The organism is Streptomyces sp. NPDC001890, assembly GCF_042891445.1.
In the GTDB taxonomy this organism is placed as follows: Bacteria; Actinomycetota; Actinomycetes; order Streptomycetales; family Streptomycetaceae; genus Streptomyces.
In genome coordinates this window covers 1-186,671 of the sequence record NZ_JBIATE010000017.1, presented here as the reverse complement: position 1 = coordinate 186,671, position 186,671 = coordinate 1, and the positions used below count along the sequence as shown (strand labels likewise).

Genomic DNA, 186,671 nt, shown 5'->3' with positions numbered 1-186,671 from the left:
GCCGACAGCGACCACCTCCTGGAGACCACCGGCCGCGAGCTGCGCAAGCTCATGAGCTGGGTCAACGACGAGGACGCGTAACACCGACGCCCCGGGGGGCGGGTCCGCGGACCCGCCCCCCGGGGCGTTTCCTTCTTCACCGCTGGAAGAAGCGGCGTCGTACGTGTGTACAAGTCGTCCACCCCCGTGTGGGTGATCCTTCCAACGGGGCGCAGTATGCGTCCTGGCGCATGACTACACTTCTCCACACATACACGCGTCAGGCCCACAGTGTCGTGCGTCTTCCACGCGGCAAGCCCCTCCACCGCCTGCGGCCGTCGGGACGGCCGTCCGCACTGGACCTGTGAGGACCCACGTGAGCTCGAAACCTGTCGTACTCATCGCCGAAGAGCTGTCGCCCGCCACGGTGGACGCGCTGGGACCGGACTTCGACATCCGGCACTGCAACGGCGCGGACCGCGCCGAGCTCCTCCCCGCGATCGCCGATGTCGACGCCATCCTGGTGCGCTCCGCCACCAAGGTCGACGCCGAGGCCATCGCCGCCGCGAAGAAGCTGAAGGTCGTCGCCCGGGCCGGCGTCGGTCTGGACAACGTCGATGTCTCCGCCGCCACCAAGGCCGGCGTGATGGTCGTCAACGCGCCGACCTCCAACATCGTCACCGCCGCCGAGCTCGCCTGCGGTCTGCTGGTCGCCACCGCGCGCAACATCCCGCAGGCCAACACCGCGCTCAAGAACGGCGAGTGGAAGCGCTCCAAGTACACCGGCGTCGAGCTCAGCGAGAAGACCCTCGGCGTCGTCGGCCTCGGCCGCATCGGCGTCCTGGTCGCGCAGCGCATGTCGGCCTTCGGCATGAAGATCGTCGCGTACGACCCCTATGTGCAGCCGGCGCGCGCCGCGCAGATGGGCGTCAAGCTCCTCACGCTCGACGAGCTGCTGGAGGTCGCCGACTTCATCACGGTGCACCTGCCCAAGACCCCCGAGACGCTCGGGCTGATCGGCGACGAGGCGCTGCACAAGGTGAAGCCCTCGGTCCGCATCGTCAACGCCGCCCGCGGTGGCATCGTCGACGAGGTGGCGCTCGCCTCCGCCCTCAAGGAGGGCCGGGTCGCCGGTGCCGGGCTCGACGTGTACGCGAAGGAGCCCTGCACGGACTCCCCGCTGTTCGAGTTCGACCAGGTCGTCTGCACCCCGCACCTCGGCGCCTCCACCGATGAGGCCCAGGAGAAGGCGGGCATCGCGGTCGCCAAGTCCGTGCGCCTGGCCCTCGCCGGTGAGCTCGTGCCGGACGCGGTCAACGTCCAGGGCGGCGTGATCGCCGAGGACGTGCGCCCGGGTCTGCCGCTCGCCGAGAAGCTCGGCCGGATCTTCACCGCGCTCGCGGGCGAGGTCGCGGTCCGCCTCGATGTCGAGGTGTACGGCGAGATCACCCAGCACGACGTCAAGGTGCTCGAACTCTCCGCGCTCAAGGGCGTGTTCGAGGACGTCGTCGACGAGACCGTGTCGTATGTGAACGCCCCGCTCTTCGCGCAGGAGCGCGGTGTCGAGGTCCGCCTCACCACCAGTTCCGAGTCGCCCGACCACCGCAACGTGGTCACCGTCCGCGGCACGCTCTCGGGCGGCGAGGAGGTCTCGGTCTCCGGCACGCTGGCCGGACCCAAGCACCTCCAGAAGATCGTCGCCGTCGGCGAGTACGACGTGGACCTGGCGCTGGCCGACCACATGGTGGTGCTGCGTTACGAGGACCGTCCCGGTGTCGTCGGCACGGTCGGCCGGATCCTCGGCGAGGCCGGTCTGAACATCGCGGGCATGCAGGTCTCGCGGACGGGCGCGGGCGGCGAGGCGCTGGTCGTGCTCACCGTCGACGACGACGTCCCGGCGTCGGTGCTCGCCGAGATCTCCACCGAGATCGGTGCCAACTCGGCCCGTACGGTGAACCTGACCGACTGACGGTCGCGGAGCCTCTCCGCGCAGCCCTCCGCGTACCCGGCATCTAGACGTGCGTCTTACACGAACGTCTGCATGCCGGGTACGCTGCTTTCATGGGACATCGTGAGGATCTGCTCGAAGGCGCCAAGCGCTGCCTGCTGGAGAAGGGGTACGCCCGGACGACGGCGCGCGACATCGTGGCCGCCTCCGGTACGAACCTCGCCTCCATCGGCTACCACTACGGCTCCAAGGAGGCCCTGCTCAACCTCGCCTTCGTCAAGGTGACGGAGGAGTGGGGGGATCTGCTCACCGAGGACGGGCAGGAGCGCGCGGAGGGCGGCGAAGCGTCCGGGTCTCCGTTCGATCAGTTCCGCGACACCTGGGAGCGGGTGATCGACAGCTTCGAGGAGACCCGGTCCGTCTGGCAGCTCCAGATGGAGGTCGTCTCCCGGATCGACCAGGACCCGGAGCTGCGGAAGGCCCTGCAGGACCCGCAGCGCGAGGGGCGCGACGGGCTCGCCGAGGGCATGCTCGGCATCGACCCGGAGAAGGACCCGGAGAAGGCGCGGGTGGCCGGGCTCTTCTGCCAGGCCCTGCTCGCGGGCGTGATGGTGCAGTGGCTGATGGACAGCGAATCCGCCCCGTCCGCACAGGACCTGACGGACGGTCTGAAGGCCGTGCTGGAGGGCCGGGGAGGCTCTGACTCCTGAGCCGCGCTGAAATTCCTGAGCCGCGCTGAAACCCCTGAGCCGGCCCCGGCTCCTGAGCCGCGCTAACTCCTGAGCCGTGCGCTCTTGAGCGCCATGTGCAGCAGCAGCCGGTCCTCGCCGTCGTTGAGATCGAGGCCGGTGAGCTGCTGGATCCGGGAGAGGCGGTAGTAGAGCGTCTGGCGGTGGACGCCGAGTGCGGAGGCCGTCCTGGACGCCTGGCCCGCGCAGTCGAGGAACACCTCGGCGGTGCGGGCCAGATCCTTGTGCGGCGGGGTGAGCAGGATGCGGACCGCCGGGTCCGCGACGGCTTCCGGGGGGAGTGCGGTCAGCAGCCGGTACGGCCCGATCTCCGACCACCGCGCGACCGGGCCGAACCGGGACTCCGCCGTCGCCGCGCGGGCGGCGGCCACCGCCTCGTACCAGGCCGCGGCCAGTTCCGTAAGACCCCGGCGGGGCACCGCGACCCCGGCGGTGGCGTCCCGGCCCGCGGCGGAACGCAGCCGGTCGGCGGCGGTGAGCGCCGGGTCGAGGACATCGGTGGAGCGCAGCCGGACCAGCGCGGCCAGCGAGGGGAGCCCCCCGGTCCCGGGGATCGCGGACAGCGCCGCAGCCGAGGGGACCGTACGGACCGACGGCGGATCGTCCGGCCACGGGGTCACGCACACCACCGTGTGCAGCCCCAGCGCGTCCGGCCCCAGCGCCTCGTGCAGCGCGGCCACCGCCATGTCGCGCTGCCAGCCCCGCCCGGCGGTCAGGACCGCGCCGAACTCGCGGGACGGATCGGTGCCCGCCCGCTCCTCCTCGGCGAGCAGCGCCCCGATCCGGGCCGCCACCTCCATCGCGGCCTTCAGCTGTTCGTCGGTCGGCCCGGGGTCCGCGTCGAGCAGCCATACGTAACCGAGCACGGCCCCCCGATGGCGTACCGGCAGGCAGATCCGGTCCCGGAAGACCCCGGCCTCCGGGGCCGCCGGGATGCGGACCGGGCCGGTGGCGCGGGTGATGCCGAAGCCCTCGAACCAGGCGCGGACGGCGGGCGTGGAGCGGCGCGTCAGGATCGAGCGGGTGCGGACCGGGTCCATCGCGGTGTCGTCGTCGCTGTCGTGGGCGCCGAAGGCGACCAGGCCGAAGTCCCGGTTCTCCAGCGTCGCGGGGGCGCCGAGCAGCCCGGAGATCTCGTCGACCAGCTCCTGGTAATCGCCCTTCACCCGGCCATTCTCGCACCCCTTCAGACATATGTCTGAGAACCGGGGAACGGATGCGTGACAGCTGTCGATGGCACAGGATCGGAGAGATCCTTAGATTTCACGGTGGTTCTCCGTGCTGTACCGGTCTGTTCCCGAACTTCCGGTATGGCCATCGTTCGTACTTTCCGTGGAGGTGCCCCGTGCTGGGTCCCGTGATTCTCGCCGCGTCCCGCAGCGACAAGATGCGCCGTTTCGTCTCGGCCGCACCTGGCACCAAGCAGGTCGTCGACCGGTTCATCGCCGGTGAGACCGTCGACCAGGTCGTCCCGATCATCGAGGACGCCGCCGGCAAGGGCCTCGAAGTCACCCTCGACGTGGTGGGCGAGGACATCACCACCCCCGAGCAGGCCGCCGCCGCCCGCGACGCCTACCTCGAACTGATCGAGCGCCTCAAGGACCTCGGCCTGGGCACCAAGGCCGAGATGTCCGTCAAGCTCTCCATGTTCGGCCAGTCCCTGGACGGCGGGCACGAGCTGGCGCTCGCCAACGTCCGCCCGGTCGTCGAGGCCGCCGCCGCGATCGGCACCACGGTCACGCTGGACGCCGAGGACCACACCACCCTCGACTCGATGTTCGCCATCCACGAGGAGCTGCGGAAGGACTTCCCGCAGACCGGCTGCGTGATCCAGGCCTACCTGTTCCGCACAGAGGACGACGCCCGCCGCCTGGCCGCCGCCGGCAGCCGCGTCCGCATCGTGAAGGGCGCCTACAAGGAGCCCGCCTCCGTCGCGTACCAGGACAAGGCCGAGATCGACAAGGCGTACGTCCGCATCCTGCGGATCCTCATGGAGGGCGACGGCTACCCGATGATCGGGTCCCACGACCCGCGTCTGATCGCCATCGCCCAGGAGCTGGGCCGCAAGGCCGGGCGCAAGCTGGACGAGTACGAATTCCAGATGCTGTACGGCATCCGCAGCGAGGAGCACCTCCGGCTCGCCGCCGAGGGCCACCGGATGCGCGTCTACACGGCGTACGGCACCGACTGGTACGGCTACTTCATGCGCCGCCTCGCCGAGAAGCCGGCGAACCTGCTGTTCTTCGGCCGCTCGATCCTCACCAAGGGCTGAGCCCTCCTCCACCTCTCTACCCAAGGAGCAACGGAACTCATGGACGCTGTGACCCAGGTCCCCGCGCCGGTCAACGAGCCGGTCCACTCCTACGCCCCGGGCTCCCCGGAGCGTGCCCGCCTGGAGGTGAAGCTCAAGGAGCTCGCCGAGAACCCGATCGACCTTCCGATGACCATCGGCGGCGAGAAGCGGATGGGCGGCGGCGAACGTTTCGACGTCGTACAGCCGCACAACCACAAGGCCGTCATCGGTACGTTCGCCCATGCCACGCAGAAGGACGCGCAGGACGCGATCGACGCCGCGCTCGCCGCCGCCCCGGCCTGGCGCGCGATGTCCTTCGACGACCGCGCCGCGATCATCCTGCGCGCCGCCGAGCTGCTGTCCGGCCCGTGGCGCGAGACGATGGCCGCCTCCACGATGCTCGGTCAGTCGAAGACCGCGCAGCAGGCCGAGATCGACACTCCCTGTGAGCTCGTCGACTTCTGGCGCTTCAACGTGCACTACGCGCGCCAGATCCTCGCCGAGCAGCCCCCGGCCAACTCGCCGGGTGTGTGGAACCGCATGGACCACCGCCCGCTGGAGGGCTTCGTCTACGCGATCACGCCGTTCAACTTCACGGCCATCGCGGGCAACCTGCCCACCGCCCCCGCCCTCATGGGCAACGTCGTGGTGTGGAAGCCGTCCCCGACGCAGACCCACGCCGCCGTGCTGCTGATGCAGCTGCTGGAGGAGGCCGGCCTGCCCAAGGGCGTCATCAACCTGGTGACCGGTGACGGCATCGCCGTCTCCGAGGTGGCCCTGAACCACCGCGACCTGGCCGGTATCCACTTCACCGGCTCGACCCCCACCTTCCAGCACCTGTGGAAGACGGTCGGCAACAACATCGCCAACTACCGCACCTACCCGCGGCTCGTCGGCGAGACCGGTGGCAAGGACTTCGTGGTCGCCCACCCGTCGGCCGACCACGCCGTCCTGAAGACCGCGCTGACCCGCGGTTCCTTCGAGTTCCAGGGCCAGAAGTGCTCGGCCTCCTCCCGGGCGTACGTCCCGGCCTCCATCTGGAACTCCGGTTTCAAGGAGAAGTTCGCCGCCGAGGTCGACTCCATCACCATGGGTGACGTCACCGACCTGTCGAACTTCATCGGCGCCGTCATCGACGAGCGTTCGTTCGCCAAGAACAAGGCCGCGATCGACCGCGCGAAGGCCGACCCGTCCTGCACGATCATCGCGGGCGGCACGTACGACGACTCGGTGGGCTACTTCGTCCGCCCGACCGTCATCGAGTGCACCGACCCGGAGAACGAGGTCTTCACGACCGAGTACTTCGGCCCGATCCTCGCCGTGCACGTCTACGAGGACGACGCGTACGACGCGATGCTGGAGCAGATGGAGTCGGTCTCCGACTACGCGCTGACCGGCTCGGTCATCGCGAACGACCGCGCCGCGGCCGCCCACACGATGGAGAAGCTGCGGTACGCCGCGGGCAACTTCTACATCAACGACAAGTCGACCGGCGCCGTCGTCGGCCAGCAGCCCTTCGGCGGCGGCCGTGCCTCGGGCACCAACGACAAGGCGGGCGCCCCGCAGAACCTCCAGCGCTGGACCCTGACCCGGGCCATCAAGGAGACGCTGGTCCCGCCGACCGACTACACCTACCCGCACCAGGGCTGATCCCCTCGGGGCGCCCCACCCCCGGCGCCCCGCCATGAATTCCGCCTCCCGCCCGGTTCCCCTGCCGGCCGGGAGGCGGTTTCCATTCCCGGGCCGCTCCTCAGTACAGGCCGCTCCTCAGTACAGGAACCGCTTCACCACCGCGTCGCCCGCGCCCGCCGCGCGCTCGTAGAAGTCCACCAACCGCCGGAAGTAGGAGGCGAACACGGCGTGGACCTCGGGCTCCGGCCACCCCCAGTGCGCGGCGACGCCACCGGAGGCCGCGTCCCACAGCCCGTCGAACGGATGGGTGCGGAGGAACTCCACCGTCTCCCGCACCTGCGCCGCGGTCAGCGTGAGCGACGGCGCCTCGATCCCGGCCGGGTCCTCGTGGATCTCCCCGCCGAACACGGGGAGCTCACCGCTGCCGTGGCCGGGCGGTGCGGTGAGACACAGCTCGTGCACGTCGGAGAAGTCCTTGGAGATGTGCAGATCCGTCTCCAGGCGGTCGAGCTCGTCGTCCGTGTCGGCGAAGACCGCCCACACCCCTGCGAAATCCTGCGGCAGCCCGGCGGCCGGAACGGCCCGTGCCTGCATGCTGAAGCTCATCGCTGTCCCCTCCTGCCGGGCCGCCGTCCGGCGGGCCCCTGCTTCCGAACAGTACGGTCACCCACTGACAGTCCCCGTCGCACGGTGGACGGCGGCGCGGTCAGCCCCAGCCGTTCACGATCAGTGCCAGCCCCGCCGCGAACCCGCCGCCCAGCAGGACCAGATAACGGCCGTACTGGCGGCGGTGGCGGCGCATCAGCAACCCGAAGGCGGCGAAGCCGAGCCCCACGGTGAGCGTCCGGGAACCCCGGGCCGTCGCCGAAGCGCCGAGCCAGTCGAGCGCGGGCACACCGGCGCGGCCCGCCTCGGCCCCGTACACCTTGAACGGAATGCCGTTCCACGGCTGGTGCCGCACCGCCGACGCCCCCTCCAGCGCGAGTTCGGCCCGGACCTGCGCCCGCATCCGGTCCGTGGTCAGCGGGGCCGGCAGGTGCACACCGGCCGAGGCCAGCTGAAGGGCGAGCAGGCCCCCGGCCAGGCTGCCGGCGAGCGCGCCCAGCGACATCCTCAGCGCCGCCCGGGGCACCGCCACGCAGACCGCGCCCAGCAGCAGTTCCGGCATCAGCGGCCAGCTCAGCGCCTCCGCCAGTGCCCACCCGAACGCCAGCGGGACGCCCCGGCGCGAGGTCACGACCGACGCCACCCGGCGCCGCGTCGCGGAGTCCCGCAGCGGCTCGGCGACCGTACGCGCGTGCAGCGCCACCACCGCGTCCCGGGCCTCCTGCGGACCGGTCGTCGACGGCAGCGGGTCACCGATCGACACCCGCACCAGCGCCGAGCGCAGCCGGCCGTGCTTGGGCAGCAGCCGGTCCGTGCCCGCGATCCCCACCGGCACCACGGGCACCCCGGCCCGCTCGGCCAGCACGAGTGCGCCGCGATGGAAGGAACCCAGCTCACCGTCCCTGCCCCGGGTTCCCTCCGGGAACAGGACGACCGCCCGGCCGGAGCGCAGCTCGTCCGCCATGGACAGCAGGTCGTCCATGCCGCCGCCGCTGCGCCGCACCGGGAATCCGGCGGCGAGCCGGCGGCAGATCCGGCGCCGCCACGGCGAGGCGAACCAGTAGTCGGCCGCCGCGCCGATCGCCGGGGTGTGCCGGGCGTCGAGCGCGGCGAGGAGCGCCGCGGTGTCCGCGTGCGAGGAGTGGTTGGCGACGACGACGCAGCCGCCGCGCGGCAGCCGGCCCCGCCGCTCCACCCCGCCGGTGAGGCTGAGGACGCCCCACCACAGACCGCGCCGGAGCGCGGCGGCGAACCGGGAGCGGGCGGGCAGCGCGACCCGGCCGGGTACGTGCGCAAGGGTGCGGGTCATGTCATCACCATCGTCAGGAGAAGGGCCACCAACAGGGAGTCGATCCGGTCGAGGAGGCCGCCGAAGCCGGGCAGCCAGCTGCCTGCGTCCTTCACCCCCGACTCGCGCTTGACCATCGATTCGAGCAGGTCACCGAGGACACAGCCGCCGATCACCGCGCACCACAGCGGGAAGGCGAACTCGCCGAGCACGAGCAGCAGTAGAGCCGTCGCCACCGCCGCGCCGAGCACCCCCGCCCAGGTCTTGTTGGGGGAGAGCGGCGACAGCGGCCGGGCCAGCGGGCCCCGGCGGCCCAGGCCCGTACCGCCGCACCAGGCGCCCACATCGCCGAGCGCCACCGCGAGCCCCACCGCGACCGCCGTGTCCCCGAGCGTCACCAGACCGGTCAGCGCGACCGGGATCCACAGCAGCCCGAAGGCGGTGCGCGCGGTGCGGGTGAAGCCGGCCCGGTCGTCCCCGCCGAGCACCGCCGGAAGCGCCGCCGCGACCAGCAGCAGCGCCGCCGCCCGGACGTCGAGGAGCCGCGGCGCCAGCCAGGCCAGCGCGGGGAGCGCCACCGAGGCCGCCACGAGCACCGCGAGATCGCCCCGGCGCAGCCCCGCCATCCGCGCGAACTCGCCCGCCGCGACCACCCCGAGCCCGGCGGCCAGCGCGAACGTCCCGCCGCCGCCCAGGAAGTACGCCCCCAGGAAGACCGGCGCCACCAGCGCCCAGGTACGCCACCGCCTGCGCAGCTCGGCCCGCATCCGGACCTTCGACGGCAGCACGGCGACGGCCACACCGCCCGCCCCCAGCACCCCCGCGACCAGCGGCACGGCCCGCGCCGCGGCCTCCTCGGCGATCAGTACGGCGCTCATGCCAGCTCCCGCCACAGGCCCGCCAGCCGGAGCGCCGCGGTGAGCAGCGAACCGGCGGCGATCACGGTCAGGACGGGTACGGCCCAGCCGCTCGCCGCCGCGACCACGACCAGCAGGCAGCGCTCGGTCTTGCCGACCGGGCCGCCGTTGCGCCGGGGCGCGCCCGCCGCCGCCCCGGCCAGCGACACCCAGGACGGCAGGGTCGCCGCGAGCCCGGCCACCGCCACCAGCCACAGCGGGGCGAGCGTCAGGAAGCCGGCCAGCACCACCAGATCGGCCACCCGGTCACCGAGCTCGTTGAGCACCGAGCCGCGCCGGGTCGTCCGGCCCGTGTCGCGGGCCAGCGCGCCGTCCAGGTTGGCGAAGGCGAGCCGGGCCGCGAGCAGCAGGGCGACCGGCAGGGCGGCGAGCGGAGCGGGCAGCCAGGCCAGAGCGGCGGCGGCACCGGCCGCCGAGACCGCACCGGCCGCGGTGAGGGTGTCGGGCGACACCTCACGGCGGACCAGTGAGGCACGGACGCCGGAGAGGCGGTCCGCGTACCAGGGCTTGAGAGCGTAGAGGCCGTTCATGTGCCCAACTGTCGTGCGACGCACAGTTCTTCGACACGTGGCAGGTACTCAGATGGAGCTGAGTACCTGGTGGACCGGCCGCGCGCGGCTACTCCCTACAGTGCGCCCGCGTCCCGTGCCGTCCACACCGACGGGTACAGCGGCCGGTGGCCCAACTCGTCGCGGGCCCGCAGGTTCGACGTCAGTCCGTACCAGGGGTCGGGGTCGACCCGGTCCGCCATCCCGGCCGGCACCGGCACCCCGTTGAGCCGGTGCAGGTCCACCGCCGTGACGGGGGTGTCGTCCGAGAAGTTGTAGCGGCGGCCCGCCGGGCCGGGAGTGAACAGCAGCCGCAACAGGCCCTGGGAGACATCCGCGTGGTGCACCATCGCCAGACGCTGCGTCGCCGCCCATTCCCCCACCCACCGCATCACCTGCGTGAGGTGCGGGTCGCCCTCCCCGTACACGAAGGCCAGGGTGGCGATCCGGACGTCGAGCCCGTGCGTGCGGTGCAGGGCGAGGAGCCCCTCGTCGGCCGCCGCCTTGGACTGCGCGTACGCGCCCCACATGGGCCCGCCGGGCACCGTGCCGTCGTCCTCCGTCAGTGGCCTGCCGCGCCCCGCGCCGTAGGCGAGGTTGGTGCCGACCTGGACGAACCTGCCGGTCCCCGCGTCCACCGCCGTCCGGCCGAGCAGCAGGGCGGCATCGCGGTTGACCGCCCACATCTCGTCGTCGGGCACGTCGCGGAACGCCGCCGCGATGTTCACCACCGCGTCCGTCCCGGCCACCGCCTTCGTCACGTCGTCCGGCTCCCGCAGATCACCCACGACGACCTCCGCCCCCAGCGCGGCGAACCGCTCACCGCGCTCCGCGTCGCGCACGATCACCCGGACCGTGTCACCGGGAGCGGTCCGTTGCAGCAACCGGGGGACGAAGCGCCGTCCGACCTCGCCCGTCGCACCCGTCACCAGAGTCAGCATCATCGGTTCCTTCCGTCCGTTCCGCCGTGCGCCGGCGGCTTTCCGGCCCCACTCTGCGGCGGGGCGGCGGGCGGCGGGAGAGACGTGGTCGTCCAGGGACCGGCGCTCCCTGGATAGCCGGTCCGGGGCGGGACGATGATGAACGCGTGGACCTCGACAGGGCCGAACTGGCCGACTTCCTGCGCCGCTGCCGCGCCCGCCTCGAACCGGCCGATGTCGGTCTGACCGGCGGCTCCCGCAGACGTACCCCCGGACTGCGGCGGGAGGAGGTCGCCCAGCTCGCCGGCGCGTCCGTGGACCACTACACGCGCCTGGAGCAGAGCCGGGGCTCGCGGCCCTCGCGCCAGATGCTGTCCGCGCTGGCCAGGGCGTTGCGGCTGAGCGGGGACGAGCGCGACCACCTGTTCCATCTGGCGGGGGAGGAACCGCCGCGCGACCGGCACGGCCCCACCCAGCATGTGCGCCCCGGGCTGCTGATGGTCCTCGACCGGCTGCACGACGCGCCCGCCCAGGTCTTCAGCGACCGGGGCGAAGTGCTGGCGCAGAACGCCATGGCCGTCGCGCTGACCGGAGAGGCGCGGCCGGGCCGGAACATCATCCGGGACTGGTTCACCGACCCGGCCGGGCGCGTGCGCTTCCCGCCCGAGGACCACGAGGCGCACTCCCGCACGCATGTGGCCCAGCTCCGGGCGGTGTTCGCGGCGCGTCCCGGGGACGCGCCGCTGGGTGCCCTGGTACGGGAGCTGCGCGAGCGGAGCGAGGAGTTCGAGACCCTGTGGACCGAGCACCGGGTGGCCCTGCGCCGCGCGGAGCGCAAGCGGTTCCTGCACCCGGTCGTCGGACTGCTGGACCTGGAGTGCGAGGTGCTGCTCAGCGCGGCCTGCGGGCAGAGTCTGGTCATCCATACGGCCCGGCCGGGCAGCGAGGCGTACGAACGGCTGCAACTGCTGCGGGTGGTGGGGGTGCAGGAGTTCGGGCAGCGCGTCCGACCGTTTGCCGAGGTCGGAGCAGTCTGCCGAGGGGGCGGTCGTAAACCTCCGTCTCAGATAGTAGGAAGTCCGAGTAATTGTGGAGACAGACCGGCCGAGCTGCCCTAGCTTTGTAGGAGCCGAACGTCTCGCTAGATCCAGCGACTGGCGGTCGTGAGTGCGCGCCCTTGTGCAGGCAACCCCTGCGGCGCCCGCTCCCCGCCCCTTCCGGCGCCTCGAAATCCCGATCTCGAAATCAGCTTCACGATTTTTCGATCTCGAAATCCTCGCGATCTCAAGGAGTCGATCCATCATGGTCCAGACGACTGCCCGCCGTGTCCGTCACACCCCCCGCCCGACCGAGTCGGAGCGCCGCAATGCCGCCGCCGCCCTCCAGCGCGCCCTCGACCGCAGGGACAACGGCGGCTCCACGGGCCACTGAGACCGGCTGAACGGGCCGGTCACCGGACCGGCCCGACGGGCCGGCCCCGGCCGATCCCGAAGTGGTCGATGCGCTCGCCCGACTCGGCGAGCGCGGCGACCTTCATCCGGGCGTGCGGTCCGGGCTCCACCTCCACCGCCAGGAACGAGAAGCCGGTGTGCCGCACCGGCACCCTGCGCCGGGCGGTGTACAGCACCCCATGCGTCCGTATGGTGGACATGACGTGTCATGGGGTGGGACGAGCAGTAGGGTGCGGACATGTCTCGCAGCATCAATCTCGCAGTGATCCCCGGTGACGGTATCGGCCAGGAGGTCGTGGCCCAGGGCCTCAAGGTCCTCAACGCTGTTCTCCCGCAGGATGTGAAGCTGGAGACCAAGGAGTACGACCTTGGCGCCCAGCGGTGGCACCGCACCGGTGAAACCCTCCCGGACGCGGAGCTCGAAGCCCTCAAGGGCCACGACGCCATCCTGCTCGGCGCGATCGGTGACCCCTCCGTGCCGTCGGGCGTCCTGGAGCGCGGGCTCCTGCTGAAGCTGCGGTTCGCCTTCGACCACTTCATCAACCTGCGGCCGTCGAAGCTGTTCCCGAACACCGCGACCCCGCTGGCCGGCCGCCCCGACATCGACTTCGTCGTCGTGCGCGAGGGCACCGAGGGCCCGTACACCGGCAACGGCGGCTCGCTGCGCACCGGCACACCGGCCGAGGTCGCCACCGAGGTCAGCGTCAACACCGCGTACGGCGTCGAGCGCGTCGTCCGGGACGCGTTCGAGCGGGCGAACGCCCGCCCGCGCAAGAAGCTGACGCTGGTGCACAAGAACAACGTCCTCGTGTACGCCGGCCACATGTGGAAGAACATCTTCGACAAGGTCGCGACCGAGTATCCCGAGGTCACCACCGACTACCTGCACGTCGACGCCGCGACGATCTTCTTCGTCACCCAGCCGGAGCGCTTCGACGTCATCGTCACCGACAACCTCTTCGGCGACATCCTCACCGACCTCGCCGCTGCCGTGACCGGCGGCATCGGCCTGGCCGCGTCCGGCAACATCAACCCGACGGGCACCTTCCCGTCGATGTTCGAGCCGGTCCACGGCTCCGCCCCCGACATCGCGGGCCAGGGCAAGGCCGACCCGACGGCCACGGTCCTCTCCGTCGCCCTCCTGCTGCGCCACCTCGGCTACGAGGCCGAGGCCGTGCGCATCGAGGACGCCGTCTCCGCCGACCTCGCGGAGCGCGACGGGGCGACGCGCCGCACGACCGACCAGATCGGCGACGCGCTCGCGGTACGCGTAGCGAGCTGACCCGACGACTCCGTTTCGAAGCCGCCGGGCAACCACCGCACCCGGCGGCTTCACCTTGCGCGGCCCCGGGTGCCACCATCGACCACTGGACCGCGATCGCGTCGTTTCGTGCACGGCCACCCGGGAGCGATAATCGAACGGGGCCGTGGCTCGCAGCGAAACTCGGACGTCCTAGCACCTGCCTGGCAGGAGCGGCGTGAGCGCGGTCCCACACACACAACGGTGAAGGACACGCACTCATGACGACGCCCACGATCGAGCTCAAGCCCTCCTCGAACCCCCTGTCCGACGCGGAGCGCGAGGCGAGCATGGTCAATCCCGGATTCGGCCGCCGCTTCACCGATCACATGGTGACGATCAAGTGGACCGAGGGCCGTGGCTGGCACGACGCCCAGCTCGTGCCGTACGCGCCGCTGTCGATCGACCCCGCCAACATGACCCTGCACTACGGGCAGGAGATCTTCGAGGGCCTCAAGGCCTACCGCCAGCCCGACGGCTCGGTCGCCACCTTCCGCCCCGAGGCCAACGCCAGGCGCTTCCAGGCATCCGCCCGCCGGCTGGCCATGCCCGAGCTGCCCGTCGAGACGTTCATCGCGGCCTGCGACGCGCTGGTCAAGCAGGACCAGGCCTGGGTTCCGGCGCACGGCGGCGAGGAGTCCCTCTACCTGCGCCCGTTCATGATCGCGACCGAGATCGGCCTCGGTGTGCGGCCCGCCAACGAGTACCTGTTCCTGGTGATCGCCTCGCCGGCCGGCGCGTACTTCCCCGGCGGTGTGAAGCCGGTCTCGATCTGGCTCTCCGAGAACCGGGTCCGCGCCGTCCCCGGCGGCATGGGCGACGCCAAGACCGGCGGCAACTACGCCGCGTCCCTCCTAGCCCAGGCCGAGGCCGCCGAGAAGGGCTGCGACCAGGTCGCCTACCTCGACGCGGTCGAGCACAAGTGGGTCGAGGAGCTCGGCGGCATGAACCTGTACTTCGTGTACGGGAACAAGATCGTCACCCCGGCCCTGACCGGCTCGCTGCTCGCCGGTGTCACCCGTGACTCGCTGCTCAAGGTCGCCCGCGACCTCGGCTACGAGTCGGAAGAGGGCCGCGTCTCCATCGACCAGTGGCGCGACGACACCGCCGACGGCACCCTCACCGAGGTCTTCGCCTGCGGCACCGCCGCCGTCATCACCCCCGTCGGCACCGTCAAGTCCGAGGGCGGCGAGTGGATCCAGAGCAACGGCACGCCCGGCGAGGTCACGATGAAGCTGCGCGAGCGCCTGCTCGACATCCAGCGCGGCGTCGCCGAGGATACCCACGGCTGGATGCACCCCCTCGGCTGAGCCCCCCGGGCCCCCGGGCCCCCAGGCCCCTCCGGCTCAGGCCACGCAGTCCCGTAGTCACGCAGCCGCGTAGTCACGCAGTCACGAAAAGCCGCGCCCCGCTCCACGCCGGGCGCGGCTTTCGTCTGCCCGGACGCGCCCTCCCGCTCCCCGGAGTGTGCCCTCTCACATGATTAGAGCAGTACTCTAACCATGAGTTAGAGTACTGCTCTAAATCGAACTGCGCTCCGAGCCCGCCGACTCCGTCTCCCTCAACCGCCTCTACTTCCTCCAAGGACATCGCAGTGACCTTCCGCATGCCGCCCGAGTGGGCCCCGCACGAACGCACCTGGATGGCCTGGCCGGGCCCCAACCCGACCTTCGACACCGACGCCGAACTGGACGAGGCCCGCGCCGCCTGGGCCACCGTCGCCCGCGCCGTGCGCCGCTTCGAACCCGTCACGATGGTGGTGGGCCCCGGCCAGGAGGACAGCGCCCGCGCACTCCTCGGCCCGGACGTCGAGCTGGCCGTCCGCCCCCTCGACGACGCCTGGATGCGGGACATCGGCCCCACCTTCGTCACCGACGGGAACCGACTGGCCGCCGTCGACTGGACGTTCAACGGCTGGGGCGCCCAGGACTGGGCCCGCTGGGAGCACGACCAGCACATCGCCCGCTCCGTCGCCGAGCTCGCCGACGTACCCGTGCAGAGCTCCCGGCTGGTCAACGAGGGCGGCGCCATCCACGTGGACGGCGAGGGCACCGTACTGCTCACCGAGACCGTCCAGCTCGGCAAGGAGCGCAACCCCGACTGGACCCGCGAGCAGGTCGAGTCCGAGATCCACGCCCGGCTCGGCACCGAGAAGGCCATCTGGCTGCCGCGCGGACTCTCCGGTGACTACGGCATGTACGGCACCCTCGGCCATGTCGACATCGTCGCCGCCTTCGTCCGCCCCGGTACCGTCGTCGCCCACGTCCAGCCGGACCCGGCCCACCCCGACCACGAGGTCACCCGCGAGACGGTGCGCATCCTGCGCGAGGCCACCGACGCCCGGGGCCGCTCGCTGAACGTCGTCGAGGTCCCGGCGCCCACCGTGCTGCAGGCGGACGGGGAGTGGGTCGACTACTCCTACATCAACCACTACCTCTGCAACGATGGTGTGGTCCTCTGCGCCTTCGACGACCCGCGCGACAAGGAGGCGGCGGCCATCTTCGGCGAGCTGTTCCCCGACCGTACGGTGACCCTCGTCGACGCCCGTACGATCTTTGCCGGCGGTGGAGGCATCCACTGCATCACGCAGCAACAGCCGAAGGTCTGAACCGTGCCCCCCGCGCCACGCCGTCGCAACACCGCCCCGCCCCGTGAGGAACTGTTGGCCGCCGCCATGGCCACCATCGCCGAACGGGGGCTCGACGGCCTCACCATGGCCGGACTCGGCCGCGAGGTCCGGATGAGCAGCGGGCACCTCCTCTACTACTTCCGCACCAAGGACGAGCTGCTGCTCCAGACCCTGGAGTGGAGCGAGGGACGGCTCGGCGTGGCGCGGGACGCCCTGATGTCCGGGCCGGCGACGGCCCGCGAACGGCTCGACGGGTACATCGACCTGTACCTGCCCGACGGCCCCCGCGATCCGCACTGGACGCTCTGGCTGGAGGTGTGGAACCGCTCGCAGAACGCGGACGACGACGCGCGCGCCCGCCAGGCCGCCATCGAGGCGGCCTGGCACCGCGACCTGGTGGACCTGCTGGAGCGGGGCGCGTCGGCCGGGGAGTTCCGCCCGGTCGACGCCGGGCGGTACGCCACCCGGCTGCGCGCCCTGCTCGACGGCTTCAGCGTCCATGTCGCGGTCGGCCTCCCCGGCACCGGCCGCCCCCAAGTCCTCGCCCAGGTGAGGGAGTTCATCGAGGAGTCGCTCACCGTCCGCTAGCGGACGGTGCGCCGTGAACGAAACGCACGTAAGTACGCGCGATCGTTGCGCATTGCGCCCTTGTTCCGGTCCCCGCTGTTCGGGCACGGTGACGGACCATGGGACGAGAGCAGTGGAAGAAAATCTGGGTCGGTTCGGCCGGCAACATGGTCGAGTGGTTCGACTGGTTCGTGTACGCGACCTTCGCGGTCTACTTCGCGGATTCGTTCTTCCCCGAAGGCAATGAGACCGCCAATCTCATGAACACCATGGGCATCTTCGCCGTCGGTTTCTTCATGCGGCCGGTCGGCGGCTGGCTGCTCGGCCGGATCGGCGACCGCAGGGGCCGCAAGGCGGCGCTCACCCTCACCGTCACGCTCATGTCGGCCTCCGCGATCCTCATCGCCGCCGCACCGACGTACGACGTCGCCGGGTACGGCGGGGTCGCCGTCCTGCTGGTGGCCCGGCTGCTCCAGGGCCTGTCCGTCGGCGGCGAGTACGCCGCCAGCGCCACGTACCTCACCGAGGCGTCCGCCCCCCACCGGCGCGGCTTCGCCTCCAGCTTCCAGTACGTGTCCATGACCGCGGGACAGCTCGTCGGCCTCGGCCTGCAGATCGTCCTGCAGCGCAACATGTCCGAGGCGGCCCTGCACAGCTGGGGCTGGCGCATCCCGTTCATCGTCGGTGCGCTCGGCGCCGCGATCGTCTTCTATCTGCGCCGCTCGATGCTGGAGACCGAGGTGTACGCGGAGTCCGGTGCCGCCGAGGATGCCGACCGCGGCACGCTGAAGGCGCTGTGGCGGCACAAGCGCGAGGCGTTCCTGGTGATGGCGCTGACCATGGGCGGGACCGTCGCGTACTACACGTACACGACCTACCTCTCCAAGTTCCTCTCCAAGAGCGCGGGCATGGACAAGCCCACCGCCTCGCTCGTCAGCTTCTGCGCCCTGTTCGTCTTCATGTGCATCCAGCCGCTGGCCGGCATGCTCTCCGACCGGATCGGCCGCCGCCCGCTGCTGATCACCTTCGCCGTCGGCTCCACCTTCCTGACCGTGCCGATCATGACGATGCTCAAGCACGCGGGCACGTTCTGGCCCGCGTTCGGCCTGGCGCTGCTCGCCCTGGTCGTCGTCACCGGGTACACCTCGATCAACGCCTGTGTGAAGGCGGAGCTCTTCCCGACCGGCATCCGCGCCCTGGGCGTCGCCCTCCCGTACGCCATCGCCAACGCGCTCTTCGGCGGCACCGCCGAATACGTGGCGCTCTGGTTCAAGAAGGCGGGCATCGAGTCCGGCTTCTACTGGTACGTGGCCGGCTGCGCGGCGGTCTCCCTGGTCGTCTACCTGACGATGCGTGAGACCCGCGACATCGACCTGGGCCGGGTCGGCGCCAAGGACGTGGACCGGGCGGGCGCTCAGCCGTCCGGCGCGACGAGCGTCACGCCCGCATCCTGAGACGGGTCGGGGCACGGAGGCGGCCCTGTGCAAGACTGCTTCCGTGCCCTCGACCGCCATCATTATCGGCAGCAGGCGCGCCGGTCCGCAGTGACCGTCCCGTACCACCTCGTGCGGCACGGCCACCGTGCCCCAGACCCGCGCGCAGACCTCTCGCACCCGCGAGGGGTTTTTTCGTTTTCCGGCCCTCACCTCGGTCGGCGCGAGACGCACGCGGGATGATGGGGGCAAGTGGAGCCAGATCGTCCGGATCCGCTCATCCGACAGGAGTCAGACCAGCATGACCACCAAGGCCAAGCCCACCGACGACAGTTTCCATGTCTTCGACACCACACTGCGCGACGGGGCCCAGCGTGAAGGCATCAACCTGACGGTCGCGGACAAGCTGACCATCGCCCGGCACCTGGACAACTTCGGCGTGGGCTTCATCGAGGGCGGCTGGCCCGGCGCCAACCCCCGCGACACCGAGTTCTTCGCCCGCGCGCAGCAGGAGATCGAATTCAAGAACGCCGAGCTGGTCGCCTTCGGCGCGACCCGCCGGGCCGGCGGGTCGGCCGCCGAGGACCCCCAGGTCAAGGCGTTGCTGGAGTCCGGTGCCCCGGTCATCACGCTGGTCGCCAAGTCCCACGACCGCCATGTCGAACTCGCCCTGCGCACCACCCTCGAAGAGAACCTGGAGATGGTCGTCGACACCGTCTCCTACCTCCGCGAGCAGGGCCGCCGGGTCTTCGTGGACTGCGAGCACTTCTTCGACGGCTACCGTGCCAACCCCGAGTACGCCAAGGCCGTCGTGCGTGCCGCCTCCGAGGCCGGCGCCGATGTCGTCATCCTCTGCGACACCAACGGCGGCATGCTCCCCGCCCAGGTCCAGGCCGTCGTCGCCACCGTGCTCGCCGACACCGGCGCCCGGCTCGGCATCCACGCCCAGGACGACACCGGCTGCGCCGTCGCCAACACCCTCGCCGCCGTCGACGCGGGCGCCACCCACGTCCAGTGCACCGCCAACGGCTACGGCGAGCGGGTCGGCAACGCCAACCTCTTCCCCGTCGTCGCGGCCCTGGAACTCAAGTACGGCAAGGCGGTCCTGCCCGAGGGCGCGCTCGCCGACATGACCCGCGTCTCGCACGCCATCGCCGAGGTCGTCAACCTCACCCCCTCCACCCACCAGCCCTATGTGGGTGTTTCCGCCTTCGCCCACAAGGCCGGACTGCATGCCTCCGCGATCAAGGTCGACCCCGACCTCTACCAGCACATCGACCCCGCCCTGGTCGGCAACACCATGCGGATGCTGGTCTCCGACATGGCGGGCCGCGCCTCCATCGAGCTCAAGGGCAAGGAACTCGGCATCGAGCTCGGCGACGACCGGGCACTCGTGGGCCGGGTCGTCGAGCGGGTCAAGGAGCGCGAGCTCAAGGGCTACACGTACGAGGCCGCCGACGCCTCCTTCGAACTGCTGCTGCGCGCCGAGGCCGAGGGCCGGGTACGCCGCTACTTCCGCACCGAGTCCTGGCGCGCCATCGTCGAGGACCGCCCCGACGGCACCCACGCCAACGAGGCCACCGTGAAGCTCTGGGCCAAGGGCGAACGCATCGTCGCCACCGCCGAGGGCAACGGCCCCGTCAACGCCCTGGACCGGGCGCTCCGCGTCGCCCTGGAACGCATCTACCCCCAGCTCGCCAAGCTGGAGCTGATCGACTACAAGGTCCGCATCCTCGAAGGCCGCACCGGCACCGAGTCCACCACCCGAGTCCTCATCACCACCGGCGACGGCGCCGGCGACTGGGCGACGGTCGGCGTCGCCGAGAACGTCATCGCCGCGTCCTGGCAGGCCCTGGAGGACGCGTACACCTACGGGCTGCTGCGCGCGGGCGTCGAGCCGACGGAGTAGTCCTCGCGGGCACGGGCCACGGCACGTCGCCGTGGGCCCGGAATTCCTTCGTCCGGGAATCCGGTTGTCCTCGTCACGGCGCCAGGTCGTCGTCCTCCGGCGGCGTGAAGGGATCGGCCCCGGTGTTCCCTCCGTAGCCGGGATCCTCCGTCCCCGGCATGTACGGCCACGTGTCGTCGGTCTCCGTGCTCACCGGCGCGGGGGCCGACGGGTAGGCGAACGGGCCCGCGCGAAAGTGCATGAGCAGGAGCATCCCGCCGACGAGCAGGACGCTGATGACGATCAGGGCGAGGCCGACCGGGTTGTTGGGGTTGTACTCGTAGCGGTTCGTCCCCAAGCGGCTTTTCCTGAACACCGGTTCGTCGTCTTCGAAGCGCATGACGCGACCGTACGCGGGCGCAACACCACCTGGTATGCCGCACATCGGCAGTTGCGGAGCGGGCTTCATTGCCTGCTCCGCCTTTCCCTCTCACACCGCTGTCGCGTTCGCCGCGGCGCGCGCCGGGCTGTCGCACCCATCACCCATCCGGGTTAACTTCGAAATATGCGGAACAGGCTGTTCCCGGCGATGCTGGCCGGCCTGCTGCTGATCCTGGCGGCGGCCGTCCTCGGCATGGCGCCCGGTGCGCCGTCGTCGACCGGGGCGGCCACCGTCGACGACGTCGCGCAGGCGCTGCGCAAGAGCCCGGTGTACGTCGACCCGGCGGCGTCCGGCCAGCTCCCACCGGGGCAGGCCGCCGCCCTGACGAAGAAGATCAAGGACGCCGACAAGCCGGTGTTCGTGGCGGTACTGCCGCGGACCTCCGCGTTTCCCGCGAAGACCCTGCTGGCCACCCTGCGCACCGACACCGGAATCACCGGCGTCTACGCGGTCCGCCTCGGCAACGGATTCGACGCGGGCGCCGACCCCCAGGTCATGTCCACCCGGGCGGTCCACAACCTCACCGCCGCGGTGAAGGCGCCCGGCACGGACACCGACGCCGCGACCCAGCTGAACGCCTTCGTCGACCGGGCCGTGGAACAGGCCCGGGGCAGCGCCCCCGCCTCCTGGGGCGGCGCGTCCGGCGGCGGATCGACGTCCGCCGTCGGGCTGATCACGGTCGGCGCGGTCCTGGTGCTGGGCGGCGGCACGGCCTATGCGCTCGTCCGCCGCAACCGCAGGCGCAAGGAGGCCGAGGAGCGGGCCGCACTCGACAAGCTCCGGGTCGTCGTGGACGAGGACATCACCGCGTACGGCGAGACCCTGGACCGGCTGGACTTCCACCCCGCCGAGGCGGGCGCCGACGACGTCATGCGGGCGGACTACGAGCGGGCGCTCGACTCGTACGAGACCGCGAAGTCCCGCATGTCCGCCGCCCGCCACCCGTCCGACGTGCGCGGGGTCACCCGGGCGCTGGAGGACGGCCGCTTCTCCCTCGCCGTCCTGGAGGCCCGCCGGACCGGCGGCGAGCTGCCGGTCCGGCGCCCGCCGTGCTTCTTCGACCCGCGCCACGGCCCCTCGGTCACCGACGTCCGGTGGTCCCCGTCCGGCGGAACGGCACGCGAGGTCCCGGTCTGCGCGGCGGACGAGGCCCGGCTGCGCGCGGGCGAGGAGCCGCTGAGCCGCACCGTCGAGACCGGCGAGGGCCGCCGCCCGTACTGGGAGGCGGGCCCGGCATACGGTCCGTGGGCGGGTGGCTACTTCGGCGGCGGCCTGCTCCCCGGCCTGCTCGTCGGCACCGTGCTCGGCTCCATGCTGTCGAGCCCCGCGTACGCGGCGGAATACGGCGGCGGGGACTTCGGCTCCGGCGGGGACTGGAGCGGCGGAGACTTCTCCGGGGCCGACTTCGACCCCTCGGGCTTCGATTCGGGCTTCGATGGCGGAGGCTTCGGAGGAGGGGGCGACTTCGGGGGCGGCGGAGGGTTCGACGGGGGCGGGTTCTGAGCCGCTGACCGGCGACCGGCGACCGCTCGGGCAGGTGCGATTCATGCTAGACCTGAAGTTATGTCTGGTATCGGCCGATTCCGGGCGCGGCTGCGACGCGCCGCCCGGCGATCACATCGGCACGATGGCGGAGGCCCGGGCCGGCAGGGGCCCGCGCCGTCCGGCGGCCGGGGCCATACCCGCTGGTCCCCGGGGCGCGAGCTGCGCTCCCTGTTCAGCCTGCACACCGTGGCCGGCCAGGTCTTCGTCTTCGTCCTCGGCCTCGTGCTGCTGCTCGTCGCGGCGGGGGCCGTCGCGCTGGTGGTGCAGGGCCGCCGCGACACCATGGACGACGCCCGCGCCCGCACCCTGAGCGTCGCCGAGACCTTCGCCCACGCGCCCGGGACCGCCGCCGCGCTGGACAGCAGAGACCCCACCGCGATCCTGCAACCGCGCGCCGAGGAGGTCCGCAAGCTGACCCATGTCGACTACGTGGTCCTGGCGAGCCCCCAGGGCATCCGCTACACCCACCCCGACCCCGCGTTGATCGGTAAGCGCCTCGTGGGCTCGTACTTCAAGGAGGCGGTGGCCGGCCAGGCGTTCACCCGGACCTTCTCCGCGAGCAGAGGACCCGCGGTCAACTCGGTCGTGCCCGTGCCCCGGCCCGACGGCTCGGTCGCCGGAGTGGTGTCGGTGGGGATCACCGTCGCGTCCGTGAACAGCATGGCGGACCAGTCCATCCCGCTCGCCGCGCTCGCCGCGGCGGTCGCCCTCGCGCTCACCGCGGGCGGCGCGGCGCTCCTGAGCAGACGGCTGCACCGCCAGACCCATGGTCTCGGGGCCGCCGAGATGACCCGGATGTACGAGCACCACGACGCGGTGCTGCACGCGGTCCGCGAGGGCGTCCTGATCATCGGGGCCGACCAGCGGCTGACCCTCGCCAACGACGAGGCCCGCAGACTCCTCGACCTGCCGCGGGACGCCGAGGGCCGGGCCGTGGCGGAGCTCGGGCTGGCCGCGGACACGGCGGGCCTGCTGGTCTCCGGCCGGACCGTCACGGACGAGGTGCTGCGGGCCGGCAACCGGATGCTGGCCGTCAACCTCCGCCCGACCGACACGCACGGCGGTCCGCCCGGCACCGTGGTGACCCTGCGGGACACCACCGAACTCCGCGCGGTCACGGGACAGGCGGAATTCGCGACCGAACGACTGCTGCTCCTGTACGAGGCCGGTGCCCGGATCGGCACCACCCTCGATGTGACCCGGACGGCCCAGGAGCTGACGGAGGTGGCGACCCCCGGCTTCGCCGACGCCGCGACGGTCGACCTCGCCGATCCCGTACTGAGCGGCGACGAACCGGTCACCCCGGACGGCGCCACGCTGGCGATGCGCCGCACCGCCGTCGCGGCGGTCCGCGCGGACCATCCGCTGTACCCGCTCGGCCATGTGGTGGCCTTCGTCCCCAACCGGACCCGGGCCATGCGGGTGCACAGCGACGATGCCGACCTGAAGCACGACTTCACGACGCTGGGCTGGCGGAACTGGGACCCCGCCGTGGCCGAGCAGCTCAGGGAGCAGGGATTCCACTCGCTCATCTCGGTGCCGCTGCACGCGCGCGGCATGGTCATGGGCATGGCCAACTTCTGGCGCTCGGGCGATTCGGAGCCGTTCGACGACGACGACATGTCCTTCGCGGAGGAACTGGTGGCGCGGGCCGCGGTCGGCGTGGACAACGCCCGCCGCTACACGCGGGAGCACGCACTGGCCGTGACGTTGCAGCGCAGCCTGCTGCCACGCGGCCTGCCCGAGCAGAACGCCCTCGATGTCGCCTACCGCTATCTGCCCGCGTACGAGGGGGTGGGCGGCGACTGGTTCGACGTGATCCCGCTGTCCGGCGCCCGGGTGGCGCTGGTCGTCGGCGACGTGGTCGGGCACGGGCTGCACGCCGCGGCCACCATGGGGCGGCTGCGCACCGGCGTCCACAACTTCTCCTCGCTGGATCCCACCCCCGACGAACTCCTCGGGCATCTCGACGAAATGGTCATGCGGATCGACCGGGACGAGGCCGCCGACGGCGGCGCCGAGATCGCCGGGGCCACCTGCCTGTATGCGATCTACGACGCGGTCTCCGGGAACTGCACGGTGGCCCGCGCCGGCCACCCCGGGCCCGTGCTGGTCCTCCCCGACGGCACGGTCGACTTCCCCGAGGTCCCGACCGGGCTTCCGCTCGGCATCGGCGGCATGCCCTTCGAGGCGGCCGAGTTCCACGTCCCCGAGGGGAGCCGTCTCGTCCTGTACACGGACGGCCTCGTCGAGCGACGCGGCCGGGACCTCGACACCGGTCTCGCCCAGCTGCGCGACAGCCTCGCCGGCCGCGACCGGACGCCTGAGGAGACCTGCGACGACGTGCTCGGCGCGCTGCTGAACGCCCGGCCCGACGACGACATCGCGCTGCTGGTGGCCCGCACCCACAGGCTCGATCCGGACCAGGTCGCGCAGTGGGCCGTGGCCACCGACCCGGCGGCCGTCGCCGGGGTCCGCAAGAACGTCTCGCAGTGGCTCGCGGACCGGGGCCTGGAGGAGGAGGCGTTCGCCACCGAACTGATCCTGAGCGAACTGGTCACCAACGCGGTGCGCTACGGCACCGCGCCCATCGAGGTCCGCCTGCTGTACGACCGCAACCTCATCTGCGAGGTCTCCGACAGCAGCAGCACCTCCCCGCACCTGCGCTACGCGGCGACGACGGACGAGGGCGGCCGGGGCCTGTTCCTCGTCGCCCAGTTCGCCGAACGCTGGGGGACCCGCTACACCGAGACGGGCAAGGTCATCTGGTCCGAGCAGGCGGTCGGCGAACCGGAGGAGAGCGACCTCTAGGGCCCGGGTGGCCCACGCAGTGATTTGCTGCTACGGCAATGAAATTTGCCGATACGGTGCCAGGTCACGCACTCTCCCGGTGAAAGGTCGAAGACGAAAGGGAGGTGCTCCTCATGAACGACATGACCAGCAGCAGCGCGACCAGCGGCCGGGACACGGACGTCGACCCGGACCGCCCCTACGACGTGGTGGTGATCGGCGGTGGCGCCGCCGGACTGAGCGGGGCCGTGACCCTGGCCAGGGCGCGCCGGTCGGTGCTGGTGATCGATGCCGGGCAGCCGCGCAACGCCCCCGCCGGGCACATGCACGGGTACCTGGGACACGACGGCATCCCGCCCTCGGAGCTGCTGGCCATCGGCCGGGACGAGGTGACCCGTTACGGGGGAGAGCTCGTCCAGGACGCCGTGGTGGCCGCCGAGCGGCTGCCCGACGGCGCGGGATTCCGCGTCGTACGCAAGGACGGGCCCCCGGTGGTGGCGCGCCGGCTCCTGGTGACCACCGGCCTGGTCGACGAGCTGCCCCCGGTGCCCGGCGTGGCCGAGCGGTGGGGGCGCGACGTCCTGCACTGCCCGTACTGCCACGGTCGGGAGGTGGCCTCCCGACCGATCGGCATCCTGTCCACCGGCCCGCTGGCCGTGCACCAGGCGCTGATGTGGCGCCAGTGGAGCGAGGACATCACCCTCTTCCGCCACACCGGGCCCGAGCCCACGGACGAGGAGTACGAGCAGCTGGCCGCCCGCTCCATCGCCGTGGTCGACGGCGAGGTGGCCGGCCTGGAAGTGACGGACGACCGGCTCACCGGGGTGCGGCTGGCAGGCGGCCGGGTGATCCCGCGCGAGGCCGTCGTGGTGCACCCCGGCTTCACCGCCCGCGCGGACTTCCTGGCGGGTCTGGGGCTGGAGGCGGCCGGGATGGAGGCGGAGGGCCAGGTGATCGGGACGTACGTCGCCGCCGACCCGGCCGGGGCGACGGAGGTGCCCGGCATCTGGGTGGCCGGCAATGTCGCCGACCCGAGGGGGAAGGTCGTCGCCGCCGCGGCAGCCGGGGTGCAGGCCGCCGCCGCGATCAACGCGGACCTGATCACCGACGACGTGAACCGCGCGGTCGCCGCCCGCCGGGGCTGACCGGGCCGCCCCGCGCCGCCGGGGCAACGCCGAGCGCCCGCCTCCCTCCCCGGGCGGGGGAGGAGAGGGCGGGCGCGCTCGGTTTCAGGCGTGGGACGGGGACCAAAGGCCCCAGCCGGCGGTACGCGCCAAGCGGCGGTACGCGTCGGCGACGGTACCCGTCAGACGGCGGTACCCGTCAGGCCTGGGTCGCGGCGGACTTGATCGCGGAGATGTCGAAGTTGAGCTTGACCTTGTCGCTGACCATCACACCGCCGGTCTCCAGCGCCGCGTTCCAGGTCAGGCCCCAGTCGGAGCGCAGGATGTTCGTGCTGCCCTCGAAGCCGACCCGCTCGTTGCCGTAGACGTCGGTGGCGGAGCCGTTGAACTCCAGGTCGATGGAGAGCGGACGCGTGACGTCCTTGATGGTGAGGTCACCGGTGACGCGGTACGTGTCGCCGCCGAGCTGCTCGGCACGCGTGGAGCGGAAGGTCATGAGCGGGAACTTCTCGGCGTCGAAGAAGTCGCCGCTGACCAGGTGGCCGTCGCGGTCGGCGATGCCGGTGTCGACGCTGGCGATCTTGACGTCGATGGACGCGGTGGAGTTCGCCGGGTCGGATCCGTCCAGCTTCAGCGTGCCCTCGTGCTCACCGAAGGAGCCGCGCACATTGGTGACCATCGCGTGGCGCACGGTGAAACCGATGCTGCTGTGGGCCGGGTCGATCGTGTACTCGCCGGTGAGGGCGGCCAGGGCCGGGTCGACGGCGGGGGCGACAGTGGTGGTGGCGGGGGCGTTGTTGTTCTTGCGGCCGAACAGAGCCATGGCTCCTCCTTGGGGGACGTGATCGAGCGGGGCCGAAGGAGTTGTTTAACCTTCAACGAGATTGACTGTAGCGCGATCTAGTTCAACATTCAACATCGAAGTCGGAAGTGTGCCGGATCGTGTCGTGAACGCCGGTCGAACGCCCGCGCAATTGCTGCCCGTAGATGCCGCCCGCCTCTGGCGGACGCGCGTAGAACTCGGGCAGTATCTCCCTGCATGTAATTGTCATGAGCAGGAGGAGTCCCCCCATGGTGTCCCGTATGAGACTGCGCCCCGTCCTGACCGCACTCGCCCTCGTCCTCGGCGTCCTCTTCGCCCCGGGCGTCGGTGTCCTCGGCAGTGGCGCCCCCCAGGCCCACGCCGTCACCAAGCTCACGCACGCCCAGGCCACCGCCCGGTTCAGCTCCTCCGGGATCACCTGGTCGTCCTCCGGTGGCTGCTCCAACCGCAACGTCGCCACCTGCACCTCGTTCGACCAGCTCAACCTGGCCACCGCCCAGGGCGCCCAGACCCTCAAGAGCGCCACCGGCTGCGCGCTGAACATCACCGGCGGCACCGAGACCGGGCACGCCAGCGGCACGTACTCGCACTGGAACGGCTACAAGCTCGACTTCGCCAAGTCGACCTGCCTCACCAACTACGTCCACAACGTCTTCACCTACATCGGTGTGCGCGGCGACGGTGCCCCCCAGTACCAGGCGGGCTCCGGCAACGTCTACGCCGACGAGGGCAACCACTGGGATGTGACGTACTACAACTGCGGCGGCTGCTGACCTCCGCGCGCATCGACTCGACCCACCCGTACGGGGTGCCCCGGTCCACCGGACAGGGGCACCCCGTACTGCTCTCCGTGACCGGATGAGCATGGTCGAGTGCCCCGGCCCCGGCCCGAGCCGGCCAGCCATCACGATCACCGGAACCCGGACCGGAAGGGCGAGACACCGGTGACACGCTCCGCAGGCCCGCCGCCGCCCGGTCGCAGTCGCCCGAATCCGTGGCACCGGCTGAGCCCCCGGAGTTCACGGACATTCGTCCTCGGCCTCTGCACGGCCATCGGCGGGCTCGCCGGCGGGGTGCGCTCCGCAGCGGACGGAAAGGGGACCTGGACGTCCGTCGGCATCCTCGGCGCGGGGGGTTGCCGGTGTCGTGCTCGCCGTCGCGTGGATCGCGACGTACGCTCGGGAGGGCCGAGCTACACGCGGACGGTCACCGTCACGGTCACCTCGTCACCGGCCGAGAGTCCCTGCGGCTTACGGACCGCGTTCTTGAGCGGCAACAGGTAACTGCCGTCCTTGGGGAAGAGCGACGTGGTGAACGCGGTCTCGCCGATGCGCGCGTCCACGGGGACCGCGCCCCAGCCGTACGTGGCCAGCGCGGCCACCTCGCGGATGTCGGCGGCCTGTTCGGCCGGCACGGCGGCGAAGTAGAACGGTGAAGGCCCTCGCCACTCGATGACGCGGCCGGTGAATTCAACGTGCACGAGGTCGATCCGTTCATCGAGGGACCCGAATGCGGGGCAGCGTACACGCGGGCCCACCCGGCAAAGGAGGTGGCGGTCGCTCACCTGCGGGAGGCGACCGCCGTGAAGGACCGGGCGGAGTGACCCGAACGGCCTTGCTCATCAACTCGGCAGCATTCAATACTTCGCTGGGTGCTCACATGCGTCACGAGTCGCAAGTCACGAGCGCACGGTTCGCTCCGGCCGGCCGGCCTCCCGACCGGCGAGGTCCGACGGGGGACTTGATACGGCGTGAGCCATCGCGGATGTGCTGGAAAGAGGGGACTCCTGATGTCGCGCGTCATGTGCGGTCTGCCCGTGCTGGTGGCCGAGAAGGGGAAGCTCGCCGGTGCGGGCAACGGTTCCCGGATGGCCGGCCCAGCATCCTGCGCGAAGTACGGACCGGAGGTTCCGGTCGGCGGTGGAGGCCCAGCACTCATGATCACCGGAGTCACCAGGGAGCCCGCAGCATGACCGGCACCACGGAGGCCCTTGGCGGGTCGGCCGCGGTCGGCAACGCAGCACGAGGTGTCACGCGGCCCTTCTACGTATACGCCGTGCTCGCCAACACGCTGTTCCAGCGCGGCGTATTCGTTCTCTTCCTTCAGCAGCGAGGCTTCTCCGCCGGGCAAGTGGCTCTCCTGCAGACACTGCTCTACCTGGTCAGCGGACTCGCGGAGCTGCCGACGGGAGTCATCGCCGACCGAATCGGCAGGCGTGCCGGCATCGTGATCGGCCAGCTGCTGATAGCTGGATGCCTGCTCGGTCAGATGGCGTTCTCCGACTACTGGGTGTTCCTGGCGCTGTTCATCGGGCAGGGCGTGGGCATGGCATGTGTGTCCGGTTCGGACACCGCCCTGCTGTACGACCTGCTCGTGCGTCGTGGCGCAACGGCCGGCTACGTCAAGATCAAGTCCCGGTTCACCATGCTCGGGACGGTCACTTCGGGAGCCGCCATCGTCCTCGGTGGCCAACTGCAGCAGATTTCCTGGGGAGTCGTCTACGCCGGTTCGGCGGCGTGCCTCGCCCTGGCCGTGGTGGTGCTGATGTCACGGGTGCCCGAGATCCGCGGCGCGGACGCGGTGGACGAGCAGGACGGAGCCGAGCAGTCGCACCGCGACGCCACAGCATGGCGGGCGATGCTTCGGGTCGCCACGCCGGCGCTCGTGACGCTTGTCGTGGTCTCCGGACTGATGCATGCGACTTTGACGCCGTACATCATCTTTACGCAGAAGACCCTCTCCGATCAGGGGGCGGGCACCGCAGTGGTCAGCGTGGTCATAGCGGCGGGATTCTTCGCCGGCGGGCTCATTCCGCTGCTGTCGGACCGCGCGGACCGGCGCATCGGGTATCGGGTCATGGTCCCGGTGTCTCTCCTGACGCTCGCCGCGGCACTCGGACTGAGCGGCCTCGGCCTCGTCTGGGTCACCATCGCGGCGTTCCTGGTTCTGGTCGGGATTCCCGAGATCACCGCCGTGATCGTGGACAACGTGTTCAACGAGGCCGTGCCGTCGCGCCACCGGGCGAGCCTGCTGTCGATGATCGCATGCGTGGAGTCGGCGCTCATCGGCATCGGCTATCTCGTCCTCGGCGCGCTCATGGACGGGCTGGGCTCCGGCGTGGGCATGGCCACCTACGCCGCGGTCCCCCTGCTGGCATGCCTCCTGTGGCTCCCGGTGCTCTTCCGAGGAGCACGGGTGACCACCGGGACCGAGAAGCCCACCGACCAGAAGGCATCCTGAAACAGACCGTCTTGAGCAACGCCCTGCCCGATGACAGGGGCGGGAAGAATCGCGCCACTGCGGCAGCTGTGCAGCCTGGAGCCACCGCGCAACGGTCGGCCGGTGGACGGCGAAATGAGAAGAGCCGCCCGCTGACCTGCGAGAGATCTCGGATCCCCCGAACCGGACGGCCACCCGGCGATCACCGCTGCCCGCATCCCGAAGAAGCACCCAGAACCCCGCCCGTGGACGATCAACGTCTGACGGGGCCTTGGCACCGGGGATCCAGCAGAGCTCTGCCTGCGTAAGAAAAGCTGCGCATTCCATCCGGGGAGAATTCAGGGGTCCCTCTGATTCACTGAGGCGCATGGGAACCGGGGCACTCATCACACGGACGCGGCGGCTGGCGGCACACGAGGGGCGGGAGCCATTGTCAAAAGTTGTGGGTGGAGTGAAGCGTGATCAGGCCTCTGGTTGCACGGATCTCGGCGTGCGCAGGGGCTGCGGTCGACTGATCGAGAGACGTGCGCCCTCGGCGGCTACCCAATCCAGAAACACATCTGCCAGTTCAGAAAGGGATCTTCCTTCACCGAGAAGGACGAAGCGGCAGTCAAGGTGGTCTCCCGGATTGTGGGGGTTCAGGATGCCGCAGCGAAGACCCGTGCGGTCGATCTGGCCGCCCAAGCAGGTGCTGATCACGTCGCGCACGGGGTCCACCAGGCTCGTCCACACCAGCAGGCCGTCTGTCCATAGGACGTCGACGGGGAAGTCCACGCAAAAGTCTTCAGGTGCCGGCGCCCCACTGGGCCAGCTCGTGACGCGGGCCGCCAGGTGCTCGACCACTGGCCGCCAGTCCTCGCCGAACTCCCAGTCCGTGAGGTACTCGTCGAACGTGCTCATCGGGCCAGTGAATCACCGTTGGGCGCGTATCGCCTCCACGTCCCGCCCACCTCGTTGAGGAGACCATTCTGCCGGGGTGGCGAGAGCATCTGCGACGACGGGGGCGAGCATCTCCAGAAGCTGTCGTTGGAGTGACGTGCGATCAGGCTGCGGTGGCCTCCTCGCGCTCGACCAGGACGCCGTTCTCGAACCTGGCGCCGGAGCGGACCAGGGCGACGAGGGAGGCGCCGGTGATCGCGCGCCAGCGGTTCTGGGCGGACTCGACCAGCTTGAACACCATCGCCAGGGCCGCGGCCGGGCTGCCGGCCCCGCGGGTGACCTTGGTCCGCAGTTTGACCGTGGAGAACGTCGACTCGATGGGATTCGTGGTCCGCAGGTGGATCCAGTGCTCGGCCGGGAAGTCGTAGAACGCCAGCAGTTCCTCCGCATCGTCGGTGATCTTGGCGACGGCTTTGGGCCACTTGGCCCCGTAGGTCTTCGCGAAGGCCTCGATCGCCTTCCCGGCGTGCGAGCGGCCCTCGGCGTTGTAGATCTCCTGCATCGCCTTCGTCGCGCCCGGCTGCGCGGGCTTCGGCAGTGCGTTCGTTACATTTCTGGCTCTATGAACCCAGCACCTCTGATGACGGGCGGCGGGAAAGACCTCGGCTAGGGCCTTCCACAACCCCATCGCGCCGTCGCCGACCACCAGTTCCGGGTCGCGCATGCCGCGTCGGCGGCAGTCGCGCAGCAAGTCGGCCCACGACTCGGTGGATTCGTGCAGCCCCTCGGCCAGCGCGATCAGCTCCTTCGTGCCGTCCAGCCGCACCCCGAGCAGCACCAGCACGCACGAGTGCGCCTGCCCGAGCCGCACCTTGGGGTGCACCCCGTCGGCCCACGCGTAGACGAAGTCGCGATCCGACAGGTCACGCTCCTGGAAGACGGCGTGGTCCTCGCTCCACTGCTTCGTCAGTCGGGTCACGGTCGCCGGCGAGAGGCCGGCCGCCGAGCCGAGGAACTGCTCCAGCGCGGGCACGAAGTCCCCCGAGGACAGTCCGTGCAGGTAGAGCAGCGGCAGCACCTCGCTGACCTTGGGCGACTTGCGGCACCACGGCGCAAGGATCTTGGAGGAGAACCGCTGGCGCTCGCCGGTCTCCTCATCGACGCGCCGGTCGTTGACCCGCGGCGCGGTGACCTCGACCGGACCGGCGGCGGTCACGACGGTGCGGGGCCGGTGGTGGCCGTTACGGACCACCAGGCGGTGCCCGCGCTCATCGCGCTCGGCGGCCAGCTCGGCTATGTACTGGTTGACTTCGGCCTCCAGCGCGGCGGCGGGCGCCCTCGCGGACGATCTAGTCGATCAGGGAGCCAGTCCCTGTGTCCGCGCCAATCACAATCCAGGCATGGCAGCCGACGCCGCAGAAGCAAAGGGATATTGCCTGGGGTGTAATAGGGGCAGGAGTGCTTTACGTAGTTGGGGAGATGGTGACCGACCCCTTTGGCGTAGGGTAGCTTGCGCCACCTCGGAGGTCGGCCGAGGTGACGGCAGCATTGAAGGCGGGGCGCCGAGGTTGAGATACCCTGGCTTCCCGCCTAAAACTCAGAAATCTTTGAGGTGTCAAATGGATGCCTTCATCTCGGTAAACTCCGGTCTCAGTCATGATCTCGTGATGGAGCTTACTGTCTATGGCGAGAATCTCGATGACTTGTCTGCCGGAGCATTTGGCTGGCTTACCGAGGGGGTTGCCAAGTCTGCCATCGGTGGCGAATTGGGTAGGATTCAGCAGGGGCTTCGAGTCTCGGCGAATGGATTCTCGCGAGCGCGTGACAGTATGCCGACGCAAGGGAATTCCGGACTGTGGGGCTCTGTATCAGTTGCTCCCCAGGGTGTGTTCGATGTTCTGTACAACCCCTATGTGAAGGATGCCCTGCCGTGGTTGATGAATCGCCTGATCGAGAAACCGGAATCGGCTGATGTCGAGATCGGCGAGTTTTCCGCAGGCGGCGAGATCTCTAATTCCGTAATTCGACTTTCGGTTTCCTTTGATGATGAATTGTCGAATTATGTGAAACTCTCATGCCGTATCGATGAGGCCGTGTTGGTTAATCCCGATACCGCGCAAACCGGGCATTCGCGCCTGTTGGCTGCGGTTGAGTGGGCATGCAGTCGCTACAACGTGGTGTTCGGTCACTTCTCGTACGCTCATTCTGGCGGGCGTACTGAAGTGGAGAGATATCTTCGTGGCCCGGCGCGTGTTCCATCGCACAACACGCCAAATTGGCGTGAGCAACTCAGAGGGTGTTCGTGGCTCACGGTGGTCTCCGGTGATATCGTGCGCAGCCTCGGAGGTATCGATGCCCTGCGCAACTCCGGCGCCTTCTCCTCGATCTCGGTGCTACCGAACGACTCTTTGTTGCTTCAGGCCACTCCTTGGTTCCATGAGTACCGGGGCGAGCGAGTGGAGGCCGTGTACCGCGCCCTGCGCACGACGCTCATCGAGGGAGAATTCCGGCGGCCGGCTCCTGCACCGGGCCAGCCCTCTACGCACATGGTTCTCTTCGACGTTTGACCTCGGGAGTTCAGGCCCCCACGGTCACCGTGAAGCGGCGCGGGTTGCCGTCGTTGGCGGCGCCCGAGACGTCGGGTTCGCCGTCGGGGCGGACGTCGTCGTAGGGGAAGGCGTAGCCGATCGGGGTGTTGGCGTGGACGACGCGGGACCAGTGGTTGGTGGCCGGGTCCCGGTAGTAGTCGGCGGCCGAGGTGCCGTTCGGCTGGTCGGGGTGGGTGAGCATCAGGGAGCGGTTGAAGCCGGAGGCCAGGCGGGCCAGGAGGGCCTTCTTGTCGTCCGGGTCGCCCGGGTTGTTCGCGAACGGGCCGTGGTTGCAGGTGAAGACGTCCTTGGAGACGGGCTTGGTGAAGGTGTGGCCGCCCTCGAAGGTCAGGAGGTCGCCGTTCACCCGGCCGGTGCGTACTCCCCGGCCGCCCTGGAGGTCGATCCGCAGGTCGGTGGAGCGGTACTTCTCCCAGACCCGGTCGATGTAGGAAGTGAACACGTCCCGGAACGGCATCTCGTCCGGGCGGTCGAAGAACGGTGCCATCAGGTTCTGCGGCGAGATCACCCGCAGTACGTTGCCGTCCGCCCCGCGGATCACCAGCTTGTCCCACGGCTGGCCGTCGGCGGCGGCCTGGGCGGTGAGGCCGTCCGCGATCCGCTGCACCGCGCCGTCCGGGAGCGGAGCCACGGTGTGCGTCGCGTCGCCGGTCAGGGTCAGGCCGATCGGCAGCGCGGTGACCAGGTCGACGTAGCTGATGTTCGCGTACAGCTGCTGAGGGTTGAAGGTGAACTCGCAGAACGACCAGGTGCGGCCGTAGTTGGCGTCGGTGGACGTCGCGAACGCCGGCTCGACCAGGGCGGGGCCGGGGTTCAGATAGAACGTGAGCGTGTCGTCGCGTACGAAGTAGACGCGGGCGCCGTACATCTGGGGGAGGGTGAGCACCACCGGTCCGCCGCCCGCCGCGTTCAGGGGGATGGCGCAGTCGACCGGCAGGGGGGTCTGCGGTGCGGCGGGGGAGTCGGGGCGGTAGACGCTGCCGTCGGCCCGCAGCAGCACCCAGCGGTCGGTGCCCTGCTCGTGGCCGGTGACGTAGGCGTTGATCCTGCCGGGCAACGAGCGGTTCTCCAGGGCCAGTTCGCAGGTCGCGGGGGCGGCGGATGCGCTCGGGCTGAGGGCGCTGCCCCAGAGGGGGTAGGTGAGGGTGGTCGCGGTGGCGGCGGCGCCGCCCGTCAGGAACATTCTGCGTGAGATCACGAGAGACTCCCGAGGTTTGTGGGGGGTCAACCACTCTCGTGAGGGCCGCATCGGGCGTCAAGACTTATGACTGAGAGCGCTCTCAGAAGCGGGAAGTCTTCACAACTCGGCGGAGTGTGGGGGAGGTTGCGGCCCGGTGTCCCGGGCCGTAACGCGGTCAGACCGTGGCGTTCAGGAACGCGGTCCAGGCGGTGGGGGGAACGGTGAGGACGGGGCCGTCGGCCACCTTGGAGTCGCGGATGTGCACGGCGGCGGGGTGGGCGGCCACCTCTACGCAGTCGCCGCCCTGGGGGCCGCTGTAGCTCGACTTGTGCCAGTCGTAGGCGACTTCGAGACAGTCGCCGCCCTGGCCGGTGCTGTAGCTGGACTTGAACCAGGCGAGGGCGGTGCGTGCGTGGGTCATTTCTCTCCAAGCATTTCGTCCAGTAGGCGCGCGCTCTCCTCGACGGAATGCGCCTGCGAACGCAGCATCCCATACTTGTGCTGGAGCGGGCTGACATCATCTGGATCCTCGTGAAGGTAGCTGGTCAGCTGGCCTTCCACGTAGACGAGGTGGTCGTGGTCGGGAGTTTCCAGCAGCACCATCGGCCCCGCCAGCCCGGCGTGTTTTGGCAGCTTCATCGGCATGATCTGGAGCCCCAGGAACGGGAGTTCCATGCATTGGCGCAGATGTCGGATCTGGTTCCGCATCATGGCGGGGTCGCCGATCTGACTGCGCAGAATGCTCTCCTCCAGGATGAAGTGCAGCATGGGGCGGGGTTTGCGGTTGAGCAGCTTCTGTCGATCGAGTCGGTCTGCGACCCACTGCTCCTGTTGCTCGTCCTCCAGGGGCGGGTATTCGCAAGCGAAGACGAACCGGGCGTACTCCTCTGTTTGGAGCAGTCCCGGAACCGCCCGGTCCTGGTACGAGAGCAGGGTCAGTGCCTCCTGCTCGTAGTCCACGAAGTTCTGTACGAACGCCGTGAACCGCTCCTTCTGCGGCACCTTCGATACCGCGACCTGCAACGCCCCCTTCGTGTCCAGCAGTTCGTCCAGTTGGACCGCGAAGTCCCACTGGAGCGCTCTGCGTCCCTGCTCGATCGACGCGATCGTGTCGTCGCCCACGGAGCAGCGCTCGGCCAGGGCTGCCTGTGTCATACGGGCCGCCTTGCGGAACATCGCCAACTGGGCGCCGATCAGATGCCAGGACGTGACCCGCTTGCTCTTCTGCTTTGCCGGTTGCATGAACTGCCTCTCCCCGTCACGAACCCCGGATGACCCGTCAGAGCTCGTACAAATCCGTTGTACGACCCCACGCGCTGCTCAACCGTAGTGACTATGTGTGACGTTGGCTGCGTGAACGAGACAACCCAACTCCCCCACATCCGCGAGGTGTTCCACCGCAGGGAACGCCGATCCGTCCCGCTCGTACGACAGTTCGTGCGCGAGGCTCTCGTCGACTGGGCGTGCGACGGCCGGGTCGACGACGTGTTGCTCTGTGTGAGCGAGCTCGTCACCAATGCCCTGCTGCACGGCGTCCCGCCCGGTCGCGGGTTTCGCCTCCGGCTCCAGTTGGAACCGGACGGCGGGACCCTGCGCGTCGAGGTCCACGACAGTGGTGACGGGGAGGTCCGGATCGCGGATTCCTGGGCGGATTCCGAGGAGGAAGGGGGTCGTGGGCTGCGGCTGGTGGCGGCGGTCGCGGACAAGTGGGGGGTGGGGGAGCGGGACCCCGGCAAGGTGGTGTGGTGCGAGTTCGAGGTGTCGGTGCGGTCTACCGATTCCGGCGGTGCGTGGGCTATTCCTGGAGCGGCGGCCCTCGACGGGGTCGCTTCCCGTGGAAGTGAAGGAGCCCTGCCGTGGATGGCTGGTACGTGGACGACCGCTGCACCAACTGCGACGTCGCCCGACAGTTCGCGCCCGAGCTGATCATCGAGGAGGAGGGGGCGTCGCGGATTCTGCGGCAGCCGGTCGACGACGCGGAGAACCGGCGCTTACACGCTGCCGTCTTCGCCTGCCACACCCGGTCGATCCGGCCCGCGTCCGGGCAGCCGGACCCCGCGCTCGACCCGTTCCCGATGGCGCTGGACGACGGCGTACTGATCTGCGGGCACAACTCCACGCACACCGCCGGTGCCAACTCCTATCTGCTGCGGCGCCCGTCCGGCACGGTCATGATGATCGACACCCCGCGCTGGAGCCCGGGTCTCGCCGAGCGGTACGTGGCGGCCACCGGGCCCGTCACCGACGTACTGCTCACCCACCGCGACCACGTCGCGCACGGGCGCCGCTACGCCGACCACTTCGGGGCCAGGCTGTGGATCCACGAGGGCGACCTCGACGCGGTGCCGGACGCGGACCAGGTGATCCGGGGGCTCGACCCGGTGGAGATCGGCGAGGGTGTCACCGCGCACCCGCTGCCCGGCCACACCCGGGGCAGCGTGCTCTACCTCGCGGACGACCGGTACTGCTTCAGCGGCGACAGCTTCTACTGGTCGCGCACGACCGAGGACCTCGAAGTCGTGGAGAGCGTGACCTGGTACTCGATCGAGGAGCTGGCCGCCTCCCTGGCGCGGACGGCGGGGAAGTTGCGGTTCGAGTGGGTGCTGCCGGGGCACGGCGACCGGCGTCGGCTGGACGCAGACGAGATGTCCCGGCGGCTGGTCGCGCTCGCGGAACGCGCGGCGTTGCTGCGACCCCAGCCGATCGACTTCACGGCCCTGCGCTGGTGAGGGCGTTCACGCACCCGGCGTCCACAGGCGCAGCTTCTCCGGGTTGCGGACCACCCAGATCCGGGTGGCGCGGCCACCGGAGGCGTCGAACGCCGCCACGGTCGCGGTGACGCCCGCGTGCTGGGCGATCAGGCCCGGCGCGCCGGCCACCGAGCGCTCCAGGAGCCGCAGGCCGGGAGCCTTGTCGGCGATCGCGATCATGTACTGGGCGATGCGCGCGCCGCCCTCGACCGGGCGCAGCACGGTGCCGACCAGGCCGCCGCCGTCGGCGGTCATCACGGCGCCGGGGTCCAGGAGGCCGACGAGCGCCGTGATGTCCTTGGCCTCCCACGCCTCCTTCACCCGCCGCACCACCTCGGCCTGCGCTGCGGCCGTGGTCACCGGGGCGCGCTCTCCACGCACCCGCCGCCGGGCCGAGCTCGCCAGCTCCCGGCAGGCACCCGGGGTGCGGCCGACGATCCGGGCGATCTCGGGAAAGGAGTAGCGGAACACGTCGTGCAGTACGAAGGAGACCCGCTCGGCGGGCGTCATCGACTCCAGGACGACGAGGAAGGCCATGGTCACCGACTCGTCCAGGGTGATCTGGTCGGCGGGATCGACAACGCCGGTGTCGCGCCCGTCGGCCCACTCCCGGCGGTCGGGCAGCGGCTCGGGCAGCCATGCGCCGACGTAGCGCTCGCGCCGGGCCCGCGCCGAGCCGAGCACGTCCAGGCAGATGCGCCCGGTCACCGTCGTCAGCCAGGCGCCGGGCGACACGACGGCCGCCCGTTCGCTGCGTGAACGTGCGTACCAGCGGGCGTACGCCTCCTGCACGGCGTCCTCGGCCTCGGCCAGCGAACCGAGCAACCGGTAGGCGATGTTGATGAGTTGGCGCCGCTCGCCGTCGATGTCCGCCGCGCTCCACGTGGGTGCACCCCTGGCCATCACCACTTCCCCCCAAGCCCGCCGTTCTCGTTCCCGCCTTGCATTTCGCGGAGCTGTGTCGTCGGGCTGGTGAGACCTTATCGATCCACTGCTTCCGGGCGGACAAGGGGACGACGTCATGACCACGCAGACGACATCGGCAACGACATCGGCATCGGCAACGGCAATGGCGAGAACGACGAAGACTGCCGCGTTCCTGCGGATATCGGTCGGCCTGCAGACCCTGACCATCTTCCTCCAGGCGGTCAGCGCCGGTGTGCTGCTGTCCTCGTCGCACGGTGAGCTGCTGCACGGCATCGGGGCGCGCGTGATGTACGGGGCGTCGATGCTGTACGTGCTCGCCGCGGTGCTGGCGTGGCGGCCGGGCGGCGGTCCGGCCCGGCCCATCGGGTACGCGTCCGGCTTCCTCGTCCTCGCCTCGGCGCAGGTCGTGCTGGGTATCGCGCGAGTCCCGTCGGTCCATGTCCCGCTGGGCGTCCTGATGTTCGGCCTGAGCGTGCTGGCGCTGGCCCACCACACCATGGGAGCGCCGCGCGAGGGGCGCCGCGGCTGAAATCGCGGACCGGACCGGACACTTGCCGTCCACTTGGACTTACGCAACGCGGTTGTTGGACTGGAGGGCTCCGAGTCGCCGCAGGTCGTTGACGGTGTCCGGTCACGGCGACTACTCAGGGCACATGTCGCGAAGATTCACTTCGGCGGGCGCTGTCGCCGCCGCCTCAGCCGCCGTCCTGGCGCTGGTGGGGACCGCGCTCCCCGCCACCGCCGCCTCCGCCCCCGCGCCCGCCGCAGTCGGGCCGGCCGTCCCCGCGGGCGCCACCGTCATCGGGTCCGGGCAGCTCTCGGTCGCCGTCGCCGACGACTTCCCGCGCGTCCTTGCGTACACCGACAAGGCCACCGGCAGTCAGCTGTTCGGCAGCACCCAGCCGGTCGCCGCCGTGACCCTGAACGGCACCGCGCATCCGGTGAAGCTCAAGGGCGCCCCCGTGGTCACCGCCTCGGCCGCCCGCTACACGCTGCTCTTCACCGACCTGCCCGGCATCGAGATCGACGCCTCGCTCTCCGTCTCCGGACGCGCCACCACCTTCAAGGTGACGGCCGTCCGCGACACCGAGGCGTTCCGCGTCGGCACCATCGACATCCCCGGCCACGACCTGGTCTCCGTCGGCTCCACGGACACCGGCGGGGCCACCGCCTTCACCCGGCTGGACAACGACTCGACGAAGACCGCCGACGTCTTCTCCAAGGTCACCGCGGACACCGCCGCCGACAAGGCGCCGGTCGGTGCCTCCTACGCCATCGTCAACACCGGTTCGCTCGCCGCGGCCGTGGAGTCCAACTCCTCGTACGACAAGCCGTCCGGCGCCACCGGCGGCGACGACGCCCGGTTCTGGCACCAGGCCCGCAAGGCCGACGACGGCGGCGTCCGGGTCGGCGTCTGGTCCGGGCAGTGGACCTACCGCGGGGACGGGGCGCCGAAGCCGGAGAGCGGGGACGACCTGCCCTGGGCGAAGGTCGTCGTCACCCCCGACGCCAACGGCGACAAGGCGGTCGACTGGCAGGACGGCGCCGTCGCGTTCCGCTCCATCGGCGTCGTGGCGCCCGGCAGCAAGGACACCCCGGACCGGGTCGTCACCCACATCCCGTTCAACTTCGCCAGCCAGGCCACCCACCCCTTCCTGCGCACCCTCGACGACGTCAAGCGGGTCTCGCTCGCCACCGACGGCCTCGGGCAGCTCGCGCTCCTCAAGGGCTACGCCTCCGAGGGCCACGACTCCGCCCACCCCGACTACGGCGGCGACTACAACAAGCGCGCCGGCGGGCTGAAGGACCTCAACGCGCTCCTGAAGGACGGCAAGAAGTGGGGTGCCACCTTCGGCGTCCACGTCAACGCCACCGAGGCGTACCCGGAGGCCAGGGCCTTCGACGAGAAGCTCGTCGACAAGACCAAGCCGGGCTGGAACTGGCTGGGCCAGAGCTACTACATCGACCAGCGCCGCGACATCAACAGCGGTGATCTGGCCAAGCGCTTCCAGCAGCTGCGCGACGAGACGGACCCCAATCTCAGCCTGCTCTACATCGACGTCTACTACTCGCACGGCTGGATCGCGGACAAGACCCTGCAGTCCGTGCAGAAGCAGGGCTGGAACGTCGCCACCGAGTGGGCCGACAAGTTCGAGCGCGGCTCGCTCTGGTCGCACTGGGCCAATGACCTCGACTACGGCGGCGCCACCAACAAGGGCCTCAACTCGAAGATCATCCGGTTCATCCGCAACGGCGAGAAGGACGTCTGGAACAACGACCCGGTCCTCGGCCAGACGGCCATCGAGGAGTTCGAGGGCTGGACCAACGAGACCGACTGGAACGCCTTCTCCAGCAACATCTGGCAGCGCAACCTGCCCGCCAAGTACCTCCAGCACCAGAAGATCACCCGCTGGGACGGCAACGACATCACCTTCACCGGCGGTGTCCGGGGCACGGTCGAGGACGGCAGGCGGACGTTCTACGACCACGGCCGCAAGGTCCTCAGCGGCACCGACTACCTGCTGCCCTGGGACGGCGGGAAGAAGCTGTACCACTACAGCAAGTCCGGCGGTACGAGCAGCTGGGCGGTGCCGTCGAACGGCACGTACACCGTCTACGAGCTCACCGACAACGGCCGGGTCGAGGCGGGCACGGTCAAGCCCGTCGACGGGAGGATCACGCTGACCGCCGAGGCGGGGCAGCCGTACGTCCTCTACCCGCAGGAGGCCCCGAAGGCCGCCGACCCCCGGTGGGGCGAGGGCACCCCGGTCGACGACCCGGGCTTCAACGACAAGGGGCTGAGCGCCTGGTCGAAGACCGGCACCGTCGCCCGTGAGACCGACGCCAACGGCCTCACCGGCGCCCAGCTCTCCGGCAGCGCCACCGCCGCGCTCTCGCAGCGCATCGACGGCCTCACCCCCGGCAAGCGCTACACCGCGTCCGCGCTCATCGAGGTCCAGCCCGGAAAGAGCCGGCACACCACGCTCTCGATCGGCGGGAAGTCCGTCTCGGTGGACCGCTCCACCGCCAAGGACTACGTCGCCGCGTCCGAGCAGCACGGCACGTACTTCCAGCGGGCCAAGGTGAACTTCACCGCCCCCGCGAACGGCAGCACCACCCTGCGCATCGAGGCGGCCGAGGGCAGCGCCGCGAGTGTCCGGGCCGATGACGTACGCATCGTCGCCAACGCCCCGCAGACGAAGGCGAACACCCTGTCCTACGAGGACTTCGAGGCCGTCGACCAGGGCTGGGGCCCCTTCCTCAAGGGCGACGCGGGCGGCTCCACCGACCCCCGCACCGTCATCTCCCAGCTGCACGCCCCGTACACCCAGGCCGGCTGGAACGGAAAGCTGATCGACGACGTGATCGGCGGCAAGGAGTCCCTCAAGTCCCACGAGGAGAACTCCGGACTCGTCTACCGCACCGCCCCGTGGACCGTGCCGATGACCGACGGGCACCGCTACAAGGTCGAGTACGACTACCAGTCCAGCCACGCGGGCGCCTACGAGTGGGTCGACGGCTACGACCGGATCACCGCCGACGGCAAGCCCGACTCGGTCGAGACCCGGACCACCGCCATCGGACAGCAGCGCACCACCGGCCACTTCGCCGAGACCGTCGTCGCGGGCTGCGGCGACACCTGGACCGGGCTGCGCAAGCGCGACGACGCCCCCGACGGCGCCGACTTCGTCCTCGACTCCTTCACCGTGACCGACCTCGGCCCGGCCCCCGACTCCGAGCAGGCCGCCTGCGGCACCCTCGCCGTCGCACCGGCCGCGGAGACCCTGGAGCCGGGCACCGCCAACACCGTCAAGGTCTCGTTCACCAACTACGAGGCGACTGCGGCGACCGGCGTCGCGCTGAGCCTGACCGTGCCCGAGGGCTGGCAGGCGGAGCCCACCGGCGCCGTCACCTTCGAATCCGTCGCGGCGGGCGCCCAGGCCACCGGCAGCTGGCAGGTCACCCCGCCGGTGGATGCCGAGTACCGGACGTACGGCCTGAGCTCCGAGGCGGGTTACACCGTCGGCGGTGCGCGGCGCACGCTCGGCGCGCAGACCTCCGTACGGACCCTGCCGCCGCCGCCCACCACCGACAGCTGGGCCAGCGACCTGGACTGGACGGCCGCCCAGAACGGTTGGGGCCCAGTGGAGAAGGACCTCTCCAACGGTGAGACCGGCACCGGCGACGGCTCCCCGCTGACCGTCGGCGGCACCGTCTACACCAAGGGGCTCGGCAGCCATGCACCGGCGAGGATCCGCTACTACCTGGGCGGGAAGTGCACCTCGTTCACTGCCCAGGTCGGGGTGGACGACGTGCAGAAGAGCGCCGGCAGCGTGCAGTTCTCCGTCACGGCCGACGGCACCGAGAAGGTGAAGTCGCCCGTGCTGAAGGCGGCCGACAGCGCCTGGTCGCTGACGGCGGACGTCACCGGGGCCAAGTACGTCGAACTGGTCGTCGGCGACGGCGGCGACGGCAACGGCAACGACCACGCGGACTGGGGCGACGCCCGCTTCCACTGCGGCGGCTGACGCGATCCGGCGCGGGGCGGGGCGGTCCCTGGCGGGCCGCCCCGCCCCGCTTCACGTGTGCCCCGGCGGCTCCCGCTCCGTGACACCGGGTGGACATGGAGTGACCGCAGTGTGTCCGAGGTCTGGGAGCGGCCCCCGCTACGCGCGTATTCTCGTGCGGCATGGGGGAGCTGAGGGCGGACTGGCGGATCCGATTACGGCGGGGCGACGCGAACGGGCCGGTCTGCGGCGCCGGTGTGCTGCTCACCCAGGACCGGGCACTCACCTGCGCGCACGTCGTGGGGGAGCCGGACGCCCGGATCTGGGTGGAATTCGCCGAGAACCCCGCCATCGCCCCGGTCGGGGCCCGCGTTGCCGAGGGCGGCTGGCTGCCCGGTCTCGGCGCGACCCGCGAGGACATCGCCGTACTCGCCCTGGACAGCCCGCGCCCGCACGCCACCCCCGCGACGCTGGAGCGGCGCCTGGAGCGCGGCGGCGAGGTGTGGATCGGCGGCTACGCGCGCTCCTTCGCCGACGGGATGTGGCTGACCGGGCGGATCAGCGGAGTGCACGGCGCCTGGATCCAGCTCGACGCGACCCGCAACGAACAAGTGGTGAAACCCGGGTTCAGCGGCGCCGCCGTACAGGTGCGCGGCGGACCGTCCGGAACGCCCGAGCGGGTCGTCGGGATGGTCGTCAGCTGGCGTGGCGACCTCGATCTGGCGCTGCCCGCCGACAACGACCTGGCGTTCTCGTACATGATCCCGATCGACAAGATCGCCGAACTCGTCCCCCTGGTCGCCGAGTTGAGCGGGCCCGACGGCTGGGACCACGGCCTGGACCGGCGGCTGCGCAGATGGTTCGCCGGGAGCGAGGAACCCGCGGTGCGCTTCAGTGTCGTACCGCACGGCGGCGGCCGCGACCGCACGCTCAGGCACCATCTGCACCGCGCCCATCTCGTCTACCGGGGTGGCCGCACCGTCCCCGAGGACTTCGTCGACGAACTGGTGACCAGGCTGCGGCCGCCCCGCCACCAGGCCCTGGCGTACCGCGACTGGCTGCTCGCGGGCGGCAGCCCGCCCGAGCGGGCGGCGGACCGGGACCCGGGGGGCTCCGGGCCCACCCTCGCCGTGGTCGGGCTCGACGAGGACCGGCGGCCGCACCGGCTGGTGCCCCTGCTCGCCCGGGTGCGGACCCTCGGCTTCCGGCTGCTCGTCATCGTGCGGGACAGCGGTGGCGACGAAGTGGACGAGGTGGTACGGCAGTTGCTGGTGCCGGCCCTCGACGAACGGGCCGTCGAACTGGTCCGCCGCGTCGAGGAGATCGAGAAACAATGGGCCGGGCTGAACGGCCTGGTGGAATCGGCCTCCCTGGGTCCCCGGCCGCGCACCGAGGCGGCCCGCTTCCGGCAGCAGCTGGCCCGGTCACGCACCGTCGGCGACCCGCGCGAACGGCTCTCCGCCCTGCGCGCCCTGCTGCGTGAACTCCGGGCGGAGCTGGAGCGGCACGGCCGGGCGGACGTACCCGGGCCGCGCGGCGAGCACGGCCGGGCCGGCCGCCGATGAGGATCCCCTGCCCGCACCGCCGGTTCACCGGAGCCCCCTGCGACGGCACCGTGCGGTCCACCGGCTACTGCGACACCTGCGGCCGCTCCGAGGACGGCCCGGGACTCCCGCCGCTGCCCACCGCCCCCGACCGGTGCGGCCCCCGGCAGCTGCTGGAGCTGCCGCTGCTCGACCCGAGCACCCCCGACCAACGGCTGAGCGCCGCCGTGACCCGGGCCCACGTCCGGATGAGCTGCTCGTCCAAGTCCTGCGCCACCTACTTCGTCGCCCCGTACACCGCCGCCCCGCCGCCCGACGAGGGCTACTGCCCCCGGTGCGGCGCCCCCTACTCCTACCGCCCCGAACTCGACCGGGACGGGCCGCTGCTCCAGGGCCAGTACCGCATCCTCGGACCCATCGCCCACGGCGGCCAGGGCTGGGTCCACCTCGCCCGCGACACCCACCTCGAAGACCTCGTCGCCGTGAAGGGGATGCTCAACCGGTACGCGGAACGCGGCGCCGCCCAGGCCGCCGAGGAGCGCCGCAGCCTCGTCGCCATCCGGCACGAACGCATCGTCCAGATCCGGGACTTCGTCAGCACCGTCAGCGCGGACGGCACGGTCTCCGGCGGCTACATCGTGATGCAGGACGTCGGCGACCGCACCCTGTCCGCCGTCGTCGAGGCGACCCGGCAGGGCAACTTCGTCCTCGACATCGAACACGTCATCACCTACGGCTGCCAGATCCTCGAAGCCCTCGCCCATCTGCACGGCATGGGATTCCTGTACGGGGACATGAAGCCGTCCAACGTCGTCCACCAGCACGACGGCGTGAAGGTCATCGACCTCGGCGGGGTCCGCAAGCAGGGGTCCACCGAACCGCCGCCCGTCATCACCCCCAGGTACGCCGCACCCGAGATGGTCAGCGGGAGCCCGCTGACCGTCGCCCACGACATCCACACCGTCGGCGCGACCCTGGCCGAACTGGCGGGCTGGGCGGTCGGTGACGACGTGCCCGGCCTCGGCACCAGCTCCTTCCACCTGGTGGTGGAGCGGGCGATGGACCGGGACCCGGAACGCCGGTTCGCCGACGCGGAGGAGATGGCGGGCCAGCTGCGCGGGGTGCTGCGCGAGATCCGGGCGCTGCGCGGCAAGCAGGACCGGACCGAACCCTCCGCCTGCTTCACCCCGTCCACCCGGCTGCTCGGCGGGCGGCTGGGCTCCGTGCCCGACTACGCGCACTGGCTGGGCCGCACCCCGCACCGGCGCGACCTGACGCCCCGGGCGCCCGCGCTGGACACCGGGCTCCCCACCCCCACCGAGATCGCCCGGCGGCTGCCGGTGCCCAGGCCCTACCCGGGGGACCCGGAGGCCGCCCGGTTCCTGGTGAGCAGCTACGACCCCGGCCGGCTGCTGGCCCAGCCCGCCGAGGGCGAACGGTCGGTGGAGATCTGTCTGCACAACGCCCGGCTGCTGCTCGGCCGGGAGGGCGCCGAAGCGCTGAGCCTGGCACGCGAACAGGTGGCGGCGGCGGACGCCATACCCGGACCGGGGCCGGTGCGGCAGTGGCGGCTCAGCTGGCACTGGGGGCTCGTCGCGCTGCGCAGCGCGGAGGTCCTGGACGACCGGCGGCAGCTGCTGGAGGCCGCCCTGGAGCACTTCGCCGCCGTCCACCGCGCGCTGCCCGGCGAGTACGCCGCGAAGCTGGCCCTGGCCTACGCCGCGGAACAGCTCGGCCCGGACCGCCCGGCCGGTCCGATCCCGTCGGCGTACGAACTCTTCCGGGCCGTGCACGCCCGCAACCCCTCCCACGTCGGCGCCGCGCTCGGCCTGGCCAGGCTGGCGCTGGAGCGCGGCGACCGGGACGCCGCGGCCGAGGTCCTGGACCTGGTGCCGGACGAGTCGCGGGACCACGCCGTCGCCCGGATCGCCGCGCTGCGTATCCGGGCGGCCCGGCTCGGGGCGGGCGCGCGGCCGCTGCCCGGGACACGGCGGATCGACGCCGTGCTCGCCGCGGTCCCGCTGCGCGAGGGCGGCCACGGACCGCATCCGGCGTCCGTGGTGACAAGCGACGAGTCGGCCCGGCTGCTGCGCACCGAACTGTACGAGTGGAAGCTCGACGCGGTCCGGGCCGAGGCCGGCGACCCGCACCACGACGGCCGCTGGTGGCAACGGGGACTGCCCCCGCCACCGGTGCCCGGGGAGCGGGCCGTACGGGAGGACCTGGCGCGGTGCTACCGCTGGATGGCCCGGCAGTGCCGGGACACCGCCGACCACGAGAAGCTCATCGACCTCTCGCACGCCGTCCGCCCGCAGACCCGCTACTGGTTCCCGCCCCGGCGCCGTACCCCTGGAGGCAGTTGAATGGGCCGCACCGCCGCGTCGCCCGGACTCGGAATCGGTCTCACCGTCCAGGTCGAGAAGAAGCAGCGACCGGACCGGGACGCCCGGATCGACGCCCATGTGCGGGTCCGGGCGGCCGCCACCGGGCCGCGCGACCGGGTGCCCGCCGTCGACATCGCGCTGGTCGTCGCGGTGGACGTGGCCGCCGGGCGGCGTGACGCGGCCGTCGCCGCGCTGGCGGAGGCGGTGGGCGCCCTGCCCGACGGAATCTCGTACACCGTGCTGGGCGGCGGCGGTGAGCAGTGCTACCCGCTGCGCGGCAGGTGGGCGCTGGCCGGGCCCGGCGACCGGCACCGGGCCACGTTCAGCGTCGGACGGATCTCCGCGTCCGCCGAGGGGCAGGAGCCCGGCTACACCACCTGGCTGGCCAGGGCGCGCGAACTCTTCGCCGAACGCCCGCTCCCCGTACGGCACCTGGTGCTCGTCACCGACGGCGGCAGCCGGGGCGACGGGGATGACGCCGGCCGCCCGGACAGTGCGCTGAGCATCGAACTGGCCGCCTGTGAGGGCGAGTTCACCGCCGATGTCATCGCGCCGGGAGCGGGCTGGGACCCGGCCCCGCTGCTCGCCGTCGCGGAACGGCTGCACGGCACCGCCGCGTCCTCGCCCGACGCCTTCGCCCCCGCCGTCGCCACCGCCCTGGGCAGGCTGCGCCGGGTCCGCAGCCCCGAACTCCCCATCGAGGTGACCGTCCGTCCGGCGGTGCGGGAAGTGACCCTGACCGAGACGGCGCCGCACCAGCAGCAGCTGGAGCCGGACCGGGTCCGGGCCGATCCGCACCGGCTGGAGTTCCGCACCCACCAGTGGCAGCCGGAGTCCCGCGACTACCTCCTCACCCTCCGCGCCGACGCGAGCGGCGACCCGCTGGGCGTACCCCTCCAGCTCGCCGAGGTCTCCGTCGGCGGCGCCACCGAGCCGGTCGTGGTCCGCTGGCTGCCCTCGGGCACCGCCGCGGCCACCGCCCGCATCTCCGGCGCCGTGGGCCGGAACATCCACACCATGAACGTCTCCACACAGATGCGGACCGCCCTCAACCACGGGTACGCCGCCCTCGACCTGGAGAGCCGCGAGCGGGCCGAGGCGCAGCTCGGGCTCGCCGTCCGCCTCGCCACCGAGATCGCCGCCGACTGGGTCCTGGACGAGGTCCGCAAGGTCGCCCGCATCGTGGACGGCCCGCAGGGCCGGGTCCGGATCGGGTCCGCCGTCGACCCGGGCGCCGTCCGCCAGGGGATGCTGAGCATCACCTCCGGACACCCCGTGGAACTGCCCGCCCTCCCGGCACCCGGCCCGGGGACCCGCTGCCCGTACTGCGACCACCCGGCCGGACCCGTGGCCGTGTTCTGCATCGACTGCGGGAGGCAGCTGTGAGCCCCGGAACGGTCCGCCCGCGCCGCAACGCCTACCGCTCCCGGACCCGGCGGCTGCTGGAATGGCACCTGGCCGCGCTGCTGGTGGCCGCCCTGGTGTCGATGACCGCCCTGCTCGTCTCGTACCGCGAGGTCCAGATCTCGGCCGGCGAGATGCGTACCCGCGGCGCCCCGGCCGTGCAGGGCGTGGCCGCCACCCAGCTCGCCCTGCTGCGCGCCCACGAGGAGGCCCGGACATCCGTGCGCGAGGGCATCGCCGATGTGGTCGGCGCCGGTGCGCGGTACGAGAACCAGCTCGCCGCCGCCGACCAGGGCCTGTCCCGGCTCTCCGACGTACAGATCGACGGGGACCGCGGCCGCGGGGTGCTCGAAACCGTGAACGGGCTGCTCACCTCGTACAGCAGCTCCATCACCCCCGGCGCGGTGAAGTACGTGCGGGACGAGCCGATGCAGCAGGAGAAGTTCGAGGAGGCCGAGACCCTGCTCACCCGCGAGGACACCGGTGTGGTGCCGCGCCTGGACGTCCTCCAGGGACACCAGATGGCCAGGGTCGACGCGCTCACCTCGATGAGCCCCCTGCGGTGGACCGGCTGGGCGGTCGCCGAACTCGGGCTGCTGGCCGTGGCGCTGATCACCCTCTCCGCGCTGTGGACGCTGCGCACCCGCTGCGGGCACAGCCGCGATCTCTGTCTGCTGGTCTCGCTGCTGGCCGTCGTCTTCCTGGCGACGGCCCCGCTGATCGCGACGAGCACCACCCAGGACCGGCTGGGGGCGGCCCGCGACGGACTGGTCCTGATCGAACAACAGGCCCGCGACCAGTCCGACCTGGCCGCATCCCAGCAGGACGTCACCGACACGGCGACCGCGGTGCGCGCCGGGCTGGCCGCCCAGGGCTGGCAGAGCGGCATCTACTACGGGGCGCTCGCGGCCGGCGCCCTGGTGGTGCTGCTGCCCGCCGTCGGCATCGGCCGGCACCTGAACGCCGACTACTGGAGGGCCGGATGACGGCGCGTGCCCGAGCACTCCTGCTCCTGCTGTGCCTGGCGCTGACCGCGGCGGGCTGCGGGCTCGCCGCGCCCGGCGGCGGCGACGAACAGCCGAGAGTGACGATCCTCGGGCCGTGGACCGGCATACAGGAGAGGCAGTTCAAGGCGGTCCTGGACACCCTGGGCACCCCGTACACCTACCAGGGCACCGCCGCCACCCGGGAGGTCCTGCTCGCCGCCGTGCAGGCCGGCAACCCGCCCGACATCGCGATCCTGCCCGGCGTCGGGGACCTCGTCGAGTACGCCGCGGAGGGGCGGCTGCGCCCGCTGGGCGGCAAGGGCGCGGCCGCGAAGCACGGCGGGCCCTGGCAGCCGGAGGCGAAGGGCATAGAGGCCAATCTCTGGGTGCCGCTCAAGGCCGACCTCAAGTCCATCGTCTGGTATCGCAAGGACAGCCCGCCGCCCGCCCGCCCCGCGCCGCTCGCCTCCTGGTGCATCGGCATGGGCGACGACGGCGCGTCCGGCTGGCCGGGCAGCGACTGGATCGAGGACCTGATCCTCCAGACGATGGGCCCGGTGCTGTACGAGCAATGGGCGACCGGGGACCTGGAGTGGACGGACGACCGCCTGGTCGACGCCTGGAGCCTGTGGGCCGGACTGCTGGCCCAGGACGAGGAAGCCGCCGGCCGGGCCATGCGCGACGACCACCGGGGAAAGCCCGGCGGGCGCGGACTGCTCTTCGACGCCACCAAGCAATGCGACCTGGAGCACCAGGGCTCCTTCGCCCGGTTCTTCTACCGGGACCGCATCGGGCAGGCCGCCGTCACGGACTCCGCGCCGCTGCTGCCCTCGGGCCCGAGGCTCAAGGGCCGCGAGGTGTCCGCCGACTTCGCCGTGCTCTTCGGCGACTTTGCACAGGCCCGCGATCTGCTCACCCTGCTCACCTCGCGCGGGGCCCAGCAGGAGTGGGGCCGCCGGGCCGGGGTATTCTCGCCGAACTCCGACGTGCCCGCCCCGAAGGGGACGGTCGAGAAGCAGATCAGCGACCGCCTCACCGACCAGCGGGTGCCGCTCTGCCTGGACGCCTCCGACGTGATGCCCGCCGCCGTGCGGGACGCCTTCTACGAGGCGGTGCTGCTGACCATGGCCCACCCCGAGGCCCCGGTAGAACCCCGGCTCGTCGACGTCCAACGGGTCCAGGAGGCCCAACCGGACGACCCCCGGAGGCTGACAGGGGTGTGCAGCAGACCACAGTGAGTCTTTGTCGGACTCGCACAAAGACTGACCCGTACTGGCTGGTACTTCGCCTGCACGCCGTCCGGGTTCTGTTGGGCTCCACCAGGAAACGGGTCAGGAGACTGTACGGAGTCGACGGCAGGATTTGCTTGCCCGGCTTCGTAGGGTCGGTACATGACCGTTGTGGACGAAACCCCGGGCGAGCCGACGAGCGACACCCGTGGCCGGGTGGCCGAACTGCTGGCGCTGCGTGAGCAGGCCCGTCGCGGACCGAGTGACCGGGCGACCGAGGCGCAGCACGCCAAGGGCAAGCTGACGGCGCGTGAGCGTATCGCGCTGCTCCTGGACGAGGGTTCGTTCAAGGAGGTCGAGCAGCTGCGCCGGCACCGGGCGACGGGGTTCGGCCTGGAGGAGAAGAAGCCGTACACCGACGGTGTCGTCACCGGCTGGGGCACGGTCGAGGGCCGCACGGTCTTCGTGTACGCGCACGACTTCCGGATCTTCGGCGGTGCGCTGGGCGAGGCCCACGCCACGAAGATCCACAAGATCATGGACATGGCCATCTCGGCCGGTGCCCCGCTGGTCTCGCTGAACGACGGCGCCGGCGCCCGTATCCAGGAGGGCGTCTCCGCGCTCGCCGGGTACGGCGGCATCTTCCAGCGCAACACCCGGGCCTCGGGCGTGATCCCGCAGATCAGTGTGATGCTCGGCCCGTGCGCGGGCGGCGCGGCCTACAGCCCGGCGCTGACCGACTTCGTCTTCATGGTCCGCGAGACCTCCCAGATGTTCATCACCGGACCGGACGTCGTGAAGGCGGTCACCGGTGAGGAGATCACCCAGAACGGGCTCGGCGGCGCGGACGTGCACGCCGAGACCTCGGGCGTCGCGCACTTCGCGTACGACGACGAGGAGACCTGCATCGCCGAGGTCCGCTACCTCATCGGGATGCTGCCCTCCAACAACCGCGAGAACCCGCCCACCGCCGAGAGCGACGACCCCGCCGACCGGCGCGGCGACGTCCTGCTCGACCTGGTCCCGGCCGACGGCAACCGCCCGTACGACATGCACAAGGTCATCGAGGAGCTCGTCGACGACGGCGACTACCTGGAGATCCACGAGCGCTGGGCCCGCAACATCGTCTGCGCCCTGGCCCGGATGGACGGCCAGGTCGTCGGCATCGTCGCCAACCAGCCGCAGACCCTGGCCGGCGTCCTGGACATCGAGGCCTCCGAGAAGGCGGCCCGCTTCGTCCAGATGTGTGATGCATTCAACATCCCCATCATCACTCTTTTGGACGTACCCGGCTTTCTGCCCGGGGTCGATCAGGAGCACGGTGGAATCATTCGGCACGGTGCGAAGCTGCTCTACGCGTACTGCAACGCCACGGTGCCGAGGATCTCGCTGATCCTGCGCAAGGCCTACGGCGGTGCGTACATCGTGATGGACAGCCAGTCCATCGGTGCGGATCTGACGTACGCCTGGCCGACCAACGAGATCGCGGTGATGGGCGCCGAGGGCGCCGCCAACGTCATCTTCCGTCGGCAGATCGCCGACGCCGAGGACCCGGAAGCCATGCGCAAGCGCATGGTCAAGGAGTACAAGGCGGAACTGATGCATCCGTACTACGCAGCCGAGCGAGGCCTGGTCGACGACGTCATCGACCCCGCCGAGACCCGCGAGGTGCTGATCGCCTCGCTCGCCATGCTCCGTTCCAAGCACGCAGACCTGCCGTCCCGCAAGCACGGCAACCCCCCGCAGTAGTCCGCACACCGCGCAGCACCCCTGCCGAGCCCGCGAAGACCTGCCGAGAAGACGGAGAAACAACCCATGAGCACTGCCGCCGAGTCCGTGCTGCGCGTCGAGAAGGGCCTCGCCGACCCCGAGGAACTGGCCGCGATAACCGCGGTCCTGCTCGCCCGCGCCGCGGCCCAGCCCGCCACGCCCCCCGCCCACCGGGGCCGCAACACCGCCGGGTGGCGCCGCCTGGAGCGCACGCCGGGCTTCCGCGCCCCGCACTCCTGGCAGGGCTGACACACCACGCGCGAAAGGGCCCCGCACTCCTTCCGGAGTGCGGGGCCCTTCCGTGTGTCCAAAACCGCGGGGCCCGACCGCAGGCGCGGTGTGCCGGGCCGTGCGGCCCTACCGCAGACGCGCCATGAGGGCGTGCTCCACGAGCGTGATCAGCGCGCTCTTGGCGTCCGCACGGTGCCGCGCGTCCGTCGTCAGGATCGGGGTGTCCGGGCCGATCTGAAGGGCCTCGCGGACCTCGTCGGGGGTGTAGGGCTGGTGTCCGTCGAAGCCGTTGAGGGCGATGACGAAGGGGAGGCCGCTGTTCTCGAAGTAGTCGACGGCGGGGAAGCAGTCGGCGAGGCGGCGGGTGTCGACGAGGACGACGGCGCCGATGGCGCCGCGGACCAGGTCGTCCCACATGAACCAGAAGCGGTCCTGACCGGGCGTACCGAAGAGGTACAGGATCAGGTCCTGGTCCAGGGTGATACGACCGAAGTCCATCGCCACCGTCGTGGTGGTCTTGTCCCCGGTGTGCGTCAGGTCGTCGATGCCCGCGGACGCGGACGTCATCACGGCTTCGGTGCGCAGCGGATTGATCTCCGAGACGGCACCGACGAACGTGGTCTTACCCACGCCGAAGCCCCCTGCCACCACGATCTTCGCCGAGGTAGTGGAGCGGGCTGCTCCGCCGCTAGAGCTTGCGAAGTCCACTGAGCACCCTTTCGAGCAGTGTCACATCTGGCTGGCCGCCGGCGGACTCGTCGCCGCCGGGCTGATGGATAGCGACGAGTCCGGCCTCTGCCAGGTCGGCTACGAGGATCCGGGCAACGCCGAGCGGGATCGAGAGCAGTGCCGAAATCTCGGCGACCGACTTGATCTCGAAGCACAGCCGGCAGATCCGCTGGTGCTCGGGCAACTGCCCTTGCAGCCGGGACGGATCAGCCGTGGTACTGACCAACGCCTCAATGGCGAGTTGGTAGCGCGGTCGGGTCCGGCCGCCGGTCATGGCGTACGGACGAACCAGCGGATTGTGCGCGGAGGGCGCGGCAGGCTCGGGGGTCTGCCGCGGCTGGACCGGCTGGATACGGGGCGACTGGGGCGAGTCGTAGCGGTACGGGCGCTGTGTGGGCCACCCGGAACCCTGCGGGGCGTCGTGCGGCGGCCGCGGGGGTTGCTGCGGCTGCTGCTGATAGGGCCGGTAAGGCTGCTGGGCGCCCTGTCCGCTGGGTGCGGAGGGGAAGTTGAACCGGTTGTCCCCGTGCTCACCCGGTACCTGTTGGCCACCGTTGTACGGGTGTCCGCCCTGGGGTGTGTCCACGATTCCTCCTCCGACTACCGGTCCCGATCCCAGTGGGTCCGCGCCAACGCACCTTATGGCCCGGTGGCGCGAAACGCACTGTCTGTCTATTAGTTAAGAAGACTTCCCTGCAGTTCAGCACGGAGGTCCGGGGTGAGGACACTGCCCGCACGGTCGACGAGAAGTGCCATTTCGTACCCAACCAGACCGATATCGGCGTCCGGATGTGCGAGTACGGCAAGTGAGGATCCGTCGGAAATGGACATGATGAAGAGGAATCCGCGCTCCATCTCCACAACTGTCTGATTCACCGCGCCGCCCTCGAAGATCCGCGAAGCACCCGCGGTCAGCGAGGTCAGCCCGGAGGCGACGGCCGCCAGCTGGTCGGCGCGGTCACGGGGGAATCCCTCGGACATGGCCAGCAGGAGTCCGTCGGCGGAGACCACCACCGTGTGCGACACCCCGGGGGTGTTGTCCACGAAGTTGGTGATCAACCAGTTCAGATTCTGCGCCGCCTGGCTCATCGGGCTCACACTAACGCTCCTGGTTGTAGGTATTACTGTCGTCCGAACCCGCGCTGCGTCCCCGCAGCACGCCCCGCCGCAGGTTGCTCAACCTGCCGCGGACGTCCTCGGGGGCACGGGAAACCTGAGGGCCGCCCTGCAAGGTCTGCTCGGCCGTGCCCTCGACCAGATTGGCCTTGGGCACCCGCCGGGGGAGTCCGGACGGAGTGATCCCGCCCGCCTTCGGCTCCCGGAGCTTCTCGGCCCGCTCCCAGCGCTCGTCGTTGGCCGAGCGCCAGTCGTCGGAGCCGTCCTCGCCCGCCTGCGCGGGCTGCTGCGGCGGTTCCTCCCGCTGCCGCTGTTGCTGCGCGGCGACGGGCCGGCTGTTCCCGCGGCCGGTGGGCTGCCAGTGCTGCTGACCGCCCCGGCGCGGCAGACCGGCTTCGGTCAGCTCGGGACCGGAGTCGGGCGTGGGCGCCGGACGGTCGAAGCCTACGCGCTCCTGCGGCTCCGCGGGAGCGCTCGGGGCAGATTCCGCTTCCACCGGCGCCGAAGGCTCGTACGCGCCCTGATAGGCATCCTGATCCGGCCAGTCGTCCTGGTGGGGCTGGGAAGCGAACTGCTCCTCGTAGGACGGCTGCGGGGCCTCAGCGGCCGCGTACGCACCTTCCGCATAGCCACCGGGCAGACCCTGGCCGGGCTGCTGGGCGAGGCCCGCGTCGGCGCGGTAGGGCTCGTAGCCGCCCTGGTACGGAGCCTGCTCGTACTGCTCCTGCTGCGGGACCTGCTGGGGAGCCTGCTCGTACTGCTCCTGCTGCGGCTCCTGGGCGTAGCCGTTCCCGGCGTACCCGCCGTCCGCGTACTGGTTGTCGGCGTACTGCTCCTGCGGGAACTGCTGGTGCTCGCCCGCCGTCTGGGCCTCCAGCGCAGCCCGGCGCTCCTCACGCATCAGCGAACGGCCCACCGGGTCCAGCTGTCCCGATTCCGCCGAGGGCTGCTCGTAGCGCGAGTCGTCGAAGCCGAGCTCCGCCGCCGTGCGCATGTGCGGCTGGGACGGCTGCTGTTCGAAGCTCTGCTGCTCCGGAATGATCGAGGAGACGGTGAAGTCGTCCGTCGCGGCGGACGGTTCGCCACCGCCGCCGTGGGTGATCGCGTCCGGCAGCATGACCAGCGAGGTGGTTCCGGCCTGCTCGCCCGAGGGACGCAGCTGGACCCGGATGCCGTGCCGGTCGGCGAGCCGGCCGACCACGAACAGACCCATCCGCTGCGACACCGCGGCGTCCACGGTCGGCGGGTTGGCCAGCTTGTGGTTGATGTCGGCGAAGTCCTCGGCGGTGAGCCCGATGCCCTTGTCGTGGATCTCGATCATCACGCGGCTGTCGGGCAGCCGGGTCGCGGTGACCCGCACCTTGGTCTGCGGCGAGGAGAAGGTGGTGGCGTTCTCCAGCAGCTCGGCCAGCAGGTGCACGAGGTCGGTGACCGACTGGCCGTGGATCTCGGTCTCGGGCACCCCGGCGAGCTCGATGCGCTCGTACGACTCCACCTCGGAGGCGGCGGCCCGGAGCACGTCGACCAGCGGGACCGGCTGGTTCCAGCGGCGGCCGGGCTCCTCGCCGGCGAGGACCAGGAGGTTCTCGCCGTTGCGGCGCATACGGGTGGCCAGGTGGTCCAGCCGGAAGAGGTTCTCCAGCTGGTCCGGGTCGGCCTCGTTGTTCTCCAGGTCGGTGATGAGGGTCAGCTGGCCCTCGATCAGCGACTGGTTGCGGCGCGAGAGATTGGTGAAGATCGCGTTGACGTTGCCCCGGAGCATGGCCTGCTCGGCCGCCAGCCGGACCGCCTCGCGGTGCACCTGGTCGAAGGCGCGGGCGACCTCGCCGATCTCGTCGTGGCTGTGGATCGGGATCGGCTGGACGCGGGTGTCGACCCGGCCCGGTTCGGCCCGGGAGAGCTGGTCGACCAGCATCGGCAGCCGCTGCTCGGCGATCCCGAACGCGGCGGTACGCAGCTGGCGCATCGAACGGCTCATCTGCCGGGCCATCAGTCCGGCCAGGATGAAGGCGGCCAGCAGGGCGACGATCACGACGGCGGCGTTGATGATCGCGTCGTTCTTGGCGCTGGACGAGATGTCCGCGGCCTCGGTCACCGCCTTGTCGACGAGCTCGTCCTCGACCGTGGTGTAGCCGTCGAACTTGGCGGTGGCGGCCGCCATCCAGGTCTCCGGAGTGATGCCCTTCTCGGCCAGCTTCTCGGGCGACTTGCCCTGGCCGATCTGCTGGGCCATGCCGTCGAAGACCGAGCCGTCGATGCTGGGCGGGGCGACGAACGGGGTCCCCGCGGCGTCGGCCTCCTCCTTGGCCTGCTTCAGGTCCCTCGCGCCTTCTTCGGCCTTGGCGACCATGACTTGCTTCAGCCGGGCCGCGTCGGCCTCGGTGCCGCCGGAGTTGAACTCGCCGAGCGCGATCTGCTCCAGGTAGTTGTACGAGCCGAAGGCCTTGACCTGGGCGTCGAACTTGGCGCTCTCCTGGCTCGGACGCACCAGCAGGTGCATGCCGATGGAGCGCTGAAGCGATTCTGCAGCCTTGGCGAGCTCGATCGCGTAGACCGTACGGCCGTAGGCGGTGATGTTGCCGGTGCCCAGACCCAGCTCGTTGCTGAACTCCATCAGCGAGTGCTGGACCTGGACGTAGCCCTCCTCCGTCTTCACCGGGTCCATGCCCTCGGCGAAGGCGGCCTTGCGCAGCTCGGGGAGGGTGGGCTCCTCCAGCTGGAACAGCTGGAGTCGCCGCTCCAGGCCCTGCTTCTTCGGCATGTCCTCCACGGCCGCGTCGAACTTGTCCGCGGCGGCGTCGGTGGTCGCCCGGACCTCCGCGATGATGTCGGCGTTCCGCTTGTTGGACAGCAGGGGCTGGGCGGAGAGGTCGCGCTCATTGAGCAGCGCCTGGCCGTACTCGGCGGCCGCGCGCACGATCAGCGCGGTCTTCTCGGCGTCCTGCGCCTCGCGCCAGGTGTCGATCGACCCCTTCACCTGGAATCCGCCCATGACCAGGCCGACCAGGACGGGGATCAGGAGAATCGCGTTCAGCCGGGTGGGCACCCGCCAGTTGCGCGGCGACAGCCGATTCGTGCTGCCACCGGGCACCGTCGCGCCGGACGCCTCCGCGGAGGACGCCGCAGCGCGCGGTGGCGGGGTGAAGTTGCCCCGCTCCTGCTGCGCCGTGGAGTCCGCGTTGCTTCGCCTCACTCGACCAACAACCTCTCGGCGTCGGCACCTACGTTGTGCCGTATTTCGTTCAGGGCCGTACTACTCGGGAGTTCGACGAATTCCAGCACGGCGACCGGTCGCGTTCCAAACAGTCGGAATCTGCCATTCCGAGTGGCGCAGACCTCAGATAAAACGGGCATAAAGAACGAGCCCCGCCAAAAGGCGGGGCTCATGTGAGCGCAGTGGCACCGTTCGGATGCGTCGGGTGTCGAACGCGGGGCAATTCTCTTTCGAAACGTTATGAATACGGGGGCGGAGCGTGTCAAAGGACACAGTCCGCCCCCGTCCGACTACGGTAACTACCGTATGGCAATACCGACTTGTGACTACTTGAGCCGGGCCATGAGGGCGTGCTCCACGAGCGTGATCAGACCGCTCTTGGCGTCCGCGCGGTGCCGCGCGTCCGTCGTGATGATCGGGGTGTCCGGGCCGATCTGAAGGGCCTCGCGGACCTCGTCGGGGGTGTAGGGCTGGTGTCCGTCGAAGCCGTTGAGGGCGATGACGAAGGGGAGGCCGCTGTTCTCGAAGTAGTCGACGGCGGGGAAGCAGTCGGCGAGGCGGCGGGTGTCGACGAGGACGACGGCGCCGATGGCGCCGCGGACCAGGTCGTCCCACATGAACCAGAAGCGGTCCTGACCGGGCGTACCGAAGAGGTACAGGATCAGGTCCTGGTCCAGGGTGATACGACCGAAGTCCATGGCGACGGTCGTCGTCGTCTTGCCCCCGGTGTGCGTCAGGTCGTCGATGCCCGCGGACGCGGACGTCATCACGGCCTCCGTACGCAACGGGTTGATCTCCGAGACGGCACCGACGAACGTGGTCTTACCCACGCCGAAGCCCCCTGCCACCACGATCTTCGCCGAGGTGGTGGCACGGGCCGCACCGCCGCTAGAGCTTGCGAAGTCCACTGAGCACCCTTTCGAGCAGTGTCACATCCGGCGCGCCGCCGGCCTCTCCATTGCCCGGCTGGTGGATGGCCACCATGCCGGCTTCCGCCAGGTCCGCGACGAGAATCCGGGCCACACCGAGCGGCATCGACAGCAGCGCCGACACCTCGGCCACCGACTTCACCTCACGGCAGAGGTGGCAGATCCGCTGGTGCTCGGGGAGCAGGGTTCCCAGATGCGCGGGGTCGGCCGTGGTGGAGACCAGTGCCTCTATGGCGAGCTGATAGCGGGGCCGGGTCCGGCCACCGGTCATGGCGTACGGGCGGACCAGTGGCTGGTCGCCTTCACCTTCGTACGACGCGTGGTGCAGTGCGCCGTACGGATCGGGTGAGGCGGGTGGCGGGGTCATGAATCCTCCGGGCGTGACAGCAGTACGTCGGCTTGCCGTCTGAAGGGGCCGGTGGGGGGCTCTAAGCGGCCTGACGGGTGAGGGATATGGGCATTACCTGGGGCAATCGAGTCTGTCATCGATCCGTGGCCGCCTAGTGGAGCAGGCTGCCCTGGAGTTCGGCACGGAGGTCGGGGGTGAGGACGGTGCCCGCACGGTCGACCAGCAGAGCCATCTCGTACCCGACCAGACCGATGTCGGCGTCCGGGTGGGCGAGAACGGCCAGTGAGGAACCGTCCGAGATGGACATCAGGAAGAGGAACCCGCGTTCCATCTCCACCACGGTCTGGCTGACGGCGCCGCCTTCGAAGATCCGGGAGGCACCCGCGGTCAGCGAGGTCAGCCCGGAGGCGACGGCCGCCAGCTGGTCGGCGCGGTCACGGGGAAATCCTTCGGACATGGCCAGCAGGAGTCCGTCGGCGGAGACCACCACCGTGTGCGACACCCCGGGGGTGTTGTCCACGAAGTTGGTGATCAACCAGTTCAGATTCTGCGCGGCCTGACTCATCGGGCTCAACTAACGCTCCTGCTGGTGAGTGGGGCCGAGTGGGAAACTGCCGGTCGACTGGCTGTTGTTGGCCTGCCGCCCTTGCTGGATGCCCCGGCGGAGATTGGTCAACCGCCCGCGTACATCGTCGGGGGCGCGTGACACCTGAGGACCGGACTGATGGTTCTGCTGCTGTGCGGTACCCGGCACCAGGTTGGCGCGAGGCACACGGCGCGGCAGTCCGGAGGTGGTGACTCCGCCTGCCGCGGGCTTCTTGACCCGCTCCGCCTGCCGTACGAGTTCGTCGTTCGGCGAGGGGCGCCAGGAACTTGTGGTGCCGCCCGGGTCGCTTCCCTCGCGGCGCGGTGCCGCGGGAGCCTCCGGGCCGGTCGGCCGCTGGGGGAGGGACGAGGGCGCCTGCGGCTCGGCGGGCGGCTGCTGGCCGCCCTGCTGCGGGCCGTGGAACCAGTTCGTCTCCAGGGTGTCGTACAGCGGGGTACGACCGTCCCCGGGACCGGCCGCCGGAGGCAGCGCCTCGGGCTGCGGCTGCGCCGGCAGGACCGGACGGTACTGCGCGTCACCGGTGGGCGCCGTGGGCGTCCGCGGGGCGCCGAAGTCCTCGTCGTCCCGGCGAGGGGCCGGCAGACCCTGGTCCTGCGCCCGTGCGGGCTGCGGCTGGCCGAAGTCGGGACGGGCGAACTGCGCGGTGCTCGCCGGGTCCTGCGCGGACGGGTCCTGCGAGCCGTAGGACTGCGGGGCCGGGGCCGAGAAGTCCGGGCGGGCGAACTCGGCGGTGGAGCCGGGGCCCTGCCGGTCGTCCATGGGCGCCCGCGGCGCGAGTGGAGGGTTCATCGGCCGCTGGAACTGGCCGGTGGACTCGGGGTCCTCGTGACCGCGCGGGGCGTCCAGCGGAGTGTGCCGCGGCGCGGACGGCTCCTCGGTGCCCCAGCTGGTGGTCTGCGGACGCTGCGGCTGCGGGTTGCCGCCGGGCAGCTCGGCACGGGGGCCGCCGACCGGGGGCAGCTGACGGCCGGGGCCGTCCTGGCCGGCCGGGTTCTGCCGGGCCTGCTGCGGCTGGGACGGCTGCCACGGGGTGGGCCCGTTCGGGCGGCCCTGCGGGCCGTTCTGGTCCTGGCCCTGACGGTTCTGGTCCTGGCGGTCCGAACCCTGGCGGTTCTGGCCGAACAGGTCGGGACCGCCCGAATCCGTGCGGCCCGGTCCGTCGCCCTGGCCGCGGGCGCCGAGGCGGGCACCGTTGCCGAAGGCGCCGGCGAGGCCGCCGCCCTGACGCTGCGGCTCCGGGCGGGAGGCGCCCTGCGGCCCGGTGCCGGACAGCCCGGCGGACTGGAACCCGGCGTTCTGCTGGCCCTGCTGGTTCGACTGGTTCTGCTGGCCCGCCTGGTGGCGGGGGCCGCCGTCGCGCGAGGGCAGCGCGGCACGCGGCGTGGAGCCCGCACCGACCTGACCGCGCGAGGCACCGGGACCCGAGGCGAGACGGCCCGCCGGGCCCGACGCGGGGCCGCCGAGGCCGGGACGGGAGCTGTTGCCCGCACCGGCCGGACCGCCGCCGAGGAGACCGCCCGGGGCACCGGACTGCTGCCCGGGAACCTGCTTGGGAGCCGGCTGCTTGCCGCCGTGCGCGACATCGACGGGCAGCATGACCAGCGCGGTCGTGCCGCCGGAGTCGGAGGGCCGCAGCTGGATCCGGATGCCGTGACGCAGGGACAGCCGGCCGACCACGAACAGACCCATGCGGCGGGAGACCGAGACGTCCACGGTGGGCGGCGAGGCGAGCCGCTCGTTGATCGCGGCGAGGTCCTCGGGGGAGAGGCCGATGCCGGTGTCGTGGATCTCGACCAGCACCCGCCCGTCGGGCAGCGCGTGACCGGTGACCCGGACCTTGGTCTGCGGCGAGGAGAACGACGTGGCGTTCTCCAGCAGCTCGGCGAGCAGGTGCACGAGGTCGTTGACCACGCGGCCGGCCACCTCGGTGGCGGGCACCGCGGCCAGTTCGATGCGCTCGTACTGCTCCACCTCGGAGGCGGCGGCACGGAGCACGTCGACCAGCGGGACGGGGCGGGTCCACCGGCGGCCCGGTTCCTCGCCCGCGAGGACGAGGAGGTTCTCGCCGTTACGGCGCATACGGGTCGCGAGGTGGTCGAGCTTGAAGAGCGAGGAGAGCTGGTCCGGGTCGGCCTCGCGCGACTCCAGTTCGGAGATGAGCGAGAGCTGACGCTGGATGAGGCCCTGGCTGCGGCGCGAGAGGTTGGTGAACATCGCGTTGACGTTGCCCCGGAGCAGGGCCTGCTCGGCGGCGAGACGGACGGCCTCGCGGTGCACGTCGTCGAAGGCCGCGGCCACCTGGCCGATCTCGTCCCGGGAGTGCACACCGACGGACTCGACCGAGGTGTCCACGTCCTGCGGGTCGGCCTCGGAGAGCTGCTTGACGAGCTCGGGCAGCCGGTCCTGGGCGACCCGGGTGGCCGTGTCCTGCAGCCGTCGCAGCGAACGGATCATCGACCGGGCGACGACGAAGGCACCGACCAGCGAGACGCCGAGCACCAGCAGGATGAGCGCACCGCTGATGATCGCTTCGCGCTTCGACTCGTCGCGGAGCTCGCGGGCCTTGCCCTCCATGTCGCTGAGGAGGGTCTCCTCGATGGTCTTCATCGCCTGGATCTTGGTCGAGCTCTGGTCGTACCAGTCCAGGTAGGAACGCCGCGCGGTGCCGGTCATGCCCGCGGGGCCCTCCAGCACCTTCCTGGCGTAGGCGTCGGCGGCCTTGATCTCGGGGTTGCCCTCGTCCAGCGTGGCGGTCAGCTCATCGGCGTTGTTGCCGGTCGCCTTGTACACGGCCTTGAAGGAGTTGAGCGCCGACCGCTCCTTGCGCAGCGCGGCGCGGCCGAACTGCTTGTCGTTCTCGTCGAGGTGCGGCTGCTTGTCGTTCCCGCCGGGCAGGGCCGCGGCGATGATCGCGCGCTGGACCGAGGCGTACTCCTTGGCGGAGGAGAAGGCCGCCAGCGCCCGGGTCCGCTTGATCATCTCCGAGTTGCTGGTCGCCTGCGCCATGTCCTGCGAGAGGCTCAGCAGCGAGGTGATCAGCTGGCTGTACTGGTCGACGGTCTGAAGGCTCGGGCTGCCCTTGGCGTACGCCGCCTTGCGGATGTCGCGGATCTCGGCGAGCTGGCTCGCGATCTGGTTGACGCTGGCGAAGATGCCTTCGAGGGCCTCGTCGCCGGAGGGATCGCCGATCGAGGTCGTCGCGTCGAGGAAGGCGGTCTTCGCCCGGTCGGTCTTCTTGCGGGGCTCGGTGACCTTGAAGTCGTCGGCCTTCACCCCGTTGGCCAGCGGACCGGCCGACTGGTCGCGCTCCTGCTGGAGCGCCTGGGCGAGCGACGTCGCCTGCTTCGTCATGTTCGTCAGCAGCTGCATGTGATCCAGCTGCTGGATGTCGTTCATGGACTCGTTGATCCGCAGACCACCCAGCGTGGTCGCCGCGACCACGGGAAGGGCGAGCAGGGAGACCAGACGGGTGCTGATGCGCCAGTTGCGAAGGGCGACTCGCGAGCCGGTGCTGACGGGGCCCCGGGACTTGGGCGACGCGATCGGATCGACGTCGCCGTTCGCCGCGGCATCGGGTCGCTGAGCACGGTCGCCGCTGTCGCCGGCCGCGGCAGGCCCGGGGTTCTGGGCGTGCTGGGCCGAGGAGCCGCGGTCGGTCCCGCCGTGCGGCTCCTGCTCCGCCGCAGCGCTGCCATCCCTCTTGAAACGTCCCTGCACTAGCGTCGCAACCTCTGGACCAGGCGTCCCCCCGCGCTGGGCGGTCGGACGGTGTCGGCGTCGTGGGGCGTTGTACCCGCCCCATGGTGGTCGTGAGTGACCGGCGTCCTTCCCCTTTCCGCCGCCACTCGGCGCTCCGTTGCGCCCCCTGCGCGCCGGCTTGAAACCCGCGGCGGTGCGTGGAATTCCAGCACAGTGCCGGATCTCCAACAAGGGCCCCGTGCCGGGCCGTGACCCGGGTGACGCGTTGTGATGACTGAGTAACAAGCCGTGGACCGTGATCATGGATAAAAAGGATGATTACCGGCGAATCGATGAAGCACAAGAGGTGTCCCAGTCGACATGATCAGGAGCGGAATAGCTGATTCAGTTACGGAATGTCCGTTTCTGTCGACCCGATCGACTGCCTGGAATGGGGGAATTGTCTGTCGGTTCGTGAGCAAACTCACATGATGATCGTCGTCTCTTCCGGGCTTCCGGAGGGAATCGGATGTTTAGCCTGACGCTTTACAGGGATGGCAAATCCGACAACCGGCGCCCCTCCGGGCGGCGCCCGTACCGACAGGGTCCGAACGGCAGATGAAGACGACGATGATGTTCCGCAACATTGCCAACCCCCGGCGCACCACGCTGGCGCACCTCGACGGCGCCGACGGTCCGCGGACGCCGGAGCAGCCGGAGCACGCCGTGGAACTGCCCACCCAGACGGCCAACCCCCGGCGCACCGTCCTCATGGTCGCCCCGGTCACCGCCGCCGCGGAGTAGCACGGACGCCGTCCCCCTCGGAGCCTGTCGGGTGACCCGCGCCGCCCGGTGGACGGAGCGGTTCCCGACGGGCGACGCGTTAGCCTGGAGCGTCAGTCTTCAGCCAGCAAGTGAGGGGCGACAGCATCCCGTGCGCATCGCCAGGTTCTCCATCGACGGCAATGTCGCCTTCGGCGCCGTCGAGGGCGAGGGGCCCGATGGTCTCGTCCTCGACATCATCAAGGGCATCCCGTACGCCGAGTTCGAGCTCTCCGGCACCAAGGTCCCGCTGAGCAAGGTCCGCCTCCTGCCGCCCGTGCTCCCCAACAAGGTCGTGGCCATCGGCCGCAACTACGCGGAGCACGCCAAGGAGCTGGGCAACGAGGTACCGGACGTACCCGTCGCCTTCTTCAAGCCCACCACCTCGGTGATCGGCTCCGGCGACGCCATCGAGTACCCCTCCTTCTCCAACGAACTCCACCACGAGGCCGAACTGGCCGTGGTCATCGGCCGCATGTGCCGGGAAGTTCCGCGCGAGCGCGTGAAGGACGTCATCTTCGGCTACACCTGCGCCAATGACGTCACCGCCCGCGATGCCCAGAAGCGCGAGAAGCAGTGGGCCCGGGCCAAGGGCTTCGACACCTCCTGCCCGCTCGGCCCCTGGGTGGAGACCGACCTCGACCCCCACGACCTCACCATTCAGGCGACGGTCAACGGAGAGCAACGGCAACTCGGCCGTACGAGCGACATGATCCGCTCGATCGAGGATCTGGTCGTCCACATCACGGAAGCCATGACGCTGCTCCCGGGCGATGTGATCCTCACCGGCACTCCCGCAGGGGTCGGACCCCTCCATGTCGGCGACGAGGTCGCCGTCACCATCGAAGGCATCGGCACTCTCACCAACAAGGTGATCAAGCGTGGTTAACGCACCCGTCCGTGTACGTTTCTGTCCCTCCCCGACCGGCAACCCCCACGTGGGCCTGGTCCGCACCGCCCTGTTCAACTGGGCCTTCGCCCGGCACCACGGCGGCACCCTGGTCTTCCGTATCGAGGACACCGACGCGGCCCGCGACTCCGAGGACTCCTACAACCAGCTCCTGGAGTCCATGCGCTGGCTCGGCTTCGACTGGGACGAGGGCCCCGAGGTCGGCGGCCCGCACGCTCCGTACCGCCAGTCGCAGCGGATGGACATCTACAAGGACGTCGCCGACCGGCTTCTCGCGGGCGGTTACGCGTACCACTGCTACTGCACCACCGAGGAGCTCGACGCCCGCCGCGACGCCGCCCGCGCCGCCGGCAAGCCGTCCGGCTACGACGGCCACTGCCGCGAGCTGAGCGCCGAGCAGATCGCCGCCTACGAGGCCGAGGGCCGCACCTCCATCGTCCGCTTCCGGATGCCCGACGAGGCGCTCACCTTCAACGACCTGGTCCGCGGCGAGCTGACCTTCCAGCCGGAGAACGTGCCGGACTACGGCATCGTCCGCGCCAACGGCGCCCCGCTCTACACGCTGGTCAACCCGGTCGACGACGCGCTGATGGAGATCACCCACGTCCTGCGCGGCGAGGACCTGCTCTCCTCCACCCCGCGTCAGCTCGCCCTGTACAAGGCGCTCATCGAGCTGGGCATCGCCAAGGACACCCCGGCCTTCGGCCACCTGCCGTACGTCATGGGCGAGGGCAACAAGAAGCTCTCCAAGCGCGACCCGCAGGCCTCGCTCAACCTCTACCGCGAGCGTGGCTTCCTGCCCGAGGGGCTGCTCAACTACCTCTCCCTGCTGGGCTGGTCCATCGCCGAGGACCGCGACATCTTCTCCATCGACGAGATGGTGGCCGCGTTCGACATCGGGGACGTCAACGCCAACCCGGCGCGCTTCGACCTGAAGAAGTGCGAGCACATCAACGCCGAGCACATCCGCAAGATGGACGTGAAGGCGTTCACCGAGGCCTGCGGCCCCTGGCTGAAGGCCCCGTTCGCCCCGTGGGCCGAGGAGTCCTTCGACGCGGAGCAGTTCGCCGAGATCGCCCCGCACGCCCAGACCCGCGTCACGGTCCTCTCGGACATCACGGCCAACGTCGACTTCCTCTTCCTCGACGAGCCGGCGACGGACGAGGCGTCCTGGAACAAGGCGATGAAGGAGGGCTCCGACGCCCTCCTGGCCACGGCCCGCGCCAAGCTGGCCGACGCCGAGTGGAACGCCGACGCGCTGAAGAACGCCATCCTCACCGCGGGCGAGGAGCACGGCCTGAAGCTCGGCAAGGCCCAGGCCCCGGTCCGCGTGGCGGTCACCGGCCGCACCATCGGCCTGCCGCTCTTCGAGTCCCTGGAGATCCTGGGCCGCGAGAAGACGATCGCCCGCATCGACGCGGCCCTGGCCAAGCTGGCCGCGTAACGCCCGTACGACGCCCGAGGGGGCGGCCACCGGTTCGTCCGGCGGCCGCCCCCTCGGGCGTCGTACGGGCGAGGTGCGCGATTGGCCCCTCCCGTGCCCGGCACGCGACCGCTAGCCTGGCCGCATGGTCATCCGCGCGGTGCTCTGGGACATCGACGACACGATCTTCGACTACAGCGGCGCCGACCGCGTCGGCATGCGCAAGCACCTCGAACAGGAGGGCCTGCCCGACGGATACGAGAACGTCGAGCAGGCCCTCGTCGTGTGGCGGGACCTCACCGACGTGCACTGGGCCCGGTTCGCCGCCGGGGAGACGGACTTCCGGGGGCAGCGCCGGGACCGGGTCCGGGAGTTCCTCGCGCGGACGCTGGACGATGCCGAGGCCGACGACTGGTTCGCCCGCCACGCAGCTCACTACGAGGCCGCCTGGTCGCTCTTCCCGGACGTGCTGCCGGCCCTGGATCTGCTCGCGGAGGGATTCCGGCACGCGGTGCTGTCGAACTCCAGCATCCACAACCAGGACCGCAAGCTGCGCGTGCTCGGCGTGCGGGACCGGTTCGAGGCCGTGGTGTGCGCGGTGGAGCTCGGCGTCTCCAAGCCCGAGGCCGGCGCCTTCCACGCCGCCTGCGAGGCGCTGGCGCTTGAGCCGGAGGAGGTCGCGTACGTGGGGGACGAGCCCGACATCGACGCCCGTGGAGCGGTCGCCGCCGGGCTGATGGGGATCTGGCTGGACCGGCGCGGACGCGGCGGACGGCCCGAGCTGGTGCGCATCAGCGGGCTCGATCAGCTGCCCGATCTGCTGACGGGCAATACCCGTTTTGGAGCGTCGGACACCTTCGGGTAATGTTCTTCCTGCGCCGCCCGAGAGGAACGGAAGATCCGAACGGGAAGCGCAGGCCGAACAAAACCCCTCCAGGGGGTTGAGTTTTGGTGGGCTATGGTGTAATTGGCAACACTACGGTTTCTGGTACCGTCATTCTAGGTTCGAGTCCTGGTAGCCCAGCGCAGAAATGCAGAAGTAGTAACAAGCCCCCGTTGTGTAGCGGCCTAGCACGCTGCCCTCTCACGGCAGTAGCGCCGGTTCGAATCCGGTCGGGGGTACAGATCCTTCCCGCGAGATCATCTGGGTCGCACCCACGCTCTCGATGCAGGATCGCTAGGGCCCCCGTTGTGTAGCGGCCTAGCACGCTGCCCTCTCACGGCAGTAGCGCCGGTTCGAATCCGGTCGGGGGTACTTGTAACACCATGGGCTATGGTGTAATTGGCAACACTACGGTTTCTGGTACCGTCATTCTAGGTTCGAGTCCTGGTAGCCCAGCGCAGAAATGCAACTAGCAGTATCAAGCCCCCGTTGTGTAGCGGCCTAGCACGCTGCCCTCTCACGGCAGTAGCGCCGGTTCGAATCCGGTCGGGGGTACAACAGCAGGACGGACAAAGGCCCTTCACCTCGGTGGAGGGCCTTTGCCGTTGTCTGCGAGGCCCGTTGGGGCCGAGCGGGCCCGTTCGGGGTCCGTCAGAGACCGTAGCGCCGGGCCGACTCCTCCTCCTGGGCCATCCGCCGCAGGGACATCAGCAGCGGCTCGTAGAGCACGGCCGAGGCGACTGCCATCTCCACCTGCTCCGACTCCGTGGGATACGTCTCCATCATGTCCAGGTCCTGGACGGCGACTTGGTGCATCAGGTGGGCCTGCTCGGCGAGGTAATCGACGTCACAGGGGTAGCCGAGGCGGATCAGCGTCGCCACCGACGACACCAGCGAGCGGTGCGCGGGGGAGAGGGAGCCGATCTCCTGCGACGTCGCCCAGCCGAGCCGGTCCAGCAGCCGCTCGACGGCCTCACGGGCGGCCGCCGTCTCCGGCGCCTCCTCGTCCGGGTCCGGGCCGTGCGGGAGCGACCACAGCGCGGCGCCCAGCCGGATCGTCCGGCCCAGCGACTCGTCGTCGATGTGGGAGAGGACCTCGCGCGCCGTGGCCACGGGAAGGCGGCCCACCTGGATCAGGGCCCGGACCAGGCGCAGCCGGCGCAGATGGCTCGCGTCGTACTCGGCCTGTGTCGCGGTGACCCGGTGGCCGGGGTGCAGCAGTCCCTCGCGCAGGTAGTACTTGATCGTCGCGGTCTTCACACCGCTCTGCTCGCTCAGTTCCGAGAGTCGCATGTTCCGTGCCTTCCCTTGCGCCACCTCTTGGGCAGTGTCACTATCCAACCATTGGATAGTGTCGCTCTCCAATTGAGGAAGGGGCTGTCGTGTTCGCGAAGCCGATACCGGGACGGACCACCGCCGCGGCCGAGGGGGAGGTGGTCGTCCTGCTCATCGGGATGCGTATCAACCACTTTTGGGGCGTGCACCATTGGCTGCCCGTGCTGCTGGCGATGCCGCGCATGCTGCGGGAGTTGGGCAAGGACAAGGGGCGTGGCCTGCTGGGGTACACGCTGTTGAGCGGCTCGCCGCGGACGTACTACGTCGTCCAGTACTGGGAGTCGAAGGAGAAGCTCTACGCGTACGCGAGCGCTCCCGACATGTTCCACCGCAAGGCCTGGGCGATCATGAACCGCAAGGAGAAGAAGTCCCGGCAGCATGTGGGGCTGTGGCACGAGGCCTACGTGGTGCCCGAGGGCGGCTACGAATCGATCTACGCCGATATGCCGGCCTACGGACTGGCCCGGGCGACCGGGGTGCTGCCGCTGGAGGCGCGCGGTCGTCGGGGGGCGGACCGGCTCGCACACCGTTCGTCCGCGAAGTGAGGTGCTGGAAGGGGGCCGCCACGACGCTGGGGCGGCCGGGGGAACGCGCCGGGTGCGTCAGCCGGTGCGGCGCAGGGCCTCGCTGAGCCGTGCCGCCGAGTCGATGACCGCCTGGGCGTGCATCCGGCCGGGGTGCCTGGTCAGCCGCTCGATCGGTCCGGAGACCGAGACGGCGGCGACCACCCGGTTCGACGGGCCGCGCACCGGCGCCGAGACCGAGGCCACCCCCGGCTCCCGCTCGCCGATCGACTGGGCCCAGCCCCTGCGTCGTACGCCGGAGAGTGCCGTCGCCGTGAAACGGGCGCCCTGGAGGCCGCGGTGCAGGCGCTCCGGCTCCTCCCAGGCCATCAGGATCTGGGCCGACGAGCCGGCCTTCATGGTGAGCGTGGAGCCGACCGGCACGGTGTCCCGCAGACCGGACAGCCGCTCCGCCGCCGCCACGCAGATCCGCATGTCGCCCTGCCTGCGGTAGAGCTGCGCGCTCTCACCGGTGATGTCCCTCAGATGCGTGAGCACCGGTCCCGCCGTGGCCAGCAGGCGGTCCTCGCCCGCCGCCGCGGCGAGCTCCGCCAGCCGGGGGCCGAGAATGAAACGGCCCTGCATGTCCCTCGCCACCAGACGGTGGTGTTCCAGTGCCACGGCCAGCCGATGGGCCGTGGGTCGTGCGAGCCCGGTCGCCGCGACCAGCCCGGCGAGGGTGGCCGGACCGGACTCCAGGGCGCTCAATACCAGAGCTGCCTTGTCGAGAACGCCGACGCCGCTAGAGTTGTCCATACGACGATACTCCCGTCTCACTCTGTGAAACGCAAGTTCAATATTCGGCGGAAGTTGCGAACCTGTACTGGCGGCCACACAACGGCCCGTAGCCACCGCCCCGCACGGGGGTCCGGACGGCGGCGCACCAAATCTCTAGTTGGGCCGGCGAAGACGCCGGCCGGAGGGAAAGCGATGGGTAGGACACTCGCGGAGAAGGTCTGGGACGACCACGTCGTCCGGCGCGCCGAAGGTGAGCCCGACCTCCTCTTCATCGATCTGCACCTGCTGCACGAGGTGACCAGCCCCCAGGCCTTCGACGGCCTCCGGCAGGCCGGACGCCGGGTGCGGCGCCTCGATCTCACCATCGCCACCGAGGATCACAACACCCCGACCCTCGACATCGACAAGCCGATCGCCGACCCGGTCTCCCGTGCCCAGTTGGAGACCCTGCGCAAGAACTGCGCGGAGTTCGGCGTACGGCTGCACCCCCTGGGCGACGTCGAGCAGGGCGTCGTGCACGTGGTCGGCCCGCAGCTGGGCCTGACCCAGCCCGGCACCACGGTCGTCTGCGGCGACTCCCACACCTCCACGCACGGCGCCTTCGGCGCGCTGGCGTTCGGCATCGGCACCAGCCAGGTCGAGCACGTCCTGGCCACCCAGACGCTGCCGCTGGCCCGCCCGAAGACCATGGCCATCACCATCGACGGCGAACTGCCCGACGGTGTCACGGCCAAGGATCTGATCCTCGCGATCATCGCCCGGATCGGTACCGGCGGCGGCCAGGGCTACATCCTGGAGTACCGCGGCTCCGCCATCGAGAAGCTCTCGATGGAAGCCCGGATGACCATCTGCAACATGTCGATCGAGGCCGGCGCCCGGGCAGGCATGATCGCCCCGGACGAGACCACCTTCGACTACCTGAAGGGCCGCGACCACGCCCCGCAGGGCGAGGACTGGGACGCCGCCGTCGCGTACTGGAAGACGCTGCGCACCGACGACGACGCGGTCTTCGATGCCGAGGTCGTCATCGACGCGGCCGAACTGGCCCCGTTCGTGACCTGGGGCACCAACCCCGGCCAGGGCGCGCCCCTGTCGGCCAACGTCCCCGACCCTGCTTCGTACGAGGACGCCTCGGAGCGCAACGCCGCCGAAAAGGCCCTGGAGTACATGGGGTTGACCGCCGGACAGCCGCTGCGCGAGATCAACGTGGACACCGTCTTCGTAGGCTCCTGCACCAACGGCCGGATCGAGGACCTGCGCAACGCGGCCGCGATCCTGGACGGCCGCAAAGTCGCCGACGGGGTACGGATGCTGGTCGTCCCGGGCTCCGTCCGGGTCGCCCTGCAGGCCGTCGAGGAGGGCCTGGACAAGGTCTTCACCGCCGCGGGCGCCGAATGGCGGCACGCCGGCTGCTCGATGTGCCTCGGCATGAACCCCGACCAGCTGGCCCCCGGCGAGCGCTCCGCCTCCACCTCGAACCGCAACTTCGAGGGCCGGCAGGGCAAGGGCGGCCGTACGCACCTGGTCTCCCCGCAGGTCGCCGCCGCCACCGCCGTGCTGGGCCACCTGGCCTCGCCCGCCGACCTGTCCGACGCCCGTACGCCCGCCGGAGTCTGAGAATCATGGAAGCTTTCACCACACACACCGGCCGGGCCGTCCCGCTGCGCCGCAGCAACGTCGACACCGACCAGATCATCCCCGCCCACTGGCTGAAGAAGGTCACCCGGGACGGCTTCGAGGACGGGCTCTTCGAGGCATGGCGCAAGGACGAGAACTTCGTCCTCAACCGTCCGGAGCGCAAGGGTGCCACGGTCCTGGTGGCCGGCCCCGACTTCGGCACCGGATCGTCCCGCGAGCACGCCGTGTGGGCGCTGCAGAACTACGGCTTCAAGGCCGTCGTCTCCTCCCGGTTCGCCGACATCTTCCGCGGCAACTCGCTGAAGAACGGGCTGTTGACCGTCGTGCTCGACCAGAAGGTGGTCGACGCGCTCTGGGAGCTGACCGAGGCCGACCCCACGGCCGAGATCACCGTCGACCTGGAGGCCCGCCAGGTCCGCGCCGAAGGCATCACCGCCGACTTCGAGCTCGACGAGAACTCCCGTTGGCGACTGCTCAACGGGCTGGACGACATCAGCCTCACCCTTCAGAACGAAGCGGACATCGCGACTTATGAGGCGGCAAGGCCGACCTTCAAGCCGCGTACAATTAACGCCTGAGCAGCGCGTTTACAGGACTGCGCCCCCCACCATCTGGTAGGGGGCGCAGTCGCTTGTTGAGACCCCGTCGGGCGACAACTCGCCCCAGATGGCACAATCGGTGCATGGAACGCGACAGCCAACTCAAGCTTTACGGCCAAGTCGCCGACCGATTGAAGGAAGCGCACACAAGAGTGCGCGCACTGCAAGTCCCGGAGGGCGTAAGGATGGCGCTGTCCCGGAAGCTGTTGGTCATCACGGCCGCGGCTAAGCACGATCTCCCGGATGCGGCAAGGCGTCTGGACCGGTTGATGAAGGACCTCGATGAGGGCCGATTCCCCGAAGGTGACTGACTCTGCGGAACTGTGCAGCGGTCGACTTCGTTGCGGCACTAGGGTGATTAGCCCGTTTCGTGTTTGATTTGCGGTATATATCTGCCTAACGTGCGAAAACGCTTGAACACTTTCGTTCTGGCAATGTCTCCGAAGGGGAAGACGTGAACAAGGCGCAGCTCGTAGAAGCGATTGCCGACAAGGTCGGAGGCCGCCAGCAGGCCGCCGACGCCGTCGACGCGGTACTCGACGCGATCGTCCGTGCGGTTGTCGCGGGGGACCGGGTCTCGGTCACCGGCTTCGGCTCGTTCGAGAAGGTCGACCGCCCGGCCCGCTACGCCCGCAACCCGCAGACGGGTGAGCGCGTGCGGGTCAAGAAGACCTCGGTTCCCCGTTTCCGTGCGGGACAGGGCTTCAAGGACCTGGTGAGCGGCTCGAAGAAGCTCCCCAAGGGCGGCGAGGTGTCCGTGAAGAAGGCGCCCAAGGGCAGCCTCTCGGGCGGTCCTTCCACCCGTACGACGACCAAGGCCGCCGCCAAGAAGGCCGCCGCCAAGAAGGCCACGGCGAAGAAGACCACCGCCAGGAAGACCACGGCGGCGAAGACCACCGCGGCCAAGAAGACCACGGCGAAGAAGACCACCGCGGCGGCGAAGAAGACCACGGCGGCCGCGAAGAAGACCACCGCCGCGGCGGCGAAGAAGACGACGGCGGCCAAGAAGGCCACCGCCAGCAAGACCGCGCCCGCGAAGAAGGCCACGGCGAAGAAGGCGCCCGCGAAGAAGACCACGGCGCGCAAGACCACGGCGAAGAAGGCCACTGCACGGAAGAAGTGAGACCGAGCAGCGCAGGCTACTCACACGCGCCGGGCCGGGCTCCCCTCGGGGAGCCCGGCCCGCGGGCTGTCATGGGTGCGGTCCCGCCCGGCGGGTCAGAAGGTCTGGAGGGTCACCAGGGTGATCCGCAGCTGTGCGCCCTCGCCGCTGCCCTCGATCCGCACCCGCTGGCCCGGGCGCAGCAGCCGCAGACCGCCCGCGTCGAAGGCCCGGGCGTCGAATTCCACCGGGGTGCCGTCGTCGAGCAGCACACTGCCGGTGCGGGTCTCGGGGTCGTAGGTGTACGAGGTCGCCTGCATGGACGGCAGCCTATCGGTCCGGCGAGGAGGTCGTCGCGGGCTCGGCGCGGGGGGCTCCGGGGCCCCGGTGCCGCGCCGTGTGCGCGCCGACGCCCAGGGTGAGCGCCGCCCGCAGATCGTCGCCGGTGTCCACGTCCTGGCGCACCGAATCGATGCCGGCCAGATCGATTTCCACCGCACCTGACTCCAGGTGCCGGGCCCGGGAAGGGCCGCCGAACGCCGGGCGCAATTCCACCCCGGGCGAAGCCGACAGAAATGTCGTCCCGATTCCTGCCGCATCGGTCACAAATGCCCGAGGGAATTCGGCGGAATAATCGAGCACCCGGGCCAATTCTTCCGGGCGCAGCGCGGGCAGATCCGCGTTGAGCGCGGCGACCGCGGCCCGGGGCCGCCCGGCCCGTACCGCCCGCTCTCCGTGTGCCAGCGCGGCGTTGAGCCCGCGGTCGGGCTCGTCGGGGACGATCCGCGCCCCGATCGCCGTGAGGGCCGCCGAGGCCTCCGGGTCGTCCGTGACGACCACCACATCCAGTACCGCCGGGCAGGAAAGGGCGGCGGCCACCGTGTCCCGGGCGAATGCCAGGGCGAGCAGGGGGCGCAGCTCGGCCCCCGTCGCGGGCGTCAGCCTGCTCTTGGCCCGCGCCAGGGGCTTCAACGGGACGACCAGGGACCAAGGACCGGCCGGGTCGGTGTTCGTGGCGATCTCCCCCTCGGTGCGCATCGCCGCCTATTCTCGCCTGCCGGTGCGAGAACCTGGAGGGTCGGTCCCGAAAGCGGGGCGTACGGTGTTCTCGACAGAGCAGGGGCCTGGGGCGAGACTTGACCGTCGGTGACCAGGCAGAGTTCAGGTCCTTAGAGGAAGGTGTCCGAGTGTCCCGCCGCAGAATCGGCTTCTGGTACCGCCTGGCGGCGGTGATCGCAAAACCGCCGCTGGTGGTTCTGTTCAAGCGTGACTGGCGGGGGATGGAACACATTCCGGCCGAGGGTGGATTCATCACCGCGGTCAATCACAATTCCTATCTGGACCCGCTTTCCTACGGTCACTTCCAGTACAACACCGGACGCGTGCCGCGGCTTCTCGCCAAGGCGGGCCTGTTCAAGACCCCCTTTGTCGGAATGATGCTGCGCGGCACCGGACAGATCCCGGTCTACCGCGAGACGACCAATGCGCTGGACGCCTTCCGGGCAGCCGTGGACGCCATCGAGCGCGGCGAATGCGTCGCCTTCTACCCCGAGGGCACCCTCACCCGCGACCCCGACATGTGGCCGATGGCCGGCAAGACCGGCGCCGCCCGGGTCGCGTTGATGACCAAGGCCCCGGTCATCCCCGTCGCCCAGTGGGGCGCCAACTTCGCGATGCCGCCGTACGCCAAGGAGAACAAGCTCCGGCTGTTCCCCCGCAAGACCCTTCAGGTGCAGGCCGGACCGCCCGTGGACCTCTCCAGGTTCTACGGCCTGGAGCCGACGCCCGACGTCCTGCGCGAGGCGACCGAGGTCATCATGGCCGCGGTGACCGCGCAGCTGGAGATCGTGCGGGGCGAGCAGGCCCCCGCACAGCCCTACGACCACCGCAAGGCCCGTGCGGAGCAGCGGCGCAAGGCAGAAGGAAAGGGACCCAAGTGACGCACCCCGCAAAGGCGGCCGTCTTCGGAACCGGCTCATGGGGTACGGCCTTCGGCATCGTCCTCGCGGACGCCGGCTGCGAGGTCACCCTCTGGGGCCGTCGCGCCGAGGTCGCCGAGGCCGTCAACACGACCCGTACCAACCCGGAGTACCTGCCGGGAATTGAGCTGCCCGCATCGGTCCGGGCCACCACCGACGCCGTCGAGGCGCTGGACGGCGCCGACTTCGCCGTGCTCGTGGTGCCTTCGCAGACGCTCCGCGCCAACCTCGCCGAATGGACCCCGCACCTCGGTTCCGACACCGTCCTCGTCTCGATGATGAAGGGCGTCGAACTCGGCACCGCGAAGCGGATGAGCGAGGTCATCGAGGACGTCACCAAGGTCTCCGCGGACCGGGTCGCCGTCATCACCGGCCCCAACCTGGCCAAGGAGATCGCCGAACGCCGCCCCGCGGCGGCTGTCGTCGCCTGCCAGGACGAGTCCGTGGCCCAGCGCCTCCAGGCCGCCTGCCACACCTCGTACTTCCGCCCGTACACCAACACCGACGTGGTCGGCTGCGAGCTCGGCGGCGCGGTGAAGAACGTCATCGGCCTGGCCGTCGGCATCGCCGACGGCATGGGCCTCGGCGACAACGCCAAGGGTTCGCTGATCACCCGGGGCCTCGCCGAGACGACCCGCCTCGGTCTGGCCATGGGCGCCGACCCGCTGACCTTCTCCGGACTCGCGGGCCTGGGCGACCTGGTGGCGACCTGCTCCTCACCGCTCTCGCGCAACCACACCTTCGGCACCAACCTCGGCCGCGGCATGACGCTCCAGGAGACCATCGCCGTCACCAAACAGACCGCCGAGGGCGTCAAGTCCTGTGAATCGGTGCTCGATCTGGCCCGCCGGCACGGCGTCGACATGCCCATCACCGAGACGGTCGTCGGCATCGTCCACGAGGGCAAGCCGCCGATGGTCGCGCTGGGCGAGCTGATGTCGCGCAGCGCGAAGCCCGAGCGGCGCTGAGACCGGGCGGGGCGGGCGGACAGGTGAACCTCCCGGTCACCGCTCCGGTGGCCCCGGCCGCGCTGACGACAGTGGTACCAGCAGGTACGCTCAACGCGATATGAGCAGCGAGAACCTCCCCCAGAGCCCGGAGCAGCAGCTCCGCAAGCCGCGTGTGGCCGTCGTGTTCGGCGGCCGCAGCTCCGAACACGGCATCTCGGTCGTCACGGCCGGCGCCGTCCTGAACGCCATCGACCGGACCAAGTACGACGTCCTGCCGATCGGCATCACGACGGACGGCCGCTGGGCGCTCACCGCCGACGAACCCGAACGCATGGCCATCACGGACCGGAAGATGCCGGAAGTGGCCCAGCTGGCCGAGTCCACCGAGGGCGCCGTGGTGCTCTCCGTCGACCCCGGCAGCCGCGAAGTGGTGTACAGCGAGCCCGGCTCGGTGCCCAAGGCGCTCGGCGAGGTCGACGTCGTCTTCCCGGTGCTGCACGGCCCGTACGGCGAGGACGGCACCCTCCAGGGGCTCCTGGAGCTCTCCGGTGTGCCCTATGTCGGCGCCGGTGTGCTCGCCTCGGCGGTCGGCCAGGACAAGGAGTACATGAAGCGGGTCTTCATCTCCTTCGGGCTGCCGGTCGGCCCGTACCTCGTGGTCCGGCCCCGCGAGTGGGACAACGACCCCTCCAGTGCCCGCAAGCGCATCGTGGAATTCGCCGGCGACCACGGCTGGCCGCTCTTCATCAAGCCCGCGAGGGCCGGCTCGTCCATCGGCATCACCAAGGTCGACGACCTCTCCGGACTCGACGAGGCGATCGAGGAGGCCCGCCGCCACGACCCCAAGTTCCTGGTCGAGTCACTGCTGCGGGGCCGCGAGATCGAGTGCGGGGTGCTGGAGTTCGAGGACGGTCCGCGCGCCAGCGTGCCCGCCGAGATCCCGCCGGTGACCTCGCACGACTTCTACGACTTCGAGGCCAAGTACATCGACTCGGCCTCCGGGATCGTGCCCGCCCCGCTCACCGAGGAGCAGACGGCCGAGGTGCAGCGGCTCGCGGTCGAGGCCTTCGAGGCCACGTCCTGCGAGGGGCTGGTCCGTGCCGACTTCTTCCTCACCGAGGACGGCACCTTCGTGATCAACGAGATCAACACCCTGCCGGGCTTCACCCCGATCTCCATGTACCCGCGGATGTGGCAGGAGAGCGGCGTCAGCTACCAGGAGCTGGTGGACCGGCTGATCCAGGCCGCGTTGAGGCGCCCGACCGGCCTGCGCTGAGTCCGTTCCGGGCGCCGCACGGCGTGCGCTCGCGCGCGCCGTGCGCACGCCCTACAGCCCGGGAACCGTCTTGCGGACGGCCGGGGCGAACGCGGCCAGCGGGCTCGCGTCATGGGCGTACGCCGCCGACAGGGTCACCTCGACGTACGCCTTGCGGTAGGTCGTCGTGAAACGCGGACCGGCGTCCTCGGACTGCTCCAGCAGCCAGTTGACACCGTCCGCCTCGGTCCCCTTCGCCATCGGGTCGTCCATCTTCGCGGGCCGGGGGACACCGCAGCGCAGTACGATCTCCCCGTCCCCCCACTCGGCGGTCAGTTCGGACTTCGGCCCGGCGTCCCCGCGGTCGAGTCCGGCAACGGTCTTCGGCAGCTCCTCGTGCAGCGCACGGCAGTAGGCCGCGGCTTGCGGGGACGGGCTGGGAACCGTGATCGACACCGCGGTGTCCGTCGTGGAACAGCCCGCCGCGGCCAGCAGCAGCGCGGCGACGGACGGGCCGAGGAACATGGGGTGGCAAAGCCGGCGCGAAGAGGTCACCGGCTCAGCGTAGACGGGGGCTACAGATGGACGACCGGGCAGGTCAGGGTTCGGGTGATGCCTTCCACTTGCTGGACCTTGGCGACCACCATGCGGCCGAGTTCATCGACCGTGTCGGCCTGGGCGCGCACGATCACGTCGTAGGGGCCGGTGACGTCCTCTGCCTGGATCACTCCCGGAACTCTGGCGATGGTCTCGGCGACGGTCGACGCCTTGCCCACCTCGGTCTGAATAAGGATGTACGCCTGTACCACGGAACCTCCAGGGCGGCCACGAGGATCATGTGGGGGAGAAAGGGACGCCACGGTATCGCGTTGCCGCGTGCCGCGGGGAGACCTGCGGGCCGTTGACGCCCACAGCGTGGCGTACACAAGACACAAGTTGACGTATCTCTTGACAGTACCGACAGCAGTGACGGCCCGCGACCGCAAGCGCAGCGGTCCGGAAGGGGGACGGGCATGGCGTTGACCAGCGGTGCGGACCGCTCCCCGGGGCGGCGGCCGGTCCACGGCGCGGACCCCCGGCCGCCGAAGCAGCCCGGACGACCGTCCGGCGCGATAGATGAGAGGTGAGACTCGGTGAAGGGAACCGTGGGCGAGTTGGGGGAGTTCGGGCTCATCAGGGAGCTCACTTCCCGGCTCACCACCACTCCGGCGGTACGGCTCGGCCCCGGCGACGACGCCGCGGTCGTGACCGCTCCCGACCGCAGGGTCGTGGCCAGTACGGACATCCTGTTGGAAGGACGGCACTTCCGCCGTGACTGGTCGACGGCGTACGACGTCGGCCGCAAGGCCGCCGCCCAGAACCTCGCCGACATCGCCGCCATGGGCGCGGTGCCCACCGCGTTGCTGCTCGGCCTGGTCGTCCCCGCCGAACTCCCGGTCACCTGGGCCGGTGAACTGATGGACGGCATCCGTGACGAGTGCCAGGTCGCGGGCGCGGCCGTGGTCGGCGGAGACGTGGTGCGCGGCGAGACGATCACCGTGTCGATCACCGCGCTGGGCGATCTGCGCAACCACGAGCCGGTCACCCGCTCCGGCGCCCAGCCCGGCGACGTCGTCGCCGTCACCGGCTGGCTCGGCTGGTCCGCCGCCGGGTACGCGGTGCTCTCCCGCGGCTTCCGTTCGCCGCGCGCCTTCGTGGAGGCCCACCGGCGCCCCGAACCGCCGTACCACGCGGGCCCCGCGGCCGCCGGGCTCGGCGCCACCGCGATGACGGACGTGAGTGACGGCCTCGTCGCCGACCTCGGGCACATCGCCGAGGCCAGCAAGGTCCGCATCGATCTGCGTTCCGGGCTCATCGACATCCCCTCGCAGATGTCCGACATCGGGCAGGCCGTCGGCGTCGACCCGCTCCAGTGGGTGCTGACCGGCGGCGAGGACCACGCGATCGTCGCCACCTTCCCGCCGGACGTGAAGCTGCCCGCCCGCTGGAAGGTGATCGGCGAGGTCCTCAACCCCTCCGCGCTGCCGCAGGTGACGGTCGACGGGGCGCCGTGGACCAGCAAGAGCGGCTGGGACCACTTCGGGGACATCGAGGACGCCTGAGGGCTGTCCGGCGGATCGGGGCCGAACAGGCCCCAGTAGATTTCGGCGTATGCCCATATCTGCTGCGGTACCCGCCCGTGTCCTCACCGTCGCCGGATCCGACTCCGGCGGCGGTGCGGGCATCCAGGCCGACCTGAAGACGATGCTGGCGCACGGTGTGCACGGGATGAGCGTGCTGACCGCCGTCACCGCCCAGAACTCGCTGGGGGTGCAGGGCGCCTGGGAACTGCCCGCCGAGGCGGTGCGCGCCCAGTACCGCAGCGTCGTCGACGACATCGGGGTGCAGGCGGTCAAGACCGGAATGCTGTCGTCGGCCGTCCTCGTGGAGACCGTGGCCGGACTTCTTGCCGACACCGACGCCCCGGCCGTCGTCGACCCGGTAGGTGTCTCCAAGCACGGCGATCCGCTGCTGGCCGCCGAGGCGCTCGATTCCGTACGGACTAAACTGCTGCCGGTCGCCGCGGTCGCCACCCCGAACCTGGACGAGGTGGCACAGCTCACCGGCATCCACGTCGAGGACGAGGCCGGGATGCGGCGGGCCGCCGCCGCGCTGCTGGAGTTCGGACCGCGCTGGGTCGTCGTCAAGGGCGGTCATCTGCCGGGGGAGCCCGTCGACCTGCTGACGGACGGCGCCGAGGAGCACTGGCTGCGCGCCCCCCGGCACGACAACCGTCACACCCACGGCACCGGTTGCACCCTCGCCTCGGCCGTCGCCTGCGGACTGGCCCTGGGGCAGGACGTGCCCGCGGCGGTACGGCACGCGAAGGCGTACGTCACCGGGGCGATCATGGCGGGCTTCCCGCTGGGCTCCGGGATCGGCCCGGTGGACCACGGCTGGCGGACGCGCACCGGCTGACGGCTCCCCGGCGCACGGCGCGAAAGGCCGGGAGCACAGCAAAAAGCCGGTCCACCGAGGTGGACCGGCTTTTCGGGCAACCGGAAGGCTGCGCTACGACGGGAACGTCAGCGCGCGACCTTGCCGGCCTTGATGCACGAGGTGCAGACGTTGAGCCGCTTCGGCGTCCGACCGACCACGGCACGCACGCGCTGGATGTTGGGATTCCAGCGACGGGACGTACGGCGGTGCGAGTGCGAAATGTTGTTGCCGAAGCCCGGCCCCTTGCCGCAGACGTCGCAGTTGGCAGCCACGGGTCACTCCAAAGACTTCAGATGCACTTACAGTGAAATCCGGCGCGCCGGAATCATTTGACTGAAGTGGCGGTACCGGAGGGATGGCCCGACTCTCGTCGGGCAACCGAAGCAGCATACAACGGCTGCGTCGGTAGAACGAAACTACCATGGGTTTCACCGACCCCCTCCCGCCCCTGTCCCCGCCGGACCCGGTGCACGGGGTACTACCCTGCGATGCAGCCGGCCGCCCACGGCCGAATCCGAGGAGGACCGACAGGTGCCGCAGACCGCCGACGACATGGACGCCGTCGCGGTGCGCACCTGGTGCTCACTGGCGCTGGAGGCGCTGGGCCGGGAGCGCGAGGCGATCGACGCGATCAACGTGTACCCCGTCGCCGACGGGGACACCGGGACGAACCTCTACCTCACCGTGGAATCCGCGACCCAGGCCGTCGAGGCGGTCTTCGCCGCCCACGAGACCGGTGGGACCGTGCCCGCCACGGCCGACGCGGTACGGGCCATGGCGCACGGCGCCCTGATCGGCGCCCGGGGGAACTCCGGCACGATCCTGGCCCAGTTGCTGCGCGGGATGGCCGGGGTACTGGCCGACGGCCATGACGCGGACCGGCTGCGCCGGGCGCTCGCCGTCGCCGCCGCGGCGGCCCGGCAGGCCGTCGCCCACCCCGTCGAGGGCACCGTGCTCACCGTGGCCACCGCGGCCGCCGAGGCCGCCGCCCGCACCGAGGACGGCGCCGGGACCACACAGGTCGCACGGGCGGCGTACGAAGGGGCGCGCACGGCCCTGGAGGCGACCCCCGGACAGCTCGCCGTCCTCGGCCGGGCGGGCGTCGTGGACGCCGGCGGACGGGGCCTGGTGACCGTGCTCGGGGCGCTCGTCGAAGCGGTCTGCGGCCGGGCGCCCGAGCACCGGCGGACGGCGATGCCCATCGTTCCCGTGCCGGACGACTGCGCGGAGGCCGACGCGGAGGGCGGACCGGCCTTCGAGGTCATCTACCTGCTGGAGGCCACGGACGACGCGGTGGACCGGCTGCGGACCCGGCTCGACCGGCTCGGCGACTCGCTGGTGGTGGTGGGCGGCGACGGGCTGTGGAACGTCCATGTGCACGTGGACGACGCGGGCGCGGCCGTGGAGGCCGGGGTCGAGGCCGGGCGGCCGTACCGGATCCGGATCACTCACTTCGGCGCGGACCGGGTGCACCCCCACGCCGAGCCCGTGCAGCGCGCGGTCGTCGTCCTGGTCCCCGGCGACGGGCTCCGCGACCTGTGCAAGGAGGCCGGGGCCACCACGGTGCTGGCCCGCCCCGGCGAACCGCCTGCCAGCGGCGAACTGGTCGACGCGATCCGCCGGGCGAACGCCCGCGAGGTGGTCCTGCTGCCCAACGACGCGGAGCTGCGCCACACCGCCGCGGCCGCCGCCGAACAGGCCCGCGCCCAGGGCGTCCGGGTCGCCCTGATCCCGACCAGGGCCGCCGTCCAGGGCATCGCGGCCCTCGCCGTCCACGAACCCGACCGCAGCTTCGACGAGGACGTGGTGGCGATGACCGCCGCCGCCGGCGCCACCCGCTACGCCGAACTCGCCGTCGCCGAACGGCAGTCCTGGACCATGGCGGGCATCTGCCAGGCGGGCGACGTGCTGGGTCTGATCGACGGCGACGTCGCGGTCATCGGCGAGGACGTGCCGCGGACCGCCCGCGACGTGCTGGACCGGATGCTGGCGGCGGGCGGCGAACTGGTCACCCTGGTCCTCGGCGAGGACGTCCCCGAAAGCCTCGCGGACGCGCTGGAGGAGCACGTGCGCGAGGGCTATCTGGCGGTGGACACGGTGGTGTACCGGGGCGGCCACCAGAGTGCCCCGCTGCTCATCGGGGTGGAGTAGCGGAGCCGGCCCGAAGGCCGTCGGGGGCCGCCCGGCCGCCGCTCAGGCGCCGGTCCGCCGGCCCACGTACTCCAGCAGCGCCTCGGCCTCCGCGCGGTGCTCCTCGCCCGTCCCGTCCGGCTCCCCGGCCCCGTGCATCTCCAGGACCCTCCGGGCCCGCTCCCGGGCCGCGTCCGGACGGCCCAGGTCGGCCTCCAGCCAGGCGGCCATCAGCTCGGCGGCCGAGCGCAGACCCGCGTAACCGGTCCCGGCCCGCGTGAAGCCCGCGACCGCCCGGTCCAGGTACCCGAGGGCCTCCTCGTACTCCGGCGCCTCGCCCGGCTCGCCCTGGCAGACATGGGCGATCAGTTCGCCGGTCTGGCGGTGGGTGTCCGCGAGCTCCGCGAGCAGCCGGGGCGCCCCGTCCGCCGGGCCCGATGCCAGCGCGTCCTCGCACTCGCGCGCGGCCTCCGCCATGAACGTCCGCGCCGCCGCCGGGCCCGGCTGCCCCGGGCGGATCGCGATCCAGGCCCGCACCCGCAGCGTCCGCACCAGCGCCGGGACATCGCCCAGCTCGCGCCACAGCTCCCCGGCCCGTGCGTACGCCAGCTCCGCCTGCGGGTCGAGATCGGCCCGGTAGAGCGCCTGCGCGGCCAGATTCGCGAGCATCGCGTGGTCGTGCTGCTCGGGCCAGCCGCGTGCGATGTCCGCCGCCCTCAGCCAGTGCCCGGCCGCCTCCCTCGGCTCGTGCAGCGCCGTGAGCGCGTCGCCGAGCCACCACAGCGTCTGCACGACCGTGCCGTCACCGTGCTCCTGCGCCGTGATGTCGGGCAGTACGGCCTCCAGCACCGCGGCGGCCTCCGCCGCCCGGTCCAGCCGGAGCAGCCAGCCGCCGAGCTGATGGCGGGCATGGGCCCCGAGCGTCCCGCCCTCGCCCGACTCGTCCGCCCAGTGCGCGGCGTCCAGCGCCTGCTCGACCGCCTCGGCGAACTGCCCGGTACCGGCCAGGATTTCGGCGAGCCGCAGATGCAGCCGGGCCCGTCCGCGCGCCGGGACGAACTCCGCCCCGTGCTCCAGCGCGGCCCGTGCCGCCCCCTCCGCCCGCTCGTACTCCTCCAGTTGGGCGGCGAGCGCGGACGCCTTGGCCAAGTACTCGACCGCGTACCAGGGCAGCCCGGCTCCACCGGTCTCGGCGGCGGCCCGCTCGTACCGCTCCAGCGCGCCGTGCGGGTCGTCACGGAACGCCGCGACGTCGCCGAGCAGATCCAGCGCCTCCGCGGTCCGGGTGGCCACCCCCGGCTCCCCGCGCAGCGGTTCGGTGAACGCGAGCAGCTCCCGGGCCCCCTGTTCGAGACCGGCGACGGCCGATTCGGCGGCCGGCTCGTCCGGGGCGTCCTGCACCAGCCGGGCGAGCACGCGGGCCCGGCACACCAGCACGGCGCCCGCCTGGCGGGCGGTGGCCGCGCCGTCGGCGTGCAGGGCCAGGACCCGGTCCACCACCGGCGCGATCGCGGCCAGCGCCCCGTCCGCTCCGCCGGGCTCCAGCGCGCGGGCGTACGCCGCCCGGCCCGTCGCGGCGGCGGCCTCGCCCGGGTCACCCGCGGCCCCGTAGAGCGCGGCGGCCCGCTCGAAGGCGGCCGTCGCCTCGACGGGCGGCAGCGAGCCGTACATCGCCCGGTGGTCCTCGACGCACGCGCGGTCGTGGTCCGACAGACCGGCCGCGGCCCCGTCCGGACCGGCGGCCCGGTGGGCGACGGCTTCCCAGGCGGCCCCGGCGTCCGGGCGCTGGGCGTCGGAGAGACGGTGCGCCTCGGCCAGCAGGGCGGTCAGGTCCAGCGGCGTCCTCGCAGGTGTCCCCGGGGACGGCACCGGGGCGGCCTCCGGCTTCCCGGGCGGTGCGGCCGGCCGCCCCGCCCGTACACCGAGCGGCAGCCGGTCCACCAGCGGCCGGCGGTCCAGCCGCTCCCGCACCAGCGTGCCCACCTGCGCGGTGCCGTTGCGGGCGTCGAACCGGGCGGCCAGCTCCAGCGCCCGCGCGCGGGCGTGCGCGGCCAGCGAGGAGGCGGTCCAGTCGGTCCCGGCGGGCCCCGGCACCGACTGCCCGCCGTGGCCGAGCGCGGTCAGCCGGTCCATCAGCAGCGCCGTGACGGCCAGGTAGTCCATCAGGCTGCCGGGGTTCCCGCTGTCGGTGAAGTACGCGGGCCGCTCGGCGAGGATTTCGAGGCCGCGGGCCTCGTTGCCGGTCAGGGCGCAGAACTCGATGTGCTGCGCGGCCGCGTTGCGCATGCTCTCCATCGGCCGGACCATCCGGTACCCGCGCAGATGATGGGCACGGGCCTGTTCCGGGCGGCCGGTCCGCAGCAGCGGCAGCAGCGAGGCCGCCAGCACGGCGTGCGGCTCATGGGCGCAGGTGTGTTCACCGGCCAGCACCGGCGCCCAGCTCTCCAGCGCCTCGTCGTCCAGGCCGAGCTGCGCCAGCCAGCCGCCCTGTTCATGCAGCTCACAGGCGTGGCAGTTGGCCATCCGGTCGCGGTCGGCCGCCTGCCAGGCGGCGTACGCCCGCTCGGCACGCGGCAGATCGCCCAGGTGGCGGGCGATCTCCAGCTCGCCCTGGCACACGGCACGCTCGGAGTGACCGGCCAGCTTGTAGCGGTGCTCCATCTCGCTCTGCCACTTCTCGATCGCGGCGAGCGGGATGTGCGGCTGGTCGACCATGGAGCTGGAGACCCACTTGAACATCCAGAACAGATGGTGGGTCATGAAGTCGCTGAAATCGCCGGGCCGTTCGTCCCACATGCGCAGCAGCCGCGCGAAGGGCACGAACATCTTGTCCTTCTCGGAGCTGTAGTTGTAGACCTGCATCTGGTGCGTGAGCGCCTCCACGACCAGGGCGGCGTCCCCGGTCTGTTCGGCCTCCGCCAGCAGCTGCTCCGCGCGGGCGTTGCGCGCGGGGCCCTCCGGCTCCCCGTCGTTCTCCCGCAGGGCCTGGCGGATCGTGGTGACATCGGGGCTCATCGGCCGTCCTCCTGGGGGTTCGCGGGGGAGTGTCCTGGGGCTGCGGGATGCGTGGCCCACTCCAGCAGGCCCATGAACGCCCGGTTCAGCAGCGCCGAGTCGGCCGGCCGCAACGGGCGCCGCGCCATCAGCAGGGCCTGCCCGTACAGCGCCTCGACGGCACTGCCCACCAGCTCCGGGTCGCGCAGCGAACCGATCCGGCGGATCAGCGGGTTGAGATGGTTCAGTACGAGCCGGGCGCGCGGCGCGCTGCCGCGCAGCGAGCCGAGGATGCCCGCCCACAACTCGTCGGCCTGCTCCTCCGCATCGGCGCGGGCCTGCTCGTGGCGGGCCGCCCGGTCGTCGAGATGCAGCGCGGGCACGGTCAGCGGATGGAAGGCGCGCAGCGCCACGTCGCAGCCCAGCGGGTCCAGCCTGGCGCGGGCCGTGGCCAGGAAGGCCCCGAGCGCCAGTTCCTGCGCCGGATCCACCGAGTCCAGATGCGCGGTGACGGTGTCCGCGTCCAGCTCCGCGACCACCGTCCCGGGCCGGACCGAGGGCAGCCGCTCGACCAGCTCGGTGTCGTACGTGTAGCCGCCGTTGACCACCCCGATGCCCTGCGCGGAGGCGATCGCCGCGACCTGCCGGTACTCCTCCACGGTCCGGGTGAAGTGCACCACCGGATGGCGCCGGGCGAACTCCTCCAGCGACAGCTGCCCGTCCGTCGTCTCGAACGGCAGCCACGGCAGCATCGTGCGCAGCATGGCGCCGTCGTGCCGGGCGAGCGACTTCACTCCCAGGTGGTGCACGGAGAGGAACTCCGCGAGCCGCTCCGGATCACCCGCGGCGAGATCGGTGAGCCACTGCCTGATCCGGTCGCCGAGCGCCTCCCGCACGGCGGCCAGGGTCTCGTCCGCGTACAGGGCCTCCCGCGAGGCGGTGGGCCGCAGCGTGTCCGTGTCGATGACGCAGCGTACGAAGAACGCCCAGTCGGGCAGCAGTTCGTCGGCCCGGTCGGTCAGCAGCATCCCCTTCAGATGCACCCGGTGACCGGCCCGCTGCGCCGGACTCACGGCCGACGGCAGCACGTAGGCGACGCCGCGGATCCCGGCGAGCGGCAGATCCAGAGCGATCGCGTCGAGCGGCGCGAAGCCGAACTGCTCGTGGCAGTGCCGGGCGAGCGCCACCCGCCGGGCCGCCGGGCTCGGGTACTGCCGGTCCCACGGCGCCGGCAGTGCGGTGACCGCGGCCTCGCCCACCCGTACGTCGTAGGGCAGCAGCGAGCCGAAGTCGCGGGCCAGGGCGAGCACCCGCTCCTCGGTGAGCCAGTCCCCGCTGCCGGGCCGTGCGGTCAGGTGCACGGTGGTGCCCGGCTCGGTCCGCGCGTCGTCGGGCAGCGTACGGACGGTGTACGAACCGTCGTCGCGGGCGCACCACTCCACGGGCGGCGCTCCGGGCGTACGCGCCGAACGGCTCACCACCCGGATCTCGGCCGCGACGACGAAGCAGGCCAGCAGCCCGATGCCGAACCGGCCGAGGAAGCCGGCGCGCGCCGGGGCGAGGGCATCCGGCCCGTCGCGCTTGGAGCTGCGGCCGATCGTCGCGAGCAGGCTGTGCACATCGGTCTCGGTCAGACCGATCCCGCTGTCCTCGATCCGGAGCCGCCCGCCGTCCGTGTGCAGCCGTACCCGGGCGGGCGCGTCCGGCTGCTCGGCGCGGCGGGCCGTGATGGCGTCCACGGCGTTCTGCAGCAGCTCGCGGAGGTAGACCCGCGGGGAGGAGTAGAGGTGGTGGGAGAGAAGGTCGACCAGTCCGCGCAGATCCACCTGGAAGGTGTGCGGGGACCGGCCGGAGGAATCGGTGTGTTCGGGGGACGCGGAATTCGCTGAGGTCTCAGATGTCATCGTCGCAGCGCCGGTGGGGGGCCTGTGCCTCGGCCGGCGAGGCACTCGCGACAGCGCGGGTCGGGCGATCCCTGGTGAGGTGATCGCGAGCCGGAAGCGTGGGAACCGACCCTAGCGGCGCGGCGACCATTCCGACCAGGGGATTCCCGGGTTCCGGGTGGTGCCCGCCGGACATCTGTCAGTGATGTGGTGTGCAATGGATCGCGTGTCTGCGTTCGATGAACCCCTCAAGAAGCTGCTCGGCGGAGCCACCGCGAAGGTGATGGCCGAACACCTCGACCTGCACACGGTCGGTGATCTGCTCCACCACTACCCGCGGCGGTACGAGGAGCGCGGCCGGCTCACGGCGCTGGCCGACCTTCCGCTGGACGAGCACGTGACGGTGGTCGCCCAGGTCGCCGACGCCCGCGTCCTGATGTTCAACAACGGCCGCGGCAAGCGCCTGGAAGTGACCCTCACCGACGGCCACGGCCGCCTCCAGCTGGTCTTCTTCGGCCACGGCGTCCACAAGCCGCACAAGGAGCTGCTGCCCGGCCGCCGGGCGATGTTCGCGGGCAAGGTCTCCGTCTTCAACCGCAAGATGCAGCTGGCCCACCCCACGTACCAGCTGCTGGACGCCGAGTCCATCGATGGGGCCGAGGCCACCGAGGCGGTGGACGCCTTCGCCGGGCGGCTGCTGCCGATCTACCCGGCCTGCAAGCAGCTGGACTCGTGGCGGATCGCCAAGGCCGTCGACACGGTGCTGCCCAGCGCGCGGGAGGCCGTGGACCCGCTGCCGCCGGGCCTGCGCGAGGGCCGCGGCCTCACCGCGCTCCCCGAGGCGCTGCTCAAGGTCCACCGCCCGCAGACCAAGGCGGACATCGCCGAGGCCAGGGACCGGCTGAAGTGGGACGAGGCCTTCGTCCTCCAGGTCGCGCTGGCCCGCCGCAGGTATGCCGACACCCAGCTCCCGGCCGTGGCCCGCAGATCCGTGCCCGGCGCTCTGCTCGACGCCTTCGACGCCAAGCTGCCCTTCACCCTCACCGACGGGCAGCAGAAGGTCTCCAAGGAGATCTTCGACGACCTCGCGACCGAGCACCCGATGCACCGGCTCCTCCAGGGCGAGGTCGGATCGGGCAAGACCATGGTCGCGCTGCGGGCCATGCTCGGGGTCGTCGACGCGGGCGGGCAGGCCGCCCTGCTCGCGCCCACCGAGGTGCTCGCCCAGCAGCACCACCGCTCGATCACGGAAATGATGGGGGAGCTGGCCGAGGGCGGAATGTTGGGCGGCTTTGAACAGGGGACGAAGGTGGTGCTGCTCACCGGTTCGATGGGCGTCGCCGCCCGCCGGCAGGCGCTCCTGGACCTCGTCACCGGCGAGGCCGGGATCGTGATCGGCACCCATGCCCTGATCGAGGACAAGGTCCAGTTCCACGACTTGGGCCTGGTCGTCGTCGACGAACAGCACCGCTTCGGGGTGGAGCAGCGCGACGCCCTGCGCTCCAAGGGCAAGCAACCGCCGCACCTGCTGGTCATGACGGCCACCCCCATTCCCCGTACGGTCGCCATGACCGTCTTCGGCGACCTGGAGACCTCCGTACTGGACCAGCTCCCGGCCGGCCGCTCGCCCATCGCCAGCCATGTGGTGCCCGCCAAGGACAAGCCGCACTTCCTCAGCCGCGCCTGGGAGAGGGTGCGGGAAGAAGTGGAGAACGGACACCAGGCGTACGTGGTCTGCCCCCGCATCGGCGACGACGCCGACGACGAGGCGGCGGGGAAGAAGCCGAAGAAGAAGGCCCCCGAGGACGAGGGCGACAAGCGCCCGCCGCTCGCCGTGCTGGAGATCGCCGAGCAGCTCACCAAGGGCCCCCTGGCCGGCCTGCGCATCGAGGTGCTGCACGGCAGGATGAACCCCGACGACAAGGACGACGTGATGCGCCGCTTCGCCGCGGGCGAGGTCGACGTCCTGGTCGCCACCACCGTCATCGAGGTCGGCGTCAACGTCCCCAACGCCACCGCCATGGTGATCATGGACGCCGACCGCTTCGGTGTCTCCCAGCTGCACCAGCTGCGCGGCCGGGTCGGCCGGGGCTCCGCCCCCGGGCTCTGCCTGCTGGTCAGCGAGGCCCACGAGGCCAGTCCCGCCCGCGCCCGCCTCTCCGCCGTCGCCGCCACCCTGGACGGCTTCGAGCTCTCCCGGATCGACCTGGAACAGCGCCGCGAGGGCGATGTCCTCGGCCAGGCCCAGTCCGGGGTCCGCTCCTCGCTGCGGATGCTCACCGTCATCGACGACGAGGAGGTCATCGCCGCCGCGCGCGAGGAGGCCGTCGCGATCGTCGCCGCCGACCCGGAGCTCGCGCACCTGCCGGAGCTGCGGACCGCGCTGGACGCGCTGCTCGACAAGGAGCGCGAGCAGTACCTCGACAAGGGCTGACCAAGGCCGGCGGGGGACGAAGGGTGCGCGGGCCCGATCGGCGACGACGCCATATCGTGGGTGGCACGTCGCCGCGGCACCCCGCGGGCCGCCCACGAACCGAGGACCAGACACCCATGACCCGCGTGATCGCCGGCTCGGCCGGCGGACGCCGCCTGGCCGTTCCGCCCGGCACCGGCACCCGCCCCACCTCCGACCGGGCGCGCGAGGGCCTCTTCTCCACCTGGGAGGCGCTCCTCGGCAGCCTGGAGGGCATCCGCATCGCCGATCTGTACGCGGGGTCCGGGGCCGTCGGCCTGGAGGCGCTCTCCCGGGGCGCGGTGCACGCCCTGCTCGTCGAGGCCGACCCCAAGGCCGTCCGCACCGTCCGGGACAACGTCCGCACCCTCGGCCTGCCCGGCGCCGAGGTCCGCACCGGCAGAGCCGAACAGATCGTGACGGGACCGGCCCCGGGCGACCCCTACGACGTGGTGTTCCTGGACCCGCCGTACGCCGTCACCGACGACGATCTTGGCGAGATACTGCTCACACTCCGTGCTCAGGGCTGGCTCACGGCCGATGCCCTCGTCACCGTGGAACGCAGCACCAGAGGCGGAGAATTCGGCTGGCCGGAGGGATTCGAACCGTTGCGGGCCCGTCGCTACGGCGAAGGAACGCTTTGGTACGGTCGCGCCGCCTCTACGTGCGAAGACGCACGATGACCGGGCCGGAGAGGGAGGGAACCAAGTTGCGCCGCGCCGTCTGTCCGGGGTCGTTCGACCCCATCACCAATGGACACCTCGACATCATTGGCCGCGCCTCGAAGCTGTACGACGTCGTACACGTCGCGGTGATGATCAACCAGTCCAAGAAGGGCCTCTTCACGGTCGACGAGCGGATCGACCTGATCCGCCAGGTCACCGCGGAATTCGGCAACGTCCAGGTCGAGTCCTTCCACGGCCTCCTGGTCGACTTCTGCAAGCAGCGCGACATCCCGGCGATCGTGAAGGGCCTGCGGGCCGTCAGCGACTTCGACTACGAGCTCCAGATGGCCCAGATGAACAACGGCCTCTCCGGTGTCGAGACGCTCTTCGTGCCGACCAATCCCACCTACAGCTTCCTGTCGTCCTCCCTGGTCAAGGAGGTCGCGACCTGGGGTGGGGACGTCTCCCACCTGCTTCCCCCGGTGGTCCACGAGGCCCTCACCGAGCGTCTCGCTCAGCAGTGAACCGCTGACGGTCCGTCACCAGGTGTCGGACGGGCGCCGACTGGCCTTACAGTCGTCCCGTCCGTCTCCAATCGGCTGTAGAGAGTGGCGAGCACACGGTGGACGTGCAGAAGAAGCTCGACGAGATCGTCGAAGCGGTCGGGAACGCCCGGTCGATGCCCATGTCGGCTTCGTGCGTGGTCAACCGCGCCGAACTGCTCGCGATGCTCGAAGAGGTGCGCGAGGCCCTGCCCGGTTCGCTCGCCCACGCCCAGGAGCTCATCGGCGGCCAGGAGCAGCTGGCCGAGCAGGCCCGCCAGGAGGCCGAGCGGATCATCGGCGCCGCCCGCGCCGAACGCACCTCGCTGATCGCCGACACCGAGATCGCCAGGCAGTCCCGCAGCGAGGCCGACCGCATCCTCGACGAGGCCCGGCGGGAGGCCACCGAGGTCCGCGCCGAGGCCGACGAGTACGTCGACAGCAAGCTCGCCAACTTCGAGGTCGTCCTCACCAAGACCATCGGCTCCGTCGACCGCGGCCGCGAGAAGCTCCTCGGCCGAGGCCAGCCCTTCGACGAGCAGGGCTACGAGGACCCGGACTTCGCCGAGGCCCCCGAGCGCAGCTCCGACCCGGCCACGCTCCAGCGCCGGGCGGACGAGTACGTGGACACCAAGCTGGGCGCCTTCGAGGCCGTGCTCGCCAAGACCCTGGACGCGGTCGGCCGCGGTCGGCAGAAGCTGCACGGCCGGGTCGCCACCGACGAGCTCGGCGCGCACGTGGCCGCCCAGGACGCGGCGGGCAACCAGACGCACATGAGCGACGAGGACCACTGGGCCGGCCTCGCCGAGCTCGTCACCCCGGAGCCGCAGCCGGTGCACCAGCCGGACCAGCCGCACTTCCCCGCCCAGGCCCAGCCGGGCTCCGGCTACGCGGAGACCTACGCGTACCAGGGGCAGCCGCAGCAGGACGTCTACGGGTACCAGCAGCAGCCGGATCCGTACGCCGCGGCCTATCAGCAGCAGGGCTACGACCAGACCCAGCAGCAGCCCCCGGCCCAGGTCCCCGTCCAGGGGTACGACGGCTGGCAGCAGCAGCCCGCGCAGGCCGGGCAGATCCAGCAGCAGGGCGAGAGCGCCCTCGACGAGACCAGCCTCTTCGACACCAGCATGATCGACCTGGACCAGCTCCGCCGGTACGAACAGGAGCGCTGACCGGACGGGACCGCCCGGCCCGGGAGCCCGTGGCCCGGGCGGTCCCGACGGCCCGGATTGGGAGCTGGGCGGCGCGTCCAGTATCCTGGCTGTTCGGTCGCGCGTATGTCCGCGATCCCGGCTGCCCGTTTCGACTCCGAATCCGGTCGGCCCTCCCCACGATGTGCGTTGCACATGATTTCGAAAGCAGGAAAAGCCCTGAACGGCCACCTCGACCACCGAAACCCCCTCGTGTTCGATACGCACGAGCTGGGTCGGCGTCCCGGTGCCCTGCAGCGGCTCTCCCGCACCGTGGACGCACCCGGTCCGCCGGCCGTCCTCGGCATCGAAGGGGTCATCGGTGTGCCGGAAGGCGCACCCGTGGAGCTGGACCTCCGTCTTGAGTCGGTCATGGAAGGGGTGCTTGTCACAGGCACCGCCCGTGCGTCGGCCGAGGGGGAGTGCGTAAGGTGTCTGGAGCCGCTGCGCCTTGAGGTCGCGGCGGACTTCCAGGAGATGTTCTCGTACCCTGACGCCGATGACCGGGGCCGCAGCAGCAAGGCGGAGCCGGCCGACGACGCCGAGGACGACGAGGACAGGCTCTTCATCGAGGACGGCCTGTTCGACCTCGAACCAGTGCTGCGCGATGCGGTGGTGCTCGCACTGCCGATGCAGCCGGTGTGCCGGGAGTCCTGTGCCGGTCTGTGTTCCGAATGCGGAATCAGGCTGGACGAGAACCCCGGCCACCACCATGATGCCGTCGACATCCGTTGGGCGGCATTGCAGGGACTCGCCGACACCGTTCAGGACGGCGAGAAGGACAACATGGGCGGCGCCGAAGCGGGCGTCGACGAGAAGCAGGAGAAGTAGCCGTGGCTGTTCCGAAGCGGAAGATGTCGCGCAGCAACACGCGCCACCGCCGGTCGCAGTGGAAGGCTGCGGTCCCCACCCTGGTTTCGTGTGAGCGTTGCCAGGAGCCGAAGCTGCAGCACATCGCGTGCCCCAGCTGCGGCACGTACAACAAGCGCCAGGTCCTCGAGGTCTGAGCGGCTGGTGAGAGGCCCGATGTCTGAGTTGTCCAACGCCAAGAAGAAGGCAGACAACGTCAACACAGCCTCGTCCCACACGCTTCTGGAAGGGCGGCTCGGGTATCAACTCGAGACCGCCCTTCTGGTGCGTGCGCTGACCCACCGTTCGTACGCGTACGAGAACGGCGGTCTGCCCACCAACGAGCGGCTCGAATTCCTCGGGGACTCGGTGCTCGGCCTGGTGGTCACGGACACGCTGTACCGAACCCACCCCGACCTGCCCGAAGGCCAGCTGGCCAAGTTGCGGGCCGCGGTGGTCAACTCGCGTGCGCTTGCGGAAGTGGGCCGCGGCCTCGAACTCGGCTCCTTCATCCGGCTCGGCCGCGGTGAAGAGGGCACGGGTGGCCGGGACAAGGCGTCCATCCTCGCCGACACCCTCGAAGCGGTGATCGGTGCGGTCTATCTCGACCAGGGCCTCGGCGCGGCCTCGGAGCTGGTCCACCGGCTCTTCGACCCGCTGATCGACAGGTCCTCGAACCTCGGTGCCGGCCTGGACTGGAAGACCAGCCTCCAGGAGCTCACCGCCGGCGAGAGCCTCGGAGTCCCCGAGTACATCGTCACGGAGACCGGCCCGGACCACGAGAAGACCTTTACTGCTGCTGCTCGCGTCGGTGGTGTCTCGTACGGCACCGGCACCGGCCGTAGCAAGAAGGAAGCGGAGCAGCAGGCGGCGGAGTCCGCCTGGCGCGAGATCAGCGCCGCCGCGGAGGAACGGGCGGCTGCGGCGAAGGCCGCTGCCGAGGGAGGGGCCACCGACGCCCCGTCCGGCCCGTCGCCGTCCACGGACGCCGCTCCGGCCTGACCCCAAGAACCCCTCGGCGCCCTGGGCACCGGGGGGTTCTTCCTGCCCGGAACCGTATTGTTCAACCAGAGCACCCTTTCAGGAGCGACACCGTGCCCGAGCTGCCCGAGGTCGAAGTCGTACGACGTGGTCTCGAACGCTGGGTCGCCGGCCGCACCGTCGGTGACGTCGAGGTGCTGCACCCGCGTGCGGTCCGCCGTCATCTCGCCGGTGGCGTGGACTTCGCGGCCCGGCTCGGCGGCGCCCGCTTCGGAACGGCGATGCGCCGCGGCAAGTACCTCTGGGTGCCGCTGGACGACGCGTCCAGCTCGCTCCTCGGCCACCTCGGGATGAGCGGCCAGCTGCTGGTGCAGCCGCAGGACGCCCCGGACGAGAAGCATCTGCGCGTCCGGATCCGCTTCGACGACTCCCTCGGCACCGAGCTCCGCTTCGTCGACCAGCGGACCTTCGGCGGGCTCTCGCTCCACGAGAACACACCCGACGGGCTGCCCGACACCATCGCGCACATCGCCCGCGACCCGCTGGACCCGGCGTTCGACGACGCCGCGTTCCACGCGGCCCTGCGCCTGCGGCGTACGACCGTCAAGCGGGCCCTGCTCGACCAGTCGCTGATCAGCGGTGTCGGCAACATCTACGCGGACGAGGCGCTCTGGCGCAGCAGACTGCACTACGACCGGCCGACCGCGAGCCTCACCCGCCCCAAGGCCGCTGAACTGCTCGGCCATGCCCGCGACGTGATGAACGCGGCGCTCGACCAGGGCGGCACCAGCTTCGACAGCCTCTACGTCAACGTGAACGGCGAGTCCGGCTACTTCGACCGTTCGCTCGACGCCTACGGACGTGAGGACGAGCCCTGCCACCGCTGCGGCACGCCGATGCGCCGCCGACCCTGGATGAACCGCTCCAGCTACTTCTGCCCGCGCTGTCAGCGGCCGCCGCGCGCCTCGTCGTAGTCGTCACGGGCCCGGAGCACCTCGGGCATCCGGCCCTCGACGAGCTCGATCAGCGCGAGCAGCCGCCCGGCGACCTGCCGGCCCAGGGGCGTCAGCTCGTAGTCGACGCGCGGGGGATTGGTCGGCTGGGCCTCGCGGTGGACCAGGCCGTCCCGCTCCAGGGCGTGGAGGGTCTGGGAGAGCATCTTCTCGCTGACCCCGTCGACCCGGCGGCGGAGTTCGTTGAAGCGGAAGCCGCCGTCGTACAGCGCTCCCAGCGTCAGACTGCCCCAGCGCCCGGTGACATGCTCCAGCGTGGAGCGTGAGGGGCACTGCCGGGAGAACACGTCGAAGGCGAGCGTGTCCAGCCGGGCTTTCTCATCCGTGCTCTCGTCCATGCCGAGCAGCGTACGCCCGCACAGCGCTGACCACCGGAGTGCGCTTTCCGCGAGTGAGTGGCCGGTGGGCCGCCGGTCAGAAGCCGAAGTCCTGCGTCCACCAGGGGCCACCGGAGCCGTAGTGCACACCGACGCCGAGCGTCCTGCAGTCGCAGTTGAGAATGTTCGCCCGGTGGCCGGGGCTGTCCATCCAGGAGTCCATCACGGCCTGCGCGGTCGCCTGGCCGCGGGCTATGTTCTCGGCCGCGAGACCCTGCACTCCGGCCTTCGAGGCGCGGTCCCACGGGGTCCGGCCGTCCGGGTCGGTGTGGTCGAAGAAGCCGCGGGCGGCCATGTCCTCGCTGAAGTCCTGGGCGAGCGAGGCGAGCGAGGAGCTGGCGGTCAGCGGGCTGCAGCCGACCTTCGCGCGCTCCTGGTTGACCAGGGCGAGCACCGCGGACCGGACCGGGGAGTCGGCCGGGGCCGGGGCCGAGGCGCTGCGGGTCGCCGGGGCGGAGGTCTTCGGCGCGGCCGACGACTTCTCGGCGGCGGGAGCGGTGCTTCTCCCGGTCCCGGCCGAAGAGGGCTTCGACGAGGCGGACCGGGAGGGCTTCGCCCGCTCGGCCGACCCGGAGGTCTTCGGGGCGGACGAGGGGGTTCCGGTGGGGGACTGGGCCTTGGTCGGGCCGTCGGCCCGACCGGTGCCGCGGCTGGCCGACTCGGACGCGCCGACCCGGTCGGCCGGTGCGGTGGAGGAGCCGCCCTGGGTCAGCAGGTCCGGGGAGCCCTCGGTGCGCACCCGGTCGGAGCCGCCGCCCAGCGAGTAGGTGTCGCCGCCGGGCACCAGGCCGGAGGCCACCGCCACGGCTCCCACGGCGAGGGCCGCGGAGACGCCGACCAGTCCGGTCCGGACCGGAGCCGCGGACCGCTTCCTGCGATGCCCGCCCCGGCTTCGTCCCGCGCCCTGCGCCGCGTGGTCCTCGGCGGTGGCGGCTGTCGCGGAGCGTCGGTGGCGTCCCATCTGCTGAGCCCTTCGTCCATACGACTCACCCGTTCGAGTGAGGTCATTGCGTCGGGACTGTACGCCATGGCCCAAAGGCAGGAAGTGCTCCGCGAGCAATCGGCCGGTTAGCGTTCGGGCATGAACGAAGACGTACGACTCACCGCATGGGTACGCGGCCGGGTGCAGCAGGTCGGATTCCGCTGGTTCACCAGGGCGAACGCCCTTGAGATCGGTGGTCTCACCGGCTTCGCCCTCAATCTCGACGACGGCAGGGTGCAGGTCGTCGCCGAGGGGCGACGTGAGAATTGCCACCGTCTGCTGGAGTGGCTGCGCTCGGACGACACACCCGGACGCGTGGACGGAGTCACTGAGATATGGGACACCCCGCGCGGCGGTTACGAGGGCTTCGCGATCCGCTGAACCGGGTCCGTTCCGGGGGTGCGGAACAGGCCATGTTCGGACCGTGTTCGAAACGCGGCGAGGGGTTACCGGGCGGGGCGCTCATCTGCGTACACATGAAATGACCTGCGGAATGTCCGGGTGGTTGCCAAGATTCGGTTGGCGTGCCAGGCTGCGGCAGTAAGGATGATCTCCACGCCCCGCAGGGCCCCGCAGGAGAGTCGCGCCGCATGATCGCCCAGCCGCGCGCCCCCGGGCCGCCCGCCTCTACAGGGTGTGATCGTGTTGACCGTCAAACTTTTTGGTGAGACGCTGAAATCCCCGCGCACCTTAGCTGTTTGGCAGAGCTGTTTGGCAGCAGAACAGCAGTGAATACAGAGCACTGCCGAGCACCGCGGGTGCGATTCCCTCACGACCCACACCGCATCGGTCGGTCACTCAGTGTGGAGGACCATCCATCATGGCAAAGGCGCTTCTCGGTTACGTCGGCGGTTCCGACCCGCGACTCCTCGCCGAGATGCGACGGCTCCAGCAGCGCGTCCAGGACCTCGAATCCGAGCTCGTACGGATTCAGGACGAGAACGACGCGCTGAACGCCGCCGCCCAGCACCAAGAGTCGCTGCTCGACAGCATCGACATCGACGTACCTCAGGCGGAGCCGGCGCTGACCTGACCGATGGCCCCCAGGGGCCGGTCGGGCCGCGCACGCGTCAGCCGTCCGAGATCATCGCCCGGATCGCCGCCGGATCATTGAAGATCACTGCTCTTGATCTGTCACCGCCGTGACATGTCCTTGATCCGTCATGCGCAGCTGTACCAGCAACACCGCACGTAACAACGCACACGCTTTACAAGGGACGCTCAGGCGTCCCTTCTTTCTTTTTCCGTCCGGATCCCTTTCCGCTCGGAAACTGCGCGGGACCCGCCCCCGGCGTACACCCCTTCCCTTACCGTCTGATGTGCCCTGCACCTTCATCAGCGAAACCGAGAGCGAAAGGTAGAGTCCGGCGGCGTGCACCTCAAGGCCCTGACCCTGCGTGGTTTCAAATCGTTCGCCTCCGCCACGACGCTGCGGTTCGAACCCGGCATCACCTGCGTCGTCGGCCCCAATGGGTCCGGCAAGTCCAATGTGGTGGACGCGCTCTCCTGGGTCATGGGTGAGCAGGGTGCCAAATCCCTGCGCGGCGGCAAGATGGAAGACGTGATCTTCGCCGGTACCACCGGGCGGCCGCCGCTCGGCAGGGCCGAAGTATCGCTGACGATCGACAATTCCGACGGCGCTCTGCCCATCGAGTACGCCGAAGTGACGATCACTCGGATCATGTTCCGCAATGGCGGCAGCGAGTACCAGATCAATGGCGACACCTGCCGGCTGCTGGACATCCAGGAACTCCTCTCGGACTCCGGCATCGGCCGCGAGATGCATGTCATCGTCGGTCAGGGCCAGCTGGACTCCGTGCTCCACGCCGATCCGATGGGCCGTCGCGCGTTCATCGAGGAAGCCGCCGGCGTGCTCAAGCACCGCAAGCGGAAAGAGAAGGCGCTGCGGAAACTGGACGCGATGGGGGCCAATCTCGCCCGCGTCCAGGACCTCACCGACGAACTGCGGCGGCAGCTGAAACCGCTCGGCCGGCAGGCCGCCGTGGCGCGCCGGGCCGCCGTCATCCAGGCCGACCTGCGCGACGCCAGGCTGCGGCTGCTCGCCGACGACCTGGTGCGGCTGCGCACGGCGCTGAGCAGCGAGATCGCCGACGAGGCGGCTCTCAAGCAGCGCCGGGAGGCCGCGGAGACGGAACTCAAGGCGGCCCTGGCCCGCGAGGCGGAGCTGGAGGACGAGGTGCGGCGGCTGGCGCCGCGGCTCCAGCGCGCCCAGCAGACCTGGTACGAGCTGTCCCAGCTGGCCGAGCGGGTGCGCGGGACGATCTCGCTGGCCGATGCCCGGGTGAAGAGCGCCTCGGCCGCTCCGGAGGAGGAGCGGCGTGGTCGCGACCCCGAGGAGATGGAGCGGGAGGCGGCCCGGATCCGTGAGCAGGAGGCGGAGCTGACGGCCGCGCTGGAGGCCGCAGAACACGCGCTGGAGGACACCTCGGCCCACCGCGCCGAGCTGGAACGGGAGTTGGCGGCCGAGGAGCGCAGGCTCAAGGACGCCGCCCGCGCCATCGCGGACCGCCGCGAGGGACTCGCCCGGCTGAACGGGCAGGTCAACGCCGCCCGCAGCCGTGCCGGTTCGGCCCAGGCCGAGATCGACCGGCTGGCCGCCTCCCGGGACGAGGCGCAGGAGCGCGCGGTCGCCGCCCAGGAGGAGTACGAACAGCTCAAGGCCGAGGTCGAGGGTCTGGACGCCGGTGATCAGGAGCTCGGTGAGCGGCACGAGGCCGCCAAGCGGGAGCTCGCCGGGGCGCAGGCGGCGCACTCCGCGGCCCGGGAGGCGGCCACCGCCGCGGAACGGAAGCGGGCGGCGGTCGCGGCCCGCCACGAGGCGCTGGCCCTCGGTCTGCGCCGCAAGGACGGCACGGGCGCGCTGCTGGGCGCCCGGGACCGGCTGTCGGGTCTGGTCGGTCCGGCCGCGGAACTGCTGACGGTGGCGCCGGGACACGAGGTGGCGGTGGCGGCGGCACTGGGCGCGGCGGCGGACGCGGTCGCGGTGACGGACCCGGCCACGGCGGCGGAGGCGATCCGGCTGCTGCGCAAGCAGGACGCGGGGCGGGCCGCGCTGCTGCTGGGCGCGGTGCGGCGCGCCGAGGCCCCTGGTCAGGCGGGTGCCGATGAGGCCGGTGGTGGCGATGCCGACGGCGCAGGGCCGCGTGCCGTGGCCGATCTCGTCCGCGGGCCCGTCGAACTGATGGACGCCGTACGCAGGCTGGTGCGGGACATGGTGGTGGTCGGCACCCTGGAGGACGCCGAGGACCTCGTCGCCGTACATCCGGAGCTCATGGCCGTGACGGCCGAGGGGGACATCCTCTCGGCGCATTTCGCGCACGGCGGTTCCGCCGGGGCGCCGAGCCTCCTCGAAGTGCAGGCCTCGGTCGACGAGGCCGCGGCCCAGCTGGAGGAACTGGCCGTGGAGTGCGCCCGGTTGACCGAGGAGCAGCGGGGCGCGGGGGAGCGCCGCCGGGCCGGTGCCGCGCTGGTCGAAGAGCTCGGGGAGCGGCGCCGGGCCGCCGAGCGGGAGAAGTCCGGGGTGTCCCAGCAGCTGGGGCGGCTGGCCGGGCAGGCCCGTGGCGCGGCGGGCGAGGCCGAGCGGATGACCGCGGCGGCGGCCCGTGCCCAGGAGGCCCTGGAGCGAGCGACCGAGGAGGCCGAGGAGCTGGCCGAGCGGCTGCTCGTCGCCGAGGAGACGCCGGTCGAGGACGAGCCGGACACCTCCGTACGGGACCGGCTCGCCGCCGACGGTGCCAACGCCCGCCAGACCGAGATGGAGGCCCGGCTCCAGGCGCGTACCCATGAGGAGCGGGTCAAGGCGCTGGCGGGCCGGGCCGACTCCCTCGACCGGGGCGCCCGCGCCGAACGGGAGGCCCGCGCCCGCGCCGAGCGGCGCCGGGCGCGGATGCGGCACGAGGCGGCGGTGGCCTCAGCCGTCGCGTCCGGTGCCCGTCAGCTCCTCGCGCACGTCGAGGTGTCCGTCGTACGGGCCGAGCGGGAGCGGGCGGTGGCCGAGGCCGCCAAGGCGGAGCGGGAGCGGGAGCTGGCGGCCGAGCGCGGCCGGGGCCGCGAGCTCAAGGGCGAGCTGGACAAGCTCACCGACTCCGTCCACCGCGGCGAGGTGATCGGCGCCGAGAAGCGGCTGCGGATCGAGCAGCTGGAGGCGAAGGCGCTGGAGGAGCTGGGCGTGGAGCCCGCCGGGCTGGCCGCGGAGTACGGCCCCGACCAGCTCGTACCGCCGTCACCGGCCGCGGAGGGCGAGGAGCTGCCGCAGGACCCGGACCATCCGCGCAACCGGCCGAAGCCGTTCGTCAGGGCCGAGCAGGAGAAGCGGCTGAAGTCGGCCGAACGGGCGTACCAGCAACTCGGGAAGGTGAATCCGCTCGCCCTGGAGGAGTTCTCGGCGCTGGAGGACCGGCACAAGTTCCTCTCCGAGCAGCTGGAGGACCTGAAGAAGACCCGGGCCGATCTGATACAGGTCATCAAGGAGGTCGACGAGCGGGTCGAGCAGGTGTTCACGGAGGCGTACCGGGACACGGCCCGCCAGTTCGAGGGCGTCTTCTCGCGGCTCTTCCCGGGCGGCGAGGGCCGGCTGATCCTGACCGACCCGGACAACATGCTCGCGACCGGTGTGGACGTCGAGGCGCGGCCGCCCGGCAAGAAGGTCAAGCGGCTCTCGCTGCTGTCCGGCGGCGAACGCTCGCTCACGGCGGTGGCGTTGCTGGTCTCCATCTTCAAGGCACGGCCGAGCCCGTTCTATGTGATGGACGAGGTGGAGGCGGCGCTCGACGACACCAATCTCCAGCGGCTGATCCGGATCATGGAGGAGCTCCAGGAGAGCTCGCAGCTCATCGTGATCACGCACCAGAAGCGGACGATGGAGGTCGCCGACGCGCTGTACGGCGTCTCGATGCAGGGCGACGGGGTCTCGAAGGTCATCAGCCAGCGGCTGCGCTGATCCCTGCTCGCGGGGCGCTCCCGGGGCCGGATCCACTCAAGTGGTGGCGGCCGGGAAGTTGTGTGCCACTTGGAAGGGCTCACCCCCCTACCTGACGGCGCGGCCAGGCATCAGGAGCTCATGTGACCAGTACTTCGCAGGGACCGGCGTCCGGCGCCCGAGCGGCCCACCCGGACCACCTCGGCCATGTCGTCTTCATCACCGCGGCCGCCGCGATGGGCGGATTCCTGTTCGGTTACGACAGCTCCGTCATCAACGGCGCCGTCGAGGCGATCCGCAGCCGCTACGACATCGGCTCGGGAACCCTCGCCCAGGTCATCGCCATCGCCCTGATCGGCTGCGCGATCGGCGCGGCCACCGCGGGGCGCATCGCCGACCGCATCGGCCGCATCCGCTGCATGCAGATCGCCTCCGTGCTCTTCACCATCAGCGCCGTCGGCTCCGCACTCCCGTTCGCCCTCTGGGACCTGGCGATGTGGCGCATCATCGGCGGCTTCGCCATCGGTATGGCCTCGGTGATCGGCCCGGCGTACATCGCGGAGGTCTCGCCGCCCGCCTACCGGGGCCGGCTCGGCTCCTTCCAGCAGGCGGCGATCGTCGTCGGCATCGCCATCTCCCAGCTGGTCAACTACGGCATCCTGCAGGTGGCCGACGGTGACCAGCGCGGAAAGATCGGCGGCCTCGAAGCCTGGCAGTGGATGCTCGGCGTGATGGTCGTCCCGGCGCTCCTGTACGGGCTGCTGTCCTTCGCGATCCCCGAGTCGCCGCGGTTCCTGATCTCGGTCGGCAAGAAGGACCGGGCCCGGAAGATCCTGGAGGAGGTCGAGGGGAAGAACGTCGACCTGGACGCCCGGGTCATCGAGATCGAGACCGCGATGCACCGCGAGCACAAGTCCAGGTTCACGGACCTGCTCGGCGGCCGCTTCGGCTTCCTGCCGATCGTCTGGGTCGGCATCGGACTGTCGGTCTTCCAGCAACTCGTCGGCATCAACGTGGCGTTCTACTACTCGGCGACGCTCTGGCAGTCCGTCGGCATCGACCCGACCGCCTCGTTCTTCTGGTCGTTCACCACCTCCATCATCAACATCATCGGTACCGTCATCGCGATGGTCCTGGTGGACCGGGTGGGCCGCAAACCGCTCGCGCTGGCGGGCTCCACCGGCATGGCCATTGCGCTCGCCTTCGAGGCCTGGGCCTTCTCCGCCGACCTGGTCGACGGCAAACTGCCCACCACCCAGGGCGTCGTGGCGCTCGTCGCGGCCCATGTGTTCGTGCTCTTCTTCGCCCTGTCGTGGGGTGTCGTCGTCTGGGTCTTCCTCGGCGAGATGTTCCCCAACAGGATCCGCGCCGCCGCGCTCGGCGTCGCGGCGTCCGCGCAGTGGATCGCCAACTGGGCGATCACCGCGAGCTTCCCGAGCCTGTCCGACTGGAACCTGTCGGGCACGTACATCATCTACGCCTGCTTCGCCACGCTCTCGATCCCCTTCGTGCTCAAGTTCGTGAAGGAGACCAAGGGCAAGGCGCTGGAGGAGATGGGCTGATCCCCGCCGCCCGCAGGCGGGGGGCCGGTCAGGAGTTCTGCGGCGCGATCGCCGCGCAGAACAGCCGCAGACTGCGCCACCCCTCCTCGACCGGCATCCCGCCGCACAGCGGATGCAGCACCAGACTGTCCAGCTCCGCGGCCGCCGCGGTGCACTCGTCGGGCGTGAGGACCCGGTAGACCCCCTCGGCCCGCAGCTCCGGCACCGTCGTCGCCGCCGAACGCACGGCGGAGCGGATGTCCTTGGACTGCCAGGAGGCGTACGTGCGCGCCTCGTGCAGGAAGTACTCGCCGTACTCGGCCCAGGTCCGGTCCGGGTCCTCGGACACGTGCAGCAGCGGTGTCTCGGCGGCGGGCATCATGCAGAAGCCGTCCGTCCCGGCCTCGGCCCGCCGCTCCTGGTAGTACGCCTCCAGCTCCGGCAGGTGCGCGCTCGGGAAGAACGGCAGCCCGAGCCGGGCCGCCCGCCGCGCCGCCGCCCGCGAACTGCCGCCCACCAGCAGCAGCGGATGCGGCCGGGTGTACGGGCGCGGCGTGACCCTGACCGTCCGGCCCCGGTACGGGAACGGCTCACCGGTCCACGCCTGGAGCAGCGTCTCCAGCAGCTCGTCCTGGAGCCTGCCGCGTCGGCCCCATTCGACCCCGGCCTGTTCGTACTCCTCGGGCCGGTAGCCGATCCCCGCCACGGTGACCAGCCGGCCGGCGCTCAGCAGGTCCAGGACCGCGATGTCCTCGGCCAGCCGCAGCGGGTCGTGCAGTGGGCCGATGATCGCCGAGACGGTGACCGCGATCCGGCGGGTGGCGCCGAAGACCGAGCCCGCGAAGACGAAGGGGGAGGGCAGCCAGGAATTGGCGACGCCGTGGTGCTCCTCGGTCTGCACGGTGTCGACGGCGTGCTCGTCGGCGTACGCGGCCATCTCCAGTGCGGCGCGGTAGCGGGACGAGAGCGACCCGGGGGTGGCATCGGGATCGACGAGATTGAACCGGACCACTGTGAAGGCCATGAGACTTGTCCCCATCGTCGGGCGGGCGCGGCGAGGCGGGACAGTAGCTGACGTAGCGTCAGAAGTGTAGGGGTGTGCTGTCGCCGGGCCCGTCGCCGTCGCCCCGGGCCCGTCCGGCGGAACGCGGCAGGAGTGCGTACAGGCCGGCCGAGACGGTGATCGTGGCCGCCCAGCCCAGCCCCTGACGCCCGATCCAGGTGGTGGCGAGCGGCCCGGTGAACCACTGCACGCCGGTGAAGAGCAGTCCCGTCGCCAGCCCCGCGGCCCACGCGGCCACGGCCGGTACGGCGAAACCTCCGGTGTACCAGTAGGCGCCGGCCGGCGTGGTGTCCAGGAGGGCCGCCGGATCGTACGTACGGCCCCGCAGCAGATCCACGGCGAAGACCCCGATCCACGCGGAGAACGTCACGGCGAGCAGCGTCAGGAAGGAGATGAAGGAATCCAGGAATCCGGCGGCCGTGACCATCAGGGTTGCGCCCAGGAGCAGACTGATGGCCGCGTTCAGGCCGACCGCCCAGGTGCGGGGGATCGCGAATCCCAGGGTCTGCGCGGTGAATCCGGCCGAGTACAGCGACATCGCGTTGATCAGCACCATGCCGACCACGGCCAACAGCAGAAACGGCACCGCGAGCCAGTCCGGCAGCAGCGGGCCGATGAACGCGACCGGGTCGCGGGTGACGGCCAGCCCCGGTTCGGCGACCGCCATCACGGCCCCCATCAGCACCATCGGTACGTACACGATCCCGGCGCCGCCCACGGTCGCCCCGATCATCGCCCGGCCGGACGCCGAGTGCGGCAGATAGCGGGCGAAGTCGGGGCCCGACGGGGCCCAGCTGAGACCGCCGGCCGCCAGGGTGCCGACCCCGGCGACCATCATCGCCACCGGCCCGGCGGGCCTGCCCAGCGCGTCCCGCCAGTCGGTCGAGCCGATCAGGTGGACCAGTACGAGCACGCTGACACCGCCGAAGAGGTACGTCGACCAGGTGCAGCACACCCGCAGCGCCCCCAGGCCCAGCCCCGACACCAGGCAGCTGCAGCCCACGAAGGCGAGCAGGGTCACCAGGGTCAGCCGGTGGCTGCTCGTGACGCCGAAGAGCAGTTCCAGCACGGCGAGCACCGCGTAGGTGCCGGTGACCGCGTTGACCGCCTCCCAGCCCCAGCGGGCGACCCAGGTCAGCGCCCCGGGCAGCAGATTGCCGCGCCGGCCGAAGACGGCCCGGGAGAGCGCCATGCCGGGGGCGCCGCCCCGTCTGCCCGCGATCGAGACCAGACCGACCAGCCCGAAGCCGATGGCCGAGGCCGTGAGGGCGACCACGAGCACCTGCCAGAGATTCAGCCCGTTGAAGACGACGAGCCCGGCGCCGACGGTGAGCAGCAGTACGGTCAGGTTCGCGCCGACCCAGGTGGGGAAGAGGGTCCGGACCCGGCCGGTGCGTTCGTTGTCGGGGACGGGCTCCAGGCCACGGGTCTCCACGGGCAAGATCGTACCTTTACCGCCAAAAGGTGCATAACGACCTGGGGGATGCTCGGGCGATCCTTCGGGGCGGCCCCCGCGGGCGGACGTGACTGATACTGGGTGGGTTATGGAATTCGTCATCCTTGCTGTAGTCATCGCCCTGGTCGCGGTCGGCGTGATCAGCGGGCTCGTGGTCAGCAGCCGCAAGAAGAAGCAGCTGCCCCCGGCACCGTCGAGCACGCCGACCATCACTCCTCCCGCCGAGCCCCATGTCGGCGAGGAAGCCGAGGAACCGCGCGAGGAACCGCGCCGCACCGTCGAGGAGGTCGGCCCGCCCGAGGCCGGGGCTCCCGCCGAGGAGGCCCCCGAGGCCGTCGTGCCGGAGGCGCCCGCCGCCCCGGCCATCGAGGTGCCCGAGCCCACCGCCGGCCGTCTGGTGCGGCTGCGTGCCCGGCTCGCCCGCTCGCAGAACTCGCTCGGCAAGGGGCTGCTCACGCTCCTGTCCCGCGACAACCTCGACGAGGACACCTGGGAGGAGATCGAGGACACCCTCCTCACCGCCGACGTCGGTGTCGCACCCACCCAGGAACTGGTGGAGCGGCTCCGCGAGCGCGTCCGCGTGCTCGGCACCCGTACCCCCGAGGGGCTGCGCGCGCTGCTGCGCGAGGAGCTCCTCAACCTGCTCGGCACCGACTTCGACCGCGCGGTCAAGACGGAGAGCGGTCTCGACACCCCCGGCGTCGTGATGGTCGTCGGCGTCAACGGCACCGGCAAGACCACCACCACCGGCAAGCTGGCCCGGGTGCTCGTCGCCGACGGCCGCAGCGTCGTCCTCGGCGCGGCCGACACCTTCCGGGCGGCCGCCGCCGACCAGCTCCAGACCTGGGGCGAGCGCGTCGGCGCCCGCACCGTGCGCGGCCCCGAGGGCGGCGACCCCGCGTCGATCGCCTTCGACGCGGTGAAGGAAGGTATCGCCGAGGGTGCCGACGTGGTCCTCATCGACACCGCCGGACGGCTGCACACGAAGACCGGGCTGATGGACGAGCTCGGCAAGGTCAAGCGGGTCGTCGAGAAGCACGGACCGCTCGACGAGGTCCTGCTCGTCCTCGATGCCACGACCGGGCAGAACGGCCTGGTGCAGGCCCGGGTGTTCGCCGAGGTCGTGGACATCACCGGCATCGTGCTCACCAAGCTGGACGGCACCGCCAAGGGCGGCATCGTCATCGCCGTCCAGCGCGAGCTGGGCGTACCGGTGAAGCTCGTCGGTCTCGGCGAGGGGCCGGACGACCTGGCCCCGTTCGAACCGGAGGCGTTCGTGGACGCCCTGATCGGCGACTGAGACCCCGCACCGCACCCGAAGAGCCCGACCGCATGGCGCAAGCAGCGGCCGGGCTCTTCGGCGTCACGGGGACGGCTGGGGGAGGCGCTACGGCTCCGGTGTCGCTACGCGGCCGGCACCGGCTTCGGCTCGCGGGGACGGCTGCGGCGGTGCCACGGCTCCGGTGTCGCTGCGGGGCCGGCACCGGCTTCGGCTCACGCGGAGGGCTGCGGCGGTGCTACGGCTCCGGTGTCGCTGCGGGGCCGGCACCGGCTTCGGCTCACGGGGACGGCTGCGGCGGTGCCACGGCTCCGGTGTCGCTGCGGGAGGGCTCGGGCTCCGTTGCGGGACCGGGTGCCGCGCGTTCAGCCGCGGAGCGGCGCGCGATGGCAGCTGTACGCCAGCGTGCCCAGCAGCAGCCGGGCCTGCGGTGGCGCGGCCGCCGTGTCCAGCTCCGGCGGGCGCAGCCAGCGGACCGGGCCCAGGCCGCCCTCGTCGGACGGCGGGGCGGTGATGTGGCAGCCGGGCCCCAGCGCCCGCAGGTCCAGCCCCGCGTCGTCCCAGCCCATCCGGTACAGCAGCTGCGGGAGCTCGGCGGCGGCGCCCGGGGCCACGAAGAACTGCGCCCGCCCGGCCGGGGTCACCGCGACCGGGCCGAGCGGCAGCCCCATCCGCTCCATCCGCACCAGGGCCCGGCGCCCCGCCGCCTCGGCGACATCCAGCACGTCGAAGGAGCGGCCCACCGGCAGCAGCATCGAGGCGCCCGGCGTCCGGGCCCAGGCGTCGGCCGCCGCGTCGAGCGTGGCGCCCGCGGGGACCTCGGCGGCGAAGTCCAGCGGATGGGCGCCGGGGGAGGAGCAGCCCGCCTGCCCGCAGGAGCAGCGGCCGGCCGCGGCCCGTGCACCCGGCACGACGGCCCAGCCCCACAGCCCCGTGCACTCGGCCACCGCGGTGTACTCGGCCGCACGGCCGCGGCGCCGTGAGCCGGTGCGCATCTCGCGGATGCCGCCGATCGTGAAGCCCATGCCCCCTCCAACGGGTCCGGCTCGCCGGTGGTTACGACGAGGACCGGAGTCGTGACGCTCCGTCGTCGCCGACGATTCGGAGTGCGCCGGTGATATTCGGGGTCGCGCGAGAATCGCCGCGCGCCCTGTCGCGCATCACTGCGACCCCTGCTGATCGTCGTGTGTCAAGTGAATCGCGCCCGACGGGGGTGGCGTTCATTCGAAGGGGTGGCGAATGGTGGCGTTTCTGCAAGGGCCCTCGCCCGGGGGGTGATCGTAGGATTACCGTCGGTACACGAACCATGGAAGTATGTGCGCCCGTGGGTATGCCGGAGGCAACCCGATTTCATGTTCGACAGTGCGCGACCTCCGCATGGGCGGCATCGGCTCAGGGCATTCTGGTAATGGTTCGCGCGACAGGTATTCGGCGGATGGGGGCGTTCCAGTTGAGTGGCAGCGGCGCAGGCGATTCGAATGCCGGCAAGCGCCCCAATGGGCAATTGAGCTCATGGTTCGTGCGAAGCGGCTGGTCGAAGGGTGAACTCGCGCGCCAGGTCAACCGCCGGGCGCGCCAGATGGGTGCCCACCACATCAGCACCGACACGTCCCGGGTGCGCCGCTGGCTCGACGGCGAGCAGCCGCGCGAGCCGATCCCGCGCATCCTCTCGGAGCTCTTCTCGGAGCGCTTCGGCGCCGTCGTCGCCATCGAGGACCTCGGCCTGCGCTCCGCGCACCAGTCGCCGTCCGTGTCCGGCGTCGACCTGCCCTGGGCGGGCCCGCAGACCGTCGCCCTGCTCAGCGAGTTCTCCCGCAGCGACCTGATGCTCGCCCGCCGGGGATTCCTCGGCTCCTCGCTCGCCCTGGCCGCCGGACCCGCGCTCATCGAGCCGATGCAGCGCTGGCTGGTCCCCGTCTCCGCCGGCGTCCCCGCCGAACCCGACCCGGCGGCGGCCCGCCGCCCCTCCAGGCTCTCCGGCCCCGAGCTCGATCTGCTGGAGTCCACCACCGCGATGTTCCGCCAGTGGGACGCGCAGTGCGGCGGCGGACTGCGCCGCAAGGCCGTCGTCGGACAGCTCCACGAGGTCACCGACCTGCTCCAGGAGCCACAGCCCGAGGCCACCGCCAAACGGCTCTTCCGGTGCGCCGCCGAGCTGGCCGAGCTGGCGGGCTGGATGAGCTACGACGTCGGCCTCCAGCCCACCGCCCAGAAGTACTTCGTCCTTGCGCTGCACGCCTCCAAGGAGGCCGGTGACAAACCCCTGGGCTCGTACATCCTGTCCAGCATGAGCCGCCAGATGATCCATCTCGGACGGCCCGACGACGCCCTCGAACTGATCCACCTCGCGCAGTACGGCAGCCGGGACTGCGCCACCCCGCGCACCCAGGCCATGCTGTACGCGATGGAGGCCCGCGCGTACGCCAACATGGGCCAGCCCAGCAAGTGCAAGCGAGCCGTCCGGATGGCCGAGGACACCTTCCTCGACGTGGGCCTCGACGGCGAGCCCGAGCCCGACTGGATCCGCTTCTTCTCGGAGGCCGAGCTCAACGGCGAGAACTCCCACTCCTACCGCGACCTCGCCTATGTGGCGGGCCGCAGCCCCACGTACGCCTCGCTCGCCGAGCCCCTGATGGAGAAGGCCGTCCAGCTCTTCGGCGACGACGACGAGCACCAGCGGTCCTACGCCCTCAACCTGATCGGTCTCGCCACCGTCCACCTCCTCAAGCGCGAGCCCGAACAGTCGACGGTGCTGGCCGAGAAGGCCCTGCGCGTCGCCAGGAAGATCCGCTCCGAGCGGGTCAACACCCGGCTCCGCAAGACCGTCGACACAGCTGCCAGGGACTTCGGGGACATCCCCGATGTCGCCAGGCTCACCGACCTCCTCACCGAGCAACTGCCGGAGGCCGCCGAAGCGGTCTGAGCAGCACCCCGGGCCCCGGCCACGGCGACCACCCCGCACAGACCGACTTCGGCTCCCCCGATTGCCAGGTCAGCGGGTGGTCGGCGTGGCCGGTTCGCGTTGTCGTGCCCGTACGCCAGAGTCGTAACCGCACCGTATGCGGCCCCGGCCGCGGGACAGGCCCGGCGCCGGTCGCGCCACCGCCGGTTCATGGCGACGTAACACACCGGACCTCTTCGTCACCACGGTGAAACACCGTGCGGCATCGGCGGAAACCGCACTGGGTGAATCTCTGGTCCATAACCGGCCCGCACCCCTTCCCAGTGGTCCCGCACGTGGTGCCCCTCCCATCGCCCGCACGCGGCCGCACCGACGACGAGGAGACGCCGATGCCCCCAGGCATCACGACGCTTGCCGCAGACACCCCGACCCTGTCTGCCGCCAACACCGGGTTCATGCTCATCTGCTCCGCCCTGGTGATGCTGATGACCCCGGCCCTGGCCTTCTTCTACGGAGGCATGGTCCGCGTCAAGAGCACCCTCAACATGCTGATGATGAGCTTCATCAGCCTCGGGATCGTCACGATCCTGTGGGTGCTCTTCGGGTTCAGCCTCGCCTTCGGCACCGACATCGGCTCCGTCGTCGGCTGGAGCTCGGACTACCTCGGACTCAGCGGGGTCGGCGTCACCCAGCTCTGGGACGGCTACACGATCCCGGTCTACGTCTTCGCCGTCTTCCAGCTGATGTTCGCCGTGCTCACCCCGGCCCTGATCAGCGGCGCCCTCGCCGACCGGGTCAAGTTCACCTCGTGGGCCCTGTTCATCACGCTCTGGGTCACCGTCGTCTACTTCCCCGTCGCCCACTGGGTCTGGGGCGCGGGCGGCTGGCTGTACGAGATGGGCGTCATCGACTTCGCGGGCGGTACGGCCGTCCACATCAACGCCGGTGCGGCGGCGCTCGGCGTGATCCTCGTCATCGGCAGGCGCGTCGGCTTCAAGAAGGACCCGATGCGGCCGCACAGCCTGCCGCTCGTCATGCTCGGCGCCGGTCTGCTCTGGTTCGGCTGGTTCGGCTTCAACGCCGGCTCGTGGCTCGGCAACGACGACGGCGTCGGCGCGGTGATGTTCGTCAACACCCAGGTCGCCACCGCCGCCGCGATGCTCGCCTGGCTCGGCTACGAGAAGCTCCGCCACGGCTCCTTCACCACCCTCGGCGCCGCCTCCGGCGCGGTCGCCGGACTCGTCGCCATCACCCCGTCCGGCGGTGCGGTCAGCCCGCTCGGCGCCATCGCGGTCGGCGCGATCGCCGGGGTGCTCTGCGCCATGGCCGTCGGCCTGAAGTACCGGTTCGGCTACGACGACTCCCTGGACGTGGTCGGCGTCCACCTCGTCGGCGGCATCGCCGGATCCCTCCTCGTCGGCCTCTTCGCGACCGGCGGCGTCCAGTCCGAGGCCAAGGGCCTCTTCTACGGCGGCGGCCTCGAACAGCTCGGCAAGCAGGCCGTCGGTGTCTTCGCCGTCCTCGCGTACTCTCTCGTCGTCTCCGCGATCCTGGCCTTCCTGCTGGACCGGACGATCGGTATGCGGGTCCCCGAGGACGATGAGATCTCCGGCATCGACCAGGTCGAACACGCCGAGACCGCGTACGACTTCAGCGGGGCGGGCGGCGGCGCGGCCCCGCGCACCACGAGCCCCGCCCCGGGCAGCACGGCAGCAGCGAAGACGAAGAAGGTGGACGTATGAAGCTCATCACCGCGGTCGTGAAGCCACACCGGCTGGACGAGATCAAGGAGGCCCTCCAGGCCTTCGGCGTCCAGGGCCTCACGGTCACCGAGGCCAGCGGGTACGGACGCCAGCGCGGCCACACCGAGGTCTACCGGGGCGCCGAGTACACCGTCGACCTCGTACCCAAGATCCGCATCGAGGTCCTGGTCGAGGACGAGGACTCCGAACAGCTCATCGACATCGTGGTGAAGGCCGCCCGCACCGGCAAGATCGGTGACGGCAAGGTCTGGAGCGTGCCGGTCGAGACCGCGGTCCGGGTACGGACGGGCGAACGCGGCCCGGACGCACTCTGACGGATGGTCCCGAAGGCCGACGGCCGCGAGAGCGCCGACGGTCCCGAACGAGAGGCAGCCGGGTGACAAGCACCGAGACCACCACCGAATCCGCAGACTCGGAACCCGGCGGCTACGCGGCGGCCCGGCTGCGCCTTCTCCAGCAGGAGGCGCGGTCCGGGCCGCCGCGCCGTGCGGCCCTCGCCTCGCTCACCGACGACTGGCTCACCGGGCTGTTCACCGCCGCGGCCCGGCAGACCGGCGTCCAGGGCGCCGCCCTCGTCGCCGTCGGCGGCTACGGACGCGGTGAACTCTCCCCGCGCAGCGACCTCGACCTGCTGCTCCTGCACGACGGGAAAGCCGGCCCCGCGGCCGTCGCCGCCCTCGCCGACCGCGTCTGGTACCCCGTCTGGGACCTCGGCCTCGCCCTCGACCACTCCGTACGCACCCCCGCCGAGGCACGCGGGACCGCGGCCGACGACCTCAAGGTCCAGCTCGGACTGCTCGACGCCCGGCCCGTCGCCGGAGACCTCGGGCTCGTCGCCACGATGCGCACCGCGGTCCTCGCCGACTGGCGCAACCAGGCCCCCAAGCGCCTGCCCGCACTCCACGAACTCTGCCGCGAACGCGCCGAACGCCAAGGCGAGCTGCAATTCCTCCTCGAACCCGACCTCAAGGAGGCCCGCGGCGGACTGCGGGACGCCACCGCGCTGCGCGCCGTCGCCGCGTCCTGGGTCGCCGACGCCCCCCGCGAAGGGCTCGCCGAAGCCCGCCGCGTCCTGCTCGACGCCCGTGACGCCCTCCACCTCACCACCGGCCGAGCCACCGACCGCCTCGCCCTCCAGGAACAGGACCAGGTCGCGGACGCCCTCGGACTCCTCGACGCGGACACCCTGCTCCGCCAGGTCTACGAGGCCGCCCGCACCATCACGTACGCCACCGACGTCACCTGGCGCGAGGTCGACCGGGTCCTGCGCGCCCGGTCCGTGCGCCCCCGGCTGCGCGCGATCCTCGGCGGCAACAGGGCGGCCGCCCCGGAACGCACCCCGCTCGCCGAGGGCGTCGTCGAGGCCGACGGCGAAGTGGTCCTCGCCCGCGCCGCCCGCCCCGAACGCGACCCCGTCCTCGTGCTGCGCGCCGCCGCCGCGGCCGCCCAGTCCGAGCTCCCGCTCTCCCGCCACGTCGTACGCCGGCTCGCCACCGCCGCCCCCCCGCTGCCGGTGCCCTGGCCCGCCGAGGCCCGCGAGGAACTCGTCACCCTCCTCGGCGCCGGCGAGGCCACCGTCCCCGTCTGGGAGGCGCTCGAAGCCGAAGGGCTCGTCACCCGGCTGCTCCCGGACTGGGAACGCGTCCACTGCCGCCCCCAGCGCAACCCCGTCCACACCTGGACCGTCGACCGCCACCTCGTCGAAACCGCCGTACGCGCCGCGGCCCTCACCCGCCGCGTCCACCGCCCCGACCTGCTCCTGGTCGCCGCGCTGCTGCACGACATCGGCAAGGGCTGGCCCGGCGACCACTCCGTCGCCGGTGAGGTGATCGCCCGGGACACGGCCGCCCGGATCGGCTTCGCCCAGCACGACGTGGGCGTCATCGCCACCCTCGTACGCCATCACCTGCTGCTCGTCGAGACCGCCACCCGGCGTGACCTCGACGACCCGGCGACCGTTCGCTCCGTCGCCACCGCCGTCTCCACCGCCACCACCCTGGAGCTCCTGCACGCGCTCACCGAGGCCGACGCGCTCGCCACCGGGCCCGCGGCCTGGTCCTCCTGGCGGGCCTCCCTCGTCGCCGACCTGGTGGGACGCGTCGCCGCCGTGCTCGCCGGCCGGGCCCCGCAGGAACCGGAACCCGCCGCACCCGGAGCCGAACAGGAGCGCCTCGCCGTCGAGGCCCTGCGCACCGGCGGACCCGTCCTCGCGCTGCACGCCCAGGCCGGGCCCCCGGACGCGGACGGCGAACCGGAACCCGTCGGGGTGGAGCTCCACATCGCCCTGCCCGACCGGCCCGGCGTGCTGCCCGCGGCGGCGGGCGTCCTCGCCCTGCACCGTCTCACCGTGCGCGCCGCCGACCTGCGCGCCGTGGAACTCCCCACCGAGCTGGGCGGCTCCGCGGACGTGCTGCTGCTCAGCTGGCGGGTGGCGGCCGAGTACGGTGCGTTGCCGCAGGCCGTCCGGCTCCGCGCCGACCTCGTACGCGCCCTGGACGGTTCCCTGGACATCCGGGCCCGGCTCGCCGAACGCGAGGCCGCCTATCCGCGCCGCCGCGGGGTGAAGGCCCCGCCGCCGAGGGTGACCGTCGCGGCGGCCGCCTCCCGGCTGGCGACGGTGATCGAGGTGCGGGCCCAGGACGCCCCGGGGCTGCTGCACCGGATCGGCCGGGCGCTGGAGCAGAGCGGGGTACGGGTGCGCAGCGCCCATGTGTCGACCCTGGGGGCGAACGCGGTGGACGCGTTCTACGTCACGGACACCGACGGGAAGCCGCTGCCGGGGGAGCGGGCGCTCGCGGTGGCGGACGCGGTGGAGGCGGCGCTCCGGGCGTGACGCGGTCACCTCGCGGCGCGGCCCGCCCCCGCCCGGGATTTCCCGGGCAGGGGGTCATCGTTTCTTCCGGGCCGGATACCCTGGGGTACCGAATCCACTTTGCCCCCGACCCTGAGGACCGACGAGCGCCGTGTTCGATACTCTCTCCGACCGCCTTGCCGCGACTTTCAAGAACCTCAGGGGCAAGGGCCGCTTGTCCGAGGCGGACATCGACGCCACGGCTCGCGAGATCCGTATCGCCCTGCTCGAAGCGGACGTCGCGCTGCCGGTCGTCCGCGCCTTCATCGCCAACGTCAAGGAGCGGGCGCGCGGCGCCGAGGTCTCCCAGGCGCTGAACCCGGCCCAGCAGGTCGTCAAGATCGTCAACGAGGAGCTCGTCTCCATCCTCGGTGGCGAGACGCGTCGGCTCCGGTTCGCCAAGACCGCGCCCACCGTGATCATGCTCGCCGGTCTCCAGGGTGCCGGTAAGACCACCCTCGCCGGAAAGCTCGGCCTCTGGCTCAAGGGCCAGGGCCACTCCCCGCTGCTCGTCGCCTGCGACCTCCAGCGCCCCAACGCCGTCAACCAGCTCAGCGTCGTCGCCGACCGCGCCGGTGTTGCGGTGTACGCGCCCGAGCCGGGCAACGGCGTCGGTGACCCGGTCCAGGTCGCCAAGGACTCGATCGAGTACGCGCGGTCCAAGCAGTACGACGTCGTCGTCGTCGACACCGCGGGCCGCCTCGGTATCGACCAGGAGCTGATGCAGCAGGCCGCGGACATCCGCGACGCCGTCAGCCCCGACGAGATCCTCTTCGTCGTCGACGCGATGATCGGCCAGGACGCGGTCAACACCGCCGAGGCCTTCCGTGACGGCGTCGGCTTCGACGGCGTGGTGCTCTCCAAGCTCGACGGTGACGCCCGCGGTGGTGCGGCCCTGTCGATCGCCCATGTCACGGGCAAGCAGATCATGTTCGCGTCGAACGGTGAGAAGCTCGACGACTTCGACGCCTTCCACCCCGACCGCATGGCGTCCCGCATCCTCGACATGGGTGACCTGCTCACCCTGATCGAGCAGGCGGAGAAGACCTTCAGCCAGGAAGAGGCCGCCAAAATGGCCTCCAAGCTGGCGTCCAGCAAGGGCAAGGACTTCACGCTCGACGACTTCCTGTCCCAGATGGAGCAGGTCCGGAAGATGGGCTCCATCTCCAAGCTGCTCGGCATGCTGCCCGGCATGGGGCAGATCAAGGACCAGATCAACAACATCGACGAGCGGGACGTGGACCGCGCCGCCGCGATCATCAAGTCGATGACCCCGAAGGAGCGCGCCGAACCGACGATCATCAACGGCTCGCGCCGGGCCCGTATCGCCAAGGGTTCCGGTGTCGAGGTCAGCGCGGTGAAGAACCTGGTGGAGCGGTTCTTCGACGCCCGCAAGATGATGTCGAAGATGGCCCAGGGCGGCGGCATGCCCGGGATGCCCGGGATGCCGGGCATGGGTGGTGGCCCCGGCCGGCAGAAGAAGCAGGTCAAGCAGGCCAAGGGGAAGCGCAAGAGCGGCAACCCGATGAAGCGCAAGGCCGAGGAGCAGGCCGCGGCGGCCCGTCGCGAGCAGGCGGCGCAGGGCGGCGCGTTCGGCCTGCCGGCGCAGGAGGACAAGAACTTCGAGCTGCCGGACGAGTTCAAGAAGTTCATGGGCTGACCCCGGACGGGCTGACCCCGGACGGGCTGACCCCGGACGGGCTGACCCCGGACGGGCCGACCCCGGACGGGCCGACCCCGGACGGGGCCGGCCTCCGGTCGGCCGGCCCCGTCCGCCACGGCTGTCGTACGCCGTCCCTCCAAGGGCCCATCGGACAGGCCCTGGGAGGGCTTTGTCCGCATTCCTCCCTTACTGTCGCCTCAACGGCAGTCGGCAGAGGAGCACGCGTGACCAACCCCGTACCTCCCCGTGACCGGACCGATCAACCGTGGCGCTCCGAGGGCGCCCCACCGCCCCCGCCGCCCGGCCGGAAGATGCCGGGAGGCTGGGGCGGACTGCTGCTGACCGCGCTCGCCGTCTATCTGATCGCCAATCTGGTGCTGTCCTTCTTCAACGGGGAGGAGCAGCGGACGATCGCGTACACGGAGTTCAGCAAGCAGGTCACCTCGGGCAATGTCTCCAAGATCTACTCCAAGGGCGACTCCATCCAGGGGCAGCTCAAGAAGGAGGCGAAGGTCCCGGGGAGCGACAAGAAGTACACGAAGTTCGAAACCCAGCGGCCGGCCTTCGCGGACGACAACCTCTGGGCCGAACTGGTCAAGGACGACGTCACGGTCACCGCCGAGCCGGTCGTCCAGCAGCGCAGCTTCCTCGCCAACCTGCTGATCTCGCTCGCACCGATGCTGCTGCTCGTCCTGCTCTGGGTGTTCATCGCGCGGCGGATGTCCAGGGGCATGGGTGGCGGGATGGGCGGCTTCGGGCGCAAGGCCCCGCCCAAACCCGTCGAGCTGGAGGAGAGCAAGCGCACCACCTTCAAGGACGTGGCCGGGATCGACGAGGTCGAGGGCGAACTCAACGATGTCGTCGACTTCCTGAAGAATCCGCAGGCGTACCGGAAGATGGGCGCCCGGATGCCCGGCGGGGTGCTCCTCGCGGGACCGCCCGGCACCGGCAAGACCCTGCTGGCCCGTGCCGTCGCCGGTGAGGCCGGGGTGCCGTTCTTCTCGGCGTCGGCCTCCGAGTTCATCGAGATGATCGTCGGCGTCGGCGCGAGCCGGGTGCGGGAACTCTTCGCGGAGGCCCGCAAGGTCGCCCCCGCCATCGTCTTCATCGACGAGATCGACACCATCGGCCGGGCCCGCGGCGGCGGCTCCGGCATGGGCGGGCACGACGAGCGCGAGCAGACGCTCAACCAGATCCTCACCGAGATGGACGGCTTCTCCGGCTCGGAGGGCGTCGTCGTGCTCGCCGCCACCAACCGCGCCGACGTGCTCGACCCCGCGCTCACCCGGCCCGGCCGCTTCGACCGGATCGTCCAGGTCAGCCCGCCGGACCGGAGCGGCCGGGAGGCGATCCTGGAGATCCACACCCGGCAGATCCCGCTCGCCGACGATGTGAACCTGGCCCAGGTGGCCGGCACGACCCCCGGCATGACCGGAGCGGATCTGGCCAACCTGGCCAACGAGGCCGCGCTCCTGGCGGTCAAGCGCCGGCAGTCAGAGGTCACCCAGCCCGACTTCTCGGACGCCCTGGAAAAGGTCCAGCTCGGCGCGGAACGCTCCCTGGTCATGTCCGACGAGGAACGCCGCAGGACCGCGTACCACGAGAGCGGCCACGCCCTGCTCGGCATGGTCCAGCCGGGCGCCGACCCGGTCCGCAAGGTCACCATCGTGCCGCGCGGCAGGGCGCTGGGCGTCACGCTCTCGACGCCGGACGCCGACAAGTACGCGTACACCGAGGAGTACCTGCGCGGCCGCATCGTCGGGGCGCTCGGCGGCATGGCGGCCGAACAGGTGGTCTTCGGAATGATCACCACCGGCGCGGAGAGCGACCTGGAACAGGTCACCAACCTGGCCCGAGGCATGGTCGGCCGCTGGGGCATGAGCCACAAGGTGGGCAGGCTGACGGCGATCCCGAGCGACGCCCAGCAGGCGTACGGACTGTCGGCGGCCCCCGCCACGCTCGACGCGGTGGACGACGAGATGCGGCGGATCGTGGACGAGTGCTACGAGGTGGCCTGCCGGCTGCTGCGCGAGAACCGGGACCGGCTGGACTCGCTGTCCGCCGCGCTTCTGGCGAACGAGACGCTGGACGAGGACGAGGCGTACCGGGCGGCCGGCATCACCCGACTGGCGAAGTGACGGCCGCCGCGGCCGATCGGGTGGTCCGCGGTGGACGGCCCGTTCAGCTCGTGCACACGGGACGGCCGCTCAGGTGGTGCACACGAGATAGCGGAAGACGTTCGGCATCCAGACCGTGCCGTCCCGGCGCCGGTGCGGGTGGAGGGCCTGCGCGACCTCCTTCTCCACCTGGGCGCGGTCCGTCGCCCGTACCGCCGCGTCGAAGAGCCGGGTGGAGAGCAGCCCCCGCACCGCGCTGTCCAGGTCCGCGTACCCGAACGGGCACGCCACCCGGCCCGAGCCGTCGGGATTCAGACCCGCCCGGAACGCCAGTTCCTCCAGGTCGTCCCGGCCCGACGGCCGCCAGCCGCCCTCGTGGGAGGCCCGGTCCCGGTCGGACAGCCGCCCGGCCACCCGCAGCACGGGCGCCGTCGCACAGCGCTCCGGCGGACCCCAGCCGGTGAGCACCACGGTGCTGCCCCGCGCGGCCAGCGGCACCGCGGACCGCAGCGCGGCCACCAGCCCCTCGCCGTCGTCGGACGAGCAGCCGATCGGCGTGAACGCGGTGATCAGGTCGTACGGCACCCCGTCGTGGGGCCGGGCCCCGGACGGATCGCCCTCCAGGAGCCGGGGCCGGCCGGCCCCGGGACCGGCTTCGCTCCCCGGATCGGGCAGCAGCCGGGTCCGGGCGAGCGCCAGACGTTCGAGGTCGGTGTCCACGCCGGTGACGCGCGCGCCCCGGGCGGCCGCGATCAGCAGCGCGAGACCGGAGCCGCAGCCCAGGGAGAGCAGCCGGGTACCGGATCCCACTTCGAGCCGCTCGTACACCGCCTCGTACAGCGGTGCCAGCATCCGCTCCTGGATCTCGGCCCAGTCCCGGGCACGGTTGCCGGGGTCCACCGGGGTGGACGTTTCCGCGTGGCTGTGGTGCCGGACGAGCGTGCGTGTCATGAAGCGCCCCAATCCGCCGAGAGGTCGGCCGTGTCCGATCGGTAGTGCCCGAGTGGATGCCCCCCCGTATGTACGCCCCCGCTTCCGTACGCCCCCCGCTTCCGTACGCCCCTTGCTTCCCCCGTATGTCAGAGAACTGCGCATCCGTGTCCGCGTCCAGGGGGCCGAGGGAAATGGCCGCGTGGAGCGGTGCTGCGTTGGTGGGGAAGGCCCGTGGCGCCGGGGCCCGTCGCCCCGTGCGGTGGGCCGTGTCGCCGTACGATGCGCGCCATGGCAAAGGCACCCGTTCTCACGCCCCAGGCCGAGGACTTTCCCCGCTGGTACCAGGATCTGATCAACAAGGCCGAACTCGCGGACAACGGCCCGGTGCGCGGCACCATGGTCATCCGGCCGTACGGATACAGCCTGTGGGAGCGGATGCAGCAGGAGATGGATGCCCGCATCAAACAGGCGGGCGCCCGCAACGCCTACTTCCCGCTCCTCATCCCCCAGTCTTACCTGACACGCGAGGCCGAGCATGTCGAGGGCTTCGCGCCGGAGCTCGCGGTGGTCACCCGGGGCGGCGGGAAAGAGCTCGAAGAGCCCGTGGTGGTGCGGCCGACCTCCGAGACGATCATCAACGAGTACTTCTCGAAGTGGGTGCAGAGCTACCGCGATCTGCCGCTGCTGATCAACCAGTGGGCGAACGTGGTGCGCTGGGAGATGCGCCCGCGGGTCTTCCTCCGTACGACGGAATTCCTCTGGCAGGAGGGCCACACCGCCCATGCCACCGACGAGGAGGCCCGGGACTTCGCCGCGTACATCCACCGCGAGGTGTACGCGGACTTCATGGTCGACGTGCTGGCCATCGATGTGGTCCTCGGCCGCAAGACCCCGGCCGAGCGGTTCGCCGGCGCCGTCAACACGCTCACCCTCGAAGCGATGATGCGGGACGGCAAGGCGCTTCAGATGGGTACGAGCCATGAGCTCGGCACCAATTTCGCCAAGGCCTTCCGCACCGGCTACCTGTCGAAGGAGGGCCGGCAGGAGCTCGTCCGGCAGACCTCGTGGGGTTCCTCGACCCGGATGGTCGGCGGCCTGATCATGGCGCACGGCGACGACCACGGGCTCCGGGTGCCGCCGCGGCTCGCGCCCGTCCAGGCAGTCGTGCTCGCGGTCAAGGAGGACGAGGCCGTGTCGGCCGCGGTCCGCTCCGTCGCGCAGCGGCTGCGCGCGGCGGGGATCAGGACCGAGACCGACGACCGCACCGGCACCCCGTTCGGCCGCCGCGCGGTCGACTGGGAGCTGAAGGGCGTGCCGGTGCGGATCGAGATCGGGCCGCGTGATCTGGCGGACGGTACCGCGATGCTGGTCCGTCGCATCCCCGGCGGGAAGGAGCCGGTCGCCCTCGACGCCCTGCCCGCACTGCTCCCGGCGGTCCTGGAGGAGGACCAGGCGGCGCTGCTGCGGGAGTCCCGGAGCCGGCGCGAGGCGGCCACCAGCGACGTCACGACCCCGGCGGAGGCCGTGGAGGTGGCGGCCGCGGGCGGCTGGGCGCGCATCGCCTGGGCGGCGCTCGGCCCGGCGGGGGAGGCCCGGCTCGCGGAGCACGGGGTGTCCGTACGGTGCCTGGTGGCCGGAAACGGGTCGGTGCCCGAGGCGGACGACGAGCCCGGTACTGTCGCCCTGGTGGCACGCGCCTACTGACGCCCCGTCCGACGCCCCGGCCGCCCGGGGCCCCGGCGTACGGTGCTTGCCTACGCGTTGAGGCGTACCCGCCGCTACGTACCACCTTGGTGCGAGCTGTGAGGCTTCTCCGCAGATCTGCGCACCCGCCCTCGTCGGGACGCATGCAAGGGCAACTGACTGGTACGTGCAAATTATTTGGGATGGCCCGGAATCGGAACACCGGGGCACTCGCGCTCGTTGTCACGACGTGAGCACGACACCACCTGTACTTGCCGCAGAGCTGGCACAGGCGTGGGCCGACATTCAGCGGTACCACCCCGAGCTGCCGGATCTAGCCGCGCCCGAGTCCCTGATCGGAGAGTCCTCGTCCGCCTGTGGCGCCGAACTCTCCTTCGAGCGACTGCTCCACGAGGCAGTCCACGGCATCGCCGCCGCGCGAGGCGTCCGCGACACCTCGCGCGCCGGCCGCTACCACAACCGCAGATTCCTCGCGATCGCCGAGGAGCTGGGCCTCGACCACGCCGAGGAGCCCCACCCCAGCAGCGGCTTCTCGCTGGTCGCCCTCAACCCCGAGGCCAAGCGCCGCTACCGCCCGACGATCGAGCGGCTGCAGCGCGCCCTCAAGGCACACACGGTCGCCACCGCCGCCGACACCAAGCGCTCCTTCCGCGGGCCGGCCGCCCGGCACGGCTCCTCCGGCGGAGGCGTCCGCGTCAAGGCCGTCTGCGACTGCGGCCGCAATGTGCGGGTCGTCCCGTCGGTCCTGGCACAGGCGCCGATCGTCTGCGGCGGATGCGGGAAGCCCTTCCGCATCCCGGAAGCCGCAGTCGCGGTGGGGTGACCCGGCGCGGTGTGGCACAATGGCTAGCTGTACTCGACAGTCGCACAGGACCCCTCTCTCCTCCGGCTGACGCGTCCATCGGGCACCCGAGTACCGCAACCCCACGTGGCATCTTCGTTGTGCCCACCCACGTCATAGACCAGGAGACACCACTTCCGTGGCAGTCAAGATCAAGCTGAAGCGTCTGGGCAAGATCCGTTCGCCTCACTACCGCATCGTCGTCGCCGACTCCCGTACCCGCCGTGACGGCCGGGCCATCGAGGAGATCGGTCTGTACCACCCGGTGCAGAACCCCTCGCGCATCGAGGTCAACTCGGAGCGTGCGCAGTACTGGCTGTCCGTCGGCGCCCAGCCGACCGAGCCGGTTCTCGCGATCCTGAAGCTCACCGGTGACTGGCAGGCCCACAAGGGTCTCCCGGCCCCCGCGCCGCTGCTGCAGCCGGAGCCCAAGGCTGACAAGCGCGCCCTGTTCGAGGCTCTGACCAAGGACGGCGGCGACGAGTCCAAGGGCGAGGCCATCACGCAGAAGGCGAAGAAGTCCGACAAGAAGGCGGACGAGGCTGCTGACGCGGCTGCGCCCGCCGAGTCGACCGAGGCCTGAGCATGCTCGAGGAGGCTCTCGAGCACCTCGTGAAGGGCATCGTCGACAACCCTGACGATGTGCAGGTCGCCTCGCGCAACCTGCGCCGTGGTCGCGTGCTGGAGGTCCGGGTCCACCCCGACGACCTCGGCAAGGTGATCGGCCGCAATGGCCGCACCGCCCGCGCGCTGCGTACCGTCGTGGGCGCCATCGGCGGCCGTGGCATCCGCGTCGACCTCGTCGATGTGGATCAGGTTCGCTGACAGAGTTGAACACCGGCACGGGCCGGGGAGGGCCATGCGCCCGCCCCGGCCCGTCGTCGTATGACAGGAGAGACACAAGGTGCAGTTGGTAGTCGCGCGGATCGGCCGGGCCCATGGCATCAAGGGCGAGGTCACCGTCGAGGTCCGTACGGACGAGCCGGAGCTGCGGCTCGGGCCCGGGGCCGTGCTCGCCACCGAACCGGCCGGTGCCGGACCGCTGACGATCGAGACCGGCCGGGTGCACAGCGGACGGCTGCTGCTGCGCTTCGAGGGCGTGCGCGACCGTACGGCTGCCGAGGCGCTGCGCAACACGCTCCTGATCGCCGACGTCGACCCGGCGGAACTCCCCGAGGACCCCGAGGAGTTCTACGACCACCAGCTGATGGACCTCGACGTGGTCCTCGCCGACGGCACCGAGATCGGCCGGATCACCGAGATCACACACCTGCCGTCCCAGGACCTCTTCATCGTCGAGCGGCCGGACGGCAGCGAGGTGATGATCCCGTTCGTCGAGGAGATCGTCACCGAGATCGACCTGGCGGAGCAGCGCGCGGTGATCACCCCGCCGCCCGGCCTGATCGACGCCGACCAGGCCGTGATCGCCTCCGCCCGGGACGAGGAAGGCGACGGAGCGAGCGGTGACGAGGCTTCCGGTGACGAGACTTCCGCCGACGGGAAGGACGCCTGATGCGCCTCGATGTCGTCACGATCTTCCCGGAATACCTGGAACCGCTGAACGTCTCCCTCGTCGGCAAGGCCCGAGCCCGGGGCCGCCTCGACGTCCATGTGCACGACCTGCGCGACTGGACGTACGACCGGCACAACACGGTCGACGACACCCCGTACGGCGGCGGCCCCGGCATGGTCATGAAGACCGAGCCGTGGGGCGAGGCGCTGGACGACGCCCTGGCGGGCGGGTACGAGGCCGGGGCGCACTCCCCGGTGCTCGTGGTACCCACGCCCAGCGGGCGCCCGTTCACCCAGGAACTCGCCGTCGAGCTCTCCGAGCGGCCCTGGCTGATCTTCACGCCGGCCCGCTACGAGGGCATCGACCGGCGGGTGATGGACGAGTACGCGACCCGGATGCCGGTCGTCGAGGTGTCCATCGGGGACTACGTGCTGGCCGGCGGGGAGGCCGCGGTACTGGTGATCACCGAGGCGGTCGCCCGGCTGCTGCCCGGGGTGCTGGGCAACGCCGAATCGCACCGGGACGACTCCTTCGCCCCCGGCGCGATGGCCAATCTGCTGGAGGGGCCCGTCTACACCAAGCCGCCCGAGTGGCGCGGCCGGGGCATCCCGGAAGTGCTGCTCAGCGGTCACCACGGACGGATCGCCCGCTGGCGCCGGGACGAGGCGTTCCGTCGCACCGCACTCAACCGGCCCGATCTGATCGAGCGCTGCGAAGCCGCGGGGTTCGACAAGAAGGACCGCGAGATGCTCTCCATCCTCGGCTGGGCACCCGAGCCCGGCGGCCGATTTTGGCGCAGGCCCGAGGCCGTGGAAGAATAGGCCGCTGCTGTACGTCCGGCGTACGCCCCTGCCACAGGGGGAACGACGTCCGCCCGACGCGATCAGCACCCCATTTCTCCCTCTCTCCCGTCGATGACCTGTGGCATCGGCGAAGAAAGCAGACAACATGGCTTCCCTGCTCGATGGCGTCAACGCCGCATCGCTGCGTACCGACATCCCGTCGTTCCGCCCCGGTGACACCGTCAACGTCCACGTCCGAGTGATCGAGGGCAACCGCTCCCGTATCCAGCAGTTCAAGGGCGTAGTCATCCGTCGCCAGGGCGCGGGCGTCAGCGAGACCTTCACGGTCCGCAAGGTCTCCTTCAGCGTCGGCGTCGAGCGCACCTTCCCGGTGCACAGCCCGATCTTCGAGAAGATCGAGCTCGTCACCCGTGGTGACGTCCGTCGCGCCAAGCTGTACTACCTCCGTGAGCTCCGCGGCAAGGCCGCCAAGATCAAGGAGAAGCGCGACAACTGAGCTGACTCCCAGGTCCACAGGTCGGCCGGATAGGCTCTGGCCCCGATGGACACGGAAGCAAAGCCCTCGGAGCGCGACCGCTCCTCCACACCCGCAGAGGTGCCGGAGGAGGGGTCGCGCTCTTCGCGTATCCCGGATCCGGCCGCCGCGATCTCCTGGCGGCGGACCGCCGCGCTCGGAGCCGTCTGCGCGGTCTTCGTACTGCTCCTGAGCAACTACGTGGTCCAGCCCTTCCTGATCCCCAGTGGCTCGATGGAGCCCACGCTGCGGGTGGGGGACCGGGTGGTGGTGAACAAGCTGGCCTACAGCTCCGGCTCCGCGCCGCAGCGGGGCGACGTGGTGGTCTTCGACGGCACCGGATCCTTCGTCCAGGAGCCACCGGAAGAGAACCCCGTCACCGGTCTGATGCGCTCGGTGGCCGCGTCCCTGGGCCTGGCCGAGCCGGCCGCGACCGACTACGTGAAGCGGGTGGTGGGCGTGGGCGGCGACCGGGTGGTCTGCTGCGACAAGCAGGGGCGGATCGAGGTGAACGGCCGGCCGGTCGTCGAGGGCTATCTGTATCCCGGGGACGCGCCCTCCCAGGTCCGCTTCGACATCGTCGTGCCCGACGGCACGCTGTGGATGATGGGCGACCACCGCAGCAACTCCCGCGACTCGCGTGACCACCTGGGAGAGCCGGGCGGTGGCATGGTCCCGGTCGACATGGTGATCGGCAGGGTGGACTGGATCGGCTGGCCGCCGAGCCGGCTGGGCTCGCTGCCGGACAGCGCCGCCTTCGCCACCGTACGGTCGCAGGGCGGGGGCCATGGGTAACCGCGGCCGCGGGCGGCGCCGGGCCGAACCCGGGACGGCACCGACGGCCGGGAGCCCGCCGCCCACCAGGGTGGAGCGGCGGAAACTGGCCCGCAGGGTCAAGCGGCGGCGCCGCGGCGCCGCGGTGGGCGAGATCCCGCTGCTCATCGTGGTGGCGCTGGTGATCGCGCTCGTGCTCAAGACGTTCCTGGTGCAGGCCTTCGTGATCCCTTCGGGGTCGATGGAGCAGACCATCCGGATCGGTGACCGGGTGCTCGTGGACAAGCTGACGCCCTGGTTCGGATCCCGGCCGCAGCGCGGCGACGTCGTCGTCTTCAAGGATCCGGGGGGCTGGCTCCAGAAGGAGAACGTCGGCAAGAAGGAATCTCCCGTCGTCATCAAGCAGGTGAAGGAGGTGCTGACCTTCATCGGACTGCTGCCGTCCGACGACGAGCAGGACCTGATCAAACGGGTGATCGCGGTCGGCGGGGACACGGTGAAGTGCTGCGGCAAGGACGGCCGGGTCACCGTCAACGGCGTACCGCTCGACGAGCCGTACCTCTATCCCGGGAACCCCCCCTCCCTCATCAAATTCGAGGTAAAGGTTCCGCAGGGCCGGATCTTCGTCATGGGTGACCACCGGTCGGATTCGGCCGACTCGCGCTACCACCTGGACGATCCGGGACACGGCACGGTGTCCGAGGACGAGGTCGTGGGCCGGGCCGTGGTGATCGCCTGGCCCGTCGGCCACTGGCGACGACTGGAGAAGCCGGAGACTTTCGGCTCGGTCCCTGACGCGCGCGCCGGGGCGGCCGGTGCGTCGGGTCCGTCGAATAGTGTGGCGTCCGAGGATCTCAACGGAATGATCCCTCTCCCGACCCCTGCAGAACTCCCGCTCGTTATGGGAGTGGTGGGCCTGCACCGGCTGGGGCGCAGGCGTGGCACGGAATAAGGAGTGGATGTGGGGGATTTGGCCGTCGGCGCACGATCCGGACACGAGGAACCCGAGGACCGGCCGGACCGTTCGGGCCATGCCGAGTCCGCCGAGTCCGCCGGGAACGCGGGCCACGCCGGGAGTGACGGCGACACTCCGGACGGCGGCGGCAAGGCCATGAAGAAGCCGCGCTCCTTCTGGAAGGAGCTGCCCCTGCTGATCGTCATCGCCCTGGTTCTCGCGCTGCTGATCAAGACGTTCCTGGTGCAGGCGTTCTCGATCCCGTCGGACTCGATGCAGAACACGCTCCAGCGGGGCGACCGGGTGCTGGTGGACAAGCTGACGCCCTGGTTCGGCTCGGAGCCCGAGCGCGGCGAGGTCGTGGTCTTCCACGATCCGGGCGGCTGGCTGGACGACACCGAGGAAGTCCATCCCAATGTGGTCCAGAAGTTCCTCAGTTTCATCGGACTGATGCCGTCCGCCGAGGAGAAGGACCTGATCAAGCGTGTCATCGCCATCGGCGGCGACACGGTGGAGTGCCGGGAGAACGGCCCAGTCGTGGTCAACGGCAAGGCCCTGGACGAGCAGTCGTTCATCTTCCCGGGCAACACCGCCTGCAACGACGAGCCGTTCGGCCCGATCAAGGTGCCCGAGGGCCGGATCTGGGTGATGGGCGACCACCGCCAGGACTCCCGCGACTCCCGCTACCACCAGGAACTGCCGGGCAACGGCACGGTCTCCAACGACGAGGTCGTCGGCCGGGCCTTCGTCGTGGCGTGGCCGATCAGCCGCTGGGCGACGCTGCCGATCCCGAAGACCTTCGACCAGCCGGGCCTGAACGCTGCGATGGCCGTCGCGCCCGGTGCGATCGGTATCGCCGGGGCCGTGCCGATCGTGCTCTGGCGCAGGCGGGTCCGCCGGTCCTGACCAAGGGAACGGCAAGATCGAGTAAACACGGGACGCTCGCCAGGTCTTCTTCGTAGGATCCTGGCGGCCGATCGGTGCATCCGCACGGGGCGGCCCGGGGGCGGCAGGACGGTGCCCGGCGGCCCGCGGGCGGCAAGGCGGTCGGCGAAGCGGTGGTCCTCAGGAACTCCCGCTCGTTGTTCAAGGGCAGAGGGCCCTTGAACAGGCAGTGGGCCTTTGAACGGACAGGGTCCTGGAGCAGGCGGGGCGCATAGTGAGGACTGGATGTGAGTGACGTGGCTGCCGGTGCACGATCTGGACACGGGGACCCCGCGAAGGGGCCCGACCGGTCCGCTGATCCCGCCGTCGATCCGGTGGCCGGTCCGGTGGCCGGTCCGGAAGGGGCACCGGATCCGGACGCGCCCGCGGACGAGGAGGCTCCGGACGGGGGCGGCGGGAAGGCGGAGAGGAAGCAGCGTCCTTTCTGGAAGGAGCTTCCCCTGCTGATCGTCGTCGCCCTGGTTCTCGCGCTGCTGATCAAGACGTTCCTGGTGCAGGCGTTCTCGATCCCGTCGGACTCGATGCAGAACACGCTCCAGCGGGGCGACCGGGTGCTGGTGGACAAGCTGACGCCCTGGTTCGGCTCGGAGCCCGAGCGCGGCGAGGTGGTCGTCTTCCACGACCCGGACAACTGGCTCGCCGGGGAGCCGACCCCCGAGTCGAACGCGGTGCAGGACTTCCTGAGTTTCATTGGTCTGATGCCGTCGTCCAAGGAGAAGGACCTGATCAAGCGGACGATCGCGGTCGGTGGTGACACCGTGGAGTGCGCGAAGGGCGGCCCGGTCAAGGTCAACGGGAAGGCGCTCGACGAGCCGTACATCTTCCCCGGCAACACGGCGTGCGACGACAAGCCGTTCGGCCCGGTCGAGGTGCCCGAGGGCAAGATCTGGGTGATGGGCGACCACCGGCAGAACTCCCTGGATTCGCGCTATCACATGGACGAGGCGACCAAGGGCTTCGTGCCCGTCGAGGACGTCGTGGGGCGGGCCGTGGTGGTGGCGTGGCCGATCAACCGCTGGGCGACGCTGCCGGTCCCGGACACCTTCGACCAGCCGGGGATCAACGCGGCGGCCGGCCTGGCCCCGGGAGCACTCGGCGTCGCGGGCGCGCTGCCTCTCGTGCTCTGGCGCCGCAGGAGGCTGACCAGCGGGCGTACCGCCGGGTAGGGTGCCGACTCGGATCAGCGATTGTCGATCTCCGGAGTGGGGGACGCTGGGATGAGTGGACAAGGACGTACGGGTGACGGCCACGGCCGGCTCGGCAGCATGCTGTCGGGGCTGGCCGTGGCCGTCGGCTGTGTGCTCTTCCTCGGCGGGTTCGCCTGGGGGGCGGTGGTGTACAAGCCGTACACGGTGCCGACCCAGTCGATGACTCCGACGGTGAACTCCGGCGACCGGGTGCTCGCGCAGCGGATCGACGGCAGCGAGGTGCGCCGCGGCGACGTGGTGGTCTTCACCGATCCCGTGTGGGGCGACATGCCGATGGTGAAGCGGGTCGTCGGGATCGGCGGCGACGAGATCGCCTGCTGTGACAAGGGCGGCCGGCTCACGGTCAACGGCAAGCCCATTGACGAACCGTATCTGCGCACCAAGGGCCTCGCCTCCGCCAAGAACTTCACGGCGGAGGTGCCCAAGGGGAAGCTCTTCCTGCTGGGCGACGAGCGCAGCGCGTCCCTGGACTCCCGGGTCCACCTGGACGACGCGGGGCAGGGTTCCGTCCCGCGCGACGCGGTACAGGCCCGGGTGGACGCCATCGCCTGGCCGATGAACGGCATGGTCGAGCGTCCGGAGGCCTTCTCCTCGCTCCCCGGCGGGGTGTCGTCGCCCGGACCGCTGCGGCTGCAGCTCGCGGCCGTGCTCGTGGGCGTGGTGCTCATCCTGGGCGGTGCGGCATACGGGCCGATCGCGGCACGGTCCGCGCGTTCGCGACGCGACAAGGGCGAGAAGGTGCCCGCCGGTGCGCACTGAGAAGCGGAAGGTCGCCCGCGTGGTGCTCCTGGACCCCGACGACCGGATCCTGCTGATGCATGGCTTCGAACCGGAGGACCCGGCGAGCACCTGGTGGTTCACCCCCGGTGGCGGCGTGGAGGGCGACGAGACCCGGGAGGAGGCCGCGCTGCGCGAGCTGACCGAGGAGACCGGGATCACCGAGGTCGAACTGGGCCCGCTGCTCTGGCAGCGGATGTGCTCGTTCCCGTTCGACGGACGCCGCTGGGACCAGGACGAGTGGTATTTCCTGGCACGTACGAGGCAGACCGCCACCGACACCAGGGGGCAGACCGGGCTGGAGCGGCGCAGCGTCGCGGGGCTGAGGTGGTGGACCTCCGCCGAACTGTCGGCGGCGCGTGAGACGGTGTACCCGACCAGGCTCGCCGAGTTGCTGCGCACGCTGCTCGACGAGGGTCCTCCGCGTACGCCACTGGTTCTCGACCCCGAAATCGCCTAAGCGCCCAGGGGGGCCGGGGCCTGGCGCACAATGGGGGGACGCACGGCTGAAGGGGAACATGCCAATGAGCGCCGAGGACCTCGAAAAGTACGAGACCGAGATGGAGCTGAAGCTCTACCGGGAGTACCGAGATGTCGTCGGTCTGTTCAAATATGTGATCGAGACCGAACGGCGCTTCTACCTCACCAACGACTACGAGATGCAGGTGCACTCGGTCCAGGGCGAGGTGTTTTTCGAAGTATCGATGGCGGATGCCTGGGTCTGGGACATGTACCGGCCCGCGCGGTTCGTCAAGCAGGTACGGGTGCTGACGTTCAAGGACGTCAACATCGAGGAGCTCAACAAGAGCGATCTCGAACTTCCGGGCGGCTGAGCCCGACCCCGGGGGCGTTTCCCCGGGGCGTCGATTCCCCGGGGATTCCCGGTGATCTCCGGCGGCTCCCGGCGGATTCGCCGGCGAATCCCTGGTGAAGCCCCTCGCGAATCCGTGGTGATTCCCACTTCCGGGTGGCCGGGTTATCCACAATCCCGGGGTTGTCCACCAAGATCCACGCATCGGGACCGGACGCGTCAGAGTCGGTCCCGGAGGTGGTGCCGAAATGAACGCACGGGGGGCACTCGGGCGGTACGGCGAGGATCTGGCGGCGCGGCTGCTGGCCGAGGCCGGCATGTCCGTACTGGAACGGAACTGGCGCTGTCGCGCCGGTGAGATCGACATCGTCGCGATGGACGGCGACGCACTCGTGGTCTGCGAGGTGAAGACCCGCAGGGCAGGCGCGTTCGAGCATCCGATGGCGGCCGTCACACCGGTCAAGGCGGAGCGGCTGCGGCGGCTGGCCGGTATCTGGACCCACCGGCACGGCGGCCCGCCGCCCGGCGGAGTCCGGATCGACCTGGTCGGTGTGGTGCTGCCCAGGCGTGGGGCGCCCGTCGCCGAGCATGCGCGGGGGGTGGCCTGATGGGGTTCGCCCGGGCGTGCTCCGTGGCGCTCGTCGGCGTCGAGGGTGTGGTCGTGGAGGTCCAGGCGGACCTGGAGGCGGGGGTGGCCGCGTTCACCCTGGTGGGGCTGCCGGACAAGAGCCTGGTGGAGAGCCGGGACCGGGTCAGGGCCGCGGTGGTGAACTCGGGGGCCGAGTGGCCGCAGAAGAAGCTCACGGTGGGTCTGTCACCGGCCTCGGTGCCGAAGAGCGGATCCGGGTTCGATCTCGCCGTCGCCTGTGCGGTGCTGGGTGCGGCGGAGCGGATCGATCCCGCGTCCATCGCCGATGTGGTGATGATCGGCGAGCTGGGGCTCGACGGCCGGGTGCGGCCGGTGCGCGGTGTGCTGCCGGCCGTGCTCGCCGCGGCGGAGGCGGGGTATCGGCAGGTCGTCGTGCCCGAACAGACCGCGGGGGAGGCGGCGTTGGTCCCCGGAGTCTCCGTGCTCGGGGTACGGAGCCTGCGGCAGCTGGTCGCCGTGCTCTGCGACGAACCGGTGCCCGACGAACGGCAGGCGCACGACGAGGGGCGCCCCGACACCATGCTGGCCGGGCTGATGGTGCCCGGTGCGGGCATCGGCACCGGGCTCGCCCGCGGGGCCGGGCAGGGCGACGGGAACCCACCGGATCTCGCGGACGTGGCCGGGCAGGAGCTGCCCCGCAAGGCCCTGGAGGTCGCCGCCGCGGGCGGTCACCACCTCCTGCTCTCGGGGCCGCCGGGCGCCGGCAAGACCATGCTGGCCGAGCGGCTGCCGGCCCTCCTGCCGGAGCTGACCCGGAAGGAATCCCTGGAGGTGACCGCGGTGCACTCGGTGGCGGGCATCCTGCCGCCGGGAGAACCACTGGTGAGCCGGCCGCCCTACTGCGCACCCCACCACTCGGCGACGATGCAGTCGCTGGTCGGCGGGGGCAACGGACTGCCGAGGCCCGGTGCGGTCTCGTTGGCCCACCGGGGAATTCTCTTTCTGGACGAGGCGCCCGAGTTCTCCGTACGGGCACTGGACGCGTTGCGACAGCCGCTGGAATCAGGACACGTGGTGGTGGCGCGCAGCGCCGGGGTGATCCGGCTGCCCGCCAGATTCCTGATGATGCTGGCCGCCAACCCCTGCCCGTGCGGCCGGCACGGCCTCAGCGGCGCCGGCTGCGAATGCCCGCCCTCCACGGTGCGGCGCTATCAGGCGAGGCTCTCCGGACCGCTGCTCGACCGGGTGGACCTGCGGGTGTTCGTCGACCCGGTCCGGCGCGAGGACCTGATGGGGCAGGGCGGCAGGGGCGAGCCGACGGCCTCCGTGGCGGCCCGGGTCCGGCGGGCCAGGGCGAGGGCCGCGGAGCGGCTGGCGGGCACCGGGTGGTCGACCAACAGCGAGGTGCCCGGCCATGAGCTGCGGACCAGGTTGATCGCGGCACCGGGCGCGCTCCTCGCGGCCGAGCAGGACATGGACCGGGGCATGCTCACCGCACGGGGCCTGGACCGGGTGCTCCGAGTGGCGTGGACGGTCGCCGATCTGCGCGGCGCCGACCGCCCGGACGCCTCCGACATCGCGGTGGCGCTGGAACTGCGGACCGGGATTTCACGGGGCGCCCTGACGAACGCCGGGGCGCCGTCATGAAGCGGCGGACGGAGGACGCGCCGGGGAACGGGCAGGACCTGTCGGGGGAGGTACGGGGACCGGGCGCGGCACACGGCACGGAGGAGGAGCCCGGGGCCGGGCCGGGGCTGACGGTGAGCGGCCAGGAGCGGCTGGCGCGGGCTGCCCTGACCCGCATCGTCGAGCCGGGGGACGAGCACGGTGGCCGCTGGCTGCGCGAGTGCGGTGCCGTCGAACTGATACGGCGGATCACCAGCGGGGACGGCACCGCGGAGCAGCTGAGCGGAATGACTCCGAAACGGCTTGCCGGATACCGGTTGAGGGCCGGGAGCGCCGACCCCGGGCGGGACCTTTCGGCGATCGCCGCGCTGGGCGGGCGGTTCATCTGCCCCGGCGACCGGGAATGGCCCAGCCAGCTCGACGACCTCGCGGACGCCAGGCCGACCGGCCTGTGGGTGCGGGGGCCGCGCGATCTGCGGCTCTGGGCGCTGCGCTCGGTCGCCGTGGTCGGCGCCCGGGCCTGCACCCCCTACGGATCGCACATGGCGGCCGGACTCGGTGCGGGACTCGCGGAGCTGGGGTGGGTGGTCGTGTCGGGGGCCGCGTTCGGGGTCGACGGGGCGGCGCACCGCGGCGCGCTCGCCGTCGGCGGGGCGACGGCGGCGGTCCTGGCCTGCGGGGTGGACGTCCCCTACCCCCGGGGACACGCCGAGCTGATCGGAAGGATCGCGCAACAGGGGCTCGTCATCGGCGAATTACCACCGTCCGATCATCCCACCCGCAGCAGATTCGTTCTCCGGAACCGGGTCATCGCCGCGTTGACGCGGGGAACGGTGGTCGTCGAGGCCGAATACCGCAGTGGTTCGCTCGTCACCGCGCGCTGCGCACAGCGGCTCGGCCGCTTCACGATGGGCGTGCCGGGACCCGCCACCAGCGGGCTGTCGGCAGGGGTCCATGAACTCCTGCGCGGCGAGGCCGTCCTGGTCACCGATGCCGCCGAAGTTGCCGAACTGGTGGGGGACATCGGCGAACTCGCCCCGGCCAGACGCGGCCCCGTGCACCCCCGGGACCTGCTGGACGCGACCTCCGCCGCGGTCCTCGACGCCCTGCCCCGCCGGGGTGCCGTCAGCGGGCGCGACGTGGCCCGCACCGCCGGAACCGGCATCGACGAAGCGCTCGGCAGGCTGTACGAACTGCACTCACTGGGGTTCGTCGAACGGGAGGGCGATGGATGGCGGTTGACGCCGCGACCGACTTGCAATGGCGGCGCGCGGCGAGGCGGTACTTGACCTGGAGCATTCGGGTGAAAAGGTGATGCCGATGACCTCGGCGGATCCTTCAGTGGCGCCTCCGGGGCCGACGCGCACGGCGACGGTCCCGGGACTCGGCCGTGTCGGATCGGCCGGATTCGCACGGCGCCGATCCTCTATCCTGCGCGGATATCCTGCGCGGACCGCGACACCGTCGTCACGCTACGCTCACAAGGGTTCCGGCTCAGACATACGTCCAAGCACTTCACAGCAGAACGGCTCAAGGCACCACATGCCCCAGCACACCTCCGGGTCTGACCGCGCGGCAGCGCCACCGGCTGCGCGTGGCACTGTGCGTCCCCCCGCTCCCTCCTCGCTCGACGAGTTGTGGCGTTCGTACAAGTCCACCGGCGACGAGCGGCTGCGGGAGCAGCTGATCCTCCACTACTCGCCGCTGGTGAAGTACGTCGCGGGCCGAGTGAGCGTGGGCCTGCCTTCCAACGTCGAGCAGGCGGACTTCGTCTCCTCGGGGGTCTTCGGACTGATCGACGCGATCGAGAAGTTCGACATCGAGCGCGCGATCAAGTTCGAGACCTACGCGATCACCCGGATCCGGGGCGCGATGATCGACGAACTCCGGGCGCTGGACTGGATCCCGCGCTCGGTGCGCCAGAAGGCGCGGGCGGTCGAACGCGCCTACGCCACGCTGGAGGCGCAGCTGCGGCGCACCCCGTCCGAGGCGGAGGTCGCCGCGGAGATGGGCATCGCACTGGAGGAACTCCACGCGGTTTTCAGCCAGTTGTCACTGGCGAACGTGGTCGCGCTGGAGGAACTGCTGCACGTCGGCGGTGAGGGCGGCGACCGGCTCAGCCTGATGGACACGCTTGAGGACACCGCCGCCGACGATCCGGTGGAAGTCGCCGAGGACCGCGAGCTCAGACGGTTGCTCGCCCGGGCGATCAACACGCTTCCGGAGCGCGAGAAGACGGTCGTCACGCTCTACTACTACGAGGGCCTCACCCTCGCCGAGATCGGCAATGTCCTCGGGGTCACCGAGAGCCGGGTCAGCCAGATCCACACCAAATCGGTGCTGCAACTGCGCGCGAAGCTGGCCGACGCCGGACGCTGAGCCCTGCTCGCGACCGGTGTCGGCCATGTTTGCTTCGGCCATCGAGCAGGGCCGCACTCGCCCTCCCGGGCACCGGTCGCCGTAGAGTGGACACGTGCCCAGGATTCGAGCGGCCTCGGTGGCCGAGCACCGGACCATGCAGCGCGGCGCCCTCCTGGACGCCGCACGCTCCCTGCTGTCCGAGGGCGGCACGGAAGCGCTGACCTTCCCCGCCCTCGCCGAACGGACGGGCCTCGCCCGGTCCTCCGTGTACGAGTACTTCCGTTCCCGCGCCGCCGTCGTGGAGGAGCTCTGTGCCGTCGACTTCCCCGTCTGGGCGGCCGAGGTCGAGAACGCGATGGAGCAGGCCACGACGCCCGAGGGCAAGATCGAGGCCTATGTGCGCCGACAGCTCGACCTCGTCGGGGACCGCCGCCACCGGGCGGTCGTCGCCATCTCGGCCAGCGAGCTGGACGCCGGGGCGCGCGAGAAGATCAGGGCAGCGCACGGCGGGCTGATCGCCATGATCGTCGAGGCGCTCGGCGACCTCGGCCACGCGCAGCCGAGGCTGGCGGCGATGCTGCTCCAAGGCTCGGTGGACGCCGCCGTGCGGCGTATCGAACTGGCTGTCGCCGAGGAGCCGGCCGTGATCGCGGACACCGCCGTCGCCATGATCCTCCGAGGCGTGCAGGGCGCACGGAGCTGACGCGGCCGCCGCGTCACGGCGGCCGCGAGCAGAACGCCGGGGGCGGCGAGCCCGTCCCCGGTCCCCCCGACGGCGCGCGCGGTCCTCAACCGCTTCAGGCGCGAATACTTCCAACCAGCCGGTCCCCCGTCGGCGCGCGCGGTCCCGGGTACGCCGAACACCGGAAGCAGCCGGGACGGGCCCCGCCGCAGCAGCGACGGCGGCAGCAGCGACAGCGGGTCCAGGTACGTGTCACCGCGCCGCAGGCCCCAGTGCAGACAGCCCGCCGCGCAGTGGAAGGGCCCCGCCTCCACGATCGCCACCATCTGCCCCGCCACCACCTTCTCGCCCTTCGCGACGAGCGCCCGCACCGGTTCGTACGTGGTCCGCAGTGGCGGATCACCACTGCCGGCCACCTCGATCGCCAGCACCCCGCGCCCCGCCACCCGCCCCGCGAACGAGACCTGTCCCGAGGCCGCGGCGAGCACCGCCGCACCCGGCTCCGCGGCGAGGTCGACGCCCCGGTGGCCCCGCCCGTAGGCGTCGGCCGGGGGCTCCCAGCCCCGTACGACCGCGGGCCGCCCGGCCATCGGCCAACTCCGGCCGCCGTCCGGCACCGGCCCGGATTCGGATTCGGGCGTGGATGTGGACGGCGGCCCGTCGGCTGTGGGCGCGGTCGCGGTCGCGGGCGTGGACGTCGGTCTGCCGGCTGCGGGAACGGGCGTGGGCCCCGGCCCGCCGGCCGCGGCGACCGGTGGGCCGCACACCACCGCCAGCAGGACCGCCACCACCGCCACGAGCGCCTCCCGCAGGCGCGCGGGAGCGGGCTTCGCAGGAGCGGCCGGACCGGTCGGATCAGTTGGGGATCGCATGGCAGAACCGTCCCGCGGCCCCGCGATCCGCGGGGATCATGAACCGGATCTGTGGACAACCTGCCGGTTGTGGACAGCGCCGTCACCCGGCACTCGGGCCGTCCCGTACACTTCCTATGGCGATCCGGGTCACCGGGTCGACTTCGCACGCCCCGCCACCTCCCTCTCTGCGGACGGTGGCCGCGCTCCTCGGTCCCTTGTGGCACGGCGCGTCGGGGCGTCAGGCGCGACAGCAATCCTGCGGTCGCGACAACCGAGCACCTCAAGGAGTACGGCCATGGCCGTCGTCACGATGCGGGAGCTGCTGGAAAGCGGCGTCCACTTCGGTCACCAGACCCGTCGCTGGAACCCGAAGATGAAGCGCTTCATCTTCACCGAGCGCAACGGCATCTACATCATCGACCTGCTCCAGTCGCTGTCGTACATCGACCGCGCCTACGAGTTCGTCAAGGAGACCGTCGCCCACGGCGGTTCCATCATGTTCGTGGGTACGAAGAAGCAGGCCCAGGAGGCCATCGCCGAGCAGGCGACGCGCGTCGGCATGCCGTACGTCAACCAGCGTTGGCTCGGTGGCATGCTCACCAACTTCTCCACCGTCTACAAGCGCCTCCAGCGTCTGAAGGAGCTTGAGCTCATCGACTTCGAGGACGTGGCCGCCTCCGGCCTCACCAAGAAGGAGCTCCTGGTTCTCTCCCGCGAGAAGGCCAAGCTGGAGAAGACCCTCGGTGGTATCCGCGAGATGCAGAAGGTGCCGAGCGCCGTCTGGATCGTCGACACCAAGAAGGAGCACATCGCCGTCGGTGAGGCGCGCAAGCTCCACATCCCGGTCGTCGCGATCCTCGACACCAACTGCGACCCCGACGAGGTCGACTACAAGATTCCGGGCAACGACGACGCGATCCGCTCCGTCACCCTGCTCACCCGCGTGATCGCCGACGCCGTCGCCGAGGGCCTCATCGCCCGTTCCGGTGCCGCCACCGGTGACTCGAAGCCGGGCGAGAAGGCCGCCGGCGAGCCGCTCGCCGAGTGGGAGCGCGACCTGCTCGAGGGCGACAAGAAGGCCGACGCCGAGGTCCAGACCTCCGCCGAGACCGAGAAGGTCGCGGACGCCGAGGCCGCTGCCGAGGCCCCCGCTGCCGAGGCTCCGGCCGCGGACGCCGAGCAGGCCTGACACCCGTCACGGCTGATGACGGCGGGGGCGGGTGCCACAAGCACCGCCCCCGCCGTTCACCCGTAGATCTTTCAGACTTCGAGAGAGAAACCCAGACTCATGGCGAACTACACCGCCGCTGACGTCAAGAAGCTCCGCGAGCTCACCGGCGCCGGCATGATGGACTGCAAGAAGGCGCTCGACGAGGCCGACGGCAACGTCGACAAGGCCGTCGAGGCGCTCCGTATCAAGGGCCAGAAGGGCGTCGCCAAGCGCGAGGGCCGCTCTGCCGAGAACGGTGCCGTCGTCTCCGTCATCTCCGATGACCAGACGACCGGTGTTCTGCTGGAGCTGAAGTGCGAGACGGACTTCGTCGCCAAGGGCGAGAAGTTCCAGAACGTCGCGAACACCCTCGCCGCGCACGTCGCCGCCACCTCCCCGGCCGACATCCAGGCGCTGCTCGCCTCCGAGATCGAGGCCGGCAAGACCGTCCAGGCGTACGTCGACGAGGCCAACGCCAACCTCGGCGAGAAGATCGTCCTGGACCGCTTCGCGCAGTTCTCCGGCGCGTTCGTCTCCGCGTACATGCACCGCACCATGCCCGACCTGCCGCCGCAGATCGGTGTTCTGGTCGAGCTGGACAAGGCCGACGCCGAGCTGGCCAAGGGCATCGCGCAGCACATCGCCGCGTTCGCCCCGAAGTACCTGTCCCGCGAGGACGTCCCGGCCGAGGTCGTCGAGGCCGAGCGCCGCGTCGCCGAGGAGACCACGCGCGCCGAGGGCAAGCCCGAGGCCGCGCTCCCGAAGATCGTCGAGGGTCGCGTCAACGGCTTCTTCAAGGAGGCCACCCTCCTCGGCCAGCCGTACGCGCTGGACAACAAGAAGTCCGTCCAGAAGGTCCTGGACGAGGCCGGTGTCACCCTGAAGCGCTTCTCGCGCATCAAGGTCGGCATCTGAGTCCGTCCGCGAAACACGGTGGACCCCGATAGGGTCTAGTGCAGTCGTCGGCCGCACTCACGCCGTACGACCGCAGATCTGACGAGGAGGCCATTGCCGCTGAGGGACACCAGACCCACCGGCAATGGCCTTCTTCGTATGTGCACGAGGAGAATCTCCATGAACAAGGGCGCGGACGCCGTAAAAGGTGACCACAAGCGCGACGACGGCAAGGTGGCCGGACGCTTCATGCTGAAGCTGTCCGGAGAGGCGTTCGCCGGCGGCGGGGGTCTCGGTGTCGACCCCGACGTCGTACACGCCATCGCCCGGGAAATCGCGGCGGTCGTCCGCGACGGCGCGGAAATCGCCGTCGTCATCGGCGGCGGCAACTTCTTCCGTGGCGCCGAGCTCCAGCAGCGCGGCATGGACCGGGCCCGGTCCGACTACATGGGCATGCTCGGCACGGTCATGAACTGCCTGGCACTCCAGGACTTCCTGGAGAAGGAAGGCATCGACTCCCGCGTCCAGACCGCCATCACCATGGGGCAGGTCGCGGAGCCGTACATTCCGCTGCGCGCCGTGCGCCACCTGGAGAAGGGCCGCGTCGTCATCTTCGGCGCCGGCATGGGGATGCCGTACTTCTCCACCGACACCACTGCCGCCCAGCGCGCCCTGGAGATCGACGCGGAGGGTCTCCTGATGGGCAAGAACGGGGTGGACGGGGTCTACGACTCCGACCCGAAGAGCAACCCCGACGCGGTGAAGTTCGACGCGCTCGAGTACAGCGAGGTTCTCGCCCGCGATCTCAAGGTCGCCGACGCCACCGCCATCACGCTCTGCCGTGACAACGACCTGCCGATCCTCGTCTTCGAGCTGACCGCCACCGGCAATATCGCCCGCGCGGTCAAGGGTGAGAAGATCGGCACGCTCGTGAGTGACCGGAGCACCCGGGTCTGAGGACCGGGGGACCTCTCCGGAGTACGACGGGGAGGTCCGGGCCCCCGGGGCACCCCCCGGGACCGGCCCCGAAGGATGGACAACGGCCTGCCGGTCGGACACCGTGCAGGTGAGGACGCGACGCAGGACCCGCCGGGCCCGGGCACGACGGGCCCACTCAAGACACGCAGGAGCACGTGGTGATCGAAGAAACCCTCCTCGAGGCCGAGGAGAAGATGGAGAAGGCCGTCGTCGTCGCGAAAGAGGACTTCGCCGCGATCCGTACCGGCCGTGCGCACCCGGCGATGTTCAACAAGATCGTCGCCGACTACTACGGCGCGCTGACCCCGATCAACCAGCTCGCCTCGTTCTCGGTGCCCGAGCCGCGCATGGCCGTCGTGACGCCGTTCGACAAGACCGCGCTGCGCAACATCGAGCAGGCCATCCGCGACTCGGACCTCGGCGTCAACCCGAGCAACGACGGCAATATCATCCGGGTGACCTTCCCGGAGCTCACCGAGGAGCGCCGCCGCGACTACATCAAGGTCGCCAAGGGCAAGGCCGAGGACTCCAAGATCTCCATCCGCGCGGTGCGCCGCAAGGCCAAGGAGACCCTGGACAAGCTGGTCAAGGACAAGGAGTCGGGCGAGGACGAGGTGCGTCGCGCCGAGAAGGAGCTCGACGACACCACCGCGAAGTACGTCGCGCAGGTCGACGAGCTGCTCAAGCACAAGGAAGCCGAGCTGCTCGAAGTCTGATGAACGACTCTTCCTGGGGCGCCCCGCAGGGAGCCGGCCACTGGGGTGCGCCCGAGATGCAGGCCGCTCCGGCGGGTCCTGCATACGATGTGCATGGCGCCCAGCAGACTCGGCCCATGCCCATCGTGCCGGACGTTCCCGACGCAGGTAGAGACGCTGACGACCGTGATGACCGGGACCAGGGGGCCGGACGCCTGAGCGGCGGCCCCCTGTTCCGTGACGAGAAGCCGCAGGAGCCCATGTCCACCGCGCCGCCGCCCCCGCAGAAGAAACGTGCGGGCCGTGATCTGCGAGCCGCCATAGGGGTCGGTGTGGGGCTCGGCGCCGTCATCGTCGCCTCGCTGTTCATCGTCAAGGCCGTCTTCGTCGGTGTGATCGTGGTCGCCGTCGTCGTGGGCCTCTGGGAGCTCACCTCACGGCTCCAGGAGCGCAAGGGCATCAAGGCGCCGCTCGTCCCGCTCGCGGTGGGCGGCGCGGCGATGGTGGTGGCCGGTTACGCGCTGGGCGCCGAAGGCGCCTGGGTGGCGATGGCGCTGACCGCGCTGGCGGTGCTCGTCTGGCGGATGACCGCACCGCCCGAGGGCTACCTCAGGGACGTCACGGCCGGTGTGTTCGCGGTGTTCTACGTACCGTTCCTCGCCACGTTCGTCGCCATGCTCCTGACAGCCGACGACGGGGCGCAGCGGGTGCTCACCTTCCTGCTGCTGACCGTGGTCAGCGACACGGGTGCGTACGCCGTCGGCTGGCGCTTCGGGAAGCACAAGCTGGCGCCGCGCATCAGCCCCGGAAAGACCCGGGAGGGTCTGTTCGGAGCCGTCGCCTTCGCGATGGTCGCCGGCGCGCTGTGCATGCAGTTCCTGATCGACGGCGGTTCCTGGTGGCAGGGGCTGCTGCTCGGGCTCGCGGTCGCGGTCAGCGCCACCCTCGGCGACCTGGGCGAGTCGATGATCAAGCGGGATCTCGGGATCAAGGACATGGGCACACTGCTCCCGGGGCACGGCGGCATCATGGACCGGCTGGACTCGCTGCTGCCGACCGCCCCGGTGGTCTGGCTGCTGCTGGTGCTGTTCGTCGGATCCAGCTGAGAGCAGGCTTCTGACCTGCGATTTTACGAGTGAGGGTCCGTTGTCCACAGGACGGCGGGCCCTCACTGTTCTGTCTGCGACACTGGATGGACCATGCCTAAGCCCGGAGAACTCACTTTCGTCGCGCCCCGCGGAGCCAAGAAGCCGCCGCGGCATCTCGCCGACCTCACGCCCGCCGAGCGCAAGGAAGCGGTCGCCGCGATCGGCGAGAAGCCGTTCCGCGCCCAGCAGCTCTCGCAGCACTACTTCGCGCGGTACGCGCACGACCCGGCGGAGTGGACCAACATCCCGGCCGCGTCGCGGGACAAGCTCGCCGAGGCGATGTTCCCCGACCTGATGTCGGTGGTCCGCCACATCAGCTGCGACGACGACACCACCCGCAAGACGCTGTGGAAACTGCACGACGGGACGCTCGTCGAGTCCGTCCTGATGCGCTACCCGGAGCGCGTCACGATGTGCATCTCCTCGCAGGCCGGATGCGGGATGAACTGTCCGTTCTGCGCCACCGGACAGGCCGGCCTCGACCGCAATCTGTCGACCGCCGAGATCGTCCACCAGATCGTGGACGGGATGCGGGCGCTGCGCGACGGCGAGGTCCCCGGCGGCCCGGCGCGGCTCTCCAACATCGTCTTCATGGGCATGGGCGAGCCGCTCGCCAACTACAACCGGGTGGTCGGCGCGATCCGTCGGCTCACCGACCCGGAGCCGGACGGGCTGGGGCTCTCGCAGCGCGGGATCACCGTCTCCACCGTGGGCCTGGTGCCCGCGATGCTCCGCTTCGCCGACGAGGGCTTCAAGTGCCGTCTCGCCGTCTCGCTGCACGCGCCGGACGACGAGCTGCGCGACACCCTCGTGCCCGTGAACACGCGCTGGAAGGTCGCCGAGGTGCTGGACGCCGCGTGGGAGTACGCGGAGAAGTCCGGCCGCCGCATCTCGATCGAGTACGCGCTGATCCGTGACATCAACGACCAGGCATGGCGCGGCGACCGGCTCGGCCGGCTCCTCAAGGGCAAGCGGGTCCACGTCAATCTGATCCCGCTGAACCCCACGCCCGGTTCCAAGTGGACCGCCTCGCGGCCCGAGGACGAGAAGGCGTTCGTCGAGGCGATCGCCGCCCATGGCGTGCCGGTCACCGTGCGGGACACCCGCGGCCAGGAGATCGACGGGGCCTGCGGTCAGCTGGCGGCGGCCGAGCGCTGAGGCCGATAAGGCCCGTGTAATCTGGGCCCGAAATCAACTTCATATTCCGACAGGGGAGCGCCACAGCGCTGAGAGTGCGGCACCGAGGACAGGTCGGCCGCAGACCCTCTGAACCTCGCCCGGGTCATTCCGGGTAGGAAGTTCGGTCATCAACTCATGCTGTTGCGCCCTGCCCGCTTTCCCGCGGGCAGGGCCGCGTCTCTTCCTGGCCAAAACCCAGGAGGAATACACCAATGACCACCACGCGCAGGACCAGGCAGCTCGCGGCTTCGGCCGTCGCCGCCGCGCTCGGCGTCACCGCACTCGCCGGGTGCGGGAGTTCCGACGACGCGTCCTCGGGTTCCAGCGGCACGAAGGGCTCGGGCTCCAAGACCGTGACCCTCGTCAGCCACGACTCCTTCAACGCCTCCGAGGAAGTGCTGAAGCAGTTCACCGAGGAGACCGGATACACCGTCAAGGTGCTGAAGAGCGGCGACGCGGGTGTCGCGCTCAACCAGGAGATCCTGACCAAGGGCTCCCCGCGCGGCGACGTGTTCTTCGGCGTCGACAACACGCTGCTCTCCCGCGCCCTCGACAGCGGGCTCTTCACGCCGTACGAGGCGAAGGGCATCGACCGGGTCGCGGCGGACACCCGGCTCGACGCCGACCGGCACCGGGTCACCCCGGTCGACACCGGCGACATCTGCGTCAACTACGACAAGAAGTACTTCGCCGACAAGAAGCTCGCGCCGCCGCGGTCCTTCGACGACCTGGCGAAGCCCGCGTACAAGGACCTGCTCGTCACCGAGAACGCCGGGACCTCCTCGCCCGGCCTCGGCTTCCTCCTCGGCACCGTCGCCACCTACGGCGAGAAGGGCTACCAGGACTACTGGAAGAAGCTGGAGCGCAACGGCGTCAAGGTCGTCGACGGCTGGGAGCAGGCGTACAACGAGGAGTTCTCCGGCTCCGCGGGCGGAAAGAAGGCCAAGGCGGACCGGCCGCTCGTCGTCTCGTACGCCTCCAGCCCGCCCGTCGAGGTGCTGTACGCGAAGCCGCAGCCGGCCGAGGCCCCGACCGGTGTCGCCACCGGGACCTGCTTCCGCCAGACCGAGTTCGCCGGCCTGCTGAAGGGGGCGAAGAACGAGGCGGGTGGCAAGGCCCTGCTGGACTTCCTGATCAGCAAGACGTTCCAGGAGGACATGCCGCTCAACATGTTCGTCAACCCGGTCGTCAAGGACGCGGCGCTGCCGGAGCTCTTCACGAAGTTCGGCGCGACGGTGGACAGCCCGACGACCGTGGCCCCGGACCAGATCGCCAAGAACCGTGAGCAGTGGGTCCAGTCGTGGTCCTCGCTCGTAGTGAAGTAGCGAAGAGTCCCGTACGCGGAACGGACGCGGGCGGGAGGACTTCCCGCCCGCGGTCCGCGCACGCGGATGCCGCTCGTGCGAAGGCCAGGCGCCAGAACGCGGTGCGGCTCGGCCTGATGGCCGTGCCCGTCGGGTTCTTCGCGCTGTTCTTCGCCTACCCGGTCGCGGCGATCGTCGGCCGGGGCCTGAAGGTGGACGGCGTCTGGCAGTTCGGCCGGATCGGCGAGGTGCTGACCCGGCCGGAGATCCGCGACGTCCTCTGGTTCACCACCTGGCAGGCGCTCGCTTCGACGGCGCTGACCCTGCTGATCGCGCTGCCCGGCGCCTATGTCTTCGCCCGCTTCGACTTCCCCGGCAAACAACTGCTGCGGGCGGTCGTCACGGTGCCGTTCGTCCTGCCGACCGTGGTCGTCGGGACGGCCTTCCTGGCGCTGCTGGGACGCGGCGGATTCCTCGACGAACTCTGGGGCGTACGGCTCGACACCACCGTCTGGGCGATTCTGCTCGCCCATGTCTTCTTCAACTACGCGGTGGTCGTGCGGACGGTGGGCGGGCTGTGGTCCCAGCTCGACCCCCGGCAGGAGGAGGCAGCCAGGGTGCTCGGCGCGGGACGGTTCGCCGCCTGGCGACGGGTCACCCTGCCGGCCCTGGCACCCGCCGTGGCCGCCGCCGCGCTGATGGTCTTCCTCTTCACCTTCACCTCCTTCGGGGTCGTGCAGATCCTCGGCGGCCCCGGTTACGCCACCCTCGAAGTGGAGATCTACCGGCAGACCGCGCAACTGCTCGCCCTGCCGACGGCCGCCGTGCTGACACTGGTGCAGTTCGCCGCGGTCGGTGCGATCCTCGCCGTGCACGCCTGGACCGTACGGCGCCGGGAGACCGCGCTGAAGCTGGTCGACCCCGAGCGGACCGCCCGTCGGCCGCGCGGCGCCGGGCAGTGGGCGCTGCTCGGCGGGGTGCTGCTGACCGTGCTGCTGTTGATCCTGCTGCCGCTCGGGGTGCTGGTCGAGCGCTCCGTGGACACCGCCGACGGGCATGGCTTCGACTTCTACCGTGCCCTGTCGTCCGTGGACGCGGGCGGCGGTACGTTCCTGGTCGCGCCGCTCGAAGCGATCTGGAACTCCTTGCAGTACGCGCTGGTCGCGACGGTCATCGCGCTGGTCATCGGCGGGCTGGCCGCCGCGGCGCTGACCCGGCGGGCCGGCCGGCTGGTGCGCGGTTTCGACGCGCTGCTGATGCTGCCGCTCGGGGTGTCCGCGGTCACCGTCGGCTTCGGCTTCCTGATCACCCTGGACGAGCCGCCGCTGGATCTGCGGACCTCCTGGATCCTGGTGCCGCTCGCCCAGGCGCTGGTCGGTGTGCCCTTCGTCGTACGGACCATGCTGCCCGTGCTGCGCGCGGTGGACGGGAGGCTCAGGGAGGCGGCCGCGGTGCTCGGGGCGTCGCCGCTGCGGGCCTGGCGGGAGGTCGATCTGCCGCTGGTGCGGCGGGCGTTGCTCGTCGCGGCCGGTTTCGCGTTCGCCGTCTCGCTCGGTGAGTTCGGCGCGACGGTGTTCATCGCCCGGCCCGACCGCCCGACGCTGCCGGTCGCCGTGGCCCGGCTGCTGGGGCGGGCCGGAGAGCTCAACTACGGCCAGGCGATGGCGCTGAGCACCATCCTGATGGTGGTCTGCGCCGTCTCGCTGCTGCTGCTCGAACGTATCCGCACGGACCGGTCCGGGGAGTTCTAGAAATGCTGACACTGGAATCGGCCACGGTTCGCTTCGGCGAGCGGGCGGCGCTCGACGCGGTGGACCTGGAGGTCGCCGAGCACGAGATCGTCTGTGTGCTCGGGCCGAGCGGAAGCGGCAAGTCCACTCTGCTGAGGGTGGTCGCCGGACTGCACCCGCCGGACGGCGGCCGGGTGCTGCTGGACGGCGCGGACCAGGCCGGGGTGCCGGTGCACCGGCGCGGGCTCGGCCTGATGTTCCAGGACCACCAGCTCTTCCCGCACCGGGACGTCGGCGCCAATGTCGCGTTCGGGCTGCGGATGCGCGGGGTGTCGCGCCGCGACCAGGAGCGCAGGGTCGGCGAACTCCTCGACCTGGTGGGCCTGCCCGGTGCCCAGCGGCGTGCCGTCGCCGCCCTGTCCGGTGGTGAGCAGCAGCGCGTGGCCCTGGCCCGGGCCCTCGCCCCGAGCCCCAAGCTGCTGATGCTGGACGAGCCGCTGGGCCAGCTCGACCGCGGTCTGCGGGAACGGCTCGTCGTCGAACTGCGCACGCTCTTCGGCCGCCTGGGCACCACGGTGCTCGCCGTCACCCACGACCAGGGCGAGGCGTTCGCCCTGGCCGACCGGGTGGTGGTGATGCGCGACGGGCGGATCGCCCAGGTGGGCACCCCGCTGGAGGTCTGGCAGCGTCCGGCGTCCGCCTTCGTCGCCCGGTTCCTCGGCTTCGACAACGTGGTCGGGGCGACGGTGACCGGTACCGTCGCCGACACGGTGTGGGGCAGGGTGCCGGTGCCGAAGGGCTCGCCGCAGGGGGCGTGCGATCTGCTGGTGCGTCCGGCCGGGGTCCGGATCGGCGCCCCGGACGAGGGGCTGCGCTGTGTGGTCGGGACGCGTACGTTCCGGGGCAATCACGTCGCGGTGCGGCTGATGCCGGGGAGCGGTCCGGAGCTGGAGGCGGAGTGCGCGCTGCGGGACGCCCCCGAGGAGGGCGCGACGGTCGGGGCGGCCTTCGACGCGGCGGAGACCGTGGTCCTGCCGGCCCGGCTCTGACCGTTCGCCCAAGGGCCGCCCGGGGACGGCGCGCACCGGTCGCGGGAGCCGCCCATCGGCCGGAGGATGGCCGGATGCGCCGGAGTGCGGCGCTGGCCGTCCCGGGGACCCGGTGGAACGTCTTCGCGGACGCCCCCGGGACCGTGCGGCAGATCCGGAAGAACTCCGGGAAGGACAGGGACATGACCGAGTCAGCACGCGAGGGCATCGACATCACCCGCATCCTCGACGCCCCGCCGGAGAAGGTCTTCGCGGCCTGGACGACACCGGAGCACTTCGCGGCCTGGTACGGCGGTGACGCCGAGGTGCCGCTCGACCGGGTGTCGATGGACGTCAGGCCGGGCGGCGCCTGGAGCCTGGTCATGGTGGTGCCGGGCACCGAGATGCCGTTCCACGGCGTCTACCGGGAGGTGGTGGCGCCGGAACGGCTGGTGTTCACCCTGAAGGACGCCTCCGCGCCCGCAGACGTCGAGGGCGAGACCGTCACCGCCACCTTCACCGATCGCGGCCACGGGAGCACCGAGATGGTCTTCCGGCAGCGCGGCGGCAACCTCACGGCCGAGCAGTACGCGGCGGCCGAGGACGGCTGGGAGGCCTTCTTCGACGCGCTCGTGGCCCGGCTCGCGTCCTTCTGAGCCCGGACAGGCCCTACATGCACAGCCGGGCGAGTGCCTCGGGGGCCTCGTCCACCGTGTCCACCAGCGCGATCCGGGCCTCCATCGCCCGGCGGGCGGCCAGCGCGCGCAGCAGCGGCCACGCGGGCAGGGCGCGCGTCCAGTGGGCGCGGCCGACCAGCACCATCGGGGTCGGCCCGCCGAGCGAGCCGTAGTAGTTCGGCGTCGCGTTGTCGAAGATCTCCTGTACGGTGCCGGCGGCGCCGGGCAGGAAGATCACGCCCGCCGTGGAGCGGGTGAGCAGTCCGTCCTCGCGCAGCGCGTTGGCGAAGTACTTGGCGATGCGGTCCGCGAACGGGTTTGGTGGCTCGTGCCCGTAGAACCAGGTCGGGATCGAGACGGAACCGCCGCCGCCCGGCCAGCGCCGTCGTACGTCGAAGGCGGCCAGCGCCCAGTCGGTGACCGACGGGGTGAACGAGGGGGCCGCGGCCAGCAGTGCGCAGGCCTCGTCCAGCACGGGATCGGGGTGCGGCGCCGTGTACGCCCCGAGGTTCGCGGCCTCCATCGCGCCGGGCCCGCCGCCGGTGGCCACCGTCAGACCGCCGCGGGCCAGGGTCCGGCCCAGCCGGGCCGCGGCCGCGTACGGGGAGCTGCCGCGGGCCGTCGCGTGGCCGCCCATCACCCCGACCACGCGGGCGCCGGCGAGGAACTCGTCCAGCGCGTCGGAGACCGCGTCGTCGTGCAGTGCCCGCAGCATCGACGCGAGGGTGTCGCCGTTCGCCCGGGTCTGCTGGAACCAGCGGTACGCGCGGGCGTCGGGCGTGGCCGCGTAACCGCCGTCGGAAAGCCCCTCGTAGAGCGCGTCGGGGGTGTAGAGCAGGCCGCGGTACGGATCGAAGGGGAGTCCGGGTACCGGTGGGAAGACGAACGCGCCGTCGGCCCGTACCTTCGCCGTCGCCCCGGGTTCCATCCGGCAGCCGAGGAAGACGGCGCCCGCCGTGTCGGCGGCCAGCAGGGCGGCGCCGCGGTCCGTCAGGTCGACGGACTGCACCCGGTGCCCGGCCAGCGACCCCGAGGCGACCGCCTCGTCGAATTCGGCGAGCGACTCGATCTCGGGGCCGGGCGGGGGAGTGACATCGTCCGGATTGTCCACGTTGTCATGCTACGTAGCGGCCGGGTGCGGGGCGTGGTCCGCGGCGCGCGTGCTCAGGCCGTCAGCGGCAGTGCGGCCAGCTCGGCGATCAGCCAGGTCAGCGGGGCGAAGACGATCAGCAGGGCGGCGGCGCGCAGGGCCGTCGCGGCCCGCAGCGCCGACACCGGGGCGCCGAGCCGCAGCAGCGCCCGCGCCGTCTGTGCGCGCTCCTGCCTCACCTCCAGTGCCGAGGTCAGCAGCGTCGCCGTCGTGCAGCCGAGCACGAGCACCGCGCCCAGGACCGTCAGCGGGCCGAGGGGGTGGGTCTTCGTCCCGTAGAGCGCGTAGGCGGCGACCGCCGCGGCGAGCACCGCGCAGACCACACCGAGCGGCCGGCCGATCCGGCGCGATTCGTCCATCAGCACCCGGCCGGCCAGCAGCCGGACGGCGCCGGGGCGCGCCGCCTGCAGCAGCCGCCCGCACAGATACGCCAGCCCCGGGCCCGCCATGGCCAGACCGGCCGCCGTCAGCGTCCACCCCACCAGCACCCCGGTCGGGGTGGCGTCGAGCCTGCCGGGCAGCGGGAGCAGGCTGCGGACGTCGCCCCGGCTCATGTACGCCTCGACGGCGAGGCCCGCCGCGGTCAGCGCCACGCCCCACGGCAGACCCGTGGGAGGCGCCGACGGACCGGGGGCCTCCGGCTCCGTCAGGACCTCCGAGTCGTCCGGGGCCGCCGCGGTCAATGGCTCGGCGCGCAGCGCGAGCGCGCTCGCCGTCGCCGCGGCCACCGGGACCAGGGCCAGCAGCACCAGCGCGGCGGCGAGCGGCAGCGGGGCCTCGGCGTCGAGCCGTCCGGCCGCGGCGCCGTCGAACGGCAGCCCGGACAGATCACCGCGCAGATGCAGGTAGAACAGCAGCGCCACCATCGACCCGAGGGTGCAGGAGACGGCGGTGGAGACCGCGGCGAGCACCGCGAGCCGGACCGGCCCGAGGCCCACGGCGGACAGCCCGGAGCGCGGCCGGGTGCTGGGGTCGGTACGTGCCACCGCGACCGCGAACTGCACGGTGGCGGCGAGCGGCACGAAGCACCACAGCAGGCGCAGCACGGCGCCGGTGGAGTGCGCCGGGTGCGCCGAGGCGTAGCCCAGGGCGCACAGCAGCAGGAAGCCGGCACCGGCCGAGGCGGCGGCGACCAGCAGTCGCCTCAGCAGGACCAGCGGATGGGAACCCCGGGCTAGACGGAGAGCGAGCACGCCGCGCGGCCCTCCGTGTCGGACCCGGCGGGCAGGGCGACGGTGGCGACGCGACGGCCGTCCAGCAGCGGGACCGTGCGGTCGGCGAGGGCGGCGATCTCCGCGTCGTGGGTGGCGATCACGATCGTGATGCCGTGCGAACGGGCCGCGCTGGTGAGGGTGCGCAGCACATGCGTCCGGTCGCTGCGGTGCAGGGTCGCGGTCGGTTCGTCGGCGAAGATCACCGTGGGAGCGGCCGCCAGGGCGCGGGCCACGGCGATCCGCTGGCGCTGTCCCTGGAGCAGGGTGTGCGGCCGCTGCCTGGCGCAGGCGCCGATGTCGAGCCGCTCCAGCCACTCCAGGGCGGCCTTCTTCGCCTCCCGGTGCGAGGAGCCGCGCAGCAGCAGCGGGAGGGCGGTGTTCTCCCAGGTGTTCAGCTCGGGCACCAGTTGGGGCTCGGGGGCGATCCAGCCGAACCGGTCGCGGCGCAGCCGCTCGCGCAGCCGGGGGCCCATGGTGTGGACGGGGACGCTGTTGAACCACACCTCGCCCTGCTCGGGCACCAGCTGACCGGACAGGCAGTGCAGCAGCGTCGTCTTGCCGCAGCCCCGGGGGCCGGTCACGGCGAGGATCTCGCCGTCACGGACGCCCAGGGATACGCCGCCGAGCGCGGGGGAGCCGTTGTGGGAATGTTGCAGGGAGCGCGCCCAGATCACGTCGTTGTCCGGCGGGGCCACCATGGCGTACACCTCGGTTCAGATCGTAATTCCCGTTCCCCCGTACGGGGGAACGAAGACGGGGCCGATCGGTCACTCGGCACCGTAAGGATTCGAACCGCGGTGAGCGCACAGCACACGGCCCGGGTGCGCCCCTTCCCACTCGAATGGGCGCATCCGGGCCGTGTGGACCGTATGAGGATGACGGCTGGAAGCCGGTCGAACAGTGGTCAAGCGATGGTCAAGCGACGGGGCGGTCCGGCCGGCGGCCGATCCGTGGTCGGGCCGCCGGCCGTCGTGCCGGTCAGAGCTTGGTCCATGCCTCCGTGAGGACGTTGCGCAGGATGCCCTCGATCTCGTCGAACGTCGACTGGTCGGAGACCAGCGGCGGCGCGAGCTGGACGACCGGGTCGCCGCGGTCGTCGGCCCGGCAGTACAGGCCGTTGTCGTACAGCGCCTTGGAGAGGAAGCCGTACAGGACGCGCTCGGTCTCCTCGTCGGTGAAGGTCTCCTTGGTGGCCTTGTCCTTCACCAGCTCGATGCCGTAGAAGAAGCCGTTGCCGCGGACGTCGCCGACGATCGGCAGGTCGAGCAGCTTCTGCAGCGTCGTGAAGAAGGCGTTCTCGTTGTCCAGCACGTGCTGGTTGAGGCCCTCGCGCTCGAAGATGTCGAGGTTGGCGAGGCCGACCGCCGCGGAGACCGGGTGGCCACCGAAGGTGTAGCCGTGCAGGAAGGTGTTGTCACCCTCGTAGAACGGCGCGGCGACGCGGTCCGAGACGATGCAGGCACCGATCGGGGAGTAGCCCGAGGTCATGCCCTTGGCGCAGGTGATCATGTCCGGCACGTAGCCGAACTTGTCGCAGGCGAACATCGTGCCGAGACGGCCGAAGGCGCAGATGACCTCGTCGGAGACGAGCAGCACGTCGTACTTGTCGCAGATCTCGCGGACGCGCTGGAAGTATCCGGGCGGCGGCGGGAAGCAGCCACCGGCGTTCTGCACCGGCTCCAGGAAGACCGCGGCGACGGTGTCCGGGCCCTCGAAGAGGATCTCCTGCTCGATCTGGTCGGCGGCCCAGCGGCCGAAGGCCTCGGGGTCGTCGCCGTGGATCGGGGCGCGGTAGATGTTGGTGTTCGGCACCTTGTGCGCGCCGGGGACCAGCGGCTCGAAGGGGGCCTTCAGGCCCGGCAGGCCGGTGATGGACAGGGCGCCCTGCGGGGTGCCGTGGTAGGCGACCGCACGCGAGATGACCTTGTACTTGGTCGGCTTGCCCTGGAGCTTGAAGTACTGCTTGGCCAGCTTCCAGGCGGTCTCGACGGCCTCGCCGCCACCGGTGGTGAAGAAGACCTTGTTGAGGTCGCCCGGGGCGTAGTCGGCGAGGCGCTCGGCCAGCTCGACGGCCTTCGGGTGGGCGTAGGACCACACCGGGAAGAAGGCCAGCTCCTGGGCCTGCTTGTACGCGGCCTCGGCGAGCTCGTGACGGCCGTGACCGGCGTTGACCACGAACAGGCCGGACAGGCCGTCCAGGTAACGCTTGCCCTGGTCGTCGAAGATGTAGGTGCCCTCGCCACGCACGATGGTGGGAACGGGCGCGTTCTCGTAGTCCGACATGCGGGTGAAGTGCATCCACAGGTGGTCGTACGCGGTTTGGCTGAGGTCCTTGCTCACGGCTATCGGGTTCCCCACATATAGGTCTGCTTCTTGAGCTTCAGGTACACGAAGCTCTCGGTGGAGCGCACACCGGGGAGGGCCCGGATGCGTTTGTTGATCGTTTCCAGCAGGTGGTCGTCGTCCTCGCAGACGATCTCCACCATCAGGTCGAAGGAGCCCGCGGTCATCACCACGTACTCGCACTCGGCCATGGCCGACAGCGCTTCGGCGACGGGATCGAGGTCTCCCTCGACATTGATGCCGACCATCGCCTGCCGCCGGAACCCCACGGTGAGGGGGTCGGTGACGGCGACGATCTGCATCACGCCCTGATCGAGCAGCTTCTGGACGCGCTGTCGCACGGCCGCCTCGGAGAGGCCGACGGCCTTGCCGATCGCGGCGTACGGACGGCGTCCGTCCTCCTGGAGCTGCTCGATGATTGCGAGGGAGACGGCATCGACCGCTGGTGACGATCCGTTCCCGGTCCTGGAGTCTGCGCTGCGACTGGCCACGCATCCACTGTGCACCGGGACTCGTCGGTCTGGCAAGCCCAGATCGATGAAATTCGTTGTTTGAGGGTCCAGATCTAACTGAATCCGAAGTTCACGGCGGTTGGGCATGTCGAAAGCGACACCCGAGCGACTACCCTGGGCATCTCACCCATTGGACGTGTCGACAGGAGGGGTGGTTGTGACCACCGAGGTGCGCCGTCTGCGCAACTACATCAACGGAGAATTCCGGGACGCCGCTGACGGGCGGACCATCGATGTGATCAACCCGGTGACGGAAGAGGTCTACGCGACCTCGCCGCTCTCCGGGCAGGCCGATGTCGATGCCGCGATGGACGCCGCCGCGGCCGCTTTCCCCGCCTGGCGCGACGCCACGCCCGCCGAGCGCCAGAAGGCCCTGCTGAAGATCGCGGACGCGTTCGAGGAGCGCGCCGAGGACCTCATCGCCGCCGAGTCGGAGAACACGGGCAAGCCGCTCGAACTGACCCGTACCGAAGAGGTCCCGCCGATGGTGGACCAGATCCGCTTCTTCGCGGGTGCGGCGCGGCTGCTCGAAGGCCGCTCGGCCGGCGAGTACATGGAGGGTCTGACCTCCATCGTCCGGCGCGAGCCGGTCGGCGTCTGCGCGCAGGTCGCGCCGTGGAACTACCCGATGATGATGGCCGTCTGGAAGTTCGCCCCGGCGCTCGCCGCGGGCAACACCGTCGTCATCAAGCCGTCCGACACCACCCCGGCGTCGACCGTGCTGATCGCCGAGATCATCGGCCAGATCCTGCCCAAGGGTGTCTTCAACGTCATCTGCGGCGACCGGGACACCGGCCGCGCGATGGTCGAGCACCGGACCCCGGCGATGGCCTCCATCACCGGCTCGGTACGGGCCGGCATGCAGGTCGCCGAGTCCGCCTCCAAGGACGTCAAGCGGGTCCACCTGGAGCTCGGCGGCAAGGCCCCGGTCGTCGTGTTCGAGGACACCGACATCGCCAAGGCCGTCGAGGGCATCTCCGTCGCGGGTTACTTCAACGCCGGTCAGGACTGCACGGCCGCGACCCGCGTCCTGGTCCACGAGTCCATCCACGACGAGTTCGTCACCGCGCTCGCCAAGGCCGCCGCCGACACCAAGACGGGGCAGCCGGACGACGAGGACGTGCTCTACGGCCCGCTCAACAACGCCAACCAGCTGAAGCAGGTCAGCGGCTTCATCGAGCGGCTCCCCGCCCACGCCAAGGTCGAGGCGGGCGGCCACCGGGTCGGCGACAAGGGCTACTTCTACGCCCCGACCGTCGTCTCCGGCCTCAAGCAGGACGACGAGATCATCCAGAACGAGGTCTTCGGCCCGGTCATCACCGTCCAGAAGTTCACCGACGAGGCCCAGGCCGTGGAGTACGCCAACGGCGTCGAGTACGCCCTGGCCTCCTCGGTGTGGACCAAGGACCACGCCCGCGCCATGCGGATGTCCAAGAACCTCGACTTCGGCTGCGTGTGGATCAACACCCACATCCCGCTCGTCGCCGAGATGCCGCACGGTGGCTTCAAGAAGTCCGGCTACGGCAAGGACCTCTCCGCGTACGGCTTCGAGGACTACACCCGCATCAAGCACGTCATGACCTCGCTCGACGGCTGACATCCCGTCAGCAGGCAGGTCACGGCCCCGGGCATCCGCCCGGGGCCGGCCCCGTTCCCCGGGGCCGGCCCGCATCGACAGGATGTGCGGACGGAGCGGGTGGCGCTGGACGGTTGGTCCATTGCCCGCACCGCCGGCCGCCCGGCATCCTGCGCAGGTGCGAGCAACCCCGAAGAACCCCATGTCCCGCCGGTCCGTGCTGCGCGCCTTCGGGGCCACGGCCGCCGGTGTCACGCTGGCCGGCTGCGGAGTGCCCGCCGCCTATGTGGAACCCGGCGACCGCGCCGGACGCGACACCTCGGCGAGCGACCACACCCTGCAGTTCGCGAACTGGCCGCTCTACATCGACACCGACGACGAGGACCAGTCGAAGCGCCCCACCCTCGACGCATTCGGCAGACGGACCGGGATCTCCGTCACGTACACCGAGGAGATCAACGACAACGACGAGTTCTTCGGGAAGATCAGCCCGGCGCTGATGAACCACCAGGAGACCGGCCGGGACCTGATCGTCGTCAGCGACTGGATGTCCGCCCGGTTCGTGCGGCTGGGCTGGGTGCAGGAGATGGACCGGGCGAAGCAGCCGAACGTCGCCAAGTACCTGGACCCGCAACTGCGTTCGCCCGCCTTCGACAAGGGCCGGATGCACAGCGTCCCCTGGCAGTCCGGGATCACCGGCATCGCGTACAACCGCAAGAAGCTCGGCCGGGAGATCAAGCACCTGAGCGATCTGTGGGCGGACGACCTGCGCGGCAAGGTGACGCTGTTGTCCGGGTTCGACGAGGCCTTCGGCCTGCTGATGCTGGGCAACGGAGTCGACGTCACCCGCTGGCAGCGGGACGACTTCTACCAGGTGTGCGACCAGGTCGAGAAGCTGGTGAGGAAGCGGCACATCCGCCGCTTCACCGGCAACGACTACATCAAGGACCTGTCGACCGGCGATGTGCTCGCCTGCCAGGCCTACTCCGGCGACGTCATCCAGCTCCAGGCCGACAACCCGGAGATCGAGTTCGTGGTCCCCGAGGAGGGGGGCGAGCTCTGGTCGGAATCGCTCATGATCCCCAATCTCGCGCGCCACAAGCGCAATGCGGAACGGCTCGTCGACTACTACTACGAGCCCGAGGTCGCCGCCGAACTCGCGGCCTGGGTCAACTACGTCTGCCCCGTCCCGGCCGCCCGCGAGGTGCTGGCCGCCGCGAAGGACAAGGAGACCGCCGAGCTCGCCGAGGACCCGCTGATCTTCCCCGACGACGAGATGCGCAAGCGACTCGCGACCGCCCGCGACGTCACGTCCGAGGAACGCTCCGAATTCGCCAAGAAGTGGAACGCCATAGTGGGGCTGTGAGCCGTACCAGGGGTGGCGTAGGAGGCCGGTAAACGCGGGCGTACGCTGCGGACATGAGCGAGCGAAGAGCCCTGCTGAGGCGCATACGCGTGTGGTTGGCCGTCTTTATCGTCTGTCTGGTACTGAGCGGGCTGACCGCCTTTCCGCTCGTCCATGAACTCCACTGGGCCGAGGACCTGCTGAGGTCCTCGGCCTCTCCCGTTCCGGAGCACTTCCCGGCACTGATGGAGTGGATCACCAAGGTCCGCACCGGCCTCGACGAGGCCGACGCGAAGTACCCCTTCGTGCTGTACGGCACCGACTGGCTGGCCTTCGCGCACCTGGTCATCGCCGTCGCCTTCTACGGCCCCTACCGCGATCCGGTCCGCAACATCTGGGTTGTCGAGTTCGGCATGATCGCCTGCGCCGGGATCATCCCGCTCGCGCTGATCTGCGGGCCCGTCCGAGGCATCCCCTTCTGGTGGTCCGTCATCGACATGTCGTTCGGCGTCTTCGGGGTGATCCCGCTGCTCGTGGTGCGCCGCATGATCAAGCGGCTGGAGGTCCTGGAGCGGACACCGCGGCCGGAGCCCGCCGCGACGACCGCTCAGGCTCTCTGAGTCACCCGGCCGACGGGGCGCCGAAGGCGGCCACCACTATGTTCATCGCCGTGGGGTTCATGCCGTCCCCCTTCGCGTCCGTCGAGTTGACGCTGTAGACGAGGGTCCGGGAAAGATCACGGGTGGCCGCGACGACGGTGTTGTAGCCCCAGCGGCCACCCGTCTTGCCCCAGACCGCGCGTCCGCCCAGCCGCATCACCGAGAGTCCCGCGCTGTACGCGGCGGGTTTGCCCGTGCCGTACTCACGCACCGAGGCGTCGGGCAGCGTGAACATCTCCTGGAGCAGCGGACCGCGCACCACCCGCCCGCCGAACAACTCCCGGGTGAAACGCTCCAGATCGGCGGTGGTCGAGATCAGGTCGCCCGCCGCCCAGGCGTCCGTCGCCCCCCACACCGTCACATCGCGCAGCTCGCCCGTGCCGAAGAGCTGGTAACCGCGGTTGTGGGGTCCGCGGATCGCCGGGTCGGCGCCGGGGAAGTACGTGTCCTTCAGGTGCAGGGGCTCCAGGACGCGGCGGGACACCTGCGAGGCGTACGAGTCACCCGTGACCCGCTCTATCAGCAGGCCCGCCACGGTGTAGCCGATGTTGGCGTAGTGCTGCTGAGTGCCGGGCACGAAGTCCGGTTCCCGGGAGGTGGCTTCGCGCACGGTCCGCACCGGGTCGTGCAGGTCGAAGCGATGTGCGTACGCGTCGTCCAGGCCGTCGCCCGAGCCGACGGACGGGATGCCGCTCGTGTGGTTCAGCAGCTGGCGCACCGTGACGTCCTCGTACGCCGCCGGGATCAGATCCGGCAGATAGCGCCGGACCGGGTGGTCCAGGCCGAGCTTGCCTTCTCCGGCCAGTTGAAGCACGACGGCCGCCGTGAAGACCTTGGTCACCGAACCGGCCCGGAAGCGGCCGTCCGGGTCCGCCGGCCGCCTGGAGGCCAGGTCGTGGACGCCGGAACTGCCCCGCCAGTCGCCTCCGGAGCCCGACACCCGCACCAGCGCGGCCGTGGCGTCGTCCTTCGGGAGCCCGGCGATGGCGGTCCGTAGTGCCTCGGAGTCCGGAGCCGTCGTGACGGGATCCCCCTGCACCCGGTGGCCTGCGGCCGCCGGGGCGCCGGCACCGGCCGCCAGGGCCGGTGAGACGGCGCCCGCGGCGATGCCGAGGACCAGCGCGGCTGCGAGGGCGGTGCGGGACGTACGGGCTTTCATGTCGGGTGCCTCCTGGGCGTGGAATCCTCAACTGCTCACGGAATCCATCCTGTTGATCAGCGCCCCCGGGCGGATCCCCCGCCCGGGGGTTTGCCCGGGGGAGACCGTCTCCCCTGCGCGGGGGAGCCGAACGCCGGGCCTCCCCCCGGAGAGCGAGTCACGACCGGAGAGGAAGACGCTGCTGGAGCCGGCGAGGGAGTCACGACACCGGCGAGAGGGCTACGACTCCGGCGAGGGAGTCACGACACCGCATTCGTACGCGCAGATCACCGCCTGGATCCGGTCGCGCAGCCCCAGCTTGGACAGCACATTGCCGACATGGGTCTTCACCGTGTGCTCGCTGACGACCAGCGCCGCCGCGATCTCCGCGTTCGACAGCCCGCGGGCCAGGTGCAGCAGCGTCTCGCGCTCCCGGGCGGTCAGTACGTCCAGGCGCGCCGACGGTGCCACGGCCGCGGCCGGCGGGCGCGAGGTGTACTCGGCGATCAGCCGGCGCGCCACCGAAGGAGCCAGCAACGAGTCCCCGGCCGCCACCACCCGCACCGCGTGCACCAGGTCGTCGCGGCGGACGTCCTTGAGGAGGAAACCGCTCGCGCCTGCGTGCAGGGCCTCGTAGACGTACTCGTCGGAGTCGAAGGTGGTCAGCATGACCGTCCGGCAGCCGGTCCCGGCGCTGATGGCGCGACAGGCCTCGATGCCGTCCGTGCCGGGCATCCGGATGTCGAGCAGCGCCACGTCGGGCGCCAGCCGCCGCACCGCTTCGACCGCCGCCCGGCCGTCGCCCGCCTCGGCCACCACCTCGATGTCCGGCTGCGCGTCCAGGATCATCGCGAAGCCGCTGCGTACCAGCTCCTGGTCGTCGGCCACCACCACACGGATCGTCAACGTCCCACCTCTGTCCCCTGCTCCATTCCCGTCTCCATCCCTGTTTCCGTCTCCGCCCGTGTCTCCGGCCGGGCCCGCGGGATCGTCACCCGGACCCGGAAACCCCGCCCGCCCGGACCGGGGCCGGTACCGGCCGTGCCGCCGTGCGCGGCGGCACGCTCCCGGATGCCGATCAGTCCCAGTCCTGTGCCGCCCCCGGGTCCCCGTCCGTCGTCGGTGACGGTGAGCGTCAGCGCCTCGGGCCCGTGCTCCAGCCGGACGCAGACCGTGCTCGCGTCCGCGTGCCTGACCACGTTCGTCAGCGCCTCCTGCACGATCCGGTAGACGGTCGCCTCGACCGCCGGGCCCGGCGGGCCGGGGCTGCCCGTGACCTCGTACGAGACCGCCGGACCGCTGCCGCGCACCCGCTCCACGAGACCCGGCAGCCCGGCCAGCGAGGGCTGGGGCTCCCGCGGCGCGTCCGGCCCGCCCTCGTTCTCGCGCAGCACGCCCAGCATCCGGCGCAGCTGAGCCATCGCGTCCCGGCCCGCCTCGGAGATCGCGTCGAAGGCCGCCTCGGCACGCTCCGGCGCCGTGCGGACCGCCACCGGTCCCGCCTCGGCCTGCACGATCATCAGGCTCACCGCATGGGACAGGATGTCGTGCATCTCCCGGGCGATCCGGGCCCGTTCGCGGGCCGCCGCCTGTTCGGCCTCGATCCGGTGCGTCAGCTCCAGCTGACGGGCCCGGTCCTCCACCGCGCGCAGATAGGCCCTGCGCGTCACCGTGAACCGGCCGAAGGCGTAGGCCGCCGCGAACACGAACAGCGAGAAGAGCAGCTCGCGCATGTCCTCGCCGTCGAGCCCGACCGAGACCAGCACCGCCGTCACCGTGAGCGCCGCGATCCCGATCCGCTTCGGCGGCGAGGAGAGCTCGGCCACCGTGTAGAACGCCACGAGACCGGTGTACGGGAGCGGCTGACCCGGTCCGTCGACGGTGAACGTGTACAGGGCGCCGGCGGCCAGCACCGCGACGAGGACCGCGACCGGTGCCCGGCGGCGGACCACCAGCGGCAGCACCATCAGGGTGGTCAGCCCGTACGACGTCCACGTCGCCTCCGGCAGATCAGGGGCGCGCGGCACGACGAATGGCATGGTCATGGCGGCCTGGACCAGCAGCGCGACGAGCAGGTCCACGCCGAGCGGACCGGCCCTCCCGGCGAGTCCCGGCACTCGCGCGGTGATGTCCCGTATGCGCATCGGACCGGTGCCCTCAGGGCTTCCGCGCGACCGCGCCGAACTGCGCGACCCGTGCCGCACCGGGCTCGCCGCGCCAGTGCGCGCACGACACGACGCCCGGGTCCACGAGGTCGAGCCCGGTCAGGAACGCGGCGAACTCGGCGCGGGTGCGGGCGGTGATCGGCGGGGTGGCGTTCTCGTTCCAGAACCGCATCGCCGCCTCATTGCCCTCGCCGCCCAGCTCCAGCGTGGGATGGGTGAGCACCAGATGACTGCCCGAGGGCAGCGCGTCCATCAGCGTGCGGACGATGCGCCGTGCCTCGTCCGTGTCGAGCACGAAGTTCAGGATGCCCAGGAGCATGACCGCGACCGGCCGCCCCAGGTCGAGCGTCGGCTGAGCCGCCCGCAGGATCCGCTCGGGGTCGCGGGCGTCCGCGTCGACGTACTCGGTCGCGCCCTGCGGCGATCCGGCGAGCAGCGTCCGGGCGAGCGCCAGCACCGCCGGATCGTTGTCGACATACACGACGCGGCAGTCGGGCGCGGTGCGCCGGGCGACCTCATGGGTGTTGCCGGCGCTCGGCAGACCGGTGCCGATGTCCAGGAACTGCCTGATCCCCGCCTCACCGGCCAGATAGCCGACCGCCCGCTGCAGGAACGCCCGGTCGGCGCGCGCCACTTCGCCGATGCTCGGGTACATGGCGGTGACCCGGTCGCCGACCGCGCGGTCCACGGGGTGGTTGTCCGTGCCGCCGAGCCAGTGGTTCCAGACCCGCGCGTTGTGGGCGACGTCGGTACGGACGCGGTCGGGGACGGGGGTGGTGCGGGGATCGGTCATGTCGCTGCTCCTCCTGCGCCGGGCCCGCATCACGGACGATGGGGCGGGCCCATGATGCCGGACCGGCCGGCGGGAGGGGGCTGGTGCGGTCAGGATGCCGGGCCGGTCGACGGGAGGGGTTTGGTGCGGCCACGATGCCGGACGTCGGCGGGAGGGGCCGGGTACGGCCAGGAGCCGGCCGTCGACGGGAGCGGAACGGCGGGCCCAGGACGCCCGACCGGTCAACGGGAGCGGTCCGCACGGGAGTCGGCGAGGACGTCGTGCAGGACGTCGACCCGGTTGGTGGTGATCGAGTCGACGCCGTGCCGGACGAGGCGGCGCATCGTCCGCCTGGTGTCGGCCGTCCAGGCGGAGACCAGCAGCCCGTCCCGGTGCAGCCGCCGGGTCAGTTCCGGGTCCACCAGGCCGAACCGGTAGTTCAGCCAGCGCGGCCGCACCGCGTCGAGCAGCGCGGCGCGCGGCGGCGCGACACTTGTCCAGGTCAGGGCGATCTCGGCCCTCGGATCCGCGGCCCGGACCCGGAGCATCGCCCCGGGGCCGGCGCAGTAGTACGCCCGCTCGCCGGCCCCGCACTCGCGCACCGCACCGACGATCCTCGGCACGGAGCCGTCCGTGGAGCCCGGCAGATCGACCATGACGCGGTGCGCCCCGGCGGCGAGCAGCGCCTCGCGCAGGGTGGGCACGCCGCCCCGGGTCAGCTCGGTGAGCTCCGCGTGGGTCAGCCGGTCGAGCCGCACGTCGTGGCCCCACAGCCGCTTCAGCGTGGCGTCGTGCAGCAGGACCGGCACACCGTCCCGGGTGAGCCGCACATCGACCTCGACCGCGTCCGCCCCTCGTCCGAGCGCGGAGCGGATCGAGAGCAGTGTGTTCTCGCGGACACGGTAGGGATCGCCGCGGTGCGCCACGGCGGTGACTGAGGTGACCATGGGGCCATTGTGGCCACCGGGGTCACCGGCCCGCGCGCTCCAGCCAGTTGGCCGTGTACGTGTCGATCTCGGCGGCCAGCCTCCGCTTGCCGGCCGCGTCGAGGTACGACGCCTCGACGGCGTTCTTCGCCAGCGAAGCGAGACCCCGCTCGTCCAGGCCGAGCAGGCGGGCGGCCACCGCGTACTCGTTGTTGAGGTCGGTGCCGAACATCGGCGGGTCGTCGCTGTTGATGGTGACCAGGACGCCCGCGTCCACCATCTCCCGGACCGGGTGCTGCTCGATGTCCGCCACCGCGCGGGTCGCGATGTTCGAGGTCGGGCAGACCTCCAGCGGGATCCGGTGCTCGGCGAGATGGGCCAGCAGCTTCGGGTCCTGGACGGAGCTGGTGCCGTGGCCGATGCGCTCGGCGCGCAGGTGGGTCAGGGCGTCCCAGATGGTCTGCGGGCCGGTGGTCTCCCCGGCGTGCGGCACCGAGTGCAGGCCCGCGGCGATCGCCCGGTCGAAGTAGGGCTTGAACTGCGGGCGCTCCACACCGATCTCGGGACCGCCGAGACCGAACGAGACCAGACCCTCGGGCCGCAGGTCCACGGCGAGCCGGGCGGTCTCCTCGGCCGATTCGAGCCCGGCCTCGCCGGGAATGTCGAAGCACCAGCGCAGCACGACACCCAGCTCGGCCTCGGCGGCCTTGCGGGCGTCCTCTATCGCCTCCATGAACGCCTGCTCCGGGATGCCGCGCCGGGTCGAGGAGAACGGGGTCACCGTGAGTTCCGCGTAACGGATGTTCTGCCGCGCCATGTCGCGGGCGACCTCGAAGGTCAGCAGGCGGACGTCCTGAGGGGTGCGGATCAGGTCCACGACGGAGAGGTACACCTCGATGAAGTGCCTGAAGTCCGTGAAGGTGAAGTAGTCGGCGAGCGCCTCCGGGTCGGTGGGGACCTTGGAGTCGGGGTGGTGCGCGGCCAGCTCGGCGACGATGCGCGGAGAGGCGGACCCGACGTGGTGGACATGCAGCTCGGCCTTGGGCAGCCCCGCGATGAAGGGGTGCAGATCGGTCATCGGACTCTCCGGGGCGTCGAACGGTTCGGGTGCCGGGCACGGTCGGCCGGGCAGGGACGGGGATCATCGTAGGCCGGGCCCATCGGTGCTCGGCGGGGCCGTAGCATGACGGGACCACGATGGGGGAGGCCCATGTCAGACAACACAGAGCAGCCAGAGGGTGGGGCCGCGCCGCGCGATCCGTGGGCTCCGCCGGACAGCAAGGTGCCGCTGGAGAAGCCGGCCGGCGATCCCCGCCCGCCCGCTGTGCACAACCAGCCCACGGTCGCCTCGATGCCGGGCGCCGGGGACGGCCCCGCACCGGCCGATGCGACACCGCCGGGATTCGGTTCGCCGACGCAGACCGGGCCGGTGCCCGGCTTCGGCCCCGCTCCCGGTGAGGTTCCGCCGCCGCCGGTCGGACCGAACGGACCGGGCCAGCCGGTCGCGGGCCAGTACGGCTACCCGGCCGCACCGCCCGTCCCGCAGTACGGCGGCTACCCGGGGTACCCCGGGTACAACCAGGCACCCTGGGGCGGTCCGCCGCCCTCCAACGGCATGGGTACCGCGGCCATGGTGCTCGGCATCCTGGCCATCTGCTTGTTCTGCATGTACGGGATACCCAGCCTGGTCCTGGGCGCACTGGCCCTGATCTTCGGCATCCTCGGCCGCAAGCGGGCGCAGCGCGGTGAGGCGACCAACAGCGGTCAGGCACTCGCCGGGATCATCATGGGGGCCATCGGCATCGTCTTCGGCGTCGCGATCATCAGCTTCTTCGTCTGGGTGCTCGTCGCCCACGGTGACGATCTGGACGACAGCACCTACAACGACGACCCGTACTCCACGTCGCTCGTTCTTGAGGCCACCCGCTAGGGCCGGTCGTCAGTCCCGCTCCCGATGGCCCGGCTCCCGCAGCCGGGCCATCGGGCTTCCGGCCGCCGGGCTGCCGTGCCGCCTCATGACGCGGTGCGCTTCATGACGCGGTGCGCCTCATGACGAGGCGCCCTTCACCGCGCGGTGCGCCTCATGACGCGCGCAGCTTCGCCCGCGCGTCCATCAGCGCGAACCCCAGCAGATTCAGTCCCCGCCAGCTCGCCGGATCAGCCGCCCGCGGGTCGTCCGCCGCCAGCCCGATGCCCCAGATCCGGTCCATCGGGCTCGCCTCGACCAGCACCCGGTCCCCGGTGTTCAGCAGGAACTCCCGCAGCTCCGGATCGCCGCCGAACTTGTGCACGCTGCCGGCCACCACCAGTCCGTACCGCTCGCGCTGCCACACCGTGTCGTCGAATCCGCGGACCAGCCGGCCCACCTTCTTCGCCACCGCCGGGCTCTTCGCCGCCACCGCCGCGGCTTCCGACTCCGCATCGCCGAACAGCCGGGCCTTGCCGGCCATCATCCAGTGCTCGGCCGACGCGTAGGTCACACCGTCGACCGTGAAGCGCGACGGCCACCACTGACTGAGGCAGCTCGCACCGATCCGGCCGTCGGGCCGGGGGCGGTGCCCCCAGAAGTGCAGGTACTTCACCTTCTCACCGCGCGCGGCCCGCGTGAGGAGATCGTCCATGTGTTCCATGACATGCGATTCTGGCATTCGCCACTGACACTCCGTACGGGGAATTCCGCGCCGACGCGACACATGGTCGACAGATTCCGTCGCGTAACCAAAAGGCAACAACGGAATCACTTGTTGGGGTAGTTCCCCTCTGCCAGGATCGGCACTCAAATCGAGCAGAGGCTACGCCGCCCCCGCATTCCGGGGCACGCGGCGGAGGAGATCGTCATGGGCAACGGCATCCAGGTGCGGGACCGCTTCGCGGACGGCGCACAGTACATCGGCGGAAAGCTGCGGTCCGGAACATCGGGACGTCACCACGACGTGGTGAACCCGGCGACGGGCGAGACCGTCTACCGCTACGAGCTGGCGGGCACCGCCGACGTGGACGCCGCGGTGGCGGCCGCGCGCGAGGCGTTCCCCGGCTGGTCGGGCGCGACGCCCGCCGAGCGGGCCGAGGCGATGCACCGCTTCGCCGCCGTCCTCGCCGAGCAGGCCGACGACTTCGCGTACGTGGAGTCCCTCCAGTGCGGCAAGCCGATCAAGCTCTCCACCGAGTTCGACGTGCCCGGCACCGTCGACAACACCTCCTTCTTCGCCGGGGCCGCCCGCCACCTGGAGGGCAAGTCGGCCGCCGAGTACGACGGCGACCACACCTCGTACGTACGCCGCGAGGCGATCGGCGTCGTCGGCTCCATCGCCCCCTGGAACTACCCGCTCCAGATGGCCGCCTGGAAGGTCCTCCCGGCCATCGCCGCGGGCAACACGATCGTGCTGAAGCCGGCCGAGATCACCCCGCTGACCTCGCTGATGTTCGCCCAGGCGGCCAGTGAGGCGGGGATCCCCGACGGCGTGATCAACATCGTCACCGGCGCGGGCAAGGACGCCGGCGAGCACCTCGTCGGTCACCCGGACGTCGTGATGACCTCCTTCACCGGCTCCACCGCCGTCGGCAAGCGGGTCGCGGAGATCGCCACCTCCACCGTCAAGCGCCTCCACCTCGAACTCGGCGGCAAGGCCCCCTTCGTGGTCTTCGACGACGCCGACCTCGAAGCCGCGGTCAACGGCGCGGTCGCCGGAGCGCTCATCAACACCGGCCAGGACTGCACCGCCGCCACCCGCGCCTACGTCCAGCGCCCGCTGTACGACGCCTTCGTGCAGGGCGTCGCCGAGCTCATGGAGACCGTCCGGCTCGGCGACCCCTTCGACCCGTCGACCGACCTCGGCCCGCTGATCAGCCACGCCCAGCGCGACCGGGTCGCCGGATTCGTCGAGCGGGCCCGCGCGTACGCCACCGTCGTCACCGGCGGCGAGGCCCCCGGCGGCGAACTGGCGGCCGGCGCCTACTACCGGCCGACGCTGGTCGCGGGTGCCGCCCAGGACAGCGAGATCGTCCAGTCGGAGATCTTCGGCCCGGTCCTGGTCGTACTGCCCTTCGACAGCGACGACGAGGGCATCCGCCTCGCCAACGACACCCCGTACGGACTCGCCGCCTCCGCCTGGAGCCGCGACCTGTACCGCGCCAACCGCGCCACCCGCGAGATCAAGGCGGGCTGCGTCTGGGTCAACGACCACATCCCGATCATCAGCGAGATGCCGCACGGCGGATACAAGGCCAGTGGCTTCGGCAAGGACATGTCCTCGTACTCCTTCGAGGAGTACACGCAGGTCAAGCACGTCATGTACGACAACACCGCGGTCGCCCGCAAGGACTGGCACCGCACGATCTTCGGGGACCGATAAGCCGGCCGACCCCGGCCACACACACCCGGAAGGGCAACGCGCATGGAGCAGTACGAGCCCGAGCGCCTCTCCGCGGCACAGATCGCCGCGATGCGACGCAGCCTCACCAACGGCCGGGGCGCTCTGACCCGCCGATCACTGATCCGCGCCTCCGGTCTGGGGGCGCTGGCGATCGGCGGGCTGGGCACGCTGAGCGCGTGCGGCATCCCGCCCGCCAAGCGGGAGGGGGACGCCGCCGCGGCGTCCGACGACCACTCGGCCGAGGAGAAGCAGATCAACTTCTCCAACTGGACCGAGTACATGGACGTCACCGACGACGGCAAGCACCGGCCCACCCTGGAGGCGTTCACCGAGCGCACCGGGATCAAGGTCAAGTACACCGAGGACATCAACGACAACGTCGAGTTCTTCGGCAAGATCAAGCCGCAGCTCGCGGCCGGCCAGGACACCGGCCGCGACCTCATCTGCGTCACCGACTGGCTGGCCGCCCGCATCGTCCGGCTCGGCTGGGCGCAGCGGCTCGACGCGTCGAACCTGCCGCACGCCTACGCCAACCTCTCGGCCCAGTTCCGCTCCCCGGACTGGGACCCGGGCCGTGCCCACTCCTACCCCTGGGCGGGCATCCCCACCGTCATCGCCTACAACTCCAAGGCGACCGGCGGCCGCAAGGTCGACTCCGTCAGCCAGCTGCTGGACGACCCGAAGCTCAAGGGCCGGGTCAGCTTCCTCTCGGAGATGCGCGACACCATCGGCATGACCCTGCTCGACATGGGCAAGGACCCCGGCAAGTTCACCGACGCCGACTACGACGCAGCGATCGGCCGCCTCCAGAAGGGCGTGGACAAGAACCAGATCCGCCGCTTCACCGGCAACGACTACACCGCCGACCTCGACAAGGGCGACATCGCCGCCTGCGTCGGATGGGCCGGCGACGTCATACAGCTCCAGGCCGGGAACCCGGACATCAAGTACGCGATACCCACCGCGGGTTACGTCATATCCAGCGACAACCTGCTGGTCCCGGTGCAGGCCCGGCACAAGACCAACGCCGAGAAGCTCATCGACTACTACTACGAGCCGCCGGTCGCCGCGAAACTCGCCGCGTACATCAACTTCGTCTGCCCGGTCGACGGGGTCCGCGACGAACTGGCGAGGATCGACCGGGCGATGGCCGACAACGTCCTGATCCTCCCGGACAAGGAGATGGCGTCCCGGTCGCACGCCTTCCGCTCTCTGACCAGCAAGGAAGAGACGGCGTACGAAGAGAAGTTCGCCAAGCTCATCGGCGCCTGACCGCCGCTCCGCACCCCCTCCTGATCTCCCTCTGACACCACTGGGACCGCGATCCATGACACAGCAGCAGACCGGCGGCGACGTCCGCCTCACCGGGATCAGCAAGACGTACGGCTCCTTCGAAGCCGTCAAGCCGCTCGATCTCACCGTCCCGCAGGGCTCCTTCTTCGCGCTGCTCGGCGCGTCCGGCTGCGGCAAGACCACCACCCTGCGGATGATCGCGGGCCTGGAGGAGGCGACCACCGGCACGGTCTCGCTCGGCGGCCGGGACATCACCGGGCTTCCCCCGTACAAACGGCCCGTCAACACGGTCTTCCAGAGCTACGCGCTCTTCCCGCACCTCGACATCACGGAGAATGTCGCCTTCGGCCTGCGCCGGCGCGGCATCAAGTCGGTGAAGAAGCAGGTCGACGAGATGCTGGAGCTCGTCCAGCTCGGCGACTTCGCCAAGCGCAAGCCGCACCAGCTCTCCGGCGGCCAGCAGCAGCGCGTCGCCGTCGCCCGCGCCCTGATCAACCACCCGCAGGTGCTCCTGCTCGACGAGCCGCTCGGTGCCCTCGACCTCAAGCTGCGCCGCCAGATGCAGCTGGAACTCAAGCGCATCCAGACCGAGGTCGGCATCACCTTCATCCATGTCACCCACGACCAGGAGGAGGCCATGACCATGGCCGACACCGTCGCGGTGATGAACGGGGGCCGCGTCGAGCAGCTCGGCGCGCCCGCCGACCTGTACGAGAACCCGAGGACGACCTTCGTCGCCAACTTCCTCGGCACCTCCAACCTCATCGAGGGCGAGACCGTCTCCGCGGGCACCGACATCGTGGTGTCGGCGGGCGGCGGGAAGCTCCGGCTGCCCGCCGACCGGTGTTCGGCCCCCACCACGAACGGCGGCAGGCTGCTCCTCGGCATCCGCCCGGAGAAGATCTCGCTCGCGCACGCCGACGACGCGGACGCGATCGCCGACGGCCGCAACCGGGTCACCGGCCGCATCGTCGACTCCAGCTTCATCGGGGTCTCCACCCAGTACGTGGTGGAGAGCCCGGCGGGCACGGCGCTCCAGGTCTATGAGCAGAACATCGAGCGCGACGCGCGTCTCACCGCCGGGGCCGAGGTCGTCCTGCACTGGAACCCCGCGCACACCTTCGGACTGGACGCAGCCCAGGACATCGACGCCGGCGTGGAGACGGTGGAGGACGCGGCGTGACCGTCACCAAGGAGGCGCCACCGGCGCCCGTCACGGCGGAGCTCGTGCTGCGCAAGCCGTCCACCCGCAAGCGCCTCGTCCCGTACTGGCTGCTGCTCCCCGGCATCCTGTGGCTGCTGGTCTTCTTCGCGCTGCCGCTCGTCTACCAGGCGTCGACCTCCGTGCAGACCGGATCCCTGGAGAAGGGATTCGAGGTCACCTGGCACTTCCAGACCTACTGGGACGCGCTGACCGACTACTACCCACAGTTCGTCAGGTCCCTGCTGTACGCAGGCACCGCCACCATCCTGTGCCTGCTGCTCGGCTACCCGCTCGCCTACCTCATCGCGTTCAAGGCGGGCCGCTGGCGCAACGTCGTCCTGGTGCTGGTCATCGCGCCGTTCTTCACCAGCTTCCTGATCCGCACGCTCGCCTGGAAGACGATCCTCGCGGACGGCGGCGCGGTCGTCGACGTACTGAACACCCTGCACGTCCTGGACGTCACCAGCTGGCTCGGCTGGACCGAGTCCAACCGGGTGCTGGCCACCCCGATGGCCGTGGTCTGCGGCCTCACGTACAACTTCCTGCCGTTCATGATCCTGCCGCTCTACACCTCGCTGGAGCGGATCGACGGCAGGCTGCACGAGGCGGCCGGCGACCTGTACGCCACCCCCGCCACCACCTTCCGCAAGGTGACCTTCCCGCTCTCCATGCCGGGTGTCGTCTCCGGAACACTGCTCACCTTCATCCCGGCCAGCGGTGACTACGTCAACGCGGAACTGCTGGGCTCCACCGACACGAAGATGGTCGGCAGCGTCATCCAGACCCAGTTCCTGCGGGTCCTGGACTACCCGACGGCCGCCGCGCTCTCCTTCATCCTCATGGCGGTCGTCCTGATCATGGTCACCGTCTACATCCGCCGCTCCGGGACGGAGGACCTGGTCTGATGCCCGTACTGCGCTGGATACGCCGGAACCTGATCGTCATCGCGGGTCTGCTGACCCTCGCGTACATGATCCTTCCGAACATCGTCGTCATGGTGTTCTCGTTCAACAAGCCGAACGGGCGCTTCAACTACTCCTGGCAGCGCTTCTCGCTCGACGCCTGGAAGGACCCCTGCGGCGTCGCCGACATGTGCGGCTCGCTCTCGCTGTCCCTCCAGATCGCCGTCTGGGCCACCGTCGGCGCGACCGTCCTCGGCACGATGATCTCCTTCGCGCTGGTCCGCTACCGCTTCCGGGCGCGCGGCGCGATCAACTCGCTGATCTTCCTGCCGATGGCGATGCCCGAGGTCGTCATGGCCGCCTCGCTGCTCACCCTCTTCCTCAACATGGGTGCGCAGCTGGGCTTCTGGACGGTCCTCATCGCGCACATCATGTTCTGCCTGAGCTTCGTCGTGACGGCCGTCAAGGCGCGCGTGATGTCGATGGACCCGAGGCTGGAGGAAGCGGCCCGCGATCTCTACGCCGGCCCCGTGCAGACCTTCCTGCGGGTGACGCTGCCGATCGCCGCCCCCGGAATCGCCGCGGGAGCGCTGCTCGCCTTCGCGCTCTCCTTCGACGATTTCATCATCACCAATTTCAACGCGGGCTCCACCGTGACCTTCCCCATGTTCGTCTGGGGATCGGCACAGCGCGGCACGCCCGTGCAGATCAACGTCATCGGAACGGCGATGTTCATCATTGCCGTGATGGTGGTTGTCGTCGGCCAGCTCATCGCGAACCGGCGCAAGAACAGCGCACGATAGAAAAGCCCTGAAGGAGTTGGAAACCATGGCCCCAGTTGCCATGCGTACTGCTGCACAATCGCTCTCGGACGCGAAGCCCGTCTCGTTCTGGCTGGACGACCCCGGCAAGCCCGACGCACTGCCCGCGCTCACCGGTGACGAGCACTGCGACCTGCTCGTCGTCGGCGGCGGCTACAGCGGACTGTGGACCGCGCTGATCGCCAAGGAGCGCGACCCGGAACGGGACGTCGTACTGATCGAGGGGCACGAGGTGGGCTGGGCCGCCTCGGGTCGCAACGGCGGATTCTGTGCAGCCTCCCTCACCCACGGCCTGCCCAACGGGCTGGAGCGCTGGCCCGAGGAGATCCACAAGCTGGAGGAGCTCGGGGAACGCAACCTCGACGCCATCGAGGCCGCCGTCGCCCGTTACGCGATCGACTGCGAATTCGAGCGCACCGGCGAGATCGATGTGGCCACCGAACCGCACCAGCTCGAAGAGCTCCGGGAATGGCACCAGGAGGCCGAGAAGCTCGGCTTCACCGGGTCGGAATTCCTGGACCAGGACGCGGTGCGTGCCCAGGTCGACTCACCGACGTTCCTCGGTGGCCTCTGGGACCGCAGGGGCGTCGCCATGCTGAACCCCGCCAAGCTGGCCTGGGGCCTGAAGCGGGCCTGCACCGACCTGGGCGTGCGGGTGTACGAGCACACCCGGGGCCTCGAACTGGCCAGGTCGACCACGGGAATGGCGGTCCGCACCCCGTACGGAAGGGTCTTCGCGCGCCGGGTGGCACTCGGTACGAACATCTTCCCGTCGCTGGTCAAGCGGGTGCGCCCCTACACCGTGCCGGTCTACGACTACGCGCTGATGACCGAGCCGCTCACGGCGGACCAGCTCGCCTCCATCGGCTGGAAGAACCGGCAGGGGCTGGGTGACAGCGCCAATCAGTTCCACTATTTCCGGCTGTCGTCCGACAACCGGATCCTGTGGGGCGGCTATGACGCGATCTATCCGTACGGCGGCCGGCTGAGCGCCGATCTCGATCAGCGTCCGGAGACCTTCCTCAAGCTCGCGGGCCAGTTCTTCGATTGTTTCCCGCAATTGGCGGGGGTGCGTTTCAGCCATGCCTGGGGCGGGGCGATCGACACCTGTTCGCGCTTTTCCGCGTTCTTCGGCACGGCCCATCAGGGCCGGGTCGCCTATGCCGCCGGATTCACCGGACTCGGCGTCGGCGCCACCCGTTTCGGGGCCGATGTGATGCTCGATCTGCTGGCGGGCGAACAGAATGAACGGACCGCGCTGGAAATGGTCCGCAGCAAGCCGATGCCGTTCCCGCCGGAGCCCTTCGCCTGGGCCGGGATCGAGCTCACCAAGCGGTCCCTGGCCAGGGCGGACAGCAACGGCGGGCACCGCAATCTCTGGCTGCGCACGATGGACCGGCTGGGGCTCGGCTTCGACAGCTGAGCAGGAAAGCCGAGTGCGAGAACTGAGTACGAGAACCGAGCACGACTGAGTACGAAAGCGGAGTACGACGGGCAGGTCACACCCCCCGGGGTGTGACCTGCCCGCTTGTCGTGAATTCGTTGCCCGAACCCGCGTAATCGATCGGCCTCGCCCCTCTCTCCCGTGTGAAGCACCGCCACCGTACGGCCGGTGCACACGGGAATGGAGACAGGTCATGGCTGGCGCGGGCGTCAAGGCAGCGGTCGAATGGCTGGCATCGGTGGCGCCGGATCCGGCTGCCTGCCGGTGGGAATGGGAGCGCAGTCCCCGAGGGATCGCGCTCCTTCCCGCCGGCCGGCGCTGGGACGTGCTGATTCTTCCGGGGGCGCTGGGCCATCCCACCCTCGACGTACTGACCCGCCTCATCGACAGGCCCGGACCCGTCCTCTGCGACTTCGGCGACGCCCGCATGGGTTTCTTCGTGGCGCCGGGCACCGCCGCCCGCTGGGTCGGCACCGGCGTACGGGGCGTGGGGCAGGGCACCTGGATCGTCGTGCCCCATCCGGGCCGGGCGGCCGACGGCGAGGTGCGCTGGCTGATCCCGCCCGACGGCTCGGGAACCCTCACCGACGCGACACTTCTGGAGCTCGCGATGCACGAGGCGGCGGCCGCGCAGGCCGAGAGGGGCAGGAACTGACGGCGGCCGGGCGGGGGGAGAGAGAAGCGGGCCCGGACCGTCAGAGGTCTTGACAACCTGATTGGTCTGGACCATGTTGTGGCGGCCGCACTCAATTCCCCCATGCACGGAGGCCGTTGTGGAACGCACGGGACCCCCCGCCCGATTTACCGGAGCCGTGGCCGCCTTCGCGGCGGCCCTGCTCGCCGCCGGCGGCCTGACCGTCATCGCTCCGCCCGCCGCCGCTGTCGACACCGACCAGGCGCGCAACGGCGGCTTCGAGTCCGGCCTGGACGGCTGGACCTGCACCGGCGGCAGCGGAGCCACCGTCAGCAAACCTGCCCACAGCGGCACTTCGGCGCTGAAGGCGACCCCGGCCGGCGCCGACAACGCCAAGTGCTCCCAGCAGGTGGCGGTCCAGCCGGACTCCACCTACACGCTGAGCGCCTGGGTGCAGGGCTCCTACGTCTACCTCGGCGCGGACGGCACCGGCACCACCGACGTCTCCACCTGGACCCAGTCCTCCGCCGACTGGAAGCAGCTCACCACCACGTTCAGGACCGGCCCGTCCACCACCAAGGTGACCGTCTACACCCACGGCTGGTTCGGCACCCCCGCCTACTACGCCGACGACCTCACCCTCGTCGGTCCGGGCGGCGCCCCGGCCGAGCTCCCGGCCGCCCCCACCGGACTCAAGGCCGGCACGGCCACCGCCTCATCCGTCGACCTCTCGTGGACCGGGTCCTCCGGGGCCACCGGCTACAACGTCTACCGGGGCGGCACGAAGGTCCTCTCGGTCACCGGCACCTCCGCCACCGTGACCGGGCTCGCCGCGTCGACCGCGTACAGCTTCCAGGTCGCCGCGACCAACTCCGCCGGGGAGTCCGCCCAGTCCGCGGCCGTCTCCGCCACCACCACGGCGGGCGGCGGCGGAGGGGGCGGGGGAGGCGGCCTGCCCGCCCACGCGCTCGTCGGCTATCTGCACTCCAGCTTCGCCAACGGCTCCGGCTACACGCGGATGGCGGACGTGCCCGACTCCTGGGACGTCATCGACCTGGCCTTCGGCGAACCGACCTCGGTCACCTCGGGCGACATCCGCTTCTCGCTCTGCCCGGTCACCGAGTGCCCGAACGTCGAGTCCGAGGCCGAGTTCAAGGCGGCCATCAAGGCCAAGCAGGCCGCGGGCAAGAAGGTGCTGATCTCCATCGGCGGCCAGAACGGCCAGGTGCAGCTCGCCACCACCGCCGCCCGCGACACCTTCGTCTCCTCGGTCAGCAAGATCATCGACGAGTACGGTCTGGACGGCCTCGACATCGACTTCGAGGGCCACTCGCTCTCGCTGAACACCGGGGACAACGACTTCCGCAACCCCACCACCCCGGTCGTGGTCAACCTGATCTCCGCGGTGAAGTCCCTCAAGGCCAAGTACGGCGCCACGTTCGTCCTGACCATGGCCCCCGAGACCTTCTTCGTCCAGCTCGGCTACCAGTACTACGGCTCGGGCCCCTGGGGCGGCCAGGACCCCCGGGCCGGCGCCTACCTCCCGGTCATCCACGCGCTGCGCGACGACCTGACCCTGCTGCACGTCCAGGACTACAACTCGGGCTCCATCATGGGCCTGGACAACCAGTACCACTCGATGGGCGGCGCGGACTTCCACATCGCCATGACCGACATGCTGCTCACCGGCTTCCCGGTGGCGGGCGACCAGACCAAGGTCTTCCCGGCGCTCCGCCCCGACCAGGTCGCCATCGGCCTGCCCGCCTCCACCCAGGCGGGCAACGGCCACACCTCGCCCGCCGAGGTCACCAAGGCGCTGAACTGCCTGACGAAGAAGACCGACTGCGGCTCCTACGCCACTCACGGGACATGGCCCGCGCTGCGCGGACTGATGACGTGGTCGATCAACTGGGACCGGTTCAACAACGGGGAGTTCTCGAAGAACTTCGACGCCTACTTCGGCAGCTGAGGGCCACGGACATGCCGTAGCGGCAGCAGCACCGCCCCGAACAGGAACCAGCTGCCCAGCACATCCAGCGGCCAGTGGTAGCCGCGCAGCACCAGACCGATGCCCGTCGCCGTGGTCACCAGGACAGCGGCGACGGGCATCATCCATGCCCACGCCCGCCTCACGTACGGCGCGACCAGCAGCGCCGCCGCCCCGTACGCCACCAGGGCCGTCGCCGCGTGACCGGACGGGAAGTAGCCGGTGGCGTCCGTCAGCGGCCCCGGACGGGCGATCCACGCCTTCAGCGGCACGACGAGTGCGGGCACCGCGCCCATGGCGAGCGCCGCGTACAGCGGGGCACGGCGCGCACCGCGCACCAGAGCGAGGACGATCGCACAGCCCAGCACCGGGAGCGCGATCTGGGTATTGCCCAGGTCGGCGAGGAATTCGGCCAGCGGGGCGGGGCCGTGCCCGACGACGGCCCGGCCGGCCCGCTCGTCCAGTGCGCGCAGCGGGCCGTCGGCCACGATCTGCCAGGCGGTGAGCGCGAAGAGCACCAGGAGGAGCGGTGCCAGGAGGAGGAAAACTGCCGGCCGCCCGGGAACAGGGGGGGTGGTTCCGGGGCGGCCGGTCGGACCGGTTTGCCGCACGCCCCGGGGGGTTTGGGGCGAGCGGCCATCCGATCGGTGAGGAGTTCCGGAGCCGGAGGCTCCAGCGGTGCGCCCGAAGGCACGGCCAGGACGGCGCTGGGGAAGCTCCGGCCCGGCATCGCCCGCAGTCCCCTGCGGGCGGGGTGTTTCTCTCATCTGCAGAAACCGTACGGCAGCCGACGGGGGACCGACAGCGGGAAACAGATCCCGCCATCGGCCCCCCACACGTTCTTCACAGGCCCACACGCGGGCCCCTCGCAACCCCTGCCGGAACGCGTTCCGGGGCCGTCGGGGCTCGCACAGGTCAGATCCGGCCGAAAGCCTGCTCGATGACGTCGAGCGCCTCGTTCAGCAGGTCCTCGCCGATCACCAGCGGCGGGAGGAAGCGCAGGACGTTGCCGTACGTGCCGCAGGTGAGGACCAGGACGCCCTCCGCGTGGCAGGCCTTGGCGAGCTTCGCGGCGGCCTCCGGGTTCGGGTCCTTCGTGCCGGACTTCACCAGCTCGATCGCGATCATCGCGCCGCGACCGCGGATGTCACCGATGATGTCGCCGTTGTCGAGCTTCGACTGCATCTCGGCGAGGCGGCCCTTCATGACCTCCTCGATGCGCTTGGCCTTCCCGTTCAGGTCCAGCTCGCGCATCGTCTCGATGGCGCCGAGCGCACCCGCGCAGGCGACCGGGTTGCCGCCGTAGGTGCCGCCGAGGCCGCCGGAGTGGGCGGAGTCCATGATCTCGGCGCGGCCGGTCACGGCGGAGAGCGGCAGACCGCCCGCGATGCCCTTGGCGGTGGTGATCAGGTCCGGGACGATGCCCTCGTCCTCGCACGCGAACCACTGGCCGGTGCGGCAGAAGCCGGACTGGATCTCGTCGGCGACGAAGACGATGCCGTTGTCCTTGGCGAACTGGGCGATCGCCGGGAGGAAGCCCTTGGCCGGCTCGATGAAGCCGCCCTCGCCGAGCACCGGCTCGATGATGATCGCGGCGACGTTCTCCGCGCCGATCTGCTTGTTGATCTGGTCGATGGCCTGGGCGGACGCCTCGGCACCGGCGTTCTCGGCACCGGTCGGCCAGCGGTAGCCGTACGCCACCGGCACCCGGTAGACCTCGGGCGCGAACGGGCCGAAGCCCTGCTTGTACGGCATGTTCTTGGCGGTCAGCGCCATCGTGAGGTTGGTGCGGCCGTGGTAGCCGTGGTCGAAGACGACGACCGCGGTGCGCTTGGTGTGGATGCGGGCGATCTTCACCGCGTTCTCGACGGCCTCGGCGCCCGAGTTGAACAGCGCGGACTTCTTCGGGTGGTCGCCCGGCGTCAGCTCGGCGAGCTGCTCACAGACCTCGACGTACCCCTCGTACGGCGTGACCATGAAACAGGTGTGGGTGAAGTCGGCGAGCTGCGCGGAGGCGCGGCGCACGACGGCCTCGGCGGAGGCGCCGACCGACGTCACGGCGATACCGGAACCGAGGTCGATCAGACGGTTGCCGTCCACGTCCTCGATGATCCCGCCACCGGCGCGGGCGGTGAACACCGGCAGGGTGGAGCCCACACCTGCGGCAACCGTCTCCAGACGGCGGGCCTGCAGCTCCACCGACTTCGGGCCGGGAATGGCAGTGACGACGCGGCGCTCCTGCGGGATTTCGGTCATGAGGGGCTCCTGGGGGATGTTTCGGACGCTTCCCGGCCAGGCTATGGGCGAGGCCGGGGGTACGGCATGTTCCGTTCGGGAGTGGTGGTCGCGCGCCGTTGTCCGTGGCGGACATAGCGAGGGGGTGCGGCGGGCCGGGAAACGGTGCGCCCCGGTGCGGGAGCCTTGCTGAACTCGCCCTGTGGGCGCACTAGATTGACCGGGGCAGACGGACGGACCCGGCCGGTCAGGGGGCAACGGTTCATGAAGAGCGACGACGCGCGCGGTGCGCGGGGCACGAGCGGTACCGAGGGGGAGGGCGGCCGGCCCGATGTGCCCCGTCCTTCGGTGCCGCGCCCGGCCGGGCCGCCGCCCACCGCCCCGCCGATGCCCGTCGGTGCCCCCCGGAGCGGGCCGCCCGCGGTTCCCCCGGTGCCCGCCGGTCTTCCCGGGGCCGGGCCGTCCACCGCCGAATGGCTGAACGCCGTCCGCCCCGCCGCCGGGCCCGGTGTCTGGCGTTACGGACATGTGCCGCGCCCCGCCGAGGGGCCGCCGCGCCCCTCCCTGCTCGGCCCACTGATCGCCCTGGCGCTCTGGCTGGTGATCTGGGCGCTGCTGGCGGACTTCCGGATCCCGTACGTGAAGGTGCCCCTGGAGGCGGTCACGCCGGGGAGCTGGTGGGTCTTCGACACGCTGCGGGCCGGCTCCGTACCGGCCGCCGCGTACAGCATCGAGACGCTCTACTACCAGCTGCTGGTGCTGCTCGCAGGGTTGTGGGCCGCCCGCGTCGGCCACTGGGCGGGGCTCTTCCGGTACTGGGCCGGCCCCCGGCCGGAGCGTGCCCGGCTGGCCCTCTCGGGCTTCGGCGCGCTGCTGGCCCTGTGGCTGATCTGGACCCAGAAGGTGCCGCTGCTGGACGTCCTCTTCTACTGGACGAGGGGCTGGCTGTTCAGCGGGGACCAGCTGCTGGCCACCCTGGCCGCCTACGGCTCCTACGCGGTGGCCATCGCCGTCGTCGTGCTGCCGATCGGCCGGGCCGGGCAATGGCCCGCCGCTCTCCGCGAGCTCCGGGCACGGCGCGCGGCCCCTCGTCCCCAGGGCGCGGGAAACCCGCCGCCCGTGGCCGGGACGGACGAGGCGGCCTGGCCGAAGCTGCGCGCCGCGGGACGCGCGGAGGCGGCGGAGGTGCTCACCGCGGCCGTCCGGGCCGGGCGCCTGAACGACGTGGACTGCGTACGCGTGAACCGTGCCTGGGAGCGGGCGCGGACCCGGCACGACGGCCCGGCGTCGTTCGACGAGGCGGTCGTGCGCCGGGGGGCCGACGCCTTCCTGCACCCCTCGGGGAGCCGGGACCTTCCCCTGCGGACCGCGCGTCACGATCTGCTGGCCGGCCAGGTCCGCATCGGCAACTGCGCGGACGACGAACGCAACCCGTACGCGCGCAGGGGTTCGGGCATGGCCCTGGACCCCGCTCTCCTCGGCACGTCGCTGCTGGCGGTCGGCCCGCCCGGCGCCGGCAAGACGGCGCGGCTGGTGCGTCCGGTCGTCGAGGCGCTGGCCCTCCAGGCCCTGACGGGCGGGGCGGCGGTGCTCGCGGTGGGCGCCGCGGGCGCGGCCCTCGGTCCCGACGACGCGTACGACGTCGTGGTGAAGATCGGTGACCCCTCGTCCGTCCACGACTTCGACCTGTACGGCGGGTCGGCCGACCCGGACGAGGCCGCGGCCACCCTCGCGGAGGGCCTCGCCGGGGACGTGCCGGACCTGGACGGACGGCGCGCGGCCCTGGCCCTCGGCCAGCTGCTCGGCCCCTACCGGGTGGTCCACGGCTGCTTCCCGACGGTACCGGCGCTGCGGGAGCTGCTGGCCGGGGACGAGTCGGCCGTCGGCGAGCTGCGGGACGCCCTGGAGGCGGGCGGCCACTCGGCGATGCTCCGAGAGCTGGACGCCCGGGTCCGGCAGACCGGCAGCGCGGGCGACCCGGCGGCGGTACTGGCCGATCGCGTCGCCCTCCTCGACCGGCCCGCGTTCGCCGGATTCTTCGCCACCGGTCAGGAGGCGCGGCCCTTCTCGCTCCGCTCGCTGGGACAGCATCCGCTCAGGGTCCGGATCGACCTGCCGGAACGCGCCCACGCCGGGGCCTGCCGGGTGCTGACCCGCCTCGTCCTCGCACAGTTCGACGCGATCGCCGCGGCCCGCCCCGACCGTTCGGTCTTCACCTGCCTGGTGCTGGACGACGCGACGCACACGGTCACCGCCGGGACCGTCGCGGGGATCAGGCGGCTCAGGTCGGTGAACGCCGGTGCCGTACTGGCGCTGCGCACCCTCGACGACGTCCCCGAGGGGCTGCACTCGGCGCTGCTGGGCGCGGTGGGATGCGGCATGATCTTCCCGGGCGTCACCACCTGGGACGGGAAGCGGTTCTCGGAGGCCTGGGGCAAGGAGTGGGTCTCCGTCCGCGAGGTCGCCCAGCACGGGGTCTTCGCCGACCAGCCGTTCACCCGCGCCATGCACGCGCTGCGCAAGCTCGCCACCGGCAAGGCGGTCACCGTCGACGCGGTCACCGTGCGGCAGGTGGAGCGCGAACGCTGGTCCGCCTCCGCGCTGGCCTACGAGCTGCCCGCCGGTCACGCGGTCCTCTCCCTGACGGCGGTCGACGGCGAACACGCGCCCCCGCTGCTGGTGGATCTGAACGGCTGAGCGGTGCGGGGTGCGCCCGGTACCCCGCGCCACTGGTCGTGGTCATGCCGGACCCTGCCGCTCTGGCAGAATTGGGAGCAGCCGTTCGTACGGGACGGCGAAAATCGACTCCCCGAGGTCCCGCGGTCCCCATGCCCCTCACTCTCGCCTCGCTCGTCCAGCATTCGGCGCTCAAACTCACCGTGCGCGCGGGGGCGGACCGGCTCGACGCGCCCGTGCGCTGGGCGCACGCCAGCGAGCTGACCGACCCCGTGCCGTACATGGAGGGCGGCGAGTTCCTGCTCGTCACCGCCACCAACCTCGACGCCGAGAACCCCGAGGCGATGCGGCGCTACGTGCGGCGGCTGGTCGGGGCCGGGGTCGTCGGCCTGGGCTTCGCCGTCGGCGTCAACTACGACGAGGTGCCGAAGGCGCTCATGGACGCGGCCGAGGAAGCGGGGCTGCCGCTCCTCGAAGTGCCCCGCCGCACCCCGTTCATCGCCATCGCCAAGGCCGTCTCCTCCGCGATCGCCGAGGAGCAGTACCGGGCCGTGACCGCCGGGTTCGAGGTCCAGCGGGAGCTGACCCGGGCCGCCCTCGCGGGCGACGGGCCCGGCGAACTCCTCACCCGGCTCGCCGCCCACCTCGACGGCTGGGCCGCGCTGTACGACGCCGCCGGCCAGGTCGTCGCCGCCGCCCCCGAGTGGGCCGCCCGCCGCGCCGCCCGGCTCACCCCCGACGTGGAACGGCTGCGGGACCGCCCCGCCCCGGCCAGCATCGTGGTGGGCGACACCGACGACCGGGTCGAGCTCCAGTCCCTGGGCACCGGCCGCCGGGTCAGGGGAGCGCTCGCCGTCGGCACCGGCGCGGCACTCGGCACCGCCGAGCGGTACGCGGTGCACTCCGCCGTCGCCCTGCTCACCCTGACCACCGCACGCTCCCGGTCCCTCCAGGGCGCCGAACAGCGCCTCGGCGCGGCGGTGCTGCGGATGCTGCTGGCCGGCCAGCCGGACCACGCCAGGGCCGTCGCCGGCGACCTGTACGGGGGGCTGCTCGACGCCCCGTTCCGGCTGCTCATCGCGGAGGCGTCCGACCCGGCCACCCCGGTGGCGCTCGGCGAGGCGATGGAGGCGGCGGCGCTGCGGACCGGCGAGACCCTGCTGACCGTCCCCGAGGGCGAGGGCGACCGGCTCGTCGTGCTGGCCGCGGACGGCGGAGCGGCGGTCGCCGCCTGCACGGCGTACGCGGAGGCCCAGGAGGCGCGGGCGCCCGCCGAAGGGGCCAAGGCTGAGGAGGACCAGGTGGTCGTGGGCCTCTCCGCGCCGGCGGGCCCGATCGCCGTCTCCGCCGCGTACAAGCAGGCCGAGCAGGCCCTGTCGGTGGCCCGCCGCCGGGGCAGGGCACTGGTCGAGCACGAGGAGCTTGCGGCGGGTTCGGTGCTCCCGCTGCTCGCGGACGACGCGGTGCGGGCCTTCGCCGACGGGATGCTCCGGTCCCTGCGCGAGCACGACGCCAAGGGCCGCGGCGACCTCGTCGCCTCGCTGCGGGCCTGGCTCGCCCACCACGGCCAGTGGGACGCCGCCGCGGCGGACCTGGGTGTGCACCGCCACACCCTGCGCTACCGGATGCGCCGGGTCGAGGAGATCCTGGGCCGCTCGCTGGACGACCCGGACGTCCGGATGGAGCTGTGGCTGGCGCTCAAGGCGACGAGCTCCCCGTCGGTGCCGGAGGCGTAACCGCCGAACCGGAACCGCGCGTTCCGATCGCATCCGACAATCCGGCGTGTCCCCGCCGCGCACTGCTCCACCCCGGACAAACGCCACGGCGGCCGTCCGGCTCTACGGTGGGGGGCAAGACACCCCCACCGCTCCGAAGGGCCGGAACCTCCATGACTTCCACCCACGCCTTCTGGCTCGCCGGCCGCCAGGCCACCGGCGAGGACAGCTTCGACGTCACCAACTCCTACGACGGCCGTCTCGTCGGCACGGTCAGCGTGCCGACCGACGCCCAGATCGAGGAGGCCGTCGCGGCCGCGCACGCCGTGCGCGAGGAGTTCGCCGCGACCCCGGCCCACGTCCGGGCCGCCGCCCTCGACCACGTCGTACGCCGTCTGGTGGAGCGCACCGAGGAGATCGCCCAGCTGATCTCCGCCGAGAACGGCAAGCCCATCAAGTGGGCCCGCGGCGAGGTCGGCCGCGCCGTCTCCGTGTTCCGGTTCGCCGCGGAGGAGGCCCGCCGCTTCAACGGCGGCGACGCCCAGCGCCTGGACACCGACGCCGGCGGTACCGGCCGGCTCGGCCTGACCCGCCGCTTCCCGCGCGGCACGGTCCTCGGCATCGCACCCTTCAACTTCCCGCTGAACCTGAGCGCCCACAAGGTGGCCCCGGCCATCGCCGTCGGCGCGCCGATCATCCTGAAGCCCGCCCCGGCCACACCGATCTCCTCGCTGATCCTGGGCGAGCTGCTGGCCGAGACCGACCTGCCGGCCGGTTCCTGGTCCGTGCTGACCGTCCCCAACGACCGGATGCCCGCCCTGGTCCAGGACGAGCGCCTGCCGGTCATCTCCTTCACCGGGTCCGGCCCGGTCGGCTACTCGATCCTGGAGTCGGCTCCCCGCAAGCACGTCACCCTGGAGCTCGGCGGCAACGCCGCCGCGGTCGTCCTCGGCGACTACGCCTCGGACCAGGACCTGGACTGGGCCGCGACCCGGATCGCGACCTTCTCCAACTACCAGGGCGGCCAGTCCTGCATCTCGGTGCAGCGCGTCATCGCGGATGCCGCCGTCTACGACCGGCTGCTCCCGAGGATCGTCGCGGCCGTCGAGGCCCAGGTCACCGGCGACCCCTCGGACGCCACCACCGATGTCGGCCCGCTGGTCAGCGAGGACGCCGCCAAGCGCGTCGAGTCCTGGGTCGACGAGGCCGTCCAGGCCGGCGCCCAGCTGCTCGCCGGCGGCAAGCGGGACGGCGCCACCTACGCGCCGACCGTGCTCGCCGAGCTCCCGGACGGCGTCACCCTCGCCTGCGAGGAGGTCTTCGGACCGGTGCTGACCGTGCAGAAGGTGGACGGTGAGGCCGAGGCGTTCGAGGCCGTCAACTCCTCCAAGTACGGCCTGCAGGCAGGCGTGTTCACCCACGACCTGCAGACCGCCTTCCGCGCCCACCGCGCCCTTGAGGTCGGCGGCGTGATCATCGGCGACGTCCCCTCCTACCGCGCCGACCAGATGCCGTACGGCGGCGTCAAGCAGTCCGGCATCGGCCGCGAGGGCGTCCGCTACGCCATGGACGACTACACCTACGAGCGCGTGCTGGTCCTCACCGGCCTCGCCCTGTAGTCCGCGAACAGGATCGAAGAGATCCACCCGAAGTCGCCTGTGTTCCGCCTGGACAGCACGACAGCAGGCGACAGCGAGACGGCCCGAGCCCACTGTGCGGGGGCTCGGGCCGTCTCCGCGCTCCCGGCGTGTCCGCCGCTTCCGCCACCGCAGGCGGGTCAGTGGAGTGGCTCCCGACCCGATCGGCGTCCGGGGGATGGTGGACGTGTCGGTATTCGGGTACATACGGACGAGTAGAGCCGGTTGGTGCCGGTGGGTCATCTCCCCACCCGGACCGGCCGCGTCCACCCACTCACACCGCGGCGAGGTGAGCTCCTCATGTCCGCACCATCCGCACCGAAGAACACGCCCCGGGTCACCGAGCGTGAAGCACGCCAAGTGGCCGAGGCCGCACGCGAACAGGACTGGCACAAGCCGAGCTTCGCCAAGGAACTCTTCCTCGGGCGATTCCGGCTCGACCTGATCCACCCGCATCCGCTGCCGCCCGCGGACGACGTCCGGCGGGGCGAGGCCTTCCTCGCCCGGCTGCACGAGTTCTGCGAGACGAGGATCGACGGTGCCCTCGTCGAGCGCGAGGCGAGAATCCCCGACGAGGTGATCAACGGCCTCAAGGAACTCGGCGCGCTCGGGATGAAGATCGACCCCAAGTACGGCGGCCTCGGGCTGACCCAGGTCTACTACAACAAGGCCCTGGCCCTGGTCGGTTCGGTGAGCCCGGCCATCGGCGCGCTGCTCTCCGCCCACCAGTCCATCGGTGTGCCGCAGCCGTTGAAGATCTTCGGCAGCCAGGAGCAGAAGGACACCTTCCTGCCCCGGCTGGCCCGTACCGACATCTCGGCGTTCCTGCTCACCGAACCGGACGTCGGCTCCGACCCGGCCCGGCTCGCCACCTCGGCCGTCCCCGACGGGCCCGACTACGTCCTGGACGGGGTGAAGCTCTGGACGACCAACGGCGTCGTCGCCGACCTGCTCGTCGTCATGGCCCGGGTACCGAAGTCGGAGGGCCACCAGGGCGGCATCACGGCCTTCGTCGTCGAGGCGGACTCCCCGGGCATCACCGTCGAGAACCGCAACGCCTTCATGGGCCTGCGCGGCCTGGAGAACGGCGTCACCCGCTTCCACCGGGTCCGGGTCCCGGCCGCGAACCGCATCGGCCCCGAGGGCGCCGGGCTCAAGATCGCCCTCACCACGCTCAACACGGGGCGGCTCTCGTTGCCCGCCATGTGCGTCGGCGCCGGGAAGTGGTGCCTGAAGATCGCCCGCGAATGGTCCGCGGTACGTGAGCAGTGGGGCAGGCCGGTCGCCCGGCACGAGGCCGTCGGCGCCAAGATCTCCTTCATCGCCGCGACCACCTTCGCCCTCGAAGCGGTGGTCGACCTCTCCTCCCAGATGGCCGACGAGAACCGCAACGACATCCGCATCGAGGCCGCCCTCGCCAAGCTGTACGGCTCCGAGATGGGCTGCCTGATGGCCGACGAACTCGTCCAGATCCGGGGCGGCCGCGGCTTCGAGACCGCCGACTCCCTCGCCGCCCGCGGCGAGCGGGCCGTCCCCGCCGAACAACTGCTGCGCGATCTGCGGATCAACCGGATCTTCGAGGGCTCCACCGAGATCATGCACCTGTTGATCGCCCGTGAGGCCGTCGACGCCCATCTCAAGGTCGCCGGAGACATCATCGACCCCGACAAACCCCTTTCCGCCAAGGCGAAGGCGGGTGCCAACGCGGCCGGCTTCTACGCCCGCTGGCTGCCCAAGCTCGTCACGGGGCCGGGACAACTCCCGCGTACGTACGGCGAGTTCAGCCATCCCGGCCACCCCGACCTGTCCGCCCATCTGCGCTACGTCGAACGGGCCTCGCGCAAATTGGCGCGCTCCACCTTCTACGCCATGTCGCGCTGGCAGGGCCGGATGGAGACCAAGCAGGGCTTCCTCGGCCGGATCGTCGACATCGGCGCGGAACTCTTCGCGATGAGCGCCGCCTGTGTCCGCGCCGAACTGCTGCGCTCCTCGGGCGACCACGGACGCGAGGCCTACCGGCTCGCCGACGTGTTCTGCCACCAGTCCCGCGTCCGCGTCGAGGAACTCTTCACCCGCCTGTGGACCAACACCGACGACCTGGACCGGCACCTGGTCGACGGCGTCCTGTCCGGGGCGTACACCTGGCTGGAGGAGGGCGTCGTCGACCCGAGCGGCGACGGCCCCTGGATCGCCGACGCCACCCCGGGACCGTCCACCCGGGAGAACGTCCACCGGACCGTCCGCTGAACCACCAGGGCCCGTCCGGCGGATCACGGCCGTGGGCGGGGCGCTTCCACGCACCGGACGCGCTCCGCCCACCCCCTGTCCGGGACGCACTGTCCACGCCCACAGGTGATGCGGCAACAATGGGGGGCATGAGCGACAGCCCTGCCCCCCTCGCCGACCCGCACCTCGTCTTCGACGCAGCGGAAGGCCGCCGGGATCTCGTCATCCTCGGCTCCACCGGATCCATCGGCACCCAGGCCATCGACCTGGTGCTGCGCAACCCCGACCGCTTCCGCGTCACCGCGCTCTCCGCCGCCGGCGGACGGGTCGCCCTCCTCGCTGAGCAGGCGCGGCAGCTGCGGGTGCGTACCGTGGCCGTCGCCGCACCGGACGCCGTACCGGCCCTGCGCGAGGCCCTGCGCGAGCAGTACGGGGCGGGCGAGCCGCTCCCCGAGATCCTGGCAGGGCCCGACGCCGCCGCGCAGCTGGCCGCGAGCGACTGCCACACCGTGCTCAACGGAATCACCGGCTCGATCGGACTCGCCCCCACGCTCGCCGCACTCGAAGCGGGCCGCACGCTCGCCCTGGCCAACAAGGAGTCGCTGATCGTCGGCGGCCCGCTGGTCAAGGCGCTGGCGAAGCCCGGCCAGATCATCCCGGTCGACTCCGAGCACGCCGCACTCTTCCAGGCGCTGGGCGCCGGCACCCGCGCCGACGTACGCAAGCTCGTCGTCACCGCCTCCGGCGGCCCCTTCCGGGGACGGACCAGGAGCGAGCTGGCGGACGTCACCCGCGAGCAGGCCCTCGCCCACCCGACCTGGGCCATGGGGCCGGTCATCACGATCAACTCCGCCACCCTGGTCAACAAGGGCCTTGAGGTCATCGAGGCGCATCTCCTCTACGACATCCCGTTCGACCGGATCGAGGTCGTCGTCCACCCCCAGTCGTACGTTCACTCCATGGTGGAGTTCACCGACGGCTCCACCCTCGCCCAGGCCACGCCCCCGGACATGGGCGGCCCGATCGCCATCGGCCTCGGCTGGCCCCGGCGTGTCCCGGACGCCGCGCCCGCCTTCGACTGGTCGAAGGCGTCCAGCTGGGAGTTCTTCCCGCTCGACGACGAGGCCTTCCCGTCCGTGGGCCTGGCCAGGCACGTCGGCACGATCGGCGCCACCGCACCGGCCGTCTTCAACGCCGCCAACGAGGAATGTGTCGACGCATTCCTCGCAGGACGGCTGCCCTTCAACGGAATCATGGATACGGTCACGGCGGTGGTGGCCGAACACGGCACCCCCGCCACGGGAACTTCGCTCACGGTCGCAGACGTCCTGGAAGCGGAGACCTGGGCACGCGCCCGGGCCCGTGAACTCTCGGCGAAAGCGACAGCGGAGGCGCGCGCATGAGTATTTCGACGGTCCTGCTGACGATTCTGGGCATCGCCGTCTTCGTCTTCGGCCTGCTGTTCTCGATCGCCTGGCACGAGTTGGGGCACCTGTCGACGGCGAAGCTCTTCGGCATCCGCGTACCCCAGTACATGGTCGGCTTCGGGCCGACGATCTGGTCGCGGAAGAAGGGCGACACCGAGTACGGGATCAAGGCCATCCCGGCCGGCGGCTACATCCGGATGATCGGCATGTTCCCGCCGGGAGAGGACGGACGGCTGGAGGCGCGGTCCACCTCGCCCTGGCGCGGCATGATCGAGGACGCCAGGTCGGCCGCCTTCGAGGAACTCGAACCGGGCGACGAGAAGCGCCTGTTCTACACGCGCAAGCCGTGGAAGCGCGTCATCGTGATGTTCGCCGGACCGTTCATGAACCTGGTCCTGGCCGTCGCGATCTTCCTCGGCGTAGCGATGACCTTCGGCTTCCAGACCCAGACCACCGAGGTGGCCGGTGTCCAGAAGTGCGTGATCGCCCAGAGCGAGAACCGCGACACCTGCAAGAAGTCCGACCCGGTCTCGCCCGCCCAGGCGGCGGGACTCAAGAAGGGCGACAAGATCGTCGCCTTCAACGGGCAGAAGGTCGACGACTGGGCCACGCTCTCCGACAAGATCCGCGACACCATCGGCCCCGCAACCGTCACCGTCCAGCGCGACGGCCAGGAGAAGACCCTCCACGCCGTGCTCAAGGAGAACGCGGTGGCGAAGAAGGATTCCAAGGGCGAGGTGATCGCCGACGAGTACGTGAAGGCCGGCTACCTCGGCTTCGCCGCCCAGACCGAGATCGTCCCGCTCTCCTTCGGCGACTCGGTCGTCCGCATGGGAGACATGATCGAGAACGGCGTCGACTCGATCATCGCTCTCCCGTCCAAGATCCCCGGCCTGTGGGACGCCGCCTTCAGCGACGGCGAGCGGGCGGCCGACTCCCCGGTGGGCGTCGTCGGCGCGGCCAGGATCGGCGGCGAGGTGATGACGCTCGACGTCCCCGCGACGAACCAGATCGCGATGATGCTGTTCCTGCTGGCGGGCTTCAACCTCTCGCTGTTCCTCTTCAACATGCTGCCCCTGCTGCCGCTCGACGGCGGGCACATCGCCGGAGCGCTCTGGGAGGCCCTGCGCCGCAACGTGGCCCGGGTCTTCCGGCGCCCCGACCCCGGCCCCTTCGACGTGGCCAAGCTGATGCCGGTCGCCTATGTCGTCGCCGGAGTCTTCATCTGCTTCACGCTGCTGGTGCTCGTCGCCGACATCGTGAATCCGGTCAAGATCTCCTGACCCACCGAGCACCTCGTAGCGCCTCGTACACCACGAGTGACGGCCCGGCACACAGTGTGTGTCCGGGCCGTCGCATTTGTGTAGCACTCCCGTACGCGGTGTGCTTCGGGCCGCCTCCGGTGCCGTAACCTCGAAGGCCGGAGCCCGCCGATCTCGGGACCTTGATCCACACCTTGGGGATGCTCAGCGCATGACTGCGATTTCTCTCGGAATTCCGTCCGTTCCGACCAAGCTCGCCGACCGAAGGGTCAGCCGCAAGATCCAGGTCGGGTCGGTTGCGGTGGGCGGGGACGCGCCGGTGTCGGTGCAGTCGATGACGACGACGCGTACGTCGGACATCGGTGCGACGTTGCAGCAGA

163 protein-coding genes, 5 tRNA genes, 3 pseudogenes and 1 riboswitch are annotated in these 186,671 nt (G+C 71.0%); of the genes and pseudogenes, 117 read left to right on the top strand and 54 right to left on the bottom strand.

Annotation, left to right across the window (positions count from 1 at the left end):
- The first annotated feature begins 355 nt into the window (after positions 1-355).
- Both serA and ACFYY1_RS31330 read left to right on the top strand, forming a co-directional pair.
- A complete protein-coding gene (gene serA, locus ACFYY1_RS31335) occupies positions 356-1,948 on the top strand; it encodes a phosphoglycerate dehydrogenase (protein ID WP_388591504.1) in 1,593 nt (530 codons plus the stop codon).
- 92 nt (positions 1,949-2,040) lie between these two features.
- On the top strand, positions 2,041-2,637 hold the full coding sequence (locus ACFYY1_RS31330) for a TetR/AcrR family transcriptional regulator (RefSeq protein WP_388591503.1): 597 nt from the start codon (positions 2,041-2,043) through the stop codon (positions 2,635-2,637).
- Between the two features lie 62 nt (positions 2,638-2,699).
- Here ACFYY1_RS31330 and ACFYY1_RS31325 read toward each other — a convergent pair whose 3' ends face one another.
- A complete protein-coding gene (locus tag ACFYY1_RS31325; RefSeq protein ID WP_388591502.1) occupies positions 2,700-3,842 on the bottom strand; it encodes a PucR family transcriptional regulator in 1,143 nt (380 codons plus the stop codon).
- A 179-nt stretch (positions 3,843-4,021) separates the two neighbouring features.
- On the opposite strand from ACFYY1_RS31325, the gene ACFYY1_RS31320 reads away from it, so the two are divergent.
- Together ACFYY1_RS31320 and pruA are read left to right on the top strand one after the other, a co-directional pair.
- Positions 4,022-4,948 (top strand): proline dehydrogenase family protein, encoded by a 927-nt coding sequence (locus tag ACFYY1_RS31320; RefSeq protein WP_388591500.1) that lies wholly within the window; start codon positions 4,022-4,024, stop codon positions 4,946-4,948.
- 39 nt (positions 4,949-4,987) lie between these two features.
- The gene (gene pruA, locus ACFYY1_RS31315) at positions 4,988-6,619 is read left to right on the top strand and encodes an L-glutamate gamma-semialdehyde dehydrogenase (protein ID WP_388591499.1); all 1,632 of its coding nucleotides are present in this window, start codon (positions 4,988-4,990) and stop codon (positions 6,617-6,619) included.
- 117 nt (positions 6,620-6,736) lie between these two features.
- Here pruA and ACFYY1_RS31310 read toward each other — a convergent pair whose 3' ends face one another.
- The 5 genes from ACFYY1_RS31310 to ACFYY1_RS31290 all read right to left on the bottom strand — a co-directional run bounded on the left by ACFYY1_RS31310 (position 6,737) and on the right by ACFYY1_RS31290 (position 10,901).
- Complete coding sequence (locus tag ACFYY1_RS31310) at positions 6,737-7,207, bottom strand: DUF1877 family protein (protein ID WP_388591497.1); 471 nt, start codon at positions 7,205-7,207, stop codon at positions 6,737-6,739.
- Between the two features lie 100 nt (positions 7,208-7,307).
- Entirely contained in the window at positions 7,308-8,516 is a 1,209-nt protein-coding gene (locus tag ACFYY1_RS31305) for a lysophospholipid acyltransferase family protein (RefSeq protein WP_388591495.1), read from the bottom strand.
- Positions 8,513-9,373, bottom strand: coding sequence for a phosphatidate cytidylyltransferase (locus tag ACFYY1_RS31300; protein ID WP_388591494.1), 861 nt, complete (start codon positions 9,371-9,373; stop codon positions 8,513-8,515). Before ACFYY1_RS31300 ends, ACFYY1_RS31305 begins: the two co-directional genes overlap by 4 nt.
- Positions 9,370-9,942, bottom strand: a complete 573-nt coding sequence (locus ACFYY1_RS31295) for a CDP-alcohol phosphatidyltransferase family protein (protein ID WP_388591493.1) — start codon at positions 9,940-9,942, stop codon at positions 9,370-9,372. The genes ACFYY1_RS31300 and ACFYY1_RS31295 overlap by 4 nt, the downstream gene beginning before the upstream one ends.
- 95 nt (positions 9,943-10,037) lie before the next feature.
- Complete coding sequence (locus ACFYY1_RS31290; RefSeq protein WP_388591524.1) at positions 10,038-10,901, bottom strand: NAD-dependent epimerase/dehydratase family protein; 864 nt, start codon at positions 10,899-10,901, stop codon at positions 10,038-10,040.
- Between the two features lie 146 nt (positions 10,902-11,047).
- Here ACFYY1_RS31290 and ACFYY1_RS31285 point away from each other — a divergent pair, with 146 nt between their 5' ends.
- Positions 11,048-11,998 carry a helix-turn-helix transcriptional regulator gene (locus ACFYY1_RS31285; RefSeq protein WP_388591491.1) on the top strand — a complete coding sequence of 317 codons (951 nt, stop codon included), beginning with the start codon at positions 11,048-11,050 and terminating at the stop codon, positions 11,996-11,998.
- 184 nt (positions 11,999-12,182) lie between these two features.
- A complete protein-coding gene (locus ACFYY1_RS31280) occupies positions 12,183-12,311 on the top strand; it encodes a hypothetical protein (protein ID WP_266729507.1) in 129 nt (42 codons plus the stop codon).
- Positions 12,312-12,330: 19 nt separating this feature from the next.
- On the opposite strand, the gene ACFYY1_RS31275 is transcribed toward ACFYY1_RS31280, so the two are convergent.
- A complete protein-coding gene (locus tag ACFYY1_RS31275; RefSeq protein ID WP_388591525.1) occupies positions 12,331-12,531 on the bottom strand; it encodes a hypothetical protein in 201 nt (66 codons plus the stop codon).
- A 38-nt stretch (positions 12,532-12,569) separates the two neighbouring features.
- On the opposite strand from ACFYY1_RS31275, the gene ACFYY1_RS31270 reads away from it, so the two are divergent.
- From ACFYY1_RS31270 to cimA, 6 genes are all read left to right on the top strand, one after another.
- Complete coding sequence (locus ACFYY1_RS31270; protein ID WP_388591489.1) at positions 12,570-13,613, top strand: 3-isopropylmalate dehydrogenase; 1,044 nt, start codon at positions 12,570-12,572, stop codon at positions 13,611-13,613.
- Between the two features lie 239 nt (positions 13,614-13,852).
- Entirely contained in the window at positions 13,853-14,941 is a 1,089-nt protein-coding gene (locus ACFYY1_RS31265) for a branched-chain amino acid aminotransferase (protein ID WP_388591488.1), read from the top strand.
- A gap of 296 nt (positions 14,942-15,237) precedes the next feature.
- Positions 15,238-16,239, top strand: a complete 1,002-nt coding sequence (locus ACFYY1_RS31260) for an agmatine/peptidylarginine deiminase (RefSeq protein ID WP_388591523.1) — start codon at positions 15,238-15,240, stop codon at positions 16,237-16,239.
- Positions 16,240-16,242: 3 nt separating this feature from the next.
- Complete coding sequence (locus tag ACFYY1_RS31255; RefSeq protein WP_388591487.1) at positions 16,243-16,848, top strand: TetR/AcrR family transcriptional regulator; 606 nt, start codon at positions 16,243-16,245, stop codon at positions 16,846-16,848.
- A 98-nt stretch (positions 16,849-16,946) separates the two neighbouring features.
- Positions 16,947-18,281 carry an MFS transporter gene (locus tag ACFYY1_RS31250; protein WP_388591485.1) on the top strand — a complete coding sequence of 445 codons (1,335 nt, stop codon included), beginning with the start codon at positions 16,947-16,949 and terminating at the stop codon, positions 18,279-18,281.
- A gap of 280 nt (positions 18,282-18,561) precedes the next feature.
- Entirely contained in the window at positions 18,562-20,169 is a 1,608-nt protein-coding gene (gene cimA, locus ACFYY1_RS31245; protein ID WP_388591483.1) for a citramalate synthase, read from the top strand.
- A 73-nt stretch (positions 20,170-20,242) separates the two neighbouring features.
- On the opposite strand, the gene ACFYY1_RS31240 is transcribed toward cimA, so the two are convergent.
- The gene (locus tag ACFYY1_RS31240; protein ID WP_388591482.1) at positions 20,243-20,548 is read right to left on the bottom strand and encodes a hypothetical protein; all 306 of its coding nucleotides are present in this window, start codon (positions 20,546-20,548) and stop codon (positions 20,243-20,245) included.
- 165 nt (positions 20,549-20,713) lie between these two features.
- Between ACFYY1_RS31240 and ACFYY1_RS31235 the strand changes: the two genes are divergently transcribed.
- The 3 genes from ACFYY1_RS31235 to ACFYY1_RS31225 all read left to right on the top strand — a co-directional run bounded on the left by ACFYY1_RS31235 (position 20,714) and on the right by ACFYY1_RS31225 (position 26,070).
- Positions 20,714-22,093, top strand: coding sequence for a hypothetical protein (locus ACFYY1_RS31235; RefSeq protein ID WP_388591480.1), 1,380 nt, complete (start codon positions 20,714-20,716; stop codon positions 22,091-22,093).
- 228 nt (positions 22,094-22,321) lie between these two features.
- Entirely contained in the window at positions 22,322-24,946 is a 2,625-nt protein-coding gene (locus tag ACFYY1_RS31230; protein WP_388591478.1) for a SpoIIE family protein phosphatase, read from the top strand.
- 122 nt (positions 24,947-25,068) lie between these two features.
- Entirely contained in the window at positions 25,069-26,070 is a 1,002-nt protein-coding gene (locus tag ACFYY1_RS31225; RefSeq protein WP_388591521.1) for an NAD(P)/FAD-dependent oxidoreductase, read from the top strand.
- Positions 26,071-26,248: 178 nt separating this feature from the next.
- Here ACFYY1_RS31225 and ACFYY1_RS31220 read toward each other — a convergent pair whose 3' ends face one another.
- Positions 26,249-26,872: a YceI family protein gene (locus tag ACFYY1_RS31220; protein ID WP_388591476.1), complete on the bottom strand. Its 624-nt coding sequence runs from the start codon at positions 26,870-26,872 to the stop codon at positions 26,249-26,251.
- A 248-nt stretch (positions 26,873-27,120) separates the two neighbouring features.
- On the opposite strand from ACFYY1_RS31220, the gene ACFYY1_RS31215 reads away from it, so the two are divergent.
- A complete protein-coding gene (locus ACFYY1_RS31215) occupies positions 27,121-27,645 on the top strand; it encodes a hypothetical protein (RefSeq protein ID WP_388591475.1) in 525 nt (174 codons plus the stop codon).
- A gap of 419 nt (positions 27,646-28,064) precedes the next feature.
- Here ACFYY1_RS31215 and ACFYY1_RS31210 read toward each other — a convergent pair whose 3' ends face one another.
- Positions 28,065-28,352: a DUF1905 domain-containing protein gene (locus tag ACFYY1_RS31210; protein ID WP_388591473.1), complete on the bottom strand. Its 288-nt coding sequence runs from the start codon at positions 28,350-28,352 to the stop codon at positions 28,065-28,067.
- A 309-nt stretch (positions 28,353-28,661) separates the two neighbouring features.
- Here ACFYY1_RS31210 and ACFYY1_RS31205 point away from each other — a divergent pair, with 309 nt between their 5' ends.
- Together ACFYY1_RS31205 and ACFYY1_RS31200 are read left to right on the top strand one after the other, a co-directional pair.
- A complete protein-coding gene (locus ACFYY1_RS31205; protein ID WP_388591472.1) occupies positions 28,662-28,844 on the top strand; it encodes a hypothetical protein in 183 nt (60 codons plus the stop codon).
- Positions 28,841-30,112, top strand: coding sequence for an MFS transporter (locus tag ACFYY1_RS31200; RefSeq protein ID WP_388591470.1), 1,272 nt, complete (start codon positions 28,841-28,843; stop codon positions 30,110-30,112). The genes ACFYY1_RS31205 and ACFYY1_RS31200 overlap by 4 nt, the downstream gene beginning before the upstream one ends.
- 441 nt (positions 30,113-30,553) lie before the next feature.
- On the opposite strand, the gene ACFYY1_RS31195 is transcribed toward ACFYY1_RS31200, so the two are convergent.
- Positions 30,554-30,991, bottom strand: a complete 438-nt coding sequence (locus tag ACFYY1_RS31195) for a hypothetical protein (RefSeq protein WP_388591469.1) — start codon at positions 30,989-30,991, stop codon at positions 30,554-30,556.
- A 142-nt stretch (positions 30,992-31,133) separates the two neighbouring features.
- Complete coding sequence (locus ACFYY1_RS31190) at positions 31,134-32,291, bottom strand: IS256 family transposase (RefSeq protein ID WP_388591519.1); 1,158 nt, start codon at positions 32,289-32,291, stop codon at positions 31,134-31,136.
- Between the two features lie 298 nt (positions 32,292-32,589).
- Between ACFYY1_RS31190 and ACFYY1_RS31185 the strand changes: the two genes are divergently transcribed.
- The gene (locus ACFYY1_RS31185) at positions 32,590-33,537 is read left to right on the top strand and encodes a type VI immunity family protein (protein ID WP_388591467.1); all 948 of its coding nucleotides are present in this window, start codon (positions 32,590-32,592) and stop codon (positions 33,535-33,537) included.
- Positions 33,538-33,547: 10 nt separating this feature from the next.
- Here the strand turns inward: ACFYY1_RS31185 and ACFYY1_RS31180 are convergent, their stop codons facing one another.
- The 3 genes from ACFYY1_RS31180 to ACFYY1_RS31170 form a co-directional block, all read right to left on the bottom strand.
- Positions 33,548-34,762 carry a glycoside hydrolase family 64 protein gene (locus tag ACFYY1_RS31180; RefSeq protein ID WP_388591518.1) on the bottom strand — a complete coding sequence of 405 codons (1,215 nt, stop codon included), beginning with the start codon at positions 34,760-34,762 and terminating at the stop codon, positions 33,548-33,550.
- A 172-nt stretch (positions 34,763-34,934) separates the two neighbouring features.
- Entirely contained in the window at positions 34,935-35,180 is a 246-nt protein-coding gene (locus ACFYY1_RS31175; RefSeq protein ID WP_388591465.1) for a DUF397 domain-containing protein, read from the bottom strand.
- A complete protein-coding gene (locus ACFYY1_RS31170; RefSeq protein ID WP_358945751.1) occupies positions 35,177-36,001 on the bottom strand; it encodes a helix-turn-helix transcriptional regulator in 825 nt (274 codons plus the stop codon). Before ACFYY1_RS31170 ends, ACFYY1_RS31175 begins: the two co-directional genes overlap by 4 nt.
- Positions 36,002-36,112: 111 nt before the next feature.
- Between ACFYY1_RS31170 and ACFYY1_RS31165 the strand changes: the two are divergent.
- Together ACFYY1_RS31165 and ACFYY1_RS31160 are read left to right on the top strand one after the other, a co-directional pair.
- A pseudogene (locus ACFYY1_RS31165) lies at positions 36,113-36,523 on the top strand (ATP-binding protein); the annotation flags it as partial.
- A gap of 92 nt (positions 36,524-36,615) precedes the next feature.
- The gene (locus ACFYY1_RS31160; RefSeq protein WP_376627196.1) at positions 36,616-37,488 is read left to right on the top strand and encodes an MBL fold metallo-hydrolase; all 873 of its coding nucleotides are present in this window, start codon (positions 36,616-36,618) and stop codon (positions 37,486-37,488) included.
- Positions 37,489-37,494: 6 nt separating this feature from the next.
- On the opposite strand, the gene sigJ is transcribed toward ACFYY1_RS31160, so the two are convergent.
- Positions 37,495-38,412: an RNA polymerase sigma factor SigJ gene (gene sigJ, locus ACFYY1_RS31155; protein ID WP_388591463.1), complete on the bottom strand. Its 918-nt coding sequence runs from the start codon at positions 38,410-38,412 to the stop codon at positions 37,495-37,497.
- 166 nt (positions 38,413-38,578) lie between these two features.
- On the opposite strand from sigJ, the gene ACFYY1_RS31150 reads away from it, so the two are divergent.
- The 9 genes from ACFYY1_RS31150 (at position 38,579) to ACFYY1_RS31110 (ending at position 52,510) form a co-directional block, all read left to right on the top strand.
- Positions 38,579-38,965, top strand: coding sequence for a hypothetical protein (locus ACFYY1_RS31150; RefSeq protein ID WP_388591517.1), 387 nt, complete (start codon positions 38,579-38,581; stop codon positions 38,963-38,965).
- Positions 38,966-39,089: 124 nt separating this feature from the next.
- Entirely contained in the window at positions 39,090-42,965 is a 3,876-nt protein-coding gene (locus ACFYY1_RS31145) for an endo-alpha-N-acetylgalactosaminidase family protein (protein ID WP_388591461.1), read from the top strand.
- A 161-nt stretch (positions 42,966-43,126) separates the two neighbouring features.
- Complete coding sequence (locus ACFYY1_RS31140; RefSeq protein WP_388591460.1) at positions 43,127-44,509, top strand: serine protease; 1,383 nt, start codon at positions 43,127-43,129, stop codon at positions 44,507-44,509.
- Entirely contained in the window at positions 44,506-46,851 is a 2,346-nt protein-coding gene (locus ACFYY1_RS31135) for a tetratricopeptide repeat protein (RefSeq protein ID WP_388591458.1), read from the top strand. Before ACFYY1_RS31140 ends, ACFYY1_RS31135 begins: the two co-directional genes overlap by 4 nt.
- On the top strand, positions 46,852-48,258 hold the full coding sequence (locus ACFYY1_RS31130) for a hypothetical protein (RefSeq protein ID WP_388591457.1): 1,407 nt from the start codon (positions 46,852-46,854) through the stop codon (positions 48,256-48,258). It begins immediately after the preceding gene.
- Positions 48,255-49,262 (top strand): hypothetical protein, encoded by a 1,008-nt coding sequence (locus ACFYY1_RS31125; protein ID WP_388591455.1) that lies wholly within the window; start codon positions 48,255-48,257, stop codon positions 49,260-49,262. Before ACFYY1_RS31130 ends, ACFYY1_RS31125 begins: the two co-directional genes overlap by 4 nt.
- A complete protein-coding gene (locus ACFYY1_RS31120; RefSeq protein WP_388591453.1) occupies positions 49,259-50,500 on the top strand; it encodes an extracellular solute-binding protein in 1,242 nt (413 codons plus the stop codon). Before ACFYY1_RS31125 ends, ACFYY1_RS31120 begins: the two co-directional genes overlap by 4 nt.
- Positions 50,501-50,653: 153 nt before the next feature.
- Positions 50,654-52,240: an acyl-CoA carboxylase subunit beta gene (locus ACFYY1_RS31115; protein ID WP_388591451.1), complete on the top strand. Its 1,587-nt coding sequence runs from the start codon at positions 50,654-50,656 to the stop codon at positions 52,238-52,240.
- 66 nt (positions 52,241-52,306) lie between these two features.
- Positions 52,307-52,510 (top strand): acyl-CoA carboxylase subunit epsilon, encoded by a 204-nt coding sequence (locus ACFYY1_RS31110; protein WP_266729473.1) that lies wholly within the window; start codon positions 52,307-52,309, stop codon positions 52,508-52,510.
- 108 nt (positions 52,511-52,618) lie between these two features.
- On the opposite strand, the gene ACFYY1_RS31105 is transcribed toward ACFYY1_RS31110, so the two are convergent.
- From ACFYY1_RS31105 to ACFYY1_RS31070, 8 genes are all read right to left on the bottom strand, one after another.
- Entirely contained in the window at positions 52,619-53,200 is a 582-nt protein-coding gene (locus ACFYY1_RS31105) for an ATP/GTP-binding protein (protein ID WP_014048542.1), read from the bottom strand.
- A complete protein-coding gene (locus tag ACFYY1_RS31100) occupies positions 53,181-53,807 on the bottom strand; it encodes a DUF742 domain-containing protein (RefSeq protein WP_388591449.1) in 627 nt (208 codons plus the stop codon). The genes ACFYY1_RS31105 and ACFYY1_RS31100 overlap by 20 nt, the downstream gene beginning before the upstream one ends.
- 89 nt (positions 53,808-53,896) lie before the next feature.
- A complete protein-coding gene (locus ACFYY1_RS31095) occupies positions 53,897-54,310 on the bottom strand; it encodes a roadblock/LC7 domain-containing protein (protein ID WP_006127847.1) in 414 nt (137 codons plus the stop codon).
- A gap of 10 nt (positions 54,311-54,320) precedes the next feature.
- The gene (locus ACFYY1_RS31090; RefSeq protein WP_388591448.1) at positions 54,321-57,530 is read right to left on the bottom strand and encodes a nitrate- and nitrite sensing domain-containing protein; all 3,210 of its coding nucleotides are present in this window, start codon (positions 57,528-57,530) and stop codon (positions 54,321-54,323) included.
- A gap of 347 nt (positions 57,531-57,877) precedes the next feature.
- Positions 57,878-58,459, bottom strand: a complete 582-nt coding sequence (locus ACFYY1_RS31085; protein ID WP_072487286.1) for an ATP/GTP-binding protein — start codon at positions 58,457-58,459, stop codon at positions 57,878-57,880.
- Positions 58,440-58,847, bottom strand: coding sequence for a DUF742 domain-containing protein (locus ACFYY1_RS31080; RefSeq protein ID WP_030978706.1), 408 nt, complete (start codon positions 58,845-58,847; stop codon positions 58,440-58,442). The genes ACFYY1_RS31085 and ACFYY1_RS31080 overlap by 20 nt, the downstream gene beginning before the upstream one ends.
- 133 nt (positions 58,848-58,980) lie before the next feature.
- Positions 58,981-59,403, bottom strand: coding sequence for a roadblock/LC7 domain-containing protein (locus ACFYY1_RS31075; RefSeq protein ID WP_003966009.1), 423 nt, complete (start codon positions 59,401-59,403; stop codon positions 58,981-58,983).
- Positions 59,404-63,153: a nitrate- and nitrite sensing domain-containing protein gene (locus ACFYY1_RS31070; protein ID WP_388591445.1), complete on the bottom strand. Its 3,750-nt coding sequence runs from the start codon at positions 63,151-63,153 to the stop codon at positions 59,404-59,406. It abuts the gene before it with no gap.
- Positions 63,154-63,732: 579 nt separating this feature from the next.
- On the opposite strand from ACFYY1_RS31070, the gene ACFYY1_RS31065 reads away from it, so the two are divergent.
- The 9 genes from ACFYY1_RS31065 (at position 63,733) to ACFYY1_RS31025 (ending at position 67,707) form a co-directional block, all read left to right on the top strand.
- Positions 63,733-63,918 (top strand): hypothetical protein, encoded by a 186-nt coding sequence (locus ACFYY1_RS31065; protein ID WP_388591443.1) that lies wholly within the window; start codon positions 63,733-63,735, stop codon positions 63,916-63,918.
- Between the two features lie 130 nt (positions 63,919-64,048).
- Positions 64,049-64,825 (top strand): fumarylacetoacetate hydrolase family protein, encoded by a 777-nt coding sequence (locus ACFYY1_RS31060; protein WP_124716171.1) that lies wholly within the window; start codon positions 64,049-64,051, stop codon positions 64,823-64,825.
- Positions 64,818-66,290, top strand: coding sequence for a glutamate--tRNA ligase (gene gltX / locus ACFYY1_RS31055; RefSeq protein ID WP_388591441.1), 1,473 nt, complete (start codon positions 64,818-64,820; stop codon positions 66,288-66,290). The genes ACFYY1_RS31060 and gltX overlap by 8 nt, the downstream gene beginning before the upstream one ends.
- Before the next feature lie 124 nt (positions 66,291-66,414).
- A complete protein-coding gene (locus ACFYY1_RS31050) occupies positions 66,415-67,134 on the top strand; it encodes an HAD family hydrolase (protein WP_388591440.1) in 720 nt (239 codons plus the stop codon).
- An 87-nt stretch (positions 67,135-67,221) separates the two neighbouring features.
- Positions 67,222-67,293: transfer RNA gene (locus ACFYY1_RS31045), tRNA-Gln, on the top strand.
- A 25-nt stretch (positions 67,294-67,318) separates the two neighbouring features.
- Positions 67,319-67,391: transfer RNA gene (locus ACFYY1_RS31040), tRNA-Glu, on the top strand.
- A 60-nt stretch (positions 67,392-67,451) separates the two neighbouring features.
- Positions 67,452-67,524 (top strand) — tRNA-Glu (locus ACFYY1_RS31035).
- 12 nt (positions 67,525-67,536) lie between these two features.
- Positions 67,537-67,608 (top strand) — tRNA-Gln (locus ACFYY1_RS31030).
- Positions 67,609-67,634: 26 nt separating this feature from the next.
- Positions 67,635-67,707 (top strand) — tRNA-Glu (locus tag ACFYY1_RS31025).
- A gap of 96 nt (positions 67,708-67,803) precedes the next feature.
- Here the strand turns inward: ACFYY1_RS31025 and ACFYY1_RS31020 are convergent.
- Positions 67,804-68,445, bottom strand: a complete 642-nt coding sequence (locus tag ACFYY1_RS31020) for a MerR family transcriptional regulator (RefSeq protein WP_388591439.1) — start codon at positions 68,443-68,445, stop codon at positions 67,804-67,806.
- An 89-nt stretch (positions 68,446-68,534) separates the two neighbouring features.
- Here ACFYY1_RS31020 and ACFYY1_RS31015 point away from each other — a divergent pair, with 89 nt between their 5' ends.
- Complete coding sequence (locus ACFYY1_RS31015) at positions 68,535-69,032, top strand: DUF4188 domain-containing protein (RefSeq protein WP_388591437.1); 498 nt, start codon at positions 68,535-68,537, stop codon at positions 69,030-69,032.
- Positions 69,033-69,089: 57 nt separating this feature from the next.
- Here the strand turns inward: ACFYY1_RS31015 and ndgR are convergent, their stop codons facing one another.
- On the bottom strand, positions 69,090-69,806 hold the full coding sequence (ndgR, locus tag ACFYY1_RS31010; RefSeq protein ID WP_266729464.1) for an IclR family transcriptional regulator NdgR: 717 nt from the start codon (positions 69,804-69,806) through the stop codon (positions 69,090-69,092).
- Positions 69,807-69,980: 174 nt separating this feature from the next.
- Here ndgR and leuC point away from each other — a divergent pair, with 174 nt between their 5' ends.
- The 4 genes from leuC to ACFYY1_RS30990 all read left to right on the top strand — a co-directional run bounded on the left by leuC (position 69,981) and on the right by ACFYY1_RS30990 (position 73,148).
- Positions 69,981-71,405, top strand: a complete 1,425-nt coding sequence (gene leuC, locus ACFYY1_RS31005) for a 3-isopropylmalate dehydratase large subunit (RefSeq protein WP_072487273.1) — start codon at positions 69,981-69,983, stop codon at positions 71,403-71,405.
- A 5-nt stretch (positions 71,406-71,410) separates the two neighbouring features.
- Complete coding sequence (gene leuD / locus ACFYY1_RS31000; protein ID WP_388591435.1) at positions 71,411-72,004, top strand: 3-isopropylmalate dehydratase small subunit; 594 nt, start codon at positions 71,411-71,413, stop codon at positions 72,002-72,004.
- 104 nt (positions 72,005-72,108) lie between these two features.
- Positions 72,109-72,336: a hypothetical protein gene (locus ACFYY1_RS30995; RefSeq protein WP_072487271.1), complete on the top strand. Its 228-nt coding sequence runs from the start codon at positions 72,109-72,111 to the stop codon at positions 72,334-72,336.
- Positions 72,337-72,479: 143 nt separating this feature from the next.
- Positions 72,480-73,148 carry an HU family DNA-binding protein gene (locus ACFYY1_RS30990; RefSeq protein ID WP_388591433.1) on the top strand — a complete coding sequence of 223 codons (669 nt, stop codon included), beginning with the start codon at positions 72,480-72,482 and terminating at the stop codon, positions 73,146-73,148.
- A 95-nt stretch (positions 73,149-73,243) separates the two neighbouring features.
- On the opposite strand, the gene ACFYY1_RS30985 is transcribed toward ACFYY1_RS30990, so the two are convergent.
- Together ACFYY1_RS30985 and cofC are read right to left on the bottom strand one after the other, a co-directional pair.
- The gene (locus tag ACFYY1_RS30985; protein ID WP_351254779.1) at positions 73,244-73,447 is read right to left on the bottom strand and encodes a hypothetical protein; all 204 of its coding nucleotides are present in this window, start codon (positions 73,445-73,447) and stop codon (positions 73,244-73,246) included.
- 10 nt (positions 73,448-73,457) lie between these two features.
- Positions 73,458-74,165, bottom strand: coding sequence for a 2-phospho-L-lactate guanylyltransferase (gene cofC / locus ACFYY1_RS30980; RefSeq protein ID WP_388591431.1), 708 nt, complete (start codon positions 74,163-74,165; stop codon positions 73,458-73,460).
- 149 nt (positions 74,166-74,314) lie between these two features.
- On the opposite strand from cofC, the gene ACFYY1_RS30975 reads away from it, so the two are divergent.
- The 3 genes from ACFYY1_RS30975 (at position 74,315) to ACFYY1_RS30965 (ending at position 77,332) form a co-directional block, all read left to right on the top strand.
- Positions 74,315-75,067 carry a lysophospholipid acyltransferase family protein gene (locus ACFYY1_RS30975; RefSeq protein ID WP_388591429.1) on the top strand — a complete coding sequence of 251 codons (753 nt, stop codon included), beginning with the start codon at positions 74,315-74,317 and terminating at the stop codon, positions 75,065-75,067.
- A complete protein-coding gene (locus ACFYY1_RS30970; RefSeq protein ID WP_388591428.1) occupies positions 75,064-76,074 on the top strand; it encodes an NAD(P)H-dependent glycerol-3-phosphate dehydrogenase in 1,011 nt (336 codons plus the stop codon). The genes ACFYY1_RS30975 and ACFYY1_RS30970 overlap by 4 nt, the downstream gene beginning before the upstream one ends.
- A 100-nt stretch (positions 76,075-76,174) precedes the next feature.
- Entirely contained in the window at positions 76,175-77,332 is a 1,158-nt protein-coding gene (locus ACFYY1_RS30965) for a D-alanine--D-alanine ligase family protein (RefSeq protein WP_388591426.1), read from the top strand.
- 51 nt (positions 77,333-77,383) lie between these two features.
- Here the strand turns inward: ACFYY1_RS30965 and ACFYY1_RS30960 are convergent, their stop codons facing one another.
- Both ACFYY1_RS30960 and ACFYY1_RS30955 read right to left on the bottom strand, forming a co-directional pair.
- Entirely contained in the window at positions 77,384-77,836 is a 453-nt protein-coding gene (locus tag ACFYY1_RS30960) for a DUF3515 domain-containing protein (protein ID WP_388591514.1), read from the bottom strand.
- Positions 77,837-77,886: 50 nt separating this feature from the next.
- Positions 77,887-78,120, bottom strand: a complete 234-nt coding sequence (locus tag ACFYY1_RS30955) for an Lrp/AsnC family transcriptional regulator (protein WP_072487263.1) — start codon at positions 78,118-78,120, stop codon at positions 77,887-77,889.
- A gap of 324 nt (positions 78,121-78,444) precedes the next feature.
- Here ACFYY1_RS30955 and ACFYY1_RS30950 point away from each other — a divergent pair, with 324 nt between their 5' ends.
- Positions 78,445-79,413, top strand: coding sequence for a thiamine-phosphate kinase (locus ACFYY1_RS30950; RefSeq protein ID WP_358949535.1), 969 nt, complete (start codon positions 78,445-78,447; stop codon positions 79,411-79,413).
- Positions 79,414-79,462: 49 nt separating this feature from the next.
- Positions 79,463-80,269: a bifunctional hydroxymethylpyrimidine kinase/phosphomethylpyrimidine kinase gene (gene thiD, locus ACFYY1_RS30945; protein ID WP_388591424.1), complete on the top strand. Its 807-nt coding sequence runs from the start codon at positions 79,463-79,465 to the stop codon at positions 80,267-80,269.
- A 107-nt stretch (positions 80,270-80,376) separates the two neighbouring features.
- Here the strand turns inward: thiD and rpmB are convergent, their stop codons facing one another.
- Positions 80,377-80,562 carry a 50S ribosomal protein L28 gene (gene rpmB / locus ACFYY1_RS30940; RefSeq protein WP_030928661.1) on the bottom strand — a complete coding sequence of 62 codons (186 nt, stop codon included), beginning with the start codon at positions 80,560-80,562 and terminating at the stop codon, positions 80,377-80,379.
- Between the two features lie 259 nt (positions 80,563-80,821).
- On the opposite strand from rpmB, the gene ACFYY1_RS30935 reads away from it, so the two are divergent.
- A complete protein-coding gene (locus ACFYY1_RS30935) occupies positions 80,822-82,441 on the top strand; it encodes a DAK2 domain-containing protein (RefSeq protein WP_388591423.1) in 1,620 nt (539 codons plus the stop codon).
- A gap of 42 nt (positions 82,442-82,483) precedes the next feature.
- Here ACFYY1_RS30935 and ACFYY1_RS30930 read toward each other — a convergent pair whose 3' ends face one another.
- Positions 82,484-85,435 (bottom strand): tetratricopeptide repeat protein, encoded by a 2,952-nt coding sequence (locus ACFYY1_RS30930; RefSeq protein WP_388591421.1) that lies wholly within the window; start codon positions 85,433-85,435, stop codon positions 82,484-82,486.
- Positions 85,432-87,318, bottom strand: a complete 1,887-nt coding sequence (locus ACFYY1_RS30925; RefSeq protein ID WP_388591420.1) for an HSP90 family protein — start codon at positions 87,316-87,318, stop codon at positions 85,432-85,434. Before ACFYY1_RS30925 ends, ACFYY1_RS30930 begins: the two co-directional genes overlap by 4 nt.
- A 196-nt stretch (positions 87,319-87,514) precedes the next feature.
- On the opposite strand from ACFYY1_RS30925, the gene recG reads away from it, so the two are divergent.
- The 8 genes from recG to mutM all read left to right on the top strand — a co-directional run bounded on the left by recG (position 87,515) and on the right by mutM (position 94,950).
- Positions 87,515-89,731, top strand: coding sequence for an ATP-dependent DNA helicase RecG (gene recG / locus ACFYY1_RS30920; protein ID WP_388591419.1), 2,217 nt, complete (start codon positions 87,515-87,517; stop codon positions 89,729-89,731).
- A gap of 116 nt (positions 89,732-89,847) precedes the next feature.
- Positions 89,848-90,432: a 16S rRNA (guanine(966)-N(2))-methyltransferase RsmD gene (gene rsmD / locus ACFYY1_RS30915; protein WP_388591417.1), complete on the top strand. Its 585-nt coding sequence runs from the start codon at positions 89,848-89,850 to the stop codon at positions 90,430-90,432.
- A gap of 26 nt (positions 90,433-90,458) precedes the next feature.
- Positions 90,459-90,938: a pantetheine-phosphate adenylyltransferase gene (coaD, locus tag ACFYY1_RS30910; protein ID WP_388591513.1), complete on the top strand. Its 480-nt coding sequence runs from the start codon at positions 90,459-90,461 to the stop codon at positions 90,936-90,938.
- 98 nt (positions 90,939-91,036) lie between these two features.
- The gene (locus ACFYY1_RS30905) at positions 91,037-92,128 is read left to right on the top strand and encodes a cell division initiation protein (protein ID WP_388591415.1); all 1,092 of its coding nucleotides are present in this window, start codon (positions 91,037-91,039) and stop codon (positions 92,126-92,128) included.
- 174 nt (positions 92,129-92,302) lie between these two features.
- On the top strand, positions 92,303-92,977 hold the full coding sequence (locus ACFYY1_RS30900; RefSeq protein ID WP_388591413.1) for a YceD family protein: 675 nt from the start codon (positions 92,303-92,305) through the stop codon (positions 92,975-92,977).
- A 2-nt stretch (positions 92,978-92,979) separates the two neighbouring features.
- Positions 92,980-93,153: a 50S ribosomal protein L32 gene (gene rpmF, locus ACFYY1_RS30895; protein WP_003965982.1), complete on the top strand. Its 174-nt coding sequence runs from the start codon at positions 92,980-92,982 to the stop codon at positions 93,151-93,153.
- 19 nt (positions 93,154-93,172) lie between these two features.
- A complete protein-coding gene (gene rnc / locus ACFYY1_RS30890) occupies positions 93,173-93,997 on the top strand; it encodes a ribonuclease III (RefSeq protein ID WP_388591411.1) in 825 nt (274 codons plus the stop codon).
- A gap of 92 nt (positions 93,998-94,089) precedes the next feature.
- Positions 94,090-94,950: a bifunctional DNA-formamidopyrimidine glycosylase/DNA-(apurinic or apyrimidinic site) lyase gene (gene mutM / locus ACFYY1_RS30885; protein ID WP_388591409.1), complete on the top strand. Its 861-nt coding sequence runs from the start codon at positions 94,090-94,092 to the stop codon at positions 94,948-94,950.
- On the opposite strand, the gene ACFYY1_RS30880 is transcribed toward mutM, so the two are convergent.
- Complete coding sequence (locus ACFYY1_RS30880) at positions 94,923-95,327, bottom strand: winged helix-turn-helix transcriptional regulator (protein WP_388591408.1); 405 nt, start codon at positions 95,325-95,327, stop codon at positions 94,923-94,925. The genes mutM and ACFYY1_RS30880 overlap by 28 nt on opposite strands.
- Positions 95,328-95,403: 76 nt before the next feature.
- A complete protein-coding gene (locus tag ACFYY1_RS30875; RefSeq protein WP_388591406.1) occupies positions 95,404-96,327 on the bottom strand; it encodes a CAP domain-containing protein in 924 nt (307 codons plus the stop codon).
- 120 nt (positions 96,328-96,447) lie between these two features.
- Between ACFYY1_RS30875 and ACFYY1_RS30870 the strand changes: the two genes are divergently transcribed.
- The 4 genes from ACFYY1_RS30870 (at position 96,448) to ACFYY1_RS30855 (ending at position 102,849) form a co-directional block, all read left to right on the top strand.
- On the top strand, positions 96,448-96,729 hold the full coding sequence (locus ACFYY1_RS30870) for an acylphosphatase (RefSeq protein ID WP_030928628.1): 282 nt from the start codon (positions 96,448-96,450) through the stop codon (positions 96,727-96,729).
- 439 nt (positions 96,730-97,168) lie between these two features.
- Positions 97,169-97,381 carry a hypothetical protein gene (locus ACFYY1_RS30865; protein ID WP_018551753.1) on the top strand — a complete coding sequence of 71 codons (213 nt, stop codon included), beginning with the start codon at positions 97,169-97,171 and terminating at the stop codon, positions 97,379-97,381.
- A gap of 339 nt (positions 97,382-97,720) precedes the next feature.
- Complete coding sequence (gene smc / locus ACFYY1_RS30860) at positions 97,721-101,308, top strand: chromosome segregation protein SMC (RefSeq protein WP_388591404.1); 3,588 nt, start codon at positions 97,721-97,723, stop codon at positions 101,306-101,308.
- Between the two features lie 122 nt (positions 101,309-101,430).
- On the top strand, positions 101,431-102,849 hold the full coding sequence (locus tag ACFYY1_RS30855; protein WP_388591402.1) for a sugar porter family MFS transporter: 1,419 nt from the start codon (positions 101,431-101,433) through the stop codon (positions 102,847-102,849).
- 28 nt (positions 102,850-102,877) lie between these two features.
- Here the strand turns inward: ACFYY1_RS30855 and ACFYY1_RS30850 are convergent, their stop codons facing one another.
- Both ACFYY1_RS30850 and ACFYY1_RS30845 read right to left on the bottom strand, forming a co-directional pair.
- On the bottom strand, positions 102,878-103,852 hold the full coding sequence (locus tag ACFYY1_RS30850; RefSeq protein WP_388591401.1) for an LLM class flavin-dependent oxidoreductase: 975 nt from the start codon (positions 103,850-103,852) through the stop codon (positions 102,878-102,880).
- Positions 103,853-103,910: 58 nt separating this feature from the next.
- Complete coding sequence (locus tag ACFYY1_RS30845; RefSeq protein WP_388591399.1) at positions 103,911-105,326, bottom strand: purine-cytosine permease family protein; 1,416 nt, start codon at positions 105,324-105,326, stop codon at positions 103,911-103,913.
- A gap of 109 nt (positions 105,327-105,435) precedes the next feature.
- Between ACFYY1_RS30845 and ftsY the strand changes: the two genes are divergently transcribed.
- Positions 105,436-106,647: a signal recognition particle-docking protein FtsY gene (ftsY, locus tag ACFYY1_RS30840; protein WP_388591397.1), complete on the top strand. Its 1,212-nt coding sequence runs from the start codon at positions 105,436-105,438 to the stop codon at positions 106,645-106,647.
- Positions 106,648-106,991: 344 nt separating this feature from the next.
- Here ftsY and ACFYY1_RS30835 read toward each other — a convergent pair whose 3' ends face one another.
- Complete coding sequence (locus ACFYY1_RS30835; RefSeq protein ID WP_388591395.1) at positions 106,992-107,651, bottom strand: bifunctional DNA primase/polymerase; 660 nt, start codon at positions 107,649-107,651, stop codon at positions 106,992-106,994.
- A gap of 425 nt (positions 107,652-108,076) precedes the next feature.
- Between ACFYY1_RS30835 and ACFYY1_RS30830 the strand changes: the two genes are divergently transcribed.
- The 6 genes from ACFYY1_RS30830 to ftsH all read left to right on the top strand — a co-directional run bounded on the left by ACFYY1_RS30830 (position 108,077) and on the right by ftsH (position 117,943).
- Positions 108,077-109,549 (top strand): hypothetical protein, encoded by a 1,473-nt coding sequence (locus ACFYY1_RS30830; RefSeq protein WP_388591511.1) that lies wholly within the window; start codon positions 108,077-108,079, stop codon positions 109,547-109,549.
- Between the two features lie 368 nt (positions 109,550-109,917).
- Complete coding sequence (locus tag ACFYY1_RS30825; RefSeq protein ID WP_388591393.1) at positions 109,918-111,270, top strand: ammonium transporter; 1,353 nt, start codon at positions 109,918-109,920, stop codon at positions 111,268-111,270.
- Positions 111,267-111,605 (top strand): P-II family nitrogen regulator, encoded by a 339-nt coding sequence (locus tag ACFYY1_RS30820; protein ID WP_388591392.1) that lies wholly within the window; start codon positions 111,267-111,269, stop codon positions 111,603-111,605. The genes ACFYY1_RS30825 and ACFYY1_RS30820 overlap by 4 nt, the downstream gene beginning before the upstream one ends.
- 62 nt (positions 111,606-111,667) lie before the next feature.
- Positions 111,668-114,124, top strand: coding sequence for a [protein-PII] uridylyltransferase (locus ACFYY1_RS30815; RefSeq protein WP_388591390.1), 2,457 nt, complete (start codon positions 111,668-111,670; stop codon positions 114,122-114,124).
- 130 nt (positions 114,125-114,254) lie between these two features.
- Positions 114,255-115,802, top strand: coding sequence for a signal recognition particle protein (gene ffh, locus ACFYY1_RS30810; RefSeq protein WP_388591388.1), 1,548 nt, complete (start codon positions 114,255-114,257; stop codon positions 115,800-115,802).
- A 227-nt stretch (positions 115,803-116,029) separates the two neighbouring features.
- A complete protein-coding gene (ftsH, locus tag ACFYY1_RS30805; RefSeq protein ID WP_388591387.1) occupies positions 116,030-117,943 on the top strand; it encodes an ATP-dependent zinc metalloprotease FtsH in 1,914 nt (637 codons plus the stop codon).
- A 69-nt stretch (positions 117,944-118,012) separates the two neighbouring features.
- Here ftsH and ACFYY1_RS30800 read toward each other — a convergent pair whose 3' ends face one another.
- Positions 118,013-118,873 carry a class I SAM-dependent methyltransferase gene (locus ACFYY1_RS30800; protein ID WP_388591385.1) on the bottom strand — a complete coding sequence of 287 codons (861 nt, stop codon included), beginning with the start codon at positions 118,871-118,873 and terminating at the stop codon, positions 118,013-118,015.
- 270 nt (positions 118,874-119,143) lie between these two features.
- Here ACFYY1_RS30800 and proS point away from each other — a divergent pair, with 270 nt between their 5' ends.
- The 19 genes and pseudogenes from proS to ACFYY1_RS30705 all read left to right on the top strand — a co-directional run bounded on the left by proS (position 119,144) and on the right by ACFYY1_RS30705 (position 134,979).
- The gene (gene proS / locus ACFYY1_RS30795) at positions 119,144-120,559 is read left to right on the top strand and encodes a proline--tRNA ligase (protein ID WP_388591383.1); all 1,416 of its coding nucleotides are present in this window, start codon (positions 119,144-119,146) and stop codon (positions 120,557-120,559) included.
- Between the two features lie 229 nt (positions 120,560-120,788).
- Entirely contained in the window at positions 120,789-121,382 is a 594-nt protein-coding gene (locus ACFYY1_RS30790; protein WP_072487235.1) for a hypothetical protein, read from the top strand.
- A 157-nt stretch (positions 121,383-121,539) separates the two neighbouring features.
- Complete coding sequence (gene rpsP, locus ACFYY1_RS30785) at positions 121,540-121,983, top strand: 30S ribosomal protein S16 (RefSeq protein WP_072487234.1); 444 nt, start codon at positions 121,540-121,542, stop codon at positions 121,981-121,983.
- A 2-nt stretch (positions 121,984-121,985) separates the two neighbouring features.
- A complete protein-coding gene (locus ACFYY1_RS30780) occupies positions 121,986-122,225 on the top strand; it encodes an RNA-binding protein (protein WP_005311361.1) in 240 nt (79 codons plus the stop codon).
- 79 nt (positions 122,226-122,304) lie between these two features.
- Positions 122,305-122,913 carry a ribosome maturation factor RimM gene (gene rimM / locus ACFYY1_RS30775; RefSeq protein ID WP_388591382.1) on the top strand — a complete coding sequence of 203 codons (609 nt, stop codon included), beginning with the start codon at positions 122,305-122,307 and terminating at the stop codon, positions 122,911-122,913.
- Positions 122,913-123,734 carry a tRNA (guanosine(37)-N1)-methyltransferase TrmD gene (gene trmD / locus ACFYY1_RS30770; protein WP_351254827.1) on the top strand — a complete coding sequence of 274 codons (822 nt, stop codon included), beginning with the start codon at positions 122,913-122,915 and terminating at the stop codon, positions 123,732-123,734. Before rimM ends, trmD begins: the two co-directional genes overlap by 1 nt.
- A gap of 127 nt (positions 123,735-123,861) precedes the next feature.
- Complete coding sequence (rplS, locus tag ACFYY1_RS30765; RefSeq protein ID WP_072487231.1) at positions 123,862-124,212, top strand: 50S ribosomal protein L19; 351 nt, start codon at positions 123,862-123,864, stop codon at positions 124,210-124,212.
- A 45-nt stretch (positions 124,213-124,257) separates the two neighbouring features.
- Entirely contained in the window at positions 124,258-125,025 is a 768-nt protein-coding gene (gene lepB / locus ACFYY1_RS30760) for a signal peptidase I (protein ID WP_388591380.1), read from the top strand.
- A pseudogene (gene lepB / locus ACFYY1_RS30755) lies at positions 125,018-126,084 on the top strand (signal peptidase I). The gene lepB (ACFYY1_RS30760) and the pseudogene lepB (ACFYY1_RS30755) overlap by 8 nt, the downstream one beginning before the upstream one ends.
- Positions 125,975-126,865 carry a signal peptidase I gene (lepB, locus tag ACFYY1_RS30750; RefSeq protein ID WP_388591510.1) on the top strand — a complete coding sequence of 297 codons (891 nt, stop codon included), beginning with the start codon at positions 125,975-125,977 and terminating at the stop codon, positions 126,863-126,865. Before lepB (ACFYY1_RS30755) ends, lepB (ACFYY1_RS30750) begins: the two are co-directional and overlap by 110 nt.
- 275 nt (positions 126,866-127,140) lie before the next feature.
- Positions 127,141-128,070: a signal peptidase I gene (lepB, locus tag ACFYY1_RS30745; RefSeq protein ID WP_388591508.1), complete on the top strand. Its 930-nt coding sequence runs from the start codon at positions 127,141-127,143 to the stop codon at positions 128,068-128,070.
- A gap of 51 nt (positions 128,071-128,121) precedes the next feature.
- Complete coding sequence (gene lepB, locus ACFYY1_RS30740; RefSeq protein ID WP_388591378.1) at positions 128,122-128,871, top strand: signal peptidase I; 750 nt, start codon at positions 128,122-128,124, stop codon at positions 128,869-128,871.
- Positions 128,861-129,349: an NUDIX hydrolase gene (locus ACFYY1_RS30735; RefSeq protein WP_388591377.1), complete on the top strand. Its 489-nt coding sequence runs from the start codon at positions 128,861-128,863 to the stop codon at positions 129,347-129,349. The genes lepB (ACFYY1_RS30740) and ACFYY1_RS30735 overlap by 11 nt, the downstream gene beginning before the upstream one ends.
- 64 nt (positions 129,350-129,413) lie before the next feature.
- Positions 129,414-129,722: a DUF2469 domain-containing protein gene (locus ACFYY1_RS30730; RefSeq protein WP_003965949.1), complete on the top strand. Its 309-nt coding sequence runs from the start codon at positions 129,414-129,416 to the stop codon at positions 129,720-129,722.
- A gap of 226 nt (positions 129,723-129,948) precedes the next feature.
- Positions 129,949-130,308 (top strand): YraN family protein, encoded by a 360-nt coding sequence (locus ACFYY1_RS30725; RefSeq protein ID WP_266729425.1) that lies wholly within the window; start codon positions 129,949-129,951, stop codon positions 130,306-130,308.
- A complete protein-coding gene (locus ACFYY1_RS30720) occupies positions 130,308-131,936 on the top strand; it encodes a YifB family Mg chelatase-like AAA ATPase (RefSeq protein WP_388591375.1) in 1,629 nt (542 codons plus the stop codon). The genes ACFYY1_RS30725 and ACFYY1_RS30720 overlap by 1 nt, the downstream gene beginning before the upstream one ends.
- Entirely contained in the window at positions 131,933-133,204 is a 1,272-nt protein-coding gene (gene dprA, locus ACFYY1_RS30715) for a DNA-processing protein DprA (protein ID WP_388591373.1), read from the top strand. Before ACFYY1_RS30720 ends, dprA begins: the two co-directional genes overlap by 4 nt.
- 253 nt (positions 133,205-133,457) lie before the next feature.
- Positions 133,458-134,294 carry an RNA polymerase sigma factor WhiG gene (gene whiG, locus ACFYY1_RS30710; protein WP_388591372.1) on the top strand — a complete coding sequence of 279 codons (837 nt, stop codon included), beginning with the start codon at positions 133,458-133,460 and terminating at the stop codon, positions 134,292-134,294.
- 118 nt (positions 134,295-134,412) lie between these two features.
- Positions 134,413-134,979: a TetR/AcrR family transcriptional regulator gene (locus tag ACFYY1_RS30705; RefSeq protein ID WP_388591507.1), complete on the top strand. Its 567-nt coding sequence runs from the start codon at positions 134,413-134,415 to the stop codon at positions 134,977-134,979.
- Between the two features lie 146 nt (positions 134,980-135,125).
- On the opposite strand, the pseudogene ACFYY1_RS30700 reads toward ACFYY1_RS30705, so the two are convergent.
- A pseudogene (locus ACFYY1_RS30700) lies at positions 135,126-135,830 on the bottom strand (murein hydrolase activator EnvC family protein); the annotation flags it as partial.
- 277 nt (positions 135,831-136,107) lie between these two features.
- Here ACFYY1_RS30700 and rpsB point away from each other — a divergent pair.
- The 10 genes from rpsB to ACFYY1_RS30650 all read left to right on the top strand — a co-directional run bounded on the left by rpsB (position 136,108) and on the right by ACFYY1_RS30650 (position 146,634).
- On the top strand, positions 136,108-137,001 hold the full coding sequence (rpsB, locus tag ACFYY1_RS30695) for a 30S ribosomal protein S2 (protein WP_388591371.1): 894 nt from the start codon (positions 136,108-136,110) through the stop codon (positions 136,999-137,001).
- Between the two features lie 99 nt (positions 137,002-137,100).
- Positions 137,101-137,937, top strand: a complete 837-nt coding sequence (tsf, locus tag ACFYY1_RS30690; RefSeq protein ID WP_388591370.1) for a translation elongation factor Ts — start codon at positions 137,101-137,103, stop codon at positions 137,935-137,937.
- Between the two features lie 159 nt (positions 137,938-138,096).
- Positions 138,097-138,873 carry a UMP kinase gene (gene pyrH / locus ACFYY1_RS30685; RefSeq protein WP_266729420.1) on the top strand — a complete coding sequence of 259 codons (777 nt, stop codon included), beginning with the start codon at positions 138,097-138,099 and terminating at the stop codon, positions 138,871-138,873.
- Between the two features lie 179 nt (positions 138,874-139,052).
- Positions 139,053-139,610 carry a ribosome recycling factor gene (gene frr, locus ACFYY1_RS30680; protein WP_072487217.1) on the top strand — a complete coding sequence of 186 codons (558 nt, stop codon included), beginning with the start codon at positions 139,053-139,055 and terminating at the stop codon, positions 139,608-139,610.
- Positions 139,610-140,695, top strand: coding sequence for a phosphatidate cytidylyltransferase (locus tag ACFYY1_RS30675; protein ID WP_388591368.1), 1,086 nt, complete (start codon positions 139,610-139,612; stop codon positions 140,693-140,695). Before frr ends, ACFYY1_RS30675 begins: the two co-directional genes overlap by 1 nt.
- Positions 140,696-140,788: 93 nt before the next feature.
- Positions 140,789-141,895 (top strand): 23S rRNA (adenine(2503)-C(2))-methyltransferase RlmN, encoded by a 1,107-nt coding sequence (gene rlmN / locus ACFYY1_RS30670; RefSeq protein ID WP_388591367.1) that lies wholly within the window; start codon positions 140,789-140,791, stop codon positions 141,893-141,895.
- Positions 141,896-141,936: 41 nt separating this feature from the next.
- Positions 141,937-142,053: riboswitch (TPP riboswitch) on the top strand.
- A 75-nt stretch (positions 142,054-142,128) separates the two neighbouring features.
- Positions 142,129-143,241, top strand: a complete 1,113-nt coding sequence (locus ACFYY1_RS30665; protein WP_388591366.1) for a thiamine ABC transporter substrate binding subunit — start codon at positions 142,129-142,131, stop codon at positions 143,239-143,241.
- Between the two features lie 116 nt (positions 143,242-143,357).
- Positions 143,358-144,971 (top strand): ABC transporter permease, encoded by a 1,614-nt coding sequence (locus ACFYY1_RS30660; RefSeq protein ID WP_388591365.1) that lies wholly within the window; start codon positions 143,358-143,360, stop codon positions 144,969-144,971.
- Positions 144,972-144,973: 2 nt separating this feature from the next.
- Entirely contained in the window at positions 144,974-145,999 is a 1,026-nt protein-coding gene (locus tag ACFYY1_RS30655) for an ABC transporter ATP-binding protein (RefSeq protein WP_388591364.1), read from the top strand.
- A gap of 182 nt (positions 146,000-146,181) precedes the next feature.
- Entirely contained in the window at positions 146,182-146,634 is a 453-nt protein-coding gene (locus ACFYY1_RS30650) for an SRPBCC domain-containing protein (protein ID WP_388591363.1), read from the top strand.
- Between the two features lie 13 nt (positions 146,635-146,647).
- On the opposite strand, the gene ACFYY1_RS30645 is transcribed toward ACFYY1_RS30650, so the two are convergent.
- The 5 genes from ACFYY1_RS30645 to ACFYY1_RS30625 all read right to left on the bottom strand — a co-directional run bounded on the left by ACFYY1_RS30645 (position 146,648) and on the right by ACFYY1_RS30625 (position 151,853).
- Positions 146,648-147,766, bottom strand: a complete 1,119-nt coding sequence (locus tag ACFYY1_RS30645; protein ID WP_388591362.1) for an LOG family protein — start codon at positions 147,764-147,766, stop codon at positions 146,648-146,650.
- A gap of 53 nt (positions 147,767-147,819) precedes the next feature.
- Positions 147,820-148,998, bottom strand: a complete 1,179-nt coding sequence (locus tag ACFYY1_RS30640; protein ID WP_388591360.1) for a hypothetical protein — start codon at positions 148,996-148,998, stop codon at positions 147,820-147,822.
- Positions 148,980-149,717, bottom strand: a complete 738-nt coding sequence (locus ACFYY1_RS30635; RefSeq protein WP_388591358.1) for an ABC transporter ATP-binding protein — start codon at positions 149,715-149,717, stop codon at positions 148,980-148,982. Before ACFYY1_RS30635 ends, ACFYY1_RS30640 begins: the two co-directional genes overlap by 19 nt.
- A gap of 280 nt (positions 149,718-149,997) precedes the next feature.
- Positions 149,998-151,377: an aspartate aminotransferase family protein gene (locus ACFYY1_RS30630; protein WP_388591357.1), complete on the bottom strand. Its 1,380-nt coding sequence runs from the start codon at positions 151,375-151,377 to the stop codon at positions 149,998-150,000.
- Positions 151,362-151,853, bottom strand: a complete 492-nt coding sequence (locus tag ACFYY1_RS30625) for an Lrp/AsnC family transcriptional regulator (RefSeq protein ID WP_176729251.1) — start codon at positions 151,851-151,853, stop codon at positions 151,362-151,364. The genes ACFYY1_RS30630 and ACFYY1_RS30625 overlap by 16 nt, the downstream gene beginning before the upstream one ends.
- A 178-nt stretch (positions 151,854-152,031) precedes the next feature.
- Between ACFYY1_RS30625 and ACFYY1_RS30620 the strand changes: the two genes are divergently transcribed.
- From ACFYY1_RS30620 to ACFYY1_RS30610, 3 genes are all read left to right on the top strand, one after another.
- Positions 152,032-153,471, top strand: coding sequence for a gamma-aminobutyraldehyde dehydrogenase (locus tag ACFYY1_RS30620; protein WP_388591355.1), 1,440 nt, complete (start codon positions 152,032-152,034; stop codon positions 153,469-153,471).
- A 181-nt stretch (positions 153,472-153,652) separates the two neighbouring features.
- A complete protein-coding gene (locus ACFYY1_RS30615; RefSeq protein ID WP_388591506.1) occupies positions 153,653-154,816 on the top strand; it encodes a PotD/PotF family extracellular solute-binding protein in 1,164 nt (387 codons plus the stop codon).
- Positions 154,817-154,869: 53 nt separating this feature from the next.
- A complete protein-coding gene (locus tag ACFYY1_RS30610; RefSeq protein ID WP_388591354.1) occupies positions 154,870-155,415 on the top strand; it encodes a hypothetical protein in 546 nt (181 codons plus the stop codon).
- Between the two features lies 1 nt (position 155,416).
- Here ACFYY1_RS30610 and ACFYY1_RS30605 read toward each other — a convergent pair whose 3' ends face one another.
- The 6 genes from ACFYY1_RS30605 to ACFYY1_RS30580 form a co-directional block, all read right to left on the bottom strand.
- Positions 155,417-156,613, bottom strand: a complete 1,197-nt coding sequence (locus tag ACFYY1_RS30605; RefSeq protein WP_388591353.1) for a serine hydrolase domain-containing protein — start codon at positions 156,611-156,613, stop codon at positions 155,417-155,419.
- 219 nt (positions 156,614-156,832) lie between these two features.
- Entirely contained in the window at positions 156,833-157,498 is a 666-nt protein-coding gene (locus tag ACFYY1_RS30600; protein ID WP_388591351.1) for a response regulator, read from the bottom strand.
- A complete protein-coding gene (locus ACFYY1_RS30595) occupies positions 157,495-158,736 on the bottom strand; it encodes a sensor histidine kinase (RefSeq protein ID WP_388591349.1) in 1,242 nt (413 codons plus the stop codon). Before ACFYY1_RS30595 ends, ACFYY1_RS30600 begins: the two co-directional genes overlap by 4 nt.
- A 13-nt stretch (positions 158,737-158,749) precedes the next feature.
- Positions 158,750-159,550 (bottom strand): SAM-dependent methyltransferase, encoded by an 801-nt coding sequence (locus tag ACFYY1_RS30590; RefSeq protein WP_388591348.1) that lies wholly within the window; start codon positions 159,548-159,550, stop codon positions 158,750-158,752.
- Between the two features lie 221 nt (positions 159,551-159,771).
- Positions 159,772-160,476: a glycerophosphodiester phosphodiesterase gene (locus tag ACFYY1_RS30585; RefSeq protein WP_388591347.1), complete on the bottom strand. Its 705-nt coding sequence runs from the start codon at positions 160,474-160,476 to the stop codon at positions 159,772-159,774.
- A 22-nt stretch (positions 160,477-160,498) separates the two neighbouring features.
- Positions 160,499-161,533 (bottom strand): adenosine deaminase, encoded by a 1,035-nt coding sequence (locus ACFYY1_RS30580; protein WP_388591346.1) that lies wholly within the window; start codon positions 161,531-161,533, stop codon positions 160,499-160,501.
- Between the two features lie 132 nt (positions 161,534-161,665).
- Here ACFYY1_RS30580 and ACFYY1_RS30575 point away from each other — a divergent pair, with 132 nt between their 5' ends.
- Entirely contained in the window at positions 161,666-162,385 is a 720-nt protein-coding gene (locus ACFYY1_RS30575) for a DUF4190 domain-containing protein (protein WP_388591344.1), read from the top strand.
- Positions 162,386-162,536: 151 nt separating this feature from the next.
- Here the strand turns inward: ACFYY1_RS30575 and ACFYY1_RS30570 are convergent, their stop codons facing one another.
- Positions 162,537-163,076 carry an NADAR family protein gene (locus ACFYY1_RS30570; protein WP_388591342.1) on the bottom strand — a complete coding sequence of 180 codons (540 nt, stop codon included), beginning with the start codon at positions 163,074-163,076 and terminating at the stop codon, positions 162,537-162,539.
- Between the two features lie 216 nt (positions 163,077-163,292).
- Here ACFYY1_RS30570 and ACFYY1_RS30565 point away from each other — a divergent pair, with 216 nt between their 5' ends.
- The 8 genes from ACFYY1_RS30565 (at position 163,293) to ACFYY1_RS30530 (ending at position 173,095) form a co-directional block, all read left to right on the top strand.
- Complete coding sequence (locus ACFYY1_RS30565) at positions 163,293-164,807, top strand: gamma-aminobutyraldehyde dehydrogenase (protein WP_388591340.1); 1,515 nt, start codon at positions 163,293-163,295, stop codon at positions 164,805-164,807.
- A gap of 42 nt (positions 164,808-164,849) precedes the next feature.
- Complete coding sequence (locus ACFYY1_RS30560; protein WP_388591338.1) at positions 164,850-166,100, top strand: PotD/PotF family extracellular solute-binding protein; 1,251 nt, start codon at positions 164,850-164,852, stop codon at positions 166,098-166,100.
- 55 nt (positions 166,101-166,155) lie between these two features.
- Positions 166,156-167,304: an ABC transporter ATP-binding protein gene (locus tag ACFYY1_RS30555; RefSeq protein WP_388591336.1), complete on the top strand. Its 1,149-nt coding sequence runs from the start codon at positions 166,156-166,158 to the stop codon at positions 167,302-167,304.
- Positions 167,301-168,230, top strand: a complete 930-nt coding sequence (locus tag ACFYY1_RS30550) for an ABC transporter permease (protein WP_266729400.1) — start codon at positions 167,301-167,303, stop codon at positions 168,228-168,230. Before ACFYY1_RS30555 ends, ACFYY1_RS30550 begins: the two co-directional genes overlap by 4 nt.
- On the top strand, positions 168,230-169,030 hold the full coding sequence (locus ACFYY1_RS30545) for an ABC transporter permease (RefSeq protein ID WP_266729399.1): 801 nt from the start codon (positions 168,230-168,232) through the stop codon (positions 169,028-169,030). The genes ACFYY1_RS30550 and ACFYY1_RS30545 overlap by 1 nt, the downstream gene beginning before the upstream one ends.
- Positions 169,031-169,055: 25 nt before the next feature.
- Positions 169,056-170,471, top strand: a complete 1,416-nt coding sequence (locus tag ACFYY1_RS30540) for an NAD(P)/FAD-dependent oxidoreductase (protein ID WP_388591333.1) — start codon at positions 169,056-169,058, stop codon at positions 170,469-170,471.
- 214 nt (positions 170,472-170,685) lie between these two features.
- Positions 170,686-171,147: a hypothetical protein gene (locus ACFYY1_RS30535; RefSeq protein WP_388591331.1), complete on the top strand. Its 462-nt coding sequence runs from the start codon at positions 170,686-170,688 to the stop codon at positions 171,145-171,147.
- Positions 171,148-171,265: 118 nt separating this feature from the next.
- A complete protein-coding gene (locus tag ACFYY1_RS30530; RefSeq protein ID WP_388591329.1) occupies positions 171,266-173,095 on the top strand; it encodes a chitinase in 1,830 nt (609 codons plus the stop codon).
- Here the strand turns inward: ACFYY1_RS30530 and ACFYY1_RS30525 are convergent.
- Together ACFYY1_RS30525 and gabT are read right to left on the bottom strand one after the other, a co-directional pair.
- A complete protein-coding gene (locus ACFYY1_RS30525; protein ID WP_388591327.1) occupies positions 173,080-173,631 on the bottom strand; it encodes a phosphatase PAP2 family protein in 552 nt (183 codons plus the stop codon). The two genes, ACFYY1_RS30530 and ACFYY1_RS30525, sit on opposite strands and share 16 nt — an antisense overlap.
- A gap of 397 nt (positions 173,632-174,028) precedes the next feature.
- Entirely contained in the window at positions 174,029-175,369 is a 1,341-nt protein-coding gene (gene gabT, locus ACFYY1_RS30520; RefSeq protein ID WP_266729396.1) for a 4-aminobutyrate--2-oxoglutarate transaminase, read from the bottom strand.
- 243 nt (positions 175,370-175,612) lie between these two features.
- On the opposite strand from gabT, the gene ACFYY1_RS30515 reads away from it, so the two are divergent.
- From ACFYY1_RS30515 to ACFYY1_RS30485, 7 genes are all read left to right on the top strand, one after another.
- Positions 175,613-178,045: an ATP/GTP-binding protein gene (locus ACFYY1_RS30515; RefSeq protein WP_388591325.1), complete on the top strand. Its 2,433-nt coding sequence runs from the start codon at positions 175,613-175,615 to the stop codon at positions 178,043-178,045.
- 131 nt (positions 178,046-178,176) lie between these two features.
- Positions 178,177-179,760 carry a PucR family transcriptional regulator gene (locus ACFYY1_RS30510; RefSeq protein WP_388591323.1) on the top strand — a complete coding sequence of 528 codons (1,584 nt, stop codon included), beginning with the start codon at positions 178,177-178,179 and terminating at the stop codon, positions 179,758-179,760.
- Between the two features lie 152 nt (positions 179,761-179,912).
- Positions 179,913-181,358 (top strand): aldehyde dehydrogenase family protein, encoded by a 1,446-nt coding sequence (locus ACFYY1_RS30505; RefSeq protein ID WP_388591321.1) that lies wholly within the window; start codon positions 179,913-179,915, stop codon positions 181,356-181,358.
- 318 nt (positions 181,359-181,676) lie between these two features.
- A complete protein-coding gene (locus ACFYY1_RS30500; protein ID WP_388591319.1) occupies positions 181,677-183,623 on the top strand; it encodes an acyl-CoA dehydrogenase family protein in 1,947 nt (648 codons plus the stop codon).
- Positions 183,624-183,751: 128 nt separating this feature from the next.
- Positions 183,752-185,005 (top strand): 1-deoxy-D-xylulose-5-phosphate reductoisomerase, encoded by a 1,254-nt coding sequence (dxr, locus tag ACFYY1_RS30495; RefSeq protein ID WP_388591317.1) that lies wholly within the window; start codon positions 183,752-183,754, stop codon positions 185,003-185,005.
- On the top strand, positions 185,002-186,312 hold the full coding sequence (locus ACFYY1_RS30490; RefSeq protein WP_388591315.1) for a M50 family metallopeptidase: 1,311 nt from the start codon (positions 185,002-185,004) through the stop codon (positions 186,310-186,312). Before dxr ends, ACFYY1_RS30490 begins: the two co-directional genes overlap by 4 nt.
- 190 nt (positions 186,313-186,502) lie before the next feature.
- A partial coding sequence (locus ACFYY1_RS30485) for a flavodoxin-dependent (E)-4-hydroxy-3-methylbut-2-enyl-diphosphate synthase (protein WP_351267810.1) occupies positions 186,503-186,671 on the top strand: 169 nt, incomplete at its 3' end.

Excerpts from the sequence above, each read along its gene's own strand:
- ACFYY1_RS30960 (WP_388591514.1), bottom strand. The coding sequence starts at position 77,836 with ATGTTCCTCGGCCCGTCCGTCGCCGCGCTGCTGCTGGCCGCGGCGGGC.
- ACFYY1_RS31215 (WP_388591475.1), top strand. The coding sequence starts at position 27,121 with ATGGTGTCCCGTATGAGACTGCGCCCCGTCCTGACCGCACTCGCCCTC.
- ACFYY1_RS30780 (WP_005311361.1), top strand. The coding sequence starts at position 121,986 with ATGCTCGAGGAGGCTCTCGAGCACCTCGTGAAGGGCATCGTCGACAAC.
- ACFYY1_RS31170 (WP_358945751.1), bottom strand. The coding sequence starts at position 36,001 with ATGCAACCGGCAAAGCAGAAGAGCAAGCGGGTCACGTCCTGGCATCTG.
- ACFYY1_RS31180 (WP_388591518.1), bottom strand. The coding sequence starts at position 34,762 with ATGTTCCTGACGGGCGGCGCCGCCGCCACCGCGACCACCCTCACCTAC.
- ACFYY1_RS31175 (WP_388591465.1), bottom strand. The coding sequence starts at position 35,180 with ATGACCCACGCACGCACCGCCCTCGCCTGGTTCAAGTCCAGCTACAGC.
- ACFYY1_RS30720 (WP_388591375.1), top strand. The coding sequence starts at position 130,308 with ATGGGGTTCGCCCGGGCGTGCTCCGTGGCGCTCGTCGGCGTCGAGGGT.
- ACFYY1_RS30820 (WP_388591392.1), top strand. The coding sequence starts at position 111,267 with ATGAAGCTCATCACCGCGGTCGTGAAGCCACACCGGCTGGACGAGATC.
- ACFYY1_RS30510 (WP_388591323.1), top strand. The coding sequence starts at position 178,177 with ATGCCCCTCACTCTCGCCTCGCTCGTCCAGCATTCGGCGCTCAAACTC.
- cofC (WP_388591431.1), bottom strand. The coding sequence starts at position 74,165 with ATGCGCACCGAGGGGGAGATCGCCACGAACACCGACCCGGCCGGTCCT.
- ACFYY1_RS30615 (WP_388591506.1), top strand. The coding sequence starts at position 153,653 with ATGTCCCGCCGGTCCGTGCTGCGCGCCTTCGGGGCCACGGCCGCCGGT.
- ACFYY1_RS30930 (WP_388591421.1), bottom strand. The coding sequence starts at position 85,435 with ATGAGCCCCGATGTCACCACGATCCGCCAGGCCCTGCGGGAGAACGAC.
- ndgR (WP_266729464.1), bottom strand. The coding sequence starts at position 69,806 with ATGGACAACTCTAGCGGCGTCGGCGTTCTCGACAAGGCAGCTCTGGTA.
- ACFYY1_RS30635 (WP_388591358.1), bottom strand. The coding sequence starts at position 149,717 with ATGGTGGCCCCGCCGGACAACGACGTGATCTGGGCGCGCTCCCTGCAA.
- ACFYY1_RS31235 (WP_388591480.1), top strand. The coding sequence starts at position 20,714 with ATGCGGAACAGGCTGTTCCCGGCGATGCTGGCCGGCCTGCTGCTGATC.
- ACFYY1_RS31250 (WP_388591485.1), top strand. The coding sequence starts at position 16,947 with ATGGGACGAGAGCAGTGGAAGAAAATCTGGGTCGGTTCGGCCGGCAAC.
- ACFYY1_RS30675 (WP_388591368.1), top strand. The coding sequence starts at position 139,610 with ATGAACGACTCTTCCTGGGGCGCCCCGCAGGGAGCCGGCCACTGGGGT.
- recG (WP_388591419.1), top strand. The coding sequence starts at position 87,515 with ATGGATCGCGTGTCTGCGTTCGATGAACCCCTCAAGAAGCTGCTCGGC.
- ACFYY1_RS31200 (WP_388591470.1), top strand. The coding sequence starts at position 28,841 with ATGACCGGCACCACGGAGGCCCTTGGCGGGTCGGCCGCGGTCGGCAAC.
- ACFYY1_RS30585 (WP_388591347.1), bottom strand. The coding sequence starts at position 160,476 with ATGGTCACCTCAGTCACCGCCGTGGCGCACCGCGGCGATCCCTACCGT.
- ACFYY1_RS31020 (WP_388591439.1), bottom strand. The coding sequence starts at position 68,445 with ATGCGACTCTCGGAACTGAGCGAGCAGAGCGGTGTGAAGACCGCGACG.
- ACFYY1_RS30565 (WP_388591340.1), top strand. The coding sequence starts at position 163,293 with ATGGGCAACGGCATCCAGGTGCGGGACCGCTTCGCGGACGGCGCACAG.
- ACFYY1_RS30500 (WP_388591319.1), top strand. The coding sequence starts at position 181,677 with ATGTCCGCACCATCCGCACCGAAGAACACGCCCCGGGTCACCGAGCGT.
- ACFYY1_RS31065 (WP_388591443.1), top strand. The coding sequence starts at position 63,733 with ATGAAGACGACGATGATGTTCCGCAACATTGCCAACCCCCGGCGCACC.
- ACFYY1_RS30515 (WP_388591325.1), top strand. The coding sequence starts at position 175,613 with ATGAAGAGCGACGACGCGCGCGGTGCGCGGGGCACGAGCGGTACCGAG.
- ACFYY1_RS31140 (WP_388591460.1), top strand. The coding sequence starts at position 43,127 with ATGGGGGAGCTGAGGGCGGACTGGCGGATCCGATTACGGCGGGGCGAC.
- ftsY (WP_388591397.1), top strand. The coding sequence starts at position 105,436 with ATGGAATTCGTCATCCTTGCTGTAGTCATCGCCCTGGTCGCGGTCGGC.
- ACFYY1_RS30665 (WP_388591366.1), top strand. The coding sequence starts at position 142,129 with ATGACCACCACGCGCAGGACCAGGCAGCTCGCGGCTTCGGCCGTCGCC.
- lepB (WP_388591380.1), top strand. The coding sequence starts at position 124,258 with ATGGACACGGAAGCAAAGCCCTCGGAGCGCGACCGCTCCTCCACACCC.
- leuC (WP_072487273.1), top strand. The coding sequence starts at position 69,981 with ATGGGTAGGACACTCGCGGAGAAGGTCTGGGACGACCACGTCGTCCGG.
- ACFYY1_RS31135 (WP_388591458.1), top strand. The coding sequence starts at position 44,506 with ATGAGGATCCCCTGCCCGCACCGCCGGTTCACCGGAGCCCCCTGCGAC.
- ACFYY1_RS30900 (WP_388591413.1), top strand. The coding sequence starts at position 92,303 with ATGATTTCGAAAGCAGGAAAAGCCCTGAACGGCCACCTCGACCACCGA.
- ACFYY1_RS30560 (WP_388591338.1), top strand. The coding sequence starts at position 164,850 with ATGGAGCAGTACGAGCCCGAGCGCCTCTCCGCGGCACAGATCGCCGCG.
- dxr (WP_388591317.1), top strand. The coding sequence starts at position 183,752 with ATGAGCGACAGCCCTGCCCCCCTCGCCGACCCGCACCTCGTCTTCGAC.
- rsmD (WP_388591417.1), top strand. The coding sequence starts at position 89,848 with ATGACCCGCGTGATCGCCGGCTCGGCCGGCGGACGCCGCCTGGCCGTT.
- ACFYY1_RS30650 (WP_388591363.1), top strand. The coding sequence starts at position 146,182 with ATGACCGAGTCAGCACGCGAGGGCATCGACATCACCCGCATCCTCGAC.
- ACFYY1_RS30825 (WP_388591393.1), top strand. The coding sequence starts at position 109,918 with ATGCCCCCAGGCATCACGACGCTTGCCGCAGACACCCCGACCCTGTCT.
- ACFYY1_RS30730 (WP_003965949.1), top strand. The coding sequence starts at position 129,414 with ATGAGCGCCGAGGACCTCGAAAAGTACGAGACCGAGATGGAGCTGAAG.
- ACFYY1_RS31280 (WP_266729507.1), top strand. The coding sequence starts at position 12,183 with ATGGTCCAGACGACTGCCCGCCGTGTCCGTCACACCCCCCGCCCGACC.
- ACFYY1_RS30995 (WP_072487271.1), top strand. The coding sequence starts at position 72,109 with ATGGAACGCGACAGCCAACTCAAGCTTTACGGCCAAGTCGCCGACCGA.
- ACFYY1_RS31220 (WP_388591476.1), bottom strand. The coding sequence starts at position 26,872 with ATGGCTCTGTTCGGCCGCAAGAACAACAACGCCCCCGCCACCACCACT.
- ACFYY1_RS31260 (WP_388591523.1), top strand. The coding sequence starts at position 15,238 with ATGCCGCCCGAGTGGGCCCCGCACGAACGCACCTGGATGGCCTGGCCG.
- pruA (WP_388591499.1), top strand. The coding sequence starts at position 4,988 with ATGGACGCTGTGACCCAGGTCCCCGCGCCGGTCAACGAGCCGGTCCAC.
- ACFYY1_RS30545 (WP_266729399.1), top strand. The coding sequence starts at position 168,230 with ATGCCCGTACTGCGCTGGATACGCCGGAACCTGATCGTCATCGCGGGT.
- ACFYY1_RS31270 (WP_388591489.1), top strand. The coding sequence starts at position 12,570 with ATGTCTCGCAGCATCAATCTCGCAGTGATCCCCGGTGACGGTATCGGC.
- ACFYY1_RS31080 (WP_030978706.1), bottom strand. The coding sequence starts at position 58,847 with ATGACCCCGCCACCCGCCTCACCCGATCCGTACGGCGCACTGCACCAC.
- ACFYY1_RS30850 (WP_388591401.1), bottom strand. The coding sequence starts at position 103,852 with ATGGCCTTCACAGTGGTCCGGTTCAATCTCGTCGATCCCGATGCCACC.
- ACFYY1_RS30555 (WP_388591336.1), top strand. The coding sequence starts at position 166,156 with ATGACACAGCAGCAGACCGGCGGCGACGTCCGCCTCACCGGGATCAGC.
- ACFYY1_RS30660 (WP_388591365.1), top strand. The coding sequence starts at position 143,358 with ATGGCCGTGCCCGTCGGGTTCTTCGCGCTGTTCTTCGCCTACCCGGTC.
- whiG (WP_388591372.1), top strand. The coding sequence starts at position 133,458 with ATGCCCCAGCACACCTCCGGGTCTGACCGCGCGGCAGCGCCACCGGCT.
- ACFYY1_RS30580 (WP_388591346.1), bottom strand. The coding sequence starts at position 161,533 with ATGACCGATCTGCACCCCTTCATCGCGGGGCTGCCCAAGGCCGAGCTG.
- ACFYY1_RS31295 (WP_388591493.1), bottom strand. The coding sequence starts at position 9,942 with ATGAACGGCCTCTACGCTCTCAAGCCCTGGTACGCGGACCGCCTCTCC.
- ACFYY1_RS30800 (WP_388591385.1), bottom strand. The coding sequence starts at position 118,873 with ATGACACGCACGCTCGTCCGGCACCACAGCCACGCGGAAACGTCCACC.
- ACFYY1_RS30835 (WP_388591395.1), bottom strand. The coding sequence starts at position 107,651 with ATGGGCTTCACGATCGGCGGCATCCGCGAGATGCGCACCGGCTCACGG.
- rpsB (WP_388591371.1), top strand. The coding sequence starts at position 136,108 with ATGGCCGTCGTCACGATGCGGGAGCTGCTGGAAAGCGGCGTCCACTTC.
- ACFYY1_RS30985 (WP_351254779.1), bottom strand. The coding sequence starts at position 73,447 with ATGCAGGCGACCTCGTACACCTACGACCCCGAGACCCGCACCGGCAGT.
- ACFYY1_RS31330 (WP_388591503.1), top strand. The coding sequence starts at position 2,041 with ATGGGACATCGTGAGGATCTGCTCGAAGGCGCCAAGCGCTGCCTGCTG.
- ACFYY1_RS30880 (WP_388591408.1), bottom strand. The coding sequence starts at position 95,327 with ATGGACGAGAGCACGGATGAGAAAGCCCGGCTGGACACGCTCGCCTTC.
- ACFYY1_RS30490 (WP_388591315.1), top strand. The coding sequence starts at position 185,002 with ATGAGTATTTCGACGGTCCTGCTGACGATTCTGGGCATCGCCGTCTTC.
- lepB (WP_388591378.1), top strand. The coding sequence starts at position 128,122 with ATGAGTGGACAAGGACGTACGGGTGACGGCCACGGCCGGCTCGGCAGC.
- thiD (WP_388591424.1), top strand. The coding sequence starts at position 79,463 with ATGCCCATATCTGCTGCGGTACCCGCCCGTGTCCTCACCGTCGCCGGA.
- ACFYY1_RS31225 (WP_388591521.1), top strand. The coding sequence starts at position 25,069 with ATGACCAGCAGCAGCGCGACCAGCGGCCGGGACACGGACGTCGACCCG.
- ACFYY1_RS30965 (WP_388591426.1), top strand. The coding sequence starts at position 76,175 with ATGAGCAGCGAGAACCTCCCCCAGAGCCCGGAGCAGCAGCTCCGCAAG.
- rnc (WP_388591411.1), top strand. The coding sequence starts at position 93,173 with ATGTCTGAGTTGTCCAACGCCAAGAAGAAGGCAGACAACGTCAACACA.
- tsf (WP_388591370.1), top strand. The coding sequence starts at position 137,101 with ATGGCGAACTACACCGCCGCTGACGTCAAGAAGCTCCGCGAGCTCACC.
- ACFYY1_RS31275 (WP_388591525.1), bottom strand. The coding sequence starts at position 12,531 with ATGTCCACCATACGGACGCATGGGGTGCTGTACACCGCCCGGCGCAGG.
- ACFYY1_RS31195 (WP_388591469.1), bottom strand. The coding sequence starts at position 30,991 with ATGAGCACGTTCGACGAGTACCTCACGGACTGGGAGTTCGGCGAGGAC.
- ACFYY1_RS30570 (WP_388591342.1), bottom strand. The coding sequence starts at position 163,076 with ATGGACGATCTCCTCACGCGGGCCGCGCGCGGTGAGAAGGTGAAGTAC.
- ACFYY1_RS30605 (WP_388591353.1), bottom strand. The coding sequence starts at position 156,613 with ATGAAAGCCCGTACGTCCCGCACCGCCCTCGCAGCCGCGCTGGTCCTC.
- ACFYY1_RS31120 (WP_388591453.1), top strand. The coding sequence starts at position 49,259 with ATGACGGCGCGTGCCCGAGCACTCCTGCTCCTGCTGTGCCTGGCGCTG.
- ACFYY1_RS31305 (WP_388591495.1), bottom strand. The coding sequence starts at position 8,516 with ATGACCCGCACCCTTGCGCACGTACCCGGCCGGGTCGCGCTGCCCGCC.
- ACFYY1_RS30535 (WP_388591331.1), top strand. The coding sequence starts at position 170,686 with ATGGCTGGCGCGGGCGTCAAGGCAGCGGTCGAATGGCTGGCATCGGTG.
- ACFYY1_RS31310 (WP_388591497.1), bottom strand. The coding sequence starts at position 7,207 with ATGAGCTTCAGCATGCAGGCACGGGCCGTTCCGGCCGCCGGGCTGCCG.
- ACFYY1_RS30610 (WP_388591354.1), top strand. The coding sequence starts at position 154,870 with ATGAGCGAGCGAAGAGCCCTGCTGAGGCGCATACGCGTGTGGTTGGCC.
- ACFYY1_RS31300 (WP_388591494.1), bottom strand. The coding sequence starts at position 9,373 with ATGAGCGCCGTACTGATCGCCGAGGAGGCCGCGGCGCGGGCCGTGCCG.
- ACFYY1_RS31185 (WP_388591467.1), top strand. The coding sequence starts at position 32,590 with ATGGATGCCTTCATCTCGGTAAACTCCGGTCTCAGTCATGATCTCGTG.
- ACFYY1_RS31095 (WP_006127847.1), bottom strand. The coding sequence starts at position 54,310 with ATGAGCCAGGCGGCGCAGAATCTGAACTGGTTGATCACCAACTTCGTG.
- ACFYY1_RS31265 (WP_388591488.1), top strand. The coding sequence starts at position 13,853 with ATGACGACGCCCACGATCGAGCTCAAGCCCTCCTCGAACCCCCTGTCC.
- ACFYY1_RS31205 (WP_388591472.1), top strand. The coding sequence starts at position 28,662 with ATGTCGCGCGTCATGTGCGGTCTGCCCGTGCTGGTGGCCGAGAAGGGG.
- ACFYY1_RS30870 (WP_030928628.1), top strand. The coding sequence starts at position 96,448 with ATGAACGAAGACGTACGACTCACCGCATGGGTACGCGGCCGGGTGCAG.
- rlmN (WP_388591367.1), top strand. The coding sequence starts at position 140,789 with ATGCCTAAGCCCGGAGAACTCACTTTCGTCGCGCCCCGCGGAGCCAAG.
- ACFYY1_RS30655 (WP_388591364.1), top strand. The coding sequence starts at position 144,974 with ATGCTGACACTGGAATCGGCCACGGTTCGCTTCGGCGAGCGGGCGGCG.
- ACFYY1_RS31240 (WP_388591482.1), bottom strand. The coding sequence starts at position 20,548 with ATGCGCTTCGAAGACGACGAACCGGTGTTCAGGAAAAGCCGCTTGGGG.
- dprA (WP_388591373.1), top strand. The coding sequence starts at position 131,933 with ATGAAGCGGCGGACGGAGGACGCGCCGGGGAACGGGCAGGACCTGTCG.
- ACFYY1_RS31290 (WP_388591524.1), bottom strand. The coding sequence starts at position 10,901 with ATGCTGACTCTGGTGACGGGTGCGACGGGCGAGGTCGGACGGCGCTTC.
- ACFYY1_RS30925 (WP_388591420.1), bottom strand. The coding sequence starts at position 87,318 with ATGACATCTGAGACCTCAGCGAATTCCGCGTCCCCCGAACACACCGAT.
- ACFYY1_RS31050 (WP_388591440.1), top strand. The coding sequence starts at position 66,415 with ATGGTCATCCGCGCGGTGCTCTGGGACATCGACGACACGATCTTCGAC.
- ACFYY1_RS30725 (WP_266729425.1), top strand. The coding sequence starts at position 129,949 with ATGAACGCACGGGGGGCACTCGGGCGGTACGGCGAGGATCTGGCGGCG.
- ACFYY1_RS30505 (WP_388591321.1), top strand. The coding sequence starts at position 179,913 with ATGACTTCCACCCACGCCTTCTGGCTCGCCGGCCGCCAGGCCACCGGC.
- trmD (WP_351254827.1), top strand. The coding sequence starts at position 122,913 with ATGCGCCTCGATGTCGTCACGATCTTCCCGGAATACCTGGAACCGCTG.
- leuD (WP_388591435.1), top strand. The coding sequence starts at position 71,411 with ATGGAAGCTTTCACCACACACACCGGCCGGGCCGTCCCGCTGCGCCGC.
- ACFYY1_RS30540 (WP_388591333.1), top strand. The coding sequence starts at position 169,056 with ATGGCCCCAGTTGCCATGCGTACTGCTGCACAATCGCTCTCGGACGCG.
- ACFYY1_RS31115 (WP_388591451.1), top strand. The coding sequence starts at position 50,654 with ATGACCGTTGTGGACGAAACCCCGGGCGAGCCGACGAGCGACACCCGT.
- ACFYY1_RS30575 (WP_388591344.1), top strand. The coding sequence starts at position 161,666 with ATGTCAGACAACACAGAGCAGCCAGAGGGTGGGGCCGCGCCGCGCGAT.
- proS (WP_388591383.1), top strand. The coding sequence starts at position 119,144 with ATGGCAAAGGCACCCGTTCTCACGCCCCAGGCCGAGGACTTTCCCCGC.
- ACFYY1_RS30590 (WP_388591348.1), bottom strand. The coding sequence starts at position 159,550 with ATGACCGATCCCCGCACCACCCCCGTCCCCGACCGCGTCCGTACCGAC.
- ACFYY1_RS30865 (WP_018551753.1), top strand. The coding sequence starts at position 97,169 with ATGGCAAAGGCGCTTCTCGGTTACGTCGGCGGTTCCGACCCGCGACTC.
- ACFYY1_RS31110 (WP_266729473.1), top strand. The coding sequence starts at position 52,307 with ATGAGCACTGCCGCCGAGTCCGTGCTGCGCGTCGAGAAGGGCCTCGCC.
- cimA (WP_388591483.1), top strand. The coding sequence starts at position 18,562 with ATGACCACCAAGGCCAAGCCCACCGACGACAGTTTCCATGTCTTCGAC.
- ACFYY1_RS31145 (WP_388591461.1), top strand. The coding sequence starts at position 39,090 with ATGTCGCGAAGATTCACTTCGGCGGGCGCTGTCGCCGCCGCCTCAGCC.
- ACFYY1_RS30595 (WP_388591349.1), bottom strand. The coding sequence starts at position 158,736 with ATGCGCATACGGGACATCACCGCGCGAGTGCCGGGACTCGCCGGGAGG.
- gabT (WP_266729396.1), bottom strand. The coding sequence starts at position 175,369 with ATGACCGAAATCCCGCAGGAGCGCCGCGTCGTCACTGCCATTCCCGGC.
- sigJ (WP_388591463.1), bottom strand. The coding sequence starts at position 38,412 with ATGGCCAGGGGTGCACCCACGTGGAGCGCGGCGGACATCGACGGCGAG.
- ACFYY1_RS30875 (WP_388591406.1), bottom strand. The coding sequence starts at position 96,327 with ATGGGACGCCACCGACGCTCCGCGACAGCCGCCACCGCCGAGGACCAC.
- ACFYY1_RS31150 (WP_388591517.1), top strand. The coding sequence starts at position 38,579 with ATGGCGAGAACGACGAAGACTGCCGCGTTCCTGCGGATATCGGTCGGC.
- pyrH (WP_266729420.1), top strand. The coding sequence starts at position 138,097 with ATGAACAAGGGCGCGGACGCCGTAAAAGGTGACCACAAGCGCGACGAC.
- rplS (WP_072487231.1), top strand. The coding sequence starts at position 123,862 with ATGGCTTCCCTGCTCGATGGCGTCAACGCCGCATCGCTGCGTACCGAC.
- ACFYY1_RS31130 (WP_388591457.1), top strand. The coding sequence starts at position 46,852 with ATGGGCCGCACCGCCGCGTCGCCCGGACTCGGAATCGGTCTCACCGTC.